Genomic DNA, 230,686 nt, shown 5'->3' with positions numbered 1-230,686 from the left:
CGGATTTTCTTCCCTAATAAGAGATTTGAATCGTGAGCAATGCAAATTGCTCGCTTGAAAGGATCTTCCCGGTGGACGCGTTCATCAGAAAAGTAAGCAAATTCTGCTGAAAATCCATGTGCGCCGGCTATAAGCTTTATGTTCTTTTCAGTGTAAAAGGACGTGTGGTCAAGAAAATGCAGATAATGCCACCACTTTAGTTGTTCAATTCCCGATTCCTTGGATGCGTTAAAAATAGGGTCGGAATTTTGCGGGTACCAGAGACTGGTAGTAGCAAGTAACAAGCCCCGATCGGATATATGCTCAAAAAGCCATCTAAATGCTTCCTTTATATCTTCCCGAGCGTAGTGCTCCCATACCTCAACAGCAATTATCAGATCGAACCTTAATCCAGCCTTTTTAAAATAATCCGGTTGCTTTCCCGTGTTGATCGTATATTCGTCATAAATGGCATTTTCTGCTACATCTGAAGCCCAAACGTTGCTAAGTCCCTTATTCACAAGAAATTGGCGCGTGTTTGTATTCCCTGAACCGTAAATAAGAATGTTGCAATTCTCAGATAGGGAGGCGATCTTCATTCCAATACTTATGAGATCGAGTTCTCTATCTCGCCTTATACCAGTAACGTCGTCTTGATATGGTGTTGTCCGGAAATAATCACCACGGGTTCCCCTTTTTTCATTGGTGAAAATAAAGTCACAGCCCGGACATTGATAGACCACCTTTCTCGTGTTTACACCGCCGACCTCACGAACTTGATCAACTAGTACATTCTTCTCCCTATTATCATTACAAAAGGGACAGCTTTGGTTCTCTATTTGATAATTTAGGTCGATCGTCTTTTCTTTTAGTTGGGAGTCTGCATCCATCCATGGTATTGCCAGACAGCGGCCATCCCGACTGTAGGAGATCTCGCGGACCAGACGATAACCCACGTTACCTCCAAATGTTCTTAAAATTTTTTCTAGCATCAACCTAATTGCTCTTTTCATTCGACATCCTACCTATGAGCTATAAGAAATGCTAATTGGTCGGTTCTGAACAGATCAACTATGCCTGCTATTATCAGCACAGGCAGAGCACTGTCCGTACTGCGGTTATCGCTGCCCCGTTCATCTCAAGGGGTATTATTATAGGTGCCAGTGGCGCAGTTACGGCAATATCTACCTATCGTAATGTCTAAAATTTATTTGACCATTACAATATTGGGAGTTTGGTGTCTTTCTGGGTAGTTTTGAAGAGTTTTCCTGCTTTTCTCCTTACGGACGAAGGGAGTAAACGGTAAATTTCCTCTTGGAGAGAATGTTGGGTTATGAAAATACCTAGCAAGAGGCCTATGGTTCCAAGTAGTCCGGAGAGCAACAGGAAAAGCGCGATCGGAATGCCGAACTGATCAGGTTGAGTAAAATTGCGCAGCAATACTGGACCTGCAGCCGCGAAGGGTACCAAGAAATAACTTTTCCACGAACTCAGCCAGAAGCGGGACAGAGTGACGCCAAAGTTTCTATTAAGCGCTTGTAAGTAAACCAGCATTTCATATATACGAGCCAAAATCAAACAATAAACAAGATACTCCAAGGGCAACCAGATCGAAAGGCAAAGGAGAAATAAAAAGAAAGCTTGTATGAAGATTTGGCAACGCATTACGGCGCTAATATGGCCACACGCTATTAACGTGGGGGCAGCAAGAAGAGTCGGCGTTCGAAAGATTTCTGCTGCACATAGAACAATTGCAAGGCTCGCAGATTTTTGCCATTGTTCGCCAAACAGAAACAGGATCAAAAAGTCAGCAAGGAGGGTCAAGACGGCTATGAGGGGTGCAATGATGCCTACCAAGAGAGAAGTCGATCGATAATAAAGTTCTGCTGCGTTACCTCCCTCTCTAACACCCTGAGCAAGAGCAGGAAAATAAACTTGGCGAAACACTCCGACAAATTTTGCTATCACCATATTGGTAAGACTTGCTGCACGACTAAAGAATGCAACTGCGTCGAACCCGAGTGTTCGACCAAGTATAAGATCCGGGCCGCCTGCCCCCAGTTCTGCCACAATATAAGTAATACTTGATTTTGAACCAAAACCCAGTACTTCACAGAGACCCTTTCTCGTCGGAAGCAGTAAAGCGTACTCAGGACGAAGAAGGGATAAGAGCGTTACTGTTGTGAGATTGCCAGCGATCGATCCCCAAGCCATGCTCAGATAGCTCTCTCCGGCCCATGCTGTAGTGATGGTAACGGTGACTTGTACGCAAGTACTGGTGAGACTTACCGCCGCCACTTTTCCAAACTCCATTTGACGCTTCAGTAACGCGAGAATAGGCGAACCGAATGGAAGCACCACGAAATTAATTGCAAGCAAGGCCAATACCTGGGCAATTCCCGCATGCGCATAGAACGCGGCCAGGGGATCTTTAAGGATGAAGAGCAATGCCGCCATGCTCCAGGAAATTAGCAGCATAACGGTGAATATTGCGCGCAAGTGCCGCCGTGTAACCTCATGTAGCTGGACGAGATATTGGCCTACACCGAATTCGCGCAGTATGTGCGCAAACGCTATGACTGAGACAGCAACCGAAAAAACTCCTATCTCATCCGGTCTTAGAAGCCGTGAAACAACAATTGCACTTAGCAGCGAAAATAAGAAGGTGGCTATCTCAGCCAGTCCACTGATTCCCAGTGATCGGCGAACATTCATATGGATAGTTTTTTTGGTAGGATAACGTGAAGTATCGGGTTGGAATCAACGATTCCTCACCGCGGGAGGGTATTTTGAATACTTCAATTCATTTTGGAGTGCCACGAAACGAATAATAGATGGCACGAAGCAGACTCCTCGGATCGGATGAGAGACGCAGTTTTGTAATTAGTGCGGGGCAGTCCGCCGCAAGGTTCTCCAGGCCGTCAATATAAGCTTTTATGCCGAGCCTGGACAAATGATAGCGCCACGAACGGATATTTTTCATCAAATGCTGATCTGTCTTCTCGCGCTGCCTATCTGTGAGGACAATGTCATTCTCCCCGATTAATAACTGAAGACATGCCTTGACGCTTTGGCACGCAATGAACTCGCTATACTTGGGATGAGTAAGGTTATTTTCATGCCTGTGAATGTATGCAAGATCGTCGAGTTGGAACATGAACAAGCCTTCCTGGCTGAGGCGTAGCCAGAAAAGCCAATCCTCTCCAGAACGGAAGGCCGCCGGCATTCCCCCTGCCCGAAGTGCCGCGACGCGTCTAAAGCAGGAAGTGCAAGTGGGAATGATGCTTCCATTCAACAGCTTCGACTTTGCATCTGATAATTGATAGACCGAGCCATCCTGCACGGGAATTGCATCACGCTTGAGGTCGATGTAGCGCGCAACCAGGGCGTGCTGTTCTACTTCACTGGGTGTCACCACCGTTGCATCGGCGAAGCTCAGCACTGCATCGGGATATGTATCGAGTAGTGGAACAAGCCTGGTCAGCGTGGTTGGCACGTGCTCGTCATCGGAATCGAGAAACGCTACGTAAGCAGTGCGCGCGAGCTCTATTCCCCTGTTGCGAGCGGCAGCGGGGCCAGCGTTCCTTGTGAGCTTGACCACTCGAACAGGGAATACGTGACGATCACTCCATTCACTGACAACCTCGGCGGTATTATCGGTTGAAGCGTCGTCTACGACAATTATCTCTTTTGGCCATCTTATCTGATTGCGTACGCTGTCAAGCGCACGCGTTATGAGTTTGGACCGGTTATAAGCAGCGATGACAACAGTAACATCGAGCGGCAGAGCGGACGGATTTTTCTCGCCGGAATCGCATGTAACGGTGCTTTCTTGCAATAACAGATTTTTCATTTGAAGCTCATGTCCGGTGCTTTAACCCATACGGGGCAAGATTGAAAATGCTGGAACGCTCGCAGTGAGTCAAAACGACCCAGGTTCTATAATTCGTAGTTACCGTTTGTGGTCTGCCAGTATTGGTAGTAAGTAAGTGCAGCCCGCAGCGCATAGCCATAGTCGCCGAGCCTGAGCTTAGTCGCCCACCACATCAATTTAAGTTGTTTCTTATCCAGCAGCGGATCAGGAAAATCGCTGGCTGATAACATGGCAGCACTCACTTTGAGGAGGTTATTGCGCGCGGCCTGCTCGTGCGATCGGGAAGCAGGTGCAGTCCACTGGTCCGGCAGATCCTCCGGCACCGAAACGGGACTAGGAACGTGGCCTGCGTACGCCTGCCAGGGCACTGCAAGAACCGCGGGGTTAAAAAAGGAAAGCCATTTCACGTAAAACTCGTGATAAAGACAGGGCCTGGCCTCGATCCCGGTAATATGTTCGAGAAACTCGCTGTCGTAGAATGGAAGCTGGAACTCAAGCCTATGCTGGTCGATGGTTTCGAAATGCTGTTTCAGGTGATGATGGGGGCCATTAAGATTCAGAAAAATGTGGAATGCCCTTACCGGGTCGGGGTACCGAATGTCATCCAGTTCTTTTCGTAGTCTGGATTGGAGGTGTCCCCCAAATTGGGCGGCAATTTTTGGATTCAGTATTCTTGTAAGGATGCCTTTCTTTTGCTGCCGCAGGAAAATCTCGATTGCGCCATCCCGGTCGCCACGATACAAGGACTCTACAATTTCCGGACTCAAATATACGTGCCCAAGCCCGACACTTCCACCCTCGCCCGTCCAAGCGAGGTGAGGACGCTCGGTCTTTTTAATCCACTCCACTGACGTACGCCAGGCATCGGCCATCACAACTGACCAGTTCGGCCCGGGCTCGGTGGGTACCTCATGGTGGACCGCTCCAATCTTTCTCGCAAACTCCAGTCCAAACAACTGGTCTTGAGTGTCAGGCAGTGAAAAATTATAGGTCGCAACCTGAGCCCCTTCCGCGCGAAGGGCGGCCACCGTACAACGGGAATCAAGCCCTCCGCTGAGGTACGCGAACGTAGTCTTGTCCCCTTTGAGACGGCGGCGTACTGCAGCCTGGAATCGGTAATGCGTTTCTTTCAGTTCCGCTTCCTCGGAGGCCCGCGACGGGGGGATCAAGTCCCAGCGAAAATAACGGGAGGAGGAAGCACGACCTCTTTGAACCGTTACGACTTCACACGCTTGCAAGACTTTTATATCCGCATAAGGGGTTCTTCCGCTAAAGGGATATCCGAAACCTACCGTTTCCATGGCTGCAGTGACATCCATCTTTTTGGGAACATCCTGGATAGCCTCGAGGACCCTGAGCGCGCTGGAAAAGTAGAGGAAGTCTTTATGAATCACGTAGTAGAGTGGGCGAAGTCCCAGGCGATCAGTGATGAGTTGCGCCGTTCCGCTACCGGGGTCATGGTGAATCGCGCAGAATGTACCGCTTGCGGTCCTCAACCCGTCAAAATTGCCCCTGTCCCACTGGTTATGCAAAAACTCCAGTTGGCCGTCTCTTTCCAGGCAAGCGGCCTCTTTGCATGTTAGCAGGGGCTCACCAACGAGCATGGAGAAAGTGCCAGCAGACGAAACCCGACGAGCGGGCTGGCGAAACGCACCGATATCAACCTTGGCCAGAAAAGCTTGGGCATTATTAAATACGATCGGCTGGTCCGACGGATCACGGGAAATAGCTTGTCTAATAGCTTCGCAAGCCGAGTCAGAGATCGGTGCCTGTAGATTAAGACTTATGATCCCTGCAAGAATGGTCATCGACGGCCTCTCCTTTCCTCTTTATTTTTTAACCCGCAGATTTTGCTACTCTGGATGATGCTTTCGGTCCTGTTAGGTCCGTGCAGAATGGCATGTGACTTGCAATGATACGTTCTGGAAAAATTATAGAGGCGTGTTATGGGAAAAAATACTGTACCAAAGAACAGTTTTCGCATGGCTTGTGCGACCATATTATAGTAGTGTCTTTTCCTTCGTGAAGCACAAAACGCACGGGCGATCAAGCGAGGTCGTACCAGCTACTTAACAAGTGCTATTCTTTTACAGAAAGGTCGGGCCTACCGGGTTATTCGCTTATGGAACGCTTAAGGGCGGTATCAGGCGGCGTTTTGAACAACTACGCGATGAGGGTCGGTATCGACTCACATCCATGCACCGACGAAGGCTCGGACATACTGTATTTATCGTGGGTAACAGAGAGTTCAGCAAGGCACAAAAGATCTCATTGTAAACATTCTAAAGCACACTTCACGAACGTATGCAAAAGCCCAGGCTCCTTGAAACTGGCTGGAGGAGATGAGAATGAATCACCCATTAATGTGTTATCGTTCTCCAGTCCCGCGATCGCGCATGCTTGGGCGGTCCGGAACCATTTTTTCTTCTCGCCGGATAAATGCCTTAGCCATAAATAAGCCATAAATACTAAGGTCTGTTAACACATATTACACATGTCATTGTTTATAAAAGTTTTCTTTAGATGAAAGGATTCTGGGTAATGCTTTGAGTTCAATGAGTTACTTTGAAGTGTTAACAGGCCCTAATTCATGAAAATCACGTTTATCGGTCATGCGTCCATCTTAGTCGAGATGGGGAGCGTAACAGTTCTTTCTGATCCCTGGTGGCGCGGCCCGTGTTTTGGTGCTCAGTGGTGGAACTACCCGGAGCCTCATCTTGAGGCGCTTAAGGACTGTCGAATTGACTATATTTACATCTCCCATGGTCACCACGACCATTTTCATCCTGGAACCCTTCGCACTCTCAGCCGTGATTCGAAAGTTATAGTCGCCCGTGGGACGAGTCTTGCTTCTCCGGTCAGGGAGTTGGGTTTCGAGGTGGTAGAGCTAGGGGACGAGGATGTATTTGAGCCGGGTCCTGAAGGAGTGAGCATTCGTGTGATGGGAACGTATTCTGATGATACGCTAATGACCATTACAGACGGACGGGAGGTGTGCCTGAATCTGAATGACGCGCTGCACGCGGCGCCTGAAGCCGTGCAGGCGGAGTTTGTCGCCCGATTGAAGAAACTTTTTCCTCGAATCGAATACGTTTTCTGCGGTTATGGAGTCGCGTCACATTTCCCTAACTGCTATGTTATTCCCGGCAAGGATCGTGAAGCTACGGCTGCCAACCGGCAGCGATATTTCAATCGGCAGTGGGCCAAACTCATTGTGGAGCTCGAGCCGGCATTCGGGTTTCCTTTCGCAGCCGACGTGGTGTTTCTGGAAGAGGAATTATTCTGGGCCAATGAGCCTACTCATAACACTGAACGGCCTACCGACGCCTTCAAGAGCCTCAATCCGGAATCTCCGGTAACGACAATCGATATTGCCCCTGGCTTTGCGATCCAGAATGGTAACGTGTTGAGGGAGAGTTTCAGGAAACCGGTCAACGAGGCGAGTCTTCGGACAACCTTGCAAGATAAAATAGCGCGAGCCAATCGTTATGGACGCGTAAGCGAGATGGCAGTGAAGGAGGTGGCGGACTTGATACAAAAAAATCTTGAGATGTGCGCGTCGTACCTCCATAGCTACGAAGGGAACTATCGATTCTTGATCCGGTTCCGGAACAGTCAGTATGGCATCTGGATTGAAAAGCAGGGAAGAAATGTGATATCTGTTGTTATTGCTCTGGACGCCGCTCGTATGCCTGAATATGACGTAAGTTATACTACTCGCCTTCCGTACCTCAAATGGAGCCTCACCGAGCCTTTCGGTGACGAAATATTGTTCGTGGGATCGGGCGGTATTTTTGAGTACAAAGATCAATTGAAGGCGGGCGAGAACTTGCACCGGGAACTTGCCGAGCTTTTACGAAGAAGAGATGGACCGCCTCGTCCGCGGTATGGCAAATCTTCAAAAGTGGTTCATAACGCGAAACAAGCAATAAAGCAATTAATTGGGCGGCGTGACCAGGATTTATACAGTTTGGCAACCTGGACCGTATTCAAAGATGATCAGGTCAGATGACGCAACCATAAGCTATTTCCAACGCTCTCACATCCATTCGATTCATCAATGCCATTACTCGCACTGAAAGGGCATGTCAGGATAGGGGTCCTTTTCATATCCACCTTTCTTGTAAGAAGCTGTAACCACCGGCAAACCTGCCCATGAGAGACATACTCGTTACCCTTTTAGTCTTTGGCGGCTTGCCCTTTATCTTCAAGCGACCCTATATCGGCGTACTGATGTGGGTATGGATCAGTGTCATGAATCCTCACACCCAAGGCTGGGGATTCGCTACCACTTTTCCATTTGCCGCACTTATCGGAGCGGTAACGATAGCAAGCCTGCTTTTCACGAAAGAATTCAAAAATCTGCCTCTCACCCCGATTACCTGGGTTCTGATATTTTTTGTGTTGTGGATGAACGTGACGACGGTTTTCGCACTGTATCCGACTGAGGCTTATCTCCAGTGGAACAAGGTGATGAAGATCATGTTGATGACTTTTGTTACCTTTATGCTTATAAAGACGAAACAGCAAGTTCAACTCCTCATTTGGGTAATAGTCATATCGCTGGGTTATTATGGCGTGAAAGGAGGAATCTTTACGATAAAGGGTGGAGGAACCGATAGAGTGTGGGGCCCCGAAAATACTTTTATCGGGGGAAACAACGAGATCGCTCTCGCGCTGATCATGACTATTCCCCTGATGCATTATCTGCAATCCATCGTGCAGAAATCCTGGGCTCGGCACGCGTTTACAGTTGCCATGCTTCTGTGTGCGGTTGCAGCGCTTGGCTCTTATTCACGCGGCGCCTTGCTTGCGATTGCAGCCATGGGCATGTTTCTCTGGCTCAAAAGCCAGCACAAACTCGGCCTCGCATTGCTGGGCATCATGGCTATTCCCCCGCTGCTTGCGTTCATGCCGGAAGAGTGGACCCAGAGGATGGATACTATCAACACGTACGAGGAGGATGAATCGGTGCAGGGGCGCTTCAATGCCTGGTGGATGGCCTTTAATCTGGCCAAGGACAGGCCGCTGACGGGCGGTGGCTTCGAGGTGACAATGCCCGAGCTTTTTTACCGCTATGCCCCTGATCCCCTTGATATACATGCAGCACACAGCATTTATTTTCAGGTTTTGGGCGAACATGGGTTCGTTGGCCTAGGCTTATATCTATTACTCGGATTGCTGACATGGAGGGCGGGTTCGTGGATCGTACGCAATACCGCAAAACGGGATGGCTATAAGTGGGCCCACAGTCTCGCAACAATGATCCAGGTGAGCCTGATAGGTTTTTATGTAGGGGGCGCATTCCTCAGTCTTCTCTATTTTGACGTGCCTTATTACTTGATGGCTGCGATGGTCGCTATACGCGTGTTGGTGGAAAAAGGACTGAGAGAAGAAGGCGGGAAAGTTGTTGAAAAAGCGACTGATCAATCAGTTAGAACACCCCAGTTTGGGCAGGTGGCGTCATCGAATCAACAATTTTTTGTTCAAAACCCGGGCTCCAACAGCATGAGTGTCGGAAAGAGCTGATTTTATTTTATAAGAGTCATGTAAGTGTAATTGAGCCTCGTATGCAATTATCTGAATCGGACCATTCTGCCACCATCAACTCCAAAGCGAATTTGCTGCTGGCGAGCCGCGCCCTCCTGCGACTGTTTTCTCCCGGCGTGCTAGGCGGACGTCTGTCCATACTCATCTATCATCGCGTGCTGGCTCAGCAGGACCCGGTATTTCTGGATGAGAGCGATGCGGAAACCTTTGATCGGCAAATAGGGCAGCTTGCAGCGTGCTTCAATATATTGCCGCTCGATGATGCAATCCAGGGGCTTCGTAATGGAAAATTGCCTGCTCGCCCAGCCTGCATCACATTCGATGACGGGTACGCCGACAACGCGGAAATCGCTCTGCCGATTCTGCAGAAACACCGAGTTCCCGCAACCTTTTTTGTGGCAACCGGTTTTCTCGATGGCGGACGGATGTTTAACGACACGGTGATAGAATTGATCCGTCGCGCGCCGGGAAGCACCGTTGATCTTGAGAGCCTGGGTCTGGGAAAGTTTTCAATTGGAACTGTTCCGGAGCGTCGTCAAGCTATTTCCCAACTGCTGGATAAGCTCAAGTATTTGCCCTCCGAATCGCGGCAATCGGCTGTGGAGGCGATGTCGACGCTCATTCCGGTCGATCTGCCTCGTAACCTGATGATGACTTCGAGCCAGGTCAGAGAGTTGCACAACGCAGGAATGGAAATTGGCGGACATACGGTTAGCCATCCCATTCTGGCAAAAATGGAAAACAGCGCAGCTTGTGCTGACATTGCCAATGGCAAAGAGGTGCTTGAGAGCATTATTCGCGCTCCGGTGCGATTTTTTGCCTACCCGAACGGGAAGCCGGGAAGAGACTATTTGCCCGATCACGTCCGAATGGTAGAGAAGCTGGGCTTTGAGGCGGCGGTCTCAACTGCGCATGGGGCAGCAAGGAAAGACAGTGACCTGTACCAGCTCCCGCGTTTTACTCCCTGGGATAAGGGACCGGTGCGATTTGCCCTTCGGATGGCGCGAAATATGCTGAAAACTGTGGAAACGGTTTAATGTCTGATTATATAAAGGCTCCTGGTTTTTTTACTTTCGAAGTTAACCCTGGCTTCTCCACAAAAGAGGGAACGCCTGGAAATTTGTTCTTCTTTGTGAAATTCATATAAATCAAAATCAAGTTCCCCACGGCTATTTGCTCAACCTATGGAAAGACCTATTACAGGATTTGACAACGATAGTGACGGGGATCCGATCGCAATTCTCAGCTGTGGGCATGCTCAGCATGTGCGGCATAATCCCCCGTTTATCAATCGCCCCTGGGTTACATCCGCGCAGGGGCGCGGTGGCATGGTAGGAAAGACGCTTAACTGCGTTCGTTGCGATCAGTTCGAGTTGCCTGATTACTTTGTTCCGTACAAGCGCACGTCTGTCTTCACCGAGGAAACGGTGCCGGCCGCGTTGAGAAAAGACCACTCGACCAAAACCGGGGTATGGGGGAAGATCATCGTAGAAGCGGGGAAGCTTCGCTACCGGGTCGATATGTTGAATGTGGATACGGAATTATCTCCGGACATAACAGGAATCGTGGTACCTGAAGTTCTGCATAATGTAGAGCCTCTGGACACAGTCCGTTTTTTCGTGGAATTCTACAGGGCTCCCGATAAAGAAACCTAAGGAGCGCTTCCGGTACTTTCACTGCATGTTTCTTCCATATGTTCGGGGTAGAGCATCAGATAGGACTCGACCTCAGGCATAGCCGGTAAAGTGGTGGCAATCGCGACCGCCGAGCCTGGTCTCAAGCTCGAGTCGATAACCGGCGTGTAGCTCCCGATGGGAAGAAAGGTTGCATGAAACGAATTCTTCCAGTTCGAAAGGCCTCTGGAGGTGAGTCCGTAGTTCAGGGGATAGTCCGCCTGCACGGAATTGATAATGGGATTTTGATCTGAACCGGAATAATTAACACTTCCGCTAAGCTCGTTCCGCAGGAACGAATTTTCATGCGTCCACCAGAACGATCCTGGATGCTCTCCATCCAGAAATGAGACAATCCCGAGTCCATTGCCGCTACCTGCCCAATTGACGGCGTTCACGAGGTGTCCCAAGGCTCCGTCCCAGCAGTCAGGTGATGTTAACGCGGGAATGCATTTGCCACCGCGATTCGAATCTGCAGCGTCGTTGGAAATGTTTCCCGTATCCCCGCGAATCGCATGAAAATCGGCATCCGAAGCGGTAATAAAGGTTCGATCTTCGCGCGCAGCTTCTATAGCAGCTCGATTATCCAGAATGCCTGCAATCGGGAACCGCCGCTCAACCCTCTGGAGGGTCAGTGAGAAAAGCCTCGCCACTTTCAATCACGAGGACATCAAAGCTAGCTAATCGGGGCGGGCCAGAAGATTCCCAGTAGTGCAGGTTCCACTTGATACCGTTGGCCCGCGGAAGCGAGTGAACGATCTTCGCCAGTTGCGAGATTTTCTGTCGATATTTGGAGCGTGGATCATACGTATACCCCAGCACTTTGATTGACCGGGCATATGAGGGGGAAGTGAAAGCAAATCCGGCAGCAAGCGCAAGCGTGAGAATCCGGAAATAAATACATCTCATCCCGTCTCCTTGTCTGATAATTCCAAAGGTAAAACCACTACAACGCCTTTACCTTCACTTCACTTCACATCACGGGAAACTCTTGTTTCACGCATTTTGCCTGGTAATGAGTGCGGGGGAAGTGTAAATACCGTTCGATGGTTCATGCCGATGTTTCTGCCTTTACCCGCATTCCACCTCCCCGATGTCGGCGTATTCTTCACCATCTTAAGTTTTTTGCAGAGTTTCCGTGAATGAAAAGAGGTCTTTCCATTGACTGTTGTGCCCAAGCAGATTAGAATCCGCGTGTTTTAAATAGGTCAAGCCGGATTTAATTATTCAGGAGGCCTGGAAGAAGGAAACAAGCCGCGCTGGCCAAGGAATTGAATTAAAATCAGGTCTTCCACGAACACACGTTCAACGAGCTAAAGTCACTCTCAATATCTGTTTTTGTGACTGGCGCTTTCCGACGAAGCTCAGCAAATGCCCTGGATACGAAACAAGCCGGTACGCGTTGTCATGCGTTGGCAACTGATTGTCACACTGGCGATGGTGCTAACGTTGGGGTTGTTATGGGGATTCCACGGCGCAGTCTCGGCTTTTCTGGGTGGTGTGGTCAGCATTGTTTCTGCGGCGGCGTTTTCTGCAATTGTCTCCAGGTATCGCGGCTCCACTGCGGGCGGCATACTGGTCACGGCCCTGAAAGCAGAAGCGGTAAAAATAGTCATCACAGTTGCATTGCTCTGGCTGGTGATGACGCTCTACAAGGATGTCGTGGCGGTCGGCTTTATCGGGACCTTCATACTTACGGTTCTGATCTTCGGGCTGGCATTGTTCGTAACGGATGATGCAAAGGTTGTGCAAATAAAGCAATAAACAGTTGAGATAGGCAAATAAATGGCATCAGGTACAGAACTTACCCCAACTTCCTATATGGCGCATCACCTGACCAATCTGACGAGTTCGATCGGTGAGGGTGAATTCTGGACGTTGCATGTGGATACGCTCGTCATGGCGGCGCTGACCGGTATCATCAGCCTCGGTTTTCTCTGGTGGGTGGTGCGCGGTGCGACTTCGGGCGTTCCCAGCAAACGGCAGGCATTCGTGGAGCTTGCCATCGAATTCATCGATAATCAGGTCAAAAGCACTTTTCACGGAGACCGACATGCATTTGTAGCGCCTGCTGCGCTCACTGTGTTTGTGTGGGTGTTCATGATGAGCGCCATGGATTTCCTGCCGATCGATATCATGGCGAAGGGATACGAACTGGTGGGGCTGCATAACTGGCGCAGCGTGCCGACTGCCGACGTGAATACGACGTTCGCGCTGGCGCTCTCCGTATGGTTCCTGATGATCTTCTTCAACATGAAAGTCAAGGGCGTGGGCGGCTGGATACACGAATTGGTCTGCAGCCCCTTCGGCAAGAACCCTCTATTGTGGCCGATCAATATCCTGTTCAATCTGGTTGAATACATCTCCAAGCCGCTTTCGCATTCATTGCGGCTGTACGGGAATATTTATGCCGGAGAAATCATTTTTCTGCTGCTCGGCATGTGGGCTGCAACCGGCCTTGCCGGGACATTTTTCGGCACGCTGCTGAATGCAGGGTGGGCCATCTTCCATATCCTGATCGTCACATTGCAGGCATTTATCTTCATGATGCTGACGGTCGTTTATCTTTCCATGGCGCACGAGTCACACTGATTCTGCGTTGCTGTTCTTAACCAATTTCAATTACTACTAGAGAGGAAAACCAGATGGAGAATTTGCAATTCCTGGCTATGATTCAGGCATACACGGGCATTGGCATCGGCCTGATGATCGGTCTCGGCGCAGCCGGTGCCTGTATCGGTATCGGCATTATGTGCAGCAGCTTCCTGGAAGGCGCCGCACGTCAGCCGGAAATGATCCCGACGTTGCAAGGAAAAGTGTTCCTGCTGCTCGGTCTGATCGACGCGTCGTTCATTATCGGCGTAGGTCTCGCGATGCTTTTCGCGTTCGGCAACCCGTTGCTGGCCGTGATCAAGTAATAGTGATTGCTCCCGGTATCATTCCCAGAGGGTAGCCATGAACATAAACTTCACGCTTATTTCCCAGGCAATGGCGTTTGCCATCTTCATCTGGTTCACAGTCAGGTTTGTGTGGCCTCCATTGATGCGCGCAATCGAGAATCGCCAGAAAACGATCGCCGACGGCCTGGCTGCGGGCGAACGTGGCAAGCGCGAACTCGAACTGGCAAGTCAACGCTCAGGCGACGTCGTCCGGGAGGCCAAGCAGCGAGCGTCCGATATCATCGCGCAGGCGGAAAAGCGTGCCGCGGAGATCCTGGATGAAGCCAAGGTAGCCGCAAGAGAAGAGGGCGGCCGCATTCTTGTGGGTGCCAAGGCAGAGGTGGAGCAGGAAGTGTTTCGCGCAAAGGAAGTTTTGCGCCAACAGGTGGCGGACCTGGCGCTGGCGGGCGCCGCCAAGATTCTCCGGCGCGAGGTGGATGAAAAAGCGCACGCCGAACTGCTTGCATCCCTCAAGGCGGAGCTCTAGCCAATGGCCGAAACTCGCACGATTGCCCGGCCTTATGCGGAGGCTGTCTTCAAACTTGCAAAGAACCAGAACGATCTCGCCCGTTGGGCGGACACACTACAGTTGGCGGCCACTATCGCAGCCGACGAAAATATCCGTTCATTGATCGGCAACCCCAAGGTATCCTCCAGAAAACTGGGCGAACTTTTCTTGGGCATTTGCGGCGACAGGCTCAATGAAGAAGGCCGCAATTTCATCTTGCTGCTGGCGGAAAACGGCAGGCTTGAAATTTTGCCGGAGGTGAATGAGTTGTATGAGCAACTCAAGACCCGTCATGAAGGCGTGCTGGATGCCAAGGTTATTTCTGCTTTTGCCATGAGTGATGCTCAATTGAGGGATCTGGTGACTGATCTCGAGGCCAAATTCAAGCGCAAGATAGATGCAAAAGTGAGTGTCGACGCGGATTTGATAGGCGGCGTGATAGTCGAAATAGGCGATGAGGTGCTTGACGCCTCCGTGCGGGGAAAACTGGAAGCCATGGCTGTTGCACTTAAAAGCTAGGAGTTAACTGAAAAATGCATTTAAATCCATCCGAGATCAGTGAACTGATCAAAAGCAGAATTGAAGGGCTTGAAGCAACCGCCGAAGTCCGGACACAGGGCACGGTAGTTTCCGTGACCGACGGCATCGTGCGCATCCATGGGCTGTCGGATGTGATGCAGGGCGAAATGCTTGAGTTCCCTGGTAATACCTTCGGTCTTGCACTTAATCTGGAGCGCGACTCAGTAGGTGCGGTTGTTCTGGGCGAGTATGAGCACATTACCGAGGGCGACACCGTCAAGTGCACGGGCCGCATTCTTGAAGTTCCGGTAGGAGAGGAGTTGATCGGCCGTGTAGTCAACGCGCTGGGTCAGCCGATCGATGGCAAGGGGCCGATAACCACCAAGCGCTCAGAGCCGATAGAAAAGATTGCGCCGGGTGTCGTGTGGCGTCAATCGGTGAATCAGCCGGTGCAAACCGGACTGAAAGCGATCGATGCGATGGTTCCCATCGGGCGCGGACAGCGTGAACTGATCATTGGAGACCGTCAAACGGGAAAAACGGCCGTGGCCGTGGATGCAATCATCAATCAGAAGGGTGAGAACATGATTTGCATCTACGTTGCGATTGGTCAGAAAGCGTCGTCGATCAGTAACGTGGTGCGGAAGCTGGAAGAGCATGGGGCGATGGAATATACCATCGTCGTGGCTGCCACCGCTTCGGAGTCTGCCGCGATGCAGTTTATCGCCCCTTATTCCGGTTGCACGATGGGCGAGTATTTCCGCGATACCGGCAGGGACGCGCTGATTGTTTATGACGATTTGACCAAGCAGGCGTGGGCTTATCGCCAGATTTCCCTGTTATTGCGACGCCCTCCTGGTCGGGAAGCCTATCCGGGGGATGTGTTTTATTTGCACTCGCGGCTGCTCGAACGCGCTGCCCGCGTCAGCGCGGCCTATGTGGAAAAAGAGACGAATGGCGCAGTCAAAGGCAAGACGGGTTCGCTGACAGCCTTGCCTGTGATCGAAACCCAGGCAGGTGACGTGACTGCATTCGTTCCCACCAACGTTATCTCCATTACTGACGGCCAGATTTTTCTGGAGTCCGATCTGTTCAATGCGGGTATCCGGCCAGCTATCAACGCCGGAATCTCTGTCTCTCGCGTAGGGGGCGCCGCGCAGACCAAGGTAATCAAGAAACTGGGCGGCGGGGTGCGTCTCGCATTGGCGCAATACCGGGAACTCGCCGCGTTTGCCCAGTTCGCTTCCGATCTGGATGAAGCGACACGCAAGCAGCTGGAGCGCGGCAAGATGGTGACGGAACTGATGAAGCAGCCTCAGTACTCAACCTTGAGCGTGTCCGAAATGGCGCTTACCCTGTTTGCTGTCAACAAAGGGTACCTGGATGATGTGGAAGTGAGCCGCGCATTGGCCTTTGAGTCTGCGGTGAGGGGTTTCGTCCGTAGCAAGTATGGAGCGATTCTGGACAAGATAGAGACCACCAAGGATCTGGATGCGGAAACCGAGAAGGAACTCGATGCGGCAATCCAGGATTTCAAGAAGAACGGAACATACTGACCGATGGCAGGCAGCAGGGAAATACGCAACAAGATCAAAAGCGTGAAGAACACGCAGAAGATCACGCGCGCGATGGAAATGGTGGCTGCATCCAAGATGCGCCGGGCACAGGAACGCATGAAAAAAGCCCGGCCATACGGCGAGAAGATTCGCAACGTCGCAGCCCACATGAGCCGTGCTTACACCGAATACCGCCATCCGTTCCTGATAGAACGCGATACGGTAAAGCGCATCGGTATCATTGTGGTTACCTCCGACAAGGGTTTGTGCGGTGGACTCAACACAAACGTGCTGCGCATGGCGGTAAGCAAGATGAAAGCCTGGGAAGCCGAAGGCGAGCAGATCGAGGTGTGCTGCATCGGCAACAAGGGGTTGGGGTTCATGAACCGTATGGGCGCCAATGTCATCTCGCATGTCGTGAGCCTCGGCGATGCGCCCGATCTGGAGCGGCTGATCGGTGCAATAAAAATATTGCTGGATGGCTATAACCAGGACCGTTTCGACCGTGTATATCTTTTTTATACCCGCTTCATCAACACGATGAAACAGGAACCGGTGATGGAGCAGTTGCTCCCGCTTTCCGATGAACGTCTCAGAGCCAGTGATGGACCGACCGGACAGCGCGGCGTATGGGATTACATTTATGAACCCGAAGCCAAGCCCGTCATCGATGACGTCATGGTGCGATACGTCGAGGCGCTGATTTATCAGGCATTGACGGAAAATATTGCATCCGAGCAATCTGCGCGCATGGTGGCGATGAAGGCTGCCTCGGACAATGCCGGGAACGTCATCAACGAACTGACGCTGATTTACAACAAATCGCGGCAGGCCGCTATTACCAAGGAATTGTCCGAGATTGTCGGTGGCGCGGCGGCCGTTTAAATAATTTGAATTGATTTTTTAGGGAACAATATGAACCAGGGAAAAATTGTTCAGTGTATCGGCGCGGTGGTTGACGTCGAGTTTACGCGGGAAGAGATGCCCAAGGTATATGACGCGCTCGTTCTTGAAGGATCGGAACTCACACTCGAAGTGCAGCAGCAGTTGGGTGACGGCGTCGTTCGCACGATTGCGCTCGGCTCCTCCGAGGGGTTGCGGCGCGGCATGATGGTAACAAACACTGGTGACCAGATTCGTGTTCCTGTCGGCACCAAAACCCTGGGGCGGATCATGGATGTTCTGGGTACGCCAATAGACGAAATGGGACCTATCGGCGCCGAGCAGAACAGATCAATCCATCAGAAAGCCCCTGCCTTTGACGAATTGTCCGCGTCTACCGAACTGCTGGAAACAGGGATCAAGGTTATCGATCTCGTTTGTCCCTTTGCCAAGGGCGGCAAGGTGGGACTGTTCGGCGGCGCCGGTGTGGGAAAGACCGTGAACATGATGGAGTTGATCCGCAACATCGCCATTGAGCATAGTGGATATTCCGTATTTGCGGGTGTGGGGGAGCGTACTCGGGAAGGGAATGACTTCTACCATGAAATGAAGGATTCCAACGTGCTCGACAAGGTGGCGCTGGTATACGGCCAGATGAATGAGCCGCCCGGCAACCGGTTGCGGGTCGCGCTTACAGGCCTGACCATGGCGGAACACTTCCGTGACGAAGGTAGGGACGTGTTGCTGTTCGTGGATAATATCTATCGTTTCACCCTGGCCGGTACGGAAGTATCCGCGTTGCTGGGCCGGATGCCATCGGCTGTGGGTTATCAGCCGACGCTGGCTGAGGAAATGGGCCGTTTGCAGGAGCGCATCACCTCCACCAAGTCGGGCTCCATTACCTCCATTCAAGCCGTGTACGTGCCCGCGGACGATTTGACCGACCCATCACCTGCTACAACCTTCGGTCACCTGGATGCTACCGTCGTGCTCTCGCGTGATATTGCTTCGCTGGGGATCTATCCAGCGGTTGACCCTCTCGATTCGACCTCGCGTCAGCTTGATCCTCTCGTGGTGGGCGAAGAGCACTACTCGACTGCCCGGGCTGTGCAGCAAACCCTGCAACGCTATAAGGAATTGCGTGACATCATTGCAATTCTAGGAATGGATGAGCTTTCTCCTGAAGATAAGCTGGCTGTGGCAAGGGCACGCAAAATTCAGCGGTTCCTTTCACAACCCTTCAACGTGGCCGAGGTGTTTACCGGCGCGCCGGGAAAATACGTACCTCTGAAAGAGACCATCAAAGGCTTCAAGGGCATTGTGTCGGGAGAATACGACCACCTGCCCGAGCAGGCCTTTTACATGGTTGGGGGCATAGACGAGGCGGTTGAAAAAGCCAAAACCTTGCAATGATCGAGTTGATGAATCGGGTGACCGGATAAAACGGTCGTTCCGATTCAATGATGAATGGGAACTAAAATGGGCGTGTTTCACGTTGATATCGTCAGCGCGGAGGAATCCATTTACTCCGGTCCGGCTGAATTCCTGGTTGCGCCCGCAGAAGGGGGAGAGGTGGGTATTTATCCCCAACACACTCCCATGCTGACGCGCATCAAACCCGGATCAGTACGCATCAAGGCGCCTCTGAAAGAAGAGGAACTGGTGTATGTTTCCGGTGGCATGCTTGAAATCCAGCCGGATGTCGTCACTATCCTCGCTGACACCGCGGTACGCGGCGCCGACCTCGATGAAGCAAAGGCCATCGAGGCCAAGAAGCGTGCGGAAGAAGCGGTGAGGGATAGAGCCTCCGCTCTGGATTACGCACGGGCTCAGGCGGAGCTGAGCGAGGCGATCGCGCAACTGGCCGCGATCCAGAAATTACGGAAACGCGGGCACTGATATTTAGATCAGAACTGAAAAAGGGCGGAAATACCGCCCTTTTTCAGTTCTGCGCGAATCAATTCCTGAAATTCAAACTGGCGAGAGTCAATAGCTTACGCTTAATTGAACCGCCTGCTTCCCGGAAAAGCACAAGTATTTCTGCTTCGAGGCACAGCCGGACTTGAGTATGTCTGGTCTCGTGTCCCCTGTTCATTACGGGAAGTCCGGGTGGGGATACTTCAATCAGGTCAGCTTGACCGCACAGCTCCAGTTGGACACTCTATTTGGATTTGTGCCAGTTATATGATAAATTAACTTGGTTTTCATTCGTAAATTCCGCTTCAACCTTAACTTCCGGCAGCTGATCTGCCTTTGCGGGTCGAATATTACACGTTCCCGCATGTCCTGATATCTTCATGAATGTGTCCAAACTGAACATCGTCGTTCTTGCTGCCGGTCTCGGAAAACGCATGTACTCTGCCCTGCCAAAAGTGTTGCATCCCCTGGCAGGCAAACCTCTCCTGATGCACGTGCTCGATACCGCCCGAACATTATTGCCCCACACAACTTGTGTCATTTACGGACATGGGGGTGAGACAGTCCCGCAGACGATAGCGGATGAAAGCCTTGTCTGGGCGCAACAGATCCCCCAACTCGGCACGGGTCACGCAGTGATGCAGGCGCTGCCTCATATCGAGAAAGAGGGCGTTACACTTATTCTGTATGGCGACGTGCCTCTGACCAGCGTCGAAACATTAAAAAAGCTGATTGCGACGGCGGGAGAGCATACGTTAGGTTTGCTGACGGTAGAACTTCCTGATCCAGCCGGCTACGGTAGAATTGTTCGGCATAGCGAAACGGGTGAAGTTGCCGCCATTGTCGAGGAAAAAGACGCCAGCGAATCCCAGCGCAAGATCGGTGAAATCAATACGGGCATCATGGCGGTTCCAAATCGCTATCTTCACCGCTGGTTATACAAACTTGAAAACAGCAATGCGCAAGGTGAGTATTACCTGACCGATATTGTCGCGATGGCTGTGAAGGATGGGGTAAAGGTAGAAACGGTCAGTCCCGCTTATGTATGGGAAACCACCGGGGTCAACAGCAAGGTTCAGCTCGCCGCGCTGGAACGCATCTATCAGACAGCGCAGGCCAATAAATTGCTGGAGCAGGGTGTAGCGCTGGCTGATCCGTCACGCATCGATATCCGCGGTAAACTTTCTTGCGGTAGAGACGTTATGATCGATATCAACTGCATATTTGAAGGTGACGTTCAACTGGATGATGGTGTAAGAGTGGGTGCTCACACCATACTGAAAGACGTGCGGGTAGCCGCTAATTCGATAATCGCGCCCTTCAGTTTGATAGAGGCTACGGAAATTGGTCGAAATTGCCGTATCGGTCCTTATGCCCGTATTCGTCCGGGCACCCGGCTGGAGGACGAAGTTCACATCGGCAATTTCGTCGAAGTCAAGAACAGCGCCCTTGCGGCCGGCAGCAAGGCAAACCACTTGAGCTACATCGGAGATGCCGTAGTGGGCAGGAGCGTCAACATCGGCGCTGGGACGATTACCTGCAATTATGACGGCGCCAACAAATACCAGACCATCATCGAGGATGATGTCTTTGTCGGCTCCGATACCCAGTTGATAGCACCGGTCAGAGTTGCCCGCGGTTCCACTATCGGCGCGGGTTCGACCATTACCAAGGATACGCCACCTGATATGTTGACGCTTTCGCGAGCGAAGCAGTTGAGTATCGATGGGTGGAAACGGCCGGTAAAAAAATTGAAGCCTAAAAACTGAGCATAGCCTTTTACCTTTTTCCACCGGTTTTCTTGGACCACGCCAATTGCTGGTATCTGTAAGAAAGGAGTCTTTTGATGTGTGGAATCGTCGGTGCAGTCGCAAAAACCAATATCGTCCCCACTCTGATTGAAGGCCTGCGCCGACTGGAATATCGCGGATATGATTCAGCCGGCATTGCCTTGAACAATGGTCGCCTGCACCGGTTACGCACCACGGGACGAGTCGCTGAGCTCAGCAAGCTTGCGGATGAGCACCACTTCAGCGGGGACGTGGGTATTGCCCATACCCGCTGGGCTACGCACGGCGCTCCATCCGAGCGCAACGCCCATCCTCATTTTTCCGGAGAGACGTCCAGGGTGGCGGTGGTGCATAACGGCATCATCGAAAATCACGAGGTGCTGCGCCTGCGTTTGCAGGAGGCAGGGTTCGAATTCAGTTCCGATACCGATACGGAAGTCATCGCTCACCTCATTTCGTTTCATCTCCGGGAAAACCCTGATTTATTCGAAGCGGTATGCCGTTCGGTGGGCGAGTTGCGTGGTGCCTATGCAATTGCAGTAATGGAGGAAGCAAGGCCGGAGCGCCTCATCGTTTGCCGCAATGGAGCGCCATTGCTGCTTGGTTTGGGCGAAAATGGAATCTACGCCGCCTCGGATGCTTCCGCCTTGCTGCAGGTTACCCGGCGCATGATCTATCTGGAAGAGGGCGATGTCGCCGAATTGCGGCAAGATAGCTACCGCATCATCAACTGCCGTTACGACGGCGCACGCGCAGTGGTCGCACGAGCGGTGCAGGAAAGTGAGCTGACAAACGAGGCGGTGGAGTTGGGTCCGTATGCCCACTTCATGCAGAAGGAAATATTCGAGCAACCCGGCGTCGTGGCGAACACGCTGGAAATGGTGCTCAATGTGCAATCCATCTCTCCGCGCCTGTTTGGCACCGAGGCGGAGAACATCTTCAAAAATACCAGAAGCATCCTCATTCTGGCCTGCGGCACCAGCTACCACGCTGGTGTTGTCGCCCGCTACTGGCTTGAAACCGTGGCGGGAATCCCTTGTAATGTCGAAATCGCGAGCGAATATCGCTACCGTAACCCGGCGGTTGGAGCCGACACCCTGATCGTGGGCATCTCTCAATCCGGAGAAACGGCGGATACCTTGGCCGCCCTGAGTTATGCAAGATCACTCGGGCATCGTTACAGTCTGGGGATCTGCAATGTGGCCGAAAGCGCGCTCGTGCGCCAGACGGATTTGCGTTTTCTCACCCGGGCAGGCCCGGAAATCGGTGTGGCCTCGACCAAGGCGTTCACCACACAGCTTGCGGCGTTGATGCTGCTCACCATGACCCTGGCGAAATTGAATGGCAAACTGTCGGGTGAGAGTGAGCGTCAGATGATTGCTGCGCTGCGCCACCTGCCTGTCGCGCTTCAGCATAGCCTCCAGGTGGAGTCGCAGGTGAAAGCCTGGGCGGAGAAGTTCGCCGAGAAACGCCACGCCCTGTTTCTTGGGCGTGGGATGCACTACCCCATTGCACTGGAGGGGGCGCTCAAGCTCAAGGAAATTTCCTATATCCATGCCGAAGCCTATGCTGCCGGGGAATTGAAGCATGGCCCGCTTGCGCTGGTGGATAAGGATATGCCCGTGGTGGCCATCGCCCCCAACGATGCGCTGCTGGAAAAACTCAAGTCAAACCTGCAGGAAGTACGCGCCCGTGGAGGTGAACTCTACGTTTTCGCCGATGCCGATTCCCACATTCAGGAAAGTGAAGGTGTGCACATCATTCGTCTGGCGGAACACGCAGGACTGCTCAGTCCCATCCTCCACACCATTCCTCTGCAGCTTCTCGCCTACCACGTCGCGTTGCAAAAAGGTACAGATGTGGATAAACCGAGAAACCTGGCGAAATCAGTGACAGTGGAGTAAGAAGTATCTATTGAACTGACTGTTGGCTAGAGCCGGTTATTCAGACATATAGCCGCCATCTTGGTGGCAGTGCATCAGAGAACACTTAGAGCCTCACGCGCTTTGTTCCAGAAGGGTATAGAGATAGTGTACGGCCTGATCCCCGGCGTGGCTGTACCGAACCTTCGCGTCATAATACAGGGCTATAACAGCGGATACGCTGTCCTGGTAGATTTCGAACCCATCCACATCTGCCTCACGAAAGAAAAATCTTCCATCCATCGCGATGACATCTTCGGCCACGGAGCCGTGTTCTTCCGGATTATCTTTTTCAAATTCCTGCAAGTGTTCGTTGTGCATTACAAAGTCATCAGAAACGGTGAAACAGCCGTTTTCCTCGACTGCGTGGATCAGGCATGACAGCAGCAGGACAAGCCTTCTCCTGTCGAGCCCCGATACTTGCTCCCGGGCTTGCCGGCGCACATAATCATCCGGGTACATCAAACGATCCACTACTGCGTCGATTACCGCATCCTCCATGGCAAAAAAAGACCACGCATAGCGTGGTACAACGGTAACGATAGCGGTATCTGCCTTCAGCGTCTCGATAATGGACTCAATTTTTTCCTGCTGCTTTTCATCGTCGGTACAAAGCAGCAGGAAATATCTTTCCAGCAGCGCGTCGTAATCTTTCTGCAATTCGCGAATCTGAGCGCCTATTTTTGTTGCCTGATTACCACCTGCCGCCAATTCATCGCTCGAGATCAGGCGCATCCCGATGAACCGGTCCGTACCTCCTGAAAGAGATTCGCTCGAGTATCTCATCCCTATGTCCGTTCCGCTCTCTCCTGCGCGCCAGAGGTACCAGGTCACAGGAATATACTTATCGAATGAGGCGAAGATACGTTCGGCTTTGGCATAAAACCGACCATATAGATCCTGACAATTTACGTGACAGAAGCCCTGAGTATCAGCAGGCTGCGCCCGGGCATGACTGACCAGTTCTGCAAGAATCGTTGCTGGCGTAACCTGATCCCTGATCTGCATTTTATCCGTCCTCATAACCGTGAATAGGAATTGTCCGAGCAAAACAGCCGCTTACATACCATTCTGCCCGCCTGAAGCGGAAAATTAAAGCGGAAAGTTCAAATCGGGAATCCTTCTGCCGCTGCTAGGCTGCCAGCAGCCGCCGGACAGGGAGCAGGTTTTGCGTCGTTCAGCGGTGAAGAGAGATGTACGGCCTACCGCGTCAGCAGCACCGGCCTGATAGACAGCGCTTCGGCGATTTTGTCCGCATCCTTTCTGGCCAGGACCCGGTCAGGATAAGGGCCCGCATGGACCTTGAACAGGCCGTCCTTTGCAACGATATCCAGGCTCGTCATCAGCGATGGTAATTCATTTCGCATCCGGACGACAAAATTATCCGCATTGTCATACGCATTGAAGGCCCCCAACTGCAGATAGATCCCAGCAGGAACGGCAGCAGGCGTTTCGGGAGGTGGAACAGCGGCGCCATTGCCGGTATGGCTGGCGACAGGCGGCGTATCAGCTACTGCCGGCGCAAAAGCAGTCTGGAACAGACCCGGCTGCGTTTCAGTGGAATTCGGTTCGGTAGTAATCACTACTGATTGGTCAGCTACGGTTCCTGTCTCCTCGTTTGGACTAGCAGGAGAGCCGGATGGAGACCTAGAAGTACGGGATGTTGAACCTGGATACTGGGCAGGGGCTGCTGCGGCAAGCCGCGTGAAACTACCCGTTCCGGGCACAATGGATTCCACTTCGACCAGGCTGCTGCCCCCACCCAGTACATCCAGTTTGTATGCGGCCGTATAGGAAAGATCAATGAGGCGACTGGAGAGGAAAGGCCCCCTGTCATTGACACGCACCACCACGGATTTTCCGTTCGCCACGCTTGTTACGCGTACGTAGCTCGGAATGGGGAGAGTGGGGTGTGCGGCCGTCATGGCATACATATCATAGACCTCCCCCGAAGCAGTCTTCTGTCCGTGATAGCGGCGCCCATACCAGGACGCCATTCCCCGCGTTTTATAGCGCTCATGACGCATCATCGGTTTATACCGTTTTCCGAGAGCCGAATAAGGCCGCATGGTGGAGGCGCGCAGGGGTTCTTCCCGGGGAACGGCATCAGGAATCAGATGGAGATCGGCAGGCGGATTGTCGCCGGGACCATCATCCAGATAATAACCGCCTTTTTTCTTGCCGCCAGACAGAATAGAGACCGATGAAGGCGATGAAGGCTTCACGTTCTTCTCCTCACTTTTCTGCAGCTTAAAAAAGGTGCCGCAACCGGCAAGGAAAACGGGGATGGCCAGTGCAGCTATCCAGGTGGCACATCGCCTGGCAATGGGTCGCGTTGCTGACTGCGTAATTGGCCGCGCAGTTGACTGTAAGGGGAGCCGGCAGGCAGGGTCTGTATCCATAAGTATCACGTCTTAACAAGCTTCGGATGAGTCTGGATACTCATCAAAATACCAAATCCCAGCAACATTGTCACCATTGATGTGCCGCCATAGCTGATCAGGGGCAAAGGCACCCCTACCACGGGCAGAATGCCGATGACCATACCGATGTTGACGAAGATGTAGGTGAAGAAAGTCAGCGTGATGGAGGCGGCGATGAGGCGGGTAAACTGGGTTGGAGCATTGGCGGCAATCACCATCCCGCGGGCGATGAGAGTCAGATACAGCAGTAGCAGCAGAAAATTGCCGATCAGACCGAATTCTTCGGAGAATACCGCGAAGATGAAATCAGTGCTTCTCTCCGGCAGAAACGCAAGATGGGTCTGGGTGCCTTGCTGCCAGCCCTTGCCCAGCACGCCCCCGGAGCCGATGGCAATGGTGGATTGAATGGTATGGTAGCCGGAGCCGAGCGCATCCTGCGTCGGGTCAAGAAGCGTCATGACGCGCTTGCGCTGATAATCATGCAACATGGACCAGAGCAATGGAAGGCTTGCTCCCCCCGCAATCGCCACCGTCGCCATGATGCGCCAGGATAACCCGGAGAAGAACAGGACATAAAAACCGCTCGAGGCAATGAGCAGTGCGGTTCCAAGATCAGGCTGGCGCAGGATCAACAATACCGGAGCCAGCAGCAGCAGGGTGGCCACGCCGTAATCCCGCAGCCGCAAGGTTGTCTCGTGCTTGTCGAAGTACCAGGCCATCATCAGCGGCACGGCAATCTTCATGAGTTCGGAAGGCTGAATGCGGGTTACGCCCAGGTTCAACCAGCGCCTCGCGCCATTGTTGACCTCTCCGAACAGCGCGACACAGAGCAGCAGGAAAAGGCCGGCCGCGTATAACGGTACGGCGATCCGCATGATATGCTCCAACGGAATGTTGGCCACCAGCCACATCACGCCAAGCGCGACCAGCATATTGATCGCCTGGCTTGTGACGCGCGCGCTATTGGCATCCGTTGCGCTGAAAAGCGTGATAAGTCCCGTTGCCATGAGCAGGAGAATTCCGCAAAGCAGAAACCCATCGATGTAGCGCGTAAAGTAGTGCCCTGCGTGCGGGAGCCTAGCCATGCCCGCCCCCCCTGTCCTGCTGATGCTCCTCATCCTCCTCTTCGTCCACCTGATCGACAGGCTGCGCAGCTGCTTCCTTAGGCAGTTTGCCCAGCAGATAGTAATCCATCACCACACGGGCAATCGGTGCCGCTGCCGCACCGCCATGCCCACCGTTTTCCACCAGTACGGACAGTGCGATTTTGGGGTTTTCAGCGGGGGCGTAGCTTACAAAAAGCGCATGATCACGATGCCGTTCATTGAGCTTGCTTTCCTCATACTTTTCCCCCTGTTTTACCCCAACCACCTGGGCAGTCCCCGTTTTTCCGGCAAAAGTATAAGCAGCACCTGCACCGGCGACCGCGGCTGTTCCGCCCGGACGGGTTACATCGACCAGCGCATTATGTACCGCCTTCAAATTGGCGGGGTCCAGCTTGAGCCGGTACAGCGGAGTTGTGCCGAATTCACGTACGACCCGATTGTTGCTGTCCAGGACCTGCTTGACGAGGTGGGGACGGAACGCAGCACCGTTGCCGGCGAGAACAGCGGTTGCAAATGCCAGTTGCAGCGGCGTGGTCAGATTATAACCCTGCCCAATCCCGACAGAAATCGTATCGCCGGGAAACCATTTCTGTTTATGCCGTTCCATTTTCCATGCCTGGGAGGGCAACAGGCCGGCGGCTTCGCCTTCGATATCGATCCCGGTCTTTTTCCCCAACCCGAACTGACTGGTAAAATTGTAGATATTATCGATCCCGAGGTCATGAGCCAGCGAATAATAATAGGTGTCGCAGGAGATAACCAGCGATTTGTGCAGGTCCACGAGACCGTGACCGTCGGCTTTCCAGTCACGAAAACGGTGGGTGCTTCCGGGCAGGCTGAAGTAGCCGGGATCGCTGATCGCGCTTTCCGGCCAACGCTTTTTGAGTTCCAGGCCCGCCAGAGCCATGAAGGGTTTGAATGTTGAGCCCGGTGGGTACAACCCGCGCAAAGCGCGGTTGTTCAGCGGCCGGTCGATGGAATTATTCAGCAATTCCCAATTCTCCGTGTCGATTCCGTCTACAAAAAGATTCGGATCGAACCCCGGTCTGCTCACGAATGCGAGTACGTCTCCCGTTGCCGGTTCTATGGCGACAAGTGCGCCGCGCCGGTCTCCAAACGCCTTTTCCGCGACTTCCTGCAATTTGGAATCGAGCGATAGCTTGAGATTCCTGCCCGCAGTCGGTGCTGTGCGGGATATGACGCGAATTGCACGACCGGCTGCGTCGGTTTCCATCTCCTCGACCCCGGTGATGCCATGCAACTCTCTCTCGTAGCTCTGTTCGATGCCGATTTTCCCCATGTGCTGGGAACCACGGTAATTGGCGAGTTCGCTGTTAGCCTCCAGTCGTTCCAGATCCTTGTCATTGATGCGTCCTATGTAACCCACCACGTGAGAGGCGAACTCGCCTTTGGGATACTGCCGGAACGGCCGCGCCTTGATTTCTACTCCTGGAAAGCGATAGCGGTTGACGGCGAAGCGGGCGACCTCCACGTCCGATAATCGCGTGCGGATAGGCAAGCTTTCGAATCTTCTGTTCTCCTCCATCAATTTCTTGAACCGCTTGCGGTCACGCGCAGATATCTCCACTACCGTCGTCAACTCATTAATGAGGCGCTCGAGATTCCCGATCCTGCTCGGAACAATTTCGAGCGTGTAGGCAGAATAATTATGAGCGAGCACGACGCCATTGCGGTCAAAAATCAGGCCGCGGTTGGGAACGATCGGCGCAATGGAGATGCGATTGGCTTCCGCCAGGGTATGATAGTGTTCACGCTGAGAAACCTGCAGGTAAAAGAAGCGTGCGAACAGCAGCAGGAAGAGCAGCAGCATGAAGCCGGCGCTTATCGCCAGCCGCAGGCGGAAATTTTGTAACTCACGCGAGTAGCTTCGAAGCTCGATTCTGTGATTCATCTTGCATCGGAAGCAGACCAGAGTTTCTGCGGTGCCCTCAATATGGCTGAGAGAAGCGGCCACAGTAACATGCCGACAATGCTGCCAAGAAAGAAGTTCCAGCCGGGAAAAGGAGAACCGGCAAAGAGGGCGGCAAGAAGTGTGACGATCTGCCCTGAAAGCAGAACCAATCCTATCTGGGGAGCTTGTTTATACCCGTCGAAGATACCCATGCGTCGGTTGAAAACCAGTGCCATGAACGCCATTACACTGTACCCAAGCGCGTGCTGCCCGAAAGTGCTGGCATTGCTGAGATCCATAAGCAGACCCATCCAGAATGCCATGCCGATGCCGACACGCTGGGGTTCGTTGACATACCAGTAAAGCATCACCAACGCGACAAAATCGGGCTGCAGCGCCCGCGCAGTGCCTGTCAGCGGTATGAGATTCAGGAGTAGCGCCACGATCAGGCTGAGCATAATGAACCAGCCTTTGACCGGCATCAGGATTTCGTGCCTGGGTGAGTTAGCGAGCGTCACTGTCTTCTCGCTTCCTGGCGTGACTTCATTTTGGTCGCTTCTGCCGGCGTTCCCGCGCGAGGCGCCGGCGTGGAAAGGATTAACAGTTGCTGGTTCTGATTCACACCGGAAGCAGGCGTGCAGGTAATGCGCGCAAAGATATAGTTGGGATTACGGTCGATCTGGGATACTACAGCAACGGGAAGCCCCGGAGGATAGACGCCATCTATCCCGGATGTAACCAGCGCGTCCCCTTCCTGAATGTCAGTGTTGATTGCCATATACCTCAACTCCAGTACTCCTTCCCTGCCGGTGCCTGATATGATGGAACGCAGGCCGTTGCGTACCACCTGCACAGGAACGGAATGGTCTCTGTCCGTGAGGAGAGTCACTTCCGAGGCCAGCGGGTAATTGCGGGTAACCTGTCCCACTACGCCGATATCGTCCACGACGGCTTGGCCCGCCTCGATTCCGCTCATACTGCCCTTGTCAAGCAATACCTTGCGATTGAATGGATCATGCGGCACGTGCAGGATTTCCGCCACCATTGCCTTGTTTTTAATACGTTGCGTCGCATTCAGGAGTTTGCGTAGCTGGTTATTCTCGGCTTCCAGCGCACGCAGCCGGAGGAGCTGGCCTTTGTCAACGAGATGCTGTTGTTTGAGATGGGCATTTTCCTCCGCTATCTCGCTATGCTGGAAGAGTTCGCTTGCGGCATCGTACATTGACACGGGCACATGAGCCAGCTTCTGCAGCGGATAAACTATTACGGAGAAAATTTCCCGCACGCCACCGAGATATCTGAATCGGCTATCCAGTGCCATCAGGAGCAGTGACAGTATGACAAAAAAAGCCGTCCGAGCCAGTAAACTGGGGCTATGCCTGAAAAACCGGGGGGAGATTTCTATCATGTGGGAGATTTTATGTTCCCGATTTTCAGGTACTGGAAGGTATAGCGCATTGAAGGCGGTAGTGAAATCTGGCAGTAGCGCAGTTGCAAAGGTTATCAGTCACTGGCGAATATGCCAACCAGTTGATCCATGTTTTCCAGTGCAATCCCTGATCCGCGCACGACGGCAGTAAGAGGGTCTTCTGCGATGATGACGGAAAGCCCGGTTTCCTCCATGAGCAGCCGGTCGATGTCGCGAAGCAGTGCGCCTCCGCCCGTCAGCACCAGGCCTTTTTCGGCGATATCGGCTCCGAGTTCAGGCGCCGTATGCTCCAGTGCGGATTTGACAGCGCTTACAATGTTGTTCAACGGCTCGGTCAGTGCTTCAAGCACTTCATTGCTCGAGATGGTAAAGCTGCGTGGAATACCTTCTGCCAGATTACGGCCCTTGACTTCCAACTCGCGTACTTCCGATCCCGGAAATGCGGAGCCAATTTCCTTTTTGATCAATTCGGCGGTTACTTCACCGATCAGCATCCCGTAATTGCGGCGTATGTAGTTGATGATGGCCTCGTCAAACTTGTCTCCTCCGACGCGTACCGAGCTCGAATAAACGACGCCGCCCAGCGAGATCACACCGACTTCGGTCGTGCCGCCGCCTATATCGACCACCATGGAGCCGGTGGCTTCATCGACCGGCAGATTGGCGCCGATGGCAGCCGCCATCGGTTCCTCGATCAATTCCACCTTGCGGGCGCCCGCCCCATAAGCCGCTTCGCGAATGGCGCGGCGCTCGACCTGGGTCGAGCCGCAGGGTACGCAGATGACAATCCGCGGGTTGGCGGAAAACAGTCGCGGAGGGTTTACCTTTCTGATGAAGTGCTTCAGCATCTGTTCCGTAACGGTGAAATCCGCAATGACGCCGTCTTTCATTGGCCGGATGGCCGCGATGTTGCCCGGCGTGCGCCCGAGCATCTGCTTGGCAGCCAGCCCTACTTGCTGGATGATTTTCTTGCCGTTGGGGCCTCCATCCTGGCGTATCGCTACCACCGAGGGTTCATTGAGGACAATGCCTTGACCGCGCACGTAGATCAGAGTGTTTGCCGTTCCCAGATCTATCGCCATGTCGGTCGAAAAGTAACCCTTCAATACACTGTTATTTAAAAAATTAAGCATGATTTACGGAATCCGTCGCGGAGGATAGTGATTAAAAGCAGGTGAAAAGAATCGGGCTATGATACTCTATTAGCTATTTGAATATAAGGGTTATAAAGGATTTAGCCGGAAATGTCTCTGTCTCTGGATGATGTGAAACGTGTTGCAAATCTGGCGCGCATCGAGATCAGCGAAGATGAGGCGTGCAGGACATTGACCCAGTTATCAGGCATATTTGGCCTCATCGAGCAGATGCAGGCAGTGGATACCTCGGCGATCACTCCCATGTCGCACGCGCAGGATGTGATGCAGCGTCTGAGAGCAGATGCAGTCACGGAAATCGATCAGCGCGAGCTGTTCCAGTCGGTAGCTCCCCAGGTAGAAGCGGGACTTTATCTGGTGCCTAAAGTTATCGAGTAACGCCACGCAGGATCTCTGCGGGCCACTCCCCTGTAATTCCCATTCTCCTTCCAGGAGTCTTTTCACGTTTTGCTTCATTTTGCTTCATCCAGCGAAAACCAGCCATGTTGAACGCCAGCCTCAAGCAACTTTCCGCAATGCTTGCCGCAAGGAAAATTTCTAGCGTTGAGTTGACCAGCGAATTTCTCAAGCGTTCCCGGGCGCTTAATCCCACATACAATGCCTTCATCACTCTCGATGAAGAGACGAGCCTCGCCCAGGCGCAGGCTGCGGATACCTTGATTGCATCCGGGCGCGGTCAATCACTGACCGGCATTCCCATTGCACAAAAGGATATCTTCTGTACCAAGGGCTGGCTCACTACCTGCGGTTCGAAAATGCTGTCGAATTTCATCTCGCCCTATGACGCTCACGTGATCGGGCGCTTCAATGCCGGGGGTGCAGTCAATATTGGCAAAACCAACATGGACGAATTCGCCATGGGTTCCAGCAATGAAACCTCTTTTTACGGGCCGGTAAAAAATCCCTGGGATACTGCGGCTGTGCCAGGGGGAAGTTCCGGCGGTTCCGCCTGCGCAGTGGCAGCACGCATGGCACCTGCTGCGACCGGCACGGACACCGGGGGCTCAATCCGCCAGCCAGCGGCATTATGCGGCATTTCAGGTCTCAAGCCGACATACGGGTTGGTATCGCGCTATGGCATGATCGCCTTCGCATCCAGTCTCGACCAGGGGGGGCCGATGGCCAAATCAGCGGAAGACCTGGCGCTGATGCTCAACGTCATGGCAGGCTTCGATGCCCGCGACTCAACCAGTCTCGAACGCGAACCGGAAGATTACACACGCGACCTGGAAAAGCCGCTCGAAGGTCTCCGCATTGGCCTGCCGAAAGAGTATTTCGTCAAGGAAATAGACGAGGATGTGGCGCGCGCGGTAGAAGCTGCCATCGGCCAGTATCGCAAGCTGGGAGCCAAAACGGTGGAGGTATCGCTGCCCAACACGAAGCTTTCGGTTCCGGTTTATTACGTGCTTGCTCCCGCCGAAGCTTCGAGCAATCTGTCGCGCTTTGATGGAGTACGCTACGGCCATCGTGCTCCCGATTATCTGGATCTCAATGACATGTATCGGAAAACCCGTTCGCAGGGCTTTGGCGCGGAGGTGAAACGCCGCATCCTGATCGGCACTTATGTGCTGTCGCATGGGTATTATGACGCATACTACATCCAGGCGCAGAAGCTGCGCCGCCTGATGGCGCAGGATTTTGCCGGGGCATTCGAGCAGTGCGACGTCATTATGGGGCCGACTTCCCCTACCGTGGCATTCAACCTCGGAGAGAGAAGCAGCGATCCGGTTCAGATGTACTTATCCGATGCCTACACCATTGCGGTCAACCTGGCAGGCCTGCCGGCCATGTCCATTCCGGTTGGCTTCGGGCATAAAAACAGACCGGTTGGATTGCACATCATCGGCAATTATTTTGCCGAGGCACAAATGTTGAACGTGGCGCATCAATATCAGCTTGCATCAGATTGGCATACCCGGATGCCAAAGGAGTAGGGGAGCAGATTTGGTCAGTTGTGGCGAGCGGCTCAGTTCAAGCTGCTACTCGTCCCTCATAAAGCATCTGTATCAGAAAAGGTATTCTAAAATGCAATGGGAAACCGTTATCGGTCTTGAAGTTCATGCCCAGCTCTCGACCGAGTCCAAAATATTCTCCGGCGCTTCGACCGCTTTTGGCGCCGCGCCCAACGCGGAAGCCTGCACTGTCGATCTCGCGCTGCCCGGTGTGCTGCCGGTACTGAATCGGGGTGCGGTGGAGCGTGCAATCAGGTTCGGCCTGGCAGTGGGAGCAAAAATCAATTCACCTTCCATTTTTGCCCGCAAAAATTATTTCTATCCTGACCTGCCCAAGGGTTATCAGATCAGCCAATACGAATTGCCGGTGGTTGAGGGGGGGCACATCCAGCTTCAGATCGTCCAGGATGGAAAAGAGCAGGAAAAAACCGTGCGTCTCGTGCGGGCACACCTGGAGGAGGATGCCGGCAAGTCGTTGCACGAGGATTTTCAGGGCATGAGCGGCATCGATCTCAATCGCGCCGGCACGCCTCTGCTTGAGATCGTTTCCGAACCGGATATGCGCAGCAGCGCCGAAGCCGTGGCGTATGCCAAAACACTGCATACGCTCGTCCGCTGGATCGGCATCTGCGACGGCAACATGCAGGAGGGTTCCTTTCGCTGCGATGCCAACGTATCTGTGCGGCCGCAGGGATCGGAAAAGCTCGGTACCCGCTGCGAAATAAAAAACCTCAACTCGTTCCGTTTTCTCGAGAAAGCAATCGATTACGAGGCCAGGCGGCAGATCGAAATCCTCGAAGACGGGGGGGCCATACAGCAACAGACACGCCTCTTCGACCCGGAAAAGGGTGAAACACGCGCGATGCGAAGCAAGGAAGACGCGCAGGATTATCGCTATTTTCCAGACCCGGACCTGCTGCCGCTCGAGATTTCCGGGAGCTGGATCGAGGAAGTGAAGAAAGAACTGCCCGAGCTGCCCCAGCAAATGCGAAGCCGGTTCGAGCATGACTATGGGCTTTCCATGTACGATGCGCTCGCGCTCACTGCCGATCGCGACAACTCGGAATATTATGAGGCAGTCGCGGGAAAACTTTCTTCAGATCCGAAACTGTGCGCAAACTGGGTAATGGGGGAAGTATCTGCCTACCTCAATAATGAAGGAAAGTCGTTCGATGTCTGTCCGCTATCTCCCGCACAGCTTGCCCAACTTCTTCTGCGCATCAAGGATGGGACCATCTCTGGAAAGATCGCCAAGGATGTGTTCAGGCAGATGTGGGAGCAGGCGAGTGCGGAGAGTATTTCGTGGAAAAATCGCAAGGAAGTGGATGAGAGCCTTGCAGATCGAATCATCGAATCACAGGGGTTGAGACAGATATCCGATTCAAGCGCATTGGAGAAATTAGTACAGGAGGTGCTGACAGCCAATCCGAAATCGGTGGAGGAATTCAAGGCAGGCAAGGAAAAAGCCTTCAACGCCCTGGTCGGTCAGGTGATGAAGGCCGCCAGAGGCAAGGCGAATCCAGCGCAGGTGAATGAGATATTGAGGAAGAAACTGACGGAATAGGTCAATGACTGGACTGGACGAACCGGGAAACAAGCGGGAATGCTTTATCCTCGCTCTGATAGAAGCACTTGCCAGTCCCATAGTTCCATGGAAAAAGGATATACAACGTGACCGCTTGTCCCGCTTTCTACGAATGTCACAGGAGGAAGGCGAGGTCCGTGCATTATTGAGTCAGCGAGCAAGCAGTGCGAACGTCATATCGGCTGAGGCCGGTATCCCGGGACGTTCAAGGCACGCCATTGTTGGGCGTGGGCTGGATTCCGGTTTGCTGGATTCAGAGTCAGGTCCGGAATGACGGGATTCATAATATTTTCTGGCCGGGGCAATAGCAGTTTTTCCTGCTGCCTGCTATTGCCGTATTACCATACCATTACGCAGCGACTCTCACTCCAGCGAACATCGTTCGCCGCCTCAAGCTCCGTCAGCCATTATTTCCGAATCTCAGAAGAAATTCCTTGAAGGGAACCTGGCTGATCAATAAGTGTCCTAACAGTAGCATCACAAAAAAATAACAAATTCTTAACAGTACGGCTATGATAGACATGTCTTTCACCACAAGGAGAAAGGGCGATGAAAATAGGAAAACTTCTTGCCGTTTCATATTTGATGGGTATGACGATAGCACTGGTGGCGACAGCGTTCCTCTGATCTTGAGACCGCGACGGGGAATGACTCCTCCTCCTGTAACCCCTGAATGGTCCAGATTGTAACTGCTGGCGGTACGCCCCATCCGCTTCATAGGGATGGGGTTTTTGCTGTAAAGCCGGCAGCCCAATGAGTAGCCGGATGACTACCTGTTTGAAGGTTTACCAGCCCATCACTCTACTTCGCCCAGAAGAAAATTTATTTAATGAAACTAGCCATTATCACTACTGCTGTTGCGATATCGAGTACTGTGATTGCCGCATGGGTACTGGCCGCAGCCCTGCGTCACAGCGTCTTTTTCTACACAGCGGACGGATATATGTCACCCAGAACCGCAGTACGCGTGGGCCTCATGAAAGATGAAGAAGCTTCATTCTCCGGTGGATTGGCTTTCAGAAAGACCGGGGGCAGTGGTTATGATTATCGGGAAGAAATGGCAACTGCCTTCATCGATCGAACAGGCCACACTGATATTGATCTGCTCGCAGAATGCAAACGTCTGGGGGATTGCGAATTACGAAAGTGAACGCGTCTCCTATCTCCTGTGAGCGGCAGACACGCTGCTGCAAATTCTGATGGATGCCTGATGAATGGATACGGCGTCGTCCAGCGAGCGCTCCCACAGGGCTATTTCTGGATTCAGAGGAGTTCCCGTGCTTTACCAACAGAAGCATAAACCTTCCTGACTCCCGCTCGGCCTTGCCTGATTATTCAGGGAACCTCCTTTCAAAACCCTTTACTGGCGGCACTGCCCTAGTGACAGCCCCTCCCGCTCTTCTATTCACAGAAAAGCAGCTCCAATATTGCCCACAACACAGTAATGCCTGAGCTTGAATTACCGAACAGGCGAAGTGAGTCGAGCCAGAGCAGGAGTAGAGGCGGTAGGTAGAGAGCTCGGAGAAGCCTGGGGCATAAATCAAATCAAAGAGAAGCCGGGACAGGGAGAACAGGGACCAGGAGTGGGAGGCCTTGAGCGGGTAGAGTATCAAGTACGTTTCCGCTTACACTCTGATCTCCCAGGCTTTGTCTGCCCGGGCTTTCCAGCGATGTACTACACTATCATCCGAGATATTGAACACGTCATCCGAGAATATGCGCTGCGTTTTTCCAATAAGTAAAAAATATCAGTCAATTTATAAGCTATCCGCCGCGCGAACATTTTTTAATTTTTTTAATATATATAGCCCCTGAAAATCATGACATGGGACCAGAGGATATCGCGATTGCAAGACAGGGAAAGGACAAATGACAGCTCAATATAAAAGGGTGGATAAAATGAAAGAAGAACTCGACGCGTTGCGCAAATATCGGGATACGCTCCCGGCAGTTTTCAAATTCAACCGCCAGGAGCCGCTGGCACGAAATCAAGAAGACCGCATGAGCACCCGGCCTGAACCCGAAGCAATCAACGAGATCGCCCTCCGTCTCGGTCCGGATATCGACGAGCGTCTAACGCGGCTCGTGGAGGAATACGGCCATAACAAGCAATATTATCTGATTGAACTCGCGCGAAACGGCATCGAGGCGCTGGAAGATACGCTTGAAGCTGACCGGGTAGTCATGCTTTCCCGTCTCAAAGGCGAAAAGATGATTCCGCTTGAGGACATCATGAGGAAGTATGACATACAGGATTAGTTTCAATCCGGCGGCGCAACGGGACCTGGATAAGATGGACCTTCATGCGCGCCCGCGCCTTTTGAAATACCTGAAGGAGTGCATAACACCCCTGGAAGATGCGCGCTGCCTCGGCGAACCCTTGCTTGCTTCTCAATTTTTCGGCTACTGGCGCTACCGTGTCGGAGATTACCGAATCACCTGCGACATCCAGGACGAAGAGTTGCACATTCTCGTCGTGAAAGGAGGCAATCGGCGCGTGGGTGGTGTTGGCTAACTTCAACTACATAAGGAATTTTTACTCTTGGCGGATTGAAGAGGCGTGAACAAGCTATCCCGCCATTGCCCCGGTTACTGAATGCGAGCGCCGCGGGCTGGCAGTTGCATAATGAAGAATATGCGACGTGACTCATGTGTAGAGGGCGGGTTTATTGGTCCGCAACGAATTTCAGGACGTTTCCATTGATGCAATAGCGCTTGTGGCTGGGTGGCGGTCCATCATGAAATAGGTGGCCGAGGTGAATGCCGGAGCTTGCGCTACGTACTTCAATCCGCTTCATGCCGTGAGAGTTGTCTTCGTGCAGGGTAACGGCGCCTTCCACGGGTTCAAAGAAACTGGGCCACCCCGTTCCGCTTTCAAATTTGCTATTGCTGTAAAAGAGGGTTGCGCCTGTGACGGGGTCGACAAATCTTCCCGAGCGTTTTTCATCCAGATTGGATGCGGTAAAAGGAGGCTCGGTACCTCGTTTGAAGGCGATCTTCTGCTGCTCGGGCGACAGCAGTTGAAAGCCCAGCCATTTCCAGAAATTGGATTTTTCGCCGTTGTATCCTGTATAGCGGGCAACCTCCTTGCCGTTCTTGAACAGCACGATGGTGGGGGCGGCGAACAAGGGCTTTTCCAGATTCCAACCGCTGGGCGGATTCGAGTTCAACGTCCTGGCAATCGGCACTTCCGCTTGCCAGTGGCTCATTATGTCTTTTTCGAAGCGCTCGCAAAATTCGCAATGCTCGGCCTCGAACGCCACCAACTGCCGGGCAGGATTCAGATCGCCGCTCTTCAGGGGCTCCGCACCCGGTTTGGACGTCGCTGGGGCTGAAGAAATCCCGGATGAGATCGAGGATGTATGCATCTGCGCAACTTCCCTGGCCGAACCGGGGTATTTCACACCGGTGCCACCCAAGCCGCAATACCCATCGGGATTCTTTTTCAGATAGTTCTGGTGATATTCCTCAGCGGTGATGTAATTCTTGAGTGGCTGGATCTCAGTGGTGATTCTGGCGTAACCCGCAGCATCGAGTGCTTTTTGATAAGCAGTCCGGGTTGCCAGTCCCACAGCCTTCTGGTTCGCGTCATGGTAATAGATGGCACTGCGATAATTACTGCCGATATCGTTCCCCTGGCGATTGCCCTGAGTGGGGTCATGGCTCTCCCAGAATTTGGCCAGCACTGTTTCCAGCGTTACCTTGTCTGGATCGAAAACCACCTTGACCACTTCTGCATGATTGCGCACTGTAGTTTTACCGGTACGAAGCGCTCTTTCATGATTCAAAATGTCCTGGTAACCAGCGCCGGGAAGGTCACCGCCTGCATAACCGCTTTCCACATCGACGACCCCGGGAATTTCTCCCATGCGCTTCTCCGCACCCCAGAAGCACCCCATCCCTAGAACGACGTAATCCGTTGCCTGCCCAGGTATCGTGATTTTCTCCACTGCATATGCACCCATAATAATGCCCAAGGCCGCTGCCATAGCTACAACCCTTTTCATCTCAAGATGCCCCTATATAAATCCTGGTCATGAGATCTCGATCTCGTTTTTTGATACTCCAGTGCAATTTGAAATCTGAAATGAAAATAAATTCCCCTGAGTACAACGATCGGGGGAGAGGATGGGAACGTCTCATGCATTCTTTTCCTTTCCGGGCCTGTAAACGACAACGCGATCGGCAGTGGTAACAATTGCGCCATCGGGCATTTCATCAAGAACAAGCTTGCCAAAATCTGTTGGTATTACCTTCGGTTCCATTCAGAAAATAGGAAAGACTCCGAAATTGGAGATGTTAATAGCCGAAGTTACAGCGTCTGAAACACTTACTTTGGAGCTGTTAATCGTTCGCTGGCTTTCGATCTCAGCAGATTGGCTGACACTTACATCATGGCCTTTGGCGTTAAAAGAGGTAAAGCTATTTGCACCTGTAAGATTTTACAGGTGCAAAAGTACTCATTCTGTAGTCTCATATGTTTATTAACTCACATGAATACAGCAAGTATTTCTTCAAAAAAGCTGGCGGTGATAACTAGACATGCTGTTTCCAGCAATGCAGGGCCGATAGTGAAAGCGGAATAATTCAATGTAACCTGGTTTTCGAGTTTTCTCGGCTTGTCACCCAGGTACCCCCGATAGAAGGGCGGACAATACCGAAAATTCAACTCTTGGGTGCGGACTATGGCTGCTCCGAAGAGCTAACCTGGCTTTGTCTGTCTTGGCATCTTATTCCTTTACTCCCACTCGGTGAGAAGATGGTGCTAGCTGAGGCGCTCCATCACCATAACAATTTATATCAATCATGAAGTTTGATACCACAGTAAGGGCCGGAAATCATTATTTGGTTTTTTTCCTGGATGATCAGCGGTACTCCTTGCATTTGCCTGCGGTGGAGAGTGTCGCACGCATGGTTTATATAACGCCGCTACCCGGGGCGCCGGAAATTGTGCTCGGCGTAGTTAATCTTCGCGGCAAAGTTGTCCCTATTATGAACATCCGTCAACGGTTTGATCTCCCAAAGCGTGAAATTTTGCTGACTGACTGGCTGATTTTCGCCCATACGACGACCCGTCTTGTGGGGCTGGCGGTAAATTCAGTGATGGGAGTTGCGGAATGTCTGGAACAATGTGTGGTTCCAATAGATGAATTCTTTCCTCCCCTCAAGTACTTAAGGGGAGTCATCAAATTTCAGGATGGATTGATCCTTATCCAGAATCTTGGCGAATTGCTTTCATTAGAAGAAGAAAAGTCCTTGGATTTGGCACTTAGTACCTCATAGGGCATGCAAATCACCCTTCCTTATGTGCTGGTCTCGCAGCTAAGTGATTTAATAGCGATGAAGATGGGCTTGTATTATCCGCAAAAGCGTTGGGGTGACCTCGAGCGCGCAATTGCGGCTGCCGCACCGGAGCTTGACATGCCGGACACCGAAACAGCTGCCCGTTACCTCCTTTCCACTTCCCTGACCCGCAGACAGATCGACATACTTGCTTGCCGCCTTACTGTCGGGGAGACCTACTTCTTCCGGGAGCAGAAATGCCTGGACGTACTTGAACAAGGTATTCTTCCGGAACTGATACGGAAATGCAAAGAAAACAATCGCCAACTGCGCATTTGGAGTGCGGGCTGTTGCACGGGCGAAGAACCCTATTCGATTGCCATACTCCTTGATCGATTGTTCAAGAAGCATGAGGAGGAATGGAATGCGACAATCCTTGCAACAGACATCAATCCGGTATTCCTGGATCGAGCAGCCGAGGGCTTATATAGGGAGTGGGCTTTTCGGGCGACCCCGGGTTGGATTAAAGAGCGTTACTTTAAACGGAAAAAAAACGGCCTATTCGAGATAGGGCCGCATATCCGTAAAAGAGTAACGTTCTCCAATCTAAATCTGGCCGAGGATGTGTATGCATCGCAGGCCAATGGCACCCGCGCCGTGGACGTCATCTTCTGCCGAAATGTCCTGATGTATTTCAGCTCCCAGGCAGTTAAAAGGATTGGACAGGGCTTTCATCGATCTCTAGTCGACCATGGATGGCTCATTGTGAGTCCGGTGGAAATGTCTAGCGAGTCGTTTCCGCAATTCCGACTTCATACCGTTTCCGGAACTGGCCTCTATCAGAAGATTGACAGTCACGACGTGCATGGAAATGGCAATTACTTCTCCTTTGGTCCGTCATCGGATGCTTTATACAAGGCAGCTTCGGCGCCGCCCTCCAGTCTGCAGGGCTGGGAAACGCCCCTTTCGCTCGAAAGCATGGAACCGCAAATATTGCCGGTGGCATCAAGCCCCTTCACTCAACTAACAAGTGCGCAAGATGTTGCAAACCAATCAGCGAATCAAGAGCGGTCCAATACGCTTTATCACGAAGCTCGTCGCTATGCCGATCGAGGCGACCTCACCAAGGCTGTAAAGCAGTGTAAGGAAGCAATTGCCGCTAACAAACTGAACCCTGCGGCTTACTATCTCCTGGCAACGATTCACCAGGAGCTGGGGCAGGCCAAGGAAGCAATGCGGTGCCTGATGAATACGCTATATCTTGATCCTGGTCTTGTGCTTGCCCATTTTGCCTTGGGTAGCCTCTGCCTGACGCAGGGCAAAAGCCAGGAAGCAGAACGTCATTTTGACAATGCACTATCGCTGTTGAATGGATATTCATCCAACGACATTCTCCCGGACTCAGGCGGCCTGACCGCCGGCAATCTCACTCATTTCATTACCTCTATAAGAATATGCGATTCACTCAATCATCAGGAAATAAAGAGTAGAGCATCACATGATAACTAGAACCTTAGGGTTTCAAAAAAGGAAAGCGGTTTCCGGAAATTCTCTCGAGCTCGAGCAGAACCAGAATTCTCCTCGTGCAACAGTGGACAGCACTTGGGTGCCTTCCAATGAAAAAATTCAGCAGATCTTGCAATTGAGGGCATTAGCCCTGGCTCAGGAATTACCGGCTCAAGAGGGACGGAATGAAGACATTGAAATCGTGGAATTTATTCTTGGTTGTGAACGCTACGCCCTCGAATCGTGCTATGTCACTCAGGTCGCCGAGGTTGAGGACATTACACCGCTGCCCTGCACCCCTGGCTTTATTCGCGGCATTGTTACCCTGCGCGGGGAGATTCTGCCGGTCATTGACCTGAAGAAGTTTTTCGAAGTGCCAGAGAAGGAGCTGCGTGGACGCAACAAAGTTATCGTACTGCAGGCGGGAAAAATGACGTTCGGCATTCTGGTGGACGAAGTCCTTGGCGCCCGGTCTATCTTGGCAATCGACATTCAGTCATCTTTACCCACTCCTATGGGCATTCGTAAGAAATACTTCAAGGGAATAACCTCTGAGCGACTAGTGGTTCTTGATGCGGAAAATCTTCTCATGGATGAAAGCATCGTTGTAGATGAGCAAGTAGCCGAGTAGAGAAGTATCGAAATGGGTGAAGACACTGAATTTAAATGACGAAACGAAGTTTTGAAAGGACAGCATGACCATCAGTGAAAAGATAATTGGAGGGTATTCCATCATACTGGCGCTCCTTGCACTCTCCACCGCTGTCGCATTCTATGCACTTGGCCAGACACAGGCGACGTACGATCATTTCCTTCGCGTAGACGAGCGGCTGATGGAGAGCGCGAATGAATTGCGGATTGCGGGACTTGCGCAACAAACCTATGTTCGGGGTATTTTGCTTTACCCGGAGCTGCAGAAGACCAACCAGGTGCTCCTGCAAGACAACGATCGCCAGTTCAAGCAAATCCTCGAAAAAATTCGACAGCTAATGAGTGGAAACAAGGGGGATAGCCTACTCAACGAGCTCGAATCCCTGCACCAACAATTGGAGGAGGCCCAGCAACAAGCCGTCCGGCTCTCGTTTGAGCAAAAACCCGAGGAAGCGCTCGCCTTCGTGATTAATACGTTCCGTCCGCTCAGCCTTGCATTTATAGATAAGGCCAAGCGTTTCTATGAGAAACAATCTGCAATTCTGGAAAGTAGAAAAACTGAAGCCATGGAGAAAGTGAGGTCTTATACCACTGCATTGGTGTCTGTTTCTTTATTTACTGTTTTAGTTGGACTAACAATCGGCATTCGCCTGAGCCGCATGATTACCGGACAGCTCCGGGAGAGCATCGCCCAACTTGCGTCGTCTTCAGCAGAGATTCTTTCCACCACTTCCCAGGTTGCCGCTGGCGCAGCCGAGACCGCAGCCGCAGTAAGCGAGACAACCGCCACCGTGGAAGAGGTCAAGCAAACCGCATTGACTACGAGCCAGAAAGCTAAATATGTATCAGACAGCGCGCAGAAAGCTTCCAATATCTCCGAGGCTGGACGCAAATCGGTGGAGGAGGCTATTAGTGGAATGAATCGGATCCAGGAGCAGATGGAATCCATAGCTGAGAGCATTATGCAGCTCTCCAAGCAGGGGCATGCCATCGCCGAGATCATTGCCACAGTCAACGACTTGGCTGAGCAATCCAATTTGTTGGCCGTGAATGCCGCTATTGAGGCGACCCGGGCTGGGGAACAAGGTAAGAGTTTTGGCGTAGTTGCTCGGGAGATAAGAAGCCTGGCGGAGCAATCCAGACAAGCCACTGCCCAGGTGCGAGGCATTCTGGGTGATATTCAGAAAGCGACTAATGCTGCGGTACTCGCCACTGAGCAGGGCAATAAAGCGGTAGAGGCGGGGGTCAGGCAATCCACCGAGACTGATGAAGCAATCCGCCTACTATCCACCAGCATCAGTGAGGCAGCGCAAGCAGCTACCCAAATTGCGGCATCAAGCAAGCAACAAATGGTCGGCATGGATCAGGTGGCGATGGCCATGACTAATATCCAGCAGGCGAGCGAACAGAACGTGGCAGGTACCAGGCAGGCAGAATCAGCGGCACAAGGCTTATATGAGATGGGGAATAAATTGAGTGTCCTCGTAGGCAGCAAGAAAGACCGTTTCGTAGAGGAAGCGGGAAAAGTCCATGCCTGACAAAAGGGATGTGCTTTTGGAAAGGCTCCTTGCAATGTTTCGCATCGAGGCAGAGGCCCACCTGAAGGATATATCGTCGGGACTGCTCGCCCTGGAGGGAAAATCTGTAGATACGCCGGCGTTCGATATCATTGAGAACATGTTGCGGTGCGCACACAGTCTCAAAGGTGCAGCACGAGCAGTCAATTTTACCCAAGTCGAGGAGACCTGCCGTTCTCTGGAAAATATATTCTCCGCACTGAAAGATAAAAGCCTTGCCGTATCGTCATCGCTCATCGATCGGCTGCTTGGGACGGTCGATGCCCTAGGGACGCTCGTTTCAGGAGAGGGCAGCATGGCTGAACGGCAAAAGCCGTTGTTGACTACAATAACCCGACAGCTCGATGAAACGCTGAAAAGTCCCATAAAAGAAGGTCGTACGGGCTCCTCATTATCGCAGGCTGTATCACCTTTATCTTTGCTTCCCCCTGATGAATCATCCGCAACCCGTGCTGACGTAAGTGCATATTTGCGGACCTCTACTCCAAGCCATGCATCTGCAACAATCAGAGTGCCTACCGTAAAACTCGAAAAGGTTCTGCGTCAGGTTGAGGAATTGTTGCTGCCCTGCCTGACAGCGCGACAACGGGCCAAGGAGCTAGGCGAAATCACCACGGCACTTGCCGCATGGAAGAAGCAGCGCCTGCAAATCCAGTCGGCAGTCCGCATTATTGATCGGGAGTTGACATCCAGCCTCAAGGATAGCCCCTTCCGAGGACAACATGGGCTCCCGAAGCTGCTCAAATACCTGGATGGGGAGCCGCTTCAAATGAAAGCGCTTGAGGAGCGGCTAGTAAGATTGCAGCGGACTATCGAACAAGACCAACGCGCACTTGCTGGCATGACCGATTGTCTGATTCAGGACGTCAAAGAAATGCAATTACTGCCTTTCTCGACGCTGTTGGATATTCTGCCCCGATTCTCCCGCGAGCTGGCCCGCGAACAGGGCAAGAGCCTGGAGCTGGTGGTGAGTGGCGGCGAGGTGGAAATTGATCGGCATGTTTTGGAAGAGATGAAAGACCCTTTGGTCCATCTGGTGCGTAATTGCATCGATCACGGTATTGAGCAGCCGGCAGCCCGGTTAGCTAGAGGTAAGCCTTCGTCGGGAAGAATCACCTTCGCGTGCTCGCAAAGCGATAGCGGTAAGGCTGAGATATGTGTAGCCGATGATGGGGCCGGAATCAATGTCGGTAAATTGAAAGCTGCCGCTCACAAGCTTGGCGTAATGTCTGAGGAGGAGATGGAGCAACTGGGTGAGTCGGAATTGCTTGCGCTTATTTTTAGATCTGGTGTGACCACCAGTCCCCTCATCACCGATATCTCTGGACGCGGCCTGGGACTCGCGATTGTACGTGAAAAGGTTGAAGCTTTAGGCGGCAGCATCAAGGTCAAATCAAGTACTGATACCGGAACTGCTTTCCATATCTTACTGCCGTTAACGCTAACAAATACTTGGGGAGTTCTGGTTCATGCCGGAGGACAGCTTTTTGTTATTCCTTCAAGCAGCGTTGAGCGAGTAGTCCGAATCGCCAAAAACGAAATTCAGACAGTGAAAAATCGAGAAACCATTCTGGTAGATGAACAACCTGTTTCTCTGGTCAGGTTGAGTGACATACTGGAACTGGCTCTCAATTCGGCAGAAATGGAACCCACGCACTATTTGCGAGGGATCGTTCTCAGTTCAGGTCTTGGTCGTGTTGCATTTCTCGTGGAAGAAGTTCTCGGGGAGCAAGAGATAGTAATAAAAGCACTCCTTCGGCCACTGAAGCGGGTAAGAAACGTCGCAGGTGTATGCATGCTGGGAACCGGGCGAGTGGTTCCGGTGCTTAACGTACCTGATCTGTTGAAATCGGCTGTGAAAGCATCCTCGGCTACATTCATCTCTACTCAGGACTCATCGGCTGAGAAGCAGGGAGCATCAAGCAAGCACTCTATTTTAGTGGTGGACGATTCCATCACTGCTCGGACGCTGCTTAAACATATCCTGGAATCGGCAGGTTATCGTGTGACTACAGCTGTGGATGGAGTGGAGGGCTATACCGCCCTTAAAACGGGCGCCTACAGCTTGGTAGTCTCTGATGTTGAAATGCCGCGAATGGACGGCTTTGCCCTGACAGCCAGGATACGTGCTGATAAGCAGTTGGTGGCGCTGCCGGTGGTATTGGTAACGGCATTGGATTCACGTGATCACCGGGAGCGAGGCATCGATGTGGGAGCGAATGCATATATCGTGAAGAGTCGCTTTGACCAAAGCAACTTGCTGGAGGCGACTCGACGCCTGATCAGCATCAGCAGCATTAATCCGTGAGTTCTCTCCCATGATAAACGTCCTGGTAGTGGAAGATTCACCGGTAGTGCGAGAGTTCCTCATTTACATACTCAATTCCGATCCTGATATCACTGTTATTGCGACCGCCGGCGACGGAGAAGAAGCAATCGATGCCTTGCGCAACCATCGGCCTGACGTAATCACGATGGATATTCACATGCCGAAGCTGAATGGAGTGGCGGCCACACAGCTGATCATGGAGACACAGCCGACTCCCATTGTCATCGTGAGCGGCAGTACGGATCCGGCAGAGGTTGGGATCACATTTGATGCGATCGATGCAGGGGCATTGGCAGTGCTCCCGCGGCCGGCAGGCATCGGTCATCCGGATCACGAGGCGACAGCTCGGAAGATGATAGAGGTCGTAAAACTGATGGCAGAAGTAAAGGTAGTTCGTCGTTGGGCGCGCATGCGAGGAGCTTCTCCGGCCTCCCTTTCTGTACGTGCCCCCCTGCTTAACCGTGTGGCGCAAACAAGAATTGTCGTTGTAGGTGCTTCAACGGGCGGCCCGCCTGCACTAGAGGCGATTCTTTCGTCACTCCCGAAGCATTTTCCTGTGCCTATTCTAATCGTTCAGCATATGACCGCGGGATTCATGGAAGGATTTGTCCAATGGCTAAAGAACTCATCCAATCTCCCCGTTCATATTGCAAGGCAGGGTGAGTTGCCCCTGCCAGGGCATGTTTATATGGCACCCGATGAATACCAGATGAAGGTGGAGAACCGAGGGGAGATCGTTTTGACCAAAGATGAGCCAGAGTATGGATCAAGACCCTCAATTTCATATCTTTTTAGGTCGGTTGCCAGAGTCTACGGTCATGATGCCGTTGCTGGCCTATTGACGGGGATGGGCCGTGATGGTGCCGACGAGTTACGCCTTCTGAAGGAGAAAGGCGCGATTACTTTCGCACAAGACAAGGAAAGTTCGGTCGTCCACGGTATGGCGGGCGAGGCGATCAGGTTAGGTGTGGCGACCATGGTCTTGCCTCTGGAAAAGATTGCCGCAGCGCTAGCGAATATGGTGGCAGAACGAGGAGAAATTAAGCTTGGCGCATGATATTTCAATCCACGATGCCCGGAAAGTCGAGATTCTCATCGCAGAGGACAGTCCCACGCAAGCGGAAAAACTGAAGTATCTGCTGGAGGAAAACGGCTACAAAGTTACCACTGCAGGCGATGGCAAGCAGGCCCTCTCGAGGGCGCGGCAGCACAACCCGACATTGATTATCAGTGATGTGATGATGCCGGAAATGAATGGGTTTGCGCTATGCGGCGAAATCAAGCGGGACGCACAACTCAAGAAGATTCCAGTGATCCTGCTTACCTCGCTGGCGGATGTCAAGGATATCATCCAGGGATTGGAATCGGGGGCCGACAATTTTATCCGCAAGCCATATGACGACCGGTATCTTCTTGATCGCATCGAGTATCTGCTGATGAGCCATGAGCTGCGCAAGAGTCAGAAGATGCAAATGGGAATGCAGATTTATCTGGGCGGGCAAAAACATTTCATCACCAGTGAGCGGCAGCAGATCGTGGATCTATTGATTTCAGTTTATGAGGATGCGGTTCGCCTCAACGCTGAACTGAATACGCGACAACGTGAGCTGACGCACTCGAATCGCTTGCTCAATGGGCTGTATCGAATGGCGGAAGGCTTGAACCAGGCAGCAACCGAGCGCGAGGTCAGCGAAAAAGCGCTGGAGTACGCCATGATGTTGCCGGGAGTCCAGGCGGGATGGCTTTATTTATGGAATACCGACGGTCTGAGTTTGGCAGGCTCACGAAACGTACCCGCATCAGTAAGTGCTGATGGCTTGGACATATCATGCAATTGCCTGCGGCTTTTGCTCACCGGGGAGCTCGGCAATACTCCTAAAATTTTAAACTGCGAGCGCCTCTTCTCAAGCGGAGGCAATGGTTCTTGCCACCATATCACCATACCGATGTGGAGTGGCAGCAAGAACCAGGGCGTGATGAATCTCCTGGGCCTGGAACAGGATCAGTTCAGGGAGAATGAGTTGGATACATTCCACGGGATTGGCCAGCAGGTAAGTGTTGCGCTGGAGCGTGCCCGATTGCATGAACATATGGAAAAGTTGGTGGGGGAACGTACTGCGGCGTTAACAGCGGAGATCGCTCAGCGCAAGGAATATGAAGCGAGAGTAGTCCGGCTCAACCGCTTATACAGCGTGTTAAGTGGGATCAATACAGCCATTGTGCGTGTCCGTGAAATACAGGAGCTTTTCAATGAGGCATGCCGTATTGCAGTCGTTCACGGTGGATTCGCTTTCGCTTGGATCGGAATGCTGGGGGGAAATACGAGAATAATTACACCAGTGGCTAAGATGGGGCAAGGAAATGATGAGCTGTTCCAACTCAACCTATCTCTGATGAGTGCGCCGGAAGGAGCTCCACTGGTAGAGGATTTAATCACACATCTCAAGCCGTTCATTTGCAATGATCTCATTGCCGATAAGCGCATGGAGGGTTTGCATAACGCAGCGCTTGCTCACGATTATCTTTCCATGGCGATCTTGCCCTTGGTTCTCGATGGGCAACTCGTTGGCACTCTGACTCTCTATACTCCCGAGACAGGGTTTTTCGACGAGGAGGAAATTGCTTTGCTAATAGAAATGGCAGGCGATATTTCGTTTGCAATGGATCACCTGAAAAAAGAGGAGCGCATCAATTATCTGGCTTTCTTCGACGCTGTGACCGAGCTTCCGAACCGGGCATTATTTCTAGACCGGGTTAATCAGCGGATCAAGATGGTTTCTTCCGGGCACGAGATGCTTTCCGTAATTGTCCTGGACATCGAACGGTTCAGCAGTATTAATGAATCGTTCGGCCATGGAGCGGGCGACAGTCTACTCCGCCAACTTGCGAAGCGGCTGAAGCAACTGCTTTCAGAAGCAGACATTCTGGCCCATCTTTCCGCCGATTATTTTGCTATCGCCAGAAAACATGAAGAGGAAAGCATCGACATCGTCCATATGCTAGAGAAGCTTCTGTTCGAGGTTAAGAACGAGCCCTTTTTAATTAATGGACAGGAACTGTGGGTTTCCGCCAGGGTGGGAGCTTCGTTCTTTCCTAGCGACGGCCTGGATACTGATACGCTCTTGAGAAATGCTGAAACAGCGCTAAAGAAGGCCAAGCATTCTTCCGACAAGCATTTGTTTTATGCTCCCGAATTTCATGCACGGGTTAAAGAAAAACTGAAACTCGAGATCAAGCTGCGTCAGGCGTTGGAGCAGGAACAATTGGTGCTGTACTACCAACCCAAGGTTGATTTGAAGAGTGGACAAATAAGCGGGCTCGAGGCCCTGATGCGCTGGCACGATCCGGAAAGCGCTATGGTACTTTCACCACTGCACTTCATTCCCTTACTTGAAGAAACAGGAATGATTCTTGACGCAGGCCGCTGGGCGCTGAGCAAAGCGATATCGGATGCAAATAAATGGAAAGCCATGAGTTTAAATCCACCGAGAATTGCTATCAATGTTTCTCCCGTTCAGTTACGGCAGAAGGATTTTGTCGATATGGTGGCAAATGTGGTAAGCGACGCGGGAGATCAAGCTGCGTTCCAGCTTGAGATCACGGAAAGTGTAATCATGCACGATATCAAAGCCAATATCGAGAAGCTCAATCTCATCCAGGATATGGGTATCGAGCTTGCGATAGACGATTTCGGTACCGGTTATTCTTCGCTCAGTTATATCGCCAAATTGCCCGTCAATGTCCTGAAAATTGATCGCGCTTTCATCAGCGATATGAATATCAATCGAGACAGTCTCACCATTGTTTCCGGAATCATATCTCTGGCACATTCGTTGCATTTGCGTGTTGTTGCCGAGGGGGTGGAAACGATTGAGCAAGCCGAGCTTTTGCGAAGCCTCGAATGTGAGGAGATGCAGGGCTACCTCTTTAGTCCCGCCGTCACAGCGACCAAGATAATAGAGTTTCTACACCAGAAGAAATCTCTTTAAATGGATGATGACATCGGGTCTTTGCATTAGACCCGCTCTAACCCTTAAGCAGCAGTAGGAGATGGAGTTGTTTTCGCCTGGAATAATCCCGGCATAACCTTGATGAGAGCCAGGACGTCTTCCTCATCATCCAGCTTTATGCAAAAGCTGGAGAGAAACGAATTTGTTCTCTACTATCAGCCGCAGATGGATAGCGCGGGATTATAGGAGCCGAGGTGCTTGTGTGGCGGCAATATCCGCGGCGGCCTTTTGCTTGCCTCGGGGTTCATTCCCCAGGCCGAGGAAACGGGGCAGATTCTTCCTTTAGGGGATTCTGGCGTCCAGCGATTTTGCAACTTTGCTACAGATTCACACTCCGCCCCCCATCCACCGCAATGATCTGGCCGGTGATGTAAGGCGCATCTGAAATCAGGAAAGCAACGGTCCGGGCAATGTCATCCGGCTCACCCGTTCGTTTCAGCAGCGTCCTCCCAATGATGTGCTGGCGCGAAGCTTCATCTGCCCATTCGCCCGCTTCCGGCCACAGAATGGGGCCGGGTGAGATGCCATTTACCCGGACTTCCGGCGCAAGCTCCTGCGCCAGCGATCGGGTCAGTGAGGCAAGTCCACCCTTGGCGGCGTTGTATACCACGTAATTCTTGAGTGGCCATTCCGAATGAATATCCACGATATTGACGATGCAGCCGTGCTGTTTTCTTAATTCGGAGGCTGCCGCCTGGGATAGAAACAGGGGAGCTTTCAGGTTGCTTCCCATCAGATCGTCCCACATGTCAGCAGTGATTTCGCCTAATGGAGTTGGAAAAAAGCTGGAGGCATTGTTGACCAGCGCATCCAGCTTCCCGAATCGCTCTACGGTTTCAGCTACCAGTTGCGACAGGCGTGCAGTATCGAGCAGGTCGGCCTGAACCAGGGCGACTGAATTAGACCGTATCTGGTTCAGCTCGGCCTGCAGTGCCTGCGCCTCCTCAATCGAGCTTCTGTAATGCACGGCCAGATTTGCTCCCTGTGCGTGTAGGCGGCGGCAGGTGGCGGCGCCCACGCGCCTTGCTCCTCCTGTGACGAGTATCACTTTCCCTTGCATCGCTATCTCCTCTACACTTGCGGATTGATCGATTTTTCTTTTATTGCTGTCATGAAACTGGTTAGGGAATATCTCTGGATTCCCGCTTTCGCGGGAAAGACGACACTTCTGTTCGATGGCCGGTTCTATGTCAAAGCGTAGCATAGCGCCGATGCAGCCACAGCCTCCATTCCCTGCACCGAGCGAAGCAGCGCTCGAGCATAGCCGCGCACTGACAGAACTCATTCATGCGGAAATCAGTGCCGCTGGCGGGTGGATTTCATTCGAGCATTACATGAGGCTGGGGTTGTACGCACCGGGCAGGGGTTACTACAGTGGCGGTGCCGTAAAATTCGGCCAAGAAGGCGATTTCGTCACTGCACCCGAAATTTCCCCGCTGTTTGGCAGGACTGTGGCGCGCCAAGCCAGGCAGATACTTGAGTTGACGGGTGACGACAGCGGTATCCTCGAATTTGGCGCCGGGACAGGTAAGTTGGCGCTCGATCTGTTGGTTGAACTCGAAAAACTCGGCTGTCTGCCACAGCAGTATTTCATCCTCGAAGTGAGCGCGGAACTTCAGCAGCGTCAACGGCAGTTGCTTGAACAGTTCGCGCCGCATCTCGCCTCACGCGTTTTTTGGCTGAAGCATTTGCCGGAGCAATTCAACGGTCTGATACTGGCCAATGAGGTGCTCGACGCCATGCCGGTGCACCTGATCGCATGGCGGGGCGACGCATTATACGAGCGAGGTGTCTCCTCAGCCGGCAATGAGTTTATCTGGAGTGAACGCCCTCTTGCAGAAGGAGCACTTTTCGAAGCGGCGCGAGAATCGAGGGATCAAATTCTTTCCGGTGGTAATGAAGGTGAATATGTCAGTGAAATCTGCCTCGAGGCGCGGGGTTTCATTGCGAGTCTCGGCAAAATGCTGCAACGAGGGGCGATCCTGCTGATCGATTACGGATTCGGCCGGGATGAGTATTATCATCCTCAGCGCAGACAGGGAACATTGATGTGTCATTACCGCCACCACGCCCATGACAATCCATTTTACCTGCCAGGTCTGCAGGATATAACCAGCCATGTCGATTTCAGCGCCGTTGCCGATTCGGGCACCGAAGCGGGCCTGGAATTGCTGGGTTATACGACACAGGCACACTTTCTCATCAATTGCGGAATAACGGAAATTCTGGCGGAGACGCCTGCTGGGAACACAAGGGACTATTTGCCGTTGGCAAACCAGGTGCAGAAACTGGTGAGCCCGGCTGAAATGGGGGAGCTATTCAAGGTCATGGTCCTGGGAAAAGGGATTCACAGGAATCATCCACCTCCTGTCGGTTTCACGGGCGGCGACAAGAGCCGCCTGCTATAGAAGATTGGAGCGTGAGGAGCAGCTTCACATCACTCTCGGCTTTTCTTTTCATATGGCATGCTATGATTGGATAAGTCCGATAAAGAAATTGCATGCTTGAAACTGAGGGGGGAGAGTGATCCATGACGACCGTAAGGGAATTATTGGAGGGCAAAGGATACGAAGTTGCGAGCATCGAGCCGGATAAATCGGTATATGAGGCCATGCACTTGATGGCGGCGAAAAATATCGGCGCGTTGCTGGTGTTGCACAGGGGAAAACTGTCAGGCATTTTTACCGAGAGAGATTATTCCCGCAAGGCATACAGCCTGGATCGGCTCGCGAAAGATATCCAGGTGAAAGAACTCATGACCGCGCAGGTGGCGTATGTGAGCCCGGATTATTCCACCGAGGATTGCATGGCATTGGTGACTAAAACCCGAGTTCGCCACTTGCCCGTGCTGGAGGATGGTAAAGTCATGGGGATCATCTCCATCGGCGACCTGGTCAAGGATGCGATCTCGGGCCGCGAATTTATCATCGACCAGCTCGAGCGTTATATATACGGGACACGCGGCCCCGAATAAGCCATATTGTACTACTCCTTGATATTACCCCTCTGCGACCTCGATCCAGGGTCCAGTGATTACTCCGCTTCGATGAAACACTGTTCCCCATTCGATCGATAAGTACGATTTGGAGAGTACGCGTCCTGCTCTCCTGAAAATTTTGCTCTGGTCTGCGCCCTGCCATGAGGGGGGTGTGAGTGTCAGCACAAATCTTCTCTTCATCCTCCCACGTAAAATTTTTTTGAATTTGAACGGCTCTGACAAAAGCAGGTCTACTGTCCATGAAGCCGGTTGACCTTCCTTCCGATTTTTCTTCGGATCCATTACTGCGATTGCGCCGCGAAATAAGCGACGAAGCCAGCCAGTGCGTCGCGTGCGGCCTCTGCGTGCCGCATTGTCCCAGTTATCGTGTCACGTTGTCCGAGGCTGACTCGCCGCGTGGGCGCATTGCATTGATGAGTGGAGTGGCCGCCGGATGCATTCCAATGAATGCACGTTTCGCATTGCACATGGACCGTTGCCTTACCTGCCGTGCCTGCGAAGCTGTCTGCCCCAATCACGTACGTTTTGGTCAGTTGATAGACGATGCCCGGGAGATGATTTCGTCGCCACCGCTCGAGGTCCGGAGGAACAATCCGGGAGTCCGGGTATCCCGATTTCGGAAATGGGTGGAGCGTGAACTGATCGCACAGCCCTCGCGTATCGATGCATTGCGGCCGCTTCTGCGTTTTTATCAGCGAAGCGGTTTGCAGGAATGGGTGCGCAAATCCGGTTTGCTGGGCAAGACGAAACTCGCCTTGCTGGAAGCCCAGGTTCCGTTTATCGACAAGCCTCGTTCTTCATCATGGTCGCCTGTTTATCCTGCTGTCGGCAAGCCGCGAGGGGAGGTCGGGCTGTTCCTGGGTTGCGTCGCGCGCGTGGCGGATGTAACCACATTGGACGCGACCCTGTTCGTACTCAACCAACTGGGTTATACCGTGCATGTGCCCTCCGCGCAGACTTGCTGTGGAGCGCTTCACCGGCACAGGGGCGACGCGGATGCGGCGGAGCAACTGGAACGTCAGAACGTACAGGCGTTCGCTGGGTTGGACGCTGGATTGGATTTAGGCGCGATTATCACTACGGCATCCGGTTGCGGTGCACAGTTGTCCGAATATTCCTCTTTTCCTGATTGGCAGCGCACGACAAGGGCACCAGCGGTAGGCCCGCAAACAGGAAGCGAGACTACCAAGCGATCGCCGCCGAAGTTCCTGGATATCAGTGAATTCCTCGCGGGGGCGGAAGGATGGGAAGATGTCAGGCTCCAGCCCTTGCCGTACAAAATCCTGGTACATGAGCCTTGCACCTTGCGCAATGTATTACGCGCGTCGGCATACGCCTATAAACTGCTGGAGCGCATCCCGCAAGCGCAAGTAGTACCTCTTGCCGGGAATGATCAATGCTGCGGCGCTGCAGGAACCTATTTCCTGGATCAGACGGAGATATCGGCGGCACTGCTCGAGGACAAAGTGACGGCCTTGAAAGCAGGGCAGGCATGTTACCTTGCGACCTCCAATGTGGGCTGCGCACTGCATATCGCTACCGGCTTGCGACAGGCAGGATTGGGAATCGAAGTCATTCACCCGGTCACGTTAATAGCAAGGCAAATGGGTATGCAATCTCTGAAATAGCTTTCTCGTTCGATTCAGCGAAGCTGGGGGCGTAGGCGTGTTCAGGGTTTAATTTTCCCTGCCCGTGGTAAAAGTCCTGGAAGTGCTTGGCTCTGCTACCGCTGAGCATCTGAGACCTTACTTCTTCCAGGCTCATCATCCGGGATTCCTTATTGCATCACGGCAGACCATTCCTGTAACTGGTCAACCGTAGTGCTGATACCACCACACACGATAATCAATATTTTTTTGTATCCGGACAAAGCTGGAACCCTTTCATAGACCGTCGCCAGCGCTACGCCGCAAGCGGGCTCAACCACTGCATGATGATCGTGCAGGAATTGCATGCACCCAGAGACGGCAAGCTTGTCCGGTAATACGACGCTCTCAATGCGATGTTTTCTCGAATATTCCAGGGCCTGCCTGCAAACCGCACTTGCCCCTAATGTTGTCGCAATGCTCGATATCCTGGGCAGCTCCACCAGCGCTCCTGCGCTGAGTGCCTGAGCAAAGGAGTCCGCGCCTTTGGTTTCGACGGCGATTATGGGCACATCCTGCCACTCATTCCGATTCAGTCCCTCTATAACGCCGCACAGAAGGCCACCTCCACCGACGGACAGGACGATCACGTCGGGTTTTGGTCCTGTATCGACTACTTCATCAATGATGCTGGCATGACCCGTCCAGATGAGCGGATCATCAAAGGGGTGCAGAAAAGCGTCCTCGGGTTGCACGAGCGATAGTGCAAAAGCATTCGCCTCACTGAGAGATTTCCCCTGGATTACCACTTCTGCTCCCTCTCGCACCATCAGTTCCCGGGCGCGCTTTGAAGCGGTTTCCGGCACGACGATAATCACGGGCACGGACAGATTACGTCCGGCAAAGGCAACCGCAAGGCCCGCATTTCCGCCAGATGATGAAATGAAGCGTCTTGCCCCGCGTCGGAAATATTCTTCACACGCATACCCGATTCCCCGGGCTTTAAAAGAGCCGGAGGGCTGAGCGATTTCCATTTTCAGCCACACTGAATGTCCGATTCTATCGCTTAAAGGGCGCGATTCGATTAATGGTGTTTGGATATGTAGAGTCATTTATACGATCTTCGGTCGAGCTGAACCATGAGAATACATCATAAACGGTCTTTCAGACCAAAGCTGAAGACTTTGTTGATTGGAGAATTGGCGGTAGTGAATTTGAAAAAAGCATGGCGAGTGGAACCAGGGGTTGAGAATATCCGAAGTCACTCACCTTGCCACGTTAACAACAGGGCGAATGGGTATACAATTGCAGAAATGGCAGCGTTATCATTCTTACCGTTTTCATTGCTTTCTTTCTCAGAGAATCTTATGCCCAATCTTGACAAACTCATTATTGGTTTCGACCACGCGCTGCGCACCTTGTTGACTCCGGCGCAGACACTGCGGCCAGTGCCCGGAACCCAGTTGGCGGAGGCGGAACTGAATGATCTGGAGAAAAGCGAATCGGCGGCACTGATGCGTGTCAACCACGTGGGCGAGATCTGCGCGCAAGCCCTTTATCAGGGCCAAGCGCTGACGGCGCGGGATGCCGAGGTCCAGCAGACACTTGCCCAGGCGGCACGCGAGGAAACCGAGCATCTTGCCTGGACGGAACGGCGCATTAACGAATTGAGCGGACGCAAGAGTCTATTGAATCCATTATGGTATGGCGGTTCATTTGCCATTGGCGCTTTCGCCGGATTGCTGGGCGACAAGTGGAACCTGGGGTTTCTTGCGGAAACCGAACGTCAGGTGTCCGCTCATCTCGGGGGGCACCTGAGCCGTTTGCCCCACGCCGACGAGAAGAGCCGCGCCATTGTGACCCAGATGCAGATCGATGAGGCCGGACACGCCACTACCGCCATGGCGAATGGCGGCGCCGAACTGCCGATGCCGGTGAAACTGGTGATGAAGATGGCGTCATCGGTGATGACCCGGACTGCCTATTGGGTCTAACGAATATAGCAGGTCTAAAGCCAATACTGAGGGGCGAAGGCTTCACGCTTCCACGATTTCAAAATCGTGGGTCAGTTCTGCTGTTTTGGCCAGCATGATCGATGCGGAACAGTATTTTTCAGCGGACAAGCTGATTGCGCGTTCTACCTGTTGCGGATTCAGTTTTTTTCCGGTCACGATGAAATGGAAGTGAATGCGGGTAAACACTTTCGGCTCTCGTTCGGCCCGTTCCGCTTCAATGCGCACCTCACAATCGCAGATATCCTGGCGGCCTTTTTTCAGAATCAGCACAACATCAAAAGCTGCGCAGCCCCCGGTTCCCATCAACAGCATCTCCATCGGGCGGGGTCCACGGTTCCTGCCCCCTGATTCCGGCGGTCCATCCATCAGTACTGTATGACCGCTGCCTGATTCGCCCAGGAAACTTGCTTCGCTCTGCCATTTGACGCGTGCTTTCATGCCGCTCCTTTCCAGAATTCGATTACGCTATTTTAGCGACTTCCTACCATGCCGAGTGTAGTGACCCTCAATCCGGCGCAGGCGTCAGGCGGTACCACAACATGCCAATGACCTCGTGGAAGAACAGGCTGCTTTTGAGGAGCGCACCGGCGTTTGGAATGAATGTAAGCAGATCGGTCTTGTAACGCCGCGTGTATCCTGTGGCAGCAGGAGTAACCTCGAATCCGGCCTGTTCGAATTCGCGCGCCGCTCTCGGCATGTGCCACGCATGGGTGACAAGCGCGATCTGGCGGATACCCTGTTTTTGCAGGATGGCAAAGCTCTTGTAGGCGTTTTCCCGGGTATTGCTCGATGCTTCCTCTACCCACTCGACTGGAACGAGAAACTCCTCTTCCAGCACTGCCTTCATCTGCATGGCTTCGGATGAGCGATTACCGAGAGGGGCGCCTCCTGCGGCCAGCATCGGTTTGCAAGTTGCACGATACATCTTCGCCGCATAGCGAACACGTTCCAGCGTGTATCTGCCGACGGTATGATCGTCATATTCGGGCGCATAATAGTAGGTTCCTCCACCCAGCACGACGATGGCTTGTATGCTGTCGTCAGGCAGGTTCTTTTCCGGGGACGCCTCCAGTACCTGCAACAGGGCGTCCGCGACGATCGGAATGGAAAGAAGGTAAAGCAGAGCAAGTGCGGCAGCTACCAATGTCATACCTGTTCCCTGTCGGCGTTTCAGGAGCAGGATGCCTGCGACGCCCAGTAAAATAAGGTTGAACGGGGGGAGAAGAAATGCGCTTGCGAAGTTGGTTGCAAACCAGTTCATGTACTTTTGGCAGGGGCAAGCAAAATAAAAAAGCCGGCACTTGCCGGCTTTTTTAGCGGACCTGGACTTATTGGGTCAGAATCCACTGTGCCAGAGTCTTGGCATCTGCCTCGTTAACCTTTGCATTTGGCGGCATGGGAACAGGTCCCCAAACTCCCTGGCTTCCTTTCTGGATTTTTCCTGCCAGATAGTCCACGGCTTTCGGGTCAGCCTTATACTTGGCCGCTATATCCTTCAATGCAGGCCCGACCAGTTTTTTGTCCACCATATGACAATTCAGGCAACCGCTGCTTTTCGCTAAATCGGGGCTCGCCTGCGCGGTACCGACAACCAACAAAGCTGATGCCGCAACCATTCCCATCCAGACAGCTTTCATTACACACACTCCTTTTATCCGTTAATTATAGAAAAGGGATCTTATCTTACCTCGAATTTCGCTGATACGCAGCAATTCCTGCAAGTCAGTGATTTCCGGTAAGCACTTAACGCCATGACAGACCCAGGCGTTGACACCGATCCCTGACGGAAGGGGCTTGGCAAGACTCGGCGGCAGCGTTGCTGGCACCCCGCCATCAACTGGCAGCGCAAGCACAAGAGCGATGGGGGCGCGCTGACGCAAGGCGTTTTCCCATCTCACCATCGCGTCCGCTTTTCCCCGCAGTATGACAACGGTGGGAGGTAAGAGCCACTGCTCAAGCGCCAGAAGCAGGCTGCAACAGGAGTCGGGATGCCGGATCAGGGCAGGGTAGAAGAGTTGCAGCGCGCGTTCTGCCGCGTGCAGATAACGGAATTCCCCCAGCAGATAACCCATGCGCTGAAGAGTATAGATCGCGACGCCGTTGCCGGATGGTGTAGCATGGTCATAACCAGGCTTGGGACGATGGATCAGATTTTCATGATCATGGCTGGTAAAGAAAAAACCGCCAGCTTCCTTGTCTTCAAACTGGTCAAGAAGAACGTCGGCCAGCGCAATGGCGAAATCGAGATCCACAGGGCGGAACGTTGTCTGCATCAGTTCCAGTAATCCGTCCAGCAGGAAAGCGTAATCGTCGAGATAGGCATTGAGATGTCCATTTCCGTCCTTCCAGGTTGCCAGCAGGCGTCCGTTTTCCCAGAGGGTGGAACGAATGAAATCCACTGCACGGATAGCCGAGCGCACCCAGTCGTCGCGACCGAATATGCGTCCGGCCCGAGCCATGCCCTTGATCATCAGTCCATTCCAGCTGGTCAGGGTTTTCTCATCCCGCCCGGGAAGAACGCGACGCTGGCGCTGTGCAAGCAGCTTCTTGCGCGCTGATTCAAGCCATTGTCGTGCGTTTGCGTAGGGGACGCCGAAGTTTTTAGCTATCTCGGGCAGCGATTGGGTCACTGCCAGATGCCAGTGTCTGTTCCCGAAGTTCGCTCCCTGGGACAGACCATAGTAATCGGCGGCTACGGCATATTCACGACGTGAAAGAATGTGGGACGCCTCACTGCGATCCCATACGTAGAACTTGCCTTCGACGTTTTCCGAGTCGGCATCCAGAGTCGACCAGTAGCCGGCTCCCGTTCTCTTTTCATCCGCTTCATATCCTGGCTGCATTTCGCGCATGACCCAGGTAGCGGTTTCTTCCACAATCTGGGCAAACAGCGGATTTCCGGACGCGATCCAGGCATCCGCATAGAGATGCAGCAGGGGCCCATTGTCATAAAGCATTTTTTCGAAATGCGGAATCTGCCACTGCTTGTCGGTACTGTAACGATAGAACCCACCGCCCACTTGGTCGTAGATGCCGCCTTCCGCCATTTTCTCCAATGTCAGCGTGGCCATGTGCAATGCCTCGCTATTGCCGGCAGTGAAGTAGCGCCGCAAACAGAAATCCAGTTCGGTCAGGTGCAGGAACTTCGGCGCCTCGCCGAAACCACCATTTTCGAAGTCAAACCGGTTCTTCAACTCAGCCAGTGCCTGTTCCAGTGGACGCTCAGAAAATACCGGAGCCTCCGGTGCTTTTGATGGCAGCATATCGGCGAAGGATTTGAGCAGCGATGCACTCTGGCGTTCGATCTCGGGGCGGCGAACGCGGTAAGTTTCCGCCACCCGTGGCAATAAATCGAGGAAACCCGGCAGATCGTGACGCATCGTTTTGGGAAAATAGGTGCCGCCGAAGAATGGCTTTTGATCGGGCGTCAGAAAAAGCGTGAGAGGCCAGCCGCCGTTGCGCTGTGTCAGCATGTAGAGCGCGGTCTGATAAATCTGATCGATATCCGGGCGTTCCTCGCGATCCACCTTGATATTGATGAAGTACCGGTTCATGACTTCGGCGACTTCCACATCCTCGAAGCACTCGTGCGCCATCACATGGCACCAGTGGCAGGCAGAGTAGCCGACGGATAGCAGGATCGGCCTGTCTTGCGTGCGGGCAAGCGTCAGCGCTTCTTCTCCCCAGGGATACCAGGCGACAGGATTGTCTGCATGTTGCAGCAGGTAGGGGCTGGTTTCACCGGCAAGATGATTGAGCATGGCTTTGTAGTGGGAAAGAACAGGTTAGTCGGTGATCGCTCCCCGGCTGGCACTCGAGACGAGCTTCGAATATTTAGCGAGCACTCCTCGTGTGTAGCGCGGATGGGGCGGTTGCCATTCAGCCCGGCGCCGGGCCAGCTCATCTCCAGGAACGTTGAGCTGCAGTAGCCGTTGCTCGGCGTCTATGGTGATCGAATCGCCTTCCCGCACCAGCGCAATGGTGCCGCCTACAAACGCCTCCGGTGCCACGTGTCCAACCACCATTCCATAGGTGCCCCCGGAGAACCGTCCATCGGTGATCAGGCCCACCGAATCTCCGAGTCCCTCGCCAATGAGCGCAGAAGTGGGAGACAGCATTTCCCGCATGCCCGGACCGCCTTTGGGGCCCTCATAGCGTATCACCACCACGTCACCAGGCTGGATCTCGCGCGCAAGGATGGCTGCCATGCAGGCTTCTTCCGAGTCGAATACCCGTGCCGGTCCGGTAATTTTTGGTGTTTTCACCCCGGTGATTTTCGCTACGCACCCTTCTGTGGCGAGATTACCCTTGAGTATGGCGAGGTGGCCCTGGGCGTACAACGGGTTGTCCCACTGGCGGATGACATCCTGATCCTTGCGAGGCTCTGACGGCACATCCTTCAATATCTCGGTAATGGTCTGCCCGCTGATGGTGATGCAGTCGCCATGCAGCAGGCCGTGATCGAGCAGCATTTTCATTACCTGGGGAATGCCCCCTGCCTTGTGCAGGTCGGTGGCTACGTATCGTCCCGAGGGTTTGAGATTGCACAGTACCGGCACTTTGCCGCGCATGCGTTCAAAATCATCGATCGTGAGGGTCACTTCGGCGGCATGGGCAATGGCGAGGAAATGCAAAACAGCATTGGTGGAACCCCCTACGGCCATGATCACCGCGATCGCGTTTTCAACGGACTTGCGGGTAATGATGTCGCGCGGACGAATCTGTTTCCTGATTGCATCCACGAGCACTTCCGCTGAATGTGCCGCGCTGGTGCGCTTCTCGCCATCCTCCGCAGCCATCGTGGAAGAATAGGGGAGGCTCATGCCCATCGCTTCGAAAGCGGACGACATCGTATTGGCCGTGTACATGCCTCCACAGGAGCCCGCTCCGGGACAGGCGTGGCGCTCCACTTCGAGCAGTTCTTTCGCGTCTATCTTATGGGAGGTGTACTGTCCGACCGCTTCGAAAGCACTGACAATGGTGAGATCCTTTCCTTTATAATGACCCGGTTTGATCGTTCCGCCATAAACAAAAATTGCGGGAACATTCATGCGCGCCATAGCCATCATTGCGCCCGGCATGTTCTTGTCACAGCCCCCGATGGCGATCACGCCGTCCATGCTTTCGGCCTGCACCGCTGTTTCAATCGAATCGGCAATGACTTCGCGGGATACCAGTGAATACTTCATGCCTTCCGTTCCCATGGAGATACCATCGGAAACGGTGATGGTACCGAACATCTGGGGCATCGCGCCCGCCTGTTGCAATGCATGCTCGGCATCCAGCGCCAGCTCGTTCAATCCCTTGTTGCAGGGTGTGATGGTGGAAAAGCCATTGGCCACGCCGACGATGGGTTTGTCGAAATCGTTGTCGCCGAAACCTACAGCCCGCAGCATCGCGCGGTTGGGGGTACGTTCCGCCCCCTGAGTGATTGCCCGGCTGCGCTGGTTATCTGACATGAATTACTCCTTGAATTGAAAAAACGGGAATGCAGGCAAATTCTGGCGAATTCCGGTAGTCAGGGGAAAAGGTGATCGAGGCACCTGCGAAGCTGCGAGGAAAGAAAAAGCAGTTCAAAGTCGCTCTTTTCCGCGTTCTCCGCGGTGAATAATCGTTGCCGTATGTATAATGAGGGGAAAACGAGACTCGTCATTTCATTCCTGCCCAACTCTCCCGCCAGGAAGGGCTTCTGCTTTCCCTGCCGATTTTCGCCGGTATGATGTTTTAATGCTGCGCTCGATAAACAAGCTATTTTACCTGAAAAAAATGCAAGCCCATGCTAGTTCATCCCCAGATTGATCCCATTGCCGTTCAACTCGGACCGCTCGCGGTTCGATGGTACGGGCTCATGTATCTCATCGGATTCGCTTGCTTCATTCTGCTGGGGCGCTACCGCATTAAACGAAATCCCGAGGGGGCGTTCACTATCAGCATGCTGGACGATATGCTGTTTTACGGTGTGCTCGGCGTGATTGTGGGCGGCCGCCTGGGTCACATATTTTTTTATCAGTTCGGCTATTATCTGGAGCATCCTCTGGAAATCTTTGCCGTCTGGCAAGGCGGGATGTCATTTCATGGCGGTTTTCTCGGAGTGATAGCCGCCATGGCCCTGTTGGCCCGCAAATATCACCTGCGTTGGCTCGCCGTGACGGATTTCATCGCTCCATTGGTGCCGCTGGGGCTAGGGGCGGGGCGCATCGGCAACTTTATCAATGCCGAGTTATGGGGGCGGCCCACCGATGTGCCTTGGGGCATGATTTTTCCGTATGTCGACAATGTTCCGCGTCATCCTTCCCAACTGTACGAGTTTGCTCTGGAAGGGTTGGTGTTTTTTACATTGATGTGGATTTATTCCGCGAGGCCGAGACCGGTTGGAGCGGTTTCCGGAGTATTTCTGATCGGTTATGGTGTATTCCGCTCGTTTGCGGAGTTTTTCCGTGAGCCGGACGAAGGTTTCATGGGCATGATGACGCTGGGTATCAGCATGGGGCAGTGGCTGTCGCTACCCATGATCCTCGCCGGGGTAATCATGCTGGTCTGGGCTTATCGTACCCAGGCCCCTGTGTCCCCCGGGGGGAAAGCCAGCAAAGCTGGCAAAACCACCAAAGCCGCAATCGCGGGCAAGCGCGGCAGCAAATAGAAATAGACAATTAGACAATTTTGTATGTCTTTGCGCCGTTCCTACAGTCTGATCGCTCCGCTTTACGATGCCTTGCTCGCCGGGGCGGGTACGGGACTGCGGGCGGCCAGTCTTGAGCAATTGCCACGGCAGGAGAATCTCGACATTCTCATCAGCGGCATCGGTACCGGGCTCGACCTTCCGCATGTTCCAGCGTGTCATCATTATGTAGGACTGGACCTTACCGCGGCCATGCTGAAGCGGGCAAGACCCAGGATAGGAAAGCTGCATGTAGACCTCGTCCAGGGGGACAGCATGTCCCTGCCGTTCGTGGACGCTTGCTTCGATCACGTGGTGCTGCACCTCATTCTGGCGATCGTACCGGATGCCCGCGCCTGTCTGAAAGAAACAGCACGGGTACTGAAACCGGGCGGCAGCGTGCTGATACTCGATAAATTTCTGAAGCCAGGGGAAAACGCAGTGCTCCGGCGGGCGGTGAACCTGCTGTCCCAGCATATCGTGACGCGTCTGGATGTCGTTTTCGAAGAGGTGCTTGCAAGTGCTCCGCAACTGAAAGTGGAGTCAGACCAGCCGCTTCTGGCAGGAGGCTGGTTCCGAAGCATTCGACTCATTAAAGCCAGTTAGGACGTGACCGGGATATGCGATAGGGGTAGAATTTCTACGGGAGGCGAAATCGTAATCTCATCTTCAGCCGGAATGCCATGCGCCCTATTGCCGCTTTCACCGTCATCCTTGCTGTCATTGCTGTGGTCACAAGCGAAGCGGCCGGCTTGATGGCGGGCCAAGTAGAGAGGACAGGCAGGGTGAACAGCCCGGGACCGGATTGGACAGAGGCCTATCACAAAAACGGTCTTGTCATTTTTACGAAGGACATAACGGAGGGGCGCCGGGTAATCGCGGTTTCCGAAGTGGAAGTTCCGCCCGAAGCCGTTTTCAATGTTCTCGTTGACTTCGAACATTACCGGGAATTCATGCCGTACGTGAAAGAATCGGAAGTGCTCAGCCGTACCGGCGATAACGAGATGGTCACCTATGCGCGCATCGCGCCGCCGTTTATCAGCGAGCGCGACTATCCCCTCAAGGTCCGGCTGACGCGCAGATCGGCGGCAGGTGACGGCACACCCAAAGACAGCGCCTTCAAGGTCGAGTGGATTGCGCTGCCCGAAGCGAAGCCCGAGGTCGAAGGCGTGGTGCGCATCAAGCTCAACGAGGGTTCCTGGCTGGTGGAGTCCGTGGATGATGGCAGCCACACGCGTCTCACTTATACATTGCTTACCGATCCAGGGGGACTCATTCCGGATTTTGTGTTCAACCTTTCGAACACCGTCGCGATACCTGAACTCTTCGATGCAGTAAGGAAGCGTTCCACCGAAGCAGCTTCTGGACGGAAGTAATCAGGCGAGGCACGCTATCCACCTGTCCCCGTGGATTTTTCAGGGCAATAGATTAACCCTATGTTTGAGCTGAAGACCTTGTTTCTCTTCCTGGCTACAGCGCTTGCCGAGATCGTTGGTTGCTATCTGCCCTACCTCTGGCTTAAACAGGATGGGAGCGCCTGGCTTCTTGTTCCTGCTGCTGCAAGCCTTGCACTGTTTGCATGGCTTCTCACGCTTCATCCGACGGACGCCGGTCGTACATACGCGGCTTATGGAGGCGTTTACGTTTTCGTAGCAGTACTTTGGCTGTGGGCTATTGATGGGGTCAGACCGACTGCCTGGGACATGGCAGGTTCTCTTCTGGCGCTGGCAGGTATGGCAATCATCATGTTCGGCCCAAGGCATGCATAATTTACATAAGCCCAGGAGCGATTTGCAATTTTTCAACAGGAGAAAATAGATGGTCACGAGAAGGATGATCGCCTTGCCGGGCCTGCTGTCAGTGGTTTTGTTTGCCGGCTGTTCGGCGATTTCAACGACACCGGAGGGCAGATCCGTTGAGCTTGTCACAGAAAAACCCAGCGGCAGTTGCAAGGCGCTGGGTGACGCGGTCGGCTCCCAGGGCAACTGGATTACCGGCGATTACACTTCGAATGAGAATCTCCTCATCGGCGCCAGAAACGACCTGCGCAACAGGGCTGCCAAAATGGGTGGAAACTACGTCTGGGTGCAGAACTCCGCCAATACGAATGCATGGGGCAGCAAGGGCACGACAAACACGACAGTGCTGGGTGTCGTTTATCGCTGCGAATGATTTTTCGCACCGGTCCCGAATACCTTGGCCTGAATTTATTACTATGTAGGGCAGAGCGCTGCGGAAATGTACAGCAAGGTTTACTATAACAGTGCATGTCCTGTCTGCAATGCGGGGATAAAAGAGCAGCGCCGTCGTATGGAAGCATGCGGTATCAAGGACATTGAATGGGTCGATGTGCATGCGCAGCCGGAAACCGTTGCAGAAGTAGATGCTTCGCTGGAGCAGGTGCGCGAGCGACTGCACGTAAAAAGACAGGATGGCCGGATTGACGTGGGCGTGGATGCCTTCACACAACTCTGGTCACAGACACCTGGTCAGCACTGGCTGGCCAACCTTTTTAGGCTGCCCGTGCTCCGGCAGCTTTCACACCTCGCATACGACGCCTTTGCCAGAAGGCTGTACCGGTGGAATCGCGCCAAAAGACACTGGTAGGTCACTCGCAGGCGCGAATGACCGGGAAACAATTCACGCAGCTATTTCCTGATCAGGAAAGTTTGGTGAAAATTCCGTTCAGGCGCTAATTCCCGGTTTTGTCCAAAGTCCAGGTAACGTTTTCCCCGGCCCGGAATGGAACCAGACTTTCGTCGCCAAATTCCAGTTGCGCAGGCACCCGCCAGCTTTCCTTCTTCAATGTAATCCTGCCCTGATTGCGCGGCAACTGGTAGAAATCCGCGCCATGAAAACTGGCAAAGGCTTCCAGCTTTTCCAGCGCACCCGCCTGTTCGAATGCTTCCGCGTAAAGCTCGATCGCTGCGTGAGCAGTATAGATGCCGGCGCAGCCACAGGCGTTTTCCTTGGCCGATTGCGCGTGGGGGGCGCTATCGGTGCCGAGGAAAAATTTCGCATTGCCACTGGTAGCGGCCTCGATCAGCTTCTGTCGGTGGGTTTCCCGCTTGAGGATGGGCAGGCAATAGTGGTGAGGCCGGATACCGCCTTGAAAAAGGGCGTTCCGGCTGATCAGGAGGTGGTGCGCGGTGAGGGTGGCTGCGATGGTTTGCGGTGCGCTGATGACAAACTCTACCGCTTCCCGCGTGGTGATATGCTCGAATACTACGCGTAGTTGCGGAAAGCGCCGGGTCAACGGGATCAGCACCTGTTCAAGAAAGACTTTTTCCCTGTCGAATACATCCACCTCAAGATCGGTCACCTCACCGTGCACCAGCAGGGGCATATCCGCTTGCTCCATGGCTTCCAAGGTTTCATGGCACCTTGCAATGTCGGTAACTCCGGCTGCGGAGTTTGTGGTTGCACCGGCGGGATAGTATTTGACGCCGTAAATTACGCCGCTTCTTTTGGCCTCGACGATTTCCGAAGGGGAAGTGTTATCGGTCAGGTAGAGGGTCATCAGCGGCTGAAAACACACGCCCTGCGGCAGGGCTGCAAGAAGTCGCTCGCGATACGCCAGCGCCATTTGCGTGGTGACAACGGGAGGCTTGAGGTTAGGCATGACGATTGCGCGAGCAAAGCGGCGGGCAGTGTCCGGCAGCACCGCCCACATGTGCTCGCCGTCGCGGAGATGGAGGTGGAAGTCGTCCGGGCGGGTAAGCGTGAAGGTATTCAAGATAGCTGTGGCACTGTTTTTTTTATTTAACTGACAAGAAAAATACTATGAGTCTTCCATTAAGGACTTAAGGGGACTCAAGTCTGCCATTCCCGGAATACATCATTGGAAATTGCGGGAGGGGCAAGCAAAGCACACCCCTCGCAGCAAATGATGGTTCGGTCTCAGCCTTCCCCCATCCTGCGCTATTGTTTCCTGTTCTAGTCCTTGATGCGGCCTAGCAGCGTCTCGCTCGTGCAGGGTTTCTTTTCGGCAATCAACTCGGTGGCGGCCCCTACCTGTCCCCAGGTATTCCAGAGCAGGACACCGCGTACGAGCCCATCGCGCAGGTAATAAATCACGCCTTTGCGGAAGGGCTCTACCCAATCTTCGATAATATCGAGACTGGAATCGAGTTCACCCACTGCTTCATAGCCAAGATCAAACAGGTCGGAATAAAAGAAGGGCTGGTGATGATAGGGCTCCGGGCTTCCTGCCATGTTTCGTCCCGCCGCTTCTCCCATCATGTTTGCGTTGTCTTCATGCTCGACCCGCATGCGTTTGTCGAGCAAGGGGCTGTAGAAGTTGGCGACGTCGCCGGCGGCATAGATATCGGGGTTGCTGCTGCGCAGGAATTCATCCACTACGACGCCGTTGTCAACTGCCAGTCCGGCCTGGACAGCCAGTTCCGTGTTAGGAAGAATACCCAGGCCTGCCACTACTCCATCGGCGGAAATCTCAGTCCCATTTCCCGTGGTTACGACTTTTTTTGCTCCTTCTACTCGCATTGATTTGACAGTTTCAAATGCAAGCACGGTAATGCCCTTTTCACCGTAGTAGGAGTTAAGGAACTCGACGAGAGGTCTCGGATAAATGCGGGAACCGATACCGTTTTCCGGAAAAATCATCGTGACCCGTTTATCATTCATGGCGAGTGCGGCAGCGATCTCCGAGCCAATGAAGCCGCCGCCGATCACGACAAAATCCGAACCCTGATTGCTCAATTCCCGCAGCTTGCGGTAATCGTCCGCCGTTCTGTAGTAGATTATATTCTCGCCGAAATCGGTAAAACGCCGCACTACGCCGCCTGTGGCAAGCAAAAGTTTTTCATAGGTGTAGACGTTGCCTGCATTATCCGTCGCCGTCTTGTTTGCAGGATCCAGCGCCACTATTTTTTTTCCGAGATGCATGGCGACGTTCAGCCCATGCTCGCTTCGCCAGATCGAATCATAGGGCGAGTCCTTCCATAGTGCTTTGGAAAGGGGGGGACGGTTGTAGGGACGATGCAGCTCCTCCCCGATGACGGCGATTGCGCCATCGGGATCAATCTTACGGATACCGTGTACAGCAGAATCGGCGGTCATTCCGCCCCCGACAATAAGGTATTTATGGTGTTTCATGTTGGTTTCCTTTGCAGGTATATGAAGCGCAGGTTAAAAATGGACCCGTTGTTATGTTCCGAAACCTTTTGTGTGACAATGTTGCGCGGTAGAGAGCGGAACTCTGTAATAGCGAACCTATCCAATAAAATCGGAAACTTCATAAAACCTGTGTAAACTTTTATCCCTCTTCAAGAGGAAATTGCCGGTGCATACAAGGATAGGCCGGCAGCAGGGCAAGTCCCATTGCCCGATAGATCGCAGAGAGGCTGTGCCTCATTATTCAACAATCCTCACGCCAGTATATAATGGGTTCCTCCATGAATTCAAAGCCAAGCTGGACATGTCCGGAAATTGAACGATGACTGAAGTGAAAACGGATTCAGAAGCAAGTACGATTGATATATGCGTACAGCACGCACGCGAGATACTGGCGTCCCAACTCTCGCAAGTTAAAGATAAAGGGTATGATTTTGCGCCTCTTTTCAGGCAGATGACCATCCAGTTATATCTGGTGGGCGTGATGCGGCGGTGCAGCGAAAGACTCGGAGTGGCGGGAGATGCTCGCGATCATGCCTTTGAAGCGATGCAATCCATGCTCATAGCCGATGGCATGAAAAAGAAAGAAGCTCAACAGCGTATCGTGTTCCTGCGCAACATGTCGCGGGTGGAAGATGGAACAGACACTCTTGCCGTATCGACCGGCTATGAAGCGGTTCCGAACGATGACAGCATGACGCGCCTTTTTGATGAGTACCGCAACGAGGCGCGGGTTTCCGGTTCTCTATGGCGTCTTTTTGAGCGCGGTAAAAAGATCATGTTTATCGGTGGCGCGGTGGCAGCCTTTATAACGATCTGGGCCGTGACCATCTTTCTGCCGAAAACCGAGGGAATCGACATACTGGCAGCCGGCCTTCTGGCTGCCACGCTAGTTGTCGTTCCGACATTTCTGGTCGGGCTGTTGATTTATCGGACGAAGATGAAAAAATCCAATCCCCCTGCGTCTTCGCAATCATGATTGGACGAAGAGGCATGTTTATGTGGCGGGGCACAGTCTCCAGATCAGGGTTCCAGTGAGCCAGTCTGCTTTGCACCACTATGAGCGAACGCGGGGTTTCGCAGGATATACAGCCAAGGTGAAAGATACAAACGGGCAAGGCATCATCCGTCATCTGCCCGTTCCCTGGGCTGCCGCGTCACAAGCACAATGAGCGCGAAGATCATCGATGGCAAGAGGCTGAGCCAGGAGGTGAGGGCAGCGTGTCGGGCACGGGCAGCCCGCCTGGCGGAAAAAGGTACCCAGCCGGGGCTGGCTGTGGTTATCGTGGGAGATAATCCGGCTTCCACTGTGTATGTGCGAAACAAGGCCAAGGCCTGCAGCGAAACGGGCATCTATTCCGAAGTCCATGAGTTCGCGGAAAGCACCACCGAGGAGGAGGTGATTGGGCGTATCCAGGAACTGAACAGGAACGCCAAAATCCACGGCATCCTCGTCCAACTGCCGCTGCCTCGACATTTTGACAGCAGCAAAGTCATCGCATCTGTCGCCGTGGAAAAAGACGTGGATGGCTTCCATCTTTATAATGTAGGCGCACTTGTAACCGGTAGCAGCATTTTTCCCCCTTGCACGCCCAACGGCGTGATGAAAATGCTGGAAAAATATGATATCCCGATTGAAGGGCAGCATGCGGTAATAGTAGGCCGCAGTAATATCGTCGGCAAACCGATGGCGCTGATGCTGCTGCACGAAGGCGCAACCGTTACCATCTGCACGTCCAGGACGCGGCACCTGTCGGAATACACCACTCGCGCCGATATTCTGGTAGTTGCGGTTGGGAAGCCGGGTATGATCACTGCTCCCATGGTGAAACCGGGAGCGACAGTAATAGACGTCGGCATCAATCGTCTGCCCGACGGAAAGCTGGCGGGGGACGTGGACTTTGAATCGGTCAAGGAAAAGGCGGGTTATATCACGCCTGTGCCGGGAGGAGTGGGACCGATGACCATAGCGATGCTGCTCTATAACACTGTTGTAGCCGCGGAGCAGGCACACGTCCGGTTGCAGGGGAGTTAATCCCACCTCTATCACATGGGGCAAGCGCCCGACAATTTCGAGACAAGACATGGAACCTATACCCGATATAGACCCTACTGAAACGCAGGAATGGCTGGAGGCGCTGGAATCCGTCTTGACGCACGAGGGGACGGAGCGGGCACACTACCTGCTGGAGAGGCTGGTGGAAAAAGCGCGACGGTCAGGCGCCTATCTTCCCTATAGCGCCACCACGGCCTATATCAATACCATTCCTCCAGGAAAGGAGGAGCGATCGCCGGGAAATCACGCACTGGAGCATCGCATCCGTTCTTACGTCCGCTGGAATTCCATGGCCATGGTATTGCGCGCCAACAGGAACTCCAATGTGGGGGGGCATATTGCCAGCTTTGCCTCGGCCGCTACATTGTACGATGTAGGCTATAACCATTTCTGGCATGCCAGGTCGGAGAATCACGGCGGTGATCTGATATTCGCACAGGGGCATTCGTCCCCCGGTCTTTACGCCTATGCTTTTCTGCTGGGAGAACTGACAGAGGAGCAGCTCAATAATTTCCGGCGGGAGGTGGGTGGAAAGGGGTTGTCTTCCTACCCGCATCCGTGGCTGATGCCCGACTTCTGGCAGTTCCCTACCGTATCCATGGGACTTGGGCCGCTGATGGCGATATATCAGGCGCGCTTCATGAAGTACCTGGGCAGCCGCGGACTGGTCAAGACCGAGGACCGCAAGGTGTGGGCATTCATGGGCGATGGAGAAATGGATGAACCTGAATCGCTGGGATCCATTTCGCTTGCGTCGCGCGAAAACCTGGACAACCTGATTTTCGTCATCAATTGCAACCTTCAGCGTCTCGATGGGCCGGTGCGTGGAAATGGCAAGATCATTCAGGAACTGGAAGCCGCTTTTCGGGGATCCGGCTGGAATGTCATCAAGGTAATCTGGGGCTCATACTGGGATCCATTGCTTGCCAAGGACACCAAAGGGTTGCTGCAGCAACGCATGATGGAATGCGTGGATGGCGAATATCAGACTTTCAAGTCGAGAGACGGCGCCTATGTGCGTGAACATTTCTTCGGCAAATATCCGGAGCTGCTCGAAATGGTGGCGAATATGTCCGACGATGATATATGGCGCCTCAACCGGGGCGGGCACGACCCGCACAAGGTCTATTCCGCGTATTCAGCGGCGGTGAAGCACAAGGGCCAGCCCACCGTAATCCTCGCCAAGACGATCAAGGGTTACGGGATGGGTGAAGCGGGCGAAGCCCAGAATATCACTCATCAGCAGAAAAAGATGGGTACCACTTCACTCAAAGCGTTTCGTGATCGCTTTGGACTGCCGGTCAGCGATGATGAGATCGACTCGGTACCCTACCTGAAATTCGATAAGGATTCGCCGGAGTCCGTCTACATGCACCAGCGGCGCGAGGCATTGGGGGGGTTCATCCACCGCCGCCAGCGCACAGCCGAAGCGCTGCAGATACCGCCACTGTCCGCATTCGACACATTATTGAAGGCAAGCGGTGAGGGAAGAGAATCTTCCACCACCATGGCTTTTGTGCGCATTCTCAATATCCTCATAAAAGACAAGAATATCGGCAAGCGGGTCGTGCCGATTGTGGCGGACGAGTCGCGCACCTTCGGCATGGAAGGTATGTTCCGGCAATTGGGCATCTGGTCCTCCACCGGACAGCTCTACACGCCCGAGGATGCCGAGCAACTGATGTACTACAAGGAAGACAAGAACGGCCAGATTCTGCAGGAAGGCATCAATGAGGCGGGGGCCATGTCGTCATGGATGTCCGCAGCAACCGCCTACAGTTCTCATGGCGTGCAGATGATCCCGTTCTACATTTACTATTCGATGTTCGGCTTCCAGCGCGTGGGGGATCTTTGCTGGGCGGCGGGAGACATGCGCTGTCGCGGCTTCCTGCTGGGCGGTACTGCTGGCCGCACCACGCTGAATGGCGAGGGGTTGCAGCACGAGGACGGCCATAGCCATCTGGCGGCATCGACTGTTCCCAACTGCATATCCTATGATCCGACCTTTGCGTACGAACTTGCAGTCATTATCCGGGATGGCCTGCGTCGCATGTGCGAAATGCAGGAGGATGTCTATTACTATATCACGGTAATGAACGAAAACTATTCGCACCCGGAAATGCCTGTGGGTGCGGAGGAAGGAATTCTGAAGGGCATGTACCTGTTCCGTGAAGGCAAACCGGCAGGGGAAAAGGATTCCGGGTTGCGTGTTCAGTTGCTCGGATCCGGCACCATTCTGCGCGAGGTGATCGCTGCGGCTGAAATACTGGAGAAGGAATTCGGTGTGACGGGGGATATCTGGAGTGTAACGAGCTTTACCCAGTTGAGACGCGAGGCGCTGGCGACAACGCGCTGGAACATGCTGCACCCCTCAGAACCGGCAAGGCTGTCGTACGTCAGCACGTGTCTCAAGGACCGGGAAGGTCCGGTGGTGGCGGCTACGGACTACATGAAGATTTTTGCCGACCAGATACGTGAATTTGTTCCTGGGCGATACAAAGTGCTGGGTACAGACGGATTCGGGCGTTCCGATACACGCGAGCAATTGCGCCGCTTCTTCGAGGTCGACCGTCATTACATTACGATAGCCGCCCTGAAAGCGCTGGCCGAAGATGGCAGAATCGAGGTGGAAACGGTGGCGCAGGCCATAGGCAAATTTGGTCTCGACCCCGATAAACCCAATCCGGCAACCGTATAAGAAGGCGGCATCCTTCTGCTGTGATCATTTCGTTGTTGAAAGCCGGGATTATCTAATACGAGAAGGAAGAGGCGTGGCAGAGACTAAACAGGTATTGATTCCCGATATTGGCGACTTTAAAGACGTTCCCGTAATAGAAGTGCTGGTGAAGCCCGGTGATTCGATCAAGGCGGAAGACTCGCTGATTGTGCTTGAATCGGACAAGGCCACCATAGAAGTGCCTTCTCCCTTTGCGGGCATAATCAGGGAATTATCCGTGAAGGTGGGCGACAAGGTATCGGAAGGTTTGCCCATCGTGACGGTGGAAACTTCGGAAGCGGAGCAGGCGCCGCCCGCTGCGCAACGGGAAGCGGCACTTGCTCCAACGCCGGCGCCCGCCTCAGCCGTCACTTCATCTGAGCAGACGCTCCCGCCAGCGGCGCAACCTGCTACGCAATTCCAACCTGCCGCGCAGCCACCCCAACCTTCGGGTTCTTCTTCACGCTCCGCATTCGCTCCTTCCCCGATAGATGAAGCTACGTTTGCGAAGGCACATGCCAGTCCTTCGGTTCGACGCTTTGCGCGTGAACTCGGCGTGAATCTGGGGCTGGTAAAGGGTAACGGTCCCAAGCGGCGCATCCTCAAGGAGGACGTGCAGGCTTTTGTGAAGACTGAGTTGTCCAGGCCACGTGGGGGTGGCACGGAGCTTAATTTGCTGCCCTGGCCTCAAGTTGATTTTGCGAAATTCGGCCCGGTGGAATTGAAACCGCTGTCGCGGATCAAAAAAATGTCCGGTGCGAATTTGCACCGCAACTGGGTCATGATTCCACACGTGACGCAGTTTGACGAAGCGGACATCACCGAGCTGGAAGCCCTGCGCAAGGAAACAAATGAATCTTCAAAAGAAGAAGGTGTGAAAGTCACTCTGCTGGCTTTTCTGCTGCGGGCTTCGATAGCTGCCCTAAAGAAGTTTCCCGACTTCAATGCCTCGCTGAACAGTGAAGGCGATGAAATGAATCTCGTGGTCAAGAATTATTACCATCTCGGCTTTGCAGCGGATACACCTCATGGACTGGTGGTCCCCGTGATTCGGGACGTGGACAAGAAAGGGGTGATCGCCATTGCCAAGGAAATGTCTGATCTCGCAGCTTCGGCGCGCGCGGGCAAGCTCAAGCCCACCGATATGCAGGGAGCCAGTTTTACCATTTCCAGCCTGGGGGGCATCGGCGGCACTGCGTTCACGCCCATTATCAACGCACCGGAACTGGCGATCCTCGGTGTTTCACGGGCAGTGATGAAGCCCGTTTATCGGGACGGTGAATTTGTCCCGCGCCTGATGCTGCCATTATCCCTGTCCTATGACCATAGAGTGATCGACGGTGCGACAGCAGCGCGCTTTACAACGTACCTGGTCGAAGTGCTGGCTGATCTGCGTCGTGTGCTGTTGTAAAAAAACAGATTATTCAGAGAAGGGGGGAAGACAGATGGGGACAGCCGAGGGCGTATGTTGTCCGCTTGAGCAGCTTCGCATATTCAGCGTTTTTCCCGCCGATAATGAATGATTTCCCTGTTCCTCCGGTCGGTGTTTTTGGGGGTACCTTCGATCCCGTTCACTACGGGCACTTGCGAATCGCCGAAGAAATTGCCGAACTGGCCGGGTTGAAGGAAATGCGTTTTGTTCCCGCCGGAATTCCCCGGCTGCGCCGCGGCCCGGAAGCATCATTGGAACACAGGGTGAAAATGGTTCGCCTGGCCATTGAGGGAAATTCCCGTTTTATTCTCGATGAACGAGAGATAATACGGGGAGGAGTGAGTTACAGCGTGGATACGTTGCGCGAACTCAGGCAGGAACTGGGGAAGGATGCCGTACTCTGCCTCGTTACCGGAGCGGATGCATTCATAAGGCTGGCCGAGTGGCACAGATGGCGGGAGTTGTTCGATCTGTGTCATTTCATTATTGCGGCTCGCCCCGGCCATTTGCTTTCCACGGAGGGCAGAGCGTCGCCCGGAGCGCTGCCGCAGGAACTGGAAGCGGAATGCAGAGATCGCTGGACATCGAGTGCGGAGAGTCTTAAATATACATCCGGGGGCTTGATCTTTACCGCGCAGACGACATTGCTGGATATTTCGGCAACGGCTGTCCGCGCGCGCGTCGCTTCGGGGAAAAGTGTCCGCTATCTGGTTCCCGAGGATACTCGGGATTATATTGCTGCTAATGATCTGTACCGGGAACAACGATGACGCCGGCCAAATTGATAAAAACCGTTGTTGCAGCGCTGGAGGAAATCAAGGCACGCGACGTGGAAGTACTCGATGTCAAAAAACTGACGACCTTGTTCGATCGGATGATCATCGCCAGCGGGGATTCCACGCGGCAGACACGGGCAATTGCGAACAATGTGGTCGAGAAAGTCAAGGCGGCGGGGGGCATCGTTTACGGTATGGAAGGCGAGGATAACGGAGAATGGATATTGGTTGACCTGGGCGACGTGCTGGTGCATGTCATGCAGACCGCGGTGCGCGCCCATTACAACCTCGAGGAGTTGTGGGCACAAGCTGCCAGGATCAACAAGATATCCGAAAGCTCGAGCAGGAAGAAGCCAACTGCAAGACCACCTACTGCTGAAGAAGGGGAGGAGGCCCCACCCGCGACCCCTGGCAGGACCAGAAAAGCCAGAGCCACCAGAGCGAAGACGGATCCGGACGACGAGAGATGAAGGAAATATGGGAGCGAGCACCAGTCGCCGGCGTGGGAGTCTCTTGAACAAGCTCTTCTCAAATTACTGAATAGGCGCGTTTCCAGCGTGAAATTGCCTGTTGCATGAAATTCCTCGTTTATGCGGTTGGACATAAAATGCCGGAGTGGATTGCAGCGGGCTTTCAGGAATATGCTAAACGCATGCCGCGCGAGGCGGGAATCGAGCTTCTGGAGATCAAACCTGAGAGACGGGACAGCGGCAAAAAAGTGGAACAGTTGCTGGCTGCCGAGGGCGCACGTATCCGCGCGCTGCTGCCTTCCAACTGTCGGCTTGTGGCAATGGATGAGCGTGGAAGCCAATGGACTACCGCCAGGCTGGCGCGTGCCATTGGCAGCTGGATGAAGGATGGAGGTGACACCGCGTTCCTAATTGGCGGCGCCGACGGGCTGGACCCGACGCTCAGGAATGCGGCGGATGAAGTTCTGGCGTTATCTGCCCTGACACTTCCTCATGGGCTGGTTCGAATTCTGTTGGCGGAACAGCTCTACCGCGCGATATCGTTGATCAAGGGTCATCCGTATCATCGCTCATAAAAATTACAACGTAACAGAAGTAACTGCGCTCCCGTAGCATTCACCCTGCCCTGACTTTTGTGGAAAATCGCATCTATCTTGCTTCCCGCAGTCCCCGCCGGCAGGAATTGTTAAAGCAGATCGGCGTGGATTTCATGAGTTTACCATTGCGTGAAGCTTTGGGGCGGATACCGGACGTGGATGAAACTCCGCTGCCGCAGGAATCGCCGCCGCAATATGTCGAACGGATTGCGCGCGTTAAAGCGGAAACGGGGCGAAAGCGGATGAGCGAGCGAGACTGGGCAGATTTCCCGGTTTTGGGAGCGGATACAGCAGTAGTATCGAAGGGCAGAATTTTTGGCAAGCCGGAAAATCCTCTCCATGCAAAGCAAATGCTGCGAGCACTGTCGGGTCAGCTTCATCAAGTTTTGACCGCGGTAGCCGTGACTGCGGGAAATGGCACCCGGGTTTGCCTGTCCAGATCGGGTGTCCGGTTCCGCAATCTCGGCGAGCAGGAAATTGATCATTACCTCGCTTGCGGCGAGGCATATGACAAGGCAGGCGCTTATGCAATTCAGGGCAGGGCGGCGGTTTTTATCTCGGAGATTTCCGGCAGTTATAGCAGTGTCGTCGGATTGCCACTGTTTGAGACGGCGCAATTGCTTGAAGAGTCCGGTATAAGAATATTTCAGTGAGCCGCAATAAAAGCTGGATCTCTCATGTCTTGTGAAATTCTTATCAATGTTACCCCGCAGGAAACGCGTGTCGCGGTGGTCGAGCATGGCGCTGTCCAGGAACTGCACATAGAGCGCACCAGCAATTGCGGTATAGTCGGCAATATATATAACGGGCGCGTAATCCGGGTGCTGCCCGGCATGCAGTCCGCTTTCGTGGATATCGGTCTCGAACGGGCTGCCTTTCTCCACCTTGCTGATATCTGGCGCTTGCGGCAGAGCGAAGACGCTGATAAACCAATTGAACAGCTGTTGCACGAAGGAAAAAATATCCTCGTCCAGGTTATCAAGGATTCCATCGGCGCCAAGGGTGCCCGCCTGTCGACTCAGGTCAGTATTGCGGGCCGTTTGCTGGTTTATCTGCCCCAGGTATCGCATATCGGCATTTCCCAGCGCATCGAGGATGAAACCGAACGGAAGTCGTTGCGTGAAAAACTGAAACATCTGCTGCCGTCCGGGGAAAAGGGGGGATTCATTATCCGTACCGTAGCGGAAGCGGCAAGCGAACAGGATCTGCAAACGGACATCGAGTACCTGCACAAGCTGTGGCGCGACATCAAGGAAAAATCCCTGATCCCCCAGCCCGCGCTATTGTATCAGGACCTGAATCTCAGTTTTCGCGTCTTGCGCGACTTCATCAGTGATGACACCACCCGCATCCTCGTGGATTCGCGTGAGACTTTCCAGAAGATGGCGACCTTTGCAGGGGTGTACATGGCCAATGTAGTGGAGCGGCTCGACCATTACGCGGGCGAGCGCCCCTTGTTTGAGTTGTATGGGGTGGAAGATGAAATCGAGAAAGCCCTGGCGAGGCGCGTCGACCTGAAGTCCGGGGGCTATTTGATCATTGATCAGACCGAGGCGCTTACCACCATCGATGTAAATACTGGAGGATTCATCGGCGTACGCAGTTTTGACGATACCATTTTCAAAACGAATCTCGAAGCAGCCCAGGTCATTGCGCGTCAACTCCGTCTTCGAAATCTGGGAGGCATTATCATTATCGATTTCATAGATATGGAGAGCGCGGAACACCAGAACGCCGTTCTTGGCGAATTCAAGAAGTCATTGATGAAAGACCGGACTCACATGACGGTGAACGGTTTCACCGCCCTTGGACTGGTAGAAATGACGCGCAAGCGGACGCGGGAGAGTCTGGCGCACATTTTGTGTGAAACCTGCCCGAGCTGCCAAGGCCGCAGCAAAGTCCGGACGGCCCAGACCATGTGCTATGAAATCCTGCGGGAATTGCTGCGGGAGTCCCGCCAGTTCGATGCACGGGAATTCCGCATAGTGGCTTCACAGCAGGTAATCGATCTGTTTCTCGATGAAGAATCCCAAAGCCTGGCGCAACTTGCCGACTTTATCGCCAAACCCATCAGCCTTCAGGTGGAAGGGACGTATACCCAGGAACAATATGACTTGATTCTCATGTAGCAGGGTTCACGGCAATAGTCACCCGGGGTCTGATCTCCGAATGTTCATTCTCTATCCCGGGCAGACCGTTTCCTGTTTCCGGAAGGTTCCTTTTTATATCCGCGGCGATAACGTCATAGAGCGGCCGCAGGTTTGACCTCATGCTCTTTATCGTTCCACTGACACTCATCATCGAGGGAACGCGCACGCCGTGGTGCTCGATGGGACTGCCGATGTACTTGTGGCTGAAGCCCAGCTTGGCAAAGTGGTTGGCGAGCCGTTCCTCTGTCAGGACGAAAACCGTGTCTATCCCATTGAGACGGGCCAACTCGGTTGTTGCGAGGTAGAGTCCGATCGGGATGAACGGGAAACGGGACTGGCTCGGAGTGCCAAAATCCTCACTGGAAATGCTGACTGGACTGTTTTCCTCCCCTTTACGTCGCCGGTAGCCCGTGACAACCGCAAGACGTGAGACCTCTGCGATGTTATCACGCGGCAGTTTTGTGGGGTCGACGATGGAGCGGTCCAGCACCGCAGCGCAGGTATTTTCAAAGGGAAGCTTATATTGCGGATCTCCGGGGCGGCTCCGGACGATTCTGGTACAACCGACAAACTCCTCTGTTTTTACACTGCGCATCAGGAGATGCAGTGAGTTAATGTCGTGCTCATCGATTTCCCGCCGATCGGGGCGGATTGATTCAAATTCGAGGTCTTCGCAATAAACCTGATGCCGAATGCGATAAACCTCCTCTTTCAGTGCGTTCGAGAATGCCGGTATGATTTCGAAGTATTGTTTGAAGGCATTGCCCAGATTAAATTTTTCGGGTGAGAACATGTTTTGCCTCTGCAGCCGCTTTTTATCTGGCGGAATGGTTGTTTTTCAGACCAAGATCATTTGAAAGATTTGCTAAGTAGATACCGTCAATTGCCGACCTATTCTGCGACCGGCCGAGATCAACAGCCGGATTTGGTTTTCTTCGATCAGACGTGTTTCTTCGCGATGGGGATGGAGGGCAGATTGCCAGCATGGCCTCCATCTTTTTACCAGCCTATAACCAGCTGATATCCGGGTTTGTATTATTTAACGGAATCAACTCAGATATCTTGAGTATTTTCATCCATTATTCCCGCGTTTTTTGTGGGCGTCCTGGGACTCTGAGCAAGACAGCAACGATAAATCAGGCGGCAAATGGGAGTGGGGGCGCCGGGGACTTGAGTGTTAAAGCTGGTAGAGACTGGTTGTTTTCTACGGAATAGTCGTTTCACAGGAAGATATAGTTCTACCAGGAGGATACATGGGGCAAATGCGAGCAAAAAAGTACTCTTGCTCCTCAGGGATTTGTTCTCCCTGCGATGCTCTTCGCCCATTTGCAAATTGAAAAAAATTTCCGTTCGAAATGTGATGTAGCGGGGAACAACGTTGTGGTATATGGGGAAGCAGGGGTTCTCTGGAGGAGACCTAATGACTGTCAGATCCTGTTTCGATACCCTCAGCCGCGGCGACGATGTGGCATATCAAGAGAATGATGCGATGCTTCGCGAGATCATGCAATCTGCGAATACATCGCCCGTTCTCCTGACAACCAGAACATCACTGTTCCAGTTTTTTCAAATAATCCTTAGTAAAGATTTTATCGGGAAGGTCGCGCAGCTTCATCTCTGAATATTCAAGAACCGATTCCTCCTCAGTGCGAAGTGCATCCCTCATCACGAGACGAGTCGGTCGTTGCTTTCCCAGTATCGGTTGAAAGTTTTCATACCGCGCGGTTTTAAGCAAGCGCTCGGACAGCGAGTAGAACTCAGCTTTATAGGGCCAAAAATTCGATTGCTGCACCCAATATAAGACTTTATGATACGTAACGCTCCGGTCGACACCGAGCAGCTCAAGTACATAGTATTTTTCGCCGTCAATGGTATCGGTGCGCAATATCGTAGGATTATAGTCACCCGCGAAGTTTGCCCGTGCCAGATCTCCATTGGCAACCTGGCCAGTCAGTCTCTGTGACAACGAAAGGCGGATCGGCTGGGAAACCTCGGGCATAAATACCCACAGATCACGCCCCTTCATGAGTAGAATCTGGCCGCGTTCCGAAGCAGGGGCAGTGGTCATTACCACACTGTTTTCGTTACCCTTGGATAGAACTCGAAACTTATGCACGTCTTCCGGTTGGCTTGGCGCCGTGGTCGCAACAGTTATGTCGACCTGGAAGCTTTCGCGCGGGAACCGTATCTGGTCCGATTTTTCCAGTATTTCCCGAGGCAGATTCGCATCATTGGGCTGGGCAGATGCCTCAGATTGAGCGGATGCCGAGGTAAAAAACAGAGAAAGTAGCGTGACAACGCATTGCAAAGATTTAGATTTTTGCATTTTCGCTCCTATTATGGATATGCATCGCACCAAAGCCTTTCGGGCTTACGCATTTTAGGATAATTTCCATGAACATTGTATGGCTTGAGCACGTTTTTAAAGAGTACGCCCTGGGTGAGCAGTCCGTCCAGGCACTTAGAGATATTTCGCTGAATGTTGAAAACGGTGCTTTTCTCGCGATAGCAGGCCCTTCCGGTAGCGGCAAGTCAACATTGCTGAACCTGATCGGCTGCATTGATACTCCATCGCGAGGAAAAATATTTATTGAGGGTCAGGACATCAGTGGACAAACACCAGATGAACTGTCGGAACTCAGAGCGCGTACCATTGGCTTTATCTTCCAGACATTCAACCTATTTCCGGTTCTTTCCGCCCAGGAGAATGTGGAATACCCATTGCTGCAATTCAGGGAGTTGAGCGGGACGGAGCGCCGCAGTCGCGTTTCCGAATATCTTTCCATCGTCGGTTTATCAAAATTTGCCAATCATCGCCCCAATCAGCTTAGCGGGGGTCAACGGCAGCGGGTAGCGATTGCACGTGCCTTAGCGACACAACCGAAGATTGTGCTAGCGGATGAGCCTACCGCTAATCTCGACCATAAAACTGGGGAAGGCATTCTTCAGTTGATGAAAGATATTAACGACAGTTTAAAGACAGCCTTTATCTTTTCCACTCATGACAGACGTGTCATGGAGATGGCGAATCGGCTGGTACGCATCGAAGACGGGGAGATTCTGCGGCAGGATACAGGGGCGGAAGGAAAAAGCGAAACCCTGCCCAAAGTATGAGCTACGCGAAACAGGCCGGTTTTTGGGTGCCGACCAAAGCATAACGGATGGAACAGAGACGTCGCATTAAATACCTGGTCCTCCAGGCAGTATCGATTGTTATCTTTTCGCCCGTGCCTGGCTTTGCGGAGGTTCCTGTAATTCCCGACCTCACCGGAGCGGTAACAAAATCCTCTCATTCGTCTGCAGAAAACCTGGATGAGGCACCTTTATCCTTATCCTTATCCTTGTCTTTATCCATGTCTTCGTCCATGCGCGGAAAAATGGAAAAATCGGTGAGCAAGCCGGATACGTCTCGCCAGGACCAAAGCAATGTCAAGCAGGAACCTGAGGGTGAATCCTTGATCATCTCGTTGTCCCCAGTCCTTTCTTCGCTACAGGTTCAGTCGCAGGCTGAGGATAAGATTGCTGATTTCTCTGCACAGGTGAACGGTAGCGGGGAAAAAGAATTTGGCTCTCGTAGTTCGCTATTCGGGGACGGCGATCTCTCCAGGCAGGAACAGACGGAGCCCGTGTGGAAGAAATTGATTACAGGCTGGAGAGGTTTTTCGCAGCTTGAGCTTGCGGATAATTACGCGAATCCGGAGCATTTTTCCAAGGCCAAGCTGCGTACGGAATTGTCCCGCACGGGGCGATTCAACGAATACATAAACTGGAAAATAAGCGCTCGTTTCGATTATGACGCGGCCTATGACTTGTCCGATTTTTATCCCCCCGCTGTTCGCCGGAATCAGCGTTATGATTTTTTCATCCGCGAAAATTATGTGGATGTTTCCGCTGGCGATTTCGATTTTCGTCTTGGCCGTCAACACGTAATATGGGGAGAGATGGTAGGCCTGTTTTTTGCCGATGTCGTCTCAGCCAAAGACATGCGCGAGTTCCTCCTGCCGGCCTTCGATATTTTGCGTATTCCCCAGTGGGCGGTACGCGCTGAATACTCAAGGAATGATACTCATGCTGAGCTGCTGTGGATTCCTGTACCCACTCTTGACGAAAGCGGCAGGCCTGGCGCCGATTTTTACCCGGCGCCGTTGCGGAACATTGCATCTTTTTTGCCTGAGGATCGCTCCGGGCGCAACATCGGTAACTCGAATTACGGTTTTCGGTTGTCGCAACTCATTAATGGCTGGGACTTGTCAGCTTTTTACTATCATAGCCTGGATGCTGCGCCCACCTTTTATCGGGTGAGCGGACCGTTTGAATCGCTGGTTTTCCAGCCCCGTCATGATGAGATCGATCAAGTCGGCGGAACCCTTACCAAGGACTTCGGTTCGGTGGTCCTGAAAGGCGAACTGGTTTATACCGGGGGTCGAAAGTTCAATGTCTCTCGCCCGAGTGCGCTGGACGGCCTGGCGAGGCAAAATACGCTCGACTATGCGCTCGGTCTCGACTTCAGCTTGCCGGCTGACACGCGCCTGAATTTGCAGTTTTTCCAGCGCGTGTTTTTTGCCCACGACCGCGATAGCTTCGCAGACAGCGTGGAGAATGGCGCCAGCATTTTTGTTCATGCCAAGCCCTGGCCCAAATGGGAGACGCAAGTGTTGCTGGTTCATAGTCTGAATCGGAGTGACTGGATGTTCCGGCCGCGCATCTCATGGAATTTCGAGAAGAATTGGCGATGGGCATTGGGCGCCGACGTGTTCAGCGGAGAGCCGACAGGCTTTTTCGGCCGCTTTGAGCACAATGATCGTGTGTACACGGAAATGCGCTATTCATTCTGATCTTCCTGCTGCCATCACCTCGGCCGCAATAACGGGCAACAGCGCAAGGTGTCGAGTGGATGGCAGATCCTTGCTTCATGATCAGAGATTCTGCCGCAGGGCCTCAACCACCTGAACGCGGGAAACATGTCTTGCAGGAAAGACAGCGGCGAGTACCGTTGCCAGGATTCCGATGGAAAAGGATATCAGCAGGGTGGAGGGAACAACCTGGATATGAGCGGTGTAGCCCATGTTGGCATTGGGTGGCGGCGGCATCGGAATTCCGATTGCAGATATAATCAACGCCAGCGCCACGCCAATGGCAAGCCCAATGGTGCTGCCGAGGACGCCGAGCAATACGTTTTCAATCATGATCATGCGAAAGACGTCACTGCTGCGGTTGCCAAGCGCCATCATCGTGCCAAACTCTCCCATTCGCTCGAAAATGCTCATGTTCACGCTGTTGGCCACACTGAGCAGAACCATGACAAGAATGACAAGTTGCAGCACACCGAATTGGCCTTTGTACAGCTCTACCGTTTTTTCGTAGAAATCGTTCAGTTCGACCCAGGTCTTGATTTCCAATCCGGAAGATCCAAGCTGCTCCTCCAGCAGAGCGGCGATGGAGTTGGTATCATCGGTCTTTTTGAGCGTTACAACGAGCGCGTTTACGTTCCGAGTGCCGAGCAACTCCTGCGCGGCGGCTAAAGGAATTTTTATCGCTCGCGCATCGTAATCATTGGAGAAACTCTGAAATACTCCAATCACCTCCAGATCGATACTATTCAGAGCACCTTCGAGAGTATTTGCCAGCAGGGTGACGTTATCCCCCGGCTTCAATTTCAACACTTGTGCAACACCCTGTCCGAGTAGCATACCGAAAGTATCATTGTCTTCAAGTTGGCGTCCTGCGATGATGGAGACAGAACTTCCCAGTCTTGCCTCTTGCGCAGGTTCCACGCCTTCCCCGATGATGGGCAAATCGCTGCGGCCGTTGCTAAGGAGGCCGGAGAAGTTCAACCGCGCCATCACATTTTCGACACTCGTCTGAGCCGCGATGCGTTGTTTGACCGCCTCGGGATCGGCAATCAGATATCTTTCGGGTGCACGCGTTCCCTCAGCAAAAAAACCTTTTTTATAGATTTGTAGATGTCCTGATTGTGAATGGATCAGAGCTTCCGATAAAGTAACGAAAACGTCATTCACCCATCCCCCGGCAAGGATAAGACCCGCGACTCCAGCCATGATGGCCACCAGCGTCATCGCGGTATGTGACTTCTGCCGAAAAACGCTACGCAGTGCAAGTTTGAACATCGCTGTCGGGTGCTATCGGTTGTGGCGCAGCGCATCGACGATATTCATTCGCGATGCGCGCCAAGCCGGGTAGATGCTGGCAGCGAGAGTGGTGCCGATGGCAAGTGCCAACGATTGCAGCGCTATGTCTGGAGTAACCAGAATCTGCCCGGTATAGCCTCTCGCCATGCCGGGGGGAGGGGGCATGGGAATTCCAATGCTGGAGATGACCCCACTCAACAGCAGCCCTAGTGCTAGTCCCAGCAACCCGCCTGCACTCCCGATGAGAATGCCTTCTGCCAGGAAAAGGCGCATGATGCCTATGCGCTTCACCCCTAGGGCGAGGGAAGTGCCGATTTCACCTATCCGCTCCATAACATTCATTGTCATCGTGTTGGTAATGCTAAGAAGGATAATGATGGCGATGATTATTCGGATACCGTGAATTTGCTTGGTGAACAGGGACACAGTTTTGTTATAGAAATCCGCCAGCGAATACCAGGGAACAATCTCCAGGTCATCATTTTTCAATTTGTTGCGCAATGCTGTAAGCATGGTATCAGTTTGTGCTGTGTCATTCAGCAACACCGCCCATACATGGGCACCGTTAGTACGCAGGAGCCGGTGCGCCATCTCGATGGGGACGCGAATAGCAGCATCATCATAAGATTTGGTAACCGTGGAGAACAGGCCTCGGATGGTAACTTCTACCGCGTTCGTTCCTCTCGACGCGGTTGTAGCCAGCAGTATGACATGATCGCCAACCTTGACACCAAGATTGCGTGCAAGTCCCTCGCCTACTATGATCCCTGATGAATGTTCAGCGGAAAGGTTCTGGCCTGCCGAGATTTGTACGGCATTGCCGAATACTGCTTGTTCTTGGGGACTGACCCCGTCACCGATAAAGGAAACGGTGGATTCGCCATGGCTGATCAAGCCGCTGAACGAGAGCCGAGGCGCGACAGTTTTTATGCGATGGGACTCTCCCCCCTTCTCGAGTTCGGGCATGGCTTGCGGAAGCAGAAAGGCATTGGGGTCGGCCTTGCCTGCCTCAAAGTAGCCCGGACGCGTGATTTGCAGGTGGCCCAGGTGCGAGTTGATGGTTGATTCCCGGAAATCCAGGAAAATCCAGGCAATGAAACCATTTGCCAGGATAAGGGCTGAGATGCCGAACGTAACGGCGCCAATAGCGATCATGCTGCGCCGTTTTTGACGTGCGATATTGCGATAGGCCAGTTTGAAATCGAGCCAGAATATTTTCACGAGGACGTCCTTCTACTCATTATCAAGGTTATAGTTATATATTGTTAGTATACCGGCCTTCGGCCCCACTTCCTGTCGCGTTGACCCATCATTTGGTTGAGCGTATATTTAAACCAAATTCTGAAAGTTTATCCTATGCGGCGAAAGCGTTTACTGTATACAATCGTCGTGCTCGAAAGCATCTTTGTTGTCTTCCCATCCCCTCTCGTCTTAAGAATTATTCCCCTGCGTCCGATTTAAAATGCAGGTATTTAACCGAACCCGAGGTAAATTGTCGCACGCATCGGTCGTAAAATCTTTTAATGAAAGACGCTATGGATACCAAATCCTTTATCTATAACGAGGCATTTTCCCGCAACATCGGCTGGGTGACGCGGCGAGAGCAGGATGAGCTACGCCAGAAGCGGATAGCGATCGCCGGCCTGGGGGGGGTGGGCGGTGTGCATCTTTTGACGCTCTGCCGGCTGGGCATAGGCAAATTCCACTTGGCGGATTTCGATACCTACGATCTCGCGAACTTCAATCGACAGATTGGGGCTGGCGTCAGTACGCTTGGCCGCGCAAAGCTGGAAGTCATGATACAACAGGCGCGGGATATCAACCCCGAGCTAGAAATTACAGGATTCGCTGAAGGAGTCACCCCCGATAACCTCGACAGCTTTCTCGGAGGAGTGGATATTTACATCGATGGACTCGATTTCTTCGCCTTCCAGATTCGACAGCAGGTTTTTTCCGCCTGTGAAGCAAAAGGCGTGCCTGCCGTGACTGCCGCCCCTCTGGGCATGGGTGCGGCTGTGCTCAATTTTCTGCCAGGGGGTATGAGCTTTGACGATTATTTTCACCTCGACGAGGGTACCGAAGCGGAAAAACCTTTGCGCTTTCTCATGGGCCTCGCGCCGGCGAGGCTACAAATGCGCTATCTGGCGGACCCGTCCACGGTCGACTTGGCGAGCCGCAGGGGTCCATCCACAATCATGGCCTGCCAGTTCTGCGCCGGCGCTGCAGCGACCGAAGCCCTGAAAATCCTCCTTGGACGAGGCCCGGTTCGAGCGGCGCCGAAAGGATATCACTTTGACGGGTACCTCAACAGGCTGGCGCTTACGTGGCGGCCATGGGGGAATCGCAATCCTTTAAACCGTCTCGCAATCTCGATTGGGCGCCGCAAGCTGGGCCTCGGCTGAACCTTCAATATCTTTCCGAGATAGCCCTCCTTCATCCCGTTTTCCCGGTTTTCCACCGAGGCACAACCGCGATGACTTCCGAGGACAGGAAATCTTGTACGGCCGTGCTCTCAGGGTAATATCTTTCGCGCCGGTCGATAAATTTTACAGTAATTGTCGCCATTCTTGCACTGCGCCCTATCTTCTGGATGGATTCGGATCGCTGAATCGGCTCGTTTTCTCCGTCATTCGCCTCCCAGCAGGCCATTACAACCGGTTCCTCTGCACATTCTAGGGGGAAATACTCTGCACATTCCGCGGTGGAATATCTTGGAACATGGATCACAGCGACACTTCGACCTGTTTGTCGAATTTCTTTACATATTTGCCCTGATAAAACCTTTCAAGACCTTTCAAGAGCTGAAAGCTGAAATGCGGTAAATTTTATTATTATTATTATTCAGACAATTACATTGTCCTGCCTACTTTATGGCACGATGCATGCTTGCAGTTAGATCGACAGTTGCCTAAGGAGTTGCGTTGTGGCCGCTGTAAAACTGCAAAAAGGTTACTGTAAAAAAACTGATTAGTTTAATCTTTATAGGGACGAATCATGAATACGAAATTGAAACCGATTGTTGCTGCCGTGGGACTGGGGTTGGCGCTTGTTGCTGGATCATCAGTTGCTGCCGTTACCCTTTTTAGTCCTCTTACCAAATTTGAAGATAATGACGTGGACTTCATCCTGGACGGTAACGGTACGCCAGATACCTTTGATGTCGGCGACACTCTGATCGCCGTTTTTGAAATAGATCAGACTGTAGATGTCTTTGGCACCGCGTCTGTCAGTCTTGCACCCCAGGAACTGAGCGGGATCGCAGCGGTCACCCTGACTGGCTTCACTGATCTGGATGGCGCGGGTGGCGCTAATGACATGATCTTCAGCCCTTATGGCCCCGGTTTAAACTCTCTCCTTCCCGCCGGAATTACTGTGACAGGAGGAGGCGCAGGCGGCGGGGCGGTAGCTGCTTTGTGGCTGGACGATACCCAAAATCTTGACGTCCTCGGCGCCACAAACTGTACCAGTATGGCGGATTGTATTTCCAGAGCGAGTGGGGGTAGCCTGTTTGAGGTGGATGGGTTTACCTCAGGAGACGGAGATGAGTTTTGGGTTGCTCTGAATGCGCAAACCAACATACCCCTTGTCTTGGACTCCGGTACCGGCTTCACTGCCGCAAACGTCAATTTTGGTCTCAGTATCCTGGATAGTGGACCCAATTCATACGGTCTCCAGGCATGCTCCGGCTTCTTCGCATCGCTTTGCGCTAACGCGCCGTTGGATCCTAATGGCGGCGTCTTGGATGGCATGCTCGGCGTCCTTGGCTCCGGCACTGTGCAGGGTGGTCAGGGCTTGAATGCCGGTGTAATTGCAGACGGCGGCTTCGCACATAGCGACATTGACTTCACGAAAGCTCCTCAAATTCCGGAACCCGCAACCTTGGCTCTTCTGGGCCTGGGCCTGCTCGGTATGGGCGCTGTCCGCAGAAGGGTGTAAGAAAGTATGCTGAATCCTTCAGCTTTGAAAAAAAGCCTCCACATCCTGGAGGCTTTTTTGCTCTTAACCTGGAAAGTCGGCATGGTACAAGCGAACAAGAGGCAGTGGCTTCAGGGTTGCAGCACGTAGCGCCCGAGGATTGTGCTTCACTCACGTGTTAAGAATTTCTACTGCTTATCCTACTAAAGTCTTATCCCAATCCATTGCATCCATCAATGAGATAAGGATTTAAAAGGCAGTAATAAGTCTAGAATTTCACGCTGACCCGCCAGAGATTCCGCTTGGTTGTTGCCTGTTTGTTCCCATGCCTGTTACTCAGTTAAGGGAGGCCTGAACATAGCGTTCGAGGGTGTGTGCCACTCTGTATTCCTCTGGCCCGGTGAGGAAATAAGCGTAAAGTGATCTTTGCTTGGGTTCGCGTGTGCCGGCCAGCCCGGAAACCTCTCGGTCGACATAGTCCAGATCCAGATGCAATAGCACCGCAGGGGCGTTGACCCGTTGACAGGTGCGAGTTTCACCGATCTGTTGGAATCCCAACAAGCGCTTATAGTAGGCCGCGTGGCGCGGATTAACCTCAATCACGAAATCCGTCGCCTTTTCGACAATGCGCCCGTATATATAAGCGAGATTAAACAGGGAAGCAAGCAACTCCTTCGATCCATGATCGGGATTAATTGCGAGTTTGGAAAGCTCGCAAATTTTCCGATTTTCAGCGCGTAGAGCCATGATTTCCCCCCCATACAGCGCATCAACCAGGAGGCCCTCTGTTGAATCAGACCCGATCGTAAGTGTGCCGACAACTTGTCGTCCGATCGATGCCTCAAGCGTGAGTTGATTGGGATCGCGGGATGAAATGATTGTATTCTCAGTATGATAACCCCGCCAGGAGTACATGCTCTTGATTAGTTTGTTCACCATACTGCAACGCCGGGGTGAATTTGCCACGCAAATACTGTAATTGCCTTGCATAAAAATACATTTGGGATCGGTGATACGAATGCCTCGATTCTCATCCGTAAATGGGTCCACAGATGGCGGTAAATAAGTCCCCTTAAAACCATTTTCGTTATGATGTAATTGCATTATCGTATTCCTGAGTTTGCCCATTAGCAGAATCCGGAATGCCGCGCTGGATGTTATAGGCGATGGGATTGCCTTGTTCTTTAGCGCTACGCAAGCTTCTTAACGGGCGGTGAAAAAAGTGATTACGGAATGAACGGTGAGAGCAGGTTGCCGGGAATTCTGTTGCTCTGTTTGAAATCAATGACAGCAACGAACGTTAGAGGCAATCTTGCCTGCCTTAGATCAAGCACAAACCGTGCCAGGCTTTTATATCGTTAGAATCAGGCGGTGAGAAGCGGTGTCAAAGGTAAAATATGTCGCCAAACGGGGCCAGAAATCAGCGTGTAATGATAATTGGTTGTTTTTTCGTTTATTTTCTTGTCTCTTAAAAGCGACAAGAAAAAACAGTAAAAATTCTTTTTCTTTTGGAAATTCGGTATACCGGCTAAGATTAGGGGAGACCGGAGAGGATGATCAATGGGGATGGGAGAACTGCGATTTTAAGCTTTAAGGCTTGCAGAGTCATCGTACTGACGGTGGGGTTGCGCCTATTGGTATTCTCATGCTACCAATGTAAATTGCACGTTGCGACCGGTCAGAGCGTTGCTCCAACTGTTCGCTGATATTTTTGGAAATACGGATCGTCGAGAGCTTGGCAATCTTCGGAAGGTGGCAATTCAGAATAGCGCGGACGAGGATGCTCTGGCATCCTGGAATATTGTCTCCAAGGGCAACCTTTCGGATCTGACCGGGCTCAGTTTGGGATAGCCGATGCGCAGGATCATGTGCAGCATTTCGCGGGGTTGCAGCGCGAGCAGGGTTCGCGTTTCCTCTTCTACCTTGCTCATCCTTGCTTCAAATCCTGCAGTTACTTTTCCTGTGGAAAACCGGTTGATCTGGTCTGTGACAACATAATAGGGGTGCACGCCGATACCCTGCAGGTTCAATTCCATCCACACCCGCTCCATCAAACGTCCACCGCATATGATGTTCCGCGGATTACCTTGTCCGATTATACAGAGCAGTGCCGGAGCCTTGGCGGGCAGAGAGGCTTCTATCAGAGCCATGAGTTTGTGAAGACCCAGGCGGTTGAGTGAGGCCATTCGTTTCCAATTAGCGATAAATCGAAAAAAATGCCTTCCTCCCGGCGGGAGCCCCAGACTAGCAATATCCAGTCCGTCTCCACGAGCAGCATCCGCGGGAGTGAAGCGGAGACTGCTGATCAGCCATTCATGCAACTCCTCGGTGCAAAATCGAGCTTCGGAACATACTTGTACCAGCCGAGCCATTCGCGATTTCTCTACAGGATCGACAAGCAGAGAGATTCTGCTGGGGCCTTCGTGATAATTCCCCAATTGATCAAGAAGTCCTTCGGGAAGCGCATCAGAACGAAAAGGAAAGCGATTCGTATGACGCCGTAGCGGCCCCTCCGGTGTCACAAAGTTTGCCGGAGCGCCGTGCAGCGTAACGGAAGCATAGGGTTGCCCGGTTTCAGGGGCAGCAGGCAAGCGCCATTCAGCAGATATGGCATTGGCGGAAATCACCGCTTGTATGTTTTCAATCACCGCCCCTACCGAAATCAATGTCGCATGGCTATCGACAGGAAATACGCTTTTCGCCCTGTCGCGTCCTGCGAAGACAATCGCCACTTCATCGCCATTCCAACGCAGCATCCACGGCTGTGTGTTATCGGCGGACGGGGCCCGCGCGGCGACGGCTGCAAGTTTGCGTACCCAATTTATGTCCATGTGTATGCGAGAGGAGAATAATCGGAGTCGCGAGACGTATTAAATATACTATGAAAAAACCCCTCCTCCCATGGGGAGGAGGGGTTCGTCATCCCCGATGATAAGGGAAAGTATCAGGAATAGCGCCTACGGACGGCTCCCATAGCGAACAAGCCGACGCCGATCAGCGCAAGCGAAGCAGGTTCCGGCACCGGCACTCTGTTGAAGTCTACTCCACCCGTAGCCTGGCCGATGGACGTCAAATTACCGTTTCTAATAGGCCCTTGTCCTGTATTGTTGAACTCCGAGAAGGCTATGTTGAAAAACGGGACAGGCGCGATAAAAAACTTTTTACCATCATCGGTTAATTCGATGGTGCTGACCGCATTCAGATAGGCTCCGCCTCCACTGTTGAAACCCGATGTGCCACTTATCAGACTTCCAGTGGCGATCAGGATATCATTGTCCCCAACATCCACATAGGACGGGCTCGGAGTTGCGCGCATGGCGTCAGCAAAAGTGAAGGTATTTCCAAACCCAGGATCATAGAACATCTGATAATCCAGTTGGGTGAGAGTGTTGACGCTGTCGTTACCATCAAGGGTGCCGCTAGAGAGCACATCTGTCAGGGTAAAAGTAAGGAAGACCCCGTAGTTGATTAGCAGGCCAGAGGTGAGGGGGGATACCGGATTTGGGTCATTGAAACTGGTGAACTGAAGCCAGCCTGTGCCGGTGTGGCCTCCTGCAGCGCTGGTGAGAAGCGTCGACGAGATGCCACTCATCAAGGTGGCATCAAAAGCACTCTTGGGAGCGCCAAGTCCACTAGGATCGACGGTAAATACAGGTGCTGCCGATGCGGCGGAAACCATCCCCAGTCCCAGCATCGCTCCGACAGTAGCTCCCCATAGATTTTTGTGTATTTTTTTCATATGCCTTCCTTATTAGGTTACTTGTTACTTAGATTGTTACGAATCTCTACTCTTGTACGGCAATTTAAAGAACATTGCCTATCCAGTAACAAGCATAAATCATGCCATAAAATATTAACCATTTTAATCAATCTCTTAAATGATTTTCCTCCTCGTCTTCCTGCTCATCTGTAAGATTATTCGGCAAAGCTGCTTCGACCGAATCAGGCCTGGACACGGATTCGCGAAACGCTTTGCGCGTGTGCTGCAGCAAGATTTTGAACAATGCGAAAATCGACCAGGAAGTGCTGGCGCGCCAAAGCTGAAGGATACCCTGCACTGACCGTTACTGCGGTCAGTGCAGGGTCAGTGAGTCCGCAAGACAATCGCTTACTGTATCTGTTTTAACAACGCCTGAGCCTCGTCCATTTCAGCAAAACGTTTTCCACTGGCAAGCGTCTGCTCAAGTTCTTTTCGGGCTTTAGCATTATTGCCCGATTTGGCCAAGCCATACGCCAGATGGTAACGAATTGCCGGCATTTCCGGGGCGAGGGAGATCGCCTTTTGGAGGAGTGGGAGACCGCGCCCCGTATTCCCCTGCTCAACCAGTATCCATCCTAGGGTGTCCAATATGGCAGGGCTTTCAGGAGCCAGCTGGTAGGCTTTTTCAGCATATTCCAGCGCCAGCGGGTCTTTTTCCTGCTGATATGCAGAAGCCAGGTTGTTCAGAGCAGGCACATACTTGGGGTGCTGTTGCACGATAACCTTGTATTGTTCTATAGCGGGTTTGGGCTGGTCGTTCATAAGATAAAATTCGGCAAGATACATACGGGTGGAGGCATCGTCGGGGTGTTCCTTTAACCATTGGAGTAAGCGGGGTGTAGCTTCCTTACTTTTCCCGGCTTGGTGGAGCGATGCGTGAAGTTTGATCAATAAGGCCGGATTTTTGTTGATCTTGAATGCGTGCTCATACGCTTTTGCGGCAAGGGCGGGGTTTTTTTGTTTCAGCATTAGATCACCCTCTGCTATGTAGCCCGCAGGTGAGCTTTTGTGTTGTTTCTGAACTTGATGCGCCGTTGCAATTGCTTTCTCATAATTATTCTGACTCGCTTCAATTGCGATCTGTGCCAATTGCGCAGCCAGGTAATCGGGTTTTATAGCCAGTGACTTCTTCAGTGCATCTGATGCGGCGGAAGGGTTCCCCATTGCCATATGCACCGAGGCGACGCGGAATTGAGCAAGAGCGGACTCCGGTTGTACGGCAGCGAGCTTGGTATAGCTCTCCAGAGCGGCTGCCTTGTCATTGTTAGCCAGTTGAGCCTGTGCCAGTAAATCCAGCACGGCCGGCTCCTTGGGATGCGTCCCTTGCAATTTCTTGCCTAGAGCCAGCGCTTTCTGTTTTTCGCCTAGACGAAGATAATGTGACCCAAGCAGGATGGCTGGCTGAAGGATATCCGGATTTGCTTGCATTGCTCGTTCCAGCCACTCGGTCGCCTCCTTTTTTTGTCCCTGGTTGAGAGCAAGACCTGCCAGCGCGGCCATGGCTTGGCTATTCTTTTTGTCTTTTTCCAGGATAGCTTCGAAGCGTTTCTTCGCCATTTCCGGCTTATTATCCTGCACATCCAGTTGGGCCAGATTAGCGGCAGCTGGAAAGTAGGATGGCTGGATGGCAAGCGCCTTTTCAAAACTGGCACGCGCATTTCCCATATCCTTCTTGCCGAGATAGATACCGCCTTTCAGGTTTTGGATGAGCGGATTATCCGGGTTCTCCTTCTCCAGTACCTTTGCCGCAGCGAGCGCCTTGTCGAATTCCTTGAGGCCGTAAATGGGTCATGACCAGCAGGATTCCTGCCCGCGGCGATTTGGGGTCGAGTTTTGTCGCCGTCTCCAATTCGGAGATGGCGCGAGCACTCTCGCCCTGTCCCATCCTGCTCATGCTTAACGCAGTATGAAGCACAGCGTTTTTCGGGGCGATATCACTTGCCTTTTCAAAATACTCCGTTGCTTTTGCAAAATCCTGGGCCTGCATGTAAGCCTCGCCCGCGATGGCGAATAACTGAGGATCCTCTTTCACTTTTTTGAGCGACGGGCTCAGGACCTCGATCGCGCGTTGCGTTTCGCGATTTTTCAACAGCACGGAAGCGAGCAGCTTGCGTGCGTAAACATTATTCGGGTCCTTTTTCAGATAATGTTTCAGGTGTTGCTCTGCTTGCGGCATGGATCCAAGAGCAATCTGCACCGCACCCGCAAGTAACACGCTGGGCATGTGCTCCGGGGCTTTGCTGAGTATCTGCTGAAGCGACTCCAGCGCGGCAGCAGGCTTCTGCTGGGTGTAATCCAGCAAAGCCTGGGTATATAACACGCTTAGACTCGAGCCGAGCTTGCGTGCCGCGTCAAGGTCTGCCTTTGCGGCATCGAACTTCCCTGTGCCGATTTCTATGAACGCCTTGTTGATATAGGCAGCCGCCATGTTCGGCTTGAGCTTCGCCACGTGGTCGTAGGCAGCCAGGGCCTCCTCGAGCTTGCCTTGTATGCTCAGAAGGTCGCCCTTGAACAACCATGCGTCGATATTTTGCGGACTGCGGGAAACCGCCTGTTCGGAGAGATTCGTTGCAGTTTCGACATCCCTTTGCAGCAGGGAATATTTCGCAAGGCCGATTAACGCATCGGCAAAATCCGGATTTTGTCCAAGCGCCTGCTCGAATAGTGCCTTCGCCTCCGAAGCCTTACCCAACCCGAGCTGTGCATTCCCCCGGAGCGTGAGTATCTGCGCTGACTTTGTTTTGTCGGCCAGTTCTTTCGTTTCATCCAGGACTTGTTGATAGGCTCCTAGCTTGAGCAACGTTTGCCCCAGTTCGGGAAGCACCGTGCCGGCATCCATGCCCAGGCTTAATGCCTTGCGAAGCTCTTTCTCTGCGGATTGAAAATCTCCGGTCTTGTTGTAAATGGTACCAAGGAGGTAGCGCGCTTCGGGATCCTCCGGGTTCTGTTGCAAAGCATTTTTAAGCTGGATGATGGCTGCCTTGTGGTCCCCTTTTTCCTCGTAGCGCTTCGCGTCCGCCATCAGTTTCGCCGGGTCCTCCACTTTGTTACAGCCCTGCATGCATCCTGCGGTGAGGGCGGCAGCGATTGCAAGCGTCAGTCCGGTCTTTTTTAAAGCAGTCTTCCTAAAAGCGCGCATGTAAATTCCCTTTTCCGAATCAGCGACCAGGTCCACCTTCAAACTCTTGCATCTCTGCAGCCAGTACTCAACTTTACACCTCTGTGCGGTCCCAGTGAAACGAGGACTGTTCGATTTCGGGAGGACAATCGATGTCCATGTTTTCCATTGGTTTTGCCAGTGCTATTACGGCTCGTCAGCCTGAATATAAAGTGCGACAGGATAAGTCGTTCGCCCCGGCTTCCTTGATACCCGCACTCAAATGGCAGAGTTCGAGTAAACTTAGCGTAGAAATATAGCAAGAGATCAGGATATCGTGTAGAAAAGATGATCTTGTGCCTCCGGTTCGTTTGCAGTGGTTATCGGCGGTCGCTGAGACTGCGGAGCAGAGTAGTCTACAGTGGTCTATAGTATTGTATTGCGAGATCTGGATGGAGGTTGTGGACAGAAGTTTTCCTCCCAAAGCTCAAAGGAGCCAGTTCCTGCCTAGCCGCGTTCGGAGTTGTGGGCCGGCCAGGGTCGCAAGCTATCGATGTGCGCGCACCCAGTCACGCCACTGCATGAAAAGGTTCAGATCGAGGGCGGCAATGGCTGAGCGCTGCCAGAGGGGCTCGGCCCAGAAATCATCCTCGTTCAAACCGCACATGTGACCGCCCGCTTCTTCCAGAATCAAGCTGCCCGCGGCGTAGTCCCATAGTTTTTGCCCGCCGTGCAGATACAAGTCAAAGCGCCCGGCGGCTGTATAACACCATTCCAAGGCACAAGACCCGAAGTTCCGGTGGGAGGAAAACGGCTTTGCAGTAGAGATTTCCTGTGCAAGCCTGCGACCAAGCCGTTTCAGGTCCACGCTCGCGATTGCCCCCCATAGCGGCGGTACATCCTCCTTTATCGGCAATTTTTCCCCATTCAGGAATGCGCCCCTGCCTTTTTCGGCGTAGAACATTTCATCCGCCACTGGATTGTAAACCACTCCCAGCACGCTTCTGCCGTGTTGCATCAGTGCTACTGAAACGGCAAAGTAGGACAATCCGTTGACGAAATTGGAAGTCCCGTCTATCGGATCCATGCACCAAAGTCCCGCATCGCCTTCCCGCCACTGGGCGACCTGCTCGTTTTCCGTCATTTCTTCTCCCACCACCGGACCAGGATAGATTTTTCTCAACTCACGTGAGAGCGTTTCCTGGGTGGCAAGATCAGCTTCCGTAAACAGGCTTCCATCGCCCTTGCGCTGCCGCGCAACTTTCATATAGCGCGGCAGAATTTCCTGCTGGGCAACTGCTTTGACAGCAGCGATAACTGCATCAATCACCGGCTAGTCCGCTCGCCATTTGATGGAGCAGCCGATGCTGGGAATCTGATCCTCAGGACCGGCGCCAGTGCGGGTTACCTGGAGCATTCCTTCGAAAAGGTCGCGTCGTGCGTCTGCGGGCGCGGCTTCCTTTCGGGAAGCATCCAGGCGTCCGCGATACTGCAATTCGAGTTTGTGATTGAAGCCGAAAAAATCCGGCGTGCAGACTGCGCCATATGCCTTTGCTACTTCCTGGGTTTTATCCCAGACATAGGGAAAGGGATAGGCATATTCCCGGGCTACGCGCCCCATGTTTTCAAATGAATCCTCGGGGTAGTCCGATGGATCGTTCGACATGATCGCGATAGCGCCGATACCCTGCTCACGCAATTCGTTGACGTCGCGGATGATGCGTTCGTGCACGGCCTTCACATAAGGGCAATGATTGCAGATGAACATCACCAGCAACCCTTTTTCACCCTTGACCGAGGCCAGATTGTATTGTTTTCCATCTACTCCCGGTAAATCGAAGTCAATTGCTTTCCAGCCGAAATCACAGACCGGTGTTTCCAGGCTCGCCATATTTTCCCCCAGATTTCATTTCCTTATAACGAATGCCAAATGTCGTTTCCTGCGCTATCCAGGCAGACGCCGAGCGGTGTCTTTTCGCAGAAGCTTGTCGTGCGGATATAATTGAAAGCAGCGCGGATATCTCGACAGTCCTGGTTCAAGCAGGACTGCTGAAACAACAATACTATCATGAGAAAGGCGCATTGATTGCTCCACCGTCTGATACTGAATATGCAATGACGCTTCCTCGCTTTTACTGCCCCGTGGAGATTTTTGCGGAACAGGTCCTGGAATTGCCTTCAGCAGTTGCGCATCATGCCGCACGCGTTCTGAGACTCGAGCCAGGCGATGAAGTGGTGTTGTTCAATGGCGACGGTGGAGAATTCACGTCTGTCATTTCGCGAATCAGCAAGCAGGGTGTGGCTGTTGTAGTCGAAAGGCATGTACAGGTCGAGCGCGAATCCCCGCTCACCATTCTGCTTGCTCAAGCGGTGGGTATGGGTGAAAAGATGGACTGGATTGTGCAGAAAGCAGTCGAACTGGGCGTAACCCGAATTCAGCCTCTCATTACCAAGCAGAGCGTGGTGAGGCTCAGCGGTGAACGTGGGGAAAAACGTGTAAGCCATTTGCAAAAAGTCGTTATCTCCGCATGCGAGCAGTGTGGCAGAAACCGCGTGCCGGAAGTGCTGCCACTCGCGACTCTCGAGAACTGGCTGGGTACGCAAACCGAATCAAGCAGAACGTCCAGCGACAGTCTTTCCCCCGATGCTTGCTTCATGCTCTCGCCTTTTGCAAGAAAGGGTTTGCGGGATTTTAAGCACTCTTCAAATATCAGCTCAATCATTTTGCTCGTGGGACCCGAAGGAGGGTTTACGCGAGATGAGGAAGCGGCTGCAATGGTTGCGGGTTTTATCCCATTGCGCTTGGGTAACCGCATACTGCGGACGGAGAGTGCCGCGCTGGCGGCAGTGGGGGCAATGCAGGCGCTATGGGGTGATTATTGATCATGGATTTCGTGGCTTGGTTCCGGTCGGTAGCGCCTTATATCAACAGCTTCCGCCATAAAGTTTTCGTGGTCGCTTTCGGCGGGGAAGTCGTTGCGGACGGGAAATTCATAGAACTCGTACACGATCTCAATCTGCTTGCCAGCTTAGGCGTACGTCTGGTGCTGGTGCACGGTGCGCGCCCCCAGATCGAATCGCGCTTAAATGAACATGACTTGCAGACGACATATATCCGGGGTATGCGCGTCACCGACGCGGCTGCATTGCAGTGCGTCAAGGAATCGATAGGGCGGGTGCGTGTCGAAATCGAAGCCCTGCTGTCAATGGGTTTGCCAAATTCACCAATGGCCAACGCTGCGATTCGCGTCGCCAGCGGCAATTTTGTGACTGCACGGCCAATCGGCGTGATAGAGGGCATCGACCTGATGCATACCGGAGAAGTACGCAAGGTGGATACTTCCGCCATCCGCTCGCGGCTCGAGCAAGGTGAGTTGGCATTGCTGTCGCCACTTGGCTACTCGCCTACCGGCGAGATCTTTAATTTGACCCTGGAAAATGTCGCAGCTGAGGCTGCGATCGCCCTCAAGGCCGAGAAACTCATATTTCTGATGGATACTCAGGGGATCGAAAAGAGTGCTATTGACAGTGAACAGGCGTTGCTGCTGCGGGAACTGACGGTGGCGGAGGGCAAGAGCTTGCTTAAGGAATTTGGCAGGAAAACGGTAAAGCTTGCAGAGGATGCACAGCTTTATCTGCCTTTTGCCTTGCATGCCTGTGAACGCGGGGTATCACGTATCCACCTCATAAGCCGCCACGTGGACGGCGCTATTTTACAGGAACTGTTCACACACAGCGGCATCGGGACGATGATATCGGAAGGTCCCTTGCAAAACCTGCGGGATGCACGAATAGAGGACGTTGGTGCGATTTTGCAACTGATTGAGCCCCTCGAAGCGGATGGGACGCTGGTGCGGCGGAGCCGCGAGTTACTGGAGATGGAAATTGATCGCTTCGTGGTGATCGAGCATGACCGCATGACTGTCGGTTGTGCTGCGCTCTATCCTTTCCCGGACGACAAGGCGGGCGAGCTCGCCTGCCTTACCGTTCATCCGAACTATCGCAGTGCGGGCTGTGGAGATGCGTTGCTCAAGGCTATCGAGATGAAGGCGAGATCCCAGGGCAGTAAAAAACTGTTCGTCCTTACCACCCGGACAGCCCACTGGTTCATCGAACGCGGCTTCCTTGCAGCAGACGTCGGTCAATTACCCAAGGTGAAGCAGGGATTATACAATTATCAACGGCGTTCGAAGGTATTTGTGAAACTACTTTAATCAGCGATCAGATTCTGGCTGCTGGATCGACTATCCTGTCGTGGTAATCGAAGAATGCAGCGTACGGCAGCGCTGGTCTACTTTTGTATATTTCGGAGAAAGCAATGGCAAGAACCGTGAATTGCATCAAGCTCGGGCGGGAGCTGGAAGGTCTAGATTTTCCGCCTTATCCAGGCGAGTTGGGAAAGCGTATTTTTGAGAATGTCTCGAAAGAGGCATGGGCGGACTGGATCAAGCACCAAACCATGCTGGTCAACGAGTATCATTTGAACCTGTCGGACATCAAGGCGCGCAAATATCTGGCCGAACAGCTCGAGGCATATTTCTTCGGAAGCGGTGCGGAACAACCTCGTGGCTATGTACCTCTTGCCAAATAATGTCAGATAGCACGGCAGCTTGAAGTGATTGCATTGGATATATTCAGAGACGGCATGACCGATTCCAGAGCTTCCGGTCAATTCCTCAATCGAGAGGTTGGCCAGATTGAATTCAACCGGAGGGTGCTTGCGCAGGCCGAAAATGAGGAAACCCCGCTTCTTGAGCGCCTGAAATTTCTTTGCATTGTCAGCAGTAACCTGGACGAGTTCTTCGAGGTTCGTGTCGCGGGGATCAAGGAGCAGATCAAACTCGATACCCGCGGTTTTGATCCAGCTGGCATGCTGCCGCATCAGATATTCAGATTGGTGAGCGAACAGACGCATACGCTGGTGGCGCGGCAGTACGCGTTGCTGAATCAGCAGATTTTGCCTGGCCTTGCCAGTGAGGGGATCCATTTTCTGCGGCGCGCCACCTGGAATGACGCACAGCGCGCGTGGATCAAGTCTTACTTCTTTCGCGAAATGATGCCGGTGCTGACTCCCATCGGCCTTGACATTTCACATCCCTTTCCTCGAGTGCTTAACAAGAGTCTGAATTTTGCGGTAGAACTCGAGGGCAAGGATGCCTTCGGGCGTAATTCCGGAGTTGCCATCGTGCAGGCCCCGCGCGTGCTGCCCAGGCTGATTCAGTTGCCGGCTGAAATCAGCAGCAGCACTTATAATTTTGTATTTCTCTCTTCCATCCTGCATGCGCACGTAGGGGAATTATTCGCCGGAATGAATGTGCTCGGCTGCTATCAATTTCGCGCCACGCGTAATAGCGATCTGTTCGTGGATGAGGAAGAAGTCAAGAATCTGCGCATTGCGCTACAGGGTGAACTGCCGCAGCGCCACTTCGGCAATGCCGTGAGGCTGGAAGTGGCGGACAATTGCCCCCTGCATATGTCAGCCTTTCTGCTGGAGCAGCTCGGTCTTGCCCAGGAGGATTTCTATCAGGTAGAGGGGCCCGTGAATCTGGCGCGGATGATGCACGTCTTCGAACGCATAGACCGGCCCGATCTGAGATATCTGTCTTTCATCCCGGGTTTGCCGCTGACGCTGCAAAAGAAAAAAGCGTCTGACATTTTTCAGTTGATTCGCAAGAACGATATCCTGTTACACCATCCCTACCAGTCGTTCCAGCCGGTAATTCATTTTCTCCAGCAGGCTGCAACCGATCCGGATGTGGTCGCCATCAAGCAGACCGTATATCGTACCGGTGCCGATTCCCAAGTCATGGCCGCGCTTATCGCCGCTGCGAGCAGGGGAAAAGAGGTCACTGTGGTGGTGGAGCTGCTGGCCCGGTTTGATGAAGAGGCCAATATCAACTGGGCCAGCCGACTGGAGAATGTGGGAGCGCATGTGGTTTATGGAGTGGTAGGCCATAAGACCCACGCAAAGATGGCAATGATAGTGCGGCGTGAGGAAGGCAGCCTTCGGCGTTACGTTCATGTCGGCACCGGGAATTATCACGCCAGCACGGCCCGGCTTTATACCGATTTCGGCTTGTTCAGCTGCCAAGAGGATTTCTGTGCTGATGTGAATGAAGTTTTCACGCAGCTTACGGGACTGGGCAAGGCGGGAAAACTCAAATATCTCTGGCAATCTCCTTTCAGTTTCCATAGCCAGATGATCGCATCCATTGAAAACGAAGCGCAGAATGCGAAAGCAGGAAAGCCTGCCCGAATTATCGCAAAGATGAACGCATTGCTGGAACCGGGAGTCATCAAGGCACTCTATGCCGCTTCCGAGGCAGGCGTAAAGATCGATCTCATTGTTCGCGGGGTGTGCGCTTTGCGGCCGGGCATCAAAGGGCTTTCAGAAAACATTCGGGTACGTTCCATTATCGGCCGCTTTCTCGAACACAGCCGGATTTTCTATTTTCGCAATGGCGGCGCTTACGATATCTACCTTTCCAGTGCCGACTGGATGGATCGAAACTTTTTTCGAAGGATCGAGATCTGCTTTCCGGTTCTGGAGCCAAAGCTGAAAAAGCGTGTGCTCGAAGAAGGCCTGTATGTATTTCTGAAGGACAATCGCCAGGCCTGGGAAATGGACAGCGACGGCCGTTATCATTTGAAGCATCCCGGCCAGAGCAAGAAGCGAAGCGCTCAGGAGACGCTACTGATGAAACTGGCCGCCGCGCAATAGAGGCGGCAGCCCTCAGAGGCATGGCGTTTCACCCGGTAGCGAGTAGTCGTCCAGGCAATAGTCGGAAAAGAATCGTGCCGCTCGAAATCGAACTCAAATTAAGATTGTCACCCGAGGATGCCGCTCGGCTTCGACATGATCCGTTGCTGGCATCCCTTACCGTTTCCCGCCCTGTTACGCGGAAACTTTTCACCACCTATTACGACACGCCTGATCTGTATCTCCAGAAGCATCAGATGGCGCTCCGGTTGCGGCATATCGGAAAAAAATGGATACAGTCCATCAAAGGAGGGGGGGATGCTGCCCTGGGATTGCACCAGCATCATGAATGGGAGTCCATGGTGCCGACAGGACAGCCCGATTTCACCCGAATATCCGAGCCTGCGCTTCCCGGCCTGTTCGACAATATTGAACTGCACGGCCAATTGCTTGCCCTGTTTACCACCGACTTCAAGCGCAGCACACGCATGTTGCGGCTGGTGGACGGAAGCGAGATCGAATTTTCTCTGGATCAGGGAGTAATCAGAACGCCGGCTGATTTTACCAGGGAGATTTGCGAAATCGAACTGGAACTCAAATCGGGAAATGTGCAGGCGTTATACCAGTTCGCACTGGATATACTGCACACCATTCCTTTCAGGTTGGAAAACGCAAGCAAAGCCGAGCGTGGCTATAGGCTCGCTGTCGACTCCAAACCCGCCCCCGTCAAGGCAGTACCTGTTCGACTCGAGACGGAAATGAATCTGTGTGAAGCATTCAAGGCGATCGCATGGAATTGCCTTAATCATCTGCAGGGCAACGAGGCAGGCATGCTGCAAAGCGAGGATCCGGAGTATCTGCATCAGATGCGCGTGGCATTACGCAGGGTGCGTACGGTGCGCCGTGTTTTTGCCCGGGCATTCGATGCAACTGCGTTTGCTTCTGCAACCCCGGACTTGAAAGGGCTGTCGCGTTCCCTCGGCGCGGCGCGGGACTGGGATGTATTCATGTCGGAAGCATTAAGCGAAGTGAGGAACTACTTTCATGAACATGCCGGTATCTCCGCCTTGTGGGAAGAATGCGAGCAGATGCGGCGAAACCGTAATGATGCGGCGCGTGAGGCGGTAGGATCTACCCGCTATACGGAAGCGATGCTGAGGCTCGGCGCCTGGCTGAACGCGGAGACATGGCTTCCGGCACCTGGTCCGCAGGAGAGTGAATCGCGAAAGGCCCCGCTGGAATGGTCAGTGAAGAAATTCGCAGATAACGCGCTGTCGCACGGACACAAGAAATTGAAAAAGTATCACAAAAGGGTGGATGGGGAGGGTACAGAAGGAGTGCATGCCCTGCGCATTGCGGTAAAAGAACAGCGCTATACCGCTGAGTTTTTCTCAGACCTGTACCGCCGAAAAAAGGTGAAGCGCTACATCAAGTCTCTGGCCGTATTGCAGGAAACGCTGGGCGCGGTAATTGACACTGCCGTGACCGGACGATTGCTGAATCAAGTCGGCATGATAGGGGACAAAGGCGGGAAAGGCGGGAAAGGCGGCGAGTGCGAAGGAAAAGGTATTGTTCTCGGTTGGATCGCCCAGCGTGGGCTGACGAAAAGAAATGAGTTTGATGAGGTCTGGGGGGATTTCGAGAAAAAGAGGGTGTTCTGGCAGCCGCCCGCGGGCCTGCCGGGGTAGTGATTGCCAGTGCAAGATCGGGGCCAGCCAGCAGCTCTGGAAGTTCGAGCAATTCGACCGGGCACTTTAGCCTCCGGTAATAAAAAGGCGAACCGTATCGGCTCGCCTTTTATCCCGTTCGAATTCCAGTTGCTTATAAAACCAGCACTGACGGTTGAACTGGTGGACCTGTCAGTTTACCTGATTACTTGATGACAGCCTTCAATTCCCCCTTCGCGTATTTGCCTGCCATGTTGTCCAGGGCGATAGGTTTGATTTTGGCCGCCTGCCCTGCACAGCCAAATGCTTCAAAGCGCGCCTTGCAAATGTCCTTGGCTGCGGCAGTCGCGTCCTTGAGATATTTACGCGGGTCGAATTCGCTCTTGTTCTTAGCAAGATGGCGACGTATCGCACCGCTCATCGCCAACCGGATATCGGTATCGATATTGACCTTGCGTACGCCGTATTTGATGCCTTCCTGGATTTCCTCGACCGGAACGCCATAGGTTTCTTTCATCTCTCCACCATATTCACGGATGATGTCGAGCCAATCCTGCGGCACGGAACTGGAGCCATGCATCACCAGATGGGTATTGGGAATGCGCGCATGAATCTCCTTTATACGCTCGATGGCGAGAATATCTCCAGTTGGCTTGCGCGTAAACTTGTACGCGCCATGAGAGGTGCCGATGGCGATTGCCAGCGCATCCACGCCCGTTTGCTTGACGAAGTCAGCTGCCTGCTCCGGATCGGTCAGCAGTTGATCATGAGACAGCTTGCCTTCGGCGCCATGACCATCTTCCGCTTCACCCATGCCCGATTCCAGGGAACCGAGACACCCGAGTTCACCCTCGACGGAAACACCCACTGCATGTGCCATTTCCACTACCTTGCCTGTAACTTCAACGTTGTATTCATAGGAAGAGGGCGTTTTCGCATCCGCTTCCAGGGATCCATCCATCATGACGCTGGAAAAACCGCTGCGAATGGCATTGATGCAAACCGCTGGCGAAGCTCCGTGGTCCTGGTGCATGACGATGGGAATGTGCGGATATGCCTCTACGGCCGCAGCAATGAGATGGCGCAGAAAAGGCTCGCCAGCATATTTGCGCGCGCCTGCTGAACCCTGCATGATCACCGGGCTGTCGCATTCATCCGCAGCCTGCATGATGGCATGAATCTGCTCGAGGTTGTTGACGTTGAAAGCGGGTAGGCCATAGCCATTTTCTGCCGCGTGATCCAAAAGTTGACGCAATGATACGAGTGCCATTAGAACCTCCTCAAAGTTAGAATCAGTATATGGTAAAACCGGAACATGCGAATCACAGGCAGCGAAAAGCCCTAAGTGGCAATACTTGCAACGTGCTCAGGATTCCACCTTCCGTTCCTGCTTCCTGTGCTCGCCGACCTTCACTATTTTCATGGTATTGGTGCCGCCTGCCTTGCCCACCGGTTCACCGATGGTCATGATGATCAGGTCGCCGTTGCGCACCGCGCCACGCCTGAGCAACTCGTTTTCGGCGTGATTCAGGATGATTTCGGGGTCGTTCGAACCTCCGCCGAACTTGACCGGATACACGCCGCGAAATAACGTCATCTTGCGCCGTGTATCCTCCTGCGGACTCAACGCGAATATGGGCACGGTGGAACTCCTGCGCGACATCAGCAACACGGTCCTGCCGCTTTGCGTAAGCGCCGCAATAGCTCTGATCTTCAATCCCCCTGCGGTGAACATGGTCGCACGGGCAATTGCTTCTTCGATATTATCGGGCAGGCCGCCCTGCAGCCGTCGATTTTCACTGCTTACCAGGTATTCCTTTTCCGCCTCCAAGCATACCCTTGCCATTGCCGCAACTGCTTCAACGGGATATTGCCCGGTGGCGGATTCCGCTGACAGCATCACCGCATCAGTGCCATCCAGTACCGCATTTGCTACATCCGATACCTCCGCGCGGGTGGGGATGGGACTGCTGACCATGGACTCCATCATCTGGGTGGCGGTTACCACCAGTTTGTTCCTGGTTCGGGCAGTGCGGATCATCCGTTTTTGCAACGCCGGCACCACTGCATCGCCTACCTCTACCGCAAGGTCTCCACGCGCAACCATGATTGCATCGGAGGCCTCCAGAATATCGTCCAGCGCCAGGATGGCTTCCGATCGTTCGATCTTCGCCATCAATAAACTTTTCCCGCCCGCCTCGCGCATTACATCGCGCGCCCAGCGCATATCCTCCCCAGAACGGGGAAACGATACCGCCAGATAATCGGCTTTAAGCGCTGCGGCCGTCCGGATATCTTCCACATCCTTGCCGGTGAGGGCAGGCGCACTCAGACCCCCGCCTTTCCGGTTGATTCCCTTGTTGTTGGACAGTATTCCACCCTGTTCAACCACGCAATAAACCTGGCTTCCCTTGACTTCGGAAACGCCGAGCACGATGCGCCCATCATCCAGGATTAGCGTTGCACCGGTCTCGACATCGCTGGGCAATTCCTTGTAATCCAGACCCACCCGTTCCTGGTTTCCAAGCTCGCATTCGGCGTCGAGTATGAATTGATCGCCCGTTTTCAGCAGAATTTTATTATTTTCAAATTTGCCGATTCGAATCTTGGGCCCCTGCAGGTCCGCCAGCACACCCACCGCGTGACCGGCAGCGCGTGCCAGGGAGCGCGCCAACTCGGCACCTTCGATATGCTCTTCCCTGGTCCCATGGGAAAAGTTGATACGGACTACATCAACGCCGGCGTTTATCATCCGCTCCAGCACCTTTGCATCTCGGGATGCGGGACCAAGTGTTGCTACGATCTTTGTTCTTCGAATCATTCTGATGAGGGCACGCGTTGAATCGGCGTATCAATCCGCATATTTCGCTATCTGGGCCTATCTGCTGCCGGCTGCGCGCTGTTCGAGTATTTCCACGGCAGGCAGTTTCTTGCCTTCCAGAAATTCCAGAAAGGCCCCACCCGCAGTGGAAATGTAAGAAACCTTGTCATAAATATCGTATTTCTGGATAGCGGCAATGGTGTCTCCTCCCCCTGCCAGGGTAAAGGCGTCGGTATCGGCGATAGCCATGGCGATGGTTTTGGTGCCTTCACCGAACTGATCGAACTCGAACACTCCGACAGGGCCATTCCATACTACGGTACCGGCTTTCATGATGATGTCCGACAACTCGCGGGCGCTCTTCGGACCGATATCGAATATCATATCGTCATCCGTTACCGCACCTGCATCCTTCAATACCGCCGGTTCACTGGCGTCGAATTTTTTCCCGACAACAACGTCAACGGCAATTGGAATGGTCGCATTCCGCTTTGCCATTTTTTCCATGAGCATTTTGGCGGTGGGAACCAGGTCGTCTTCACACAGGGATTTTCCAATGTTCTTTCCCGCCGCCTTGAGGAAGGTATTGGCGATGCCGCCACCCACCACCAGTTGATCCACTTTTTCTGACAGGGATTCCAGGACGGTCAGTTTTGTCGAGACCTTCGAGCCTCCGACGATTGCCACCATGGGACGGGCTGGATCCAACAACGCCTTGGTCAGCGCATCCAGCTCTTCTGTAAGCAGAATGCCAGCGCAGGCAACAGGAGCGTATCTGGCAATGCCATAGGTCGACGCTTCGGCACGGTGCGCTGTGCCAAAAGCATCCATCACAAATACGTCGCACAGCCTTGCATATTTCTGCGCCGTTTCATCTACGTTTTTCTTTTCCCCCTTATTGAAGCGGCAATTTTCGAGGATGACCAGTTCGCCTTCGGCAACGTCGAAGTTGCCGTCCACCCAGTCCTTGACCAGGCGCACGGACTTGCCGAGACGTTCGGAAATATTGTCGGCTACCGGCTTGAGCGAGTTTTCTTCTGACCATACGCCTTCTTCCGGTCGTCCTAGATGGGAGGTAACCATCACTTTTCCGCCTTGCTTCAGACAGTAGTCGATGGTGCCCATGGAGGCGCTTATGCGTGCGTCGGAGGTAACTTTGCCATCTTTCACGGGCACATTGAGGTCGGCGCGGATGAACACGCGCTTGCCTTTCAGATCAAGGTCGGTGACTCTAATGACAGACACTGGAGACTCCAAGTTTTAAGACATAAGGAAGTTTGGGATTCCTTATGATGAATTGAAGAGAAGGACGGGGATCAGGGGGAAGAAAAACGATCCCGGGTTTCTTCCCCTTGTGACGAATTCGTCCTCTGCTACTTGCTGGCCACAACGCGGACCATCTCCAGAATCTTGCTGGAGTAGCCCCACTCGTTGTCGTACCAGGAAACCACTTTTACAAAATTGCCATCCAGAGCCATTCCCGCTTCCGCATCGAAGATCGAGGTTGCGCTTTCGCCCCGAAAATCGGTGGAAACAACCTTCTGGTCCGTATAGGCCAGCACACCTTTCATTGATCCCTCGGACGCCTTCTTCATGGCATCGCAGATCTCTTCGTAGCTGGCTTCCTTCTCCAGTTCAACGGTAAGATCCACCACGGAAACATCAGAGGTCGGAACGCGAAAAGCCATGCCGGTGAGCTTCGTATTGAGTTCGGGGATAACCTTGCCAACGGCTTTTGCCGCACCGGTAGAGGAGGGAATGATGTTTTCCAGAATACCCCGGCCACCGCGCCAATCCTTGTTGGAAGGACCATCCACCGTCTTCTGGGTTGCGGTGGCGGCGTGAACCGTCGTCATCAGGCCGCGTTTGACGCCAAAGGTGTCGTTCAATACCTTTGCAACGGGAGCGAGGCAGTTCGTGGTGCAGGAGGCATTGGAAATAATCGCCTGACCGTCATACGTATCGTTATTCACTCCATATACGAACATGGGTGTATCGTCTTTCGACGGCGCAGACATGATGACTTTCTTGGCACCCGCGGCAATATGTTTCTGACAGCTTTCCTTGGTGAGGAAGAGGCCGGTTGACTCAACCACGACTTCAGCACCGACTTCTCCCCATTTCAGCTCAGCCGGGTCTTTAATCGCCGTCAGCCGTATCTTTTTGCCATTGACAATGAGCGTACTGTCTTCGATCGAAACATCCCCCTTGAAACGGCCATGCACGGAATCATGCTGCAGCATATAGGCGAGGTAGTCGGGCTCAAGCAGATCATTGATGGCAACGACTTCAATATCCGGAAAATTCTGGACTGCCGCGCGGAAAACCATTCGCCCGATACGGCCAAATCCATTGATACCGACCTTGATTGTCATGTTTTACACTCCTTGGATAAAAAAAGAACTCCGGACGCGGAGAAAATTTCCTCCGCGTTTCGGCTGGCAACTGGTCAGAATTAAATGACGCTGTTTACCGCCTTTACCACATTCTCAACGGTGAAGCCGAAGTGCTTGAACAGCTCTCCAGCCGGCGCGGACTCGCCGAAGGTATCGATACCGACTACTGCTCCCTCCAGGCCTACATACTTGCGCCAGTAATCCGTCACGCCTGCTTCCACCGCCACGCGCCCTATACCCTTGGGCAGCACGCTGTTTTTATAATCGATATCCTGACGGTCGAATACGTTTGTGCAGGGCATCGAAACGACGCGCACATGAATTCCCGTTTCGGCCAGCGCTTTTTGCGCCATCATCGCCAGGCCGATTTCCGAACCTGTGGCAATGATGACTGCCCGCGGTTGGTTGTCAGACGCTTCCGACAGGATATAGCCGCCCTTGTCGATCAGCTTGATCGTGTTCGCATCGCGTTTCTGAAAGGGAAGGTTCTGGCGGCTGAAAATCAATGTAGAGGGCCCGTCCTTGCGATCGATTGCCCGTGCCCAGGCAACGGTCGATTCGACCGTATCGCACGGGCGCCATACATCCATGTTGGGGATGTAGCGTAATGTCGCCGTCTGCTCCACCGGTTGGTGCGTAGGTCCATCTTCGCCCAGGCCGATCGAATCATGGGTGAATACGAACAGGCACCGTATTTTCATCAGAGCAGCCATGCGCAGCGCATTCCGCGCATATTCGGAGAACATGAGGAAGGTGGCGCCGTAAGGAATGATTCCTCCATGCAGCGCCAGTCCGTTCATGATGGCGCTCATGCCGAATTCGCGCACGCCGTAATATACGTAGTTGCCGCCATCCTGCCGGGCGATGCCTTTTGAACCCGACCAGAGGGTAAGATTCGATCCGGCCAGATCTGCCGAACCGCCGACCAGTTCCGGCAACTTGGGCGCCAGTCCTTCAATCGCATTCTGCGATGCCTTGCGGCTTGCAATGGTTTCTTCCTTCGCATGAACACGCGCGACCAGCGCATCCACGTGCTCCTGCCATCCCTCCGGCAGTTCGCCTGCCATCCGCCGGCTGAACTCGGCCGCCTCAGCCGGGTATTTCGCAGCGTACTCCGCAAACTTGTGATTCCAGCCGTCTTCCAGTCTTTGCCCTTTTGCGCGCGCATCCCAGGTCTGGTAGACATCCTCGGGGATTTCGAATGGCAGGTGATTCCAGCCGATGTGCGGACGCGCGGCAGCTATTTCCAGGTCGCCCAGTGCTGCGCCATGCACCTCGTGAGTATTTGCCTTGTTGGGTGAGCCCATCCCGATCACGGTCTTGCAGCAGATCATGGAAGGTTTGTCCACCGCCTGCTTGGCCGCCTCGATGGCGGCTTCTACCGCTACCGGGTCATGTCCGTTGACATTCGGCACAACATGCCAGCCATAGGCTTCGAAGCGTTTGGGCGTGTCGTCTGTGAACCAGCCCTCCACATGTCCATCGATGGAAATACCGTTGTCGTCGTAAAAACAGATCAGCTTGCCCAGTCCCAATGTGCCTGCAAGCGAGCAGGCTTCATGGGAAATACCTTCCATCAGACAGCCATCGCCCAGGAATACGTAGGTATGGTGATTGACGATATCGAAGCCGGGACGGTTGAATTCCGAGGCAAGTATTTTCTCTGCCAGAGCCATTCCCACAGCATTGGTGATCCCCTGGCCCAGCGGACCTGTGGTCGTCTCGACGCCCGGTGTATAACCATATTCCGGATGGCCGGGAGTCCTGGAATGAAGCTGACGGAAGCGCTTGATTTCCTCCATCGGCAAATCGTAGCCCGTGAGGTGCAGCAGGGCGTAAATGAGCATGGATCCATGCCCATTGGACAAAACGAAGCGGTCACGGTCGGCCCACTTTGGATTTGCCGGATTATGGCGTAGGTGGTGTATCCACAATACCTCAGCGATCTCAGCCATGCCCATAGGCATTCCCGGATGCCCCGAGTTGGCTTTTTGCACGGCATCCATCGCCAGTGCACGAATGGCGCTGGTCAGGTTCTTGAATACCGGCGCTTCAAAATCTCGAAATGTTCCCATGAACATGAACTCCTAGCTCAACAATTTATACGCACACAAAAACACCGCTCAAGTAGCGGTGCGGGTCGGCAAAACCATCATTATCGCTTAAGATAGGATGTCAGACAATATGACAAGTCCGATTGTAGAGAATGGATCTCAATTGCCGCGCAGTCTGATACCGAGCAGCTTGAGCTTGCGGTACAAATGGGTGCGCTCCAGGCCGGCGCGTTCCGCCACTCGGGTCATATTGCCATTTTCCTGCTCGATAAGCTGTTCAAAATACGTTTTTTCGAACATGTCCCGCGCTTCACGTAACGGTATGTCGAGTGGGATGCCTCCCACTGCCTGTGAAGGCGAGGAAGGGGTCAGCATCTGCTTTACGTCTTCTGCCGATATTTCATCGCTGGTGCAGGTCAGGGCGAGGGTATGCACTGCGCCTGTCAATTGTGCGAGATTTCCCGGCCAGTCGTGATTTCGCAGGCAGTTGAGAGCAGCGGTGCTGAACTGTCGCAACGGGACGTCTCCCGATTCGATGTAACGCGAGAGTATCTGGGTCGCGAGATCGGGAATATCTTCCCGATGCTCCCTCAATGCGGGCACGTTAATGCAAAGTCCGCTCAGCATCTCATACAGCCTTGGGTCGTAGACCCCTTGGGCCGCCAGGCTGGCAAGCGGCATGGAGGTCACGCATACGAGCCGGACACTGTATCTTTCCAGCTTGCCCAGCAGCAGCAGCAGTCCTTTTTGCGCCAGTTTGTTGAGCTCGCCGATCTCCTTGAGAAAAAGCAACCCTCCTTTTGCCTGTTCAAGTAACTCAAACGGAGCATTCGATAGGGCGGCGAGGGTATCGGGTTCTACCCACGGTGTATTCGGCTGGTGCAGAAAGCGGGCACACAGATCCACGCCAGTCCCCGGTTCACTTATGAGCAGCACCGGTGTCGGGAGGCTGGCAACCTGTTCCAGTCGTCTTTTCAGGTCTGTAATCAGCGCACCACGTCCCAGGCTCGCCAGGGGAAGCGTCATGCGTGGCTTGGCTTGTCCACTGCGCAATGCGCGACCGACTGTGCTCAGCAGTTTTTGCAGCGGTACCGGTTTTTCGAGATAGGCCGCTGCCCCCATACGCGTGGCTTCTACCGCGGTGTCGATTGTGCCATGCCCTGACATCATTACAACGGGCATGGTGAGAAGTCCGCTGCTGACCCATTCTTTCAGCAAGGTAATGCCGTCAGTATCCGGCATCCAGATATCCAGCAATACCAGATCAGGACGAGCCTGTTTCCGCCAAGCGCGCGCCTGTGCGGCGTTTTCCGCCAGGGCGACGCGATAACCTTCATCGCGCAGGATTTCGGACAAAAGCTCGCGGATGCCGATTTCATCGTCGACGATCAGTATCGTATTGTTGCTCATAATTCCAGGAATGGATTTGCTTGCCACGGAAATGAAATTGAACGTCAAGCCTTGCCTCTCATTCTTTTGACTGCATTTCACAGGAAAGTGAAAGCGCAGGCTTGCCCGCGATCGGCCGGAGCCATCTGTCCTTGAGAGAAACCACGAGCTTGTCCGGCGAGACGGGGAGTATGATTGAAATACGCGCACCGTGCGGCCGCATATTTTCAATCTGGATCGTTCCCCTGTGTTCTTCGATTATCTTTTTTACAATGGGAAGACCGAGTCCGGTTCCTTTCGGTTTTGTTGTCACATAGGGTTCAAATACCCGTGCTCTCACCTGTTCAGGAAATCCCCCGCCGTTATCGCTGACAGTGAAACGTATTCCTGAGGTCAGGGTTTCCGTTTGTATCATGATTGCGGGTTGAGCCAAACCGGCCAGCGCATCCTGGGCATTCTGCAGGAGATTGTGTATCACCTGACGCAGTCGCGCGGAGTCCCCTTTCATCATCGGCAGGTCGGACGCCAGAACCAGATCGATGTGCGGTTGCCGATTATCCGGCGCTGCTGTGGCTGGGCTTTCATACAAGGCCAGTACTTCCCGTACCAGCGCATTGAAATCCAGAAGGTGAAATTCGGGTTCAGGGGCGCGCGCGTATTCGCTGAATTCATTGACCATCCTTTTAAGCGCTTCCACCTGATTGACGATCGTTTCGGTGGAACGCTGCAGAATTTGCGCATCATTGTCATTCAGCTTCGCGGCAAGCTTGTGCTGTATGCGTTCGGCGGACAATTGTATCGGGGTCAGGGGATTCTTTATTTCATGCGCCAGACGCCGCGCCACTTCTCCCCACGCTGCTGCGCGCTGGGCTTCCAGCAGATGGGTGATGTCGTCGAACACGACGACGCCTCCTCCGCCCGGCACATGCGCCAGCCATGTTCCCCGTAGCAGCAGGACCTGACGCATGCCCTCTCTCGTTCGCTCCACCTGGCGCTGCCACTCGCCCTTTATTTCCGAGTGAAATCCTTCCAGAATTCCATATGCGAAAGCGTTCAACCCGGATTCATGCGTCGCCCATTCCTCGATCGTCAATCCTTCCAGGGCGGGCAGCGGAACGTTCAGGATTTGCTCTGCGCTCAGATTGGCTGTGCGCAAGCGCAGGTTTTCATCGAATACCAGGACGCCCGAGGAAAGATTGGCCAGGATATTTTCCAGATAAGCTCGCGCACTTTCCACTTCCTGTTGATTGTGCTGGGCAGTTATCCGCGCTTCCTCCAGCTGCTGGGTCATGAGATTGAATGATTCGGTCAGTACACCCAGTTCGTCGCGGCTCCGTACCGGATGACGTCTGCTGAAGTCGCCCTGTGCTACCGCTCGCGTGCCTTCCGCCAGCATTCCCAGAGGGGCGCTGAGCCGCTCGCTGATCAGGAATGCGGCGGCCAGGGCAGAGAAAAGCGCGAGCAGCAGTGCGAGCGTCAGGGTCACCCCGTAGAGATGTTTGAGACCTTCGCGCGACAGCAGCAATTCCTGGTAGTCCCGATAGGCTGCCTGTACTATTTCTGCGTCTTCTGCCAGTTGTTTCGGCACGGGCTGCGTCAACTGCAGAATGCGCGTATTGTTTCTTACGCCGGGAACATCGATAGGTGACCATACCTTCAGGTACAAACCCTCCCCGGGAATTGACTCAATCGTGCTGTACCCGCTCTCAGCCCTGATCTGATTCATTGACGTCGTACTGAGCCCGGCAGGCACGGTTTCGCTCGTGTCCGCACGTGCAAATGCAACGACGTTACCTTCGTGATCGAACAGGACTGCCTCCCGCACCTGCGTTTGATGGACGAGCTGGTTCAATGTTGGCAGCAAGGGCCCCGTTTGCTCGGATAATGCAAGCGCGGCGCGGTCGGCTTTTCTGTACAGATCTTCCAGCCGGCTGTCGAGAATGGTACGTCCCAGTTCCAATCCGCCTTCCAGAGCGCGATCCACTTTTACGTCGAACCACGATTCGATGCTTTTTCCCAGAAATTGCACCGATATGCTATAGACCAGGACACCCGGGAGCACCGCCATCAGCGAGAAGATCAGCAACAGGCGCAGCGCCAGCCTGGAACCGAATACGCCCGCCTGAAGCCTGCGTCTGAGCCTCCATAGCAGGTATCCGACGATTGCCATGAGGAACAGCACAAAACCGGCGTTGAGCCTGATCAGAAGCCTGTATTTACGGTCAAAGAGCCCGGTATCGGCGCCAGCGCTCGCGAGCAGGAACAGCATGATCGCCCCCAGCACCACGCCGGCGATGATGAGGTATTTCATCATTTGCCGTCATCCTGCAGCTTCTGGGAGGGTAGGCGGGTATCCCACCGCAAAGTGCCGGAACCGAGATCCCATTCCCGGGAGCCGAGCGTTTCCACCTGGAACGGCTTGGGCAGCGCCGCTATGTCGAGACGCATGCGCAATTCCACGGTATATTCCGCATCCGGGATCAATTCTTCACTCGCATTGATCGGCCGGTCCCGCACGCGGCTTAACGCCTGTAGCGCCTCGTTGAGCGAACCGAAGCTCTGTGACAACGCCCCTCGCGTCAAGCGATACTGGCGGGTCAGTGCGTAGTAGCTCAACCCTTCGCGCACCCTGCTATAGCCTACTCTTTCATCGAACCAGTACCAGCGTGAGTTCACCAGGCCGAGTTCCGTGACAAAATAAAGCACAATACCCTTCTCCAGTGCGTGCTCCAGTTTGTGATTGAGGGTAATCTGGAAATCGGCGTCAAACTCGTAGGCGCCTTCCACTGGTTTGATTCTGACCGACTTGATTTCTATGCGTGCTTCCGCCTGTGCGCTGGATGCCTGTCCTATGAGTACAAGCAGCAGCATTGCCGCTGTCATGCGCAGGAGACGTGCCAGGAAATCAGAGCTTTTCAAGCAACGCATAAAAAAAACCGTCGTGATGGGGATCCGGCAACAACTGGCCGTCAACGATTTCTGGCACGGAAAAGGGCAACAGACGAGCGTCCGGGTGATGATTCAGGAAGTTTTCCACCTGAAGACCGTTTTCCTCTGCGAATATGGAACAGGTGACATAGAGCAATTTGCCCCCTTTGACCAGGGTTTGCCAAAGGGCATCGAGCGTTTTACGTTGTATCTCCGCAAACTGCGCCAGATCGCTTTCGCGCCGCAGCCATTTGATGTCGGGATGACGCCGCGCCACCCCGGACGCAGAACAGGGGACATCAGCCAGGATGCGATCGAATGGCCTTCCATCCCACCACTCCTCCGGGTGCATGGCGTCGCCCTGAATGATGCGATAAGGCTTGAGGCCGAGACGAGTGAAATTCTGCTTTAGCCGTTCTACCCGCTCGCTATCATTGTCAACTGCGATCAATTCCAGATCGGCCAACTCAAGCAGATGTGCACTTTTCCCGCCAGGCGCAGCGCAGGCGTCCAGCACACGCATTCCACTCCGGGGGCATAATAACGGCGCTGCCATTTGGGCGGCCACATCCTGAACTGATACCAGGCCTTGACCAAATCCCGGCAGTTTTTCCACCGGGACGGGGTGAAATAATTCAAGCGCCTCTTCTGCCCAGTTGTTTTCCGGTCGCCGGGCATTCAGTCCGGCATTGTGCAGCAGGTTCTGATAGGCTTCAACGTTTGTTCTCCGCCGATTGACTCTGAGCGCCATGGGCGGCCGCCGATTGGCAGTTTCCAGTACAGCCTGATAGCGTGAGGGATATTGCGCATGGAGTCTGTCGATCCACCATTGTGGATGAGAATACCTTCCTACATCGGTTGCCGCCGTTTGTTCAAGCAGGGCAGGACGTTTGCGCAAGAAGTTGCGCAATATCGCATTGACCAGTCCGCCTACACTTTTCGCATGCCGAGGATCCCGCATGTTCCTGCTATTCCTGCTATCGATCGAGGGACTGCAGGAAGCGGATACCGCGCTGTCCACCACGACATGCGGCGCCGTTTTGCTGTATTGAAGCTGATACAGCCCCACCAGCAGCAGGTAGCGCAAACCCTGATCCTTCAGTGGCTTGTTCAGCAATAAGCCAAGCAATATGTCCAGTTGACCATAAAAGCGCAGTACGCCATAGCTTAAATCCTGAATCGCACCTCGCTGCTGGTCAGAGAGGCCGCTGTGGCTGCGCCAGGTTTCCTGCAAAACGGTTGTCAGACTCGCGCCGCTCAGCACTCTTTCAACAGCGGTGGCGGCCAGGCGCTGGGTCCTGATCATTCCCGGCTTTCAAAACGATCGCCCCGCTGCAGAGAATGCCCCAGGAGGAATTCAGCGGATCTTAATTTTTTACCTCCGGATTTTTGCACGATCTCCAATACCAAGGCATGCTTGCCGCATGCAACGACAATTCCGTCTGGCCTTACTGCAACGATTTCCCCCGGTTTTTCATCTGCCTCTGCGGTATCTACGCTGGCCCGCCACACTTTTATGGAAATTCCATTCACGGTGGAATGCATGCCGGGACGAGGATTAAAGGCCCTCACTGCGCGATCAATGTTTTCTGCATCCATCCGCCAGTCAATTTCGGCTTCCATCTTTTCCAGTTTGGAGGCGTATGTCGCCGCCAGATCATTCTGGGGAGTGGCGATAATTTTTCCTTGCTGCAACAAAGCCAACGCCTCTATGATACAGGCCGCTCCCAGTTGCCCAAGCTTTTCATGCAATGTTCCGGCAGTATCCTCCTTTGCGATTGTAATACTTCGTACCAGCAGAATGGGGCCGGTATCGAGACCACGATCCATTTGCATGATCGTAATTCCTGTTTCCCGGTCTCCCGCTAGAATCGCGCGTTCGATCGGAGCTGCTCCGCGCCATCTGGGCAGTAACGAGGCATGGATGTTGACGCAACCAAGTTTTGGAATATTCAGAACGGAGAAAGGCAGAATCAATCCATACGCGGCGACAATCATGATATCCGCCCCGATGGCATCGAGTTGCGCATGCAACTCGGGTTGCCTGAGGGAGGAGGGTTGCAGCAGATCAAACCCGTGCTTTTGCGCCAGTAACTTCACTGCACTGGGAACATTTTTCATGCCTCTTCCGGCAGGGCGATCCGGCTGGGTCAGGACCAGTGCAATTTCGTGTCCGGCATCTGCCAGCGCTTCAAGCGCGACAGCGGCGAAAGGAGGCGTTCCGGCAAAAATGATTCTCATGGGGATAGGCAGAAGCAGGCGCTCGACCGCAAGAAAGGGCTGTCAGTGTTCGCATCCCGTTCCCGCTGCCAGGGCGCCGGTCAGTGAACTCTCCGGATAATCTCGCATTGCGGGTTGCATTGGGGTTGCTGTGGAAACAGGGAAATGCGCCGTGGAATGTACCAAAAGCTTGCAAGAGACGCACAATAAAGATATAAATTTTTACGCGGTCTGCTACATCACCTTTCGGCGCTGTTTCCGGAATTTTGCCTGAATCCTCGATTGCTTCATCTGCGACCAATACTCCACAAATACTTTTCCCAGCAGGTGGTCCATTTCATGCTGGATACATACCGCCAGAAGGCCGTCGGCATCCAGCGTGAAGCGCTCGCCGTTCTTGTTCAGTGCTTCGACGGTAATCTGCGCAGCGCGCCGCACCTTGCCAAATATCCCAGGTACGGACAGACAGCCTTCCTCATAGTCCGATTCCCCGTCGCGGGCGGTGATTTCCGGATTGATCAGCACAAGCAGCTGGTCCTGGGTATTGGAAACATCGATTACGATAACGCGCCTGTGTACATCCACCTGGGTGGCAGCCAGCCCGACTCCCGGCGCAGCGTACATGGTTTCTGCCATATTCTGCACCAGGACACGTATCTCATCGGTGACTTCGGGAACCTGCGCCGCAATGGTGTGCAACCGTTCGTCAGGATATTGCAATATTTTTAATAACGCCATAAAAAGGCTTGAACATAAAAGAAACTGAATGCAAAATTCAAGGCGATGCCTGATAGCGGATAGTCCACCGCACCCTCGCAGGATTCCTGCGGATATATTATATCCTGATTTACGCAACCTTCTTTTCTCCGACCTTCAATCACTGCCAAGTTCCTATAACTCATCAGATTGTCCTGTCATGATGGTAACCGGAGATTTGCCTCCAGGTTGATCACCATGGGTTCTGCAGCGGTGAAGGAATGAAGTCCACCATCCGCAGTTACGGGATGAAGAGGCCATGTCATCAATACCTGACCAGGTAATTTCGCAGCGGAATATCGAACCGGATATCGAATCCTGGCTTGCTCTGGATTTGATCGATGGTCTGGGCGACCAGTCCATGAGGTGTTTGCTTGCGGCTTTTGGCAGTCCCGCTGCAATTCTTTCGGCGAGCAGGGGTTCATTGGAGCGCGTGGTTAAAAGGAAGGTGGCGGGCAGCATTATCGGGGGAGCTGACCCGCAAAAGCTGAACGCTTCGCTCAAATGGCTGGAAGACCCGCAGAATTCCGTCATCACCCTGGCAGATTCGGATTATCCCGCACTGTTACTCAATATCCCCGATCCTCCGCCGCTTCTCTATATCAAAGGAAAGCGCGATCTGCTGAACACGCCAATACTTGCCATTGTCGGCAGCCGGAATGCTACGCCCCAAGGTCTTTCCAATGCAGAAGCTTTTGCCGAGGCAGCGAGCAATGCGGGGTTTTGCATCGCCAGTGGCATGGCGCTTGGCGTGGATGCCGCAGCACATCGTGGGGGACTGCGAGGAAGGGCAGGGAGTGTTGCCGTGGTGGGTACCGGACTGGATCTCGTTTATCCCGCAAGCCATCGCAAGTTGGCGCATGAGTTGGCGGAAAAGGGCGCGCTTGTCTCCGAGTTTCCGCTGGGTACGCCTCCTATCGGCAGCAACTTTCCGCGTCGCAATCGCATCATCAGTGGCCTGAGCAGGGGATGCCTTGTGGTCGAGGCTGCGTTGCAGAGCGGTTCTCTTATCACCGCACGACAGGCGTTGGAGCAGGGACGCGAAGTATTCGCCATTCCGGGCTCCATCCACTCGCCCTTGTCCAGGGGATGCCATGCACTCATCAAGCAGGGCGCCAAGCTGGTGGAAAGCGCAGGGGATATTCTGGAGGAATTCGGCTGCCCACCTGGAGTTCCCACCCTCATCCCGGAAGGTGATGAGACTGCAAGAGAAGAATTTTTGCTGTTGAAACACCTCAGCCACGACATCATCGATATCGATACCCTCTGCATGCGTAGCGGCTTGACGGTAGAAACGGTATCGGCGATGCTGTTGACGCTTGAACTGGATGGCATAGTCGCCAGTCTTCCCGGCGGGCGTTACCAGCGGCTCCGGTAGGTTACAGTGTTCGAGGTAGGTACGGTTTTCATGTGATAACCAGTTCTGGAGGGGGTAACGCGGAACCGGAAGAGGTTGCAGGAGCTGCAGCGACTGGTGCGGACGGCATGATTCCGCGCGGAGAAGCATGGCTGTTTTTCTGCTCAGCTTGCCTGTTTACAGGCATTCCTATCATGATGATGTTTTTGGTTCCGAGTCGGTGGCAGTGCTATCTATTTTTGCCTGCCACCTGTTATGCTGATGAATCGCGTGGGGGCGCGCGATATTTACAGGAGTTTCATGGGTAAAACCTTAATCATTGCCGAGAAGCCTTCTGTTGCCGCAGACATTGCGCGTGTCCTGGGCGGATTCACGAAACATACCGACTACTTCGAGAACGATGAATATGTCGTGTCGTCTGCTGTAGGGCATTTGCTTGAGCTCGCGGTCCCTCCTGAACACGAAGTCAAGCGAGGGAAATGGAGCTTTACGAATCTGCCTGTCATTCCACCGCATTTTGACCTCAATCCCATCGAGAAAACTGAATCGCGGCTGAAGCTTCTGACCAGGCTCATCAAGCGGAAGGATGTGGACGCGCTGATCAATGCTTGCGATGCAGGCCGGGAAGGGGAGCTGATTTTCCGCTACATCACTCGCCATGTTGGAACCAGAAAACCGGTTAAACGGCTATGGCTGCAATCGATGACGCCCACTTCCATCCGGGAGGGTTTCAATAAGCTGCTGGATGATGAGGACGTGTGGCCATTGGCGGAAGCAGCGGTAAGCCGCTCGGAAGCTGACTGGCTGGTGGGCATAAACGGCACACGCGCCATGACTGCATTCAATTCGCAGGAAGGCGGCTTCCATAAAACCACAGTGGGACGTGTGCAAACTCCTACATTGGCGATTCTGATCGAGCGCGAAGACATCATCAAGAAATTTGTCCCTCGCAGTTACTGGGAAGTGCATGCAACGTTTTCCGCCGGGGAAGGAAGCTATAAGGGCCGCTGGTTCGATGAGTCGTTCACGAAAGCCAAAAAAGACAATGAGCAAAAACCGGAGCGGCTATGGAATCAAGCGACTGCGGAAGCTATCCGCGCCAAGTGCCTCGGCAAATCTGGCGTCGTCACCGAAGAAAGCAAGCCTGCTACCGAAACCTGCCCTTTGCTCTATGACCTTACCAGTTTGCAGCGCGATGCCAACGGCCGTTTCGGCTTTTCCGCCAAGACTACGCTCGCACTGGCACAGGCATTATATGAAAAGCATAAGGTGTTGACTTATCCGCGCACGGACTCGCGGGCCCTGCCGGAAGATTATATTGCCACCGTCAAGGAAACCCTGGGTTCGCTCGAAAACTCCGGATACGGAGCATTCGCGGCGCAGATTCTCAGCGCAGGCTGGGTCAAGCCCAATAAACGTGTATTCAACAATGCAAAAATCTCCGATCACTTTGCGATCATTCCTACGACCATTGAAGCCCGGGGTTTGAACGAGGTGGAGTCAAAACTGTACGATCTTGTTGTCAAGCGTTTTCTCGCGATATTTTATCCGGTGGCTGAATTTCTCGTTACCACCCGTATCACACGAGTGGAGAGCGAGCCCTTCAAGACGGAAGGCAAGGTCCTGGTCAATCCCGGCTGGCAGGCCGTTTACGGCAAGGAGGCGCAGCCTTCAGGCACAGAGGACAGTTCGACCCTGGTCAAGCTGGAGCCGGGTGAATCGGTGATCGCCGAGGAAATTGAGGTTGCCTCGAACCAGACCCGGCCGCCCCCCCGATTCAATGAGGCCACGTTGCTGTCCGCGATGGAAGGTGCGGGTAAATGGGTGGAAGATGAAGAACTGCGGGAAGCCATGAGCGCAAAGGGACTCGGCACGCCGGCGACACGCGCCGCTATTATCGAAGGCCTGGTATCGGAAAACTACGTCCAGCGTGTGGGACGGGAACTGCATCCTACTGCCAAGGCCTTTTCCCTCATCACCCTGTTGCGCGGGTTGAAAGTACCGGAACTCACTTCGCCCGAGCTGACGGGTGACTGGGAGTACAAGCTGCGCCAGATCGAACAGGGAAAGCTCGAACGCAACAAGTTCATGGCGGAAATCGCGGAGATGACGAGCCACATCGTGCAACAGGCAAAAAGTCATCGCGGTGAAACCATCAGTGGAGATTTTTCGACGCTCAAGTCGCCCTGTCCGAAATGCGGCGGCGTGATTCAGGAGACATATAAAAAATTTCAGTGCCAGAAATGTGATTTCGCGCTATGGAAAATTCTGGCGGGACGACAATTTGAAACGGCGGAAATGGAACAACTCATTACCCGGCGCGAGGTGGGACCTCTCCAGGGTTTTCGGAGCAAGATGGGCCGGTTGTTCAACGCCAACATCAAACTGACTGATGAGTTCGAAATGAAGTTCGATTTCGGCGCAGACGGGGAGCAGGATGCCGAAGAAGTTGATTTTTCCGGGCAGGAACCGCTCGGAAAGTGTCCCCGGTGCAGTGGTCGGGTATTCGATCACGGCATGAGCTACCTGTGCGAAAAATCGCTCGGTTCTGCGCACACATGCAGCTTTAGAATAGGGAAAATCATTCTCTCGCGGCCGCTCGAGCGCGAGCAGGTGATGAAACTGTTGCAGACCGGCAAAACGGATCTGCTGACAAAGTTTATTTCCAAGAAGGGCAGGCCGTTTTCAGCCTATCTCGTTGCCGGCAAGGATGGAAAAATCGGGTTCGAGTTCGAAGTGAAGGAGGCAAAGGTTAAAACCCCGGCAGAGACGGAGGAAGCAAAGGTATCGAGATCGAGGGCGAGGGCTGCGCCGTTGAAAAAAACCCTCTCCGCGAAAACGAGGTGAAAAGGGCAGTGGGGCGCAGCTTGCTTCGTCAAGACCCGTGTCGGGAGAGCGGAGGGCTGAGAGAATGAAAGAAGAGGGGAGGAGCGTGATTGCGTAACGCCTCATCCTTTATTGGGAGGCTGCTGATGACTGATGGGTTTCGATATAGGAGACGATATCTCCTACGGTGCTGAATCCCTTTGCTTCCTCGCTATCGAAATTGATGCCAAATGCATCTTCAGCGTCAAACAGAAGCTGGATCGTATCCATGGAGTCGAGTCCAAGCTCTTCAAATTTTGAAGACCGGTTGATAGTGGAAGCATCGAGATTCTCGACTTTTGTGGCGATGAATTGTACGACCTTTGCTTCAATCTCCGCTGTGTCCATATCTAGTCTCTTCCTTCATGGGTTGTGAAAAGGATGCTCGCATTGTTGCCGCCAAATCCGAAAGCGTTACACAAGCCGGTGCGGACACTCCTTTTCTGCGCAACGTTGGGTGTGTAATCGAGGTCACATTCGGGATCAGCCTCATCAAGATTGATGGTCGGATGGATGGTGCCGGTATGAAGCGCCATGATGGTGGCGATACTGCCGATTGCTGCCGACGCGCCAATGGAATGCCCTACCATCGATTTGGTGGCGCTGATGGCAATATCAGCGGCGCGCGCTCCAAAAAGATTTTTTATCGCCCGCGTTTCGACTGTATCGCCCAATGGCGTGGAAGTCGCATGTGCATTGATATACTCAATGGAATCCGGCTCCATTCCGGCATCACGGATGGCTTCCCGCATGGCAGCTATCTGGCCTTCCATGTCGGGCATTACGATATGCGTTGCATCACATGCCTGTCCATAGCCGGCAAGCTCGGCATATATTTTCGCTCCCCGGCTGCGGGCCTGCTCTTCCTTCTCGAGAATCAGTATTCCGGCACCCTCTCCCATGACAAAACCATCGCGGCCTTTTGCGAAAGGACGCGAGGCTCCGGCTGGATTGTCGTTGGAAGTGGTGGTCAGGGCATGCAATATCTCAAAACCGTTGATGGTGAGCGGCAATACGCACGCTTCTGCGCCGCCGGCGATCACCACGTCTGCTCTTCCTGCACGCAGGAGATCGAGTGCCGCGCCGATGGCATTGGCTCCCGAAGAGCAAGCTGTACTGGAGGTCAGGTTCATGCCTTTGAACCCATGTTTGATCGCGATCCAGGCGGCGGCGGAGTTGGCCATTGTGCGTGGTACGGTGAAAGGCGGTACCGGCTGGTTCCGAAACTTGCGCAGCGCGGATGATTCGAAGGTGGAAAAGCCGCCCATTCCCGAACCTATGCTCACCCCGATGCGGCGAGACTCATAAGCATCAAGTCCGCCGGCATCCTCGAGGGCAAGACGCGCAGCAAGCAGGGCAAGCTGGGTGAACCTGTCAGTTTGCTCGATATACTTTTGGGAGAGGAAGGTTGAAGGATCAAAGTCCGCCACTTCTCCTGCAATTTGGGAACGCCTGCTCGATGCATCAAAGCTGGTTATTCTTTTTATTCCGCTCACACCATTGACAGCTGCTGACCAGAACTGGTCAACCCCGATGCCAATGGGAGAAACAACTCCCATTCCTGTCACGACTACACGCATACAAAACCGGAAATAATCATAAGAATCTGCCCAACCTCATTATGAGGAGATATTCAATGCAGTGAACAGGTGAGCTCTCATTGTGCAATGGACAGCGGAATCCACCGGGGATCGTTAGCCGGGGCCATTGCCCGAAGGTTTCCGGCTTCACGGTTGCGTGGGACACTCGCGTTGCTACTTTGCGTTGAATATCATGGGGAACAGGTATCTCAATATGCCTCCCATAATCCAGATGATGAGTAATAAACTCGAGATGACGGCTACTCCTTCGATAAGCGCTGACAGGAGCGTTGCAGCCAGGCTATCGAATTCCTGTTGCCCGGCTTCGTTGCGCCGGCGCCTGCGGCGATTCCTTACCCATATTTGCAGTCCGATAACGACAGGAATAAGGGCGAGAGACACTAGCAGGCTATACTCAGAACTTTCCATCAATAATCAACCTTCCGCAAATAATCGTTACAGAATCACTGCCAGTCGCTGTTTCCTTCTTTTCCTCTTACTTCATTCGCTATACTACCGCTCATTCTCCGGACTGAGTGTACGGAGATGGCAGGGATAAATGCTGAAGTCCGTCCCAGGTAGCAGACCGCCAATTATAATATCACACGTCAACAAGATGTCATCGAGTTAACAAGTTAACATATCCGCCCTGTTCGCAGGGTATAGACTGGCTCCTGCCGGGACTCGGTAAAGCTGAAATCGTTTCGTTCTTCCGTCAGCTCATTTCCGGGGCGCAGCCTTTCACGGTGCGAACATTGTCAGGTCTCTGCCCAATGCGAACCATGGAATATCCACGTCGATCATCAAGTGCCGAGTTTTGCATGAAAAAAAAGATTAGCGGCCCAAACTTCTCGGAAGTCGTTGTCCGTCCCGTCAGAAGCTACCGGGAAATGGGGATTTTTATCGATATTCCTTGGAGTATTTACGCTGATGATCCCATGTGGGTTCCCCCTTTGCGGCTGGAACGACGCCTGCATTTTTCGAGATTCAACCCCTTTTTCAAGCACGGAAAATGGCAGGCATGGATTGCATACAGGAGTGGTCAGCCGGTGGGAAGGATCAGCGCTCAGATCGACCAACTGCATCGGGAACGCTACGGCGGCGATAGCGGACATTTCGGTCTGTTCGAGTGCATAGATGATAAGGAAGTGGCGGCTGCCCTCTTCTATACGGCTGAGGCATGGCTGAGTGCGCAGCAGACGAGGCATGTGACCGGTCCGTTCAATTTATCAATCAACCAGGAATGCGGCATATTGGTGGAAGGTTTTGATACGCCGCCGGTGGTGATGATGCCACACTCCCGCAAATGGTACGGTCGCCTGCTGGAAGAACAGGGGTATCAACAGGCAAAGGATTTGCTTGCCTATTGGATAGAGCTCGATTTCAAGGTGCCGCGGCTGATGGATGCCTTGATCGGTAAATTTGCGGATCAGGTGCGCCTGAGGACTCTGCGCCGCGACAAGTTCAGCGAAGAGCTGGAAGTGCTGCGTGATATATTCAACGATGCCTGGTCCGAGAATTGGGGGTTCGTTCCTTTTACTCAGTCGGAGTTCGCTGAACTTGGGGCCAGCCTTCGCTTGCTCGTACCCGATGATTGTATCCAGATTGCGGAGGTCGACGGAGTGCCCGCCGCGTTCATGGTGGCATTGCCAAATCTCAACGAAATTTTTGCCGAACTGAACGGACACTTGTTCCCGTTTGGATGGATCAGACTGGTCCGGATCAGATCCAGGGGAGGAGTGCATACCGGTCGCATCCCATTAATGGGAGTACGCAGGCGCTTCCATAGTACTCCGCTCGGTATGGCGCTTGCCTTCATGGTCATCGATGCGCCGAGGGAACTCGGACGAGCCATGGGAGTGAAGGCAATGGAATTATCCTGGATACTTGAGGATAACAAGCCCATGCGTGCCATTCTGGATAGTTTGGGCTGCAGGGAGTATAAACGCTACCGGGTTTACCAGAAGATGCTGTGAATGCCGGATGGAGCAACTGAAGAACCGGAATCGGTAAAACGATGCAATGAAAAAGAATGATCTGTTCACCGCCGTGGTGCTGGCAGCGGACCGCACGGCTCGCGATCCCATCTCCGTGGAAACGGGAGCGCCCTGCAAGGCGTTCGCGCGCGTCGGGGGAATCCCGATGATTATCCGCGTGCTGGACGCGCTGGAAGCCAGCGGCATGGTGAAGGGCATCATTTTGTGCGGGCCACCGAAGTCCTTGCTGCCCGCTTGTCCGGAGCTGGAGGAACGTATCCGCAGCGGGCGCGTCATCTGGCTGCCAAATCTCGATTCTCCCAGCCGCAGCGCCCGCAGCGGCCTCTCCCAGGTGAATCAGGAGGACCCGGTATTATTGACCACAGCCGATCATGCGTTATTGACACCGGCCATCGTGCAATATTTTCTTCGCAACTCGCAGACGTCGGATTGCGATGCTGCTGTGGGGGTCGTCAAATATGAAGATGTGGCAGCTGCGTTTCCCGGGGCAAGGCGAACGGTAATAAGGTTAAAGGATGCGAATGTCTGCGGCTGCAACCTGTATGCCTTTCTCAATGATCGCGGCCGCGGTCTCGTATCATTCTGGCAACGTGCGGAAGACCTGCGCAAGCGACCGGTACGCTTGATCATGGAGACTTTCGGGTTCGCGACTGTCTTCTATTATCTGCTGGGATTATTGACGATAGAAAGGGGACTGAGAGCAGTCAGAAGAAAAACCGCCATCAGGGCGCATCCGGTATTCCTGCCTTACCCTCAAGCGGGGGTCGATGTGGACAAGGTTGCAGATCTGGTGCTGGCGGAGTCGGTGCTGGCCGGCAAGGGGCCGGCTGCCGGAGGAGAGGCCGATTTGCGCGGACCCGCTCCCTGAAATGTGAGAGGCTTGAATTCCGATCAACGGCGACAGGCAACGTGAAAATAATAGAACGATATATCACGCGAGAACTGCTGATACCGTTTATGGTAGTCACCGTGATCCTCGCGACATTGTTTGCAAGTTTCAGCACCGCCCGTTTTCTGGCCGGAGCAGTGACAGATTCGCTTGGCCTTGTCCCCGTGCTCAGGCTCGTGTTCCTGAAAACGCTGATCGCACTGGAAGTGCTGATGCCCATTGCCCTGTACGTTGCTGTCATCATGGGGCTGGGCCGCCTGCACCGGGACCAGGAGATAGTCGTTTTGCGTTCCGCCGGAGTCAGTGAGCATCGCATTATCTATGCAGTGCTCATCGTTGCGGTTCCTGTGGGGCTTATTAGTGGTTTTCTTTCCATTTTTGCGCGTCCATGGGCGTATGAGGAAAGCTATCTGCTCAATGCCCAGGCAGAGGCAGAGTTGAATACGGAGCGGTTCCGCGCTGGGCGTTTCTACGGCAGCGAAAAAAAAGGCCGGGTGATTTATGTAAAGGATAGCTCGGGCAAGCAGATGGGAGAGGTATTCCATTATCTGAACAAGCATGACAGCAGCGAGATCATCCTTGCCAGGAAGGCATACCAGCCTGAGCTTGTGTTCGGCCAGCGCCCCCAGATACATCTGCTGGATGGCTCCATTTACCGGCTATCACACACCGGAAAGGGCGATACCGTCGTCCAGTTTGAAAAGCTGGTTTATTTCACGGACAGCGGAAACGTAATGGATTACAGGCGCAAGGCTGCCCCTACCGCGGCATTGATGCAATCCGATCTGCCACGGGATACTGCCGAGCTTCAGTGGCGGCTGTCGCGCCCACTGGGAACGATCCTGCTGGCGCTGATAGCGGTGCCCTTCAGCCGCGCTTCACCCCGCCAGACAAAGGGGGATAAGACTTATTATCTGGCAGCTCTGGTTTTCGCCATCTACTACATTTTGAGCGGATTGGCCCAGACCTGGGTCGAGCAGGGTACGATCGGCAGGGTGCCGGGGGTTTGGTGGCTCTACGGTGTCATGCTGCTGTTTGCAATCTCGTTATTGTCGCCCGGTTTCCGGTGGAAGCTGCTTCTGCGCAGATGACGATAATTTACCGCTACCTTGCGCTCCAGGTTTTGATGGGCTTGGGAATCGCTACTGCGGTGCTTCTGCCGCTCTTCGGTTTTCTTGATTTGCTGGATCAGCTCGATGATGTGGGAAAGGGCACGTACAGCGTCAAGGATGCATTTTTTTATACGGCTCTACTGCTGCCTCGACGATTTATTCAACTTGCGCCCTTCATCGCATTGATGGGCAATGTAACTGCATTGGGAAGGCTTGCCGTCGGATCGGAACTCACGGCGTTACGGGGAGCAGGTGTATCTCCTCTGGGCATCAGCCTTGCACCGGTTGCCGTTGGAATGGCCCTTCTACTGCTTATTACTGCACTGGATCAGTTCGTGGCGCCGCAATTTCAGCAGAAGGCCATTTCATCCCGTGCAGCCGCGCTTGAGAAGAGCGCCGCGCTTGGCAAACAATTAGGGATATGGACGCGGGATGAGCGGAATATACTGCGAATCGGAGAAATGCTGTATGCGGGAAGGGCAGCGAACATCGAAATAATGCATTTTGACGACAATGGTTTCCTGTTACGGTATACGTATGCCAGGCATGCTGACATCATAAATGAGGGGTTGTGGGAGTTGAGGGACGTCGTCATCAAGACATTCAACGGTAACGCCGTGGAGCTCGTAACCAGAGAATCAGTACCCTGGGAACCCTTCCTGAAGGAGGGGGATATCTCGACATTGACCAAATCGCCGGAAAGTCTCTCGCCCGCCGAGTTACTTTTACATGTGCATTTTCTGCGCGCCACAGGGCAGGAGTCGGATGCTTATGAGCTTGCCCTGTGGGGCAAGGCGGGTGGCGCCCTGACGACCATCGCGATGCTGTTGCTTTCGATTCCCTTTGTTTTTGGATCGGTGCGGGCGGGCCTCGGGAACAGGCTCGTGCTCGCATCGATGCTCGGAATCGGCGTCTATCTCTTCGATCAGATCATTGCCAATGCGGGCTTGTTGCTGCATTTGAATCCCGCGCTGAGCGCACTTCTTCCAGGGGTGGTGCTGATCGCCGTGGCTTATTTCTGGTTACGGCGGATCTTTTAACAAACCTCTGACTTGTTCCGATTTTATTAACCTGAATGCCTGCCGCAATCTTGCGGGAGGACTTGCGAAACCCATCAATTTGACAAATCCAGGCACAGAGATAATCGGGCAACGGGCGGATTCGTCGATGCCTGTTTATATCCATATCATTGGCGATAGCGAAACCGATATCTGGGGCTTGAGTGGTCGGGAACGTCTGCAACGCATGTTAAAGGCATTTAGCGGGACGAGGCGGGTTGACAATCCGGCACGTATTCCCGCCCCTGCCTCGGCACTGCTTTTACGCGGAGATTATCTTTTTGACGCTATCGTGCTGGGCGCCCTGATTAAAGCAAGAACGGATCTTGTGCTTGTCAGCGAGGAGGGTGAGCCAGTCGCAGTGCGAATTTCCGGCGGGAACGTGCAACAGGGGTTTGACGAATTTGCGCGCGGAGGAGAAGGGCAAACCCTTTCTTCCTTGCTGCGTTATGAGTTGAAAGACCTCGATCTGCCAAGCCTGCGCCAGAATCTCAAGAAAAGAGATGCTCCCTACGTTTTGCCGATCAGCAGGAATAGTCGCTGTAATCTCGAGTCAGAGCTATTCGACCGGTCTTACAAAGGGGTAACGGATTTTGTGACAAAGTGGCTGTGGCCGGCGCCTGCATTTCGGGCAGTGCGCTTCTGCATACGTGCGGGTTTGCAGCCTAACCATATTACACTGCTCAGTCTTTTGTTTACCGTGCTGGCGGGGATTGCGTTCTGGTACGGCTTCTATGGATTGGGACTGGTGATGGGATGGTTCATGACCTTCCTGGACACCGTCGACGGCAAACTGGCGCGGGTAACCGTTACCTCCAGCCGCTTGGGTGATGTGCTCGACCACGGCCTGGATATCATTCATCCACCGCTCTGGTACATTGCCTGGGGCATGGGGCTGTCCGCCGACTATTCCTTATCCTCGCATCTGCCGCTATTATTCGGGCTGATTCTTATCGGTTACATCGGTGGGCGGCTGTGTGAGGGAGCATTCCAGTTCTGGGTCGCGTTATTCGATATTTTCATCTGGCGTCCACTGGATTCCTTCAATCGGCTCATTACTGCCCGCCGCAATCCCAACCTGGTTCTGCTGACACTTGGCTGGCTGGCGGGCAGGCCGGATATCGGGCTTTTGTCCGTGGTGATCTGGCACCTGCTTTCGACCGGTTTTCTCTCAGTGAGAGTGGTGATGGGATGGCTATCGCGACGATCGCGTGGACCCTTGCATTCCTGGTTTGAGGAGATCGTTGCGGGGCAGGATGAAGGAAAGCTGGCCGTTCGTATTTTTGTACCTTTAAGATCACGTAGATGACAGAAAGATCACGGGTTGATAGATTGAAGTCCGGAACAGGATCTGTCGGATTGCTTTTCAATCCGCTCAGCGGGCGCATTCGCAAGCGGAAGGAGGCGATCCGGCGCGCCACAGGCGAGATTTCCGGCGCCTGCAGGGAAGTGACGAACGCACACGAAATCAGCGCCTCGGTGGATGCGTTCGTGAACGCTGGTACGGATCTGCTGGTAATTATCGGCGGGGACGGCACAGTGCAGGGTGTACTGTGCCATCTGTTCGCCACTCAGCCTTTGGCGAAGTGGCCTGTTCTGACGATAGTGCCGGGCGGTACAACCAACATGACTGCGCTCGATCTCGGCATAAGCGGCAGCCCGGAATCCGTCCTGCAGCAACTGGGCGCCTGCTTTCAAAAAGGTTTTCCCTTCGCACTCGTGAAGCGTCATGTCCTTTGCATAGAACAGTCCGGCGCAGGGAAGGTTTATGGAATGTTCTTCGGCGTGGGACTCATCGCCCGCGCTGTGATCTTTTCTCAGAGCAGGATAAAGCGGTTGGGTATTACCGGAGAAATATACTCTGCCCTTATTACCTTCGGCTATGTTGCAGGCTTTCTGCTTGGGCGGCGTCAGGGAGCATGGGCGCCGGTCCGAATGACCATTACCGAGAAAACCTTGCCCCAGCACCAGGGAACCTTCGCGTTTCTTTTCGCCAGCACTCTCGACCGCCTGCTGTTCGGCATGAGGCCGTACTGGGGCGAGCAACCGGAGCCGCTGCACGTCACATTCGTCAGGCAGCAGCGGCAGCTTCCCCTGCGCTCCGTGCTTCGGTTGCTGATAGGGCGTGGAAACGATCTCAGGGACAAGGATGGTTATCATAGCTACAACACTGATGGGATGGAGTTGCTGATCGATGACGATTACATCGTCGACGGCGAGTCCTATCATGCGGACAGCCAGAGTGGACCCTTGCGCATTACGCCTGCTGGCCCGATCGCCTTTCTGGTGGCGGAGAGGGCAGCCGCAAACGCAAAATCATGAGTATGCTTCAAGGGCCTGCAACAGTGGATCCACCGCTTCCAGAGGGTTTGATTTCGGAGATGGCGGCACTGAGTTCAAATACGGTATCGGCGGATTTTCTCGTTTTGCTAGAGGCGTTGAAATTGCGCTTCGGTTCAGCCCTCGACGCTGTGCTTCTTTATGGATCGTGCCTGCGCGCGCGTGAGATAGGGGATGGGGTGGTCGATTTTTACGCGGTCGTGGGCAGTTACAGCAGTGCTTACCCGGAACGCTACCTGCGCTATTTCAACGCATTGCTACCTCCGAATGTCTTTTATCTGGAGGTGTCCCAAGAGGAGAAAACGTTCCGTGCCAAATATGCCGTGGTTTCAATGGCGGACTTCGAGCAGGGGACCCGCCGCTGGTTCCACCCTTATCTCTGGGCACGTTTTGCTCAGCCCTCGAGGCTATTATTTTCCCGCGACGAAGCTGCTCGCAAGCGAATTTCGGAGTCTTTGGCCCATGCGGTCGTCACTTTTCTCGGCTCCACCCTGCCCACTCTCGATTGTTCCGGGGCCACAGTGACCACCACTGAAATGATCTGGACCAATGGATTAACCCAGACTTACGCTGCGGAATTGCGGCCCGAGAGAGCAGGCCGCGCGCGCCAGCTCGCGCAGATGGACCTGGAGATCTATTCACGCCTGACTGCTCTCGCAATACCGGCACTGGCAGGAAAATTGAGGCCCCTGCCGGATGGAGGTTACGAATGTCTGATAGGCGATGCAGAACGTCGGAAGTCGCTTTGGCACTGGCGGCTGCGGCGTTGGCAGGGAAAAGTCCTGTCCGTGCTGCGGCTGTCGAAGGCGGCTTTTACCTTTCATGACAGCATCAGCTATGCCGCCTGGAAAATCGAGCGCCATACCGGCGTTCGCGTCGAAGTGACCCCTATGCTACGGCGCCATCCCCTGTTGTGGGGTTTTAAAGTTTCATGGCGCCTGTTGCGGCGGGGCGTGATGCGCTGACTGCGGCAAGCATTGACGTGCGTGCTTTGAGAATGAGATCACAGGCTTCCCGCACTGCGCCATTCCCTCCGGTATGCCCGCAGACATGATGTGCCTGCTGCATGACTTCCGGAACAGCGTCCGCGGGACAAAACGCAGCACCGACCCGCCGCATGCATTCCAGGTCGCAGAGATCGTCGCCAATGTAGGCGATGTGTTGCAATGAAACCGACCAGCGTGTTGCAAGTTGCAGAAGAAGCGCTGATTTATCACGGGCGCCAGGGTAATATTCATCAATCCCGAGTTTTCTCATCCGCGCCTCCACTGACGGGCTGGTTTCAGTGGTGATGACGCCGACCCGGATGCCATTCTCCCGCAGCAGTTTCAGTCCGTGCGCGTCCCGGGTGTTGAATTTCTTTAGGGCTTCACCGTCGGGGCCGTAATACATTCCACCGTCGGTCAGGGTACCATCTACATCGAGCACCAACGCCTTGATTTCGGCCGCGACGGCGTTAACCGTCTGGCGTTTCTGCTTGAGCAGGAGTTGTTCTACAACAATCCAGTCAGTTTCATCGTCAATTTCGACCGCGCTCTCGGCGGCCATTTCATGGACACCGATACGCCCCCCTAGCCGGCAACCGCATTCCTCCAGCAATTTCCTCCGCGTCAGGTAAAAAGCGCCATTCTCCATGAGGTATCCTTCGAAGTCCTGCCGTCTTGGTCGGTGCATCGGGTCGTAGTTGACGGGTGTGCCATGTACGCTCCAGAAAAAGCGCTTTGAAGGCACAGCGGTCAGAAGGGAATCAAGGTTTTCTGCCAGGAACTTATGCTTGGCGGAGCGAAAATCGTCTGCCCGCGTGAGCGGCGAGGTCGCCTGGATAAGACACATGACATCAAAGGGAATCTGCTGTTGAAATTCGAGCATTGCGCTTTCTGTACTGGCCGTGTCCGTGGAGGTTACGGCAGAGCGTTCCAGAACCGTCACTGATGAAAATTCCTCCAATACCGCTTTTCGGATCTTGGGAGAATCGGTCGCAACATAGACATCATCGAAACACTGCGATGCGATCGCCTGTTCCAGGCTCCATGCGAATAACGGCCGTCCCGCGATGTTGCGCACATTCTTTTCGATAATCGATTTCGAATGCGCGCGCAGAGGCATGAAAGCTACCCAGCGCACTAGTGAAAGTGAATCCCTTGGATACGTTTGAGCTTATTACGCTGTGCGACTTCGATTTCCACTATCGGCGCATTCTTGAAAGTAAGCGCCCTGGATGCCGCGCGGACGTCACGGACCAGTCTCCGCAACCCGTCGGGTTCCAGCGAGGCCGCATGGTCAGTGCCCTTCCACGTTCTGTCCAGCGTAAAATGCCGCTCGATCCATGAGGCGCCCAATGTGAGGGCGGCAATGTCCACCGCAATGCCAAGGTGATGGCCTGAAAAGCCGATTTCCTTGATACGTGCCCCGAATCTCTCCTCCAGCGCCTGCAACTCGAGCAGGCAGACCTGCTCGAAAGGAACGGGGTAGCCGGAAGTGCAGGCGTACAGCACAACCCTGGGGGCGACTCCATGCTTCTCCATCAATTGCACGATCTGCTCCTGCTCGGCGGGAGTGGTCATGCCGAGCGATATATGAATTTCCCCACCATAGTTCTTTGCGAGATACTCCAACATCGGAAAATGCAGATTGCATGCCGAGGGTATCTTGATGAATTCCGGGTTGAGACCGGCGATCTCCTTTGCCGAAGTCAGATCCCAGACTGATGTGGAGTAGCCTATTCCAAACTCCTCACACCATTTCTGCAGTAGCCGATGCTGGTCCACATCGAATTCCAGAAACTCGCGATGCTCCCCGTAGCTGTTGCCATAACTGTGCTGCGGGTTCGGATGCCGGGCATTATATTCTTCGGAGGTGAGCAGTTCACGGTTCGAGCGTTTCTGAAACTTGACGAAATCGCATTTGGCGAAGGTTGCGGCAATTCCTATCATTTCCCGGGCGATTTCGATATCGCCTTTATGATTACAGCCGATCTCGGCTACCACTGATGGGGTTTTCATAAGTATTCGACCTGTACACAGATACTGCGATGGGATGGCGAAAATTTAACTGCAATGCGACTGTCCATTCAATGCCATCTTTTCTGTTCCGAAACGACGCTTTTTCTCCGCTTTCCGAAAAAAACCTGCTACTGGGTATTCAACCGCCTGATCCAGAACAGATGCTTGGAGTGTTGCTCCACGCGAATAGTCCCGAAGCGATTCAGTAATTTTCCGAAACGAGCGATTCTCTGCTCGATCTCGGGCACTGAAATCTGCGGAAAACGGTGATCGTGGTATGCAAGCCGGTTGGGACCCGGCCGCCGCATGTTCAATTTGGTCGCCATCGCCTTCAGCGTAGCGAGCATCCAGCCTTGGGCATAAGTCCGGAGAGGCTTTGCCGGCGGTTTCGATCGGCCATAGCCGCTCACCTCGAGAATGTCGACGATGCGTTCGCAGGCCAGCGGCCCATCCTGCGCTGCGAGATAGTATTTAATCAGCGCCTCGCGTTCTTCACCCGCTGCAGTACCCAATTCGCCGGCAAGAATGCGGGTCAAGCTATCCTTTAATTCCTCGAAATTGAAGCACTGATGGCTTAGCCGGGTGGGTAGCCCCTGGAAATCATAGTCATAATACTCGTTGAACGTGGCCAGGTAGGATATTGCCGGTACTCCCAGAACATAAGCTTCCAGTCCGGTCGTGCAACCATTGTGCACCATGGTTTTTGCGGCGAGAAGCCAGGGAATCACGTTTCCTTCGCTTGTTACCGCCACTCGCTCGCACTGGGCGGCAATATCGTGATAAATCTCGTGGTTTTCGCTCGGATGAGGGCGAACAACGATGTTGAGATCGGGAAATGCACGTTCTAGCGCCGGGATGAGCTGAGTGAAATCTCTGAGTATCGCCTGCTTGTGATCCCACAGCCCTTCGGCAAACGCACGGCTCATCCCGATTCCCGATTGACCGCGGCATGCTTTTCCCTCCCGCTTTTTCTCCGGCTGAAACAGGCCGATACTTCCGATAAAAGGATTTACATCGCTGAAATTGGTATTGATAAGAATGAAATTTCCGTGCAGATTTCGCAGTCTTTGCACCTCCGTCTCGAAGTAGGGGCGCATTTCAGCTCGAAGGATGTCGCCGCGGGGATTTCCCGTGATGTGGATCGGCATGTTCGCAGGTAAAGCCGGATACTGCCGAAGCAGGTCGACATTTTCCTGCCCCCATGCGAATACATGGGACACATTTTTTATCGTCGTTGGCGAAAGCCGGAGAGTGAAATAGGTCTCCGCCGGGGGGTGCACCAGAGCCTCTTCTTCCCAGGCAACAATCTCATGACCGAGCTGACGCACGATTCTGAACATGGTGTTGCTCAGGCTGCGCATGCTCTTCGCAAGATAAACGCCGCGTGGAATCAACGCCAGTTCGAAGTGGACGTATGCGCGTGAACCCATAATGACGGGAAAGCCACGCTCAGCCGCGACGCAGGAAAGAAGGATTTTGGCATCCAGTTCGCGGACCTGGCTTTCCACGGGAATGATAAGCGTCGAAACAGAATTTCCCATAGGCTATTTTAAGAGTTCAATCAGGACATTTTAGACCATCTGCCGCTTTCGGGTTTGTCTGGTTTTTCAATACTTCCCATCGCGCGGAAAAAGCTCGAAAAAGCCCGCAGTTGCTGGAAATGACGGCAATCTCATGATTGAGCCAGAATGACGGCTTGGTCCAGTTGAAACTGCCGAAAATGGTGAACACCTGGTCGCCATCCTCCACCAGTACGAACTTGAGATGCATCGGCAGATCCTCCGGATCCTGGAAACGTGAAAATTGCACGTTGGCTGCCGAAAAACGCTTTTCCACCTTTGCGGTTACGCGCCTCAACGTTGATTCGGCAAGAATCTGCACCGTTATTCCGCGCCGCGCAAGCGCCGTCATGACTTCAACTGCGCGTTCAGTTCTGATGTGGGATGCGACAACGCGCACCCGTGCCCCGTCACGCACGCCGGCCAGGAGCTGCACCACCGGATGCGGATGTATGCGGGGCCAGAAATAAATGGTCGCGTCCTTTCCACAAATTGTCTCATTTGCACGGGCAGAGAAGCGGTACAGGAGGCCGGGGGGCATGCGGTGCAAGCATCGGGCATGAGCCGTCAACTGCGCGACCACCATTGGATCGACGAGTCCGACAAGCACGTTGTGTCCTCTGTCCTGATCCCCCAACTCGCGGATGATTTCCGGGTTTTCGTCCGGCATGTTTCCTGACGGGTTGAAAGAGCCGATAAAGGTGATAGGCGCAGGATGCGAAAAATAGTAGAGTTTCTCGTGCAACTGCGGTTTCCACGATTTTCCCGCCGGGGCCGGAATGCCTGGAATACGGATGATGCGCAGCGCTTTTCCGAGGCCCTCGGGTTGGGAAAGCAGGGTGATTACTTCGTCGTTGGCATATGGAATCCGGGGCTTTCCTTCCAGGGTCACCGTTACTTTCACCCCTCGTCTGTGTGCTTGAACAAGTGCTTCCGCCAGGCGCATATCCCGGAAATAATAAGTAACCCAATCGATGGCTCCCCCGGCGGGGACGGTAGCGATGTGCGCCGCCAATACATCGCGTAAATAGCCCGGTGGCTGGTCGGGGCCGCCAAAGTAAATCTCGAACGGAACCTTGGTCTCCACCTCCATTAGCAAGCCCGAAGAGGGTGGTCTGGGGGAATGTGCAAGCGACTTGCTCAATTAAGAGAGGATCCGATATTCGATGTTTTCATGCCAGTCTGCGGCTTTGCAGGTGAGCGGATTCCACTGCAGTTCTGGTGCGCATCTGTTTCCTGGAAGTGGAAGCTATCACGAGGCGGAAGAAATCAACCAGTTCCGGTACATGATGATCGAACGTGAACAGGTGCCGCTGCTGCCAGACCCGTTCACGCGTCGCTCGCAACTGTTTGCGGTCGCGCAACTGCGCGGCGAGCTCATCCACGGTATCAAAAAAAATCCCAACGCCAAGCTGTCTTGCCAACGTTCGGGTGGCGACGAATGCGTCTTCATTTGCCTTCTGCAGCATCGGCAGGCCGGCTACTGCAAGGGTGCTGAGCCGCGCCGGGTAGTTCAGGTCATCCCAGTTTGCCCGCCTGATTTCCCCTCCGTTGCTGCTTTCAAAGAGATGCAGCCAGCCTGCATCATATTGGGAAAACTCGGCAGTCCAGTGGCTTTGGTCCACGTTCGGATGTAAATGCAGGTAGCCTGGTGCCATTGCCCGGGTTTTTTCAATCCATTGCAGCCATTGTCCATGGGTTATCTCCCCATAAAAATGCAGATGAATTCCGTGGTGGGCCAACTCCGCAACATGATGCGGATGCAGACCGATGGGTCGCCCGGGTGATACGGTATGAATATCCCCTTCGTTTGCGGAACGCAGCGGGGCGCGAGGTTGATCAAACCAGTCGCGCTTGGGTAAGTCTCCATCCAGCACGTAGGTGGGTTTATCCTGCGACAGGCCGGGAATGATGGTATCAAACCAATCCCGCATTTCCGGGCTGGAGAAGATCTGCCCATCCGAATACCGGTGCAGGTCGAGCAGTTGCGGCCAGGTTCCCTTTTCGAGGCAAATGAAAGGTCCCTCCTTGAAATGCCAGACGAAAGGAATGCCGCGAGTGGCCATCAATACCTCATGTGCAAACGGCACCGCCTGCCAGTTGAGCAGCGCATAGATAACATCGGGCTGCACCTGCTTCACTGCTTCGCGCCAGTTGTCGCGCGGCAAGTCCTCCACATGCCCGAAAGGCATCGGGCCCACCGCGTTGTACCAGTACGGGTTCTGCATCCACAGGCCATACAGCTTGTGCCCCTGCTCTTCCAGGGCGAGCACGCGGTCGGCGTTATAAGCCAGTTCTCCGACCAGAAGTATTTTCAACCCATTGTCGGCACGCGGAGTGTCCGGCCGCTCGCGCATTTTCCGGTAGTGGTCCGCTTCATCGATCCGATGACCTACGGACGTATGAAAGCGCAGCGGTTCCTTGACGCGATAATGGGAGCGAAACGTGTTGATGCCGCCTTCCGGTTCCTGCATGATCTTGTGCCGTTGCATCGGGTGGGAGACCCACTCGCAGGTAAGACTTCCGCTCTCAGTAAAAGCGCCGAGGGGCCGCAGCAGGCTCCAGTAGAGGCGCTCGAGGTCATCCGACTCCAGTTCTGCGCGCTCCACCCAGCGCACCGGCATTTTCCGATGCATGCACTGCACCAGTTGCAAAGGAAATTCCGGAATCTGTCCAGCGGCCTCGCGGTTGTAATGGTGGCGAACGCCTGAACAAGCCAGCACAGCGCCTTTCTGCGTCTCAAGGCATGTTTTCAGGCTGCGCAGGTGATCGCGGTAATAAACGTCATCGCTTGGCAAGTAAGCGATGAGTGGCGCTTTTGCTTTGGCAATGCCTTCATTCAGGGCGTGACCCAGCCCCCGATTTTCGGGAAAGCGATAATAATGGATGCGCGTGTCGCCCAGGTATGCCGATACGGCTTCCGCCGTAGCATCCCGTGAACCGTCGTCGATGACGACTGCTTCCCAATCCGTGAGAACCTGCGCCTGCAGGCTGTTCAGCGCGCGTCCGATGAACCGCGCTTGCTCATAGGTGGGAACTACTACGCTGACCGATGGAGAGCATGTCTGGGGCATCATGTTTCCTTTTTATCGTTGTGTACCTGAGGCCGCCTTAACTCTTCGCGGATAAGCAAGTTTAATTATAGAAGCAGCGCCAGTATTTTTTTAAGGCTCAGTCACACGAATACGTTTTTTCGCTGCCTGTCTTCAGTCCCCGATGCCTGCGCTTGTGTTTCAAGCAGCGCCACATAATGCGGCAATACATCGGACCCACCCACGTGAAGCATTTCGTTGATGAAGCGTTGCCGGTGTTCCTCTACATAGAATGAATCGCAACCATTGGAAAGAAATCCGTCGATTCTCCGGTATACATCATCCCGGCACTTCAATTCCGTCTCCGGCATGAAATGTGCCAGGGTAGAGCGACCGGCGTGCAGGTAGTCGGCAGCGAGCACGGGTTTTTTTCCTTTGACTGCTTCAAATACTACCGAGGTGGCAAGATCGATAATGACATGCGCCCAGTTCATCAGATGAATGGAATGGACATGATCGGGCGCCACACTCACATTGGGAAGCCTGCGCAACGAGGCATTTCTGGTGAGGGGCTGTCTCCAGCCGCCACGGGTATGAGGTTTGATCACCAGTTCCACGTTCGGAAAAGCTGCAATCATTCCCACTATTTCCTCGACCTCTTCCCAGAAGGTCGTAAAGTTACTCTTTCTCAGGAATATCACGACTTTAAGGCCTTCGGTCTCCGTGGACTCCTTCACTCTTTTTGGCTCCTTTCCGGGGTGGAAAGCAGGTGGGGCGGGAGAAAGTTCCGCCAATTTCACCAGCCACTCATCACAGTAGCGGGGGGAGCCGAGGACGGCGATGGATTGATCATCCAGGAATGGGCGAAAACGTTCCGCGCATAACCCGTTGGGCACCGCCACTTTGTCGAATATGCTTGCTGCGGAGTAGAGGGAATCCGGCTTGAGACTCCACTCGTGATGCCGTATCAGCTGGCTGGCATGCGGACTGTCTCCGTGTGGCAGCGACACCGTGCCCAAGCCCTTGCTGCGCGCGAGGGAAACAACCACTTCGACCCATTCCACCGAAACAGGCGAATCCCTTGTAATCCAGTCAAACACCACTACGCCTTTGTCAGCAGCGGTGAAACTGCGTTCCAGCAATCTGCCGGCAGTGCTGCGCCAGATTGGTTGACGCCGGTCCACGCTGTACGTACGGGCAAGCGCATCGACGAGGGGACCCATTATGGAGCGTCGGAGGCGACTGGCCAGCAGCAGTGTCTGTAGCCGCCACCCTAAAAATTCCAGGGGGGGCAAGAGATCGCGAATATGGGCAACACGCGCGCCCTCCAGTGTGCCCAGAAATTCAACACGGTAATCATTACGGAATTTCGGATTGCCTATCAACACGACATCGCAGCGGTGACCAGACTTGAGCCATTTTGAGATAACTGGTGTAATATGGTCTATGTCATTGTAATGTCGGAGAAAAACGAGCGCTTTCATATAGGAATTGAGAAAAAGGCTTGCGCCAGAAGGTTGTTTTTCGCCATTGATTTACAGCAACCAGGTATAAAGACAGTACAGCTGTTTCAGATCGTCAGTTGTTGCTGAGCTTCCCTATGGAAGCCGTTGTCGCAGTTTCTTATGCTTGGCACCGCACGGCTGGTTTTATTCCCGATCATTAAATTTATATGTTAACGTGATTGCGCAGATTTTTTAGCGATGTTCAAATTCAGTGACGGAAGTCATTGCCGCTTTCCCGCTGTGGGTATTACTTTACTTATAGACTATTCGTACGTCCAACAGATCAAGGAACATCATGATAAATAAGGAACAGGATGGGGGATACCAGGAAGGTGATACCGTGCAGATGCTGACGATAGAGCCGGGAACCGACCTGAGGGTGCCTGAGTTGCAGCGCGCGGCAATCGACACGCTGGAAGGAGGCGGGGTCATTTATCTGCCAAAAAGTGGATTTGAGTTGTCTGACCATGAGCGGGAGCTGATTTCGGATACGGCGAATATCCTGTCCCGAACGCCAGATGTCGAGGATGGACGTCCAACCATCATTTTTGATCCGGAGCGCGGCCATATCAAGAAGTATCATTATGCCCAAGTGCGAGGGAAGATGATGCGGGCTCAGGTCAAGGACTCGGCACGTCCTCAGATCGAGGCGATGATGTCGCGCTACAGTAAATGGACAGAGAGTGTCATCACTCAATTGTTTCCCAGCTACCAGGGAGTCCTGGAGCGGAAACGCGTTACCTATCGTCCTTTCCCCCGTAATAACATCCAATCCCTGCACATTGATTCAAGCTACGGCTATCCCACCCAGGGGCGAGGCATGCTGCGTGTGTTCTCCAATATCAATCCCACTGACAGGCTGCGTATCTGGCAGCTCGGCGAACCGTTTGAGCCCTTCGTGCGGCGCTTCTTGCCTGCCGCGCACCCAAGTGAACCGGGCTGGATCACCTCTCTCCTGGGCCGCCTCGGTATCATCGACGGTCCCAAGACTCCATACGACCGCTATATCGCAACGCTGCGTTCGCTCGGCATGCGCGACAAGGAGTACCAGCGGACGGCACCCCGCAGGATCATGGAATTTCCTGCAGGCGCGAGCTGGATTGCGATCACAGATCTGGTGCTGCATGGGGCGATATCAGGACAACATAGCCTCGACCAGACCTTCTATCTGCCCGTTGAGGCGATGAAGGACTCATCGCGTTCGTCATTGCGCATTCTGGAGAGGTTAGCGGGCGAAGCTCTGGTTTAAGCGGAGAGGTGCCAGCGGAAGGTGCCAGTGAGAGGGGACGCAGGATCCGATAAAATCATGCGGGCGGCCATGCCCCAGACACCCAACGCCAGTGACGGAATACAATGAGCGCCTGGAGTATCGACAGAATTACGCAGGCATTGAGCGGTGCAATGTGGACGTTTTCCTCCCTGCCTGACGACAACTCGGCCGCCACTTTTGTCCATCGGTGCTTTCAGCGGGAAAGCTGGCGGGAAGCCGGGTTTCGCGAACGCACCCTCATGTATGCGGCTCTGCCGTTCGTGCCATTCGTCACTCTGGTACTGGTTATCGTCTTCACTGCGCTTAATGGACGGGCGACAAAGAAGCAGACCGGGAAAGGGATAATCCGGCAAGTCCGGGAGCAGGTTGAAATCGCGCTGCAATGCGCGATTTTGCCCCCATGGTATTATATTTTCGAACTGCATGACGATGACAAGCGGCAGCGTGCTTCTGAATACATCAACCGCTTTGAAGTAAAAACCTGCCTCTACCGCATCCTTCGTGACTACAACGGCGGCCTTCCCGTCCCTGCAGAACGCAGCACCTCCTGCATCAAGGACAAACTATGCTTCCTGTCACGCTGCCGTAAGTTCTCCATAACCACAGCCCCTGTGTTTTTGATTGTCTCAAAGGGGAAGATCAAGGCGATTGATTGGAGTGGTGTCGGCCTTCCAGAGACCGATCTGTTCGTGAAACCGCTGCAGGGAGAGAATGGAAGAAATGCGGCACGCTGGGATTATCTGGGTTCGGGGCAGTATCGGCGCAACGATGGTAAACATGCCACTGCCGAGGAGGTGCTGGAAAGCCTGTGCAAGGCATCATGGCGGAGGTCTTTCTTGGTGCAGCCACGGCTCATCACCCACCGGGAGGTTGCAGACCTTGCAAATGGCACCCTTGCGACGGTACGGGTGATGAGCTGTCGCAATGAACGGGGGGAATTCGAAGCAACCAATGCGGTTTTTCGAATGGCGCAGAATGAGACTGTGGTTGTCGACAACTTTCACAGGGGCGGCGTCGCAGCGAGCATTGATCTTCATACCGGCGAACTGGGAAATGGCACCTGCGGAGCGTGGGGATTTACGGGAGAAGGATGGTACGAACGGCATCACAAGACAGGCGTGCAGATTCTGCACCGCAAGCTTCCGTGTTGGACCGAGTTGCTCGATCTGGTTCGACATGCGCATGAGCGCGCGTTCTCCGACCAGGTAGTGATTGGCTGGGATGTCGCCCTGCTCGACAGCGGGCCGTGCATGATTGGAATCAACAAAGCACCGGATCTGGATATGATCCAGCGGATAGGCCGGTGCCCGCTCGGTAACGAGCGGTTCGGGAAGCTGCTGGCATTCAACCTGAAACGCACCGTCGAGGCTATGCATCAGCCTTTTTAAGCAGATCCGAAGAATCAAACCGGTGTTCGATGAAGTTGGCAGGGCGGGCAGGGATTCGACTCAAGCATGATCACGATGACATTTGTAGCCTATTTATGCCTTCCTTGATGGCGCTAGCTGACCAGCACTGATTTTTCTGCTGGTTATTTGCTTATATTCCCGCTCTTCGCGTCTTTTATATCCCCTGCATGAGCCATATTCCATGAGTGAGAAAGCCGCAGTTCCTTGCAGTCCGGCACCCGACGTGCGCGCGTGGCAAGATGTGGCCGCAAAGTTTGTGTTGCTGTTTTTCGGGATCGCTTTATGGAGCAAATGGCTGAGTCTGGGCACCGGCATTCTTCTGACCTTCGTCTGGATTCTCGATCACGGTCCTCGCAGGCTCAGCCAGATCAGTAGAGAGCCGCTCGTGCTGGGAATACTCCTTCTATGTGCCGTAGTAGCGTTAGGACTCCTTTGGGGCGACTATCCCGAGGCAGGACGATTGAAATGGAGGCGATATTTCGGCTTCCTGGTTTTCATCCCGTTTTTATCGCTTCTCAATAAAGACCGCCTTCCATGGGCAATTGCCGGCCTGCTTGCGGGTTACATCCTTGTCCTGCTGTCAGGTATTTATCAATGGGCTGTTGCCGGAGTACAAGGGATTCCGCCCCTTAACATAAGCTATCTCGTGTTTTCCTCCATGCTGGGGATCGGTATTATTCTTTTACTCTATCTTGCGACGACCATCGACCAGATAAAGTGGAAGTGCACCCTGGGGCTAGGAAGCCTGTTTTTATTGTTGATCCAGTTTGGGCAATATGGGCGAGGTCCCTTACTGGCCACGCTTCTTGCCGTTTTTCTGTTGATTTTCCTGACCTATAAAACGGAAAAGAAAGCGCTCCTGGGTATCATCGCATCACTGGCTATTGTCGTTGCAGCTTTTGTATATGGCAGCAATGGCTTCCAGACCCGCCTTGAGCAGTTACAGGCTGAAATGAAGCTATCCCAGCAGGGAAAGTACGATACCAGCCTGGGATATCGGCTGGCGATATGGGATGTCGGCCTGCAGGGGATTCTGGAGCATCCATTCTTTGGCCACGGCACTGGAATGCCGGAAAGCTATTTCGAGAAAACCGTGCCTACATATAAAGGCGGCATTTACAAGGATTTACCCGAGTATATTGGAACGTCTCATTACCATAATGACTGGATCGAGATTGGAATGCATACCGGGGCGCTGGGAATTCTGGCTTATGGTTTTTTCCTGTGGGGCTGGTTTCAAACGCTGAGATCGCATCGTCTCCCAGTCCTGGGGGCAGCCTTGGTATTCTTCATCTTCTTATCCGGCTTGACGGATACTTTCGCCCTTTACAGCAAAATTCCTACCTTTCTCGTGGTCATCACCGCCATAGCCATAGCTTGGCAGAAGGAAAGAGAAGGAGGAGGGGAATTTATGACATAGCGCCGGCTATGTGTGTTTTCCCTCTGCGCACTTGGGCGAGATTTGCTGATATTGCTTGCCCAGGTACCCATGCGCAACGCGATAATACACGCCACGCAATGGTTTTCCATCCTCGACGATTGCAAGCTCCCGAACCGGGCCAGGGTCGACAAGCATGCTCCCGATCTCGATGCTATTTCGGGTGCATTCAAGATTATCCTGCCACATGCCGACGAGAATGACAGGTCGGGTTGTAGGGGATTCCGATGGATACCAGAGCTCGTACATCGCCCCGCTGTCGCCGAACATGTTGCGCGAGCGTATTTCCATGGGTTTGCCCCGGTTATAGAAAGTAAGGACGGTTGCTACGGACCACTTGCTCATGCCCACGACGATGGGTTCCTGGCCGGTCTGTCGCCGCGTATTCTCTACAATTTGCTCGATGCCCGCCGTTGCCTGGCGCCAGAAATAATGCTCGGGGAAGCCTTTATATATACCCTGGTAGGGAATGCCCGGGAAGCCGAGAACGAGGTAGTGCAGCGCAATCGCATAGGAAACCAGACATGCCAGGATAGTCGGTTTCCAGGCTGCCGTTACACGGTCCGAAATCGTCGGACTACCGGAGAAACTTCGTGTTTTTCCCATCATCCAGGCCATGGCAGGCAGTGCCATAAGCCACAATGGACCAGTCCAATGGAACCGCTGGGTATCGAAAATGCTGAGAATCAGGAAAATGGCCAGTGGCACGCCGGTGAATACCATAATGAACAGGTGGCGCCTGCAGATGGAGGAATTGTTATTCTGATCAGTACCGGGCAGCAATGCTATCGCGGCAGCAAGCAAACCGGCCGGCGTAAGCAGTACGGCAAAATGAAGAATCAATTCGAATAGTCCGAACTCGTTATCTCCTATGCCCCTGGCGCGGCCGGACTGGAACAATATCGACATCCAGCCGTGTTCCATATTCCAGATGATTACGGGAGAGAACAATAGCAGCGCAAGCAATACGGCGAGATATGGATAAGGATGGCGCAACCAGCGGCGTGCAACCGGATCGATAATCACAAAAACCAATGCGGCAATCCCAACCAAACCCAGGGTATACTTGGAGAGAATACCCAGACCGAAGGCAATGCCTACCCCGAGCCAGGCCCGCCCCTGATTGGCAATCAGGGCCCGCTCGAGATAGTACAGGGTTGCCGCCCACGCGGCCACGAGCGGCGCGTCTGTCGTCATCAATGCGCCCGTGGCAAAGAAAAAGGGAAGAATCGCGAGCAGCAGCACAGCGCGAATCCCCGTTGCGCTATCGTACAGGTTGCGCGTGAGTGCAAATAAATAACCCATCGTTATCAAGCCGCACAGGAATGCACCGACCCGGACGCCAAATTCGCTGTTGCCGAAGATGGACGTACCAAGCCATATCAGCCAGGCAACCATGGGCGGATGATCGTAGAAACTCAGATCCATGTGCTGGGCGTAATTCCAGTAATACGCTTCATCAGGTATCAATTGCGCCACGCCAATGTAGATGAGGCGCAACAGGATGACAAATGCAATGATCCCGAATGAGGCGGTACGCCAGTCTGCGTCAACCGAGGGTGTGGTGGAGTGCCCGGCGGGAACCACGTAGAAAACGGATCCCAGGTACAGTATTACGGCTGTTGCCGCGATTGCCGGAAGTATGGCCGCAATCGGCGGTATATGCCAAGCCTGGATCAGCACCGCTAATATGCCGCCGCGCACGGAGAGCGTCAGCATACAGACAACCAGGAAACGGCCGAATTCAGTCCATCTGGAATAACCCGCGAGGTCGTATAAGAGCCGCGGTCTCGAAATAAACCAATAGTGGAGAGTAGCAGCCGCGAAGAAGCCCGCGATATGCGACAGGGCAAGGCTCGCTCCATAGCTCATCAGCACCTCGAACAGCAGTCCATCGAGGAACGCGGCTAATAATCCTGTGACTGCAAAACGACCGCGATCCGAAAATAGGGGGCGTCGGGCAACTCCAGCCAGCTCAAGCATTTTTTCCTGCTCCTGTGGAAACCATATCAAGTTCTCTCTGTCTTGCTTTTTTCGCTTCTGCTGGTTGTATGCATCCTGCTCGCAGATAATTCCTGGAATCCATCTGCACTTCCCCACATTTTGCAGCACAAGTTCATTACTCGGCGACTACCCGAAAACCTGGGTTTGCCGGGCTGGTATTTCCGGCAAAGGAGAGAGCGCTGGAGCGTCTGATCCAGCTATGATTCCGGCATCGGGATATCGCCTGCGTCTTCTGTTCAACACTCAACCTGTATGACCGGTCAATCCGGTGTCTGCGTAGTAATGCCGGATGGGATGCAGGTTATCGTCAAGCTCATAGATCAGTGGGCGGCCCCTGGCAACTGACAGTTTTATAAGCTGAATAATGGATAAGCCATCCAACTGCATCATCAGCGCCCGCAGGATATGCTTGTGGGCGACAATGACCACCCGCTTGCCGAGTTGGATTTCCGGCACGATTGTTTGCTGCCAGTAAGGCAGCATTCGCGTGAGGGCTTGCTGCATGCTCTCGCCAAGCGGCAGTTCCCTGGTATCGATGGTTGCATAGCACGGCTGGTTTCCGGGAAAGCGGATATCGGTGGGATCAAGTGGAGGTGGAGGCGCATCAAAACGGCATTGCGAACTGAGAATAGGGCAAAAGCCGTATTTTCTGATTGCCTCCCAGCGATTGATTCCTTCCAGAGCCCCGTAGTGACGTTCATTCAAGCGCCAACTCCGTTGCACCACCGGTTCATCCTGCCCCATGACCGATAGCACGATGCGGAGCGTGTCACTCGCGCGGCTGAGCTCGGAGGTGAAGCAGATATCGAACTTGTGCCCTGACTTTTTCAAAAGATCACCCGCCCGCTCCGCCTCCCGTTCGCCTCGGGGCGTCAATGGGGCATCACCCCACCCGGTAAAGCATCCGTCGCGGTTCGAGACACTTTCTCCATGTCGCAGCAGAACGAGTTGTGTCATATATGGGGTTTGCTTCTCGATTAGGGAATGGGTTCGACACGGCTACGCTCGGCGGGAAGAGCATCTCTTTTGCAGGGACGTGTCATTCGCTTCGAAATGTAGATGATATGTACAACATAGACAAAATACCGGAAAAAAACTACCCGAGTTCACGACGAGGGCAGGTGCCAATAACCGGTGGCGGAACGGATATCTGATCGGGAGCGGGGAATGCGGCGATAGCCGAATTTCCCAGGGTTTCTGAAGAGGCGTACATTATCACGGCCAACAGGAGATGAGGTGCTCCCTTATCAGCCGATTGGTGTCAGCGTCTGTCTTTGTAGCCTTGTTGAAGTCGGCCGGACCCGGCCAGCCGGCATCGATGAATTCCAGGCCGTTGAAATAGCGGCTTTCCACATATCGCGGAACGACATGAAAATGCACATCCGGGTCGACCATCATCAGCATCAGGTAGTTGAGCTTGTCGTAGTTGAATGCCTTAGCCAAAGCCGATTCCAACTGACCCGTTACCTTGTGAAGCTCGGTAAAGCTTTCCTGACCAAGGTGGGAGAAGGAGCGGACTGGCTCATGTGCAGCAAGAACGAGAGAACCCAATGTCAACTGGATCGGACGCAGCATGACGATCCAATACTGAAATTGATGAATGATTGTCTCCGGTGCGCCAAATTTCCGCATCGTGGGATTCAGGATTGCCGTACCGGAGGGTGGAACGCTGATCATTTAGAAGTTTTTTAAGGATATTTTGCTGGCGAGGCCCGATATGTGGATATGCGGAATCGACCCTACCTATGAGGATCAACCCCAACGGCGGCTCCGGTAAAGTTTCCAGAATAGCATGAAGTCATGAATAAATCCCTGCAGTCGCCAGTGTGCCTTTTGCAGGTTGAGATGCATGAACTGCAGCGACAGACGTTAAGGCACTGAGACATGGAGAGCAAGGCGACATCTTCAAGACGGCAGGCTCATATTTCCTGCTGTCTTTGCGGACCCTTTCTGTCGCACTGGTCATATTCCGACAATTGGCACTCATGGTCATGGATGGTCATGGAAAAACAGTTTCGATTATGTGCGCTGGCGTACATAAACTTCTGCTACCTAGTGAAAAAATTCGCCTCGATATGACAAAACGCTGTTAATCTATTGATTTGAAGTTTGATTACCCTCAGGTATGGCTTTCGAGGATCCATCTGATCTGGCGACTCGCTCCAGGTTCTTCGATATGTAGACGGGACTCGAAATACACGCTATTGCCATTTTTTCCATCTCTGCAATGAAGCCGAAGGATCATGAAGATTGTGAATGACCGGGTATCGACAGGATCACACGGGACTTGAGCGGTGCCATGTGGATCTTTGCCCGCTTGCGTGAAGACGATAACTCCGCAGCGACGTTTATCCACCGCTGCTTCCAGCTCGAGATCTGGCGCGAGATCAGATTACGCGACAGGGCCGTGATATGGGCAGTTTTGCCAGCCGTGCCCGTTCGTCATCATGGCTGTGACCGCCGTTTTCACCACGCTCAACGGGCCTCCCATAAAAAGGCGCACAGGAAAGGGTATCATCCGGCACATTCGCGAGCAGATCGAGCTTGCACTCCGCTTTGCAATCCTGTCTCCATGGTACTACATCTTCGAATTGCATGACGATGACAAGAAGCGGCACGCCGGAGAGTACCTGAATCGCCTCGAAACGAAGGCCGGACTTTATCGCTTCCTGCGTGATTACAATGGCGGTCTCCCTCTTCCAGCCGAACGAAGCACGCCTGCATTTCCGACAAATCGCGCTTCATGGCTCGCTGCCGTGAGCATGGAATCATGACAGCCCCTGCCTTCTTCAAGATCATTGGGGGGAAGGTCACCGCAGTGGATTGGAATGTCCCCGAACTGCCGGAGATGGAAGGAGGCCCGGTTGGCGAGCAGCGGCTGGGAAAACTTCTGGCATTCAATCTCAGACGAACTGTCGAGACTAAATACAATAGGTCTGCCGCCTAGCGCTACATGGTTACGCTTCTGCTCAACCTCTTCTCGCCGAAGAGGTCTTCTGCCTTTATCAGATCAGCGGGAAAATCAATTTCACACCAGGAGCTTTCCGGTACAAAACACGCTTTTACCAGTTGTCTGTTGGCGAGGTTCTCTATTATGGAGAGGTACCAGGCTTTGAGTCCGCCCTGGTGTCGCAGCGCTTCCTCTAGGGCGTCGCGAAAAAGCAGCGGCCCGCATTCCCTGAAAAGAACAAGGCCGACAGATTCGGCATCGATCTGACCTGTCGGCAAGGTTTTGCTGACATGTCTGACCCATCCGTTTTCATCCAGTTGAACTTTCATGTCATCCGCATCATAGACAGGCTTTTGGTCTACACTGAGCGTAACAGGCGCTGGATCAGAGCTCAGCACTCTCGCCAGTAAAACCTCCTCAAACAGCGTATCCCCATTCAGAAGCAGAAAATCGCGGTCCATGACCGCACGTGCGATCCAGCAACTTACCAGGTTATCCGTAATACTGAAAAAGGGGTTGAAAACGGTCTCGATTCTTCCGTTTCCATAACGCTGCTGCAGCAAAGTTTCAATCAGGCAGGATTGGAAACCGGTGACCACTGTCACCTGATTGATTCCCGTTGACAGCAGAGCATTGATCTGCCATTCGATGATCGACTTGCCTGAAATCGGCAACAGGCATTTGGGAATACTGGTTGTCAGCGGACCCAGCCGGTGTCCCTGGCCGGCGCTCAGAATAATCGCCTTAACAGGAGGTTTTTCGCTACCCGCCATATTGCAATCAATTCCCGAAATGGAACAAGCGCTTGAAGGTTATATCTTTAAAGCATTCCCGGCTTTGTTATCCGGCCGCTTGGCTGGAGTGAGTAGAGCATGCGGCAGGGCGCTGTCCATGAGGCTATGTTCAAAGGAGTAATGGACTCAGGTCGGGTAGTACATCTACATGGGCTGGAAAAGGATTTTGATCGCCAGGACGTACGCGGCCTATAAACGCGACATTGTTGACCATGGCGCTCTGATAATCGATCAAGGCGTCTCCGATCATCAGCACGCGTTCCGGCAGAAGGCGATGGGTGGTCAGGATATCCGCGATCAGCTTCTGCTTGGGAGTGGGTGAACCACGCACAGCAGTAAAATAAGATCCCAGACCGCGGCGAACAACGATCGTATTCAGTTCAGTTTCCGGCGTACCGGATGCAACAAACAAGGGAATGCGTCCAGCTTCACGCTGGATCAGTTCCGCTGCGCCCGGAACTGGGGCGCTGGCAATCACAGCTTCGACCACCAGTTCGGAGAAGCGCTGATCGAGTTGCCGCTCCTCCTCCGTGGTAAGCGGAGATTTTTCCAGCAGCGCTTCCTGAAAGTAACGAAATTTCTGATAACGCGACATGCCGCCATTCAGGACATGATACTTCGCAACTTCGGCCATTACCACTTCGCCATATTCCCGGTAGAGATTGGCAAACGCCTGTGTCTTGATCTCCCCTGATTCGACCACGACCCCATCGAAGTCGAAGATGATCGCTTGCCATGCAGTAGTCTTCATGCCTTATTATCCGAGGCCAAAGGTATGACTTCCTCATCTTCATCCGAACGATGCATGCTCTGGTGAATATCCTGAAGACAATCCAGCAGTCCCTGCCCCAGATCGACATGCTCGTTCAGCACCAGCTTGCGGCCGATACGCGGCTGGTATGCATAAGGTGTTACTTCGTAATGATGTCCCGCCCGTGCTTCGTCGAAACGCAGGTCGATTTTCCAGGGCATGATTTCCGAGATCATCGTCATCACATCCTTGATGTGCAGCCGCTCTTGCCCGGTCAGGATCAGATGGCGATTCGCGAACTCCGGTGCCAGCACCTGCACGCTCATGCGTGCCGCGTCTTCCACATGAATGTACTCCCGGATTGCTTCCCCGCTGCCGTGATAAGTAATCGAGTGCCGTTCCAGCGCTTCGTACAGCATCCGGTAGATGCCGTTTCTCGCATCGGCGCGTCGGCCGTAGAGCGATCCATAGCGCAAAATACTATACTCCAGGCCATAACGTTCGTGGTAGGTTTCGATGAAACGTTCCGCTGCCTGCTTGCTGGCGCGGTAAAAGGAACCTGACTCGGAGTAGACATAAATCGTGCTTGCGAAGACGAAGCGCCGGGCGCCGGCAAGACGCGCTGCTTCCAGGGTATGCATGTTACCCAGCACATTGATGGTCGCGGTAGCGATGGGTTTTTCCTGCGCTTCGTCGATATCTGCAATGGCGGCAAAATTGTAGACCACGTCGGCGCCGTGAGCCGCTTCCTTCACCTGCTCAAGATCCATGATGTCGCCAATGATCATCTCCTGATCCGCGCGCTGGTAGGGCGATGGAGAACGGTCGAACAGGCGCACCCGATAGCCCGAGACAGAGAGCGCGTCGGCGACATGGCTACCCAGAAAACCACTGGCGCCATAGACAATGGCAATCTCGCTGGACATCTGCTGTTTTAACCTTTTTCCACCACACCCGCTTCGATCAATCCCCGCACCAGATTTTCCGCGGCTTCCAGTTCCATGCGCTGCCGCGATTCTTTTGCAAGAGAGCCGATATGGGACGTCAGAATTGCGTTATCGCATTGCAGTAACGGGCCATGATATGGTTCCTGCTCGAAAACGTCCATTGCCGCTCCCCCAAGCCGTCCGCTGTTCAGGGCGTCGGCCAGCGCTGCTTCATCTATCAGACCACCTCGGGCCGTATTGACGACGATCGCGCCAGGCTTCATCCGCGCAAATGCTTTTTCATTCAACAGATGATGAGTGTCCGCGTCGTAGGTCAGGTGCAGGCTGATAATATCAGCTTCGGCTATCAAGGTTTCAAAGGGTGCCAGTTTCACGCCTTCCATTCCCGCAGGCACTTCCTTGACATAAGTATCGTGCGCCACCACCTGCGCTTCAAACGCACGGCACAGCCGGGCTACACGTGATCCCACCCGCCCGAGTCCCACAATTCCCACCTTTTGGGCAGCCAGCAGACCTCCCTGGGCCCTGGGCCACTGCCCCGCATGAACCAGTTTATCTGTCTGGCATACCTTCCTCAATGCTGCCATTATAAGGGCCAGCGAGAGTTCGGCAACCGCCTGGGCGGGAGCTTCAGGCGTATTCAACACCTTGATTCCGTACCGCTTCGCTGCGCCAAGATCGACGCTGTCGAGGCCGCTGCCGCAGCGCGATACGACTTTCAGGCTCCTCGCACAGGAGAAAACCCGCTCTGTGAGAGGTTCCACGCCTGCGATCATCCCCACCGTATCTTCGCCCAGCAGGGCGATAACCTCATCCTCGGTAAGTTTCCGCTTATGACTGTTTTCGGCAATGTGTATGCCTTTCTCCTGTAAAGGCCGGAGCGCAGTATTATGGGTGACATCGAATGACGAGGTAGAGATCGCAAGTTTGTTCATAGGCCTTCCCTGACGTTTTGCAAATGACTGCGGCAGACGGTATCGAGAATGCGGATATCCAGGCCATAGCCAAGAAAACTGAAACCCGCGTCGATATTGCGGCGTAACTGTTCTAGATTCGGTTCAACTACATGAATCCCACCTGCCTTGCCCGCGCGTCGCCCGGCATCTTTTACCCGTTCTATCGCAGCCTGGACTTCCGGATCATCGAGTTCTCCGGGACGGCCGAGTGATCCCGAAAGATCGTAGGGACCTATGATATAAGCATCGATTCCCGGAACGGAAAGAATCGAATCGATGGCATCGACCGCATCGATATGCTCGATCATGGCAATGATGACTGCATTTTCTTCCAGCCAGTGGCGATATTGCTGAAACCGCGCGCCATACCCTTGGGCGCGTGCAAGCCCGACCCCCCGTTGTCCACGTGGAGGGTAATATACTGCGTTTACGGCCGCTTCGGCATCCGCCGCCGTTTTGATCATGGGCACCATTACGCCTGTCGCCCCTGCATCCATGATCCGCTTGATCTGGTCAGGATGATTCGACGTCAGCCGCACGATGGCGGGACATGCACGGCTGTCGAGCACCTGGATCAGCATCTGAACTTCGCTCAGTTCCAGAACGCTGTGTTCCGTATCCAGCACTAGCCAGTCAAATCCCGCCGCAGCCATGATATCGGCGATGGAAGGATGTCCCAAGGTGATCCAGGAGCCGATGGTCAAAGCGTTGCGGGCCAGTTTTGCTTTTAATTGCACGTATGAACCTTGAGAAATGAATTGCGTCCGAGAGAATTATAGAGTCCGCATCAGTATGATGCGAGTAACGGGTCTTTCTCCATCAGTCTGGCTACACGCTCCAGGTCGGCCTGAGTATCGACAGCCTGGGTATTGAACCGGGTTTCCACCATTTTTACACGATAACCGTGCTCCAATAGCCGCAGCATGTCGACCGATTCAAGCTTCTCGAGCGGCGTGGATGGCAGCCTGGAGAATTCGAGCAACGTTTTACGGCGGAAAGGAATGATGCACACCTGTTTGAAGGCCAGAGTATGTGGAAAATCAGAGCCGGCGGACAGGGCGGACGCCGGCACAGTCGGAATCGGCTGGCGTGACATGAAGAGTGCGTCCCCACGCTGGTCTGTAACAACCTTGATTGTATTGAAGTCGTAGAAGTCCCCTTTATTATCGATGCTCCGCATGAGATTCACGCAACCCAGTTCCGGATCATGCCGGAATGGTTCCACGGCTGCATCGATCATCTCCGGGTGAGTCATCGGTTCATCGCCCTGTACCATGACGATAAGTTCAGCATCGGTTTCTGCCACCGCCTCGGCCACCCGGTCGCTCGCACGTTCGTGAGTATCTGCGGTCATAATCACCGGCGCACCGAAATTCTCTGCGGCGCGTCGTATTTCTTCATCGCAGGTGGCTATATAGGTTGCATCAAGCGCCTTGCTCAAGGCGACACGTTTATACACATGCTCGAGCATGGTTCGGCCCAGCAGATTCGCAATGGGTTTTCCTGGAAAACGGGACGAACCCATACGGGCCGGTATAACAGCAATTGTTTTCATGTGGGATTTATGTTAATTGAAGGCGATGAAGCCGAGCTTTTCACTTTGACTGATGACTGCCTTTATTTATCGGGATAGGTTGCCCTTTAAAGGTGCGCATCAGGCATCGGAGGATTATACAGTGAGTGATTTCTGGAGCTATGTTTTGGCGATTGCAGCAGGGGTGCCGCAAAAATCGGGCTAATGGCTCAGTGGTGACTCCATTTTAACAGAAGGCTGGGGAAGTAAAAACATCTGCAATGCTAGCAATGCTAGTAAAATCGGTATCAGCCCGTGTAAAATTGCAAGATTTTTCCCTGAGAATGTTTGAAGGGCCTCAAAATGAGGAGATGCAGCGTATTGCTTGCGTCCAAGGAATGGGTATGTTGGTATGAAAGCTTTATTTTTCCTCCGTCATTATAATGACATCGATCACATTACACCGGTCATTTACAAATGGACCAGCAAGGGTCATACCTGCGACATCGTCCTGATCGGCAACTCGCGATTCCGCACGGATTATCGCATCGAATTCCTGAAAGACCTCAAGGGCGTGCGCATGGCCTACATTGCGGATGTATTGCCGCCGCTCGACTTTATCAGATGGTTTTTCCAGACGCTGATACTGATCCGTAGCCTGCGTCGCCCCTTCCTCGGGCCGATCATGAAGAAACTGGAGGAGGTTTATGATGCCAAGCGGCGCGAGCCGGTTTGGGAGCGCACTGCAAAGCACTTGCTGACCCGGAGTTTCGCAGCGAATGAGGAAGGCGTGGTGGTGTTTGACTGGATAGAACGCAATTCCTCCATCTGTGTGGAATGGGTCAAGGTGGTATTGGCGACGGCGCGCGGAATGGGTCTGGGTACGGTATCGCTGCCGCATGGGGACAGTCCCCACGCCAGTCAGTTGATCCGGCGGCGCGAGTTGCGGCTGCAGCCGGATACCACATTTGCCAACGCCGGCATTTTCGAGAAGGTTGTGGTGCCGAACGAGTTATGCTCAGTGCGCTTTCGCCCTTTCATGGATAATCAGAAACTTGCGATACTCGGTTCCCCACGCTACTGTGACGAGTGGCTCACCAAACTGGCAACGTTAATGCCGCCATCACCGCTGACGCGCTCCGATAGCAACCTCAAGGTGGTAATGTTTCTGAGAAAGAGTAACTTTTCCACTTTCTGGGAAGAAGTGGGAGAGGTAGTGCGCATAGTGGCAGGCTTTCCGGGAGTGGAGCTTATAATAAAGCCGCATACCCGGGGTGGCTGGCAGCAATCCCTGACAAAAGATGTTTCGCTCCGGCGCTTGCCCAACGTGCGGGTAGCGGGAGGCAATCTTCATTCCATCCATCTGATGAATTGGGCAGATGTCATTATCGATCTTGCCACCTCTGTAGTATTCGAGGCGGTAAAGGTCGGGAAGCCTGTATTGGCGGCGGATTATCTGCACGCCGGCCGCTCGGCCCTGGCTGAGTACCTGCCGGAAGCAGAATTGCGTTGCCGCGATGATGTGTATAAACACATGGAAAAATTCCTTACCCAGGGTTGTGAGTCTTTTTATATAGAAGAGCATCGTCAACGTTTCCTCAAGGAAATGATCGATGTAGGGGACCCGGACGTGTTATCGCGTTATGTCGCGCTGCTGGCGGGACAAGTGCGGCCAAAGGCAGACCAAGACCAGAGTCAGCTTGAGTCGCAAAGCAACCCCAAAGATTTCGCTTTTGCCTGATTAGCCGGCTTCGCTGGTAGTTTTCTCAAGGAGGTTACTGAGCCGTATGCCGGCGATGCCACCCATCGATGTGGTGATTCCCGTCTATAATGCACCAGTGTTGACACGGCGCTGCATCGATTCGGTCGTTGCCTGCCTGAGCCAATCCATACGCTTTATTTTCATTCAGGACGACGCCTCGGGCATGGAAACCCACGCCATGCTGGATCAATTGCCGTGCGAGCGCATACGCGTGCACCACGCACGGGAGAACCAGGGTTTCGGCGCCTCGGTAAACGAAGCAATCGGTCGATCCGACGCAGGCTATGTGCTGGTCCTGAACTCCGACACAGTAGTGGGCGAAGATTTTTTACCGCTCTTATACGCAGCATTCGTCGCTGATTCCCGGTTGGCAGTCATCATCCCCGCCGGAAATGATTTTGCCAAATATGATTTGAACCGATATGTGCGGCAGCCAGGCGGCTATGTTCAGACACACCGCCTTCGGGGTCACGCGTTTCTCATCCGCCGCGAGGTATTCCGGGATGCGGACGGTTTCGATCTGGCATTCGGTCGCGGCTACTATGAAGATGTCGATCTTGGGCGCCGGCTCAACAAGCGCGGTTGGCGGGTAGGCGTGCATCCGGACGCTCACATACAACATGAGGGTGGCGGATCATTCGGTCGCGGCCGCTCCTTCAAGAAACTGGTCAGACGCAATCGTAAGCTTTTTTTTTCGCGCCATCCCAGCGCAAAGCGTAATATTCTCCTTCTTTCCGGAGATTGCCCGCTGGCGGGTTTTCCGTTAAGCCTGCTGGAGGCGCTCGACGATGTGTTTTGCGGAGGAGGATACGTTTACTGGCTTTCGCCCGAAGCAGCGGGCATGCTTCTCTGTTTGCAGATGAGGACCCTCTCGTCAGGCATGGAAGCTGCCATCCGGCTATTCTTATGTAGCTGGCGTGAGGACAAGCGCATTTCGGAAATCTGGATATTGCCCGATGTTCCACGCCTGCGATATGGAGCGCTGACTTTATGGGCGCGTATTTGCGGCTTGCGGATACTAACCTGGGAAAGGGCGCCCGCCGAGGAAAATTGCACTCCCAGGCTACTTTGAATGCTCTGCGGAGAGAATGGTGATTTCAGCCGCTACAACCATTTTTTCCAGCGGAACAGTAGCAGCATCGCAATACTGATGACTGTCATTGTGCCCAGTACAACAAAAAATCCCATGTGCCATTCCAGCCCCGGCATGTATGTGAAGTTCATCCCGTAAATGCCTGTTATCAGCGTCAACGGCATGAATATCGTGGTGATGACGGTAAGAACTTTCATGACGGTACTGATGCGAAAGCTTACGCTTGATAAATAAATATCGAGCATACCTGCCGTGACATCACGCAGCGATTCGATCGATTCGATAATGTGGACAGTATGATCATATACATCCCGCAGGTAGAGCAGGGTATTGCGGCTAAACAGGGGAGAATCCCCACGCTGCAACGAACTGATCACTTCGCGGAGGGGCCACAGCGCCCTGCGTAAAAAAACGCCTTCACGTTTGAGTCTTTGAATTGATTGCAAGGTCCTCGGCTGCGGGCGGTTGATCAATTCTGTTTCCAGCGCCTCGGTTTTTTCGTCGAGGCGTTCAAGAATGCTGAAGTAGGTGTCGACTACTGCGTCAATAAGGCTGTACATCAGGAAATCGGCGCCGAGCTTTGTGCTTTGGCCTTTGCCGGACCGAAGGCGGTCGCGGACCGACTGGAATTGAACACCATTCGCTTCCAGAAACGACAGCACGAAATCCTTGCCGAGCACGAGGCTGATCTGCTCGGAATATATTCTCTCTTCCGTTCCTCTGGTTTCATACCCGAAGGTTTTGAGCACCACGTACAGGTAATCTCCGTAATCCTCCACCTTGGAGCGTTGCTCTGTGTTGAATATGTCTTCCAGTACCAGAGGGTGAAGGTTAAAACACGCGCCGATTTGCTCGATCATGTGGATGTCGCCCAGTCCCTGCAGGTTAACCCACTTGACCCCTGAAGCCTGTTTGATCTTTTCGGCGAGTTCCGCAGGAGTCACCTCGGATTCACGCACACTTTCCGGATCGTAATTCAGCAAGGTTATGGCGGGTGCTACGCCTTTCTTTGCTCGGATATGCACCGGCGTGCCCGGTGGCAGGCCTGCTTTCGTGGATCTCCTTTTGGAATGCGATGTCATCGGGTCGGATGATAGTTCTATGCAGATTCGGATGGCTTGCTTCCATCGGCTTTGGTTATATCTAAACGAAAGCCAAGGACATCCCATTGTTCAATTTCGGCCAACAGCGCGTTATGCGTCAAAGGATTGCGCTCCAGCCACTTTCTTTCAAGACATAAACTGAATTCTCTGCCCCGAAGGCTGACCTTGAGCCTTGGAAGATTCGTCTCACAGCGGCTTCGATGAAACAATGCCGCGAGGCGAAGCGCAAACAGCAGGGCGAAACCAGGCGGTTCTATGATGCTTCCACGCGCTTTGCCGATATCGCCCCGATGGGCGAGCGCAAGCATGCTTAGGCGCTCCTGCTCTTTCTGGGAAAAACCAGGCATGTCGGCGTTGCCCAGGATATATGCAGAATGCTTGTGATAACCGGAGTGCGCGACTGAAATACCTACTTCATGCAGCCGGGCAGCCCAGGAGAGAGCTTGCAGATGTTCTTCTCCATCATCAAGAAAGGGTGTCAGCAGTTGCTTTCCAAGCAGAAGCGCAGTCGATTCCACCCGCCTTGCCTGCACGCCATCCACATGGTACCGGCGCATGAACTGCCTGACCGTTACTTCGCGCATGTCATGCTTATGGAAACGCCCCAGCAGATCGTACAGCACGCCCTGGCGCAAGGCGCCCATGCCTTGCGCCATTTGGGAAATTCCCAACTCTGCGAACGCGGCGGACATGATGGCGAAACCGCCGGCTATGACAGGCGCGCGGTCGCTCCGGATGCCCGCGAGGTCGAGTTTTTTGATGTCGTCCACCCTGAGCAGATGATTACGAAAATTTTCCAACCCTTCTCGCGTAATCTCTCCGTTGCCGCTTCCACTGCCGAGCTGGTTCAACCGGATGATATCGCCCAAGGCGCGTGCCGTGCCGGATGATCCGTATGCAAGCTGCCAGTGTTCACTGGAGAATTCCTTTGCGATTGCCTGAATATCGCTGCGGGCCGAAAGTTCGGCACGGTTCATTGCATCCCTGCTGATCCTGCCGTCCGGAAAAAAGCGCAGGCTATAGCTGACGCAACCCATATAGAGGCTTTCCAGCTTGACCGGTTTCAGTCTGCGGCCAATGATAAATTCAGTAGAGCCGCCCCCGATGTCCATCACCAGGCGAGCATCAGGAGAAGCAGGGAGGCCGTGCGCCACGCCCAGATAGATGAGGCGCGCCTCTTCGTGACCCGAGATGACTTCAATGGGAAAACCAATCGCTGCCTCGGCTTTTTTGAGAAATACGGCCGCATTTTTCGCCACCCTGAGAGTGTTAGTCGCAACCGCTCGTACGGCATGGGGGGGAAAGCCGCGCAGGCGTTCACTGAAGCGCTTTAGACAGGCCAGGGCGCGTGCCTGGGAATCCTCATCCAGGCGCTTGTCGGGAGTAAGACCGGCGGCAAGACGGACCATTTCGCGCAGATTGTCCAGCGGATAAAGCTGCCTGCCTTCCACTCGCGCGACTTGCAAACGAAAGCTGTTGGAGCCCAGATCTACCGCCGCAAGTGTGGAGTATCCGGGCATGGGGTCTATTGGCAGGCGTGCGGGCGGCGGGAGGACCTACTCCCGTATTTCGCGCTCGATTTCTTCAACCGTGACGTGACGCACATCCCTGCCCTTTACCATGTATACCACATATTCGGACATGTTCTTGGCATGATCACCGATGCGCTCGATCGCCTTTGCAATAAACAGGATTTCCAGGGCAGTCGATATCTTGCGCGGATCTTCCATCATGAAAGTGATAAGTTGGCGCATAATGGAGCGGAACTCCTCATCCACGAGCTCGTCCTGGCGCACTACCTGGGCGGCGGCGGTGAGGTCCAGGCGCGCAAAAGCGTCCAGCGATTTGCGCAGCATCTCCAGCGCAACGTTGGCCACATGACGTATCTCGACGAAACGGGGCATGTGCATGCGGTCCGTGGCATAGATCAGTTTGGCCATGCGCGCGATCTTTTCCGCTTCATCCCCGATGCGCTCGAGGTCAGTAATGGTTTTGATGACCGTCATGATCATGCGTAAATCACCTGCGGCTGGCTGTCGGCGCGCGATGATCTGATTGCAGATCTCGTCTATCGATACCTCCATCGCATTGACTCGGTGGTCATCAGCGATGATATTTTCGATCAGACCCTCGTTGCCGGTGATCAACGCTTCAATCGCTTTTTCGATCTGTTCTTCCACGAATCCGCCCATATGCAACACGCGCGTGCGCACCGCTTCGAGATCCGCGTCAAATTGCTTGGATATATGTTCGTGGCTTCCCATTTCTCACCTGTGGATCGATTGAAAGCAAAAAATAACAAAGATAATACCAGTCCCTTGTGACAATTCTACTGATCTTTGACCTGCCCTCAGACAGCAACGGTGCGAACGCCTCCTTCGCCACCCAGCAACAGCAAATCCGCAGGACGTCTTGCAAACAGCCCATTGGTTACGATGCCGGTGATCTGATTGAGTTCCGTCTCCAGTTCAACGGGATTCAGGATCTGCAAGCCATGCACATCAAGAATCAGGTTACCGTTATCGGTAGTAAATCCCTCCCTGAGCACGGGTTGTCCCCCCAGCCGTATTATCTCGAGCGCCACATAACCTCGCGCCATCGGAATGACCTCCACTGGCAGAGGAAACTTGCCAAGCACGTTCACGAGCTTGCTCTGGTCCGCAATGCAGATGAATTTTTTCGCCACTGCGGCCACGACTTTTTCCCGGGTCAGTGCTCCGCCGCCCCCTTTTATCATATGCAAGTACGGCGTTATCTCGTCGGCGCCATCCACATATAACGGAAGCTCGTCGACATTGTTCAGGTCCATGACTTCGATTCCATGCCCACTGAGGCGGCGGGCGGTTGCTTCTGAACTTGCTACCGTTCCATCGATTCTGCTTCTGATGCCAGCCAGTTCGTCGATGAAGTAGTTGGCGGTGGAGCCGGTGCCGACTCCGACAATGCAGCCTGCGGGAATATGTTGAATAGCGGCGCGCGCGGCCGCACGTTTCTGCTCGTCCTGGTTCATGATGTTATTTTTTATGCCTGAAAATATTGACTGTTTATGAGCATAATACTATCAGTCCATTTTAACAATGAAGCTGGACATTTAGGGTTTCCCGACATGCTAAAATGCTCAACCTTTAAAATCGCAACCCCATTTCGATGAAGAACAGTTACCTCGAAAGAATCCTTACCGCGCGGGTTTATGACGTCGCGGTAGAGAGTCCTCTGGAGCTTGCGCCGAATCTGTCCACACGTATAAATAATCAGTTATTCCTGAAACGGGAAGATGTGCAGGATGTTTTCTCGTTCAAAGTGCGGGGAGCTTACAACAAAATGGTCAAGCTTTCTCCCGCGGCACTCGAACGCGGAGTGGTGACGGCCTCTGCCGGCAATCATGCGCAAGGGGTAGCTCTCGCTGCGCAGCGATTGAACTGCCGGGCAACCATCGTGATGCCTGTCACCACGCCCCAGATCAAGTTGCAGGCAGTCGAGGCACGCGGGGCGACAGTGGTTTCCTTCGGTGATTCCTATGACGAAGCCTATGCGCACGCCCACGAATTCGCCGAAAAGAATCAGGTAACCTTTGTACACCCCTATGACGATCCCGACGTCATTGCCGGGCAGGGAACGATCGGAATGGAAATACTGCGCCAGCATCGGGGGGAAATTCATGCGATATTCGCGCCCATTGGTGGAGGCGGGTTGATTTCGGGTATTGCGGCTTATGTAAAAAGGCTCTATCCGGAAATCAGGATTATCGGTGTGGAACCTGTCGACGCCGATTCCATGTATCAGTCGCTGAAAAAGAACCGCCGTGTCCGGTTGCCGCGCGTGGGATTGTTTGCAGACGGGGTCGCTGTCAAGCAGGTGGGGGTGGAAACTTTTCATTTATGTCGCGAACTGGTCGATGAGATCCTGCTTGTAGACACGGATGCCATCTGTGCGGCAATCAAGGATGTGTTCGAGGATACGCGCGCCATACTTGAACCTTCGGGAGCGCTCTCGATTGCAGGCGCTAAGGCTTATGCAAAGCGGGAAGGTATCCGCGGCAAGAACCTGATTGCGATCGCCTCAGGTGCGAATATGAATTTCGACCGATTGCGCCATGTGTCCGAACGGGCGGAACTGGGTGAGCAGCGGGAAGCGGTCATGGCGGTGACGATTCCCGAGGAACCCGGCAGTTTCAAGAAGTTCTGCGCAATGCTGGGACCGAGAAGTATCACCGAGTTCAACTATCGTTTTGCCGGTCCGAAAGAAGCGCATGTGTTTGTAGGGGTGTCGGTAAAAAACCGGGAGGAAGCGGCGAAACTGATCAAGGACCTGGAGAGCAACGGCTTGCGCACCGAGGATTTGAGCGACAATGAAATGGCAAAATTGCATATCCGCCATCTCGTGGGCGGGCATGCACGTGATGTTAAAAATGAAATCGTCTATCGTTTTGAGTTCCCTGATCGTCCGGGAGCGCTCATGCAATTTCTGAACAGCATGAGCAATCATTGGAATATCAGTCTGTTTCATTACCGTAACCACGGGGCAGACTATGGACGGGTGCTGGTTGGCATGGAGGTGCCGCCGGAGGAGAAAGCGGATTTCAAGACATTTCTCGCTCAACTCGACAATCGTTATTGGGACGAAACCCAGAATCCGGCCTACAAATTATTCCTGGGATAGGGACAGACAGCGCTGCCTGTTTATCCCGGACAAGTTTTGTGCGCCCTCGAAATCGAGTATTGCGCCAGTTGCAGTGTTAAACCTTCAATAGTCCAAGTCAGATGAATACAGTCATGTAAAAAAAACGGTTTTGAAGGTTTCACAGCCGTGTCCGGGAGCTAAGGAAAAATTCAGAATGAAATGCATGCGAAAGCGCAGCAGCCGGATTCCGTACGGAGTAGGTTGTTTTTTATTGATCTTCATGAGCAACAGCATTGTTCAGGCGGTCGATATAGCAGGGTGGTTGAGGGAGAACGGTGTAAGGGCGGGAGGGTGGATCAATGCAGGGGCAACCTATAATCCCAGCAATCCCGTCAACGGATACAACGGCCCCGTTACCTTTGCCGACCGCGCAAATCGGTTTCAGTTGAATCAGTTCAATCTATATCTCCAGCGCACGGTGGTCACGGAAGGCAAGGCTTTTGATCTCGGGGGACGTGTCGATTTCATGTTCGGCACCGATGCGATCTATACCCAGGCTTTCGGTGTTCCGCCATTCGATGTGAATACCGGTCAAGTCTTGAATAGGGGCCACTGGGATCTGAACATATGCTGCTCATCGACACGGACGTACGGCGTCGCGCTACCGCAAGCGTATCTTGAAGCCTATATACCGTTGGGTAATGGCTTGAACATCAAGGCAGGTCATTTTTATTCGCCGACAGGGTATGAAACCGTTCCTGCACCCGACAATTTTTTTTACACTCACGCCTATACCTTTAACAATGGGGAGCCATTCACCCACACGGGGGCCGTAGGGAACTACACAGTCAACGGGAATTGGTCGGTAATGGGGGGCGTCATCACCGGGAGCGCAACCGGCGGTTGGGATGGCGGATTTGACAAAGAGCTGGGAAACTGGGGAGGACTGGGCGGTATTACCTGGGTCAGCGACGACAAAAGGACTTCGGCCAACATCACGGGGAGCTACAGTGCGACGTCCACCCGCAGCAACAGACCATGGGGAATGTACAACATTGTGCTGCAACACAGGATCACACCGAAAACCCATCTGGTTCTACACCACGTTCACGGCTATGCCGGCGGCGTTTTGCTGGGAGGGGTGCCAAAGAATGTCGAATGGTATGGCATCAATACTCACCTCTATTATGACCTGTTGGAAGACCTTTCGGTGGGTATTCGCGGCGAATGGTTCCGGGACCGGGATGGTTTTCGCGTCTCTTCGCCCTTTCGCGTGGTAGCTGCGCTCAACCATACCGGCACCAATTTTGCAGGCGACCCATCCGCCGTGATCGCGGCGCCTGCGGACTACTATGAAATCACCTTCGGGATGAACTGGAAGCCCTCGAAAAGGTTGCGGCTGGACTGGAAGCCAATGCAAAAGCTGAACATTCGTCCAAATATCCGCTATGACCGTGCTGACGGCATTGACCATTCGATCCGGCCTTTCAACAACAAGAAGGATCAGATCATATTTTCCCTCGATGCGATAATTCCCTTTTGATGCGAGGGGGCGGGCGCTTTGGAAAAAACTGGCTTATCGCGGAGGGAAGTAAGAGTTGGACAATAGGAAATAGCCTCGCAGCCTGTTATTCCACGAGCCCGGTATCCTGCCCATCCTCACGTCTTCGAGCCGCGTGCAGCAGGCGCGAATTGAGATTGCGCTGTGCTGCTCGCGAGCCATTTCCCGCTGAAGAGCGGCCTGCATCATGTTTTCTTCCGCTTTTTCCATATATTTACGCAAAAAGGCCGCAGTATGAGCCTTCAGGACCTAGGCGCGCCTTCTGCTTCCGTATAGATAGCTTTTTTCCTCGTAGTGTTCCAGCAACTTCCTCTCTTCCTCGGCGCCCAATGCTATAAGTACCTGCTCCTGTCTGCTGCTTCCATCGCTTTCGCTCATTCTCCATCTCTTTGTGAGCGAGGAGGATGACTTCACAAATTCTTGACAAAAATATAACAATTTTTTTATTTATCTCATGTTACGTTTCAAACAGAATAACAATTTTCGTGGTAGTGTTTTGCCAAGGGGAGCCAATCATGAAACGCCTACCGAAACGCAGAAGAGGAATGATCTTTGCCTCTGCTGTCAGCCTGTTTACAACCCTCGAGAATCCCGACAGCGCTTACGCCAATACCGCATTGGAATGGTTCAACGATAATGGCATCAGACTCGGCGGTTGGATCAACGGCGGGGCGACTTTCAATCCTAGCCAGCTCACCGGTTTCAATGGTCCAGTAACATTTGCCGACCGCTCCAACCGATTTCAGTTAAATCAGTTCAATATTTATGTGCAACGCCCGGTGGTAGCTGAGGGCAGCACCTGGGATTTCGGGGGACGTATCGATTTCATGTTCGGAACGGATGCCATTTTTACCCAGGCTTATGGCGTTCCCGCATTCGACGTGAATACAGGCCAGCCCTTAAACAGAAGCAATTGGGATCTTGATGTGTGCTGCGCTTCAACCCGATATTATGGGATTGCGTTTCCGCAGGCTTTTGCCGAAGCCTATGTTCCCGTTGGGAACGGATTGAACGTCAAGGTAGGCCATTTTTACACTCCGATCGGCTACGAGTCGGTACCAGCGCCCGACAATTTCTTTTACACTCATGCCTATACCATGCAGTATGGGGAGCCGTTCACGCATACCGGAGTGCTGGGCAACTATAAGATCACGCAAAACTGGACGTTCATGGGGGGCGTTACGACAGGTAGCGCCACCGGCGGCTGGGACGGCGGGTTCGACAAGCAGTTGGGCAATTGGGGGGGGATTGCGGGCATTACCTGGACCAGCGAGGATATGGGCACGTCGGCCAATATCAGCGGAACTTACAGCGCAACCTCGACACGCAGCGATGAACCGTGGATGTTGTACAGCATCGTGCTGAAGCATAAATTCACCGACAAGACTCATTTTGTGCTGCAACACGACCACGGTTTCGCGGGAAATGTTTTCCTAAATAATGTCTTTTATAGTAACGTGATCAAGGATGCCGAATGGTACGGCATCAACACCCATCTGTATTACGATCTCATGCCGGAATTGACGATCGGAGTGCGGGCCGAGTGGTTCCGCGACCGGGACGGGTTCCGTGTATTTTCACCGGGACGGGTGGCTGCCGCCACCGACAATCGGGGATTCAGTTATGCGCTTGGACGCAATCAGCTTGGCAATAGCACCAGCAGTCCGGCTGATTATTATGCAGTCACGGTAGGCATGAACTGGAGGGCGGCCAAGAGGCTGAAGCTCGACTGGAAGCCGTTGCAGCAGTTCAATATTCGTCCAAACGTTCGTTACGACGCGGCCGACGGACTACATGGCATCGATTATCGACCCTTCGGGGGACATAAAGATCAGGTAGTTTTATCCCTTGATTTTATGGTTCCGTTTTGATTTCCTGATTTCCACTTTTTCCGCCCGCTACAGGGTCTAATCTGTAATGCCGAAAAGGAGGAGAACGGGGACAGGTCCGCGTTTCAGAGCGCTTCTATCGTTAACGCGGCCGAAATTGCAGTATCATTTTCACGTGAGGAATTCCGGCATCCAGGAATTCCGGTCCTGCCTGCTGAAAACCAAATCTGCTATAAAACCCGGTCGCGTGTGTCTGTGCGTTCAAGGTAACTGAAGGAAGCTGCCGGTTTTCCGCTTCCTTCAGCAGCCGATCCATGAGTGTGCTACCCACTCCTTTGCGTCGCCAATCCCTCAACACGGCCATGCGTCCTACCGAAGCATCCGGTAGCAACCTTGCCGTACCTATCGGATTTCCCGAGGGATTCATCGCCAGCAGGTGCACGCAAACGACGTCGAACTCGTCCCATTCGAGTTCCGCAGGTACTCCTTGTTCCCTGATAAAAACCGCCTCTCGTACTGCTCGTAATGCCCCTCCGTCTTCCTGCCAGCTTGCCGGACGTACTATGCAGAGACTCATATTGGCTCGACTGGCCGTGGTAATCCGCCAGTGTGGTGGAAGCTTCTGCTCCTGCACTGTCTGCCTCTGCCTATCGGGAGACAGGCTTTCCAGCTACTCGAAAGGGTGGCGCAATACAATTGTTTCTTCCCGATCCGGTCCGGTCGATATTATGTCTATCGATACCTCACACACTTCTTCCATACGCTTGAGATAGTTGCGTGCGGCCATTGGCAGTTGTTCGAAATTGCGGATACCGACCGTGCTCCCGCTCCATCCGGGCATTTCCTCGTAAACCGGTTCGCAGGAGGCAAGTTCCTCCGCACCTACCGGCATGATGCCACTGAATTTTTCTTCCTCTCCATTTCCTGTCAGTTTATAGCCCACGCCCAGCCGCAGGGTTTCAACACCATCCATCACATCAAGCTTGGTGACACACAACCCAGAGACACCATTAATCTGGATGGAACGTTTCAGGGCGGCGGCATCGAACCAGCCACAGCGCCGCGGGCGTCCCGTGGTTGCACCGAATTCATTACCGCGCCTGGCGAGATGCCTGCCGACCTCATCATCCAGTTCAGTTGGAAAGGGCCCCGCTCCAACGCGCGTGGTATATGCCTTGGTGATTCCCAGCACATAGTGCAACATCTGGGGGCCGATTCCGCTTCCTGTTGTCGCGGCACCGGCAATACAATTGCTGGACGTAACAAACGGGTAAGTGCCATGATCAATATCGAGCAGCGCCCCCTGTGCCCCCTCAAACAGAAGATTCGCGCCTGCCCTGTTAGCTTCGAATAAAAGCCGCGGCACATCGGCAACCATGGGGCGGATGCGCTCCACCAGTGAGAGCGTCTCGTCCATGGTTTGCTGAAAATCGACGACTGGCGATTGGAAATAGTTCTTCAACACGAAATTGTGATAATCCAGTATCTCGCCCAGCTTCGCCGCGAAGCGGTCACGATGAAACAGATCCTGCAGGCGGACGGCGCGACGCGCCACCTTGTCCTCGTATGCCGGTCCAATACCTCGTCCGGTCGTGCCGATTTTACCCAATCCTCTGGCTATCTCGCGCGCGTTATCCAAAGCCACGTGACAAGGTAGAATGAGAGGACAGGCCTCGCTGATGCGAAGCCGGTTAAGCACATCGATGCCCGCGCGCTCCAGCATACCGACTTCATCCAGGAGCGCCTGTGGCGACACAACCACGCCATTACCGATATAGCAGGCGACGTCCTTACGGAGAATTCCGGAAGGGATCAGGTGCAGCACGGTCTGCGTGCCACCAATGACAAGTGTATGACCCGCGTTGTGCCCTCCCTGGAAGCGCACCACACCCTGCGCCTGATCCGTAAGCCAGTCCACGATTTTGCCCTTACCCTCATCACCCCATTGAGTTCCTATGACAACTACATTTTTGCTCATATCGCTTCTTTAACGTTTAAACTTCTGTAATGTTTGAAAGGTAAAGGGAGGAAGAACTTTCCTTCCTAAAGCTGGCCAATGATTGGCATTCAGGTCAGTGCATTCACTATCGACCACACCCCGTTTTCCGATACGAGTTTTTTATCGCAATTGAAGGAGCTGGCGTCATTTTCATGACCAGGCAGGGCAATTATCACGATCTGGCCTTCGTTACGAAGCTGTTCGATTTTCTTTTCTAGCGTTCTGTCCTCCTTTATGAACGGGGCCAGAATTCCTCTGGGATAAGAGTCCGAGGGCATCAAACCAGATAACTCCCGCAGGTCCATGCTGAAACCTGTTGCGGGCCGCGCTCTCCCGAATGCCTTTCCAACTTCATCGTAGCGTCCACCCACTGCGATTGCATTGGGACAGTTGTCGGTATATGCGGCAAAGACCATGCCGCTGTGGTAGTGATATCCGCGCAAGTCGGCGAGATCGAATGCCAATGTATCCACAAGGGGGCCCAGTTCGCCCGCTACCATTTCGAGCTCGTCCAGCGCTCCCATGATTTCGGGGTAGGGCGGGAGGGCGCTGCGGGCCAATGTCAACACATTCTCGTCTCCGTAGAGCTCGGGTAGCAGCAGGAGCGCCTCTCGCACCGAGGCATCCACCCGTTTTTTCAGCCCGGCGCAGAGTTCCTTCAATGCTGCCTTATCTTTCCCCTGCAAGGCGCCGGACAATTCCATTTCCAGGGCAGGTGAGATATCTGTACTTCTGATCAAGCCGCGAAATACCGCGACATGGCCGAGATCGAGGTGTATGTTTCCCACACCGGCGATTGCGAGAGATTGCAGCATCAGGCGTTGGATTTCCAGATCGCTTTCAAGTCCCTGATGGCCGTAAAGTTCCGCGCCGATCTGCAACGGTTCCCGGGTCCGGGTCAGGCCCGACGGCCGCGCGTGCAGCACGCTGCCCGCATAACAAAGCCGCGTGATGCCCTTCCGGTTCAGAAGGTGTGCATCGATGCGAGCCACCTGTGGCGTCATGTCCGCGCGCAAACCCATCATGCGGCCGCTCAGTTGATCAACCACTTTAAGCACGCGCAAATTCATTTGCCTCCCGCTACCAGTGAGAAGCGATTCCACATATTCCAGCAACGGCGGCCCTACAAGTTCGTAGCCGTTCACGAACAACCAGTCCAATACCCGCCGGCGCATCATTTCTATCTTCAGCGCTTCGGCGGGCAGAATGTCCTCAATATATTCGGGAAGAGCCCATGCACTCGGGGTCATAATCAAGACAGGATAAAGGCAGGTATGGAGGGTATGGAAAGAACTATTTCACAAGATAGAGCAGGAGCAACCCGACCAGCATGGAGGTCAGGCCGATAAAACGTATCTGGTTGTCGCCGGCTTCGGTCAGTTTTCTGAAAGCCTCACGCCATGCACCGGGCATCAGAAAGGGAAGCAGTCCCTCAAGCACCAGCATCAGGGCAAAGGCCATTAACAGAGTGTCCCACATATTGAAATAACCCAAGCAGACCGGACGCCTACTGCGTCAGGCGACACCGAAGCAGGTGCCGGGTCGGGAATTCGCTGGAGAAATCGTCAGGAATCACCGCTCTATGTGGGATCATTTACAGCGTGGGAAAAGACTGCAGAAGCGAGGGGCGATATTCGACCGGCCATGGAATTACTCTGTCGATAGCTCTGAAGCAGCCAGCCGTACTCCCGGACAGCTGCTTCATCCGAATGAGCTATTTACTGGCACCTCTATTTCCCTCCTCGCCCCGAGTTCTTCATATACTTGAAAAACTCGGAGTTCGGTTCCAGTACCATGATATCACTCTTGTTTTTAAAGCTTTGTTTGTAGGCGTCGAGGCTGCGATAAAAAGAATAGAATTCCGGATTCGACTCGAAGGCGCTAGCATAGATACTCGACGCTTTCGCATCGCCTTCACCCTTTGTTTCCTGGGCTTTCCGGTAGGCTTCAGCAAGAATGACCTCGCGCTGGCGATCCGCATCGGCGCGAATCTTCTCAGATTCCGCAGCGCCGGTCGAACGCAGTTCATTCGCCACACGTTTCCGCTCGGCTTCCATTCTACGGTAGACCGATTCACTTACTTCCTGCGGCAGGTCTACTCTCTTCAAACGAACGTCTACGACTTCCACTCCGATTTTACGCGCATCCGCATCGGCCTTTTGCCGCATGATTTCCATGATTTTGTCGCGCTCGCCGGACACGACGTCATGTACTGTCCGATTACCGAATTCATCGCGCAAGCTTGAGTTGACTGTTTGCGACAGGCGCGTCTGGGCGAGCATCTCGTCCCCGCGCACGCTGACATAGTACTGCTTGACGTCCACGATACGCCACTTCACGAACAGATCCACCAGAACGTTCTTTTTTTCGGATGTTATGAAGCGTTCCGGCTCGGCGGTATCCATAGTCAGAATGCGCGAGTCAAAGTAACGCACGTTCTGCGCCACCGGGATTTTGAAATAAAGGCCCGGAGATGTCTTTACATCCACCACTTCACCCAACTGGAACAGGATTGCCTGCTGCCGCTGGTCGACTATATACAGTGACGAGCTTGCCACAAGAAACAGGACGATAAGGACAGCCAATAACATTGGGGTATAGTTTTTCACTTATCTTGTCTCCCGTTCGCGGCCACGAAATGCTTCCCGGGTGCGGGTAGCAGCGTCTGCGGCAGGTTCCGGCGGCGACGCAGGCTGTGTCTCCGGCACTGTGCCAGACGAGGAAGAAGGTCCGCTCATATGAATCAGCTTGTCCAACGGCAGATAAAGCAGGCTATTGCCATTTTTCTGGTCCACGATAATTTTGCTGGTGTTGGAAAGCACCTGTTCCATCATATCCAGATAAAGCCGATCCCGTGTCACGCCCGGCGCCTTGCTGTATTCAACGAGAACCTGCCTGAAGCGGCTCGCCTCACCTTCGGAACTCGCAATCACCCGTTGCTTGTATCCCTCAGCCTCTTCGAGGAGGCGGGCCGCATTACCTTTGGCCTTCGGAATCACATCATTCGCATAGGCCTGGCCTTCGTTTTTCTGCCGTTCCCTATCCTGTCCGGCTTTGACTGCGTCATCGAACGCTGCCTGTACCTGTTCGGGGGGTTGGGCATTCTGCATCGTCACCTTGCTGATGGCGATGCCGATCTTGTAGCGGTCAAGGATGTCCTGCATCAGCTCCGTGGCTTTTGCCGCCACCTGTTCACGCCCCTCATAGAGCACGAAGTCCATCTTGCTCTTTCCGATGATTTCCCGTATCGCGGTTTCCGCTGCCTGTAGCACGGCGTTCTCGGGGTCACGATTGGTGAACAGGAACTCCTCCGGATTTTTCAGGATGTATTGCACGGCGAACTGGATATCGATGATGTTCTCGTCGTCGGTCAACATGAGCGACTCCTTCAGCACCTTGCTCCGGACATTGTTACGATAGCCGATTTCAACAGTCCGCACCTGGCTTACGTTAACGGGTTCAACGATCTCGACAGGATAGGGCAAATGCCACCGCAAGCCCGCCTGCGTACTCTCCACATATTTTCCAAATCGCAACACGATGCCCCGCTGGCCTTCATTGACGATATAAAATCCGCTTCCTATCCACAGCAGCAGAAGCAATCCCGCAAGCAGCCCTATGCCGCCGCCGTATCTTTTGGGACTGGCCGGAGGACCGCCTTCACCACCTGCGGAATTGTCACGCCTTCCTCCACCCTTGCCCTTCAACAGATTGTTGAGCTTCTTGTTAAAATTGCGCCACAACTGATCCAGATCGGGTGGACCGGAATTGCCTTTTTTTCTTCCCCACTGAGGATCATTTAATCCCATGATGATTCCTATTTTTGTGTTTAATGGAGCAGCCCATCAAACTCTACCGTGAAAAACCCCGAATCAGGTTTGTGGAAAGCAAAAATTGCTGCATTATTCGACATTCAGTGATACCCGCTCGTTATATCCCGGGCTTCCGGCTGATTATCGGACTCTCGTAAAGCCGTCCGCTCCCCGAGTGCTTCGGACAATGCCAGATTGATAAACTCCAGCCCTTCGCCGGTTTTGGCGCTCAATCGAACCTGTACGATTCTACCATACTCATCCCGCTGGTAACCCGGGGAGCTTGCCGGCAAGTCGATCAGGTCTGTCTTGTTCAGCACCAATATCTGTGGAATGCGGTCAGCGCCGATTTCCTTCAGCACCTTGTTGACTTCCTCAATCTGTTCGCTGCGATTGGAGCTGCCGGCATCCACGACGTGGAGCAACAAATCTGCTTGCACCGTTTCTTCCAGTGTCGCCCGGAATGCTGCCACCAGCGTGTGCGGCAGAGCCCGAATGAAGCCCACCGTGTCGGAAAGTACGAGCGGACCGCGGCCCGCGATAAACAGCTTGCGGGTGGTGGCATCCAGGGTTGCAAACAACTGGTCAGCGACATAGGTGTGGGCGCGAGTGAGTCTATTGAAAAGAGTGGATTTGCCGGCATTGGTATAACCGACCAAAGAAACCGACATCACTTGCGCACGCTGTCTGGCGCGCCGTTGCAAGGCTCTTTGGCGCTCGAACTTAGCGAGCTTTTCTTTCAGCACCTTGACACGTTTTCCGAGCAGGCGTCGATCGGTTTCCAACTGTGTTTCACCAGGGCCGCGCAGGCCGATACCGCCCTTCTGCCGTTCCAGGTGCGTCCAGCCTCGCACCAGCCGGGTGGCCAGATGTTCGAGCTGGGCAAGTTCCACCTGCAACTTTCCTTCGTGACTCTTTGCGCGCTGCGCGAAAATGTCCAGGATAAGGCTCGTACGATCGATGACCCGCCGCCCGAACCGCTGCTCCAGGTTACGCTGTTGGGCAGGCGAAAGATCATGATTGAAAATAACCAGCGAAGCGCCAGTCTGCTCCACTGCGCTCATTATTTCGTCAACTTTCCCGCTGCCTGCGAAAGTCGCCGGATCCGGACGAAGCCGCTTCCCCAGTACTACAGCGGAAATTGCAAGGCAATCACTGGCGGCCAATTGCCGTAATTCTTCGAGGTTTTCTGCGGAGTCGCTGTCATTTAGATCAAGGCTTACCAGAACAGCAGAATCAACAGCGGCATGAGTGTTGGGCGCGTTCCCACTAGAGGAATCAAGCATCAGATATAGGGGGCGCCTCAAATGGAATGTTGACAGCTCTCGCGGGGACTACCGTAGAAATTGCGTGTTTGTAGACCATCTGGGTGACGGTATTCTTCAACAGCACTACATACTGATCGAATGAATCGATGTGTCCCTGCAATTTGATTCCATTTACCAGATAAATCGAAACCGGAATATGTTCCTTCCGCAAGGTATTTAGAAACGGGTCTTGTAACAATTGCCCTTTAGCGCTCATACGTGACTCCGTGTTGTAATTATTCAAAAAATAAACTCTACTTGATTTTGAAGCGTAAATCCATATTCCTGCTGAGGGCGGCTGAAGGTCGAATCGGGCAGGTATAAAGAGAGTTATAGGCTAGTTTGCGCCTATTTCCAATATAAATATTCCGCCAGCTATCAGATACGCCATTGCCGAACCTTATCCGGACTGTATAGCAGCCCGGATAAGGTTCGAGCCCTGTTTTCCCTGCCGATGAACAGAGGCCTCTCGCCGATCAATCGAAGGGATGAGGTTTGGGTGTATCCTTGGTCGAGGGGGGAAGAATAGGCAAAGTGAGATGCGGTTGCTTGCCGGTCAATGTCTTCAGAAATGCCACGATTTTGGCATTCTCGTCCTTGGTGAAATTGCGTCCCAATTGTATCCGGCCCATGGTATTCACCGCATCTTCCAGAGTCGCCGCGGCCCCGTCATGGAAATAGGGATAGGTCAGTTCCACATTTCGCAATGTAGGCACCTTGAAGAACAGACGGTCCTCCTCCTTGCCGGTCACGGCAAAACGGCCTTCAGCCTTGCTCTGAGTTTTATAGGCTTCACGTACGCCCATTTTCTGGAACGACGCGCCGCCTACGGCAGGTCCATTGTGGCAACCGGTGCAACCCGCGTCCTTGAACAGCTTGTATCCTTCCAGCTCCGTCTTGTTGATGGCGTTCTTGTCGCCTCTGAGCCATTTGTCGAAACGGGAATCCGGCGTTACCAGTGTTTCTTCGAAGGCAGCGATCGCGTCCGTTACCATGCCTATATCGAGCTTGTCCGAACTGTATATCTGCTTGAAGCGCGCCCTGTACTGGGGAATGGATTGCAGGACGCCTACTGCCAATTCATGGCTGAATCCCATTTCCCCCGGATTGGCAATGGGACCGCCTGCCTGATCCTTCAGGTCCTTAGCGCGGCCGTCCCAGAATTGGGCCAGACTCAGGCTGGAGTTCAGTACCGTGGGCGAATTGATCGGACCCTGATGCCATTTGTGGCCAATGGATGATGGGAGATTGTCGGATCCACCCATGCTCAGGTTATGACAGGAGTTGCACGAGATGAAGCCGGATTTGGAAAGGCGGGGATCAAAAAAAAGCATTTTGCCCAGTTCTACCTTATTTTCATTCTTGGGCTTGGCTGCCTCGATCGGTTGTATGGGTTCGTCCGCGGCAGCGGCCAGGGCAGGCGGAGCGGCAATCGTTCCAGCAGCTAGCAGCGACGTTATTAATGCCCGCAATATCATTGTAATCTCCTAAAAACTCGGCTGTAGTGGCGCAGCCGGTTACGCCTACATCGGAAAACTGAGGGCAGGGCTATCAGCCAGCTGAGGATGGGCGCAACTGTTCGCGAGTATATCCGATAGCCGCAATATCAATATTAAAGGCAGTGTGTAAACAGCTAACAGCTTTGCTGTCAGCTGCCTGATACGCATCAGTTCCCGTTGCGGCGGCAGTGGCACCTCTGGCGGTGGTACTGCAACGCGCTGTTGCAATGCGGTTGCTTATTCGGACTGCTTGGCAGTGCTGCCTGCGAGCTGCCCGCTGGCGGAATAGTCGTATTTTTCATATCCACTGTACCCGCAGGGAACAGGCGGACGATTCAGCAGACGTGCCAGTTCCGTCAGTGCCTGGCAGTAAACCTGGCGTTTAAACTCGACTACCGACTCCAACTCTACCCAGTACTGATTCCACCGCCACGCGTCAAATTCAGGACGTCCGTTGGTGTGGAGCGAAACGTCGCAATCACTTCCCAACATGCGCAGCAGATACCATATCTGTTTCTGCCCCCGGTAATTTCCCCGCCAGTCGCGCTTTATCCATTGAGCAGGTACATCGTATCGGAGCCAGTCGCGGGTGCGGCCGAGGATTTGCACGTGCCAGGGGCGCAAGCCTACTTCCTCAGTCAATTCACGATACATTGCTTGTTCCGGACTTTCGCCGGGCTTGATACCTCCCTGAGGAAATTGCCAGGAATCCTGTCTGATGCGCTTGCCCCAAAATACCTCGTTCTTCGAATTGAGTAGAATGATTCCTACATTTGAGCGATATCCATTACGGTCGATCATATGATTCACCCATTTGATCCTTCACGATAGGGTTAGATTTTTCCACATTTCGGGCCGGATTGAAAGCTGTCGCTGATTGGGGGTACTGGAGGAGTGGCAACTGCATTATTGTTTGAACACTTTGCTTTTCGGATTTCTCATGGTCAACCTGCGCTGCTTTTCAGAGTAAAATCGGAGATTGGATTTGTTATGGACAGGATATGCGAGCCTCAGGTTTTTTTATTTCGACACTCAAGGAAGCGCCCGCCGAAGCGGAATTGATCAGTCACAGGCTGATGCTGAGGGCAGGTCTCATCCGCCGCCTGGGAAGCGGTCTCTACACATGGATGCCGCTTGGCTTGAAGGTTCTGCGCAAAGTCGAAGACATCGTGCGGGAGGAAATGGATGCGGCGGGGGCACTGGAACTGCTGATGCCGGCCGTGCAGCCTGCGGAGCTATGGCGGGAGACAGGGCGATGGGATGTCTTTGGCCCCCAGATGTTGAAAATCAGGGATAGACACGAGCGCGATTTCTGTTTTGGTCCAACCCATGAGGAAGTCATCACGGATATTGCACGGCGTGAAATCAAGAGTTACCGGCAGTTACCCCTTAATTTTTATCAGATACAAACCAAATTTCGCGACGAGGTTCGCCCCCGCTTCGGCGTCATGCGCGCGCGCGAATTCGTGATGAAAGATGCCTATTCGTTCCACACCGATATCCACAGCCTGGAAGAAACCTATCAGGCGATGCATGTGGTCTATTGCCGGATATTCGATCGCCTGGGACTGAGATTTCGCCCGGTCAAGGCCGATACGGGTGCGATTGGTGGCAGCAGTTCGCACGAATTTCATGTCCTGGCCGATTCCGGCGAAGACGCCATCGCTTTTTGTCCCGATTCCGATTACGCAGCGAACGTTGAAATGGCCGAGTCGTTGCCACCGGCAGCATCGCCGGGACCTGCCGCGGGCGAGATGCGGAAAGTGCGAACCACCGCCAAAAAGACCTGCGAAGAGATTGCCGCCTGTCTTGATGTTTCCATCGAACAGACGGTAAAAACGCTGGCGGTCGTGGCCAATGGCCGAATGTATCTTCTGCTGCTGCGTGGCGATCACCATCTCAATGAGACAAAGGTTCGAAAGATTCCTTTTCTTTCCGATTTCCGGCTTGCCAACGAAGAAGAAATTCGCACCGAAACCGGCTGTATTCCCGGATTTATCAGCCCGGTCGGATTGCCTCTTCCGGTTATCGTGGACCGTACCGTAGCGGTCATGAGTAATTTCGTGTGTGGCGCCAATGAAGAGGATTATCACCTCGTCAACGTCAATTTCGGGCGTGATCTGAAAGAGCCGGATCATGTTTTCGATATTCGCAACGTGGTTTCCGGCGACTTGTCGCCGGACGGAAAGGGTGAACTGGAAATCTGCCGCGGGATAGAAGTCGGCCACATTTTCCAATTGCTCACAAAGTATTCGGAAGCGATGAAAGCCAGTTATCTCGATGAATCCGGGCAATCGCGCCCCATGGAAATGGGCTGCTACGGGATCGGGGTTTCACGCATTGTGGCAGCCGCCATCGAGCAGAACCATGACGAGCGCGGCATTATATTTCCCGCAGCAATGGCGCCATTCCAGGTGGTCATCATTCCGATCGGGTTGAAGAAGAATGCAGAGGTGAGGGCTGAGGCGGAGAAACTATACGTGGCGCTTTCCAGCGCCAGCATCGAAGTTCTGCTCGACGACCGGGATGACCGCCCCGGCGTAATGTTCGCCGATATGGAACTGATCGGTATTCCTCACCGGGTTGTCGTCGGCGAGCGAGGCTTGAAGGAAGGAAATGCCGAGTACCGGGGGCGGCGCGACGAAAAATCCGTGGTCATCCCGCTTCCTGAGATTGCAGATTTTATTAAATCAAAACTGGCTGGCGGTTGATGGCTGAATCTTCCCGCCTTGCCGTTCTGGAACTGGCGCTCGACAGTCTGATTCTGGGCTGATTCCAGTACGGCAAGGCCGGGCAGTCATTGTCCGACGGGACCTGACTACTAGCGATCTCCTTTTTGCTGTGCTTTTCCAGCCGGCTGGGAACTGGGGATCTTCGAATTCTCACGCATGAATTCTTCCAATGCTTCGCGGGACACAATTCCGATCTTATAAACTGCCGGCTTTCCTTCGGGATCGAAAACATAGGTAGTCGGCAGCATGGATACCGGGCCGATCTGGCGTGCCAGTTCCTGATCCCCGAGCACGATGGGGTAGGTCACTGAAAGCCGTTTCGCAAGTTTGAGCACAACGTCCGGGTTACGATAATCCAGGGCCACGCCGATCACCATTACGTCTTTTTTCCGACTTTCATAGAGGGAGACGAGATCAGGAATTTCCTTCAAGCATGGGGGGCACCATGTGGCCCAGAAATTTACCAGCACCCATTTCCCCTTGAAGTCGGAAAGGGTCAGTTTCTTTCCGGTATGATCGGTAAAGGTAAAACCATAGGCCTGTGCGACCGGCACTGCTGAAAGCATGAAGTATAAACAGAACCGGTAAAGCAGAATACTCAAATGGCATCTTTTCGCATGACGTCGTTTCATTTTTCCAACAACTCTCCTAACCTTTGCTAAGCTAACATTTCTGGGGGTGGTTCGGTTTCGCGGAGGCAAAAAGTTGCGACAGCGGAAGCCCCATTTTCTCATCGATCCCTACAGCAATATCATCGAGTAGCTGCTCCAGCCTGGTATCGCCTCCTGCTGCACTCCGCAGTGCTTCGGGACGAAACGCAAACAGGCGGTAGACATCGGCAATCCGGATTTCGGCAGGGTCAAGTATTTGAACCCACCCTCCCCCCTGAACCTGCCGCACGAAATTGGCTTTCATCATGAGCTCCAGTATCCGTTCTACTTCTTCGGGACTTAGCAGCAGCAGCTGCTGCAAGCTGGAGGCAGTTTCAACTTTGCCTGCCTTCAGCGCCTTTCCAAGTACCCCCAATAAACGCAATGCATCAAAAAACTGCTTACCCCTGGCCTTCGGGTCATCGCGCCACTCGCGAAAACGCCAGCTTGAAAGGGATGCGGCAATAACCGCCCCGAGCAGCACCATCAACCACGAAAGATAAAGCCATAGCAGGAAAATGGGAATAGTCGCAAAGGTGCCATATACTGTCTGATAAGTCGGGAATCGGGTGATGTAGAACGCGAAGCCTGCCTTCATTATCTCGAATCCTATCGCCGCAGCCACACCGCCCGCTATCGCATGCTGCCATGCTACCTGGCGATTCGGCACGATGAGATAGGAAGTCGAGAAGGCAATACTCGTCAACACGAGCGGACCCAACCGCAAAAGCATGATATCCCCACCCGGAATATCGCGGGTAAATCCCATGGAGGCGGTCATCAGCCAGGACGTAAGCGACAGGCTTGCGCCGATCAATAAGGGGCCAATCGTCAGAACGGACCAATATATCAGGAGGCGATGCAGCAGCGGGCGCAGGCGGGATACTCGCCAGATGCTGTTGAGCGCTTCGTCTATGGTGAGCATGAGTGCAAGCGCGGTTACGCCCAGGAAGGCGATGCCGATCGCGGTCAGCTTGGCCGCATTATCGGCAAATTGCTGCATGTACACCGAGATGACCTTGTTTGCCGCTTCAGGCACCATAGTGGTGAGAATGAATTCCTTTATCCGGTCTGAAAATTCGGCGAATGCGGGAAATGCCGCCACCATCGATAACCCGATCGCGAGCAGCGGTACCAGCGAAAGCAGGGTGGTGAAGGTAAGACTGCTCGCAATCTGGGTGCAGTTGTGCTGGAAAAAGCGCACAAGGACATAGTGCATGAAATCGACGGGAGGTACGGATTTCATTACTTTCGTGACAGGTCGTGAGGATTGAGAGAAAAGCTCCACGCGCAGCCCCAATTTGGAGGCAGAACAGACGGTTCCAGTTTGTCCTGCCGCGTTCTTCAACGTTTCTACACTTGCGGGTGCGCCCGCTCCAGCTTGCTGTGCAGCTTGTTGAGCGCGCTGAGATACGCCTTGGCGGAGGCGACGACAATGTCCGTATCGGCGCCGTTGCCGTTGACGATGCGGCCTGACTTCTGCAGCCGGACCGTGACCTCGCCCTGGGAATCGGTGCCGCTGGTGATCGCATTGACGGAGTAGAGCTGCAACTCCACGCCGCTGTTCAGTATCTTTTCGATGGCGCGGAAAGTGGCGTCCACTGGTCCGCTTCCATCCGACTCTGCATGGGATTCCCTGCCTTCTTCACCGATTACTATACTGGCATGGGGAGTTTCACCGGTTTCGCTGTGCGCAGTCAGTGACAGGAGCTTGTAATGTTCCTGCAGGGCGGTGGCGTCATCGGAAACCAGGGCATGCAGGTCTTCATCGAAAATATCATGCTTCTTGTCCGCCAGCTCCTTGAAGCGCATGAAAGTGGCATTAAGGACTTCTTCCGATTCCAGCTCGATCCCGAGCTCTGCCAGCCGGCTGCGGAAGGCGTTGCGTCCCGAATGCTTGCCCAGCAGCAATTTGTTTGCCCCCCAGCCGACATCCTCCGCTCGCATGATTTCGTATGTTTCGCGGTGTTTCAATACGCCGTCCTGGTGTATCCCGGATTCGTGTGCGAATGCGTTTGCGCCCACAATTGCCTTGTTCGGCTGTACCGGAAATCCGGTAATGCCCGAAACCAGCTTGCTTGCGGGGACGATATGGACAGTATCGATGCGGGTATCACAAGGAAAGAAATCCTGGCGGGTGCGAACGGCCATGACGATCTCCTCCAGGGAGGCATTGCCTGCGCGCTCGCCCAGTCCGTTTATCGTGCATTCGACCTGACGCGCTCCGTTCATCACTGCCGATAACGAATTGGCCACTGCCAGTCCAAGATCATTATGGCAGTGCACCGAGAATATGACTTTATCCGAATTGGGAATCCTCTCGCGGAGGGTACGGATGAGTTCTCCGAATTGCTGGGGCATGGTATAGCCGACTGTATCGGGAATATTCACAGTCCCCGCTCCGGCATCGATGACCGCTTCGAGCACACGGCAAAGAAAGGTGATGTCAGAGCGCCCGGCATCCTCAGGGGAGAATTCGACGTCATCGGTGTATTGGCGCGCCCATTTCACCGCTTTCACCGCCTGTTCCACCACCTGCTCGGGGGACATGCGCAGTTTCTTTTCCATGTGAATCGGTGAAGTGGCGATAAAGGTGTGGATACGCGCCGAACTGGCTCCCTGCAATGCTTCGCCTGCACGCCTGACATCGCCTTCGGTTGCGCGCGCAAGGCCGCATATGGTGCTGCCCTTGATTGCATCCGCTACGGCTTTTACCGCTTCGAAATCGCCATTCGAGGCAGCTGGGAAACCCGCTTCAATGACATCAACCCGCATTCGTTCCAGTTGTCGAGCGATGCGCACTTTTTCCTCCCTCGTCATGGAGGCGCCCGGGCTTTGCTCGCCGTCACGCAAGGTGGTATCAAAAATGATGAGATGGTCTTTCAATTGTTTCTCCGTTTTCAGAAAGAATACTCGAACTCTGATAGGGAATCCAGGAACGGATTCCATCGATAAAAACTGGTAAAGGCTTGAGGGAGGTCGGTAATTAGCGCGCGAGGCGCAGCAGCGGTCTTGCAAGAAGCTGCAGGCGGGGCTGAAGGCAGAATGGAATGGACTGAACGAAGTTTGCGATGTGCATGTCCCAAATATAAAGGGTTTCCGGAACGCGTGCAATAGAGAAATTGAATGCTATATTGAAACTGACCGACATTGAAACTGACCGGTTGACTCTCCAGGAATGGCCCCAGGAATTTTCGATGCTTGTGAATGAATAAGAACTTTGTAAATAAGAACTTTGGGGGAGGACCAAATTTCAGTCGTCGCCGAATCGCTGCGGGTCTTGTGATTGTGCTCGCCATGGGCGCATGCGATTCGACAGAACAGGGGCATGTAAAGGGGGTAACCGGCCACTTGCCGGATTTGAGTTTTTCCCTCACTTCCGACAAGGGGCAGCCGGTTACAGCCAAGACATATGAAGGAAAAGTATTGCTGATGTATTTTGGATTTACACATTGCCGGGAAGAGTGCCCGATTTCCATGGCGCGTCTCATGCGTGTAATGCATCTCCTGGGGGCAGACGCAGATCGGGCGCATATCCTCTTTGTAACCGTGGACCCGAATCGGGACGCCCCTGGGGAATTGCGCCGTTATCTGATGCAATTCGATATCGAGCAGGCGACAGGATTGACCGGCAGTCCGGATGAAATCGGACGGCTTGCAAAACGATACCGCAACGCGTACCGGCCGCACTTCCCCCCTGGTGGAGACGGCGACATCATGCATGGCGATGCGGTCTATATATTTGACACACAAGGCCGCGCCCGCCTGCTGGCAACCTCCGCCGATCCAGAAGAGACTCTGGCGCAAGACCTGCGGGACTTGCTTCCTGCCTGAAAAACTTCTCCGGTCAGTAACGGACATCAATTGTAATGGAATGGTTTTACTGGCTGGTGCCTTGGGAAGAGTCTATTCTGGTGGTTGCCGCCACTGGTAGCGCAGCTCTTTTTTTTCTGAGAGGCTGTGCTGTAGCTCGCCCCTGGCTTCATCGCAAATTGTGCTTCTGGGGTGGATTAAGCCTGGTATATCTCGTTTCTCACACCCAGCTCGATTATTATTCTCAGCATCAGTTTTTCATTCACCGGCTTCAGCATCTTGCATTGCATCATCTCGGGCCTTTTCTGATTATATTGAGCAGGCCATGCCCGGTTCTTCTTGGGGGCATGCCGTCAAGGATGAGGCAGGCATTTCATCTGATGGCGGGATGGAAGCCGGTTCAATATCTCGCCCACATCCTGTGCAATCCTGTCGTCGCCGTCACACTGTTCAGCATGCTCATCGGTTTCTGGCTGTTGCCCTCGATTCATTTTACGGCGATGATCGATTGGCGTCTCTACCGTGTGATGAACTGGAGCATGTTTCTCAGCGGATTGATTTTCTGGGGACTGGTCTTGACTCCCGGTCCGGTCAGATTGTCGCCTGGCTCTCGCATTGGCATGATGCTTGCCATAATTCCGCCTCAAATTGTCATTGGCGCCATCATTTTCTTTACTTCTCACGAGTTGTATCCGATCTACACCATTTGCGGGCGTGCTATTGGCGGTATCAACGCCCTTGCGGATCAGCAGATCGGGGGCATCATTCTGTGGATACACGGTGCGATGATGAGCGCGGTCGGGATTCTGGTTGTCATCCTGCGTGAATTGATGCTTGCAGAATATCCGAAGAACGGACAGAAGGTAGCATAAACCTCTGCTTTCCTTTTCTTTCCTATTTCTGGACGGGTAGAAACAAAATCCTTTGCAATTATTCGTTCAGGGCCTCGCGCATCAGATATACATCGCGCGTGGTCACAGGCGCAGCCTTGTTCCCCCAGTTGTTACGGATGAATGTGAGCACTTCAGCGATTTCGCGGTCGGTAAATCTTTCGGCATAGCCTGGCATTTTCTCCGGTTTCGGCCCCGTCTTTGTCCATGGGCCTTTTCCTCCTTCCAGCATGAGCCGGATCAGGGAAGAGGCATTCTCCGAAAGCACGATCGAACTTCCAGATAGAGGAGGAAACTTTGGCGGCTTGCCCCTTCCCTCGTCCCCGTGACATTTGGTGCAGAAGCCACTATATATTCCCGCCCCTGGTTTCTCGAACCGGATCATTCCGACGGGAACGACTGCCGGCGTTCTACGAGGGTTATACGAAGACTTTTCTCCGCTGGCAGGAAGCGATTTGAGGTAGTGGGCGATCGCATCCAAGTCCTCCTGGCGTAAGTGCTGGGTGCTGTTTTCAATGACAGTGATCATGCTGCCAAATGCAGCGGTATGGCCACTATGGCCTGTCTTCAGAAACGCGGCAATCTCCTCTTCCGACCATCTGCCCAGGCCTGATGCAGTGTTTCCGGTCAGTTCCGGAGCAAACCAGTTATCTATCATCGCACCGGTCAAATAGTCGGATGAGATTTCCGAATAGGCCTTTTCCTGATAGGCCAAACCGCGCGGAGTATGACAGGCACCGCAGTGACCGAGCGACTGCACCAGGTATGCACCGCGGTTCCACTTTCCACCCCGATCAGCACGGGGTTCGAACCGTTTGTGTTCCACGAAGGCAAGATCCCAGAACTTGAGGGTCCAGCGCTGATTGAAGGGGAATGGCAGGCGGGTCTGCGAGGGCGTGTGCCGGACCGGTTTCACCCCGTGCATGAAGTAGGCATATAACGCGCGCACATCGTTGTCCGACATTGCCGTGAACGACGGGTAAGGCATGGCCGGGTACAACCATTTGCCGTCCTTCCTGATGCCGCCGCGCACGGCCCGGCTGAAATCCTCGTAGCTGTAACGGCCGATGCCGGTTTCCGGATCAGGCGTAATATTGGTCGAGTAAATGGTGCCGAAGGGTGAATTGATCGCCAATCCGCCGCCAAAAGCCGGGTGAGCGGGTCCTGCCGTGTGACATCCGGCGCAGTCTGCGATAGTGGCGAGATAGGCGCCGCGTGTAACCAGTGCATCGAATGTGCCTTCACTCTCCCCAGCGGGATTTGCCGCATGACCAGCAGCGGCGGTCGCAACGGAAACTGGAATGCCCGACATGATTGCACTCGTGACGAGCAGGACAGCACCCAGGAGATTTCCAGCTTCTTTGACCCTCCGGATGATCCAATCGAAAACCGCCATGCGCAGCTTCATTTGCTTCAGATCCAGGCGCTGCATGATCGAATCAAAAGCACGGCGAAAGTGTTAAACAGGATCGCCACGATGAACACAAAGCTCGACATCATCCCCAGCATCGCCAGGAACCGTGCCTGCCCTTCATCTTTCTGAATGGCGGGCTGTTTATTCAATGGGTCTTTCGTTAAGCGACTAATGCTCCGCCAGGAGCCCAAGGCGATATACCCGGAAAAAAGAGCGCCTGCCAGGCAGACAAAGCCTATTGTTGCCAGTATTGCCGGCAATTCCGGCCAAAGCGGGGCGGAGAGCGGAAATTGGTGCGGATAGCAGGCGTAGGCGGCGATCGGCTGGGTTAATGCCATTTGCGTTACCCAGGCTCCGGGTGCCCCGAAGAGCGCAAGCAATGTCTTAACCTTCGGTACGGAATGAAGGAAGTGATGTTCTGTGGAAACAGTCTGTCTTGCATCCATTTTGAAGGTCATCCGCGATGGAGATAAGGAGACAAATACAAGGCGGAGAAAACGAACAGCCAGACGACATCGACAAAATGCCAGTAAACGCCGCCGATGGTGATTGCAACATGACGCTTGTGGTCAAAATAACCCATCATGGTCCAGGCGAGCAGGAGCAACAGGACGCCCAGCCCGATAATGACATGGCATAAGTGAAAGCCCGTGATCGTAAAGTAGAGTGATCCGTACAGGTCGGAGTTGATACTGTATGTCTTGTTTCTCCACTCCAGAAGCTGAATCGCGACAAAGGCGCTACCCAAAGCAATCGCGGCGATAAACCCGAAAATGCTGGATTGTGCCTTACCTTGCCGGATGCGCCGTTCTCCTACCCAGAAAGCAACGCTGCTGCCAAGCAGGATGACGGTATTGATGCCCGGGATGAGCAGGCTCGGCAGCCCACCCGGGGGCCAGTCTTGCACGGTCTGCGCGGCGAGGTAGAAGTAAGTGAACAGCAAGTATCCGAACAGGGAGGCCTCGGTTACGATGAGTGCCATCATTCCCCACCAGCCGCCGGAGAGCTTGCCAGCGCTTCCTACCGGCAAAGGCTGCCTGACGACTTGAGCAGTTTCACTCATGGGCTTTCTCCCCCTCTTTCGGCAGAGGCTGACCTGTACCCAGTAGTGCGCTGACCGAGTTTTCTGCGGGGCCACATCCAGACGCTCAACGCGGCACAGCTTGAGGCCGCCATTAATGCGGTGAATGTCCATGAATGCAGCAACAGGCCGACGAATAGCAACGAGACGAACAAACCGACAAGGAAAGGCGTATAGGAATCCTCCGGCATTTTGAGGATGACAACCGGCTTTGCATCGATGGGTGAGGTGCCGAGAGTTTCCCGACCCCGCATTAGCAGGTAACCTTCTTCCAGTCTGGTCCGGCTATGTTCTCTTTCTCCCTCGATCCGCCCCTCCCATAACGGGTGCCGGCTGGCAATCGTAGGAATGGTTGCAAAGTTATAAGCGGGCGGCGGGGAAGATACTGCCCATTCCAGAGTGGGCGCATCCCACGGGTTGGCGCCTGCCCACGCTCCACGTTTCAGGCTGAGGACGACATTGACGAGGAAGATCAGCACGCCAACGGCGAATATGAAGGATCCGACAGTCGTAATCAGGTTGACTTCGTCCCACCCCATGCGGGAGGGATAGGTATAAATGCGGCGTGGCATCCCGAGCAGTCCAGCGATATGCATTGGAAAGAATCCGGCGTTGAATCCGATAAACATGGTCCAGAAACTCCACTTGCCCAGTTTCTCACTCATCATGCGCCCGGTGAATTTGGGAAACCAGTAGTAGATCGCTCCTACCACGGGAAACACGTTGATCCCAAGCAGGACATAGTGCAGGTGCGCCACGATGAAGTAGGTTTCGTTAAGTTGCCAGTCGAGCGGCACCGCGGCTGTCATTACTCCCGACATGCCCCCGATGATGAACAGCGCGACGAAACCGGCAAAAAACAGAAAAGGGGTCTTGAATACGGGTTTTCCCAGCCAGATGGTCGCAATCCAGGCGAAGACGGCGACCGCGCTGGGAATGGAGATGACCATGCTGGCGGCGCCGAAAATCGACAGAGCCACTGTCGGCAGCCCCGTGGCGAACATATGGTGGACCCACACCCCGAAACCGAGCAGCATGGTTGCCATGGTGGCAAGCGCCACTGCCGTGTAGCCCACGAGTGGCCGGCGACAGAATGTAGGCAGCGCATCGGAAACGATGCCCATTGCCGGAAGCACAACGACATAGACCCAGGGATGGCCGAAAATCCAGAACAAGTGCTGCCAAAGCAGGGGCTGACCGTTATTTGCCACATCAAAAAAATGCGCGCCTATCTGGCGGTCGAGCCACAACAGAAAGAACGCGAGGCTGACGGCGGGGATTGCGAACAGGTTGGCCACGGAGGCGGTGAGCGTTCCCCACACCAGGATGGGGACGCGGTTTATGGTCATGCCCGGTGCGCGCATCCTGAACAGCGTAACCACGAAATTAATCGATCCCACCGTTGTAGAAATCCCGAGCAGCACCATGCCGAGCGCAAAGACGTCTATATTGGGTCCGGTGTTGTATACCGGGCCTGAGAAGGGCACATAATTGAACCAGCCCGCATTCGGCGCCTGCCCAAGAGGGAAGCTGATGTACATGAAGAGGCCGGCGAACAGAAAAATCCAGTAGGAAAGTGCATTGAGGCGCGGAAAGGCCATATCCCTGGAACCAAGCAAAAGTGGCCAGAGGTAGTTGGAGAAACCGGACAGAACGGGCGATGCGTAGAGGAAAATCATGGTCACGCCATGCATCGTGAAAAGCTGGTTGTATTGCTCCGGCGTCAGAAACGCCATATCCGGCCCGGCAAGCTGGATGCGCAGGAATAGTGCTTCGATTCCGCCGATCACGAGGAAAAGAAAGGCCGTGACGAGATATCGTACCCCGATCGTTTTATGATCTACTGTGGAGAGCCACCCGCGCCAACCTGGCGCCGTCTCCCAGATCCTCTCCAGACGCGCTTCAATTGCTGATCCCGCGGGAATACGCCCCACTTCCGGGATCCGTTCGAGAAGGGGTTCGATGCGATGCTGGGTGGCGTCGGTAGCGGCCATACTCTAGTTCAGTGTCGAAAGATAGGAGGCCAGTGCTGAAGCTTCGCTATCCGATAATGCGATGCTTGGCATGCGTGCTCCGGGCTTGAAGTATTGTGCACGGGTAATCCACTTCATCAGGTGATCTGGTGTATTGGTCAACAGTCCGGCGGCAATGCGACGGCGCGAGTTCAGATGCGTGAGATCAGGACCGTGCAGGCCTTCCGCTTCTGTTCCACGCACCGCGTGACATCCCCCGCAGCGATCCATGAAAAGCTTGTATCCATGTTCATTGTGTCCTGACACCGGGAAAGCCGTGCGGCGTTGCGCCTCTTGCCATTTCTCGAAATCCCGGTCGCTTTCCGCAACCACTTCCAGATTCATATGAGCATGCGCCGCCCCGCAAAATTGTGCGCATTGACCGACATAAATGCCGGGGACGTCTGCCTGAATCCACTTCTGATTGACCAGGCCCGGAATCATTTGGGTTTTTCCGGCGAGTACAGGTACCCAGAATGCGTGAATGACGTCCGCGCTTTTCAACTTGAGCAGTACAGGCCTGCCTACAGGTATATGAATTTCATTGGCGGTCACAAAACGTTTCGCCGGATCGGCATGCTCGTATTCAATACTCCACCACCAGTCGTATCCGGTTACAGTCAGGGTGAGGGCTGGAGTCTCGGTGGGCTTGGCAACCGCATTGAGCACGGCCAGGAAATAAACGGTGAGCCCCGCCAATATGAAGGTGGAAATCCCTGTGCCGATATAAACCCATCTGAGTCCTCCGCTCTCGGCGCCGATCACGCCGGGGGCGGCAGAGCTGCGCTTGCGAACCAGGGCGATTACCAGTAGCAGTATGACGATAAGGGTAATGGCGGAGAGCAAAGCCGTCATCAGCCAGCCCAGATGCATTATGGGTGTGGCGGCAGGTCCGTAGCTGTACAGGAAATAGTTTAAAGGGGTGTCCAGCGTGTCTGCTGCTTCCGATGGTCTTGCGGCGATCATGGATAGCGCCAGAAACGTTATCCTGAAACGCAGGTTTCTTATTGCTGACCTGGAATCGAAACCTGACTCGGAAGCTTTCATGGGCTTGACCAACTCCAGTGTACGCAGAGATGCAGCGATAAGCGCGATCCCGACTGCGACGGAGTGACCAAAGGCGGAGCGGACTGCAGGGGGATATCGAGATCCCTGGCTAGCTGGCCCTGGCTGGCGTGCGATAAGAATGCACTTTCCAGAATGCAGGGAGCCGACGATGTCGCAGTGTTTTCAAAAATTCTACGCTGCTCATTCCGTGCTTCTGTGCGCTAGCGTACGTAGAGTTTCGAAAAAACCCTGAACAGGTCAACACTCCTGTTCAGGGGAGTTGTTCTCAACGGCTCATTCAGCTTGAGAGCAGGCCCGAAAAAGACGGCTTGCGGAACCGAAAGACACGAGTCTGAAATGGAACTCAAGCTGCCACAGTTGCGCTTGACCGACGTCTGAGGCCAATAAAACTGATTACCGCGAGCCCGGCGAGGAGCATGCCATGGGTTGACGGTTCGGGAACGCTTGTCGCAAGTTTGGATACGTCGGCGGTGACAGAAACGCTTGCTTCCAGGCTAGGGAGCAGCGTGCCCAGGAGATCGGGATCGGAGTCGCCATGGATGCTGACGAAACCAGGCACGTCGGTAAGCACGATCCGACCGTTCAAATCCTGAACCTCGCGCGAATTGCCTTCGGGGAACAGTGACTTGAAGGCATCGATCTGACTCCCGGATAGATATAGCGGAGAAGCCAGGTCAACCCAACTTACCCCTTCTGTAAAAGGCGGTGTCGTCAATGAGCCGGAGTAACGGAAAGAACCGAGATAATCCGGTACCAGGCTGTTCAGGTTGAAGTGCCCGATATGCAGTGTTTCCTCGGCGGTTTGCGGCAGATCGGAGAAAATGGGAGCGAGTGCCTGGTTCTTGAAGAGACCTCGCTCGATATCCCGGCCGACTACGAGGAGATTGTCCGCAGCATCGCTGAAGACGAGGTGCATCTCCATGGGACTGGCTCGACCATTTATCAAGTGCTCGGAGGGGGTGTGGAAATGGAATTGCGCCAGGTTCCATTGGTGTCCTGAAAGCATCAGCGTTCCTTCGCCAGGACTGACATTGGCCCTGATAGTACTTTCGTGATCAGGAGAGCCATTATTGATTACGGTAAGGGCGGTATCGGAACTGAGGTTGAAGTTCAGCTTGGGCAGGTTTCCGTAATAAGTGCTGTCCGAACGTATATCGATCGGACTTTGTGCTTCCATCAGCTCCAGCTTGCTCGCCAGCGTACCCGCGTATGCAGTATTGAAGCCCGGCAGGAAAAAGACCGCAGAAAGTGCAACTACTCTCAGGGATCGAGATATTTCATTCATAAGATGACCTCACGAAAAAATATGTTTACAGGATGAAAGTTCTAAAAGCTTGAGAAACCCCGAATGACCGGTTCCAACGCTCCTGCTCGGAAAGCAGCCGGTTGGAACAGACGGGGGAAATGAGCTGGTGCTTGGCCAGTCGCTGTTGTTATGAGTCACTGAAGTCGGCGACCGCTCCGCGCATGAAACCTTGCGAAGAACGACACCGGGTGGTGACGGAATGGCCCTTTTTATGCAGCCGGTGATGTTACGCGAGCTGCACAGGGCGGATGGCCTGCTTGTCGGGCTTCGTCAGCCTTCTATTGCAGACTCTTGTTGAAATGGGAGTTGATTCAATTCCTGACGCTCGACTCGTCCAGGTCCCCTCCACGCAAGTGAAAGGGACTCATAACGAATGAGACTGTCAGAAGGCAATCTGATATTGCAGGACGAATTGATTCCTGTTTGAAATTTTGTATCCAGCTGAGTTGAATATGGGCCGGTTCTGGATATCGAAAGTCAGTTTGCTGTTATGTCCCTTGATCAGCCAGTTTATCCCGCCATTGAATACATTCATCTGATCATGCAAACGGTCAAAGTCTGCGCTGATGAAAGAGAAGTAAGGCATCAACTGGCCATTGTTTCCACCAAGGAGATCCTTGGGCAGCAGATATCCTATTTGCCCATACCATTGATTGCCTGTGCCAAACATGGGGAAGGCATTGCCGCCGGTGCTTGCCGGGTTCACTCCGTTGCCATTCATGCGCAGATAGTTGGGGCCATAATTGGTATTGAAGTAACCGATATAAGCGGATATCGCTGTTTCCTTCACCTTGTCTACCGGAGCATCCAGATAGGCTGCGACCGACCATAAATTCAGATCGTGGAACTGGGCTGTGGCTTCCGTAAGGCCCGTCCAGGTCGCATTTTTCTGCGTAATGAAACCTGCTTCCAGGTTCAGGATGCTTTTCTTGCCTAGATAGGTACCCTGCATGTAAGGATTTGTCATCGGCTCCTTATCCCAGAAATTCCACATGAAGAAACCCTGGTATTGTTTCCTGTGGCCTGTTCTTGCAAATTGGGCGTTTACCGGGGAAATCGTTTCGGGAGGAAGCCCGGCAGTATTGATGGGGAACGGATCACTTGCCGTAATGCGGTAATTGAGAGGTCCGATCTGGCCTCTCAGGTAGACGCTCAACTTACGGTTGAATTGGTCGGTACGATCAGCAGTCGCCTGAGCCAGCAGTGGCACATCCATCGTCATGATCGTGCTCACGCTGGGGCTGCTGAAGCGGGAGAGGCCATTGGCCATGACAAGGCCGCCCCCTACGATCATCTGGTGTCCCTGTGTCAGCCGTAATTCACCGAAAGCGTCATGGAAGAAGGATTGAAGCTTTCTGTTATCGGCGTTCTGGCTCAGAAAATTAAAGTTGTTCATCCCGTACTGGGTATAAAAATATACCCGATCGGTTAATTGCCCCTGTAATACAAAACGTGTACGTCGCAGGCTGATGTCAGTGACATCGTCCACTGACTCACCCAGCACAGTGGAACTGGGGTTGGTTTGTTCATATCGCGCCCATACCTGATTCAGGAAGCCGAATTTGATGTATTGGCTTCCATCCGGATTCAGGTTGAACTTGAAGGGGTCCTTTTCTTTCCAGTTCGCGTATCCAAATCCTCCTTGGGGTTTTTCCTGGGATTTTTCCACGGATTTCGGAACATCACGCAGAAGCACGCCTCCCTCGCCCTTTGCCTTGCCGTCAGCAACGGCCCCATCCGGGCTCGAGGTGGCAACAGGTTTTGCCGGTTTCTCCGAAACTTTTTCAAAGGAACCCATGCGAACACGTCCTTCTCCAGGCTCGGCATAGATCTGTTTTGTTTTGGTATCGACATAGAGGTCGATAACATAAGACGATGCAGTATCGGAGTCTGAAGACGCTGGTTTTTCTTCGGCATACAGCGGAGTCGCAAGCAGGCAACCGGACAACAACACAAGCGAGGTTTTATATTTCATTTGGATGATTCCATTCAGTTATGCAATATGCTTAATTGCCCATATTTTAAAAGTGGGAAATGTTGAGTTTATGGAAGGGAAAATAACATGGCATATGTCAGGAAAATGTCATCTAAAAGTGAAGAAATAGTGAATTTCCGACGAAAAAGCAGGAGAAAAGACAAAAATGAAATACAGCGCATGCACGGGGGAACCGGTATGCAAAACCGCTATGACAATGGCGTCCCTGGAAAAATTACATCCCCTTGAGGGTGGAGGATTGCATCGGAAAGTTACAACGAGTCCTGGAAGAAACTGATCCCGTCGCTGGAAATGAACGAACAGCTGAAGGCTCCGGCAGGAAAGTAGAAGAGCGAGCTGTCAGATTCCGTGGGGCGGTAGGGGGGCGACGACCCGAAAACCAGACGCAGGGGAACGAGGTGTGGAACGTCTCGAAAGCGAGAAAAGGGCGCTCGGGTGGCACCATGATAATAGCAGAAAGCAGGCTTCCTAGTCCGGTTCCGGCTCTCAACCGCCGCCCGCCCCCCCTGCTGAAATGTTGGTGTCGACGTCTAGGTTGGGGTGGCTGGGGACAGGTGCCACAAAGAAGCGGAGAATTCTATGCAGGAGGTCTTTCCGATGCTCAGTATCCTGCGGACAGGGAGCGGTACTTTTTTCTGCAGTCTGTCCCTTCTCTGACGCATTCTCGTGCCTGAGTGTCGCTTCCCCGTTCGGAGAGACAGTATTTCCAGATACCGCTTCCTGGCAATCGACCTGCCCATCGTTCTGATGGGATGCACTCAGTGTCGGGGAAGCGGACGGAGATAGGTGTTCATCCCCTGGCGTATCGGCAGCGACCGGCAGGGGTAGGACCGCTGCCAAGAAAAACAGCAGACAACCGAACAGGAAGGAACGGAAGGTGCTTTTCAAGATCAACCCCCCTTGGGTTGGGCCCTACGGAGCAGGCGCTCATCCGCTGCTTAAAGCGGAATCAGCCTCCCGCGCCACCCGCGGAAATATTCTCGTCCATGTTGCGATTCGGTCCGCGGGGCGTATCAGGTCCATACAGGATACGCACCATTTTGCAGAGAAAATCTTCCTGCTCAGGCGACGCATATTTGCACGAACCCGATCCGGACTCGGAACCCTGCGCAGGGGCCTCCCATCCCTCGGCGGCATTCACCTGATCTGTTTGCTGGGGGGCAACGGAAGCCTTATCGCTCTCTCCCTTTTCAGTCCTGTTTCCCTTTTCTTCCTTGGTCCCCGGGGGAAGCTCCCAGCCCAGCGTATCCTTTTCCAGCGATTGATTCCGCTGGTCTGGATCGACAAATATATCCTGTACCCATTTGTTTGCGCGATCTGACAGACCCGATTGCGCGTGCGACATTCCTGCAGCACCAGACATGACGACGCCGGCAAATAATGCAGCTTGCATTGCCCGGATTTTCAGTATCCGTGGATGTTTCATGATCCACCTTCGTTCAAATGAGGGATAGAGCGAATGGTGCGCGCTTGAGGGCGCGCGGTCAAGACAGATTTGCGGACTTGTCGAAATCCTCAAAACTTCGGGGAAAACGATGCAAACAAGACTGTTTGGAAGTGGACGTGTATCTAAGCCTTCTCTTAGAGTACTCGTCCACGCTTTGCAACTTTCAAAAATGAAAGTAATGGGGATTCAAACAGATGCAGCCTGACTCATGCAACAGAACCGGTCGGTATATGACCACTTAACGGCTTGTTTTTACGCCCGGCAACAAACGCCATAAGGCATAACCCTGCCAGCATCATCGCGTAAGTTTCAGGTTCGGGAACGGCGGTGACGAATCCAGGTACATCCGTCAGGACGATGCGTCCATTAAGATCCTGGACTCCGCGTGCATCCCCCTCCGGAAACAGCGAGCTGAACGCATTGATTTGCTCCGAAGACATGAATAGCGGTTGCGATAACATCACCCAACTGACGCCTTCATCAAAATCAGGCGTGGTCAGCGAACCGGAATAGCGGAAGGATTCCAGGTTGGAGGGAATGAGTGTATTGAGGTTGAAATGGTCGATATGGAGTGTCTCGGAAGTGTTCTGCGGAATATGGGAGAAAATCGGAGCGAGATCGCTGTTAAATGTGCCAGCCTGAACCCACCGGCCAACCACGAGAAGATCGTTATTGCTATCGCTGAAGACGAGATGCATTTCCATAGGGCTCGCCTGGCCATCCCGTAAGTGCTCGGAAGGGGTATGGAAGTGAAATTGGGCAAGCTCCCAGTCATGACCGGAAAGCGTGAGGGAACCCGCACCTGGATTGACGATAGCCTTGGCGGCGGTGCTGAACTCCGTGGAACCATTGTTGATGACATCGAGTGGTGTGTCGGAACTCAAGTTGAAGTTGAGTGCCGGCAGATGGCCGAAATAAGTGCTATTCGGGCGAAAATCGATGGGACTTTGCGCAGGCAGTGCCGCCGTTGCGATCTCCGCATACGTTGACAGTCCAAACACCAAAAGGGCTGAAAAGAGCGTGGTTTGTCGCGATAAACGTAACAATGACATATTCATCAAGTCTCCAGAATTATGGCGCGCACTGTGCGCACCGGATTATGAAAAATAGATAAGATGTTGTTGCCACTTTAAACTAGCACAGCAGTTGTGAATTTAATGTCCCTGAATTGTCAAAATTTTGTCAGGAGATCTTCGCATCAGAAGGCAGGAAGCCGCTCTCTGAGGATGGGTGACGGGAAAGTATCAGAAGTTCCTTACTGCCCTTCGACAGGGGCAGGATGAACGGAGACCAAGGGTTTGGGTGAATGGGGAGATGGAGAAGTCTTAGCCGAACTAGGGCGTGTTAACACTTGTTTCGCGCCTGCGAAGCAAGTGTTAACACGCCTTAGAGATACTTACCCTGGATTGTGCCAGCAGCCATCCGGCTCAATCAGGGTATCAGCTGCGGGGGGGCCCCAACTTCCGCGCTCGTAGGGCAGGACGTGAGGATATGTCTTGAGTACAGGATCGAGTGCCGTCCAGGATGCCTCCACCGCCTCCCTCTTGGTAAACAGTGTGTCGTCGCCAATCATTGCATCATGCAGGAGGCGTTCATATGGCGATTCACGCCCGAAGTGCTCCTCGACCAGGCACAACTCCTGCTGATCGCCTTTGAACTCTTTTCCGGGGTGCTTGACTCTCGCTGCAATAGCAACCGCTGAGACCGGAGAAAGGCGGAACCTGAGGTAATTGGCGTCACACGCGGCGCTTGCCGAATCAGCAAAAAGCTTTTGCGGCGGTGGTTTCAACTGGACAAGGACCTCCGCAGCGGTCTTGGCCAGGCACTTGCCGGAACGCAGATACCAGGGGACGCCTTCCCAGCGCCAGGAGTCGATGAAAAGCCGCAGGGCGCAGAATGTCTCGACATCGGAATCCTCCGCCACGCCCGCTTCCTGGCGGTAACCCGCATACTGTCCACGCACCAGATCCTCGGGCACAAGTGGACGCATGGCGTGGAATATGTTGATTTTTTCGCTTTGAACCGTTCCGAGACCCCGATAGGCGGGAGGTTCCATGGCCAGCAGTGCAACAATCTGGAAAAGATGATTCTGGATCACGTCGCGCAGGCAGCCGGCCGATTCGTAAAATGCGCCTCGTTCTTCAACTCCGAATTCCTCAGCCAATGTAATCTGCACGCTGGCTACATAATTACGATTCCATATCGGTTCCAGAAATGAATTGGCGAATCTGAAATAAAGAATATTCATGATCGCCTCTTTCCCGAGAAAATGATCGATGCGAAATATCGCTTCCTCGGGGAACACGGAGCGTGCAATACGATTCAGCTCACGTGCTGACTCAAGATCTCGTCCAAAAGGTTTTTCCACAATGACACGGGCCCCCGCCGCCAGATCGAGCGCACCAAGACCTCTTATGACATTTTCGAAGAGAAGAGGAGGGATAGCGAGATAATGCACGGGATGACGTGCATCTCCCAGAGCCTGTTTGAGTACCTTGAACGTATCGAGATTGTTGTAGTCCCCGTGCACATATCGCAGCAGGGAAAGGAGGTGATCCAGCGCCCGTTTGTCATCGATCTTTCCGGAGTCGCTGATGGACTGGGTTGCCCGTTCCTTGAGTTGATCGAGGCTCCAGGGTGTCGAGGCGACACCGACCAGCGGCACATCGAGCATACCCTTTTTGATCATCGCGTACAGCGCCGGGAAGATCTTTTTATAAGCGAGATCACCCGTTATCCCAAACAGCACCAGTGCATCGGATGGCTCGGTGTAGCCATTGGTTTTTCGCATTTCGTCACTCCTCCCTTCCTGCAGTAAAAGACGAAGTTCTGTTCCGGAGCCTGTCGATTGACCGGCTACAATGGGAATGGCCGTACAGAAACTGTAGCTTGCTGAACGACTGTCGGCATGGATATCCTGGTCGCCAGAAATTCGATGGGATGATCGTTCTGCCGCCCAAAAGGAGAAGACGGAGCATCAAGCAAGACTTATTCGCCCTTGCGGATTCCTGCGAATGCCTCCTCAACGATCGTTTGAGCTTCCGTCACGATACGGTGCAGGTGGTCTTTTCCCAAAAAGCTTTCGGCATAAATTTTGTAGATATCTTCCGTGCCGGAAGGGCGCGCCGCAAACCATCCGTTATCGGCGATGACCTTGATACCACCGATGGAAGCATTGTTGCCGGGGGCGCGAGTGAGAATAGTGCGAATTGCCTCGCCCGCTATTTCAGTTTGCCTTATCTGATCCGGCGACAGCCTGCTCAAAGCTTTCTTCTGCCCGGGTGTGGCCGGAGCGTCGATCCGCTGGAACTCGGATCGCCCGTATTCGCGTTCAAAACTGCTGTATATCTCGCCTGGATCGCGCTCCATGCGGGCCAGTATTTCACCTGAGAGCAGTGCTGCCACGATGCCATCCTTGTCGGTTGTCCAGGTCTTGCCATCAATGCGCAGGAACGAGGCTCCGGCACTTTCTTCTCCGCAAAAACCAAGTGACCCATTACCCAGGCCATCCACAAACCACTTGAAGCCGACGGGCACTTCATAGAGCTTGCGATCGAGTGCGGCCGTCACACGATCGATCATCTGGCTGCTTACCACCGTTTTGCCGACTGCGGTATTCGAGGTCCACCCATGGCGGGACTGGAAGAGGTAGTGGACGGCAACAGAAAGATAATGATCCGCAGGAAGTAAACCGCTGCTCCGGGTGACGATTCCATGTCGGTCATGATCGGTATCGCATGCGAAGGCAATGTCGAAACGATCTTTCATATCCAGCATTCCGCACATCGCATACGGGGAAGAGGGGTCCATGCGGATTTTGCCGTCCCAATCCAGAGTCATGAAGCGGAAAGTGGGGTCTATCTGGTTGTTGACCACGGTCATGTTCAGCTTGTAGCGCTCCGCGATTGCATTCCAGTAGTGGACCCCTGCGCCGCCGAGCGGGTCAACGCCCATATGGATCTTCGAATCGGATATGGCTTTCGTATTCACTACGTTTTGCAGATCGGCAACGTAACTGTTGAGGAAGTCGTGCCGGTGGGTGGTGTCCGCATGCAACGCTTTCTCGAAAGACATTCTCTTTACATCCGCCAGATTCCTTTCTAGGAAAGTGTTGGATCTGGATTCGATCCAGGAGGTGACTTCGACTCCCGCCGGTCCCCCATGTGGCGGATTGTATTTGAACCCCCCGCTCTCAGGGGGATTGTGGGAAGGTGTGATGACAATGCCGTCTGCCAGCCCATGCGCGCGGTCCTTGTTGTAAGCCAGTATGGCATGGGAAACTGCCGGAGTGGGCGTATACTCGTCGTTGGTGGCAAGCATGACTTCCACGTCGTTGGCAGCCAGCACTTCCAGAGCGCTTGCGCAGGCAGGTTCCGACAATGCATGAGTATCGATCCCGAGGAACAGGGGGCCGTTGATATCGTGTTGTTTGCGGTATTGGCAGATCGCTTGCGTAATGGCGAGAATGTGCCATTCATTGAAACTGCCGTCCAATGCGGAGCCGCGATGTCCCGAAGTCCCGAACACAACCCGCTCCGCAGGCTGGTTCGGGTCGGGGATGCGGGTGTAATAGGCAGTGACAAGCCGTGGCACATTCACAAGCATCTCTGGCTGCGCAGGTTTTCCGGCGTTAGGATTTATTTTCATGTTGTTTTTTTAGCAGCAGACTTTTCTCATCCCACTGGCAACTGGCAACTGGCAACTGGCAACTGGCAACTGGCAACTAGCAACTGGCACTGACGGGAGCGCGAGCACGCGAAGCTCAGCAGACCTTTTTGCTCTCGCTTTTCGTACTCTTCGTATTGTGCCGTGCAATCTGCTCCTTGGCCGCTGCGACTACATGTCCGGGTTCGAATCCGAAGCGTCGCGCAACAACTTTTGCCGGCGCGGACAGGCCGAAGCAATGCATGGCGATGGTGCAGCCGCCTAAGCCTGTGTAGCGCTCCCATCCGAAGCCCGACGCCTCCTCCACCCCCACGCGCGCCAATATCCCCGGGGGCAAGATTTCGTCCCGATATTCCTGGCCTTGATGTTCGAAAATTTCCCATGATGGCATGCTGATCACGCGTGATGATATTCCTTCTTTCTTGAGTTGCTCGTGTGCAGCTACACAAAGCGCGACTTCGCTTCCCGTCGCCAGCAGCAGCACGGCGGGTTTACCGTCTTCAGCATCAGCCAGCACGTAGGCACCCCGAGCAAGACCACTCGCGGACGCATAACGGGTCCGATCAAGGGTCGGCACTGCCTGCCGCGTCAGTATCAGGCAAACGGGTCGGTCAGTGAGTTGCATGATCAGTCGCCACGCTTCCACCACTTCATTCGCATCCGCTGGCCGCAGAACAACCAGACCGGGAATGGCGCGCAGGGAGGCCAGATGCGCGATGGGCTGGTGGGTGGGACCGTCTTCTCCCAGGCTGATGGAATCATGGGTCCAGATGTAGATGATGGGAATCTCCATCATTGCACTCAGCCGGAGCGCGGCTCGCCCGTAGTCGCTGAATACGAGAAAGCTCGCCGCATAGGAACGCAATTTCGATAGACTCATTCCGTTGGCAATGGCGCACATGGCATGCTCGCGCAAGCCGAAGTGAAAATTGCGCCCGCGGTAATTGCCCTTGGCGTTTTCGTACTGTTCAGGCGGCTGAAACTGTCCGTAGAAATCACCTTTCAGTTCCGTTTTTGTGGAAGGCGCGAGATCGGCAGCTCCGCCCAGCAACCAGGCAATTTTTCCGGCAATGGCATTCAGTACCTTGCCGGATGACTCCCTGGTGGCCATACCTTTCTCGTCTGCGGGGAAGGTCGGTAATTCGCTATCCCAGCCTGCCGGCAAGTCGCGTTGCTGCATGCGGTCGATCTGCTCCGCCAGATCCGGATATTGCTTCCGATAGGCATCAAACTGTGCACGCCAGGCGGCATGTGCAGCTCTGCCGCGCTCACCGAACCCTGTCTGGAAGTATTCCCGGACTCCATCCGGTACATAAAATTGCTTGTCGGGGTCGCACCCGTAGAATTCCTTGGCGAGGCGAGATTCTTCAGGTCCCAGCGGTTCGCCATGCGCTTCCCGCGTGTCATGCTTGTGCGGCGCCCCATAACCGATATGGCTATGCACGATGATCAGCGTAGGACGATCATCGGTGTGGAGGAACGTCTCGTAAGCCTCCGCCAGGAGCGGTAATCCGTTTGCATCATCCACGTGAGCGACACTCCACCCGTATGCGGAAAACCGTGCGGCTACGTCTTCCGTGAAGGTGAGATCGGTCGATCCTTCGATCGTGATGCGGTTATCATCATATATCCAGCACAGGTTTCCAAGCTTGAGATGTCCCCCGAGGGATGCTGCCTCGCTGCTGATGCCTTCCATCATGTCGCCGTCACTGCACAAGGCATAAACATTGTGGTTGAACAATTCGAAATCGGGCCGGTTGTAAGTGGCCGCAAGCCATCGCCCGGCTATAGCCATGCCGACGCTGGCTCCCACACCCTGGCCCAGCGGTCCCGTCGTCGTTTCCACTCCTGAAGTCCATCCATATTCCGGATGGCCAGTACAACGGCTGCCTGCCTGGCGAAACGTCTTGAGGTCATCCATCGTCACCGCCAGCCGGTCTTCACCCTCGTAAGAGGGACTCGTTCCCTTTACTCCTGTCAGATGGAGGAGGCTGTAGAGCAGCGCTGAAGCGTGACCGGCAGAAAGTATGAAACGGTCGCGATTGGGCCAGTCCGGGTTATCCGGATCGTAACGCAGAAAGCGCTGCCAGAGACAAAAGACTGTAGGAGCTGCGCCCATCGGTGTACCGGGGTGGCCGGAGTGGGCTTTTTCCACCTGGTCGATGGAGAGGCTGCGAAGCGTGTTGATACAGATTTGGTCTAGATCGGTCTGTTCGCTCATGAGAGTGCTCCCGTAAAAGCAACCTTACGCGAATTACAGAAACCCGTTAATGGGATTCCATGGGAATTGTGGGCAATGCGCTTTCCGTCTCCCGTCAATATATAAAGTGCGAATATACGAATATATTACGGGTTTCCCCGACCGTCGCAGTGGAGGGCGACACGCAAGGGAAGTTGTAGAAAACCATACTTTTCGACTCTTGACAGGAGCCAATGTTCACAGCTATTTTTGTTTCAGCCTGTTGTACCGCTGTATCAGGGCGTTGGTGGAGCTATCATGTTTCAGGGGCTCGCCGTTTTCATCCTCCAGTTCCTGTCCGATGCGGCGCGCGAGCACTTTGCCGAGTTCGACGCCCCATTGATCGAACGAATCGATTTGCCAGATTGTCCCCTGCGTAAAAACACTCTGCTCATAAAGAGCGACAAGGGCACCGAGGGTGTGGGGTGTGAGGCGCTCGGCAAGTATCGTATTAGTGGGACGATTACCCTCAAAACTGCGATGCGGGCAAAGCCAGTCCGGGACACCTTCGGCTTTGACTTCATCTTCCGTTTTTCCGAAAGCAAGCGCCTCGGTCTGGGCAAACAGATTCGCCATGAGGAGGTCATGGTGATCGCCTAAGGGGTTCAGGGTTTGGCAGAAGCCGATAAAATCACAGGGAATCAATCGGGTTCCCTGATGGATGAGCTGGTAAAACGAATGTTGTCCGTTGGTGCCGGGTTCTCCCCACACGATAGGCGAGGTCTGGTAATCAACGTGCGAGCCATCCAGTGTAATGTGCTTTCCATTGCTCTCCATTGTCAGTTGCTGAAGGTAAGCCGGAAAGCGCTTCAAGTATTGCTCGTAGGGGAGCACGGCGAGTGTCTGCGCGCCAAAGAAATTGTTATACCAGAGCGACAACAAACCCATCAGGACGGGAAGATTCCTGTCGAACGGAGCGGAATAGAAGTGCTGGTCCATTGCGTGGAAGCCGGCGAGCATTTCGCGGAAATTCTCTGGGCCGATGGCAATCATGGTCGAGAGCCCGATCGCGGAATCCATGGAATAGCGTCCACCTACCCAGTCCCAGAATTCGAACATGTTGGCAGTATCGATGCCGAATCTGACTACTTCCTCCGCATTGGTGGAAACAGCGACGAAGTGCTTGCGCACCCCATCCAGATCCTTTATCTGGCGCAGCATCCATCGCCGGGCGGTGTGGGCATTGGTCAGCGTTTCGGTCGTTGTGAATGTCTTGGAGCAGACAATGAACAGGGTTTCTTCGGGATCAAGACCCCGTGTGGCCTCCACGAAATCCGTGCCATCAACATTGGAGATGAAACGAAAGCTGAGATTGGGCAGGCTGTAGTGGCGCAGCGCTTCATACGCCATGACCGGGCCTAAATCGGAGCCGCCGATACCGATATTGATGATATTGCGAATTCGCTTGCCAGTATGCCCCTGCCAGTCTCCACTACGTACCCTGTCAGAGAAATCCGCCATACGGTCGAGCACGGCATGCACTCCGGGCACAACGTCATTTCCGTCGACAAGGATTTTTTCATTACGAGGCGTGCGCAAGGCGATGTGGAGTACAGCACGCTGCTCCGTCACATTGATGGCGTCGCCCCTGAACATGGCTTCAATGCGCTCGCGCAGGCCGCATTCTTCGGCAAGTTGCACCAGTAGATGAAGCGTTTCATCAGTGATGCGATTTTTCGAATAATCCAGGTACAGGCCGGCGGCCTCGGCCGTAAATCGCTCACCCCGCTTCGGGTCGTCCGCGAAGAACTGACGCAAGTGCTTGCCTTTGATTGCCTGGTAGTGAGCTTCCAGCGCCTTCCAGGCGGGCCTTTGCGTCAGGCGCGTGACCATGGGTCTCGTCATGCTTGTTGTCCCTCGATCATCTTTCGTTTTCTTTTGGCCAGCCGCCGCCAAATCCACATGGCATAACCCGACAAGGCATACAGAAAAAACAGGCAGAACAGTACGACCGGTGGATGACTCGGAATCAATGCAAAAAAGAACAGCGCCAACAACAGGGCAGTGATGAATGGTACTGACTTGCGCAGATTGATTTCCTTGCCGCTGTAGTAGGGAATATCGCTCACCATGGTCAAGCCTGCGAACAGGGTAATGCACCAGGCGAGCCACCGTACATCCGGGCCCGCTATGTCAAAATCCAGCATGAGCCATATGAGCCCGGCAATGAGGGCAGCCGCTGCGGGACTGGGCAGACCCTGAAAATAGCGTTTGTCCACAATTCCAATATTGGTATTGAAACGCGCGAGCCGCAGGGCAGCGCAGACGCAATAGATAAAAGCAGCGATCCAGCCCCATTTGCCCATCCCTTTCAGCGCCCATTCGTATATTACGAGCGCAGGTGCGGCGCCAAACGAAACCATATCGGAAAGGCTGTCGTATTCCGCGCCAAATTCGCTTTGCGTGTGGGTGAGGCGGGCGACGCGCCCATCGAGCCCATCCAATACCATCGCGATAAAAATCGCCACGGCGGAGTGCTCGAAGCGCCCATTCATTGCCTGGACAATGGCATAGAACCCCGCAAACAGGGCACCGGTGGTGAAGAGATTAGGTAGCAGATAAATGCCCCGCCGGCGCAGCTTGGCTTCGAAAACAGGGCGCGACTGAAATTCCTGCATCTTGATGCAACCCAAGGGGAGATAGATGCATGTTAAACGGTTATCGGGCGGTGGTAAACACCACCAGGTTGGCCCCAGAAAATGTGAGCGGCAAAATGTCGGTCCTTGATGAGGATGATCGCTGGGGTTTTCAGGGCCACTCCGAGAGTCAGTTTTTGGGGTTGTTAAATCGAAACAGGCCTTAGAACGCCCGCCCTGTTTGCAAATTCAGCTGATGTCAGGTCATTGAGAGTCGAGTGAGGCCGACTCTCGTTGTAGTCCCGCCGCCAGTCTCGATGATTGCTTTGGCCTCTTCCAGCGTTTCAAACCAGTGCAAGTTAAAACACTCGTCCCGGAATGAAGCTCTACTTCAATAATGCGTATTCAGTAGTCCGCCTGGACTATTGTCCAGCCTGGCAATAATAGCCACATCCCTTACTTTTACCGTTCCCGCAGCTGCATATACTTTTCGGGATGATCCCTCTTCTGCCTGGGGTCGCGATCCATTAACCGCAGACCATACCAATGGTAACGTCTACACGGTCGAAAATCTTCTGGTCCAAAACACCACTGCGAATTCCTTGCCAGAATTGAACTTCACGCTTCCTTTCGCATGGCAGAAGGTTGGCGAGACTTACCTGCCCATGGAATGGCGCAATGACTTAAACGGGTGGTCACCAGCAATTTCAACAATACTGGAACCAGCCTGACTGTTAAACTAACAAGTCCGGTTGCGAACACTGTAGCCATGGGGGAACTTGCGGATTTGACCGGAAGTCAGCAGCTTCCATTGACTGAACCATGTTTCTCCGGATCGCCCAGTTGTCAAAGTGGAATAGGCCAGCCGCCCGAGACTCGTAATACAACGGATCTTATCCCTGTTTTTTCATTAGGTTCATTTGCACCAAGCGAAGCAAAACGTTTTGATGTCTCGTTTACTTATACTTTCGGGGATAATAGGGCTGGGACCGAGGGCGCAACAACCTCGTTTTTTGGCTATACGGTTTCTCCCATTCCAGAACCCGAAACCTACGCCATGTTTCTGGCCGGCCTGGGTTTGATGGCTGTTATGGCGCGCCGCAGGAAAGCATAGACAGGTTTGATAGGTGCATCCGGTGCATACGAATCCCCTCAAGCGAGGTTTGTATGCGCTGAATCATTTGAGACTTTTCAAAAAGTCTCATGGTAAAAAAGAGGACGGGGCAGTTTGAGTAAGGGCTATTAGATTATCAGGATTGTCCGTCGATACATGACACTCCCATAGGCATCCAATCTGTTTTTACTTCTTGCAGAGAACGGTATTCATCTCTTGCAGAGAACGGTATTCATCTCTTGCAGAGTGGGGGCAGCCGAACAATAGCACTACTACCCCCTCCCAACTGGCTTCCTAATTTTTCGCCTGATCGACCAGTTTGTTCTTTTTGATCCAGGGCATCATGTCGCGCAGTTTGGAGCCCACCTGTTCGATCTGGTGCTCGGATGCGAGCCGGCGGCTGGCTTTGAGCATGGGCGCGCCGGCGCGATTTTCAAGGATGAATTCGCGGGCATATTCCCCCGTCTGAATCTGGCGCAGAATCTTGCGCATTTCAGCGCGGGTGGCATCGGTGATCACGCGAGGGCCGCGTGAAATGTCTCCATACTCGGCATTGTTGGAAATGGAGTAGCGCATGTTGGCGATGCCACCTTCATAGATCAGGTCGACGATCAGCTTGACTTCGTGCAGGCATTCGAAATAAGCCATCTCCGGCGCGTACCCGGCTTCCACCAGGGTTTCGAAGCCCGCCTGAATCAAGGCGGTCAAGCCGCCGCACAGCACGACCTGCTCGCCGAACAGATCGGTTTCGGTTTCCTCGCGGAAATTGGTCTCGATCACACCGCCCCGGGTGCCGCCGTTGGCAGCCGCATAGGAAAGCGCCAGGTCGCGCGCCCTGCCGGATTTGTCCTGATGCACCGCGATGAGTGAAGGCACGCCTCCGCCCTGGAGGTAGGTCGAGCGTACCAGGTGACCGGGCCCCTTGGGGGCGATCATAATGACGTCCAGATCTTCCCTGGGCGCCACCTGGCCATAATGAATATTGAAGCCGTGGGCAAAGGCAAGAGTAGCGCCTTTCTTGAGGTTGGGTTCGATTTCGGTTGCGTACACGGCAGCGATCTGCTCATCGGGCAGCAGGACCATCACGACGTCTGCATCCTTTACCGACTCAGCCACCTCTTTGACGGTAAGACCGGCCTTTTCCGCCTTGCCCCAGGAAGCTCCCTCCTTGCGCAGGCCAACTGTTACCGCCACGCCCGAATCGCTCAGATTATTGGCGTGAGCGTGACCTTGCGACCCGTAGCCGACAATGGTGACTTTCTTGTCCCGAATGAGCGACAAGTCGGCGTCTTTATCGTAATAAACGTTCATGATTTCCTTTATGTTCAAAATAGAAAAGCGCCGTTAAACGCCAAGCCCGCAAGGCTTGACTCTTCCCGGCGCAACTGTTGCTGGATTTGGTTAAACCTTCAATATCCGTTCGCCGCGACCGATGCCGGATGCACCAGTGCGTACCGTTTCCAGAATGGTCGTGCGATTCATGGCTTCGATGAATGCATCGAGCTTGGAACCGGTACCCGTCAATTCGATCGTGTACGACTTGTCGGTGACATCGATGATGCGGCCGCGAAAAATATCAGCCATGCGCTTTATCTCCTCGCGATCATGGTCAACCGCCCGCACCTTGATCAGCATCAGTTCGCGCTCGATGTGATTGCCCTCACTCAAGTCAACCACTTTGACCACTTCGATGAGTTTGTTCAGTTGCTTCGTGATCTGCTCGATCACGTCGTCAGACCCGGTGGTGACCAGCGTCATGCGAGACAGGGTGGAATCTTCAGTAGCGGCGACGGTAAGCGATTCGATATTGTAGCCACGTGAAGAAAACAGGCCGGCGACGCGAGACAGGGCGCCCGCCTCGTTTTCCATCAAAAGTGAAATGATATGCCGCATATTTATTTTTATACCAGGATCATTTCAGAGAGACCTTTGCCGCCCGGTACCATCGGGAATACGTTTTCGGTCTGGTCGGTGACGAAATCCATGAACACCAGCCTGCCCTTGAGCTTGAATGCCTCCAGCAAGGCAGCTTCGACATCGCCGGGCTGCTCGATTCGCATACCGACATGCCCGTAACTCTCCGCCAGCTTCACGAAATCGGGCAGCGCGTCCATGTAAGACTCCGCATAGCGGTTGCCGTGGAAGAATTCCTGCCACTGCCGCACCATTCCCATATAGCGGTTATTCAGGTTGATGATCTTGAGCGGAAGGTGATATTGCTTGCAGGTCGACAGCTCCTGGATGCACATCTGGATGCTGGCTTCGCCAGTAATGCAGGCCACATGCGCACCTGGATTAGCCATTTGAACTCCCATGGCTGAGGGCAGGCCGAAACCCATCGTTCCAAGCCCTCCGGAATTGATCCATCGCCGCGGCAGGTCGAATTTGTAAAATTGTGCTGCCCACATCTGGTGCTGACCAACGTCCGAGGTAATGAAGGCATCGCCGTTCGTTACCTTGTAGAGTGTTTCCACCACCATCTGTGGCTTGATGATCGCGCTTGTGCGATCATACCGCAGACAGTCGCGTTCGCGCCATGAATCGATCTGGGCCCACCAGGCGTCAAGGGTGTTCTGATCGGGCTTTTCCTTGCGCAGTTCAAGCAGCTTGATAAGCTCATCCAGCACATCGGGAACATTGCCGACGATAGGCACATCCACCTTGACCCGCTTCGAAATGGATGAGGGATCGATATCGATGTGGATGATCTTTCGGTCCGGATTGTAGAAATGCTTGGGGTTGCCGATGACTCGATCATCGAAACGGGCGCCTACCGCTACCAGCACATCGCAATGCTGCATCGCCATGTTGGCCTCGTAAGTGCCATGCATACCCAGCATGCCGACGAACTGACGGTCTGTTGCGGGATAACCCCCCAATCCCATCAATGTGTTGGTGCAGGGAAAGCGCAACAGACGCACGAGTTCCGTCAACCGGGCGGCGGCATTGCTGAGGATGACTCCCCCCCCGGTGTAGATCATTGGACGCCTAGCTTCCAGGATCAGTTGAACTGCTTTTTTGATCTGACCGGCGTGCCCCCGGATATTCGGATTATAGGAGCGCATTGTGACACGCTCGGGATAAACGAATTTTGTTTTCTGCTGGCTCACGTCCTTTGGGATGTCGACCAGCACCGGACCGGGACGTCCTGTCGAAGCGATATAGAACGCTTTCTTGATGGTGGTGGCAAGCTCTGCGACATCCTTCACCAGAAAGTTGTGTTTCACGCAAGGACGCGTGATGCCTACGGTATCGACCTCCTGGAACGCATCCAGGCCGATGGCATGGGTGGGCACCTGGCCACTGATGATGACGAGGGGAATCGAATCCATATAGGCAGTGGCGATGCCGGTCACGGCGTTGGTCACGCCTGGTCCGGAAGTGACCAGGGCCACTCCCACCTTGTTGCTGGAGCGGGCATAGCCGTCTGCGGCATGTACCGCGGCCTGTTCGTGCCGCACCAGGATGTGCCTGACCTTATCCTGCTTGAACAGTTCGTCATACAGGAACAGCACAGCGCCCCCGGGGTAGCCGAAAATATGTTCCACCCCTTCCTCTTGTAAGCAACGCACCGTAATTTCGGCGCCCGTCAATTCCGCGCTCATGCTTTCCTGCGTTTCAAAATGTTGAATATCGGCAATATATGTTGGGTTAAACATTGAACAGTAACGGTTAGGTGACTTTTGGTCAACAGGTTCGAATATGGAATCGACAGGTATGCGAGGCAATCTCAAATGCGCTAAAACCGTTATCCGCCGCACAATTTGCAAACGGTTCAGGAATGACAGATCAGGAAGCCATGAATCAGAGCAGGGCGGATCTCAAGACCCTGCTTCTGAAGAACACACGCATACAACCGCAGTATCGGGCCGTAACGTCACGATACTTGATTCTGGGCTTCACGAAGGAATGAAAAGCTTAGCTTTTACTATCCTTTTCATCCCCTTTCCGATACGGACATGAGGGCTTGATGCAATCCGCGTAAAGTGAAAGCGAATGCTCGTGTATGGCAAATCCGCGTTCGCGGGCAATCTTAATCTGACGCTTCTCGATTTCAGCGTCATAAAATTCTTCCACTCTGCCGCATTGCAGGCAGACCAGATGGTCATGATGGGCGTCGCTGGCAAGCTCAAACACTGCCTTGCCGCCTTCAAAATGGTGGCGTTCGAGCAACCCGGCCTGTTCAAACTGGGTCAGTACCCGGTAGACCGTGGCCAGACCGATATCATCGCCTTCGCTGATGAGCGTTCTGTAAACATCTTCCGCAGAGAGATGCCGAACAGGACTGCTTTCGAACAGGCTCAGTATTCTAAGGCGTGGCAGCGTAGCCTTCAAGCCCATGGTCTTAAGATTGCTCGGGTTACTCATAGTGCATCCAATCGTCAAGTTATTTGCTGTATCATATAACGTTAAGTTTGCTTTGGAAACCTACGTCGCCGCGATGCGCGCAAGAATTATCACGTTGGCTGTTCTGCTGCTCGCGGGGTGTTCATCGGTTCCTTCCTTGCTCTATAAGATAGAGATTCAGCAGGGGAATGTCATTACCCAGGAAATGGTGAACAAGCTGAAACCCGGCATGACGCGTTCGCAAGTCCGCTTTGCGCTGGGCTCGCCCATGATCAGCGATGCGTTTCATGAAAACCGCTGGGACTATCTATATCGGTTTGAGCAGAGGGGGAAACTGATCGAGCAGAGAAAGCTCACGATCTTTTTTGAAGACGATCATCTGGTGCGTATCGACGGTTCGTTCACTACTCCGGTTGCCTTTCTTCAGCCTCAGCCTCAGCCTCAGGCGCTGGAAGCAGGTACTTCGCCTGAATCAGCCGTGTCACTCGGTGAGGCAGCTATGGAAAAGAGCGACAGTTCGATTCCGGCTCAAGTACCCAGCGGAATGCTGCCTTTAGCACCTCCTTCAGCCCCTATTTCGGCGCCTGTTTCGGGCGGCGCCGAAACAATGGGCACTGTACCCGCCTTGCCCCCCTTGCCCGTCTCTGAACCTCCTTCCCCGGCGGCATCCCTCTCAGCCGGTTCAGCCGAAGTTTCTTCGAGCGCTGCTTCAGAGACGCCCGTGGTGGAGAAGCCGGGACCGAGGCAAGTACCTTCTCGGGCGACGGATACCGGAATTATGGATGCAGATCAGCCAAAGGAATAGGATCATTTTGCAAGTCAGTTTATCAGACAAGGAATGCCGACATTGAATATTGCTGTGGCTGGAAGCTCCGGACGCATGGGACGTGCCTTACTGGAGGCTGTTGAACGGGCGCCGGATCTGCGCTTGAGCGCCGCCCTCGAGCGGAGCGGGAGCCCTTATCTTGGAAAGGATGCGGGAGAGTTGATCGGGGCGCCCTGCGGGATTGAAATTACCGATAACGTTGCTACGGCGCTTGATGGAAGCGAAGCGCTGATAGACTTTACCCGCCCGGAGGGAACGTTGCTTCACGTTGCCCGTTGCCGTGAGAAAAACATAAAAATGGTAATCGGCACCACCGGTTTTTTGCCCGAGCAGAAAGAAGCACTCAGGACTGCCTCCCGAGACATTGCCATCGTACTGGCGCCTAATATGAGCGTAGGTGTGAATGTCACTTTGAAACTGCTGGAGACGGCGGCCAGGGTCCTGAATGAGGATTATGACATAGAAGTTATCGAGGCCCATCATCGCCACAAGGTGGACGCTCCTTCCGGCACTGCGCTGCTGATGGGCGAGGTAGTGGCAAAAGCTCTGGGTAAAGAGCTTTCGGGGGTTGCCGTTTACAGCCGCGAGGGCCATACGGGTGAGCGGGTGGCAGGTTCCATCGGCTTTGCCACTGTTCGCGGCGGAGATATCGTGGGTGATCATACTGTCATGTTCGCGGGAATCGGCGAACGTATCGAAATTTCGCATAAGGCAAGCAGCCGCGCGACATTTGCCGAGGGTGCGTTGAGAGCCGCCCGCTTTCTTGCGGATAAACGCAACGGCATGTTCGACATGCAGGACGTGCTGGGGCTGAGGTAGTAAGCGGCTTTAGCCCTCGCATTCCCTGTTCCCTTGCTGTCCCATACCCGCTCCGCGAGGGAGTCGTTGTGCTTCGCTGCCGGTTCATTGAAGCATCGTCCTTTTGGACGTATAATTTCCAGATTTGAAGCGTCGCAAACAGAACCTCGCGCCGTTTCTGCCTTGTCCCAATTCCCAGGAGTCTTCGTGCCACAACATTCGTATGCCCTCCTTGCGCTTGCTGACGGCACAGTTTTTCGCGGCATGTCCATCGGCGCGGAAGGCATCAGCACAGGGGAGGTGGTCTTCAACACCTCGATGACGGGATATCAGGAAATTCTCACGGATCCCTCCTACTGTCGCCAGATCGTTACTCTCACTTATCCCCATGTAGGCAATACAGGCACTAATCCGGATGACGTGGAGTCCGGCAATATCGATCGGATATATGCCGCTGGGTTGGTGATAAGAGATCTGCCGTTGGCTTCCAGCAACTGGCGCGAAACCCAGACGTTGCCGGAGTATCTCAGGCAGCAGGGGGTGGTCGCCATTGCCGACATCGATACCCGCAAGCTCACCCGCATTCTGCGGGAAAAGGGCGCTCAGGCAGGTTGCATCATCGCAGGTCAGCCGGACGAAGCGGAGGCGCTGAAGCTGGCCAGGGGGTTTCCTGGCCTTGCCGGGATGGACCTGGCCAAAGTGGTAAGCTGCCTGCAGCCTTATGAGTGGAGCGAAGGGGAATGGCGGCTTGGACAGGGTTGCCCGGTTCAATCTCATCCCCGTTTTCATGTTGCAGCGATGGATTTCGGAATAAAACGGAACATTCTGCGCAAGCTCGCGCAGCGCGGCAGCCGGGTCACCGTATTCCCCGCGCATACAACCGCCGACGAGATTCTGGCATCGCAACCTGACGGAATATTCCTTTCGAATGGACCGGGTGATCCCGAGCCTTGCGACTACGCTATCGAGACAACCAGAAGGCTGCTGGAAAAGGAAATACCGATTTTCGGCGTGTGCATGGGTCACCAATTGCTAGGCCTGGCAACAGGCGCTAGAACCATAAAAATGAAATTTGGCCATCATGGCGCCAATCACCCGGTTCAGGACCTCGAGACGGGAAAGGTGATCATAACCAGTCAGAATCACGGGTTTGCAGTGGATACGGCCACTTTGCCGGCAAATGCAAGAGTTACGCATTTATCTTTGTTTGATGGTAGCTTGCAAGGATTTGAGCTGGCAGGAAAACCTGTATTCTGCTTTCAGGGGCATCCCGAAGCGAGTCCGGGTCCGCATGACCTGGATTATCTGTTCGATAAATTTGCGGGATTGATGGAGAGAAAACGGACGAAAGCGATATGAAGCCGGGAAGTCGTCCGCCCTTTCCCATTATCGTCCTTCCCACTTATGCCTAAACGTAACGACATCAAGTCTATCCTTATCATCGGCGCGGGCCCCATCATCATCGGGCAAGCGTGCGAGTTTGATTATTCCGGTGCCCAGGCGTGCAAAGCGCTGAGGGAAGAGGGTTACCGGGTCATTCTGGTGAATTCCAATCCCGCCACGATCATGACGGATCCCGAAATGGCTGATGTGACCTACATCGAGCCTATCATCTGGCCCATGATCGAAAAAATCATTGCCGTTGAACGCCCGGATGCGTTACTGCCCACCATGGGTGGGCAGACAGCATTGAACTGCGCGCTGGACCTGGCAAAGAACGGCGTGCTGGACAAATACGGAGTCGAATTGATCGGCGCCTCGCGCGAGGCAATCGACAAAGCCGAGGATCGCGAAAAATTCAAGCAGGCCATGACAGGCATAGGTCTGGGTTCTGCCCGTTCCGCCATTGCCCATAGCCTGGAGGAAGCGCTGCAGGTCCAGGCAATGGTGGGTTATCCCGCCATTATCCGTCCATCATTCACGCTGGGGGGTACTGGCGGCGGTATCGCCTATAACCGCGAGGAGTTTCTCGATATCTGCGAGCGCGGGCTGGAAGCTTCCCCGACGAAGGAACTGCTGATCGAGGAATCGGTTATCGGCTGGAAAGAGTTCGAGATGGAAGTCATACGCGACAGGAAAGACAATTGTATTATTGTCTGCGCCATCGAAAACGTCGATCCCATGGGTGTTCACACGGGCGACTCCATCACGGTTGCACCCGCGCAAACGCTGACGGATAAGGAATATCAGATCATGCGGGATGCCTCGATAGCGGTCCTGCGCGAAATCGGGGTTGAAACCGGCGGTTCCAACGTGCAGTTTGCCATCAATCCGGAAGATGGGCGCATGCTCGTGATTGAAATGAACCCCCGGGTTTCACGCTCATCTGCACTGGCTTCAAAAGCCACCGGATTTCCCATTGCCAAGGTGGCAGCCAAGCTTGCCGTGGGTTACACCTTGGACGAACTCAGGAACGATATTTCGGGCGGTGCAATGCCGGCATCTTTCGAACCGTCCATAGATTATGTCGTTACCAAGATACCACGATTTGCCTTCGAGAAATTTCCACAGGCCAACGCTCGTCTCACTACCCAGATGAAATCGGTAGGGGAAGTCATGGCTATCGGACGGACGTTTCAGGAATCTCTGCAGAAAGCCCTGCGGGGGCTGGAGATCGGGGCTGATGGACTGGACGAAAAAACGACCGATATTGAAACTGTCGCGGCCGAACTGGCATATCCTGGTCCTGAACGAATCTGGTATGTTGCGGACGCCTTTCGCTGCGGCGTGTCATTTGATGAGATACATGCACACACTCACATCGATCCCTGGTTTCTGACGCAGATTGAAGATTTGATACGGCAGGAACGGTCGATTGCGGGAACAGCGCTGGATACGCTTGATTTTTCCACGTTCCGCAAGCTGAAACGCAGCGGCTTTTCGGACCGGCGACTTGCCCGGCTGATGAATGTGACACCTGAGGCGGTCTGCTCAAGGCGCCATCAACTCAATCTGCGTCCGGTGTACAAGCGCGTCGATACCTGCGCGGCCGAATTCGCGACATATACGGCCTACATGTATTCCACTTACGAAGAAGAATGCGAAGCGCTGCCAAGCGATAATAAGAAAATCATGGTGCTGGGCGGGGGACCTAACCGCATTGGTCAGGGTATCGAGTTCGACTATTGCTGTGTCCACGCCGCCCTGGCTTTGCGCGAGGATGGTTTCGAGACCATCATGGTCAACTGCAACCCTGAAACGGTTTCGACCGATTACGATACGTCTGATCGTCTTTATTTCGAACCTCTGACGCTAGAGGATGTGCTTGAAATAGTAGCCGTCGAGAAGCCTTTGGGTGTCATCGTGCAATTCGGGGGCCAGACTCCGCTGAAGCTTGCGCGCGATCTCGAGGCAAATGGCGTGCCGATCATCGGCACCAGCCCGGATATGATCGATTGCGCCGAGGATAGGGAACGTTTTCAGAAAATGCTGCACCAGCTTGGGTTGAAACAGCCGCCCAACCGTACGGCGCGCACGGTGGAGGAGGCTCTCGCTGCGGCGGAAGAGATTGGTTATCCGCTGGTGGTACGCCCGAGCTATGTATTGGGCGGGCGGGCCATGGAAATCGTCCATGAGCAGACGCACTTGGAGCGTTACATGAAAGAGGCGGTAAAGGTCTCGCACGACTCCCCGGTGCTGCTGGATCATTTTCTGAATGATGCGACGGAAGTGGACGTGGATGCGGTTTCAGACGGAGAGAACGTCCTGATCGGGGGCATCATGGAGCACATCGAACAGGCGGGCGTGCACTCAGGCGACTCGGCCTGTTCGCTGCCTCCCTACAGCTTATCTGCCCGGTTACAGGACGAGTTGCGCCGTCAGACTGCGGCAATGGCACGCGCACTCAACGTGGTGGGCCTGATGAACGTGCAATTCGCCATCCAGAACGATGTCGTCTACGTGCTGGAAGTCAATCCGAGAGCGTCCCGCACAGTGCCTTTCGTCTCCAAGGCTACCGGCATCCCCCTGGCAAAAATATCCGCCCGCTGCATGACGGGGTTGAGCTTGGTTCGCCAGGGCCGGGTTCGTGAGGTAATTCCGGACTATTATTCAGTCAAGGAAGCTGTCTTCCCTTTTATCAAGTTTCCCGGCGTGGACACTATACTCGGCCCCGAAATGAAATCGACCGGTGAAGTGATGGGGGTGGGGCAGACATTTGCAGAAGCCTTCGTCAAGTCGCAACTGGCTGCGGGAGTGAAACTTCCACGGAGCGGGAAGGTCTTCATAAGCGTACGCCACGCGGACAAGCCGCGCGTGATTGAAATCGCCCGCAATCTTGCTCAGTTAGGGTTTACGCTCTATGCTACCCGGGGTACTGCCGCGGTTCTGAGTGCGGCAGGCTTGTCCGTGACGCCGGTAAACAAGATGTCGGAAGGACGTCCCCACATTGTAGACATGATCAAGAATGGGGAGATGAACTTGATCATCAATACAGTGGAAGATAAGCGGAGCGTTCACGACTCCTACTCGATTCGCCACGCGGTGCTGCAGGCGCGGGTAACATACTATACTACGTTAGCCGGGGCGCGGGCCGCCTGCATAGGCATGACAAACATGCAGGAATTGCACGCCTACGGGTTGCAGCAACTCCACGAATCGGGGAAGGGGGCCTTGCTGAATGCCGCTTCCTGAAGTGAGAACTTTGAATTCAAATTTTGAATTGCCCAAGGAGGCCATGCTCCGGTATAGCAATATCGAACAACAGGCACACCCGATCCAAAACAGGTAGCAGAAGAGACTATGAGTACAACAATCCCCTTGACAGTGACAGGCGCGGGAAAGCTGCGCGCCGAATTGCATGAGATGAAAACAGTTCATCGTCCCGCTGTGATTGCGGCCATTGCGGAGGCTCGATCCCATGGTGACCTTTCCGAAAACGCCGAATACGAAGCGGCCAAGGAACGTCAGGGTTTTATCGAAGGACGTATTGCTGAACTTGAGAGCAAGCTCTCTAATGCCCAGATCATCGATCCGACGATGCTGGATGCGGATGGAGCCTGCGTATTCGGTGCCACCATCGATCTGGAGGATGTCGAGTCTGCCACAACCGTTACTTATCAGATTGTCGGGGATGATGAAGCGGATATCAAGGAGGGAAAGATTTCCATCAGTTCCCCTATCTCTCGCGCTCTGATAGGCAAATATCCGGGGGATGTGGCTGAAGTGATGGCGCCTGGCGGGGTGCGGGAGTACGAAATTCTCGATGTGAGATACATTTGAGAAGACTCGCAGGCGCGGGAGTCAGGAGCTCCCGCACTTTACCTTGAATTTGAATAATTTGAATATATAGGTCCTGTCCGAATGTGTTCTCTCCGGGGGACGTTCCTCCAGATACGGATATGGGAATCTATATCAATCTACGATTGAGGCGGCCAAGCCAATCGGCACTTCGGTTGATCCATTGCCAATGGATTCATCTCCGGTTTGCTTCAGTTCTTTATCTTTTCGGGTTCAGGACGGTAAATCACCAGCATCTTGCCGATGTGCTGCACTGGTGCAGCGTTGAGGCATCCGCAAATTTTCTCCAGTAACGCGTTTCGTATTTCCCAGTCGCCACTCGCCACTTTGATTTTGATCAGCTCGTGGCTTTTAAGTCGCTGATCCAGCTCGTTCACCACGCTGTCCGATAAACCCGCTGCGCCTATCCAGACGACCGGCTTGAGGGCATGCGCGCGAGCCTTGAGCTCACGTCGGAAATCTGGAGTAAGTGGTAACATATCTTCTTTCACGGCCATCAGTTTACGCGATGAAGCGGACCAAAACCAGCAAAGCCTGGATGAAGGAGCATGTGAATGACTTTTTTGTTAAGCAGGCGAAAAAGGAGGGTTACCGCTCACGCGCGGCTTATAAGCTGATGGAGATCGCCGAACGCGATCACTTGTTCAAGCCGGGCATGACTGTAGTGGACCTTGGCGCCGCTCCCGGGGGCTGGTCGCAGGTAGCGGCGGAGAAGCTCATGGGCAAGGGTAGAGTGATTGCCGTAGATATCCTGGAAATGGCGCCCATATCCGGCGTAACCTTCATTCAGGGAGATTTCCGCGAAGCGTCCGTCCTGGCCGAATTGAAGGAACAAGTGAAGGATCTGCCTGTTGACCTTGTAATTTGCGACATGTCCCCTAATATAACGGGCATAGGGATAATTGATCAAGCCCGTGGCATGCATCTGGCGGAGTTGGCCCTCGAGTTTTGTACCGAGGAGTTGAACTCTGAAGGCAACTTCCTCGTCAAAGTGTTTCAAGGTTCTGGTTTTGACGAGTTTTTTCGCGCGATGCGCGCTACATTCAATCGGGTGGTAACACGTAAACCCTTGGCATCACGGGGTCGGAGCAGCGAAATCTATTTGCTGGGGCTGGGGAAGCGGGATTAGACATTCCCGGTTCGGATGCCAACGCAAGTAAATATAAGGGGCTGCGAGGTTGCAGATCCCCACGCGAACCTGGAGGCTGGTAGCAGGGATAACGGCTATTCTAAATCTAGAAATGGGTTTAGAATGAAACATTCGAGTATTTTGACGGCGCAAGCCAAGGAGTTACTTTGAACAATCTCATTAAAAACATGGCCATCTGGCTGGTGATCGCTCTTGTGCTGATGACGGTGTTCAATCAGTTCAGTACACGGCAATCGGGGCAAGCACCGATGGAATATTCCCAGTTCATCGACGAGGTGAAGCAGGGCAGGATCGCCAAAGTAACTATTGAAGGCCGCACGCTGAAGGGTACGAAAACCGATGGCAGACGTTTTACGACGTACACGCCCTCGGACCCGTGGATGGTGAGCGATCTGCTTAAGGCGGGCGTCATCATAGATGCCAAGCCGGAGGAAGAACCTTCTCTCCTGATGAATATCTTCGTTTCATGGTTCCCCATGCTTCTGCTGATCGGGGTATGGATTTTCTTCATGCGGCAGATGCAGGGTGGGGGCCGTGGCGGCGGTGCTTTTTCATTCGGGAAAAGCAAGGCGCGCATGCTCGACGAATCCACCAACCAAGTGACGTTTGCCGACGTTGCAGGTTGTGAAGAAGCCAAGGAGGAAGTTTCCGAGTTGGTGGAATTCCTGCGCGATCCCAGCAAGTTCCAGAAACTGGGGGGGCGTATCCCGCGCGGCGTGTTGATGGTGGGAAATCCGGGTACGGGTAAGACGCTCCTGGCGCGTGCTATTGCTGGTGAAGCCAAGGTCCCCTTCTTCAGTATCTCAGGCTCCGATTTTGTTGAAATGTTTGTGGGGGTAGGTGCAGCCCGAGTGCGCGATATGTTCGAGCAAGCGAAGAAGCATGCTCCCTGCATTATTTTCATTGACGAGATCGATGCGGTCGGGCGTCAGCGTGGCGCGGGTCTCGGTGGTGGCAATGATGAGCGCGAACAGACGCTCAATCAGTTGCTGGTGGAAATGGATGGTTTCGAAGGAACTGCCGGCGTGATTGTCATCGCCGCTACCAACCGTCCGGATGTGCTCGATCCTGCGCTGTTGCGTCCTGGCCGTTTCGACCGGCAAGTGACGGTCCCCCTCCCCGATATACGGGGCCGTGAGCAAATATTGCACGTGCATATGCGCAAAGTGCCGATCGCACCCGATGTACATGCCGAAACCCTCGCCCGCGGAACTCCCGGGATGTCCGGAGCCGATCTCGCCAATCTGGTGAATGAGGCGGCCCTGTTTGCTGCGCGCAGCAACAAGCGGCTCGTCGACATGGAGGATTTTGAGCGGGCCAAGGACAAGATCTTCATGGGTGCGGAGCGCAAATCTGTTCTGATGCCGGAGCGTGAGCGGCGTAACACTGCCTATCATGAATCCGGGCATGCGGTGGTTGCCCAGTTGTTACCCAAGACCGACCCGGTACACAAGGTTTCCATTATCCCACGGGGGCGCGCACTGGGCGTGACGATGCAACTGCCGACCGAAGACCGTTTCAGCATGGACCGTGAGGAAATCCTGCAGAATATTGCGGTTCTGTTCGGCGGGCGTATCGCCGAGGAAGTCTTCATGGGCCAGATGACGACCGGCGCATCCAATGATTTTGAGCGTGCGACAGAGATGGCGAGACGCATGGTCACCCAATGGGGCATGTCTGATTCACTTGGCCCGATGGTTTATGGCGAGAACGAGGGAGAAGTGTTTCTGGGTCGTTCCGTCACAACCCACAAGAATGTCAGCGAAGCGACCATGCAGAAGGTGGATATAGAAATTCGCCGCATCATCGATACACAGTACAGTCTGGCGCGCAAGCTGATCGAAGAAAACCGCGATAAGATCGAAGTTATGGCCAAAGCGCTGCTGGAATGGGAAACTATAGACGCGGAGCAAATCGGCGATATCATGGAAGGCCGGTCACCTCGGCCTCCCAAGCCAAGCAGGGCTGCTCCAACGCCGCCCAAGGATAATGCTCCCCCCGCGGCGCCTGCACCCACAGCGACACCAGCACAGGAAGCTTAGGCAAGGAAGTTGCTATGATGCAGTAAACAATGAAAAAGGCGGTATGAAAAAGGCGGGATGAACCGCCTTTTTCGTTTCACTTTTTCACGCTGCCTTTTCCTGTTCATAGAAAAGAAAACTACTCCGCAATGGGTGAGTCCTGGTGTCACCATCTTCTATCCCGCCTGTAGAAATTTCCAGTCCCCCTCATCGCCCTCTTGTGATGGGCGTTGTCAACATAACCCCTGATTCCTTTTCGGATGGCGGCTTATTCGCTTCGACTAAGCATGCCCTCAGTCAAGCTTTCCGCTTGGTCGAAGAAGGGGCAGATCTGCTGGACATCGGCGGTGAATCAACACGTCCTGGCAGCACCCCGGTTTCTGTTGAAGAGGAATTACGCCGGATCATTCCGGTGGTGGAGGCACTGGTAAACCAGAATGTGCAGGTTTCGGTCGATACTTCCAAACCCGAAGTCATGCGAGCTGCCATTGCCGCGGGGGCAGTGATGATTAACGATGTGAGGGCGCTCCAGATCCCCGGTGCGCTGGAGGCGGTCGCAGAAGGAGGTGTGACAGCTTGCCTCATGCATATGCAGGGCGAACCCGCCAATATGCAGGTCAATCCCCAATATGATGATGTAGTGCATGATGTCAAGGCTTTTCTGAAGCGGCGTCTGGAGGCTGCGCAAGCCGCGGGTATTCCACGGGAGCGACTGGTAGTCGATCCGGGCTTTGGTTTTGGTAAAAACCAGGTTCATAATATCGAACTATTACGCCATCTCGATCAGTTTCTCGATCTTGGAGTACCGATGCTGGTAGGTCTCTCGCGCAAATCGATGCTGGGAAAAATCACGGGCGGTGACATAAATAACCGGATTCATGCCAGCATAGCGGCAGCACTGATAGCAGCGATGAAGGGTGTGGCCCTTCTCCGCGTGCATGACGTCCGGGCAACCCGGGATGCGCTCGCCGTTTACAATGCCGTTTACGACCGAGGCTCTGCACGGGAGAATGCATGATCCGCTCACTTCACGGTGGAAACCCTCAGTTGAATTCAATTCATTTCGATAACCAATGGATTTCTTCCAATGACAAGAAAATATTTTGGAACTGACGGCATACGCGGACGCGTAGGAGAAGCGCCTATCACGCCTGAATTCGTGATACATCTGGGTTATTCTGCCGGCAAGGTTCTGACTTCCTCGGACTGGCATCTTTCAAAAGGAGAGCGTCCGGCAGTATTGATCGGCAAGGATACGCGCATATCAGGCTATATGTTGGAATCAGCGTTACAGGCAGGGCTTTCCGCAGCCGGGGTGGATGTCCTGCTTTCAGGCCCAATGCCCACTCCCGCGGTTGCCTATCTCACCCGTGCCCTGCGTTTGCAGGCAGGGATCGTCATTTCGGCTTCCCACAATCCTTTCGAGGATAACGGCATCAAGTTTTTTTCTGCCCTCGGGACCAAATTACCCGATGCGACCGAGCAGGAGATTGAAGCGGGATTAAACGCGCCTCTCAAGGCAATGCCGTCGGCGCAGCTCGGAAAAGCGCGGCGCGTCAATGATGCAAGAGGACGCTATATCGAGTTCTGCAAAAGCACTTTTCCAAATCACCTTGATCTGCGGGGGTTGCGGATCGTGGTCGATTGCGCCCACGGCGCCACGTATCAGATCGCCGCACCTGTACTGCACGAATTGGGCGCCGAAGTGGTTGCGATTGGAATCCATCCCGACGGTCTCAATATCAATCACGAGTGTGGGGCAACGCATGGCGCGACCCTGCAGGAAGCAGTCCGGCATCATCAGGCAGATATCGGAGTGGCATTGGATGGGGATGGTGATCGCGTAATCATGACCGATGGCGAGGGCGTGCTTTACGACGGCGACCAGTTGATCTACCTCATCGCGAAACATCGAAAACAAAACGGGCTGCTCAAGGGGGGAGTGGCGGGTACGCTCATGACGAATCTGGCGATTGAAAACGGGTTAAAGAAACTGGATATTTCTTTTGCGCGCGCGAACGTCGGCGATCGCTATGTGCTGGAACTGCTGCAGATAAAAAATTGGCAGCTGGGCGGCGAAGGTTCCGGCCACATTATCTGCCTCGACAAACATACCACCGGTGACGGAATCATTTCGGCACTACAGGTACTCTACGCGATACGTGATTCCGGCAAGACCTTGGCCGAGCTAGCATCGGACGTGACGCTCTATCCGCAGCAATTGATCAATGTCAGGGTGCCCAAGGGATTTGATGCGCACAACAATCTCGCCATCAAAACCGCTCAGACAGAGGCCGAACGCGATCTCGATACCACGGGCCGGGTACTTTTGCGTGCTTCGGGTACGGAACCGTTGATAAGGGTAATGGTAGAAGGCGAGTCCGGGCAGAAAGTCAAACACTGGGCGGAGAAAATAGCGGAGGTTGTGCGAAATGCGGCGGCAGAGAGATCGGTTGAAAAGGCCGTGCCGAACTGAATCAAAGGACATCTTGCCTCTTTCCTCGGTCAAAGTTTTTTCTACCAGTTCTTTTTGGGAAAACTGATTCATGGAGGAATCCACCTTATCTGCTCTGGGTGCTCTGGGCCCAGGATGTCACAAAAACGCAATACTCATGACCTAGCATGGCAGCTCAAAAAAAGCATGGTCTGTTTAATTGAACGGGGAATGAAATGTTGAAATCATTGAATCGGATGGGACTGACAAGTTCAGCGGTGCTGGGCGCAGTGTTCAGTGCCGCCAATATAGGTATGATTGCCGGTGCGAATGCGGCAGGACTGGTTAAGATAGATGGCTCGAGCACTGTTTTTCCCATTACCGAGGCGGTAGCGGAAGATTTTCAGAATGCGAAGAAAGGGGCGGTAAGAGTAACCGTCGGTATCTCCGGTACTGGTGGAGGTTTCAAAAAGTTCTGCCGCGGCGAAACGGAGATCGTCAATGCTTCCCGTCCCATTCTGCAGAAGGAAATGGAGGAATGCAAAAAATCCGGTATCCAGTATGTTGAAATGCCGGTAGCATTCGATGCGTTAACGGTGGTGATCAATCCCAAGAATGACTGGGCAAAAACGCTCACCGTCGCCGAGCTGAAGAAGATCTGGGAACCCGAGGCACAAGGTAAAATCACCAGATGGAACCAGGCAAATCCGGGATGGCCGGATGAAAAACTGAAGCTCTATGGAGCGGGTGCCGATTCGGGCACCTTCGACTACTTTACCGAAGCGATCGTAGGCAAAACCAAATCCAGTCGAGGTGATTTCACTGCTTCCGAAGACGACAACGTACTGGTGCAGGGGGTCGCCAGCGACAAGAATGCGCTGGGTTTTTTCGGTTTTGCCTACTATGTTGAAAACCAGAAAAAGCTCAAAGCGGTGGCCATCGATTCAGGAAAGGGTCCTGTGCTCCCCTCGGAAAAAACAGTGGAAGATGGCAGTTATCAGCCTTTATCCCGCCCGATTTTCATTTACGTGAATATCAAATCAGCGGAAAAACCGGAAGTCAGGGAGCTGGTTGAGTTCTACATGAAAAATGCGCCTGAACTGGTGAAAGAAGTCAAATTTTTTCCGCTGCCACCGCAAGCCTATAGCACCAACCTTGAACATCTCAATAAAAAGAAGGTGGGAACCGTATTTGGCGGACGAACAGAAACGGGTGTCAGGGTAGAAGAATTGCTCGAGCGCGAAGCGAGCTTATAACAGCAGGTTCTCGTTTTGCACCAAGGATCCGAGTGCGCGGATGATGCCCTGTCCGCGCATTCTTTTTTTCCGTTCGCCTTGAATTCTTCAAAACCCTCTCTAACCCCAACCACGAAACCGCTTTTTCCGAGACGTCGCTGCCCCAACCCCCTCCGTGCCGCTGAATCCTGTAAAATCAGGATTTTTAAGTCAGTTCTTATTTATCAAAGGGAGAGACCGTGGCTGTAGTTCGTTTGCCGGATGGTTCGAAGCGTGTATATGAGCACCCTGTAACGGTGGGTGAAATTGCAGCTTCAATAGGCGCGGGTTTGGCTCGTGCTGCGCTTGCAGGCAAGGTGAACGGGAAGCTGGTCGACCTTTCCACCCGTATCGAAAATGACAGTGATGTAACCATCGTTACGGAAAAAGATGCGGAAGGGCTGGAAGTCATTCGTCATTCCAGCGCCCATTTACTGGCGCATGCGGTGAAAGAATTGTTTCCGGAAGCGCAGGTCACGATTGGGCCGGTAATCGAGGACGGCTTTTATTACGATTTTTCCTACAAGCGGCCATTCACTCCCGAAGATCTGGTGGCAATCGAGAAACGCATGGCTGAAATCAGCGTGCGCAACCTGAAAGTCGAGCGCCAGGTGTGGGATCGATCCGAGGCAATCAATTTTTTCAAGAACCAGGGCGAACACTATAAGGCGCAGATCATCGAAGCCATTCCCGGCGATGAGGACGTTTCCCTGTATTCTCAGGGAAATTTTACCGATTTGTGCCGCGGGCCACATGTCCCCACCACATCCCGTCTGAAGGTTTTCAAGCTGATGAAACTTGCGGGCGCTTATTGGCGTGGCGATTCGCATAATGAAATGTTGCAGCGGATCTATGGCACCGCATGGACCAATAAAGACGATCAGAACGCCTATCTGCGCCGTCTTGAAGAGGCGGAAAAACGCGATCACCGCAAGCTTGGCAAGCAGCTAGGCCTGTTTCACCTTCAGGAAGAAGCGCCTGGTATGGTCTTCTGGCACCCGAAGGGATGGGTTATCTGGCAGCAGGTCGAACAGTACATGCGGGATATCTTCCGCAATAACGGCTATCTCGAAATCCGCACGCCCTCCGTACTGGACAAGGGTTTGTGGGAGCGTTCCGGACACTGGGAAAACTTCCGCGAGAATATGTTCGTAACGCAGGCCGAAGACCGGGAATTTTCCGTCAAGCCGATGAATTGTCCGGGGCATGTGCAGGTGTTCAAGCAGGGGCTGAAAAGTTATCGCGACCTGCCGCTTCGACTCGCGGAATTCGGTTCCTGTCACCGTAACGAGCCCTCCGGCGCACTGCACGGGATCATGCGGGTGCGAGCGTTCACTCAGGACGATGCTCACATCTTCTGCACAGAGTCCCAGGTGCAAGATGAGGCCGTCCAGTTTATCGATCTGTTGCAGAAGGTTTACAATGATTTTGGCTTTAATGACATCCTGGTGAAACTTTCCACCCGTCCCGCAAAGCGCGTAGGTTCCGAAGAGCAGTGGGACAAGGCGGAAGAGGCGCTGCGATCCGCGCTGAATCACAAAAACCTCATCTGGGAACTGCAACCCGGTGAAGGTGCGTTCTACGGGCCGAAAATAGAGTTTTCGCTCAAGGATAGTATCGGCCGCATCTGGCAGTGCGGCACCTTGCAACTTGATTTTTCCATGCCGGAACGTCTCGGGGCAGAGTTTGTGGCTGAGGATAACTCCCGGCAGATACCGGTAATGCTTCACCGGGCAATCCTCGGCTCACTGGAGCGTTTTATCGGCATTCTTATCGAAAATCATGCGGGAGCACTGCCGTTATGGTTGTCGCCGGACCATGCAGTCGTACTGAATATCTCGGAAGGGCAGGCCGATTATGCCCGAGAAGTGACCGAAGAACTCAGGCGGGCCGGAATTCGAGCATATACGGACTTGAGAAATGAAAAAATAACTTATAAAATACGGGAGCATAGTCTGCAAAAACTGCCCTATCAAATCATCGTGGGTGATAAGGAAGTGGCAGCGCAGAGGGTGGCTGTACGTACCCGCACTGGCTCTGACCTTGGTCAGATGACATTGCCGGCGTTGGTGGACCGGCTTGAGGAAGAGATCCGCACCCGGGTAGGGGCGGCTTGATTTATTAATAGATTCTGGGAGTTACTATAGTTCAGGAAAAAGCAGCACACATCAATTACGAGATTACTGCACCCGAGGTGCGCTTGATTGGTGTAGATGGAGAGCAGATAGGTATTGTCCCTCTGGCAGTCGCCAACAATCTGGCGGAAGAAGCGGAGGTGGATTTGGTTGAAATCGCACCTACCGCCAAACCTCCCGTATGCCGCCTGATGGATTATGGGAAATTTCGGTATCAGGAAAGCAAGAAAAAGCACGAAGCCAAGCTCAAACAGAAACAGATCCAGATAAAGGAAGTCAAGTTTCGTCCCAATACCGACGAGGGTGATTACAACATCAAGCTGCGCAATCTGATCACCTTCCTGGATGAAGGCGATAAAGCCAAAATTACCCTCCGCTTCCGCGGTCGGGAAATGGCGCATCAGGAATTTGGAGTGCGGTTGCTGGAGCGGATAAAAGGCGATCTGGAATCGCATGCGGTAGTGGAGCAATTTCCCAAAATGGAGGGACGCCAGATGGTGATGGTGTTATCTCCCCGAAAGAAAGAAGTAAAGAACTCCAAAGAAGTAAAAACCTCCAACTCAGAGGAAATAAAACCGAAGACTGCCACGGAAAGCCAGCCTGAGCGGGGCTAGCGCACTCGTTTTTCACCGATTTCAGATTCAGAGGGTACCTGTACCCGTTGGATGGAAATCGGGAGATGCGAGGCCGGGATATAGCATCCAGGATGGAGAGGCAGGTATGGTAATCTCCTGTCGGTCTGACAAAGTTTCATTTCATTGAAAACAAGTGACTCCAGGGTTTAAAGCGTTCCATTCGGGAAACACCTTGTGTCATGTTAAAGCAGGAGCAAAGTAATGCCAAAGATGAAAACAAAGAGTGGTGCGGCAAAACGTTTTGTGGTGAGAGCGGGCGGTACCGTGAAGCGTTCGCAGGCATTCAAGCGTCATATTCTTACCAAGAAAACGACGAAAAGCAAGCGCCAGTTGCGGGGTTCCGTGAACGTGCACTTCAGTGATGTGGCGTCTGTACGCGCCATGATGCCGTACGCGTAGGAGGAGACTGATATGCCAAGAGTGAAACGTGGTGTAACAGCTCACGCTCGCCACAAGAAAATACTGGACCTGGCGAAAGGTTATCGGGGTCGCCGCAAGAACGTCTATCGCGTAGCGAAGGAAGCGGTGATGAAAGCGGGGCAATACGCCTATCGCGATCGCCGCCAGAAGAAACGCGAGTTTCGAGCCCTTTGGATCGCCCGCATCAACGCCGCTGCTAGGGAGTGCGGTTTGTCGTACAGTGTGTTCATGAACGGCCTGAAAAAGGCCGAGATCGAGGTTGATCGCAAGGTCCTGGCGGATCTGGCGGTATTCGACAAGCCGGCCTTTGCAAAAATAGCGGAACAGGCAAGGGCCAGTTTGGCCGTTTAGAGGCGTTTTTGCAAGCCCGGCGTGAACTCGGGGCTTCGTTCGCGTTTCCGGGATTAAAAGACTGGGAGGAGGCTAAAGGCAAAAACGCCTGGCCTCCTCTTTTCATATGCAGAGTTCAATTTGATCAAACTGTTATTTGAATGACTCACCTGGATCATCTTCTTGCTGAAGCAATTGAGCTGTTCAATCGAACAGATGACATGACCGAGCTGGAACAGGTCAAGGCGCGATATCTGGGCCGCCATGGGCAACTGACCGAACTGCTCAAGGGATTGGGCAAGATCCCGCCGGAAGAGCGTCCTGCAGTGGGAAGCCGTATCAATCAGGCGAAGGAGGCGCTGGAGGCAGCGCTGAGCCGCCGCCGTGAGGCGATACAGGAAAAGAAGCTGGAAGAGCAGTTAATAGGGGAAAAGCTGGATGTCACTTTGCCGGGACGTGGAACGGGAATGGGTGGGCTCCATCCCATCACGCTCGCGCTCGACCGGATTCAGTCGCTGTTTCATTCCGTCGGATTCACGGTAGCTTCCGGCCCCGAGATCGAAACCGATTTTTATAATTTCACCGCGCTGAATATTCCGGAAAACCATCCCGCCCGCGCCATGCACGATACTTTCTATGTCGGTGACGAAAACGGCGGCACAGGCGAGCACCTGTTGCGCACCCACACGTCACCCGTTCAAATACGGTATATGGAAAGCAACCCCCCTCCCATGAAGGTGATTGCGCCAGGGAGGGTTTACCGTTGCGATTCCGACCTGACGCATACCCCGATGTTTCATCAGGTGGAAGGTTTATGGATTGATGAAAGCGCCAACTTCTCGGCTTTGAAAGGCATCCTGTCTGATTTCATGCAGCATTTTTTCGAGCGCGACGATCTGCCGGTGCGTTTTCGCCCTTCTTTTTTCCCTTTTACCGAGCCTTCAGCCGAAATGGATATCGGTTGTGTAATGTGCAAAACCGGCTGTCGCGTATGCAGTTACACCGGGTGGCTGGAAGTGCTGGGATGTGGAATGGTACATCCCAATGTCTTCAAGCATGTCAACATAGACAGCCAAAAGTATGTCGGCTTTGCTTTTGGTTTAGGCGTCGAGCGTCTGGCGATGCTGAGATATGGGGTAAACGACCTGCGACTGTTCTTCGAAAATGATTTGCGGTTCCTGAAACAGTTCAACTGAACCTCAGATCAGGAATATAAAAAGAAAAAATATAAAAATCCACACGAAAATAATGCATGGTGACATGGGGCAGGATTCAGATCACTTAAGAGTGACTGCGGAGCGATCTTTGGTCGCAGGGTCAGGGTGTCAGAGTATTTAGCCGGAGACAAGACCGGGACGACGTACATTTCTCCGCTGAACGGTAAAATTTATGAAATTTTCAGAAAACTGGCTGCGTACTTTTGTAAACCCTCCTTTATCGACGCGTGATCTTGCCCATGCACTGACGATGGCAGGACTGGAAGTCGAGAGCGTCCAGCCGGTTGCGCCAGCCTTTGACAAGGTGGTGGTAGCGGAAGTGTTGTCCGTCCAGAAACATCCCGGTGCGGATCATCTGCAGGTTTGCGAGGTGAGAACCGAAGCAGATAATGCAGGAAATAATGTGCCCCTGCAGATTGTCTGCGGCGCCACTAATGTTCGTGCCGGTATAAAAGTGCCATGCGCTCTTCCAGGAGCGCAATTGCCGGGTATGTCCATAAAGCAGACCAGGATACGCGGAGTCGAATCCACGGGAATGTTGTGTTCAGCCAAAGAACTGGGATTGGAGGATGCTTCGTCCGGTCTGTTGCTGCTTTCGCCCGATGCGCCAGTTGGAACAGATTTTCGCGCGTATTACGACCTCGAAGACAACCTTCTCGCTCTCAAGCTCACGCCGAACCGCGGCGACTGCCTGGGGTTATCCGGCATAGCAAGAGAAGTGGGGGCAATTACTTCCCAAAATCTCCAAACCGTCGAAATTAAGCCTGTGCCAGCACAGATTGCTGAAACCCTGGCAATACATGTGGACGCGGCTGCTGCCTGTCCACTCTATTGTGGTCGGGTGGTACGCGGCATTTCTCTTGATGTCGCTACGCCGCAATGGATGGTGCAGCGCCTGGAACGCAGCGGGTTGCGCGCTATCAACGCGGTGGTGGATGTAACCAATTATGTCATGCTGGAGACGGGTCAGCCCCTGCACGCTTTTGATCTTGCAAGGATCCAGGGTGGCCTCGCCGGTTCCATCCATATCAGGTTCGCCAGACCGGGGGAAAGTATCGAATTGCTGAATGGCGAGAATCTTGTGCTGCAACCCGATATGCTGGTTATTGCAGATGAGGCCAAGCCGCTGGCGCTGGCCGGTATCATGGGTGGGAATGAAAGTGGAGTCACATCTGGGACCATCGACTTGTTTCTGGAGAGCGCTTTTTTCAGCCCCGAGGTTATCGCTGGCAAATCCTTCTCGCTCGGGTTCAGCTCGGATTCGGCCTATCGGTTCGAACGGGGCGTTGATTTTGGCGCCACACGTGCAGCAATGGAGCGCGCAGCCAGCCTGGTTCTGGATATCTGTGGGGGCCGGGCCGGACCAATTACTGAACTCCGCGGGAGTTTGCCAACGCGTAATCCCATTCGCCTTGATTTGCAGCGAGTCGGACGAGTGTTGGGTGTAGAGCTGGATGAAGGCCACGTGGCAGAATTGTTGCACCGACTGCAGTTCGGTTTTCTGAATACAGACGCGGTATTTTACGTGACGCCTCCAACTTACCGATTCGATCTTGCCATAGAAGAAGACCTGATCGAGGAGTTGGCGCGTATGTACGGATACAACCGTATAGCTGCGACCATGCCGCGAGCGAAACTCGACATACTTCCTGCCCCCGAAACCCGGCGAACACGATCAAGCCTGCGACAAATTCTGGTGGCTCGGGATTACCAGGAAGTCATCAATTATGCTTTCGTCGAAACTTCATGGGAAACGGAGTTGGCGGGTAACAGGACGCCTGTCGCGTTGAAGAATCCTTTGTCCAATCAATTGGCGGTGATGCGCAGCAGCCTTCTGGGGGGGCTCATCTCTAATCTCCAGTTCAACCTCAACCGTAAACAATCCAGGATTCGCCTGTTTGAAATCGGCGGTTGTTTCCAGAAAGATGGGCAGACCTACTCGCAACAGGAAAAGCTGGCAGGACTCTGCTATGGGGACGTCGGGGAGGAGCAGTGGGGCTTGCCTGCCCGTCCGGTGGATTTCTATGATGCAAAAGCCGATGTTGAGGCGCTGTTGTGGCCCGGAGAGCTTGGCGCCACTGCCGTGCGTCATCCAGCCCTGCATCCGGGCAAGTCTGCGGAGATTTCCATAAATGGTCGTATTGGCGGTTTTCTGGGGGAGCTTCACCCCCGCTGGCAGCAGAAACTGGGTCTGGCGCGATCCGTCGTTCTATTCGAATTGAACATGGATATTCTGCTGGCGCGCACGCTGCCAAAAGCTTCCGAAATTTCCAAATATCCCCCGATCCGGCGCGACATCGCTGTGCTCGTGCCGAAGGATGTCAGCGTGCAGGCGATACTGGACAGCATGCGGAGCGAGAAATTATCCATCATTTCTGAAATTGCGCTCTTTGATGTATACCAGGGAAAAGGGGTGGAAAGCGACAAAAAAAGTCTTGCATTCCGTATGTTATTACAAGATACTGAAAAAACTTTAACTGACGCACAAGCTGATCAGGCAGTCGCAAGGCTGATAGGTATTCTTGAAAACAGGTTTGGGGCAAGACTGCGCAGTTGACCGGAAGATAGAACACGATGTTTGAGAGTAATAAAAGTGAGAGGGAGACTATGACTTTAACCAAGGCCGAGCTGGCGGATTTGCTCTTTGAAAAAGTCGGTTTCAACAAACGCGAAGCCAAGGACATGGTGGAGTCTTTTTACGAAGAAGTTCGCATTGCGCTGCAAAATGGCGACGGGGTCAAGCTATCGGGGTTCGGCAATTTCCAGTTACGCGACAAGCCCCAGCGTCCCGGCCGAAATCCCAAAACAGGTGAAGAAATTCCTATTACTGCCCGCAGGGTAGTTACTTTCCACGCAAGCCAGAAACTGAAGGCGATGGTTGAAAAGAATCAGCATGGCAAAGATAACGCCTGATACCCCGCTTACCCCTATTCCAGCCAAACGCTATTTCACGATTGGCGAAGTAAGCGAACTATGCGGTGTAAAGCCGCATGTATTGCGTTATTGGGAGCAGGAGTTTACGCAACTGAAACCAGTCAAGCGCCGGGGCAATCGGCGCTACTATCAACACCACGAAGTGCTGCTGATTCGCCGCATTCGGGAGTTGCTATATGAGCAGGGCTTTACCATCCATGGTGCCCGCGCCCGCCTGGGCCAAGGTTTCGTCAATCCCATGCCGGTTGCCTCACTTTCCTCATCTATCGATCTGGCGTCGCTACGGAGCGAGATCCAGGATGTGCTGGGGTTGCTCCGCTCCTGAGCTCTCTCTTTTTTCAATTTCATGGACTGTAAGATGTTGGTAAAGCGCTGGCTGACATTCGACTGATGTCCGTTGAGGACTATTCGCAGGTTTCTAACCTTTCGAGTTTATTGTTATAATTCGCCACGTCGGGGCGTAGCGCAGCCTGGTAGCGTACTTGCATGGGGTGCAAGTGGTCGGAGGTTCAAATCCTCTCGCCCCGACCAGTCAAGCTTATCAACA

The 230,686-nt window shown here is 53.7% G+C and carries 200 protein-coding genes, 1 tRNA gene and 1 pseudogene (1 of these 202 running past the window's edge); 100 read left to right on the top strand and 102 right to left on the bottom strand.

Annotated features, from left to right (window positions below; translation table 11 throughout):
• From C8R21_RS01240 to C8R21_RS01225, 4 genes are all read right to left on the bottom strand, one after another.
• Positions 1-992 carry the 5' portion of a methyltransferase domain-containing protein gene (locus C8R21_RS01240; RefSeq protein ID WP_107761061.1) on the bottom strand. It extends 43 nt beyond the left edge of the window, so the window shows 992 of its 1,035 coding nt (coding positions 1-992); the start codon lies at positions 990-992; its stop codon lies beyond the left edge, outside the window.
• A gap of 205 nt (positions 993-1,197) precedes the next feature.
• Positions 1,198-2,694 carry an oligosaccharide flippase family protein gene (locus tag C8R21_RS01235; protein ID WP_107761060.1) on the bottom strand — a complete coding sequence of 499 codons (1,497 nt, stop codon included), beginning with the start codon at positions 2,692-2,694 and terminating at the stop codon, positions 1,198-1,200.
• Between the two features lie 88 nt (positions 2,695-2,782).
• Positions 2,783-3,832: a glycosyltransferase family 2 protein gene (locus C8R21_RS01230; RefSeq protein ID WP_107761059.1), complete on the bottom strand. Its 1,050-nt coding sequence runs from the start codon at positions 3,830-3,832 to the stop codon at positions 2,783-2,785.
• A gap of 86 nt (positions 3,833-3,918) precedes the next feature.
• Positions 3,919-5,661, bottom strand: a complete 1,743-nt coding sequence (locus tag C8R21_RS01225; protein ID WP_107761058.1) for an asparagine synthase-related protein — start codon at positions 5,659-5,661, stop codon at positions 3,919-3,921.
• A 782-nt stretch (positions 5,662-6,443) separates the two neighbouring features.
• Between C8R21_RS01225 and C8R21_RS01220 the strand changes: the two genes are divergently transcribed.
• From C8R21_RS01220 to C8R21_RS01205, 4 genes are all read left to right on the top strand, one after another.
• Entirely contained in the window at positions 6,444-7,865 is a 1,422-nt protein-coding gene (locus tag C8R21_RS01220; protein WP_107761057.1) for an MBL fold metallo-hydrolase, read from the top strand.
• Positions 7,866-8,008: 143 nt separating this feature from the next.
• Positions 8,009-9,382, top strand: a complete 1,374-nt coding sequence (locus C8R21_RS01215; protein WP_107761056.1) for a putative O-glycosylation ligase, exosortase A system-associated — start codon at positions 8,009-8,011, stop codon at positions 9,380-9,382.
• 41 nt (positions 9,383-9,423) lie between these two features.
• Complete coding sequence (locus C8R21_RS01210) at positions 9,424-10,440, top strand: polysaccharide deacetylase family protein (protein ID WP_219906585.1); 1,017 nt, start codon at positions 9,424-9,426, stop codon at positions 10,438-10,440.
• Between the two features lie 147 nt (positions 10,441-10,587).
• Positions 10,588-11,058 carry a DUF3565 domain-containing protein gene (locus C8R21_RS01205; RefSeq protein WP_107761055.1) on the top strand — a complete coding sequence of 157 codons (471 nt, stop codon included), beginning with the start codon at positions 10,588-10,590 and terminating at the stop codon, positions 11,056-11,058.
• On the opposite strand, the gene C8R21_RS01200 is transcribed toward C8R21_RS01205, so the two are convergent.
• Both C8R21_RS01200 and C8R21_RS15590 read right to left on the bottom strand, forming a co-directional pair.
• The gene (locus C8R21_RS01200) at positions 11,055-11,729 is read right to left on the bottom strand and encodes a hypothetical protein (protein WP_146162425.1); all 675 of its coding nucleotides are present in this window, start codon (positions 11,727-11,729) and stop codon (positions 11,055-11,057) included. The two genes, C8R21_RS01205 and C8R21_RS01200, sit on opposite strands and share 4 nt — an antisense overlap.
• Positions 11,692-11,985, bottom strand: coding sequence for a hypothetical protein (locus tag C8R21_RS15590; RefSeq protein WP_146162424.1), 294 nt, complete (start codon positions 11,983-11,985; stop codon positions 11,692-11,694). The genes C8R21_RS01200 and C8R21_RS15590 overlap by 38 nt, the downstream gene beginning before the upstream one ends.
• Positions 11,986-12,447: 462 nt before the next feature.
• Between C8R21_RS15590 and C8R21_RS01195 the strand changes: the two genes are divergently transcribed.
• The 11 genes from C8R21_RS01195 to glmS all read left to right on the top strand — a co-directional run bounded on the left by C8R21_RS01195 (position 12,448) and on the right by glmS (position 23,091).
• Positions 12,448-12,840, top strand: coding sequence for an ATP synthase subunit I (locus tag C8R21_RS01195; RefSeq protein WP_107761053.1), 393 nt, complete (start codon positions 12,448-12,450; stop codon positions 12,838-12,840).
• Between the two features lie 21 nt (positions 12,841-12,861).
• A complete protein-coding gene (gene atpB, locus C8R21_RS01190; protein ID WP_107761052.1) occupies positions 12,862-13,668 on the top strand; it encodes a F0F1 ATP synthase subunit A in 807 nt (268 codons plus the stop codon).
• Between the two features lie 53 nt (positions 13,669-13,721).
• A complete protein-coding gene (gene atpE, locus C8R21_RS01185; RefSeq protein ID WP_011379667.1) occupies positions 13,722-13,994 on the top strand; it encodes a F0F1 ATP synthase subunit C in 273 nt (90 codons plus the stop codon).
• Positions 13,995-14,031: 37 nt separating this feature from the next.
• Complete coding sequence (locus C8R21_RS01180) at positions 14,032-14,502, top strand: F0F1 ATP synthase subunit B (RefSeq protein ID WP_107761051.1); 471 nt, start codon at positions 14,032-14,034, stop codon at positions 14,500-14,502.
• Between the two features lie 3 nt (positions 14,503-14,505).
• The gene (locus C8R21_RS01175) at positions 14,506-15,042 is read left to right on the top strand and encodes a F0F1 ATP synthase subunit delta (RefSeq protein ID WP_107761050.1); all 537 of its coding nucleotides are present in this window, start codon (positions 14,506-14,508) and stop codon (positions 15,040-15,042) included.
• A gap of 14 nt (positions 15,043-15,056) precedes the next feature.
• A complete protein-coding gene (gene atpA / locus C8R21_RS01170; protein WP_107761049.1) occupies positions 15,057-16,598 on the top strand; it encodes a F0F1 ATP synthase subunit alpha in 1,542 nt (513 codons plus the stop codon).
• Between the two features lie 3 nt (positions 16,599-16,601).
• On the top strand, positions 16,602-17,483 hold the full coding sequence (gene atpG, locus C8R21_RS01165) for a F0F1 ATP synthase subunit gamma (RefSeq protein WP_074973956.1): 882 nt from the start codon (positions 16,602-16,604) through the stop codon (positions 17,481-17,483).
• Positions 17,484-17,513: 30 nt separating this feature from the next.
• Entirely contained in the window at positions 17,514-18,893 is a 1,380-nt protein-coding gene (gene atpD / locus C8R21_RS01160; RefSeq protein WP_074704915.1) for a F0F1 ATP synthase subunit beta, read from the top strand.
• A gap of 66 nt (positions 18,894-18,959) precedes the next feature.
• A complete protein-coding gene (locus C8R21_RS01155; protein WP_074973958.1) occupies positions 18,960-19,379 on the top strand; it encodes a F0F1 ATP synthase subunit epsilon in 420 nt (139 codons plus the stop codon).
• A gap of 398 nt (positions 19,380-19,777) precedes the next feature.
• Positions 19,778-21,166, top strand: coding sequence for a bifunctional UDP-N-acetylglucosamine diphosphorylase/glucosamine-1-phosphate N-acetyltransferase GlmU (gene glmU, locus C8R21_RS01150; RefSeq protein ID WP_219906584.1), 1,389 nt, complete (start codon positions 19,778-19,780; stop codon positions 21,164-21,166).
• A gap of 77 nt (positions 21,167-21,243) precedes the next feature.
• Complete coding sequence (gene glmS, locus C8R21_RS01145) at positions 21,244-23,091, top strand: glutamine--fructose-6-phosphate transaminase (isomerizing) (protein ID WP_107761048.1); 1,848 nt, start codon at positions 21,244-21,246, stop codon at positions 23,089-23,091.
• A gap of 93 nt (positions 23,092-23,184) precedes the next feature.
• Here the strand turns inward: glmS and C8R21_RS01140 are convergent, their stop codons facing one another.
• From C8R21_RS01140 to C8R21_RS01110, 7 genes are all read right to left on the bottom strand, one after another.
• Complete coding sequence (locus C8R21_RS01140; RefSeq protein ID WP_107761047.1) at positions 23,185-24,117, bottom strand: hypothetical protein; 933 nt, start codon at positions 24,115-24,117, stop codon at positions 23,185-23,187.
• 194 nt (positions 24,118-24,311) lie between these two features.
• Positions 24,312-25,334, bottom strand: coding sequence for a septal ring lytic transglycosylase RlpA family protein (locus C8R21_RS01135; RefSeq protein WP_308811366.1), 1,023 nt, complete (start codon positions 25,332-25,334; stop codon positions 24,312-24,314).
• Between the two features lie 182 nt (positions 25,335-25,516).
• On the bottom strand, positions 25,517-26,617 hold the full coding sequence (rodA, locus tag C8R21_RS01130) for a rod shape-determining protein RodA (protein WP_107761046.1): 1,101 nt from the start codon (positions 26,615-26,617) through the stop codon (positions 25,517-25,519).
• Positions 26,610-28,550 carry a penicillin-binding protein 2 gene (gene mrdA / locus C8R21_RS01125; RefSeq protein WP_107761045.1) on the bottom strand — a complete coding sequence of 647 codons (1,941 nt, stop codon included), beginning with the start codon at positions 28,548-28,550 and terminating at the stop codon, positions 26,610-26,612. Before mrdA ends, rodA begins: the two co-directional genes overlap by 8 nt.
• Complete coding sequence (gene mreD / locus C8R21_RS01120) at positions 28,547-29,068, bottom strand: rod shape-determining protein MreD (RefSeq protein WP_107761044.1); 522 nt, start codon at positions 29,066-29,068, stop codon at positions 28,547-28,549. The genes mrdA and mreD overlap by 4 nt, the downstream gene beginning before the upstream one ends.
• A complete protein-coding gene (mreC, locus tag C8R21_RS01115; protein ID WP_107761043.1) occupies positions 29,065-29,958 on the bottom strand; it encodes a rod shape-determining protein MreC in 894 nt (297 codons plus the stop codon). Before mreC ends, mreD begins: the two co-directional genes overlap by 4 nt.
• Positions 29,959-30,053: 95 nt before the next feature.
• Positions 30,054-31,112, bottom strand: coding sequence for a rod shape-determining protein (locus tag C8R21_RS01110; protein ID WP_074973973.1), 1,059 nt, complete (start codon positions 31,110-31,112; stop codon positions 30,054-30,056).
• 111 nt (positions 31,113-31,223) lie between these two features.
• Between C8R21_RS01110 and gatC the strand changes: the two genes are divergently transcribed.
• The 7 genes from gatC to C8R21_RS01075 all read left to right on the top strand — a co-directional run bounded on the left by gatC (position 31,224) and on the right by C8R21_RS01075 (position 37,185).
• Positions 31,224-31,511 (top strand): Asp-tRNA(Asn)/Glu-tRNA(Gln) amidotransferase subunit GatC, encoded by a 288-nt coding sequence (gatC, locus tag C8R21_RS01105; RefSeq protein WP_107761042.1) that lies wholly within the window; start codon positions 31,224-31,226, stop codon positions 31,509-31,511.
• Between the two features lie 104 nt (positions 31,512-31,615).
• Positions 31,616-33,067: an Asp-tRNA(Asn)/Glu-tRNA(Gln) amidotransferase subunit GatA gene (gatA, locus tag C8R21_RS01100; RefSeq protein ID WP_107761041.1), complete on the top strand. Its 1,452-nt coding sequence runs from the start codon at positions 31,616-31,618 to the stop codon at positions 33,065-33,067.
• 91 nt (positions 33,068-33,158) lie between these two features.
• Positions 33,159-34,649 carry an Asp-tRNA(Asn)/Glu-tRNA(Gln) amidotransferase subunit GatB gene (gatB, locus tag C8R21_RS01095; protein WP_107761040.1) on the top strand — a complete coding sequence of 497 codons (1,491 nt, stop codon included), beginning with the start codon at positions 33,159-33,161 and terminating at the stop codon, positions 34,647-34,649.
• Positions 34,650-34,653: 4 nt separating this feature from the next.
• Positions 34,654-34,944, top strand: coding sequence for a hypothetical protein (locus C8R21_RS01090; protein ID WP_107761039.1), 291 nt, complete (start codon positions 34,654-34,656; stop codon positions 34,942-34,944).
• Between the two features lie 555 nt (positions 34,945-35,499).
• The gene (locus C8R21_RS01085) at positions 35,500-35,820 is read left to right on the top strand and encodes a hypothetical protein (RefSeq protein WP_107761038.1); all 321 of its coding nucleotides are present in this window, start codon (positions 35,500-35,502) and stop codon (positions 35,818-35,820) included.
• 719 nt (positions 35,821-36,539) lie between these two features.
• Positions 36,540-36,929, top strand: coding sequence for a hypothetical protein (locus C8R21_RS01080; RefSeq protein ID WP_107761037.1), 390 nt, complete (start codon positions 36,540-36,542; stop codon positions 36,927-36,929).
• On the top strand, positions 36,913-37,185 hold the full coding sequence (locus tag C8R21_RS01075) for a type II toxin-antitoxin system RelE family toxin (RefSeq protein ID WP_107761036.1): 273 nt from the start codon (positions 36,913-36,915) through the stop codon (positions 37,183-37,185). Before C8R21_RS01080 ends, C8R21_RS01075 begins: the two co-directional genes overlap by 17 nt.
• 151 nt (positions 37,186-37,336) lie before the next feature.
• Here C8R21_RS01075 and msrA read toward each other — a convergent pair whose 3' ends face one another.
• The gene (msrA, locus tag C8R21_RS01070; protein ID WP_258192183.1) at positions 37,337-38,659 is read right to left on the bottom strand and encodes a peptide-methionine (S)-S-oxide reductase MsrA; all 1,323 of its coding nucleotides are present in this window, start codon (positions 38,657-38,659) and stop codon (positions 37,337-37,339) included.
• Between the two features lie 150 nt (positions 38,660-38,809).
• Positions 38,810-38,935 (bottom strand): hypothetical protein, encoded by a 126-nt coding sequence (locus tag C8R21_RS16295; protein WP_258192182.1) that lies wholly within the window; start codon positions 38,933-38,935, stop codon positions 38,810-38,812.
• A 541-nt stretch (positions 38,936-39,476) separates the two neighbouring features.
• Here C8R21_RS16295 and C8R21_RS01065 point away from each other — a divergent pair.
• From C8R21_RS01065 to C8R21_RS01035, 7 genes are all read left to right on the top strand, one after another.
• Positions 39,477-39,953 (top strand): chemotaxis protein CheW, encoded by a 477-nt coding sequence (locus tag C8R21_RS01065; protein ID WP_107761034.1) that lies wholly within the window; start codon positions 39,477-39,479, stop codon positions 39,951-39,953.
• 3 nt (positions 39,954-39,956) lie between these two features.
• Complete coding sequence (locus C8R21_RS01060) at positions 39,957-41,462, top strand: CheR family methyltransferase (RefSeq protein ID WP_107761033.1); 1,506 nt, start codon at positions 39,957-39,959, stop codon at positions 41,460-41,462.
• A 97-nt stretch (positions 41,463-41,559) separates the two neighbouring features.
• Positions 41,560-42,090, top strand: coding sequence for a chemotaxis protein CheW (locus C8R21_RS01055; protein ID WP_258192181.1), 531 nt, complete (start codon positions 41,560-41,562; stop codon positions 42,088-42,090).
• A gap of 64 nt (positions 42,091-42,154) precedes the next feature.
• Positions 42,155-43,648, top strand: a complete 1,494-nt coding sequence (locus tag C8R21_RS01050) for a HAMP domain-containing methyl-accepting chemotaxis protein (protein WP_107761031.1) — start codon at positions 42,155-42,157, stop codon at positions 43,646-43,648.
• Positions 43,641-45,995, top strand: coding sequence for a hybrid sensor histidine kinase/response regulator (locus C8R21_RS01045; protein ID WP_107761030.1), 2,355 nt, complete (start codon positions 43,641-43,643; stop codon positions 45,993-45,995). The genes C8R21_RS01050 and C8R21_RS01045 overlap by 8 nt, the downstream gene beginning before the upstream one ends.
• A gap of 10 nt (positions 45,996-46,005) precedes the next feature.
• Positions 46,006-47,073: a chemotaxis-specific protein-glutamate methyltransferase CheB gene (cheB, locus tag C8R21_RS01040; protein ID WP_107761029.1), complete on the top strand. Its 1,068-nt coding sequence runs from the start codon at positions 46,006-46,008 to the stop codon at positions 47,071-47,073.
• Complete coding sequence (locus tag C8R21_RS01035; protein WP_107761028.1) at positions 47,063-50,005, top strand: EAL domain-containing protein; 2,943 nt, start codon at positions 47,063-47,065, stop codon at positions 50,003-50,005. The genes cheB and C8R21_RS01035 overlap by 11 nt, the downstream gene beginning before the upstream one ends.
• A 340-nt stretch (positions 50,006-50,345) precedes the next feature.
• Here C8R21_RS01035 and C8R21_RS01030 read toward each other — a convergent pair whose 3' ends face one another.
• Entirely contained in the window at positions 50,346-51,086 is a 741-nt protein-coding gene (locus C8R21_RS01030) for a pteridine reductase (protein WP_107761027.1), read from the bottom strand.
• 151 nt (positions 51,087-51,237) lie between these two features.
• On the opposite strand from C8R21_RS01030, the gene C8R21_RS01025 reads away from it, so the two are divergent.
• The 3 genes from C8R21_RS01025 to C8R21_RS01015 all read left to right on the top strand — a co-directional run bounded on the left by C8R21_RS01025 (position 51,238) and on the right by C8R21_RS01015 (position 54,652).
• Positions 51,238-52,434 (top strand): class I SAM-dependent methyltransferase, encoded by a 1,197-nt coding sequence (locus tag C8R21_RS01025; RefSeq protein WP_258192180.1) that lies wholly within the window; start codon positions 51,238-51,240, stop codon positions 52,432-52,434.
• A gap of 122 nt (positions 52,435-52,556) precedes the next feature.
• Positions 52,557-53,000, top strand: coding sequence for a CBS domain-containing protein (locus C8R21_RS01020; RefSeq protein WP_107761025.1), 444 nt, complete (start codon positions 52,557-52,559; stop codon positions 52,998-53,000).
• A 263-nt stretch (positions 53,001-53,263) separates the two neighbouring features.
• A complete protein-coding gene (locus tag C8R21_RS01015) occupies positions 53,264-54,652 on the top strand; it encodes a (Fe-S)-binding protein (protein WP_107761024.1) in 1,389 nt (462 codons plus the stop codon).
• A 149-nt stretch (positions 54,653-54,801) separates the two neighbouring features.
• On the opposite strand, the gene C8R21_RS01010 is transcribed toward C8R21_RS01015, so the two are convergent.
• Positions 54,802-55,722 (bottom strand): pyridoxal-phosphate dependent enzyme, encoded by a 921-nt coding sequence (locus C8R21_RS01010; protein WP_107761023.1) that lies wholly within the window; start codon positions 55,720-55,722, stop codon positions 54,802-54,804.
• Between the two features lie 255 nt (positions 55,723-55,977).
• Here C8R21_RS01010 and coq7 point away from each other — a divergent pair, with 255 nt between their 5' ends.
• A complete protein-coding gene (coq7, locus tag C8R21_RS01005; protein WP_107761022.1) occupies positions 55,978-56,604 on the top strand; it encodes a 2-polyprenyl-3-methyl-6-methoxy-1,4-benzoquinone monooxygenase in 627 nt (208 codons plus the stop codon).
• 42 nt (positions 56,605-56,646) lie between these two features.
• On the opposite strand, the gene C8R21_RS01000 is transcribed toward coq7, so the two are convergent.
• The 5 genes from C8R21_RS01000 to ilvD form a co-directional block, all read right to left on the bottom strand.
• A complete protein-coding gene (locus C8R21_RS01000) occupies positions 56,647-57,063 on the bottom strand; it encodes an OsmC family protein (RefSeq protein WP_107761021.1) in 417 nt (138 codons plus the stop codon).
• Positions 57,064-57,130: 67 nt separating this feature from the next.
• A complete protein-coding gene (locus C8R21_RS00995) occupies positions 57,131-57,886 on the bottom strand; it encodes a YdcF family protein (RefSeq protein ID WP_107761020.1) in 756 nt (251 codons plus the stop codon).
• 67 nt (positions 57,887-57,953) lie between these two features.
• A complete protein-coding gene (locus tag C8R21_RS00990; protein ID WP_107761019.1) occupies positions 57,954-58,262 on the bottom strand; it encodes a c-type cytochrome in 309 nt (102 codons plus the stop codon).
• 21 nt (positions 58,263-58,283) lie between these two features.
• Positions 58,284-60,386 carry a thioredoxin domain-containing protein gene (locus C8R21_RS00985; protein ID WP_107761018.1) on the bottom strand — a complete coding sequence of 701 codons (2,103 nt, stop codon included), beginning with the start codon at positions 60,384-60,386 and terminating at the stop codon, positions 58,284-58,286.
• 24 nt (positions 60,387-60,410) lie between these two features.
• Entirely contained in the window at positions 60,411-62,084 is a 1,674-nt protein-coding gene (gene ilvD, locus C8R21_RS00980; protein WP_107761017.1) for a dihydroxy-acid dehydratase, read from the bottom strand.
• 317 nt (positions 62,085-62,401) lie between these two features.
• Between ilvD and lgt the strand changes: the two genes are divergently transcribed.
• The 6 genes from lgt (at position 62,402) to C8R21_RS00950 (ending at position 65,890) form a co-directional block, all read left to right on the top strand.
• Positions 62,402-63,265, top strand: a complete 864-nt coding sequence (gene lgt, locus C8R21_RS00975; protein WP_107761016.1) for a prolipoprotein diacylglyceryl transferase — start codon at positions 62,402-62,404, stop codon at positions 63,263-63,265.
• A 24-nt stretch (positions 63,266-63,289) separates the two neighbouring features.
• Positions 63,290-63,889 carry a class I SAM-dependent methyltransferase gene (locus C8R21_RS00970; RefSeq protein WP_107761015.1) on the top strand — a complete coding sequence of 200 codons (600 nt, stop codon included), beginning with the start codon at positions 63,290-63,292 and terminating at the stop codon, positions 63,887-63,889.
• 77 nt (positions 63,890-63,966) lie between these two features.
• Positions 63,967-64,659, top strand: a complete 693-nt coding sequence (locus C8R21_RS00965) for an SRPBCC family protein (RefSeq protein ID WP_107761014.1) — start codon at positions 63,967-63,969, stop codon at positions 64,657-64,659.
• Positions 64,660-64,719: 60 nt separating this feature from the next.
• The gene (locus C8R21_RS00960; RefSeq protein WP_107761013.1) at positions 64,720-65,052 is read left to right on the top strand and encodes a YnfA family protein; all 333 of its coding nucleotides are present in this window, start codon (positions 64,720-64,722) and stop codon (positions 65,050-65,052) included.
• A gap of 49 nt (positions 65,053-65,101) precedes the next feature.
• Positions 65,102-65,455 carry a DUF4156 domain-containing protein gene (locus tag C8R21_RS00955; RefSeq protein WP_107761012.1) on the top strand — a complete coding sequence of 118 codons (354 nt, stop codon included), beginning with the start codon at positions 65,102-65,104 and terminating at the stop codon, positions 65,453-65,455.
• A gap of 66 nt (positions 65,456-65,521) precedes the next feature.
• On the top strand, positions 65,522-65,890 hold the full coding sequence (locus C8R21_RS00950) for a thiol-disulfide oxidoreductase DCC family protein (RefSeq protein WP_107761011.1): 369 nt from the start codon (positions 65,522-65,524) through the stop codon (positions 65,888-65,890).
• An 85-nt stretch (positions 65,891-65,975) separates the two neighbouring features.
• On the opposite strand, the gene pyrC is transcribed toward C8R21_RS00950, so the two are convergent.
• Complete coding sequence (gene pyrC / locus C8R21_RS00945) at positions 65,976-67,019, bottom strand: dihydroorotase (protein WP_107761010.1); 1,044 nt, start codon at positions 67,017-67,019, stop codon at positions 65,976-65,978.
• Positions 67,020-67,219: 200 nt separating this feature from the next.
• Positions 67,220-68,398 carry an NAD(P)/FAD-dependent oxidoreductase gene (locus tag C8R21_RS00940; protein WP_107761009.1) on the bottom strand — a complete coding sequence of 393 codons (1,179 nt, stop codon included), beginning with the start codon at positions 68,396-68,398 and terminating at the stop codon, positions 67,220-67,222.
• A gap of 340 nt (positions 68,399-68,738) precedes the next feature.
• Here C8R21_RS00940 and C8R21_RS00935 point away from each other — a divergent pair, with 340 nt between their 5' ends.
• From C8R21_RS00935 to rng, 9 genes are all read left to right on the top strand, one after another.
• A complete protein-coding gene (locus tag C8R21_RS00935) occupies positions 68,739-69,395 on the top strand; it encodes a hypothetical protein (protein WP_107761008.1) in 657 nt (218 codons plus the stop codon).
• A gap of 189 nt (positions 69,396-69,584) precedes the next feature.
• On the top strand, positions 69,585-70,451 hold the full coding sequence (folD, locus tag C8R21_RS00930) for a bifunctional methylenetetrahydrofolate dehydrogenase/methenyltetrahydrofolate cyclohydrolase FolD (protein ID WP_107761007.1): 867 nt from the start codon (positions 69,585-69,587) through the stop codon (positions 70,449-70,451).
• A gap of 49 nt (positions 70,452-70,500) precedes the next feature.
• Complete coding sequence (aceE, locus tag C8R21_RS00925; protein WP_107761006.1) at positions 70,501-73,170, top strand: pyruvate dehydrogenase (acetyl-transferring), homodimeric type; 2,670 nt, start codon at positions 70,501-70,503, stop codon at positions 73,168-73,170.
• Between the two features lie 73 nt (positions 73,171-73,243).
• Complete coding sequence (aceF, locus tag C8R21_RS00920; RefSeq protein ID WP_107761005.1) at positions 73,244-74,599, top strand: dihydrolipoyllysine-residue acetyltransferase; 1,356 nt, start codon at positions 73,244-73,246, stop codon at positions 74,597-74,599.
• Positions 74,600-74,703: 104 nt separating this feature from the next.
• On the top strand, positions 74,704-75,390 hold the full coding sequence (nadD, locus tag C8R21_RS00915) for a nicotinate-nucleotide adenylyltransferase (protein ID WP_107761004.1): 687 nt from the start codon (positions 74,704-74,706) through the stop codon (positions 75,388-75,390).
• On the top strand, positions 75,387-75,866 hold the full coding sequence (gene rsfS, locus C8R21_RS00910; RefSeq protein WP_107761003.1) for a ribosome silencing factor: 480 nt from the start codon (positions 75,387-75,389) through the stop codon (positions 75,864-75,866). Before nadD ends, rsfS begins: the two co-directional genes overlap by 4 nt.
• 104 nt (positions 75,867-75,970) lie before the next feature.
• Positions 75,971-76,441 (top strand): 23S rRNA (pseudouridine(1915)-N(3))-methyltransferase RlmH, encoded by a 471-nt coding sequence (gene rlmH / locus C8R21_RS00905; protein ID WP_074974057.1) that lies wholly within the window; start codon positions 75,971-75,973, stop codon positions 76,439-76,441.
• Positions 76,442-76,491: 50 nt separating this feature from the next.
• Positions 76,492-77,115, top strand: coding sequence for a Maf family protein (locus tag C8R21_RS00900; RefSeq protein ID WP_107761002.1), 624 nt, complete (start codon positions 76,492-76,494; stop codon positions 77,113-77,115).
• 24 nt (positions 77,116-77,139) lie between these two features.
• A complete protein-coding gene (rng, locus tag C8R21_RS00895; protein WP_107761001.1) occupies positions 77,140-78,591 on the top strand; it encodes a ribonuclease G in 1,452 nt (483 codons plus the stop codon).
• Here rng and C8R21_RS00890 read toward each other — a convergent pair.
• Positions 78,584-79,405: a PEP-CTERM/exosortase system-associated acyltransferase gene (locus C8R21_RS00890; protein WP_107761000.1), complete on the bottom strand. Its 822-nt coding sequence runs from the start codon at positions 79,403-79,405 to the stop codon at positions 78,584-78,586. The genes rng and C8R21_RS00890 overlap by 8 nt on opposite strands.
• 756 nt (positions 79,406-80,161) lie before the next feature.
• Positions 80,162-80,938 carry an outer membrane lipoprotein-sorting protein gene (locus tag C8R21_RS00885; RefSeq protein ID WP_107760999.1) on the bottom strand — a complete coding sequence of 259 codons (777 nt, stop codon included), beginning with the start codon at positions 80,936-80,938 and terminating at the stop codon, positions 80,162-80,164.
• A gap of 68 nt (positions 80,939-81,006) precedes the next feature.
• On the opposite strand from C8R21_RS00885, the gene C8R21_RS00880 reads away from it, so the two are divergent.
• Positions 81,007-81,726 carry an ABC transporter ATP-binding protein gene (locus C8R21_RS00880; RefSeq protein WP_107760998.1) on the top strand — a complete coding sequence of 240 codons (720 nt, stop codon included), beginning with the start codon at positions 81,007-81,009 and terminating at the stop codon, positions 81,724-81,726.
• A 47-nt stretch (positions 81,727-81,773) separates the two neighbouring features.
• Positions 81,774-83,447 carry a DUF1302 family protein gene (locus tag C8R21_RS00875; protein ID WP_107760997.1) on the top strand — a complete coding sequence of 558 codons (1,674 nt, stop codon included), beginning with the start codon at positions 81,774-81,776 and terminating at the stop codon, positions 83,445-83,447.
• Positions 83,448-83,528: 81 nt separating this feature from the next.
• Here the strand turns inward: C8R21_RS00875 and C8R21_RS00870 are convergent, their stop codons facing one another.
• Complete coding sequence (locus C8R21_RS00870; RefSeq protein ID WP_107760996.1) at positions 83,529-84,740, bottom strand: ABC transporter permease; 1,212 nt, start codon at positions 84,738-84,740, stop codon at positions 83,529-83,531.
• 12 nt (positions 84,741-84,752) lie between these two features.
• Positions 84,753-85,982 carry an ABC transporter permease gene (locus C8R21_RS00865; protein WP_258192179.1) on the bottom strand — a complete coding sequence of 410 codons (1,230 nt, stop codon included), beginning with the start codon at positions 85,980-85,982 and terminating at the stop codon, positions 84,753-84,755.
• Between the two features lie 302 nt (positions 85,983-86,284).
• Here C8R21_RS00865 and C8R21_RS00860 point away from each other — a divergent pair, with 302 nt between their 5' ends.
• Positions 86,285-87,163: a ThiF family adenylyltransferase gene (locus tag C8R21_RS00860; protein ID WP_258192178.1), complete on the top strand. Its 879-nt coding sequence runs from the start codon at positions 86,285-86,287 to the stop codon at positions 87,161-87,163.
• Between the two features lie 592 nt (positions 87,164-87,755).
• Positions 87,756-88,697, top strand: a complete 942-nt coding sequence (locus tag C8R21_RS00850) for a PEP-CTERM sorting domain-containing protein (RefSeq protein WP_107760993.1) — start codon at positions 87,756-87,758, stop codon at positions 88,695-88,697.
• A 315-nt stretch (positions 88,698-89,012) separates the two neighbouring features.
• Here the strand turns inward: C8R21_RS00850 and C8R21_RS00845 are convergent, their stop codons facing one another.
• The 7 genes from C8R21_RS00845 to C8R21_RS00815 form a co-directional block, all read right to left on the bottom strand.
• Entirely contained in the window at positions 89,013-89,804 is a 792-nt protein-coding gene (locus C8R21_RS00845) for an N-acyl amino acid synthase FeeM domain-containing protein (RefSeq protein WP_146162423.1), read from the bottom strand.
• Positions 89,805-90,436: 632 nt separating this feature from the next.
• Entirely contained in the window at positions 90,437-91,507 is a 1,071-nt protein-coding gene (locus C8R21_RS00840) for a hypothetical protein (RefSeq protein WP_107760991.1), read from the bottom strand.
• A 113-nt stretch (positions 91,508-91,620) separates the two neighbouring features.
• Entirely contained in the window at positions 91,621-92,415 is a 795-nt protein-coding gene (gene pepA, locus C8R21_RS00835) for a flocculation-associated PEP-CTERM protein PepA (RefSeq protein WP_107760990.1), read from the bottom strand.
• A 369-nt stretch (positions 92,416-92,784) separates the two neighbouring features.
• Positions 92,785-94,173 (bottom strand): XrtA/PEP-CTERM system TPR-repeat protein PrsT, encoded by a 1,389-nt coding sequence (gene prsT / locus C8R21_RS16290; RefSeq protein ID WP_258192186.1) that lies wholly within the window; start codon positions 94,171-94,173, stop codon positions 92,785-92,787.
• A complete protein-coding gene (gene prsT, locus C8R21_RS16285; protein WP_258192177.1) occupies positions 94,151-95,575 on the bottom strand; it encodes an XrtA/PEP-CTERM system TPR-repeat protein PrsT in 1,425 nt (474 codons plus the stop codon). Before prsT (C8R21_RS16285) ends, prsT (C8R21_RS16290) begins: the two co-directional genes overlap by 23 nt.
• Before the next feature lie 505 nt (positions 95,576-96,080).
• Positions 96,081-96,863 (bottom strand): inositol monophosphatase family protein, encoded by a 783-nt coding sequence (locus C8R21_RS00820; protein ID WP_107760988.1) that lies wholly within the window; start codon positions 96,861-96,863, stop codon positions 96,081-96,083.
• 3 nt (positions 96,864-96,866) lie between these two features.
• Entirely contained in the window at positions 96,867-97,424 is a 558-nt protein-coding gene (locus C8R21_RS00815) for a thioredoxin family protein (protein ID WP_107760987.1), read from the bottom strand.
• Positions 97,425-97,456: 32 nt separating this feature from the next.
• Between C8R21_RS00815 and C8R21_RS00810 the strand changes: the two genes are divergently transcribed.
• The 5 genes from C8R21_RS00810 to C8R21_RS00790 all read left to right on the top strand — a co-directional run bounded on the left by C8R21_RS00810 (position 97,457) and on the right by C8R21_RS00790 (position 103,921).
• Entirely contained in the window at positions 97,457-98,416 is a 960-nt protein-coding gene (locus C8R21_RS00810; protein ID WP_308811365.1) for a 16S rRNA (uracil(1498)-N(3))-methyltransferase, read from the top strand.
• A gap of 2 nt (positions 98,417-98,418) precedes the next feature.
• A complete protein-coding gene (argA, locus tag C8R21_RS00805) occupies positions 98,419-99,747 on the top strand; it encodes an amino-acid N-acetyltransferase (protein WP_107760986.1) in 1,329 nt (442 codons plus the stop codon).
• A 104-nt stretch (positions 99,748-99,851) separates the two neighbouring features.
• Positions 99,852-100,124 carry an oxidative damage protection protein gene (locus C8R21_RS00800; protein ID WP_074972602.1) on the top strand — a complete coding sequence of 91 codons (273 nt, stop codon included), beginning with the start codon at positions 99,852-99,854 and terminating at the stop codon, positions 100,122-100,124.
• A 54-nt stretch (positions 100,125-100,178) separates the two neighbouring features.
• Entirely contained in the window at positions 100,179-102,254 is a 2,076-nt protein-coding gene (gene ppk1, locus C8R21_RS00795; protein WP_107761076.1) for a polyphosphate kinase 1, read from the top strand.
• Positions 102,255-102,328: 74 nt separating this feature from the next.
• A complete protein-coding gene (locus C8R21_RS00790; protein WP_219906583.1) occupies positions 102,329-103,921 on the top strand; it encodes a CYTH and CHAD domain-containing protein in 1,593 nt (530 codons plus the stop codon).
• Positions 103,922-104,105: 184 nt separating this feature from the next.
• On the opposite strand, the gene fba is transcribed toward C8R21_RS00790, so the two are convergent.
• The 11 genes from fba to def all read right to left on the bottom strand — a co-directional run bounded on the left by fba (position 104,106) and on the right by def (position 118,446).
• Positions 104,106-105,170: a class II fructose-bisphosphate aldolase gene (fba, locus tag C8R21_RS00785; RefSeq protein WP_074972599.1), complete on the bottom strand. Its 1,065-nt coding sequence runs from the start codon at positions 105,168-105,170 to the stop codon at positions 104,106-104,108.
• A 96-nt stretch (positions 105,171-105,266) separates the two neighbouring features.
• Positions 105,267-106,721, bottom strand: coding sequence for a pyruvate kinase (gene pyk / locus C8R21_RS00780; protein ID WP_074972597.1), 1,455 nt, complete (start codon positions 106,719-106,721; stop codon positions 105,267-105,269).
• A gap of 57 nt (positions 106,722-106,778) precedes the next feature.
• Entirely contained in the window at positions 106,779-107,966 is a 1,188-nt protein-coding gene (locus tag C8R21_RS00775; RefSeq protein WP_074972595.1) for a phosphoglycerate kinase, read from the bottom strand.
• A 128-nt stretch (positions 107,967-108,094) separates the two neighbouring features.
• The gene (gene gap / locus C8R21_RS00770) at positions 108,095-109,096 is read right to left on the bottom strand and encodes a type I glyceraldehyde-3-phosphate dehydrogenase (protein WP_074972593.1); all 1,002 of its coding nucleotides are present in this window, start codon (positions 109,094-109,096) and stop codon (positions 108,095-108,097) included.
• Positions 109,097-109,176: 80 nt separating this feature from the next.
• Entirely contained in the window at positions 109,177-111,192 is a 2,016-nt protein-coding gene (tkt, locus tag C8R21_RS00765) for a transketolase (RefSeq protein WP_107761075.1), read from the bottom strand.
• 138 nt (positions 111,193-111,330) lie between these two features.
• The gene (locus C8R21_RS00760) at positions 111,331-112,581 is read right to left on the bottom strand and encodes a sigma-54-dependent transcriptional regulator (RefSeq protein WP_074972724.1); all 1,251 of its coding nucleotides are present in this window, start codon (positions 112,579-112,581) and stop codon (positions 111,331-111,333) included.
• A gap of 58 nt (positions 112,582-112,639) precedes the next feature.
• Entirely contained in the window at positions 112,640-114,871 is a 2,232-nt protein-coding gene (locus tag C8R21_RS00755; protein ID WP_258192185.1) for a sensor histidine kinase, read from the bottom strand.
• A complete protein-coding gene (locus tag C8R21_RS00750) occupies positions 114,871-115,488 on the bottom strand; it encodes a DUF4390 domain-containing protein (RefSeq protein WP_107760983.1) in 618 nt (205 codons plus the stop codon). Before C8R21_RS00750 ends, C8R21_RS00755 begins: the two co-directional genes overlap by 1 nt.
• The gene (gene rsmB, locus C8R21_RS00745; protein WP_107760982.1) at positions 115,466-116,794 is read right to left on the bottom strand and encodes a 16S rRNA (cytosine(967)-C(5))-methyltransferase RsmB; all 1,329 of its coding nucleotides are present in this window, start codon (positions 116,792-116,794) and stop codon (positions 115,466-115,468) included. Before rsmB ends, C8R21_RS00750 begins: the two co-directional genes overlap by 23 nt.
• Positions 116,791-117,729: a methionyl-tRNA formyltransferase gene (fmt, locus tag C8R21_RS00740; RefSeq protein WP_107760981.1), complete on the bottom strand. Its 939-nt coding sequence runs from the start codon at positions 117,727-117,729 to the stop codon at positions 116,791-116,793. Before fmt ends, rsmB begins: the two co-directional genes overlap by 4 nt.
• 213 nt (positions 117,730-117,942) lie before the next feature.
• Positions 117,943-118,446, bottom strand: coding sequence for a peptide deformylase (gene def, locus C8R21_RS00735; RefSeq protein WP_107760980.1), 504 nt, complete (start codon positions 118,444-118,446; stop codon positions 117,943-117,945).
• Positions 118,447-118,723: 277 nt separating this feature from the next.
• Here def and dprA point away from each other — a divergent pair, with 277 nt between their 5' ends.
• Together dprA and C8R21_RS00725 are read left to right on the top strand one after the other, a co-directional pair.
• The gene (gene dprA / locus C8R21_RS00730; protein WP_107760979.1) at positions 118,724-119,842 is read left to right on the top strand and encodes a DNA-processing protein DprA; all 1,119 of its coding nucleotides are present in this window, start codon (positions 118,724-118,726) and stop codon (positions 119,840-119,842) included.
• Positions 119,843-120,121: 279 nt separating this feature from the next.
• The gene (locus C8R21_RS00725) at positions 120,122-122,668 is read left to right on the top strand and encodes a DNA topoisomerase III (protein WP_107761074.1); all 2,547 of its coding nucleotides are present in this window, start codon (positions 120,122-120,124) and stop codon (positions 122,666-122,668) included.
• Between the two features lie 108 nt (positions 122,669-122,776).
• Here C8R21_RS00725 and C8R21_RS00720 read toward each other — a convergent pair whose 3' ends face one another.
• The 3 genes from C8R21_RS00720 to C8R21_RS00710 all read right to left on the bottom strand — a co-directional run bounded on the left by C8R21_RS00720 (position 122,777) and on the right by C8R21_RS00710 (position 124,695).
• Entirely contained in the window at positions 122,777-123,034 is a 258-nt protein-coding gene (locus C8R21_RS00720) for an acyl carrier protein (protein ID WP_107760978.1), read from the bottom strand.
• A 2-nt stretch (positions 123,035-123,036) separates the two neighbouring features.
• Complete coding sequence (gene fabF, locus C8R21_RS00715) at positions 123,037-124,266, bottom strand: beta-ketoacyl-ACP synthase II (protein ID WP_107760977.1); 1,230 nt, start codon at positions 124,264-124,266, stop codon at positions 123,037-123,039.
• 174 nt (positions 124,267-124,440) lie between these two features.
• A complete protein-coding gene (locus C8R21_RS00710; protein ID WP_107760976.1) occupies positions 124,441-124,695 on the bottom strand; it encodes a hypothetical protein in 255 nt (84 codons plus the stop codon).
• Positions 124,696-125,087: 392 nt separating this feature from the next.
• On the opposite strand from C8R21_RS00710, the gene C8R21_RS00705 reads away from it, so the two are divergent.
• From C8R21_RS00705 to C8R21_RS16275, 7 genes are all read left to right on the top strand, one after another.
• Positions 125,088-126,242, top strand: a complete 1,155-nt coding sequence (locus tag C8R21_RS00705) for an N-acetyltransferase (RefSeq protein ID WP_181258819.1) — start codon at positions 125,088-125,090, stop codon at positions 126,240-126,242.
• 46 nt (positions 126,243-126,288) lie between these two features.
• Positions 126,289-127,131 carry a nucleotidyltransferase family protein gene (locus C8R21_RS00700; RefSeq protein ID WP_107760975.1) on the top strand — a complete coding sequence of 281 codons (843 nt, stop codon included), beginning with the start codon at positions 126,289-126,291 and terminating at the stop codon, positions 127,129-127,131.
• Positions 127,132-127,172: 41 nt separating this feature from the next.
• Positions 127,173-128,243 carry an LPS export ABC transporter permease LptF gene (gene lptF, locus C8R21_RS00695; protein ID WP_107760974.1) on the top strand — a complete coding sequence of 357 codons (1,071 nt, stop codon included), beginning with the start codon at positions 127,173-127,175 and terminating at the stop codon, positions 128,241-128,243.
• Positions 128,240-129,304: an LPS export ABC transporter permease LptG gene (gene lptG, locus C8R21_RS00690; RefSeq protein ID WP_107760973.1), complete on the top strand. Its 1,065-nt coding sequence runs from the start codon at positions 128,240-128,242 to the stop codon at positions 129,302-129,304. Before lptF ends, lptG begins: the two co-directional genes overlap by 4 nt.
• Before the next feature lie 127 nt (positions 129,305-129,431).
• Positions 129,432-130,631, top strand: coding sequence for a CDP-alcohol phosphatidyltransferase family protein (locus C8R21_RS00685; RefSeq protein WP_107760972.1), 1,200 nt, complete (start codon positions 129,432-129,434; stop codon positions 130,629-130,631).
• A gap of 50 nt (positions 130,632-130,681) precedes the next feature.
• Positions 130,682-131,644, top strand: coding sequence for a diacylglycerol/lipid kinase family protein (locus tag C8R21_RS16280; RefSeq protein WP_258192176.1), 963 nt, complete (start codon positions 130,682-130,684; stop codon positions 131,642-131,644).
• Positions 131,641-132,627, top strand: coding sequence for a hypothetical protein (locus C8R21_RS16275; RefSeq protein WP_258192175.1), 987 nt, complete (start codon positions 131,641-131,643; stop codon positions 132,625-132,627). The genes C8R21_RS16280 and C8R21_RS16275 overlap by 4 nt, the downstream gene beginning before the upstream one ends.
• Here the strand turns inward: C8R21_RS16275 and C8R21_RS00675 are convergent.
• From C8R21_RS00675 to C8R21_RS00650, 6 genes are all read right to left on the bottom strand, one after another.
• On the bottom strand, positions 132,584-133,768 hold the full coding sequence (locus tag C8R21_RS00675) for an acylneuraminate cytidylyltransferase (protein ID WP_107761072.1): 1,185 nt from the start codon (positions 133,766-133,768) through the stop codon (positions 132,584-132,586). The two genes, C8R21_RS16275 and C8R21_RS00675, sit on opposite strands and share 44 nt — an antisense overlap.
• 17 nt (positions 133,769-133,785) lie before the next feature.
• Positions 133,786-134,664, bottom strand: coding sequence for an N-acetylneuraminate synthase family protein (locus C8R21_RS00670; protein ID WP_107760971.1), 879 nt, complete (start codon positions 134,662-134,664; stop codon positions 133,786-133,788).
• Positions 134,665-134,792: 128 nt separating this feature from the next.
• The gene (locus C8R21_RS00665) at positions 134,793-136,205 is read right to left on the bottom strand and encodes a surface carbohydrate biosynthesis protein (RefSeq protein ID WP_107760970.1); all 1,413 of its coding nucleotides are present in this window, start codon (positions 136,203-136,205) and stop codon (positions 134,793-134,795) included.
• 16 nt (positions 136,206-136,221) lie between these two features.
• Entirely contained in the window at positions 136,222-137,316 is a 1,095-nt protein-coding gene (locus C8R21_RS00660) for a phospholipase D-like domain-containing protein (RefSeq protein WP_107760969.1), read from the bottom strand.
• A gap of 79 nt (positions 137,317-137,395) precedes the next feature.
• Complete coding sequence (locus tag C8R21_RS00655) at positions 137,396-139,297, bottom strand: glycosyltransferase family 2 protein (RefSeq protein WP_107760968.1); 1,902 nt, start codon at positions 139,295-139,297, stop codon at positions 137,396-137,398.
• A 101-nt stretch (positions 139,298-139,398) separates the two neighbouring features.
• Positions 139,399-140,739 carry a hypothetical protein gene (locus C8R21_RS00650; RefSeq protein ID WP_107760967.1) on the bottom strand — a complete coding sequence of 447 codons (1,341 nt, stop codon included), beginning with the start codon at positions 140,737-140,739 and terminating at the stop codon, positions 139,399-139,401.
• A gap of 316 nt (positions 140,740-141,055) precedes the next feature.
• Between C8R21_RS00650 and C8R21_RS00645 the strand changes: the two genes are divergently transcribed.
• The 3 genes from C8R21_RS00645 to C8R21_RS00635 all read left to right on the top strand — a co-directional run bounded on the left by C8R21_RS00645 (position 141,056) and on the right by C8R21_RS00635 (position 144,859).
• Positions 141,056-142,009 carry a Kdo hydroxylase family protein gene (locus C8R21_RS00645; RefSeq protein ID WP_107760966.1) on the top strand — a complete coding sequence of 318 codons (954 nt, stop codon included), beginning with the start codon at positions 141,056-141,058 and terminating at the stop codon, positions 142,007-142,009.
• Positions 142,010-142,113: 104 nt separating this feature from the next.
• Positions 142,114-143,418: a sugar-transfer associated ATP-grasp domain-containing protein gene (locus C8R21_RS00640; RefSeq protein WP_107760965.1), complete on the top strand. Its 1,305-nt coding sequence runs from the start codon at positions 142,114-142,116 to the stop codon at positions 143,416-143,418.
• 202 nt (positions 143,419-143,620) lie between these two features.
• Positions 143,621-144,859 carry an O-antigen ligase family protein gene (locus C8R21_RS00635; protein ID WP_107760964.1) on the top strand — a complete coding sequence of 413 codons (1,239 nt, stop codon included), beginning with the start codon at positions 143,621-143,623 and terminating at the stop codon, positions 144,857-144,859.
• A 6-nt stretch (positions 144,860-144,865) separates the two neighbouring features.
• Here the strand turns inward: C8R21_RS00635 and C8R21_RS00630 are convergent, their stop codons facing one another.
• From C8R21_RS00630 to C8R21_RS00620, 3 genes are all read right to left on the bottom strand, one after another.
• Entirely contained in the window at positions 144,866-146,860 is a 1,995-nt protein-coding gene (locus C8R21_RS00630) for a glycosyltransferase family 39 protein (protein ID WP_107761071.1), read from the bottom strand.
• 264 nt (positions 146,861-147,124) lie between these two features.
• Positions 147,125-147,838, bottom strand: coding sequence for a 2,3-bisphosphoglycerate-dependent phosphoglycerate mutase (locus tag C8R21_RS00625; protein WP_107760963.1), 714 nt, complete (start codon positions 147,836-147,838; stop codon positions 147,125-147,127).
• Positions 147,839-148,096: 258 nt separating this feature from the next.
• The gene (locus C8R21_RS00620; RefSeq protein ID WP_107760962.1) at positions 148,097-148,558 is read right to left on the bottom strand and encodes an HIT family protein; all 462 of its coding nucleotides are present in this window, start codon (positions 148,556-148,558) and stop codon (positions 148,097-148,099) included.
• Positions 148,559-149,328: 770 nt separating this feature from the next.
• On the opposite strand from C8R21_RS00620, the gene C8R21_RS00615 reads away from it, so the two are divergent.
• Positions 149,329-149,655, top strand: a complete 327-nt coding sequence (locus tag C8R21_RS00615; protein WP_107760961.1) for a hypothetical protein — start codon at positions 149,329-149,331, stop codon at positions 149,653-149,655.
• Positions 149,652-149,828, top strand: coding sequence for a hypothetical protein (locus C8R21_RS15770; protein ID WP_181258818.1), 177 nt, complete (start codon positions 149,652-149,654; stop codon positions 149,826-149,828). The genes C8R21_RS00615 and C8R21_RS15770 overlap by 4 nt, the downstream gene beginning before the upstream one ends.
• Positions 149,829-149,830: 2 nt before the next feature.
• Here the strand turns inward: C8R21_RS15770 and C8R21_RS00610 are convergent, their stop codons facing one another.
• From C8R21_RS00610 to C8R21_RS00585, 6 genes are all read right to left on the bottom strand, one after another.
• Positions 149,831-150,604 carry a phosphocholine cytidylyltransferase family protein gene (locus C8R21_RS00610; protein ID WP_107760960.1) on the bottom strand — a complete coding sequence of 258 codons (774 nt, stop codon included), beginning with the start codon at positions 150,602-150,604 and terminating at the stop codon, positions 149,831-149,833.
• Between the two features lie 130 nt (positions 150,605-150,734).
• Positions 150,735-151,376: an HAD family hydrolase gene (locus C8R21_RS00605; protein ID WP_107760959.1), complete on the bottom strand. Its 642-nt coding sequence runs from the start codon at positions 151,374-151,376 to the stop codon at positions 150,735-150,737.
• On the bottom strand, positions 151,373-152,302 hold the full coding sequence (locus C8R21_RS00600) for an NAD-dependent epimerase/dehydratase family protein (RefSeq protein WP_107760958.1): 930 nt from the start codon (positions 152,300-152,302) through the stop codon (positions 151,373-151,375). The genes C8R21_RS00605 and C8R21_RS00600 overlap by 4 nt, the downstream gene beginning before the upstream one ends.
• 8 nt (positions 152,303-152,310) lie before the next feature.
• The gene (locus C8R21_RS00595) at positions 152,311-153,258 is read right to left on the bottom strand and encodes a phosphoglycerate dehydrogenase (RefSeq protein WP_107760957.1); all 948 of its coding nucleotides are present in this window, start codon (positions 153,256-153,258) and stop codon (positions 152,311-152,313) included.
• On the bottom strand, positions 153,255-154,016 hold the full coding sequence (locus C8R21_RS00590; RefSeq protein ID WP_107760956.1) for an HpcH/HpaI aldolase family protein: 762 nt from the start codon (positions 154,014-154,016) through the stop codon (positions 153,255-153,257). Before C8R21_RS00590 ends, C8R21_RS00595 begins: the two co-directional genes overlap by 4 nt.
• A gap of 50 nt (positions 154,017-154,066) precedes the next feature.
• Complete coding sequence (locus C8R21_RS00585; RefSeq protein WP_107760955.1) at positions 154,067-154,834, bottom strand: 3-deoxy-manno-octulosonate cytidylyltransferase; 768 nt, start codon at positions 154,832-154,834, stop codon at positions 154,067-154,069.
• A 370-nt stretch (positions 154,835-155,204) separates the two neighbouring features.
• Here C8R21_RS00585 and C8R21_RS00580 point away from each other — a divergent pair, with 370 nt between their 5' ends.
• Together C8R21_RS00580 and C8R21_RS00575 are read left to right on the top strand one after the other, a co-directional pair.
• Complete coding sequence (locus C8R21_RS00580; protein WP_107760954.1) at positions 155,205-156,533, top strand: hypothetical protein; 1,329 nt, start codon at positions 155,205-155,207, stop codon at positions 156,531-156,533.
• A gap of 46 nt (positions 156,534-156,579) precedes the next feature.
• A complete protein-coding gene (locus C8R21_RS00575; RefSeq protein WP_107760953.1) occupies positions 156,580-157,626 on the top strand; it encodes a glycosyltransferase family 2 protein in 1,047 nt (348 codons plus the stop codon).
• A gap of 32 nt (positions 157,627-157,658) precedes the next feature.
• On the opposite strand, the gene corA is transcribed toward C8R21_RS00575, so the two are convergent.
• The 4 genes from corA to rpiA form a co-directional block, all read right to left on the bottom strand.
• Entirely contained in the window at positions 157,659-158,630 is a 972-nt protein-coding gene (corA, locus tag C8R21_RS00570; protein ID WP_258192174.1) for a magnesium/cobalt transporter CorA, read from the bottom strand.
• A 116-nt stretch (positions 158,631-158,746) separates the two neighbouring features.
• Positions 158,747-160,270 carry an exopolyphosphatase gene (gene ppx / locus C8R21_RS00565; protein WP_107760951.1) on the bottom strand — a complete coding sequence of 508 codons (1,524 nt, stop codon included), beginning with the start codon at positions 160,268-160,270 and terminating at the stop codon, positions 158,747-158,749.
• A gap of 36 nt (positions 160,271-160,306) precedes the next feature.
• Entirely contained in the window at positions 160,307-161,014 is a 708-nt protein-coding gene (gene phoU / locus C8R21_RS00560; RefSeq protein ID WP_074972518.1) for a phosphate signaling complex protein PhoU, read from the bottom strand.
• Positions 161,015-161,100: 86 nt separating this feature from the next.
• The gene (gene rpiA / locus C8R21_RS00555; protein ID WP_181258817.1) at positions 161,101-161,760 is read right to left on the bottom strand and encodes a ribose-5-phosphate isomerase RpiA; all 660 of its coding nucleotides are present in this window, start codon (positions 161,758-161,760) and stop codon (positions 161,101-161,103) included.
• 137 nt (positions 161,761-161,897) lie between these two features.
• On the opposite strand from rpiA, the gene ilvA reads away from it, so the two are divergent.
• Positions 161,898-163,409 carry a threonine ammonia-lyase, biosynthetic gene (gene ilvA / locus C8R21_RS00550; RefSeq protein ID WP_107760949.1) on the top strand — a complete coding sequence of 504 codons (1,512 nt, stop codon included), beginning with the start codon at positions 161,898-161,900 and terminating at the stop codon, positions 163,407-163,409.
• A 175-nt stretch (positions 163,410-163,584) separates the two neighbouring features.
• Positions 163,585-164,913: a porin gene (locus C8R21_RS00545; RefSeq protein WP_107760948.1), complete on the top strand. Its 1,329-nt coding sequence runs from the start codon at positions 163,585-163,587 to the stop codon at positions 164,911-164,913.
• Positions 164,914-165,180: 267 nt separating this feature from the next.
• Here C8R21_RS00545 and C8R21_RS16270 read toward each other — a convergent pair whose 3' ends face one another.
• Entirely contained in the window at positions 165,181-165,309 is a 129-nt protein-coding gene (locus C8R21_RS16270) for a hypothetical protein (protein WP_258192173.1), read from the bottom strand.
• Positions 165,310-165,446: 137 nt separating this feature from the next.
• Between C8R21_RS16270 and C8R21_RS00535 the strand changes: the two genes are divergently transcribed.
• Positions 165,447-166,802, top strand: a complete 1,356-nt coding sequence (locus C8R21_RS00535; RefSeq protein ID WP_107760946.1) for a porin — start codon at positions 165,447-165,449, stop codon at positions 166,800-166,802.
• A 100-nt stretch (positions 166,803-166,902) separates the two neighbouring features.
• Here the strand turns inward: C8R21_RS00535 and C8R21_RS00530 are convergent, their stop codons facing one another.
• The 10 genes from C8R21_RS00530 to C8R21_RS00485 all read right to left on the bottom strand — a co-directional run bounded on the left by C8R21_RS00530 (position 166,903) and on the right by C8R21_RS00485 (position 176,178).
• The gene (locus tag C8R21_RS00530) at positions 166,903-167,337 is read right to left on the bottom strand and encodes a GNAT family N-acetyltransferase (RefSeq protein WP_107760945.1); all 435 of its coding nucleotides are present in this window, start codon (positions 167,335-167,337) and stop codon (positions 166,903-166,905) included.
• Between the two features lie 93 nt (positions 167,338-167,430).
• Entirely contained in the window at positions 167,431-168,738 is a 1,308-nt protein-coding gene (locus C8R21_RS00525) for an adenylosuccinate synthase (protein WP_107760944.1), read from the bottom strand.
• A gap of 89 nt (positions 168,739-168,827) precedes the next feature.
• Complete coding sequence (locus tag C8R21_RS00520; protein ID WP_107760943.1) at positions 168,828-170,009, bottom strand: ATP phosphoribosyltransferase regulatory subunit; 1,182 nt, start codon at positions 170,007-170,009, stop codon at positions 168,828-168,830.
• A 43-nt stretch (positions 170,010-170,052) separates the two neighbouring features.
• Positions 170,053-170,238, bottom strand: coding sequence for a DUF2065 domain-containing protein (locus tag C8R21_RS00515; protein ID WP_011379805.1), 186 nt, complete (start codon positions 170,236-170,238; stop codon positions 170,053-170,055).
• Between the two features lie 251 nt (positions 170,239-170,489).
• Complete coding sequence (gene hflC / locus C8R21_RS00510; protein ID WP_375135986.1) at positions 170,490-171,350, bottom strand: protease modulator HflC; 861 nt, start codon at positions 171,348-171,350, stop codon at positions 170,490-170,492.
• A gap of 18 nt (positions 171,351-171,368) precedes the next feature.
• Complete coding sequence (gene hflK / locus C8R21_RS00505; protein ID WP_107760941.1) at positions 171,369-172,568, bottom strand: FtsH protease activity modulator HflK; 1,200 nt, start codon at positions 172,566-172,568, stop codon at positions 171,369-171,371.
• A gap of 104 nt (positions 172,569-172,672) precedes the next feature.
• The gene (gene hflX / locus C8R21_RS00500; RefSeq protein WP_107760940.1) at positions 172,673-173,857 is read right to left on the bottom strand and encodes a GTPase HflX; all 1,185 of its coding nucleotides are present in this window, start codon (positions 173,855-173,857) and stop codon (positions 172,673-172,675) included.
• Positions 173,850-174,095, bottom strand: coding sequence for an RNA chaperone Hfq (hfq, locus tag C8R21_RS00495; RefSeq protein ID WP_011379809.1), 246 nt, complete (start codon positions 174,093-174,095; stop codon positions 173,850-173,852). Before hfq ends, hflX begins: the two co-directional genes overlap by 8 nt.
• A 259-nt stretch (positions 174,096-174,354) precedes the next feature.
• Positions 174,355-175,356 carry a cytochrome-c peroxidase gene (locus C8R21_RS00490; protein ID WP_107760939.1) on the bottom strand — a complete coding sequence of 334 codons (1,002 nt, stop codon included), beginning with the start codon at positions 175,354-175,356 and terminating at the stop codon, positions 174,355-174,357.
• 258 nt (positions 175,357-175,614) lie between these two features.
• A complete protein-coding gene (locus C8R21_RS00485) occupies positions 175,615-176,178 on the bottom strand; it encodes an RNA pyrophosphohydrolase (protein WP_107761070.1) in 564 nt (187 codons plus the stop codon).
• A gap of 200 nt (positions 176,179-176,378) precedes the next feature.
• Here C8R21_RS00485 and C8R21_RS00480 point away from each other — a divergent pair, with 200 nt between their 5' ends.
• Positions 176,379-178,088: a proline--tRNA ligase gene (locus C8R21_RS00480; protein WP_107760938.1), complete on the top strand. Its 1,710-nt coding sequence runs from the start codon at positions 176,379-176,381 to the stop codon at positions 178,086-178,088.
• Positions 178,089-178,198: 110 nt separating this feature from the next.
• On the opposite strand, the gene C8R21_RS00475 is transcribed toward C8R21_RS00480, so the two are convergent.
• The 3 genes from C8R21_RS00475 to C8R21_RS00465 form a co-directional block, all read right to left on the bottom strand.
• Positions 178,199-178,741 (bottom strand): TlpA family protein disulfide reductase, encoded by a 543-nt coding sequence (locus C8R21_RS00475; protein WP_107760935.1) that lies wholly within the window; start codon positions 178,739-178,741, stop codon positions 178,199-178,201.
• Between the two features lie 31 nt (positions 178,742-178,772).
• Complete coding sequence (locus C8R21_RS00470) at positions 178,773-180,005, bottom strand: YihY family inner membrane protein (RefSeq protein WP_258192172.1); 1,233 nt, start codon at positions 180,003-180,005, stop codon at positions 178,773-178,775.
• Between the two features lie 107 nt (positions 180,006-180,112).
• Positions 180,113-181,645 carry a 2-isopropylmalate synthase gene (locus C8R21_RS00465; protein WP_107760933.1) on the bottom strand — a complete coding sequence of 511 codons (1,533 nt, stop codon included), beginning with the start codon at positions 181,643-181,645 and terminating at the stop codon, positions 180,113-180,115.
• A gap of 321 nt (positions 181,646-181,966) precedes the next feature.
• Between C8R21_RS00465 and C8R21_RS00460 the strand changes: the two genes are divergently transcribed.
• Positions 181,967-182,593, top strand: coding sequence for an SCO family protein (locus C8R21_RS00460; RefSeq protein WP_107760931.1), 627 nt, complete (start codon positions 181,967-181,969; stop codon positions 182,591-182,593).
• A 35-nt stretch (positions 182,594-182,628) separates the two neighbouring features.
• A complete protein-coding gene (locus tag C8R21_RS00455; RefSeq protein WP_107760930.1) occupies positions 182,629-183,444 on the top strand; it encodes a cytochrome c oxidase assembly protein in 816 nt (271 codons plus the stop codon).
• Positions 183,445-183,502: 58 nt separating this feature from the next.
• Here C8R21_RS00455 and C8R21_RS00450 read toward each other — a convergent pair whose 3' ends face one another.
• The 7 genes from C8R21_RS00450 to C8R21_RS00420 form a co-directional block, all read right to left on the bottom strand.
• Positions 183,503-184,894: a c-type cytochrome gene (locus C8R21_RS00450; RefSeq protein WP_107760928.1), complete on the bottom strand. Its 1,392-nt coding sequence runs from the start codon at positions 184,892-184,894 to the stop codon at positions 183,503-183,505.
• On the bottom strand, positions 184,876-185,322 hold the full coding sequence (locus C8R21_RS00445; RefSeq protein WP_107760926.1) for a hypothetical protein: 447 nt from the start codon (positions 185,320-185,322) through the stop codon (positions 184,876-184,878). Before C8R21_RS00445 ends, C8R21_RS00450 begins: the two co-directional genes overlap by 19 nt.
• An 8-nt stretch (positions 185,323-185,330) precedes the next feature.
• Positions 185,331-185,939 carry a cytochrome c oxidase subunit 3 gene (locus tag C8R21_RS00440; RefSeq protein ID WP_107760924.1) on the bottom strand — a complete coding sequence of 203 codons (609 nt, stop codon included), beginning with the start codon at positions 185,937-185,939 and terminating at the stop codon, positions 185,331-185,333.
• Complete coding sequence (gene ctaD, locus C8R21_RS00435) at positions 185,936-187,951, bottom strand: cytochrome c oxidase subunit I (protein WP_181258816.1); 2,016 nt, start codon at positions 187,949-187,951, stop codon at positions 185,936-185,938. Before ctaD ends, C8R21_RS00440 begins: the two co-directional genes overlap by 4 nt.
• A 3-nt stretch (positions 187,952-187,954) precedes the next feature.
• Positions 187,955-189,016 carry a cytochrome c oxidase subunit II gene (coxB, locus tag C8R21_RS00430; RefSeq protein ID WP_107760922.1) on the bottom strand — a complete coding sequence of 354 codons (1,062 nt, stop codon included), beginning with the start codon at positions 189,014-189,016 and terminating at the stop codon, positions 187,955-187,957.
• Positions 189,017-189,380: 364 nt separating this feature from the next.
• On the bottom strand, positions 189,381-190,322 hold the full coding sequence (locus C8R21_RS00425; RefSeq protein WP_107760920.1) for a carbonic anhydrase family protein: 942 nt from the start codon (positions 190,320-190,322) through the stop codon (positions 189,381-189,383).
• A gap of 403 nt (positions 190,323-190,725) precedes the next feature.
• Complete coding sequence (locus tag C8R21_RS00420; protein WP_074972477.1) at positions 190,726-192,318, bottom strand: hypothetical protein; 1,593 nt, start codon at positions 192,316-192,318, stop codon at positions 190,726-190,728.
• An 87-nt stretch (positions 192,319-192,405) separates the two neighbouring features.
• Here C8R21_RS00420 and C8R21_RS16030 point away from each other — a divergent pair, with 87 nt between their 5' ends.
• Positions 192,406-192,567, top strand: a complete 162-nt coding sequence (locus C8R21_RS16030) for a hypothetical protein (RefSeq protein ID WP_181458132.1) — start codon at positions 192,406-192,408, stop codon at positions 192,565-192,567.
• A 721-nt stretch (positions 192,568-193,288) separates the two neighbouring features.
• Here C8R21_RS16030 and C8R21_RS00410 read toward each other — a convergent pair.
• From C8R21_RS00410 to C8R21_RS16265, 8 genes and pseudogenes are all read right to left on the bottom strand, one after another.
• Positions 193,289-193,765: a hypothetical protein gene (locus C8R21_RS00410; RefSeq protein WP_146162422.1), complete on the bottom strand. Its 477-nt coding sequence runs from the start codon at positions 193,763-193,765 to the stop codon at positions 193,289-193,291.
• A 227-nt stretch (positions 193,766-193,992) separates the two neighbouring features.
• A complete protein-coding gene (locus tag C8R21_RS00405; RefSeq protein WP_107760915.1) occupies positions 193,993-194,844 on the bottom strand; it encodes a carbonic anhydrase family protein in 852 nt (283 codons plus the stop codon).
• 338 nt (positions 194,845-195,182) lie between these two features.
• On the bottom strand, positions 195,183-196,577 hold the full coding sequence (zwf, locus tag C8R21_RS00400) for a glucose-6-phosphate dehydrogenase (RefSeq protein WP_107760913.1): 1,395 nt from the start codon (positions 196,575-196,577) through the stop codon (positions 195,183-195,185).
• A 197-nt stretch (positions 196,578-196,774) separates the two neighbouring features.
• The gene (gene pgm, locus C8R21_RS00395; RefSeq protein WP_107760911.1) at positions 196,775-198,433 is read right to left on the bottom strand and encodes a phosphoglucomutase (alpha-D-glucose-1,6-bisphosphate-dependent); all 1,659 of its coding nucleotides are present in this window, start codon (positions 198,431-198,433) and stop codon (positions 196,775-196,777) included.
• A 115-nt stretch (positions 198,434-198,548) separates the two neighbouring features.
• A complete protein-coding gene (gene tkt / locus C8R21_RS00390) occupies positions 198,549-200,672 on the bottom strand; it encodes a transketolase (protein ID WP_107760908.1) in 2,124 nt (707 codons plus the stop codon).
• Positions 200,673-200,894: 222 nt separating this feature from the next.
• A complete protein-coding gene (gene pgi, locus C8R21_RS00385) occupies positions 200,895-202,535 on the bottom strand; it encodes a glucose-6-phosphate isomerase (protein ID WP_107760906.1) in 1,641 nt (546 codons plus the stop codon).
• Positions 202,532-203,308, bottom strand: a complete 777-nt coding sequence (gene pssA / locus C8R21_RS00380; protein WP_107760904.1) for a CDP-diacylglycerol--serine O-phosphatidyltransferase — start codon at positions 203,306-203,308, stop codon at positions 202,532-202,534. The genes pgi and pssA overlap by 4 nt, the downstream gene beginning before the upstream one ends.
• Before the next feature lie 164 nt (positions 203,309-203,472).
• Positions 203,473-203,645: pseudogene (locus C8R21_RS16265) on the bottom strand (integrase core domain-containing protein); the annotation flags it as partial.
• A 312-nt stretch (positions 203,646-203,957) separates the two neighbouring features.
• Between C8R21_RS16265 and C8R21_RS00365 the strand changes: the two are divergent.
• Positions 203,958-204,380 (top strand): PEP-CTERM sorting domain-containing protein, encoded by a 423-nt coding sequence (locus tag C8R21_RS00365; RefSeq protein WP_258192170.1) that lies wholly within the window; start codon positions 203,958-203,960, stop codon positions 204,378-204,380.
• Positions 204,381-204,674: 294 nt separating this feature from the next.
• Here C8R21_RS00365 and ilvC read toward each other — a convergent pair whose 3' ends face one another.
• The 4 genes from ilvC to fur all read right to left on the bottom strand — a co-directional run bounded on the left by ilvC (position 204,675) and on the right by fur (position 208,748).
• On the bottom strand, positions 204,675-205,691 hold the full coding sequence (gene ilvC / locus C8R21_RS00360) for a ketol-acid reductoisomerase (protein ID WP_074972460.1): 1,017 nt from the start codon (positions 205,689-205,691) through the stop codon (positions 204,675-204,677).
• Positions 205,692-205,781: 90 nt separating this feature from the next.
• A complete protein-coding gene (gene ilvN, locus C8R21_RS00355) occupies positions 205,782-206,273 on the bottom strand; it encodes an acetolactate synthase small subunit (protein WP_074972457.1) in 492 nt (163 codons plus the stop codon).
• Between the two features lie 8 nt (positions 206,274-206,281).
• A complete protein-coding gene (locus tag C8R21_RS00350; RefSeq protein ID WP_107760898.1) occupies positions 206,282-208,039 on the bottom strand; it encodes an acetolactate synthase 3 catalytic subunit in 1,758 nt (585 codons plus the stop codon).
• Positions 208,040-208,298: 259 nt separating this feature from the next.
• Positions 208,299-208,748, bottom strand: a complete 450-nt coding sequence (gene fur, locus C8R21_RS00345) for a ferric iron uptake transcriptional regulator (RefSeq protein ID WP_011379837.1) — start codon at positions 208,746-208,748, stop codon at positions 208,299-208,301.
• A gap of 73 nt (positions 208,749-208,821) precedes the next feature.
• Between fur and bamE the strand changes: the two genes are divergently transcribed.
• From bamE to greA, 5 genes are all read left to right on the top strand, one after another.
• Positions 208,822-209,532: an outer membrane protein assembly factor BamE gene (gene bamE, locus C8R21_RS00340; RefSeq protein ID WP_107761067.1), complete on the top strand. Its 711-nt coding sequence runs from the start codon at positions 208,822-208,824 to the stop codon at positions 209,530-209,532.
• Positions 209,533-209,565: 33 nt separating this feature from the next.
• Positions 209,566-210,372: a 4-hydroxy-tetrahydrodipicolinate reductase gene (gene dapB / locus C8R21_RS00335; protein ID WP_107760896.1), complete on the top strand. Its 807-nt coding sequence runs from the start codon at positions 209,566-209,568 to the stop codon at positions 210,370-210,372.
• A 186-nt stretch (positions 210,373-210,558) separates the two neighbouring features.
• Complete coding sequence (gene carA / locus C8R21_RS00330; RefSeq protein WP_107760894.1) at positions 210,559-211,710, top strand: glutamine-hydrolyzing carbamoyl-phosphate synthase small subunit; 1,152 nt, start codon at positions 210,559-210,561, stop codon at positions 211,708-211,710.
• A gap of 45 nt (positions 211,711-211,755) precedes the next feature.
• Positions 211,756-214,983 carry a carbamoyl-phosphate synthase large subunit gene (gene carB, locus C8R21_RS00325; protein ID WP_107760892.1) on the top strand — a complete coding sequence of 1,076 codons (3,228 nt, stop codon included), beginning with the start codon at positions 211,756-211,758 and terminating at the stop codon, positions 214,981-214,983.
• A 108-nt stretch (positions 214,984-215,091) separates the two neighbouring features.
• The gene (gene greA, locus C8R21_RS00320) at positions 215,092-215,571 is read left to right on the top strand and encodes a transcription elongation factor GreA (RefSeq protein ID WP_074972446.1); all 480 of its coding nucleotides are present in this window, start codon (positions 215,092-215,094) and stop codon (positions 215,569-215,571) included.
• A 209-nt stretch (positions 215,572-215,780) separates the two neighbouring features.
• On the opposite strand, the gene yhbY is transcribed toward greA, so the two are convergent.
• Complete coding sequence (gene yhbY / locus C8R21_RS00315) at positions 215,781-216,068, bottom strand: ribosome assembly RNA-binding protein YhbY (RefSeq protein ID WP_107760890.1); 288 nt, start codon at positions 216,066-216,068, stop codon at positions 215,781-215,783.
• Positions 216,069-216,097: 29 nt separating this feature from the next.
• On the opposite strand from yhbY, the gene rlmE reads away from it, so the two are divergent.
• The 14 genes from rlmE to C8R21_RS00245 all read left to right on the top strand — a co-directional run bounded on the left by rlmE (position 216,098) and on the right by C8R21_RS00245 (position 230,670).
• On the top strand, positions 216,098-216,718 hold the full coding sequence (rlmE, locus tag C8R21_RS00310) for a 23S rRNA (uridine(2552)-2'-O)-methyltransferase RlmE (RefSeq protein WP_107760888.1): 621 nt from the start codon (positions 216,098-216,100) through the stop codon (positions 216,716-216,718).
• A gap of 167 nt (positions 216,719-216,885) precedes the next feature.
• Positions 216,886-218,781 (top strand): ATP-dependent zinc metalloprotease FtsH, encoded by a 1,896-nt coding sequence (gene ftsH, locus C8R21_RS00305; RefSeq protein ID WP_107760886.1) that lies wholly within the window; start codon positions 216,886-216,888, stop codon positions 218,779-218,781.
• A 202-nt stretch (positions 218,782-218,983) separates the two neighbouring features.
• Positions 218,984-219,778, top strand: a complete 795-nt coding sequence (folP, locus tag C8R21_RS00300; RefSeq protein WP_107760884.1) for a dihydropteroate synthase — start codon at positions 218,984-218,986, stop codon at positions 219,776-219,778.
• Positions 219,779-219,847: 69 nt separating this feature from the next.
• The gene (glmM, locus tag C8R21_RS00295) at positions 219,848-221,236 is read left to right on the top strand and encodes a phosphoglucosamine mutase (RefSeq protein ID WP_107760882.1); all 1,389 of its coding nucleotides are present in this window, start codon (positions 219,848-219,850) and stop codon (positions 221,234-221,236) included.
• Between the two features lie 194 nt (positions 221,237-221,430).
• Positions 221,431-222,450 carry a PstS family phosphate ABC transporter substrate-binding protein gene (locus C8R21_RS00290; RefSeq protein WP_107760880.1) on the top strand — a complete coding sequence of 340 codons (1,020 nt, stop codon included), beginning with the start codon at positions 221,431-221,433 and terminating at the stop codon, positions 222,448-222,450.
• A 218-nt stretch (positions 222,451-222,668) separates the two neighbouring features.
• Positions 222,669-224,585, top strand: a complete 1,917-nt coding sequence (thrS, locus tag C8R21_RS00285) for a threonine--tRNA ligase (RefSeq protein WP_107760877.1) — start codon at positions 222,669-222,671, stop codon at positions 224,583-224,585.
• 11 nt (positions 224,586-224,596) lie between these two features.
• The gene (gene infC, locus C8R21_RS00280; RefSeq protein ID WP_308811367.1) at positions 224,597-225,217 is read left to right on the top strand and encodes a translation initiation factor IF-3; all 621 of its coding nucleotides are present in this window, start codon (positions 224,597-224,599) and stop codon (positions 225,215-225,217) included.
• A gap of 222 nt (positions 225,218-225,439) precedes the next feature.
• Entirely contained in the window at positions 225,440-225,637 is a 198-nt protein-coding gene (gene rpmI, locus C8R21_RS00275; protein WP_107760873.1) for a 50S ribosomal protein L35, read from the top strand.
• Positions 225,638-225,649: 12 nt separating this feature from the next.
• On the top strand, positions 225,650-226,009 hold the full coding sequence (gene rplT / locus C8R21_RS00270; RefSeq protein ID WP_107760871.1) for a 50S ribosomal protein L20: 360 nt from the start codon (positions 225,650-225,652) through the stop codon (positions 226,007-226,009).
• Positions 226,010-226,149: 140 nt separating this feature from the next.
• The gene (gene pheS / locus C8R21_RS00265; RefSeq protein WP_107760869.1) at positions 226,150-227,184 is read left to right on the top strand and encodes a phenylalanine--tRNA ligase subunit alpha; all 1,035 of its coding nucleotides are present in this window, start codon (positions 226,150-226,152) and stop codon (positions 227,182-227,184) included.
• A 193-nt stretch (positions 227,185-227,377) separates the two neighbouring features.
• Positions 227,378-229,762, top strand: a complete 2,385-nt coding sequence (pheT, locus tag C8R21_RS00260) for a phenylalanine--tRNA ligase subunit beta (RefSeq protein WP_107760867.1) — start codon at positions 227,378-227,380, stop codon at positions 229,760-229,762.
• A gap of 50 nt (positions 229,763-229,812) precedes the next feature.
• Complete coding sequence (locus C8R21_RS00255) at positions 229,813-230,118, top strand: integration host factor subunit alpha (protein WP_011379855.1); 306 nt, start codon at positions 229,813-229,815, stop codon at positions 230,116-230,118.
• Positions 230,099-230,464, top strand: a complete 366-nt coding sequence (locus C8R21_RS00250; protein ID WP_107760865.1) for a MerR family transcriptional regulator — start codon at positions 230,099-230,101, stop codon at positions 230,462-230,464. Before C8R21_RS00255 ends, C8R21_RS00250 begins: the two co-directional genes overlap by 20 nt.
• A gap of 129 nt (positions 230,465-230,593) precedes the next feature.
• Positions 230,594-230,670, top strand: a tRNA-Pro gene (locus C8R21_RS00245).
• Positions 230,671-230,686 lie beyond the last annotated feature (16 nt).

Origin of the sequence: Nitrosospira multiformis, assembly GCF_003050865.1 — a bacterium.
GTDB classification, from domain to species: Bacteria; Pseudomonadota; Gammaproteobacteria; order Burkholderiales; family Nitrosomonadaceae; genus Nitrosospira; species Nitrosospira multiformis_E.
The sequence above is the reverse complement of the archived record's forward strand: the minus strand, read 5'-3'. Positions and strand labels throughout refer to the sequence as shown.

Coding starts and splice junctions, on each gene's coding strand:
- atpB (WP_107761052.1), top strand. CDS start 12,862: ATGGCATCAGGTACAGAACTTACCCCAACTTCCTATATGGCGCATCAC.
- gatB (WP_107761040.1), top strand. CDS start 33,159: ATGCAATGGGAAACCGTTATCGGTCTTGAAGTTCATGCCCAGCTCTCG.
- C8R21_RS00520 (WP_107760943.1), bottom strand. CDS start 170,009: ATGACCCCGAGTGCATGGGCTCTTCCCGAATATATTGAGGACATTCTG.
- C8R21_RS00705 (WP_181258819.1), top strand. CDS start 125,088: ATGAAAAAAAAGATTAGCGGCCCAAACTTCTCGGAAGTCGTTGTCCGT.
- C8R21_RS00950 (WP_107761011.1), top strand. CDS start 65,522: ATGTACAGCAAGGTTTACTATAACAGTGCATGTCCTGTCTGCAATGCG.
- C8R21_RS00840 (WP_107760991.1), bottom strand. CDS start 91,507: ATGGACATAAATTGGGTACGCAAACTTGCAGCCGTCGCCGCGCGGGCC.
- rplT (WP_107760871.1), top strand. CDS start 225,650: ATGCCAAGAGTGAAACGTGGTGTAACAGCTCACGCTCGCCACAAGAAA.
- C8R21_RS01015 (WP_107761024.1), top strand. CDS start 53,264: ATGAAGCCGGTTGACCTTCCTTCCGATTTTTCTTCGGATCCATTACTG.
- C8R21_RS01010 (WP_107761023.1), bottom strand. CDS start 55,722: ATGACTCTACATATCCAAACACCATTAATCGAATCGCGCCCTTTAAGC.
- C8R21_RS00615 (WP_107760961.1), top strand. CDS start 149,329: ATGGCTGTGACCGCCGTTTTCACCACGCTCAACGGGCCTCCCATAAAA.
- C8R21_RS00620 (WP_107760962.1), bottom strand. CDS start 148,558: ATGATCAGCGTTCCACCCTCCGGTACGGCAATCCTGAATCCCACGATG.
- ppx (WP_107760951.1), bottom strand. CDS start 160,270: ATGCCCGGATACTCCACACTTGCGGCGGTAGATCTGGGCTCCAACAGC.
- pssA (WP_107760904.1), bottom strand. CDS start 203,308: ATGCAGGAATTTCAGTCGCGCCCTGTTTTCGAAGCCAAGCTGCGCCGG.
- C8R21_RS16030 (WP_181458132.1), top strand. CDS start 192,406: ATGGCATATGTCAGGAAAATGTCATCTAAAAGTGAAGAAATAGTGAAT.
- pheT (WP_107760867.1), top strand. CDS start 227,378: ATGAAATTTTCAGAAAACTGGCTGCGTACTTTTGTAAACCCTCCTTTA.
- C8R21_RS00890 (WP_107761000.1), bottom strand. CDS start 79,405: ATGTTCTCACCCGAAAAATTTAATCTGGGCAATGCCTTCAAACAATAC.
- C8R21_RS00935 (WP_107761008.1), top strand. CDS start 68,739: ATGACTGAAGTGAAAACGGATTCAGAAGCAAGTACGATTGATATATGC.
- pheS (WP_107760869.1), top strand. CDS start 226,150: ATGACTCACCTGGATCATCTTCTTGCTGAAGCAATTGAGCTGTTCAAT.
- C8R21_RS01110 (WP_074973973.1), bottom strand. CDS start 31,112: ATGCTTAATTTTTTAAATAACAGTGTATTGAAGGGTTACTTTTCGACC.
- C8R21_RS01195 (WP_107761053.1), top strand. CDS start 12,448: ATGCCCTGGATACGAAACAAGCCGGTACGCGTTGTCATGCGTTGGCAA.
- C8R21_RS00755 (WP_258192185.1), bottom strand. CDS start 114,871: ATGAAATACCTCATCATCGCCGGCGTGGTGCTGGGGGCGATCATGCTG.
- C8R21_RS00515 (WP_011379805.1), bottom strand. CDS start 170,238: ATGTGGGACACTCTGTTAATGGCCTTTGCCCTGATGCTGGTGCTTGAG.
- C8R21_RS00255 (WP_011379855.1), top strand. CDS start 229,813: ATGACTTTAACCAAGGCCGAGCTGGCGGATTTGCTCTTTGAAAAAGTC.
- C8R21_RS00545 (WP_107760948.1), top strand. CDS start 163,585: ATGAAATGCATGCGAAAGCGCAGCAGCCGGATTCCGTACGGAGTAGGT.
- C8R21_RS00455 (WP_107760930.1), top strand. CDS start 182,629: ATGGAATGGTTTTACTGGCTGGTGCCTTGGGAAGAGTCTATTCTGGTG.
- gatC (WP_107761042.1), top strand. CDS start 31,224: ATGTCTCTGTCTCTGGATGATGTGAAACGTGTTGCAAATCTGGCGCGC.
- C8R21_RS00665 (WP_107760970.1), bottom strand. CDS start 136,205: ATGGGAAATTCTGTTTCGACGCTTATCATTCCCGTGGAAAGCCAGGTC.
- rlmH (WP_074974057.1), top strand. CDS start 75,971: ATGAAATTCCTCGTTTATGCGGTTGGACATAAAATGCCGGAGTGGATT.
- atpD (WP_074704915.1), top strand. CDS start 17,514: ATGAACCAGGGAAAAATTGTTCAGTGTATCGGCGCGGTGGTTGACGTC.
- mreC (WP_107761043.1), bottom strand. CDS start 29,958: ATGATAGAAATCTCCCCCCGGTTTTTCAGGCATAGCCCCAGTTTACTG.
- C8R21_RS00725 (WP_107761074.1), top strand. CDS start 120,122: ATGGGTAAAACCTTAATCATTGCCGAGAAGCCTTCTGTTGCCGCAGAC.
- hflX (WP_107760940.1), bottom strand. CDS start 173,857: ATGCTTGATTCCTCTAGTGGGAACGCGCCCAACACTCATGCCGCTGTT.
- C8R21_RS00845 (WP_146162423.1), bottom strand. CDS start 89,804: ATGGGCAAACTCAGGAATACGATAATGCAATTACATCATAACGAAAAT.
- C8R21_RS00640 (WP_107760965.1), top strand. CDS start 142,114: ATGAGCGCCTGGAGTATCGACAGAATTACGCAGGCATTGAGCGGTGCA.
- C8R21_RS00575 (WP_107760953.1), top strand. CDS start 156,580: ATGCCGGCGATGCCACCCATCGATGTGGTGATTCCCGTCTATAATGCA.
- ilvC (WP_074972460.1), bottom strand. CDS start 205,691: ATGAACGTTTATTACGATAAAGACGCCGACTTGTCGCTCATTCGGGAC.
- C8R21_RS01050 (WP_107761031.1), top strand. CDS start 42,155: ATGACCATCAGTGAAAAGATAATTGGAGGGTATTCCATCATACTGGCG.
- rlmE (WP_107760888.1), top strand. CDS start 216,098: ATGAAGCGGACCAAAACCAGCAAAGCCTGGATGAAGGAGCATGTGAAT.
- C8R21_RS00995 (WP_107761020.1), bottom strand. CDS start 57,886: ATGAACTGGTTTGCAACCAACTTCGCAAGCGCATTTCTTCTCCCCCCG.
- C8R21_RS00810 (WP_308811365.1), top strand. CDS start 97,457: ATGCCAAATGTCGTTTCCTGCGCTATCCAGGCAGACGCCGAGCGGTGT.
- C8R21_RS00880 (WP_107760998.1), top strand. CDS start 81,007: ATGAACATTGTATGGCTTGAGCACGTTTTTAAAGAGTACGCCCTGGGT.
- rng (WP_107761001.1), top strand. CDS start 77,140: ATGTCTTGTGAAATTCTTATCAATGTTACCCCGCAGGAAACGCGTGTC.
- C8R21_RS00800 (WP_074972602.1), top strand. CDS start 99,852: ATGGCAAGAACCGTGAATTGCATCAAGCTCGGGCGGGAGCTGGAAGGT.
- dapB (WP_107760896.1), top strand. CDS start 209,566: ATGCCGACATTGAATATTGCTGTGGCTGGAAGCTCCGGACGCATGGGA.
- C8R21_RS01225 (WP_107761058.1), bottom strand. CDS start 5,661: ATGACCATTCTTGCAGGGATCATAAGTCTTAATCTACAGGCACCGATC.
- rodA (WP_107761046.1), bottom strand. CDS start 26,617: ATGGCTAGGCTCCCGCACGCAGGGCACTACTTTACGCGCTACATCGAT.
- C8R21_RS01140 (WP_107761047.1), bottom strand. CDS start 24,117: ATGCAGATCAGGGATCAGGTTACGCCAGCAACGATTCTTGCAGAACTG.
- C8R21_RS00860 (WP_258192178.1), top strand. CDS start 86,285: ATGAAAGACGCTATGGATACCAAATCCTTTATCTATAACGAGGCATTT.
- C8R21_RS01155 (WP_074973958.1), top strand. CDS start 18,960: ATGGGCGTGTTTCACGTTGATATCGTCAGCGCGGAGGAATCCATTTAC.
- C8R21_RS01060 (WP_107761033.1), top strand. CDS start 39,957: ATGCAAATCACCCTTCCTTATGTGCTGGTCTCGCAGCTAAGTGATTTA.
- C8R21_RS16275 (WP_258192175.1), top strand. CDS start 131,641: ATGAGTATGCTTCAAGGGCCTGCAACAGTGGATCCACCGCTTCCAGAG.
- tkt (WP_107761075.1), bottom strand. CDS start 111,192: ATGGGAACATTTCGAGATTTTGAAGCGCCGGTATTCAAGAACCTGACC.
- C8R21_RS00685 (WP_107760972.1), top strand. CDS start 129,432: ATGCCTGTTTATATCCATATCATTGGCGATAGCGAAACCGATATCTGG.
- C8R21_RS00530 (WP_107760945.1), bottom strand. CDS start 167,337: ATGAGTCTCTGCATAGTACGTCCGGCAAGCTGGCAGGAAGACGGAGGG.
- carB (WP_107760892.1), top strand. CDS start 211,756: ATGCCTAAACGTAACGACATCAAGTCTATCCTTATCATCGGCGCGGGC.
- pgi (WP_107760906.1), bottom strand. CDS start 202,535: ATGACGAGACCCATGGTCACGCGCCTGACGCAAAGGCCCGCCTGGAAG.
- pyk (WP_074972597.1), bottom strand. CDS start 106,721: ATGATTCGAAGAACAAAGATCGTAGCAACACTTGGTCCCGCATCCCGA.
- C8R21_RS15590 (WP_146162424.1), bottom strand. CDS start 11,985: ATGAGATGTATTTATTTCCGGATTCTCACGCTTGCGCTTGCTGCCGGA.
- C8R21_RS00710 (WP_107760976.1), bottom strand. CDS start 124,695: ATGGAAAGTTCTGAGTATAGCCTGCTAGTGTCTCTCGCCCTTATTCCT.
- C8R21_RS00290 (WP_107760880.1), top strand. CDS start 221,431: ATGTTGAAATCATTGAATCGGATGGGACTGACAAGTTCAGCGGTGCTG.
- fabF (WP_107760977.1), bottom strand. CDS start 124,266: ATGCGTGTAGTCGTGACAGGAATGGGAGTTGTTTCTCCCATTGGCATC.
- zwf (WP_107760913.1), bottom strand. CDS start 196,577: ATGCGAAAAACCAATGGCTACACCGAGCCATCCGATGCACTGGTGCTG.
- C8R21_RS01180 (WP_107761051.1), top strand. CDS start 14,032: ATGAACATAAACTTCACGCTTATTTCCCAGGCAATGGCGTTTGCCATC.
- C8R21_RS00445 (WP_107760926.1), bottom strand. CDS start 185,322: ATGGATGCAAGACAGACTGTTTCCACAGAACATCACTTCCTTCATTCC.
- C8R21_RS01210 (WP_219906585.1), top strand. CDS start 9,424: ATGCAATTATCTGAATCGGACCATTCTGCCACCATCAACTCCAAAGCG.
- phoU (WP_074972518.1), bottom strand. CDS start 161,014: ATGGGAAGCCACGAACATATATCCAAGCAATTTGACGCGGATCTCGAA.
- C8R21_RS00480 (WP_107760938.1), top strand. CDS start 176,379: ATGCGAGCCTCAGGTTTTTTTATTTCGACACTCAAGGAAGCGCCCGCC.
- C8R21_RS00450 (WP_107760928.1), bottom strand. CDS start 184,894: ATGCAGCGCCTGGATCTGAAGCAAATGAAGCTGCGCATGGCGGTTTTC.
- C8R21_RS00405 (WP_107760915.1), bottom strand. CDS start 194,844: ATGAATATGTCATTGTTACGTTTATCGCGACAAACCACGCTCTTTTCA.
- C8R21_RS01205 (WP_107761055.1), top strand. CDS start 10,588: ATGGAAAGACCTATTACAGGATTTGACAACGATAGTGACGGGGATCCG.
- C8R21_RS00585 (WP_107760955.1), bottom strand. CDS start 154,834: ATGAAAACAATTGCTGTTATACCGGCCCGTATGGGTTCGTCCCGTTTT.
- C8R21_RS01080 (WP_107761037.1), top strand. CDS start 36,540: ATGACAGCTCAATATAAAAGGGTGGATAAAATGAAAGAAGAACTCGAC.
- C8R21_RS00670 (WP_107760971.1), bottom strand. CDS start 134,664: ATGAAAACCCCATCAGTGGTAGCCGAGATCGGCTGTAATCATAAAGGC.
- bamE (WP_107761067.1), top strand. CDS start 208,822: ATGCGCGCAAGAATTATCACGTTGGCTGTTCTGCTGCTCGCGGGGTGT.
- C8R21_RS00490 (WP_107760939.1), bottom strand. CDS start 175,356: ATGATATTGCGGGCATTAATAACGTCGCTGCTAGCTGCTGGAACGATT.
- C8R21_RS00970 (WP_107761015.1), top strand. CDS start 63,290: ATGTCTTTGCGCCGTTCCTACAGTCTGATCGCTCCGCTTTACGATGCC.
- C8R21_RS00660 (WP_107760969.1), bottom strand. CDS start 137,316: ATGGAGGTGGAGACCAAGGTTCCGTTCGAGATTTACTTTGGCGGCCCC.
- C8R21_RS01025 (WP_258192180.1), top strand. CDS start 51,238: ATGCAGCCACAGCCTCCATTCCCTGCACCGAGCGAAGCAGCGCTCGAG.
- glmM (WP_107760882.1), top strand. CDS start 219,848: ATGACAAGAAAATATTTTGGAACTGACGGCATACGCGGACGCGTAGGA.
- tkt (WP_107760908.1), bottom strand. CDS start 200,672: ATGAGCGAACAGACCGATCTAGACCAAATCTGTATCAACACGCTTCGC.
- C8R21_RS00655 (WP_107760968.1), bottom strand. CDS start 139,297: ATGCCCCAGACATGCTCTCCATCGGTCAGCGTAGTAGTTCCCACCTAT.
- C8R21_RS00815 (WP_107760987.1), bottom strand. CDS start 97,424: ATGGCGAGCCTGGAAACACCGGTCTGTGATTTCGGCTGGAAAGCAATT.
- atpG (WP_074973956.1), top strand. CDS start 16,602: ATGGCAGGCAGCAGGGAAATACGCAACAAGATCAAAAGCGTGAAGAAC.
- C8R21_RS00460 (WP_107760931.1), top strand. CDS start 181,967: ATGAATAAGAACTTTGTAAATAAGAACTTTGGGGGAGGACCAAATTTC.
- lgt (WP_107761016.1), top strand. CDS start 62,402: ATGCTAGTTCATCCCCAGATTGATCCCATTGCCGTTCAACTCGGACCG.
- C8R21_RS00525 (WP_107760944.1), bottom strand. CDS start 168,738: ATGAGCAAAAATGTAGTTGTCATAGGAACTCAATGGGGTGATGAGGGT.
- C8R21_RS01065 (WP_107761034.1), top strand. CDS start 39,477: ATGAAGTTTGATACCACAGTAAGGGCCGGAAATCATTATTTGGTTTTT.
- C8R21_RS00425 (WP_107760920.1), bottom strand. CDS start 190,322: ATGAATGAAATATCTCGATCCCTGAGAGTAGTTGCACTTTCTGCGGTC.
- C8R21_RS00635 (WP_107760964.1), top strand. CDS start 143,621: ATGAGTGAGAAAGCCGCAGTTCCTTGCAGTCCGGCACCCGACGTGCGC.
- ctaD (WP_181258816.1), bottom strand. CDS start 187,951: ATGGCCGCTACCGACGCCACCCAGCATCGCATCGAACCCCTTCTCGAA.
- glmS (WP_107761048.1), top strand. CDS start 21,244: ATGTGTGGAATCGTCGGTGCAGTCGCAAAAACCAATATCGTCCCCACT.
- C8R21_RS01215 (WP_107761056.1), top strand. CDS start 8,009: ATGAGAGACATACTCGTTACCCTTTTAGTCTTTGGCGGCTTGCCCTTT.
- C8R21_RS01030 (WP_107761027.1), bottom strand. CDS start 51,086: ATGCAAGGGAAAGTGATACTCGTCACAGGAGGAGCAAGGCGCGTGGGC.
- C8R21_RS00350 (WP_107760898.1), bottom strand. CDS start 208,039: ATGTTTAACCCAACATATATTGCCGATATTCAACATTTTGAAACGCAG.
- mrdA (WP_107761045.1), bottom strand. CDS start 28,550: ATGAATCACAGAATCGAGCTTCGAAGCTACTCGCGTGAGTTACAAAAT.
- C8R21_RS00250 (WP_107760865.1), top strand. CDS start 230,099: ATGGCAAAGATAACGCCTGATACCCCGCTTACCCCTATTCCAGCCAAA.
- fur (WP_011379837.1), bottom strand. CDS start 208,748: ATGAGTAACCCGAGCAATCTTAAGACCATGGGCTTGAAGGCTACGCTG.
- C8R21_RS00645 (WP_107760966.1), top strand. CDS start 141,056: ATGATAAATAAGGAACAGGATGGGGGATACCAGGAAGGTGATACCGTG.
- dprA (WP_107760979.1), top strand. CDS start 118,724: ATGTCATCAATACCTGACCAGGTAATTTCGCAGCGGAATATCGAACCG.
- C8R21_RS00475 (WP_107760935.1), bottom strand. CDS start 178,741: ATGAAACGACGTCATGCGAAAAGATGCCATTTGAGTATTCTGCTTTAC.
- gap (WP_074972593.1), bottom strand. CDS start 109,096: ATGACAATCAAGGTCGGTATCAATGGATTTGGCCGTATCGGGCGAATG.
- nadD (WP_107761004.1), top strand. CDS start 74,704: ATGAATGATTTCCCTGTTCCTCCGGTCGGTGTTTTTGGGGGTACCTTC.
- C8R21_RS00420 (WP_074972477.1), bottom strand. CDS start 192,318: ATGAAATATAAAACCTCGCTTGTGTTGTTGTCCGGTTGCCTGCTTGCG.
- C8R21_RS00595 (WP_107760957.1), bottom strand. CDS start 153,258: ATGAACAAACTTGCGATCTCTACCTCGTCATTCGATGTCACCCATAAT.
- ppk1 (WP_107761076.1), top strand. CDS start 100,179: ATGACCGATTCCAGAGCTTCCGGTCAATTCCTCAATCGAGAGGTTGGC.
- C8R21_RS00850 (WP_107760993.1), top strand. CDS start 87,756: ATGAATACGAAATTGAAACCGATTGTTGCTGCCGTGGGACTGGGGTTG.
- ilvN (WP_074972457.1), bottom strand. CDS start 206,273: ATGCGGCATATCATTTCACTTTTGATGGAAAACGAGGCGGGCGCCCTG.
- ilvD (WP_107761017.1), bottom strand. CDS start 62,084: ATGTCAGATAACCAGCGCAGCCGGGCAATCACTCAGGGGGCGGAACGT.
- C8R21_RS16270 (WP_258192173.1), bottom strand. CDS start 165,309: ATGAGCGAAAGCGATGGAAGCAGCAGACAGGAGCAGGTACTTATAGCA.
- hflK (WP_107760941.1), bottom strand. CDS start 172,568: ATGGGATTAAATGATCCTCAGTGGGGAAGAAAAAAAGGCAATTCCGGT.
- C8R21_RS00965 (WP_107761014.1), top strand. CDS start 63,967: ATGCGCCCTATTGCCGCTTTCACCGTCATCCTTGCTGTCATTGCTGTG.
- C8R21_RS00605 (WP_107760959.1), bottom strand. CDS start 151,376: ATGAAGACTACTGCATGGCAAGCGATCATCTTCGACTTCGATGGGGTC.
- def (WP_107760980.1), bottom strand. CDS start 118,446: ATGGCGTTATTAAAAATATTGCAATATCCTGACGAACGGTTGCACACC.
- glmU (WP_219906584.1), top strand. CDS start 19,778: ATGAATGTGTCCAAACTGAACATCGTCGTTCTTGCTGCCGGTCTCGGA.
- C8R21_RS00610 (WP_107760960.1), bottom strand. CDS start 150,604: ATGGCGGGTAGCGAAAAACCTCCTGTTAAGGCGATTATTCTGAGCGCC.
- C8R21_RS01220 (WP_107761057.1), top strand. CDS start 6,444: ATGAAAATCACGTTTATCGGTCATGCGTCCATCTTAGTCGAGATGGGG.
- C8R21_RS01085 (WP_107761038.1), top strand. CDS start 35,500: ATGAAACTAGCCATTATCACTACTGCTGTTGCGATATCGAGTACTGTG.
- C8R21_RS00440 (WP_107760924.1), bottom strand. CDS start 185,939: ATGAGTGAAACTGCTCAAGTCGTCAGGCAGCCTTTGCCGGTAGGAAGC.
- C8R21_RS00870 (WP_107760996.1), bottom strand. CDS start 84,740: ATGTTCAAACTTGCACTGCGTAGCGTTTTTCGGCAGAAGTCACATACC.
- hfq (WP_011379809.1), bottom strand. CDS start 174,095: ATGAGCGCTAAAGGGCAATTGTTACAAGACCCGTTTCTAAATACCTTG.
- C8R21_RS00750 (WP_107760983.1), bottom strand. CDS start 115,488: ATGCGTTGCTTGAAAAGCTCTGATTTCCTGGCACGTCTCCTGCGCATG.
- msrA (WP_258192183.1), bottom strand. CDS start 38,659: ATGGCAGCGGCCTTGGGCATTATTATGGGTGCATATGCAGTGGAGAAA.
- pgm (WP_107760911.1), bottom strand. CDS start 198,433: ATGAAAATAAATCCTAACGCCGGAAAACCTGCGCAGCCAGAGATGCTT.
- rpiA (WP_181258817.1), bottom strand. CDS start 161,760: ATGAACCAGGACGAGCAGAAACGTGCGGCCGCGCGCGCCGCTATTCAA.
- C8R21_RS00700 (WP_107760975.1), top strand. CDS start 126,289: ATGAAAAAGAATGATCTGTTCACCGCCGTGGTGCTGGCAGCGGACCGC.
- hflC (WP_375135986.1), bottom strand. CDS start 171,350: ATGTTATTGGCTGTCCTTATCGTCCTGTTTCTTGTGGCAAGCTCGTCA.
- C8R21_RS00625 (WP_107760963.1), bottom strand. CDS start 147,838: ATGACACAACTCGTTCTGCTGCGACATGGAGAAAGTGTCTCGAACCGC.
- yhbY (WP_107760890.1), bottom strand. CDS start 216,068: ATGTTACCACTTACTCCAGATTTCCGACGTGAGCTCAAGGCTCGCGCG.
- C8R21_RS00985 (WP_107761018.1), bottom strand. CDS start 60,386: ATGCTCAATCATCTTGCCGGTGAAACCAGCCCCTACCTGCTGCAACAT.
- rsfS (WP_107761003.1), top strand. CDS start 75,387: ATGACGCCGGCCAAATTGATAAAAACCGTTGTTGCAGCGCTGGAGGAA.
- coq7 (WP_107761022.1), top strand. CDS start 55,978: ATGCCCAATCTTGACAAACTCATTATTGGTTTCGACCACGCGCTGCGC.
- argA (WP_107760986.1), top strand. CDS start 98,419: ATGGATTTCGTGGCTTGGTTCCGGTCGGTAGCGCCTTATATCAACAGC.
- C8R21_RS01235 (WP_107761060.1), bottom strand. CDS start 2,694: ATGAATGTTCGCCGATCACTGGGAATCAGTGGACTGGCTGAGATAGCC.
- C8R21_RS01230 (WP_107761059.1), bottom strand. CDS start 3,832: ATGAAAAATCTGTTATTGCAAGAAAGCACCGTTACATGCGATTCCGGC.
- greA (WP_074972446.1), top strand. CDS start 215,092: ATGAGTACAACAATCCCCTTGACAGTGACAGGCGCGGGAAAGCTGCGC.
- C8R21_RS00580 (WP_107760954.1), top strand. CDS start 155,205: ATGAAAGCTTTATTTTTCCTCCGTCATTATAATGACATCGATCACATT.
- atpE (WP_011379667.1), top strand. CDS start 13,722: ATGGAGAATTTGCAATTCCTGGCTATGATTCAGGCATACACGGGCATT.
- coxB (WP_107760922.1), bottom strand. CDS start 189,016: ATGAAAGCTTCCGAGTCAGGTTTCGATTCCAGGTCAGCAATAAGAAAC.
- folP (WP_107760884.1), top strand. CDS start 218,984: ATGGGCGTTGTCAACATAACCCCTGATTCCTTTTCGGATGGCGGCTTA.
- C8R21_RS01000 (WP_107761021.1), bottom strand. CDS start 57,063: ATGAAAGCACGCGTCAAATGGCAGAGCGAAGCAAGTTTCCTGGGCGAA.
- C8R21_RS00535 (WP_107760946.1), top strand. CDS start 165,447: ATGAAACGCCTACCGAAACGCAGAAGAGGAATGATCTTTGCCTCTGCT.
- fba (WP_074972599.1), bottom strand. CDS start 105,170: ATGGCACTCGTATCATTGCGTCAACTTTTGGATCACGCGGCAGAAAAT.
- C8R21_RS00720 (WP_107760978.1), bottom strand. CDS start 123,034: ATGGACACAGCGGAGATTGAAGCAAAGGTCGTACAATTCATCGCCACA.
- C8R21_RS00955 (WP_107761012.1), top strand. CDS start 65,102: ATGGTCACGAGAAGGATGATCGCCTTGCCGGGCCTGCTGTCAGTGGTT.
- C8R21_RS00875 (WP_107760997.1), top strand. CDS start 81,774: ATGGAACAGAGACGTCGCATTAAATACCTGGTCCTCCAGGCAGTATCG.
- C8R21_RS01090 (WP_107761039.1), top strand. CDS start 34,654: ATGACTGGACTGGACGAACCGGGAAACAAGCGGGAATGCTTTATCCTC.
- C8R21_RS00600 (WP_107760958.1), bottom strand. CDS start 152,302: ATGTCCAGCGAGATTGCCATTGTCTATGGCGCCAGTGGTTTTCTGGGT.
- rsmB (WP_107760982.1), bottom strand. CDS start 116,794: ATGATCAGGACCCAGCGCCTGGCCGCCACCGCTGTTGAAAGAGTGCTG.
- C8R21_RS00485 (WP_107761070.1), bottom strand. CDS start 176,178: ATGATCGACCGTAATGGATATCGCTCAAATGTAGGAATCATTCTACTC.
- aceE (WP_107761006.1), top strand. CDS start 70,501: ATGGAACCTATACCCGATATAGACCCTACTGAAACGCAGGAATGGCTG.
- C8R21_RS00940 (WP_107761009.1), bottom strand. CDS start 68,398: ATGAAACACCATAAATACCTTATTGTCGGGGGCGGAATGACCGCCGAT.
- C8R21_RS00990 (WP_107761019.1), bottom strand. CDS start 58,262: ATGAAAGCTGTCTGGATGGGAATGGTTGCGGCATCAGCTTTGTTGGTT.
- C8R21_RS00470 (WP_258192172.1), bottom strand. CDS start 180,005: ATGAAATCCGTACCTCCCGTCGATTTCATGCACTATGTCCTTGTGCGC.
- C8R21_RS00630 (WP_107761071.1), bottom strand. CDS start 146,860: ATGCTTGAGCTGGCTGGAGTTGCCCGACGCCCCCTATTTTCGGATCGC.
- gatA (WP_107761041.1), top strand. CDS start 31,616: ATGTTGAACGCCAGCCTCAAGCAACTTTCCGCAATGCTTGCCGCAAGG.
- C8R21_RS01020 (WP_107761025.1), top strand. CDS start 52,557: ATGACGACCGTAAGGGAATTATTGGAGGGCAAAGGATACGAAGTTGCG.
- C8R21_RS00675 (WP_107761072.1), bottom strand. CDS start 133,768: ATGCCTCTGCGCGCGCATTCGAAATCGATTATCGAAAAGAATGTGCGC.
- C8R21_RS01075 (WP_107761036.1), top strand. CDS start 36,913: ATGACATACAGGATTAGTTTCAATCCGGCGGCGCAACGGGACCTGGAT.
- prsT (WP_258192177.1), bottom strand. CDS start 95,575: ATGCGCGCTTTTAGGAAGACTGCTTTAAAAAAGACCGGACTGACGCTT.
- C8R21_RS00760 (WP_074972724.1), bottom strand. CDS start 112,581: ATGAGCAACAATACGATACTGATCGTCGACGATGAAATCGGCATCCGC.
- rpmI (WP_107760873.1), top strand. CDS start 225,440: ATGCCAAAGATGAAAACAAAGAGTGGTGCGGCAAAACGTTTTGTGGTG.
- ilvA (WP_107760949.1), top strand. CDS start 161,898: ATGAAGAACAGTTACCTCGAAAGAATCCTTACCGCGCGGGTTTATGAC.
- C8R21_RS15770 (WP_181258818.1), top strand. CDS start 149,652: ATGACAGCCCCTGCCTTCTTCAAGATCATTGGGGGGAAGGTCACCGCA.
- fmt (WP_107760981.1), bottom strand. CDS start 117,729: ATGAGAATCATTTTTGCCGGAACGCCTCCTTTCGCCGCTGTCGCGCTT.
- C8R21_RS00960 (WP_107761013.1), top strand. CDS start 64,720: ATGTTTGAGCTGAAGACCTTGTTTCTCTTCCTGGCTACAGCGCTTGCC.
- C8R21_RS01045 (WP_107761030.1), top strand. CDS start 43,641: ATGCCTGACAAAAGGGATGTGCTTTTGGAAAGGCTCCTTGCAATGTTT.
- lptG (WP_107760973.1), top strand. CDS start 128,240: ATGACGATAATTTACCGCTACCTTGCGCTCCAGGTTTTGATGGGCTTG.
- C8R21_RS16295 (WP_258192182.1), bottom strand. CDS start 38,935: ATGGAACCGAAGGTAATACCAACAGATTTTGGCAAGCTTGTTCTTGAT.
- folD (WP_107761007.1), top strand. CDS start 69,585: ATGAGCGCGAAGATCATCGATGGCAAGAGGCTGAGCCAGGAGGTGAGG.
- C8R21_RS01175 (WP_107761050.1), top strand. CDS start 14,506: ATGGCCGAAACTCGCACGATTGCCCGGCCTTATGCGGAGGCTGTCTTC.
- pepA (WP_107760990.1), bottom strand. CDS start 92,415: ATGAAAAAAATACACAAAAATCTATGGGGAGCTACTGTCGGAGCGATG.
- cheB (WP_107761029.1), top strand. CDS start 46,006: ATGATAAACGTCCTGGTAGTGGAAGATTCACCGGTAGTGCGAGAGTTC.
- C8R21_RS00885 (WP_107760999.1), bottom strand. CDS start 80,938: ATGCAAAAATCTAAATCTTTGCAATGCGTTGTCACGCTACTTTCTCTG.
- C8R21_RS00650 (WP_107760967.1), bottom strand. CDS start 140,739: ATGAAAGCGCTCGTTTTTCTCCGACATTACAATGACATAGACCATATT.
- C8R21_RS00410 (WP_146162422.1), bottom strand. CDS start 193,765: ATGAAACATCCACGGATACTGAAAATCCGGGCAATGCAAGCTGCATTA.
- atpA (WP_107761049.1), top strand. CDS start 15,057: ATGCATTTAAATCCATCCGAGATCAGTGAACTGATCAAAAGCAGAATT.